Here is a 230,686-nt window from a genome sequence, read left to right on the forward strand (position 1 = left end):
AGGGTCTGGAACGCTCCTTTAAGACGGCGATTCCAAAGGAAGTATACGAAACGTTGGAAAAGGAGATGGAGCAGCTTGGATGACAGACAGAAAGTTCTTAATCTGATTGGTCTGGCTACAAAGGCCGGGAAGACTGCAAGCGGAGAATTTATGACGGAGAAATCCGTGAAGAGTGGAAAGGCATTCCTGGTGATCGTGTCGGAGGAAGCATCTGACAACACCAGAAAAATGTTCACCAATATGTGTACTTACTATGAAGTTCCAATCTACTTTTTCGGTAAAAAGAGCGAGATCGGTCATGCAATGGGAAAGGAAATGAGAGCTTCCCTTGTCATTCTGGACGCGGGGTTCGCAAAAGCAGTCGTGAAACTATTGAATACAAATGGAGGTAGTAAGTATGAGAGTATATGATCTGGCAAAAGAACTGGGAAAAGACAGCAGTAAAGAGATACTGGATATCCTGGAAAAGCACGATATAAATTTAAAGAGTTCATCCAATATATCGGATGACCAGGCGTCTATCGTGAGAAAAGCGATGGGCGGAGCTGGAAAAAGCAGCGAAGGAAGGCAGAACGCACCGGCGTCCGAGAAGCCGGCGGGTGATGACTCAGCCAGAACTGATGCAGGCGCGGGTGAGCCGCACAAGAAGAAAATAGCAGCAGTTTTCCGTCCGCAGAACGCACAGATGAAGCCGCAGCGTCAGCAGGGCCAGGGAAACCGCGATGGAAGACCGCAGGGCCAGGGCTATCAGGGAAACCGCGACGGAAGACCACAGGGCCAGGGCTATCAGGGAAACCGCGACGGAAGACCGCAGGGCCAGGGCTATCAGGGAAACCGTGACGGAAGACCGCAGAATCAGGGCGGCAGCTATGAGCAGAGAACCGCTGGAAACAACACGGTATCCGGTCAGAGTGTCCAGCCGCGTGAAGCAGCAGATAACACAGTAAATACGCAGCAGGCACCGCAGAGCCAGACAGCGCCGGTTCAGCCGACTCAGACTCAGCCGACTCAGGCTCCGCAGACACAGGCACCCGCAGGCCAGTCACCGCAGGCGCAGCCGCAGCAGACCGACGCGCGTTCCGACCAGAATTCATCTGCAAGACCGCAGGGCCAGGGCTACCAGGGAAACCGCGACGGAAGACCGCAGGGCCAGGGCTACCAGGGAAACCGTGACGGGAGACCGCAGGGCCAGGGCTACCAGGGAAACCGTGACGGAAGACCGCAGGGTCAGGGCTACCAGGGAAACCGTGACGGAAGACCGCAGGGCCAGGGAGGCTACCAGGGAAACCGTGATGGAAGACCGCAGGGCCAGGGCTACCAGGGAAACCGCGACGGAAGACCGCAGGGCCAGGGAGGCTACCAGGGAAACCGTGATGGAAGACCGCAGGGCCAGGGAGGCTACCAGGGCAATCGTGATGGAAGACCGCAGGGCCAGGGAGGCTACCAGGGAAACCGCGACGGAAGACCGCAGGGCCAGGGAGGCTATCAGGGCAACCGCGACGGAAGACCGCAGGGCCAGGGAGGCTATCAGGGAAACCGTGACGGAAGACCGCAGGGCCAGGGAGGCTACCAGGGCAACCGCGACGGAAGACCGCAGGGCCAGGGAGGCTACCAGGGCAACCGCGACGGAAGACCGCAGGGCCAGGGAGGCTACCAGGGAAACCGTGACGGAAGACCGCAGGGCCAGGGAGGCTATCAGGGCAACCGTGATGGAAGACCGCAGGGCCAGGGAGGTTATCAGGGCAACCGCGATAATCGCGGAGGCAGACCGCAGGGACCGGGCGGACGTCCGGGAACAGGCAGAGACGGAGGAGCCAAGTCCTTTGATACACCGATCCAGGCAAAACCAACGAGCAACAGAGGCAATAAAAACGCCTATAAGAACGATAGATTCGACAAGAGAGACAAGGACGACGACGCAAAGAAAAATCTGGGCAAAGGCGGCAAGTTTAAAGCGCCGATCCAGCCGCCGGCACATGAAGAGCCTAAGGTAGAGGTCGTTAAGACGATCATTCTTCCGGAGGTCCTGACAATTAAGGAATTAGCGGAGAAGATGAAGCTTCAGCCGTCAGCAATCGTTAAAAAGCTGTTCCTGCAGGGCAAGATTGTAACCTTGAACCAGGAGATCGACTTCAACCAGGCGGAAGAGATCGCTATGGAATACGAAGTTCTCTGCGAAAAAGAAGTAAAAGTAGATGTCATCGAAGAGCTCTTAAAAGAGGATGAGGAGAACGAGGCCGACATGGTTGCCAGACCGCCTGTAGTATGCGTTATGGGCCACGTTGACCACGGTAAAACCTCCCTTCTTGATGCGATTCGTGAGACAAACGTAACCTCCAGAGAGGCCGGCGGTATCACACAGCATATCGGCGCCTACATGGTGGAAATTAACGGACAGAAGATCACCTTCTTAGACACACCAGGCCACGAGGCATTTACGGCCATGCGTATGAGAGGCGCTCAGTCCACAGATATCGCAATTCTGGTAGTCGCAGCGGACGACGGCGTGATGCCGCAGACCGTGGAGGCGATCAACCATGCGAAGGCAGCAGGCGTTGAGATTATTGTGGCAATCAATAAGATCGATAAGCCGAGTGCCAACATCGACAGAGTAAAACAGGAATTATCCGAATACGAACTGATTCCGGAAGACTGGGGCGGCAGCACGGTATTTGTACCGGTATCTGCACATACAAAGGACGGTATTCCGGAGCTTCTGGAGATGATCCTTTTAACCGCAGAGGTGAAGGAGCTGAAGGCCAATCCGAACAGAACTGCCAGAGGTTTAATCATCGAGGCAGAGCTTGACAAGGGAAAAGGCCCGGTTGCCACCGTTCTGGTACAGAAGGGTGTTCTCCATGTAGGAGATACCGTTGCCGCAGGTTCCTGCTACGGAAAAGTCCGCGCCATGATGGATGACAAGGGCCGCAGAGTCAAAGAGGCCGGTCCATCCACTCCTGTGGAAATCCTGGGACTGGGTGACGTTCCAAACGCAGGCGAGGTTCTGGTAGGAACTGTAAACGAGAAGGAAGCGAGAAACTTCGCAGAGACATTTATCTCTGAAGGCAAGAATAAATTACTGGAAGATACAAAAGCTAAGTTATCACTGGATGACTTGTTCAGCCAGATCAAGGCCGGCAATATCAAGGAACTGCCGATCATCGTCAAGGCTGACGTACAGGGTTCTGTGGAAGCAGTGAAGCAGAGTCTTGTGAAGCTGTCCAATGAAGAAGTTATGGTAAAGGTAATCCACGGCGGCGTTGGCGCCATCAACGAATCCGACGTATCTCTGGCATCTGCTTCCAACGCCATCATCATCGGCTTTAACGTAAGACCGGATGTGACGGCGAAGTCCATAGCAGAGCGCGAGAAAGTGGATATGAGACTGTACAAGGTAATCTATCAGGCAATCGAGGATGTGGAAGCGGCCATGAAGGGCATGCTGGATCCGATCTTTGAAGAGCAGGTTATCGGCCACGCCATTGTGCGTCAGACATTCAAGGCTTCCGGCGTCGGTACGATCGCAGGTTCCTATGTCATGGATGGTAAGTTCCAGAGAGGCTGCAGCGTACGTATTACACGTGCAGGAGAGCAGCTCTACGATGGCCCGCTGGCATCCTTAAAGAGATTTAAGGATGATGTGAAGGAAGTTGCGACAGGTTACGAATGTGGTCTTGTATTTGAGAAGTTCAATGACATCCAGGAAGATGACATGATTGAAGCTTACGCGATGGTAGAGGTTCCCCGCTAGTACTACTTTGCACCAGGACTTAAGTGGAAGCCGGGGAATCCTGCCGGAAGGCGGAGCGGCAAAACGAAAGGAAGAACATGCGTAAAAACAGTATAAAGAATACAAGAATCAATATGGAGGTTCAGAGAGAACTGAGCGAGATTATCCGCCTGGAGATCAAGGACCCGAGAATCCATCCCATGACGACGGTGGTTGCAGTCTCTGTGACTCCGGACTTAAAATTCTGCAAGGCATATATCAGTATTTTAGGCGACGAGGAAGCCGGCAATGCGACCATCGAAGGATTGAAGAGCGCGGAGGGCTATATCCGCCGCGAGCTGGCCAGAAGAGTAAATTTACGGAATACTCCGGAGATCAAATTCATTCTGGACCAGTCCATCGAATATGGGGTAAATATGTCGAAACTGATTGACGAGGTAACGAAAGATATCAAAGAGTAGGAGGTGTTTCCATGAGCTTTTTTGATACTATGCTTGAGGATGTAGAGACGATGGCGATCATCGGCCATATCCGCCCGGACGGAGACTGTATCGGATCCTGTCTGGCAGCGTACAACTACCTGGAAGAACATTATCCTGATGTCCGAGTGACCGTCTTTTTAGAGGAACCATCCATAAAATTCGGTTATTTAAAGAATATAGGGCGTATCTGCAGCGATTTTTCAGTGGAGGCGGAGTTTGATCTCTGCCTCTGCCTGGACTGCAGCGACATGCTCCGCTTCGGTGAAGCGGTGCGGTACTTAAACAGCGCCAAAAAGAGTATCTGCGTGGACCACCACGTGACCAATACCGGGTTTGCGGGACAGAATATCGTAGAAGCGAAAGCCAGCTCCACCTGCGAGGTCCTCTTCGGCCTTCTGGAGGAGGAGAAGATAAGCAAAGCGGTGGCGGAATGCATTTACACCGGTATTATCCACGACACAGGGGTGTTTAAATACGACTGCACCTCTGCGAAGACCATGGAGATCGCGGGAAAGATGATGGCAAAGGGAATCGATTTCCCCCACATCATCGACAACAGCTTTTACCGGAAAACGTATATTCAGAACCAGATTCTGGGACGTGCGCTTCTGGAGAGCATTACCTTCCTGGATGGGCGCTGTATTTTCAGCGTGATTCATAAGAGGGACATGGATTTCTACGGCGTGACCAGCGCCGACATGGATGGAATCATCGACCAGCTGAGGATTACGGAGGGCGTGGAGTGTGCGATTTTCATGTACGAGACGGCCTGCCGCGAGTATAAAGTGAGCCTGCGTTCCACCAATGATCTGGATGTGAGTAAGATCGCCGTGTATTTCGGCGGCGGCGGCCACGTGAAGGCTGCGGGATGTACCATGGCCGGCAGTGTTCACGACGTCGTCAACAACTTATCCGCACGGATCTCAGTACAAATTAATGGAGATACTTAAAGATGGCAGACGGTATCATCAATGTATACAAAGAAAAAGGCTATACCTCTCATGACGTTGTTGCGAAAATGAGAGGTATTTTAAAACAGAAAAAAATTGGACATACCGGCACGCTGGACCCCATGGCGGAGGGCGTGCTTCCCGTGTGTCTCGGAAACGGCACGAAGCTCTGCGATCTGCTGGCAGACCGGACGAAGACTTACCGCGCCGTGCTTTTACTGGGCCTCGAGACCGATACGCAGGATACGACAGGCGTGACGCTCGCCGAATATTCGGTGGCGGTGACGGAGGAAGAGGTGAAAGCGGCAGTCTTAAGCTTTCTGGGCGATTACGACCAGGTGCCGCCCATGTATTCCGCGCTGAAGGTGGATGGGAAGAAGCTCTATGAGCTGGCCCGCGCCGGCAGGGAAGTGGAACGGAAGGCGAGACCGGTGAAGATCCTGGATATCTCCGTGGAGGAGATCGCCCTGCCCCGAGTGACCATGACGGTGTCATGCACAAAGGGGACTTATATCCGGACGCTCTGCTACGATATCGGACGAAAGCTGGGATGCGGCGGCTGTATGGAATCGCTTTTGAGGACGAGAGTCGGACAGTTTGAACTGAAGGACAGCCTGACGCTTTCCGAGATTGAAAAACAGAGGGATAACGGCGGACTTGCGGATCACATTCTTGCCGTTGACGCCGTGTTTTTAGAGTATCCGGCTCTTACGATGAAGGAAGAGTTTGACAAGCTGGTCCATAACGGCAATCCGTTCTACCGCAATCAGGCGGAGGGAGACTCCCCGGCGCAGGACAGCCCGGTCCGGGTCTACGACAGCCAGGGGCGGTTTATCGGGATTTACGCCCTGGACCGGGAGAAGAACGTACTGAAGCCTCAGAAGGTTTTTCTGGGAGGAAACAAATGATGGAATATATAACCGAAACAACAGATTTTCAGATTGAGGAGCCTGCGGTCGTGACCATCGGCAAGTTCGACGGACGCCACAGGGGCCATCAGAAGCTGCTGAAGCAGATGCTGGAGGTGAAGGCGGAGCGCGGCCTTAAGACGGCTGTATTTACCTTTGATATGACGCCGGGAAGCCTGGTGGAGGGAAAGAAACAGACGGTTATCACCACCAATCTGGAGAGAAGGAATAATCTGGAAAGAATCGGCATAGACTATTTAGTGGAGTATCCGTTTACGAAGGAGACGGCACGTATGGCGCCGGAGGACTTCGTGCGGGATATCCTGGTTACGCGCATGCACGCCAGGGTGATCGTCGTCGGAACGGACTGCTCCTTTGGCTATAAGGGGGCCGGCAATGCGGACCGCCTCGAAGAATGGAAGGCGAAATACGGGTACGAGCTCATCGTCATCCACAAGGAACAGGATGACAACCGGGATATCAGCAGTACGTATGTGCGGGAAGAGCTGGATGCCGGAAATATCGAGAAGGCGAACGAGCTTCTCGGCGAGCCGTATGCCATCCACGGAACCGTGGTGCACGGAAATCATATCGGGGGAAGCGTCCTGGGATTTCCAACGGCCAACATTCTGCCGCCGCCTGAAAAACATCTGCCGACATTTGGCGTTTACGTGTCAAAGGTCTATGTAGAAGGTACTTATTACGGGGGAGTGACGAACATCGGAAGGAAGCCGACCGTGAGCGGGGTATCCCCTGTGGGAGCGGAGACATTTCTGTATGGTATAGATGAGGATATTTATGGGAAGAATATAGAAGTACAGCTGCTTTCGTTTATTCGCCCGGAGAAGAAATTTGACGGACTTGAGCAGCTGAAGGCGCAGATAGGAAGAGACAGGGATTACGCTCTGGCGTATTTAAAGAACCTGTCAGATCAGCAGATAACTCATTTATCATAAACAGCTTCAACAAATCTGAATAATAACTTGCGAAGGAATGTGCATAATGACTGACAAAGCATGGAAAATGCTGGGATTTTGCCTGGCCTGCGGCAGCGCCGTGGTCCTGGGCACAGCAGATGTACAGGCGGCGAAGCCGGAACCTTCCTTCACGTCCGGAAACTCCATAGCGGGATTCGGGACGGCCATGGACAAGCATTTGGAGTCCGTGGAGGAAACGGAGAGCCAGGCGGTGTCCGCCGGTCTTACGCAAGAAAAAGTGGTGTTCAGAACCTTTCGTGATATTTTCAAAAACCTTGGCGTAGCCATGGTGGAGGATTCCCTGAACATCAGAAAAGAACCAAAGAATGACGCGGATATAGTAGGAAAAATGGACAGCCATGCCGGATGCAGCGTGCTGGGGATGGAACATGGCTGGTATAAGATAAAGTCGGGTCAGGTGACCGGCTACGTCTCGGGTAAGTATCTCGCCGTGGGACAGGCTGCCAGGGCATCGGCCTATTACGATATGAAACTCATGCTCCGCGTAAACACGGATACCCTGAGGGTCCGCAGCGCTCCGGATACGGATTCGGAGATCCTGGGCCGGATCCACGAGGGAGAGACGTATGATTTTCTCTCCAGAGCGGGAGGCGGCTGGATTAAGATCCGATACGGTGAAAAAGACGGCTACGCCTACGTGCCGGGCAACGCGGTGGTGGCTTATACCATTCCGGAGGCGGAAAAAGTGGAGAATTCCCTTCGCCAGCAGGTAGTGAACTACGCCGTGCGTTTCGTCGGCAATCCATACCGGTGGGGCGGAACAAACCCGAATACGGGAGCCGACTGCTCCGGTTTCGTGCAGTATGTCATGGAACATGCCGCCGGCATCCATCTGGACAGAACCTCCAGGGAACAGTCCGCGGAGGGACTGGCGGTTTCTTCCACGGCCATGCAGCCGGGTGATTTACTGTTTTATGCCAGCGGAAGCACGATCGATCATGTCGCCATGTATATCGGAGGCGGAAAGATCGTCCATGCGGCCAACCGGAGAAGCGGCATCAAGATTTCAACCTGGAATTACCGGAAGCCGGTGACAATACGGAGAGTGATTCCATAGGCTTTAGTACCCATGGATGAGATCGGGCCGATATGGAGAACGCCTCCATGAATGCGGCAGATTACGGACAGGAGAAAGCTGTTTGCCAGCTTTTTCTGTCCGTTCTTTTATTTCGGAGGAACGCAGTCAAACGCGCTGTTCTCCTTCGGACTCCGTATTTAAATGATGTAATGCCTGAAGCACAAGCTCCTCTGTCCAGCCGGAACACTTCCCCTGAAACGGACAGTCGGAGCAATTTTCACTCAGCATACAGGCTGCGTATGCCCTTAAAAGTATAACTGCTTTTTCCGTAGTCACGATCGTGTCTGCCCCCATTTTCAATGATATTGATAGTATAACCAATATTCTTATTTTATGTGGGCGACAGGATAACTGGGGAATTATTTATCTTGATTTTTAAGCGCAGCCTCGATAAAGCCGGCAAACAGCGGATGCGGACGGTTTGGCCGCGATTTAAATTCCGGATGGGCCTGTGTGGCAACGAACCAGGGATGCTCCGGAAGCTCGATCATCTCGACGATCCGTCCATCCGGGGAAATGCCGGACAGCTTCATGCCGTTTTCGGTCAGGGCCTGGCGGTAGTCGTTGTTGACCTCATACCGGTGGCGGTGGCGCTCGTGAATCGTTTCCTGGCCGTATAGGGCGTAGGCTCTGGAGGTTTTGTCAAGCACACAGGGATAGGAGCCGAGACGCAGGGTTCCTCCGATGTCCTCAACGCCGTTCTGGTCCGGCATCAGATGGATAACCGGATGGCCGGTGTCAGGGTCTAACTCAGCCGTGTGGGCGTCGCTGTAGCCGACGACGTCGCGGGCGAATTCCACGATGGCCATCTGCATCCCGAGACAGAGACCGAGGAACGGGATCTCATGGGTGCGCGCCCAGCGGATGGCAGCGATTTTCCCTTCGATTCCCCTGCTTCCAAAGCCTCCGGGCACGAGGATGCCGTTCACACCGTCAAAGATCTCGGCGGCATTACCATCATTTACCTCCTCGGAGTCGACCCAGCGGATGGATACGGTGGCGTGGTTGGCCACACCGCCGTGTTTTAATGCTTCCACAACGGAGATATAGGCGTCATGTAAGGAGATGTATTTGCCGACCAGGGCCACCGTTACCTGCTTCTGCGGGTGTTTCCAGCTCTCGATCATGGAACTCCACTCGGATAAATCCGGTTCGGGACAAGGGATGTGCAGGCTCTCACAGGCTACCTCGGCCAGATGCTCCTGTTCCATTACCAGCGGGAGTTCGTAGAGTACCTCCACATCGAGATTCTGGAGCACGTGATTTTTCGGAACGTTGCAGAACTGGGCGATCTTGCTGCGGATTCCGTCGTCGAGGGGAAGCTCGGAGCGGCAGACGATGATGTCCGGCTGGATTCCCATGCCCTGCAAATCCTTGACACTGGCCTGGGTGGGCTTTGTCTTTAATTCCTCGGACACTTTTAGATAGGGAACTAAGGTTACGTGGATGAGAATTGCATTTTCACGGCCGACATCATGCTGGAACTGGCGGATTGCCTCCAAAAACGGCTGGCTCTCGATGTCTCCGACTGTGCCGCCGACCTCGATGATGGCAATCTCCATGTCATCGGAATGCGGGGAGTCTGAGACGCCGGACGCGGTCTGTTCTCCGCTGCGGTGAAAACGGCTTTTGATTTCATCGGTGATGTGGGGGATCACCTGAACCGTGCCTCCGCCGAAGTCTCCGCGGCGTTCCTTTGTCAGAACGGTCCAGTAGACCTTGCCGGTGGTGACATTGGAATTTTTCGTCAGATTTTCGTCGATAAACCGCTCATAGTGGCCTAAATCCAGGTCCGTTTCCACTCCGTCCTCGGTGACAAATACCTCGCCGTGCTGGACCGGATTCATGGTGCCGGGGTCGATGTTGATGTAGGGATCGAATTTCTGCATGGTGACGTGATAGCCGCGCGCCTTCAACAGACGGCCAAGAGATGCTGCGGTGATGCCTTTGCCAAGACCGGACACGACGCCACCGGTGACAAATACGTATTTCACTGGCATAAAAATGGTACCTCCTTAAGGTTTTTTGGGGATGTGTCATTCAATAAAAACGATATTATACAACTAATTATTTCAGAAATCCACATTTTCATGAAAAAACTTTCGATTATTAAGTGTAAAATTTGTCTTAAAATGGCATGGAATGAAAATCTCTTTATAAGGATTTTATAATTCTTTTCTTGATTTATGGAGAGACTGACACTATAATGATATAGAATGGGTATAGAATATCCGGATTGGAGAATTTACACATATGGATAACAACAACAATCAGAATAATAACAGTAAGATGCCAAAGAACGCACAGGTAATTATTGCATGGGTAGTTACCTTTTTAATTGCGGTGGCAGGGCTGTCCTATCTGCACAACGCACTCTCAGCGAGGACCACAGAAGAGCTCAGCTATGATACATTTATGAACATGGTGGATGAGAAGCAGGTAGAGGCCGTAAGCGTCGAGGACTCCAGAATTACAATCGAGCCGAAGAGCACCTGGGAAGGATACATGCCCGGGAAAACATATTATACCGTGCGAATGGATAATGATTTAACACTCGCGGAGAGACTTCGGACAGCCGGCGTGGATACGCACAGGATCCGTAAGGATGGCAACTTCATTATCCAGACCATTGTCAGCTATCTGCTGCTGTTTGGTCTGATGGGAATTCTACTTAACTTTATGATGCGCCGTGTCGGCGGAGGCGGCGGTATCATGGGCGTAGGCAAGAGCAACGCCAAGGTATACGTACAGAAAGAGACCGGAGTTACATTCCGCGATGTAGCCGGTGAAGACGAGGCGAAGGAGTCGCTGACGGAGATCGTAGACTTCCTTCACAATCCGGGTAAATACACGAAGATCGGCGCCAAGCTGCCGAAAGGAGCCCTGCTTGTGGGTCCTCCTGGTACAGGTAAGACCCTGCTTGCCAAGGCGGTAGCCGGAGAAGCGCATGTCCCATTCTATTCGCTGTCCGGTTCTGATTTCGTAGAGATGTTCGTGGGTGTCGGCGCCTCCCGTGTGCGTGACTTATTCAAGCAGGCCCAGGAGTCCGCTCCCTGTATCATTTTCATCGATGAGGTGGATGCCATCGGTAAGAGCCGTGATTCCAGATTCGGCGGCGGCAATGACGAGCGTGAACAGACATTAAACCAGCTGCTGTCCGAGATGGACGGATTCGATTCCTCCAAGGGACTTCTGGTTCTGGCTGCGACAAACCGTCCGGAGATCTTAGACCCGGCGCTGCTGCGTCCAGGCCGTTTCGACCGCCGGATCATCGTGGATAAGCCGGATTTAAAGGGCCGTGTGGATATCTTAAAGGTTCATTCCAGAGACGTATTGATGGATGAGAGCGTCGATCTCGACGCGATTGCGCTGGCGACCTCCGGCGCGGTTGGATCGGATCTTGCCAATATGATCAACGAGGCAGCCATTCTGGCAGTTAAGAGCGGCAGACAGGCCGTCGCCCAGAAAGACTTATTTGAAGCGGTTGAAGTCGTGCTTGTGGGTAAAGAGAAGAAAGACAGAATCATGAATAAGGAAGAGCGCCGCATCGTGTCTTACCACGAGGTTGGCCATGCTCTCGTAAGCGCCCTCCAGAAGGACGCGGAGCCGGTTCAGAAGATCACCATCGTTCCGAGAACCATGGGCGCCCTTGGCTACGTTATGCACGTGCCGGAGGAAGAAAAATATTTAAATACGAAGAAAGAACTTCACGCCATGCTGGTCGGGGCCCTGGCCGGACGAGCAGCGGAGGAGCTTGTGTTTGATACTGTGACCACGGGAGCAGCCAACGATATTGAGCAGGCGACCAGAATGGCCCGCGCCATGATTACTCAGTACGGTATGTCCGATAAGTTTGGTCTGATGGGCTTAGCGACTCAGGAAGACCAGTACTTAACCGGCCGTACGGTCATGAACTGCGGCGATGCCACGGCTGCCGAAGTCGACAACGAGGTCATGAAGATGCTGAAGGAAGCTTATGAGGAAGCCAAGGCTCTGTTGTCTGATAACCGCGATGTGATGGATAAGATCGCCGAGTTCTTAATCGAGAAGGAGACCATTACCGGCAAGGAATTCATGAAGATCTTCAGAGAGATGAAGGGAATACCGGAGCCGGAGGAGAAGGATAAGACCGATGCCGACAAGATGGACGACGTGGTAAGCCATAAGGACACGTTCGACGATAAGAAGGAAGAAGCAGCCCTGAGCAGTCCCGCAGCGGAAGAGACTGCGCCAAAGGAACCGTCCCAGGAGACAACGGATACGGAAGAGAAATCCGGATCTGATGAGATGTTCCATATGGGAGTAAAGAGATAGGAATTGAAGAGATAAGAAGTGAGACAGGTCCCCTGATTTCGTATGAAGTCAGGGGACTTCTTTATCAGAGGAATGTTTAAGATTCACATTTCTTTCACATTTAGGGCAAATATTTTTCACATTTATTGGTTATAGTAATACTCGTAAACGTTATTAATAATATAAAACTTTTTTTCATACTCAAAGCCGGTAGGATCCCCCTCTTACCGGCTTCCTCCCTTTTATGGGGGATTTTTTTGATTGGAGACAGATTTTATTGGGGGGGCAAGTCTGCCTGGCAGCGCAGAATCAGAATCCATTTACTTTTCTCATTGAAGAAGACCGGATGTTTGGCTATAATGTAAGATACCAGATTACAGTTGCTTTCTATTGAACACGGGGGGAAGTATGAAAGATAAAATTCTACTGAAACACAAGATTCTGTTTTCTATATTCGGCGTCATTATTCTCTTTTCGCTGGTATTCGGAACCGGAATGAGGATGGCAATAAAGCAGATAGAGCAGCAGATTGCCAAATCGAACAATGCCAGCCTGCAGGTTTATTATAATACGCTCCAGAGCGAAATCGAGCGTTCGGAGGTATTTATCACAAATACGGTGTATCATAACGATGCATTTGACCAGTTTCTCGCTCTGCGGGGGGATCCGGGCCGCAGCCCGTTTGTGGGGGAGATTATGGACCGCTTTTCGGAGGAACTGAAGGACAATCAGGATGTTGCGGCGTATTTGCTGTACGATACCGGTACAGGCGTCAGAGGCAGCGTATTTAACTCGATTGTCGGTTACGGCTCTGTGAAGGAAGAAATTACAGATTCCTTCGGAACGTTTCTGGAAGAGGAGGAGGTGCCTCTGGGATGGTTTATAAAAAGGATCGGAAGCCGGTCATTTCTGTGCAGAGTCATGGAGCGGGACAACACTTTTGTAGTGGGAATATACGATCTGCCTCAGGCCTCCAAGAATGCAAAACTCTTTTATTCCTATGAGGGCGAAATCGTATTTTTTAATAACCAGGAGATCTTTTCTAACGAAGACTTCGTTCAGAAGAATGGTATTTATCTGAATTATCTGGACGATTCGGACTACTATTTCTCAAACAGTAAGAACTATATGGTGGTGCAGAAGCAGCTGATCCATTTTAAGGTCGCGCTCATATCGGAATTCTATAACAGCAGTGTGGTGTTAAAATTTCTGTATATGAGCCCGTATCTGTATATTGCCCTGGGATTTGTGACGGTCTGGATTCTGATCGGGTATTTAAAGAGCATTCTGTTTCGTCCGATGGATTCTCTGGTACAGGCCATGCAGAAGATAGAAGAAGGCGATTTAAATGTGCGGGTGGAAGAACAGGGCGGCCGCGAATTCCAGAAGGTACAGCAGGCGTTTAACCATATGATCTCGGAGATTACCACACTGAAGATTAAGAGCTACGAGCAGCAGATTGCCAGGGAAAAGGCGCAGCTGTACGCGTTGAAGATGCAGATCCGGCCTCATTTTTTCCTGAACTGTCTCAAGAGCATTTTTGGACTGGCGCAGTCGGAAAAGATCGGGCAGATTCAGAAAGCCGTGGTGTATTTAGGCACTCATTTGCGGTATGTGTTCGATCAGCAGAGCGATCTGATCCCGTTGGAAAAAGAGATGCAGATGTGCGAGAACTATATTGAACTGCATCGGAGCATAGAAAGCGGCCGGGCAGAGATACATATCAGCATGGATGAGGGCGTCAGGATGATGAAGGTACCGCCGGTCAGCTGTCTGACTCTGATTGAAAATTGTATGAAACACGGTATGGCCCAGGACGGAACACTGCAGATCAGGATCGATGCACGGTCCCTGGAGATGGATGGCCGGCACCTGGCGGATATTGTGATACGCGACAATGGACCCGGTTTTTCGGAGGAACTGCTCAGTGAGCTGAACCACCATCTGGATGAGACTGCTGCCCTGACGGGGGTGGGGATTCGCAATGTCATCCAGAGATTCCGCCTGATTTACGGAGAAGATTTCGCTGTTCAGTTCTCCAACCAGGGCGGAGCGAAAATTAACCTGATGATACAGATATGAGGAGAGGGGAACGAATGATGAAACTGCTGATTGTCGATGACCAGCCTTCGGTCAGCGAGGGCCTTAAAAAGGGGATCGCATGGGAGGAACTGCAGATTGACGAAGTATTTGCAGCCTATAATGCCCTGGAGGCGAGGGAGATCTTAAACAGCCGGCCCATTGATATTATGCTATGCGATATCGAGATGCCGGTGGAAAACGGCTTACAGCTCCTGGCCTGGGTTAAGGAAAAGAAGATGAAAACCCTGTGTATCCTGTTGACGAGCCACGCGGAATTTGATTACGCAAGGGAGGGGATCCGCCTGGGAGCGTTTGATTATGTAGTGCAGCCGGCTCTGTATCCTACCATTGCGGCCACTGTGAAGAAGGCGGTGGAAGCGGTAAAACAGAAGCAGATGAACGAGAACGCCATCTATAAGGGAAAGGCGTTCACGCGCCAGCAGAAAAATATTACGTCCAATGCACTCCGCAATTACCTGTACGGAGACAGCAACTACCTGGACATTGAAAATCTGTCCGGCCTGGGTGTTCTGCCTGACTTTACGGGACAGGGGCATGCGGTGCTGATTCAGATCGTGAAGTGGGTGGGAAAGAAAGAGGACTGGGACAATTACCTGCTGGAACAAAGCCTTCATAACATTCTCAATGAGATCTTTCTGCCAAATGACCAGAAGGTGGCGTTATCCTGTATTGAGGAAAATGTATTTCTGCTGGTGATTCAGTCCACCTCGGATGAAGAAATTACCCAGGACAGCCTAAGCCGGCAGTTTATGTTTTTAAGCAGTGTATGCAGACAGTTTTTCCGGTGTCAGATCGCCTGCTATCTATCGGAGCTTAAGCCGCTCTCGGATTTGAGCGAAGTCTGGCGGCAGTTAAAAGAACGGAAAGAGAACAATGTATCGCTGAAGCAGGGGGTATTTCCTGAATCCGGTAAGGAGGAGAAAAAGGAGTATGTATTCCGTCTGGTATCAGTCAAACAGTGGGAGACCCTGTATGAGGAGGGATATCCGCAGGCAGTCGAAGAGCAGGCGTTTCAGCTTTTGGATGACCTGGCGGACCGGGGGATTCTGGATAAGAAGACGCTGCTCTATTTTTACCAGGATTATATGCAGCTGATGTATACCGTATTTGGGAAACAGGGCGTAAACGTATGCGAGCTTTTTCAAACAGCAGAAGAACTGGAGCTCTACCGCAATGGGATGAAATCCGTAGATGCCATGAAACGCCTGCTTTCCTTTGTCACCTCCTGCTGTCATCCGGAGCAGGAGGTGGATGACGCCCAGGCGCTGGTGCAGACGGTGATGGCCTACGTGGCAGAAAATCTGGAGCAGGAGCTAAGGCGGGGAACCATCGCGGAACTGGTGCATTTAAATCCGGACTATTTAACCCGGACATTCAAGAAGGAAACGGGAATGACGCTGAAGGAGTACATAATTGAACAGAAGATTAAGGCGGCCCAGTCGCTTCTGCGTACCACCAGCCTTCCGGTCAGCTTCGTGGCGGCCAAGGTGGGATATTCCAACTTCAGCCATTTTTCCAAAGCATATAAGAAAGTGATGGGACACACGCCGCAGGAAGAGCGCGACAGGTGAAAAAGTCTGAAAAAGAACAACAGCCGAAGTTTTTTGCAAAACCGGCTGTTCTTTTTTTGCGCAGAAGTCGTTTTTTGACTATAAACGGCCGTTAATTGTGCGGCAGAAGGGAATAAAATCCGATATAATGAGGACTATCAAAGATCCGGTGGGGTGCTCCGGCCAGGAGTGCTCATAGCGGGGGAGGAAGGAGAAGGAAATATGCACGAGAAAGGCGAAGTGCTGGTGGAAGTAAAAGACATGTGCAAAAACTTCGGAGTAACCGTGGCTTTAAATCATGTGGATATCACCATCAGACGCGGTGAGATTCGGGGGCTGATTGGGGAAAACGGCTCGGGAAAATCTACAGTTTCTTCCATTATCGCAGGCATTCAGCCGGCTACCAGCGGGGAAATGTTTTATAAAGGAAAGCCGTGGAAACCGTCTACCAGCCTGGAAGCGGTGAAACAGGGAATCGGCATGATAGTGCAGGAAGCAGGGACGATTGAGAACATTACCGTGGCAGAGAATATCTTTCTGGGAAATTATGAGGCGTTTAAGAACGGCATCTTCATGAACAAGGCGAAAATGAACGCGGAGGCGGCCAAAGCACTGGAGAAAATAGGGGTGACGACCATAAATCCGGCGCTGCCGACCAGAGTGTATGACATGCAGGACAGGAAGCTGATCGAGATTGCCGGGACCATGTACAATAATCCGGACCTGTTTGTGGTAGACGAGACGACCACGGCGCTGTCGCAGAGCGGAAGAACGATTCTTTATAATCTGATGCACCGGGCGGCAAACGAGAACCGGGCGGTCGTCTTCATCAGCCATGATCTGGAAGAGCTTATGGAACACTGCGATACGCTGACAATTCTGCGGGATGGCGTGATCATTGACAACATGGAGAAGAAGGATTTTGACAGCAATGACATCAAACACAAGATGGTAGGACGGGAAATCAAAGGAAACTACTACCGGGTAGACAAGGATGAATACAGCAGCGAAGTGGTGCTGAAGGCAGACTGTATCACCACCATGAATGCGCTGCTCTGTTTCGACTTAGAGCTTCATCAGGGAGAGATTCTGGGCATTGGAGGTCTGTCGGAATGTGGTATGCACGAACTTGGAAAGGCGCTTTACGGACTGGAAGAGGTGGTAGATGGACAGGTAGTTCTCACGAAGACAGGGACTGTGGTGAAAAACGCGCAGACGGCCTTTAAGAACAAGATGGGATACGTGTCAAAGAACAGAGATACGGAGTCCCTGGAACTTAACGCATCCATAGCGGCCAATATACAAAGCACGGGCCTCGATAAGAACCGGCTGTTCGGACCGTTTCTCTCCTTCCGGAAGGAAAGACGGTATGCGAAGCTCCAGGTTGATTCGCTGGCAATCAAGTGTGTCAATATGCTGCAGCCGGTGAAGGCGCTTTCCGGAGGTAACAAGCAGAAGGTGGTATTCGGAAAATGGATTGCGGATGACGCGGATATCCTGATTCTGGACTGCCCCACCAGAGGCGTGGATATTGGAGTGAAGGCGGCCATGTATCAGTTGATTTACCAGATGAAGCAGAAAGGAAAATCCATTATCATGATCAGCGAGGAGATGCCGGAGCTGATCGGCATGTCAGACCGGCTGCTGGTTATCAGAGATGGAAAGGTCAACGGAGAATTTTATCGAAAAGACGGCTACGATCAGCACAAACTGATCGAGTGCATGATTTAGGGAGGTGGAAGAGATGGCTGAACTTGCTGTTCAAAAGGATGTTCCGAAGCTGAAGGCGGGGGACAGGATTTCAATAATTAAAAACAAACCTTCCTTTTCTCTGGTGTTTTCTGTTATCATCCTGGTGCTGATCGTCGCTTTATTCGGAGGCGTCACGAAGGGGGCCTTTTTTGGCAGAAACGTGTTGATGGGAATCTTCAATCAGGCGCTCATCATCGGTACGATGGCCACCGCGGTGTCCTTTATCTATACGACGGGGAACCTGGATATTTCCGTGGGGAACTCCATGGCGCTGGCGGCTACCATCGGCGCGCTGATTTATAACAGGACGGGAAATATCGCCCTTATGGTGGTAACCGCTGTTACCGTCGGCATTATTCTGATGGTATTCAATTGTACGCTCAGCGTGGTGTTTCAGATAAAAACGGTTACGGTAGCCATTGTGATGATCCAGCTGTACAGTGCGATTGTCAGCGAAATACTGGGACCGGATTCCCTGAAAGTGGATTACAGTGTCTGTAAAATGCTGGAAAATGCCGGATTCCGGTATGCAATGTTTCTGGGATATTTTATACTCTGTATTATCGTATACCATTTCACTCCGGTTGGAAGGCGGCTGCGTTTCGTAGGTGGAAATCCAAACTGTGCGGATCAGACGGGAATCAGCGCGAAGAGATCGACCTATGTCAGCTTCTTCATGGCGGGCATCGGAGTCGGTGTGGCCGCGATCTTTACGATCATCCGGACCGGATCTGTCAGTACGGAGGTGGGAAGCGGTATGGGTATGGATGTGATGCTGGCTACAGTCCTTGGAGGCATGTCTATCTTTGGCGGAGCAAGGTCCAACGCCTACGCGGGGCTGATGGGGGCGCTCACGGTATCGGCTTTAAATAAGGGACTTCTCATGGCAGGGGTATCTTCGACAGCCATACAGGGCGTCCGGGGGATCGTATTTTTGCTTCTTGTATTTTTAAATTCTGAGCGGCCGTCCACACTGCCGACCAGACAGCAGGTATAAAAAAACGCGAGTCCAGGATTCGCAAAATGGAGAAGGAGAAGAAAGATGAAAAAGAGATTAACAGCAGTATTACTTTGTGCGGCGATGGTGTTAGGGCTTACCGCATGTTCCGGGAAGGAAAGCTCCGTGGAGACGGCAGCACAGACAACGGCGCCTGCGACAGAAGCCTCTTTGGCAGAAGGCGGAGCAAAGACTCCTCAGGACTTCAAGAAGTTTAAGATCGGCGTATGTGAACCGCAGGCCATCGATGAGGTCGTGATCCGCCGCGATTATTATGAAAACTATCTGGCGTCGCGCTATAACGTGGAATTCGTATTTTCAGAGCAGTGTAAGGACACCGATGATGAGCTGACCTTTATAGAGGGCTGTGCAGACGCGGGCTGCGACGCCATCATTTCCTACCGTTCGGTGGACGCCAATCAGATGGCGCAGGTCTGTGAGGAGTACGGAATGCAGTATGTGATTAACACGGCGAGAATACCAGAGGTTGACGGTGCGTTTGAAGGCGGCTATGAGACCTTCCAGGGAAGCTTCGGCGCCGACAATGAGCATGTCGGACAACTCTTCCGGGACTGGCTCTCAAGCAATGCTTCTGACGATGGCAGCGAGGGCTTTATGATTACCTCTTCACTGGCATTTTCCGGAAATATTCAGCATCTCGAGACGGCGATTGCTGCATTGTCGGCTCTGCAGAGCAAATATAATCTGACCTTTGAAGATACGGTGGAAAACCTGGCAAAGACGTCTGCTCCGATCGAGGTTGCCAACGACAAGGGAATCAACATTTACATCTATCCGGGAAGCCCCAGCGGCATGGAAGGATGGCTGGAAGGAGTCAGCGCGGCGCTTCAGACCGGCAAATACGGCGTATTGATCCATTCCGGACAGAGCTATGCGCAGACCGCGGTTGTAGTGGACGAGGTGGAAAAGAACTTTGACAAGGATATTAAGGTGGCTTCAATCGCGTCGATGTCGGAATCGTTGATCAATGCGTTTAACACACAGGATAAGTTCGGGAATTCTTCTCTGAATATGGCTTCTTTAAAATCCACCAGTCTGGTGAGCAGCATGGGTTTTATATCCGTCTATAATGCATTGACCGGCTATGCCGCTTTAAATGACAGCAGTGAAAATGAAAAGAGGACTTTAAGCTTCCGCATGTGGTCCCTTGACACGCTCGATCAGATCAATACGTGCGCCAATTGGGACGTCAAGGGCGGAGACAAATGGATCATGGATGAGAGCATGATTAATCAGTGTCTGGGCATCATGAATCCGGACCTGACTGCGGACGATGTACAGGCGGTTTATAATGGCATGACGTATGAGAGTACGCTGGAGCGCCTGGGTAAATAATGCGGATTGAAGGAGAGTAGGATGAAACAGAGGACTCTGGAATATCGGATAAAAAATGTAATACAGCTGATCAGTCTTCCCCTTATAGTGTTTGTTGTTATGAATGTGCTGGACTTGAGCATCGCCGGTACCAGGACGGTCAGTACAATCACGGATTTAAAGACACTGCTTCGGACGGGACTCACATGCTATTGCTTTGCCCTGGCCTTAAACTGTAATCTTCTGTCTGGCCGCATGGACTTATCAGCGGGTGCGCAGATGTATATGGGGTGCGTATTCGGCGGTAATCTGGCGCTGCAGCTTCATTTGGGCGGAGTCGGGATCCTCGTGCTCAGTATGGCGGTGGGCGCTCTGTGCGGACTTCTGGTGGGACTGCTATTTGTAAATTTAAGAATTCTTCCCATGGTACTGGGAATCGGCATGACTCTGATTTTCGAATGCTTTTCCTTCGGCGCTTACAATCAGCAGGGACTGATGATATACGGAAAATCGGGGGTATCCATACTGTCAAATGTAACCTTTATTCTGGCGGTTGCCGCGGCGCTGCTGCTCATTATGACATTTCTGTTTCAGTACAGCAGCTTTGGCTATAAGAGACGGGCGATTCAGGGCGACCAGAAGCTGGCGTCGGATGCGGGAATCAATATCTTTGTGAACTGCGTCATCTGCTATACGCTGGCAGGCGCACTGGTAGCCTGCGCCGGAGTTTTTGACACAGCGTACAAGGGGTCTCTGACACCAGTACTGGGCATGAGCAGCAATGGAAGTGTATTCAGCAACATGTTTCCGCTGTTCCTCGGCGTGTTCATCGGAGCTTACGTCGGCAACCCAATTCTCGGTGTGCTGTCGGGGGCAGTCAGTGTAAGGCTGCTGATTCTGGGACTGTCGAAGCTTTCCCTGGAAGGAAGCGTGCAGAATATCATTGTCTATTCCCTTTTTCTGATCTTCATGATTTACCGGATGAACGTGGATAAGTTCTCCTATGCGAAGAAGAAGCGGGAACGGATCAGGCTGGCGCAGCAGACCAGACAGGCGGTTTAATAGGAGACTTTATCATGAGAGCGATTATGGTTATGTATGATTCTCTGAGGCGGGACATAATTCCCTGTTTTGGAGAGAATAAGGTTCCGATGCCGAATTTTGAAAGGCTGGCCCGGCATACGGTCATGTTTGACAACAGCTACGTGTGCAGTCTGCCCTGTATGCCGGCCAGAAGAGAGCTGCACACTGGAAGGGCCAATTTCCTGCACAGAAGCTGGGGACCAATGGAGCCGTTTGATGATTCCATGCCGGAGATGCTTAAAAAGGCGGGGATTCACTCCCATCTTTCCACAGACCATTACCATTATATGGAGGATGGGGGCGCTACCTATCACCCGCGTTTTTCTACATGGGAATGCTACCGAGGACAGGAATCCGATGCATGGGTGGGAGATTGTTCGATGAAAGAACCGGAATTTGCACCGGTTCTTTTAAGCCCGGAGTCTCAGCCGGAACGGCTTCAGAATATCAGAAAGATAAGCGGCTGGCAGAATATGGCCAACCGGACCCGGATGAGAAATGAGGAGGAGTATCCCCAGACGCTGACGTTTGACGGAGGAATCCGTTTCATTGAGGATAACATCGATTGTGACAACTGGTATGTCCAGATTGAAACCTTTGATCCCCATGAACCGTTCGACTCCCCGGAACCGTATCAGGCCGCCTGGTTCGATCCGGACCGTCCGTTTGTTCCGGACTGGCCTCCCTATGCTGAGGCGCATGAAGACCCGGAAACCATAAAACAGATGCAGGAAAAGTATTACGCACTTGCTCAGTTCTGTGACAGGAGTCTGGGCCGGATTTTAGATCGTATGGATCGATACGATATGTGGAAGGACACCATGCTCATCGTGAATACCGACCACGGTTTTCTTCTGGGTGAGCATGGCTGGTGGGCAAAAAACAATACGCTGGAATACAACGAGGTGGCGCATACTCCGCTGTTTATCTGGGACCCGCGGTATAAAACGGCGGGAGAGCACAGAACGTCACTGGTGCAGACCATCGATCTGGCGCCGACAATCCTGGAATTCTTCGGACTGCCTGTTCCGGAGCGGATGAAGGGGAAGGCGCTGGGCCCGGTGATAGAATTGGATGCAGCGGTTCGCCAATACGGAATATACGGGGTACATGGAGGTCCGGTCTGTGTAACAGATGGAAAGACCGTTTATATGCGGGCTGTGAGAAATCCGGAGGAGAAAGCCCTGGAATATACTCTGATGCCGACCCATATGGTGGGCATGTTCAGCCACGACGAACTGCGGGAAATGCGCCTGCACGATGGCTTTTCCTTTACCAGGGGCTGCAGGGTCATGGAGATACCGGTTATGCCAACCCGCAATCCGGGGAAGCTGGAACACGATATTCTGTTCGATCTGCAGTCAGATCCCGGCCAGCAGAAGCCGTTCCGGGACGCAGAGACAGAAGGTAGAATGGAAAGGGCGCTGATCGGCCTGTTAAAGGACAACGACGCGCCGAAGTATTTATACAAACGGTTCGGACTGAAGGAGGAGTGATATGAAAGCGATTATGGTGATGTTTGATACCCTGCGCCGGACGATGATGCCCTGCTTTCAGCCGGAGGACCAGAAGGTGCCGATGCCGAATTTCCAGCGGCTCATCAGTCATTCCGCCGTATTTGACCACCATTACGTATGCAGCATGCCGTGTATTCCGGCAAGGCGGGAGCTGCATACGGGCAGAGCAAATTTCCTGCACAGGAGCTGGGGGCCGCTGGAACCATTTGATGATTCCATGCCGGAGCTGCTTAAGAAGGCCGGGATACATACACATCTGTCGACGGATCACCACCATTACTTTGCAGATGGTGGCGCCACCTATCATCCCCGCTATTCGACCTGGGAGGGATTCCGAGGACAGGTGGGAGATGCCTGGGTGGGAAAATGCGGGACAGATGAGTCCGGATTTGCACCTGTGATGTTGAATCCCGAACATCAGCCGGAGAAGCTGCAGGCCATGAGAAAGCCGATGGGATGGCAGAATCTTTCCAACAGGACGCGCAGGAAGGGGGAGGCGGAGTATTCACAGACGCTTACCTTTGACGGCGGAATCTCCTTTATCAAAAATAACCTTGATGAGGACCGCTGGTTCGTTCAGATCGAATGCTTCGATCCGCATGAGCCTTTTGACGCGCCGGAAGAATTTCTAAAACCCTGGTTTCATGAGGATTTCACGTATGACTGGCCGCCTTATGCGGCAGTGGAAGAATCACAGGAGATGATTGATCAGATGCGCCGGAAATACTATGCGCTGGCACAGTTTTGTGATAAGAGCCTGGGCCGGATCCTGGATCTGATGGATGAATACAGTCTGTGGGAAGATACCATGCTGATCGTCAATACGGATCATGGATTCCTGCTGGGAGAGCATGACTGGTGGGGAAAGAATTTTATGCCCGACTATGAAGAGATTTCCCATATACCGCTGTTTATCTGGGATCCGAGATGCGGTGTCAAAGGGGAACACAGAATGGCGCTCTCCCAGAATATCGATCTGGCGCCGACGATTCTTCAGTACTTTGGCGTCCCCATATCGGAAGACATGCGGGGGAAACCGTTGAAAAATACTATAGAATCCGATGTTCCGGTGAGAAAGTACGGAATATTCGGCATTCACGGCGGTCCGGTTAATATTACGGATGGAAGGTATGTATATATGCGGGCAGTCCGGACGCCGGAAGCGCGTGTATGGGAGTATACCCTGATGCCGGCTCATATGAAAAATATGTTTGCGGCAGAGGAGCTCCGGGAAACGGAGCTGGAACCGCCCCTGGCATTTACGAAAGGCTGTCCCGTCATGAAGATACCTGTAAAAACCGGATACGGAAGAAAGCTGGCCCATGATGTCCTGTTCGATCTACGGAATGACCCGGGGCAGGAGAGGCCCATGCACGACGAAGAAAAAGAGCGGGAGCTGGAAAACGCGCTGACAGCGCTTTTTCTGGAAAATGATGCGCCTGACTATGTATACAGGCGATTTGGACTGGATTATATTCCGGGGAAGAGGGAGGAAGCTGTCCATGAAACAGATTTGTAATCCGTATTTGCCTCTATGTGAGTATATACCAGATGGAGAACCTCACGTATTCGGCGGCCGGCTGTACCTATATGGCTCTCATGACCGGGAAAATGGCGATGAATTCTGCGAACTGGACTATGTCTGCTACTCCGCCGATGCCTGTGACCTTACGGAGTGGCGGTATGAGGGCGTTATTTACAGAAAGGACCAGGATCCGGACAATCCGGATGGCAGTTTATGCCTTTATGCGCCGGATGTCTGTATGGGACCGGATGGAAGGTATTATCTCTATTACTGCCTGAAATTCTGTGACTTCATCTCCGTAGCAGTCTGCGATACACCGGCGGGGCGGTATGAATACTACGGGAAGGCAGCATACCCCGATGGCAGGCTGTTAAGTGAGAATCTTCCTTACGATCCCGCCGTTCTGGTTGAGGACGGTAAGGTGTATCTTTATTATGGCTTTGCGCCGACAACCCTGCAGATTCCAAGATACAGGGGAGCAGAGATGCCGGGAGGGAGCGTCGTCGAGCTGGAGGCCGACATGCGGACCGTGAAGCGGGGACCGTATGTAGTGCTTCCCAGTTCCGAATATGGAACCGGAACCTCATTCGAAGGACACGAGTATTTTGAAGCGCCCTCCATTCGAAAAATCGGAGAGCTCTACTATCTGGTCTATTCCTCGGTCCACGCACATGAACTCTGTTATGCGGTAAGCAGAGATCCCATGGGAGGCTTTCTGTTCGGCGGAGTCATCGTCAGCAATGGGGATATCGGCTATGAGGGACGAAAAACGGAAGACCGGCTGATGGCGATAGGAAATAACCACGGAGGACTGGTCTGTGTAAAGGATCAATGGTATATCTTCTACCACCGCCACACCCATACCAATGCCTATAACCGGCAGGGCTGTGCGGAGCCGGTATTCTTAGATAAAAATGGGCGGATTGAGCAGGTTACCATCACAAGCAGCGGATTAAACAACGGTCCTCTGGCAGGACAGGGGACGTATCCGGCAGTGATCTGCTGCAATTTGACGGACGGCCATATGCCGATGATGCCGTCTAAGGGAAGGGGAAATGAGGCAGCGGATTTTCCCAATATTACGGACATGGGCGGCGAGCACTTTCTTACAGGCATAAAGGACGGGACACGGATCGGATATAAGTATATCGAGTTAAGATCCGCAGCGGGTATCCGTGTCACATATCGCGGCCATGCGGCGGGAACGCTTCTGATTGGCACGGAAAGAGAACAGAGATTTAGCATTCCGATCCTTCCTGCGGAGGACTGGACGGATGCGGAAACAGAGGTCCGGTTTACAGAGGAACGTGAACTGTACTTCGTATATCAGGGGGCGGGGCACATGGAGATGCTCTCTTTTACATTTTTCCAGTGAAGGCGCACAGAGCTGTGAAAGGAGACCGGGCTATGAATCGGGACAGGACTATGAACCAATCAACACAACCGGATATTCTGATTTATTTAAGCGATCAGCACGACGGCAGAGTCATGGGATGTGCGGGACATCCGGTGGTGGAGACTCCCAATCTGGATGCACTGGCATCTGAGGGAACGATGTTTGAAAATGCCTATACGTCGTGTCCGCTCTGTGTTCCTGCGCGCATGTCTTTTCTGACAGGTCGGCTTCCCGTCCACACCGGCGTTTATACGAACCGCGGTTCGATCCCTTCGGAAATGCCTACGTTTCTTCACCTCCTGGCTCTGGCCGGCTATGAAACCGTTCTGTGCGGGAGAATGCATTTTGAAGGGGAGGACCAGCGCCACGGATTCACGAAGCGGATTGCAGGGGACATCACACCTGTCTCGATAGGGCCAATGGCTCCGTATTGGGAACGAATGGGGCCGATGGCTCCAGTCATGACGGAGGGCGGCTGTATTCACGCCGTCGGAGGGGGGAATTCTCCGGTGCAGGAATACGACCGTTATGTGATAAGGGAAGCGGAAACCTACTTATCCCAGCCTCACAAAAAACCGCAGTGTGTTGTCGTGGGAACGTATGCCCCTCATTTTCCCTATATTGCACCTACAGAGCTGTACGATAAGTACAGAATGCGTACGGATTTGCCGCCAACACTGGATATTATGGCATCTGCGCAGGATGCCGGGCGTCTTCGCGATACAACGCCGGAGCTGGTTAAGGGCGTCCGTGCTGCTTACTGGGGCCTGATAGAATTCGAAGATCACTGCCTGGGACAGGTTAAATCGGCATGGGACACTTATCTCTCCCGGCATGGGAAACGGGGAATCTTCTTTTATCTGTCAGATCATGGCGATCATGCCGGTGACCGGGGATTTTATGGGAAACAGTCTCTGTATGAGGCGGCGGTACGGATCCCTATGATCGTGTCAGGAGACGGGATCTTAGCTGGAAATCGGTTGCGGTCTCCGGTCAGTCTCCTGGACGCAGCACCGACCGTGTGTCAGCTGGCCGGTGCACGGGAGCTTCCGTTTCAGGACGGGGTCAGCCTGATTCCAGAACTGGAAAGAGGGGAAGAACGTGAGGATCGCGCAGTGACTGCCGAATGGATTAATCTCCCTTATGGCAGGGGAACGGATTATGGGCGTATGATTCGTCAGGGAAAGTGGAAACTGATCTCCTATGTCAGCCATCCGGAGGAGGAACTGCTTATCTGCCCGGACAGCGATCCGTGGGAACTTTATAACCGGATAGCAGAGTTCCCGGAGGCTGCTGACGAACTTCGCGAAGCTGCCTTCCATAACGTCTGCGCCGGCAGGATCGTGGAAGAGAAGAATATTCGTGAGGACGGATATCAGATTGTAGCGCAGTTTCAGGGACAAAAATCGTGGGTTTCCAGCGAAACATGGATACCGCCGCGCTCCGTTACGCAGCTTCCAAAGCAGTATCTTTCCACGAATCAGCCCATGCCGGAGAAATTCAGACGGTATTGGGAAATGAAAAATGCAGAAGAAGGAGGAAAGGAACGTGAAAAAGCGGCCGAACATAGTCATCTTTAATCCCGACCAGATGCGTTATGATGCATTGGGCCATATGGGGGTAAATCCTGGTACGGAAACGCCCTTTCTGGATGAAATGATCAGAGAAGACGCTGTGAGCTATCGCTATGCCTTTTGTCAGAATCCGGTGTGCACGCCGAGCAGATGCAGTTTTTTTACCGGATTGTATCCCCATGTACACGGACACAGGACCATGCGTCATATGCTGCACCGCCACGAGAGTTCTCTGCTCAGCGAGTTGAAGGAGGCCGGCTATTACGTCTGGATGAACACCAGAAACGATCTGCTTCCCGGGCAGGATGATGATATCTTTTCCAGGCACGCCACCGAAATCTTTTATGGAGGTAATGTTCCTCCCGCACCAGGGCCGGTAAACCCGGGACTTCGGGGAAAACCGGGAAGTAAGTATTTTTATTCCCATTATAAGGGGGAACTGGCGACCGATGAGCGTGGGCTTAACTATACCCCTGATGACGAGGCGGTAGATGCGGCCATCGACCGTTTGAAATCACCGGCAGATGACCGGCCGTTCTGCATATTTCTGGGACTTATCTATCCCCATCCGCCCTACCGGGTGGAGGAACCCTATTATTCACGGATCGACAGAGAGAAGGTTATGCCAAGAATTGCAGAGGCGGTTCCCGGGGATAAAAAGCCGTTATTTCACAGGAGAATCCGTGAGGAACTGGGAATGCAGGATTTTACGGAAGAAGACTATAAGGAACTGCGAGGCGTATATTACGGCATGTGCAGTAAGATAGATGCACAGTTTAAGCGGCTGTGTGATGGTCTGAAGGAGGCGGGAATCTATGAGGACACGGCCATCTTTTTCCTGAGTGACCACGGGGATTACACAGGAGATTACGGGATCGTGGAAAAGGCTCAGAATATGATGGAAGACTGTCTCGTCAGGGTGCCGTTGTTAATCAAGCCTCCAAAGGACTTCGGCGTGGATGCAGGAATCAGTGACCAGATGGTGGAATTGGTGGATTTCTACCGGACCGCCATGGCGTTTGCCGATGTAGCTCCGGATCACAGCCAGTTCGGAAGAAAGCTTCAGAGTAATCTGGCGGACCGCAGCGTGAAGGTCCGGGACTACGTGTGCAGCGAGGGAGGCAGAAATGAGGACGAGATACACTGTGACGAATTTCATGATGATAAAAATCTGCCGACCGTGATGGGGGAATACTATCCAAGGCAAAAGCTGCAGACGGATTCTGTCATTCATGGAAAAGCCGCGATGATACGGAATGAGCAGTATAAATATATACGCCGTATTTACGAGGATGACGAATTCTATGATCTACGGCTGGATCCGCAGGAGAGGATGAACCGGATTCATGTGAAGGAGTATGCAGAAATAATCATGGAAATGAAAGAACTGATGCTGGACTGGTACCAGAAGACCTGCGATGTGGTTCCATTCGAAAAGGACGACCGCCATTCCAAAGAAATGATCAGGCAGGCGGTTAAGAATATCTGTCCGCCGGAGTATAAGGCGGAAGTGGAGCGGATGATAGAGAACCGGGAAGGGACCCTGTTCGAGATCAGAAAATACTGTGAAGAGGCGGCCAGAAGAACCTGATCAGTCACTAAAACAGCAGCGAAAGAATGGTTCTGCCTTCAACATAGGGTTGCTATCTCCATAGGAAAAAAGGTATACTGAAAGAATACCCGTCATAACAGTAAATGACAATTTACACGGAGGTCCCTATGTACAGCAAATTCATCAACTATTTAAAGGAAAAACCATCTCTCTATGCGCCCAGCTCCGCTCCGTTCTGGGATGACGAACATATTTCGGAGTATATGCTGAAGGCGCATCTCGATCCGGAGATCGACGCGGCTTCCAGGCGCCATGATTTTATAGAACAGTCTGCGAAATGGATCGCACAGTACTGTGAGGCCAGGCCGGGCATGAAGCTGCTGGACTTAGGCTGCGGCCCTGGTCTCTATGCAGAGCGATTCTGCAAAGAGGGCTTCCGGGTCACAGGGCTGGACTATTCCAGGCGTTCCATCGAGTATGCCAGGGAACACGCGGAGGCGGAGACGCTTCCGATCGGATATCATTATAAAAATTATCTGGAAATGGATTACCGGGAGGAATTCGATGCAGCCGTTCTGATATACTGTGATTATGGCGTGCTTCCGCCGGAAAACAGGAAAGTACTTTTAAAGAACGTGTATGGAGCCCTGAAGAAAGACGGAATTTTCATTCTGGATGGGGATTCAGAGAAGTACAGGGAAAAACTGAGGGAAATGGAATCCGTAGAGTATCTGGAGCAGGGATTCTGGTCCGGAACCCCCCATGTCTGTATCCAGCGGAATTATCAGTATCCGGAGACGAATAACTATGTTGAACAGTATGTGATCGTAACGGAAGACGCGTGTCAGTGCTATAATAACTGGAATCAGATCTATACCGTGGAGTCCATGGAGAAAGAGCTGCGGGATGCTGGCTTTGAAGATATTGTATTTTTTGATGATGCAGCAGGCAGGCCATACACGGGAAATGCGGATACCATCTGTGCGGTGTCTGTGAAGCGGAGGGAGGGAACCATACAACCATGAAAATAACCATACTCTACCCGGCCGACTACTTTGACATCAAAAAAGTGGATACGGATTACCGCCAGGAGTACGAGGAGGCGGTAAAATTTCCTGAATTTCAGGCCGTGCTGTACAATTACGATAATTTTGTGGCGGGAGAACCTTTCAGGCTGTATCCGGCGGAGGCGGCAGGTGACGACGAGCGATGCATCTATCGGGGCTGGATGCTGCAGCCGGAAGTGTATGCAAGGCTGTTTGAGGCGCTGAAGGAGCGGAAGCTGACCCTGATCAATACGCCGGCGGAATACGAGAACTGCCATGAATTCCCGCTGGCTTATCCTGCGATTGCGGATTATACTCCAGGAATCAGAGTATATCCGGAAGGGGAGGCGATCGACTGGAGAGAAGTTAAACACGCATTTCCCCGTTTTATGATGAAAGACTACGTGAAATCGGTGAAGGGGACGGATTTCCCCGCCTGTTTTGACTCATCGTACGATGACAGGCAGTTGGATGAATATGCCCGGAGGTTTCAGGCAATGCGCGGGGATTTATATGTGAGAGGCATTGTGTTAAAGGAATATGTGGAACTGAAGAGACGGGACAGTATGACCAATGAATACAGGGCGTTTTATTTAAACGGGGAACTCCTGACGCTCAGCCCGAATTCCAATCAGAAAGAGGGATGGCCCGTTGTTCCCATAGAACTGGTGAACGCGATTCCGGTGCTGGACAGCCATTTTTATACGGTCGATTTCGCGGAGCTTGAAAACGGTTCCTGGACGGTGATTGAAACGGGAGACGGGCAGGTGTCCGGGCTTTCGCCGAATCAGTATGTGTTTAAGTTTTACGATGAAATCAGATGGAGGCTGTGCGGGAACGAATAGAAGCAGTGTGGGAATGAAGAGAAAAGAAAGTGCACAGGACCGGTTAAATATCGGTTCCCTGCACTTTTTTCACTGTTTCATGGGGATTCGGGGACGTTTTTCCGGTCCTGTCCGCTCCGGGGCGGCATCCCATCACCTTTTTATAGGCGCGGTAAAAGGTTGAATAGTCTCCAAAGCCCGTCTCATTGGCCGCGTCAGCCGCCGTGAAGCCGTTGAGCATGAGCTGTCTGGCCATGACGATGCGCTTGTAGATTAAGTAATCCATGACTGTGGTGCCGGTGGCCTTTTTAAATGCGCGGTTCATATAGTATTTGCTGATGAAAAAGCGGCCGGACAGTTCGTCGAGTGTGACGGGCTCGGTTAAGTGCTCATTTAAATAGCGGATGATATCCGTTATGGTGCCGGAGGCGCTGCTGTCAGGCGTAGAGGGCCGCAGGGTCTGGCACATCAGGGAAATCTCAGCCAGGAGCGCTTCTAAGAACATGGCATAATAGGCGCCGCTTAAGGCAGCAGGCTGTTTCTGGGACCAGATTAAGTGTTCAAAATAGGCGTGAAGGCCATATTCTTCCGTCTGTTCGTAGAACACTTCTCCTGGTCCGCTTTTTTTATTTCCCGGAAATGAGGACAGCAGAAGGACACGCCGCTCTGCAATGACCGATTCCGGCGAAAAATGGACCGAACAGCGGACGTAATCCGTCGTGGAATTCACCCTCACTCCGTGAAAAACGTAGGGGGACAGCAGAATCAGGCTGTGGGGAGTCAGATGGTACTCCCGGCCTTCCACCATATAATCGGCATCTCCCTTTAGAAAATAGTAGATCTCATAGCAGGAGTGGTAATGGACTTCAAAGGTATCGCTTTTCATATGACTGGTGGTAAAATTTACTTTTCCCGACACGGGGGCCGGGGCGGATTCGTAGATCATGAAGCAGTTCCTCCCAAATGTGCGCATAAGCAAAATCGATGCTGGCTGCTTCTATTGTATATCAGGGAGGGCTATATTTGCAAACTTTATTTCATCATTACCAATCCATTTTTTGCGGGAAGAGCGCTATGATAGAGGCAGCAGAAATGAATGCAGGAGGTAATGATTTATGAAGACAGGAGCACAGCTTTATACAGTCAGGCTGTTTACACAGACGGTGCCGGATTTTCGGGAGACCATGAGACGGGTTGCGGAGATCGGATATGAGACGGTACAGATGTCGGCCACAGGCAGCGAGATCACCCCACAGATTGCCAGGGAAATTGCCGACGAGATGGGACTGAAGATCGTGCTGACCCACAGCGATATAAACAGGATACGGAAGGATACGGAGCAGCTGATCCGCGACCATGAGGTGATGGGATGCAAGTATATCGGTATCGGATCGATGCCGGAGAAATACCGGAACCCGGACTGGATCAGGCGTTTTGCAGTCGATTTTAAGGAACCTGCCCGTATGATTAAGGAGGCGGGAATGCGTCTCATGTACCACAATCATGCGTTTGAGTTTGAGAAGACAGGGGGAACGTATCTGATGGATTATCTGCTGGACGCATTTGCCCCTGATGAGCTTGGAATTACGCTGGATACGTACTGGGTACAGACGGCGGGCGGTGATGTGTGCCAGTGGATCGAGCGTCTGGCCGACCGGATTCCCTGCGTTCACTTAAAGGACAGAGGCATCGTGAACGGGCAGGAGGTCATGGCTCCGGTGATGGAAGGAAACATGAATTTCCCCGCTATTTTAGAGGCACTTAAGAAGACTGACTGCGAATACGCATTGGTGGAACAGGATACGTGTCTGGAGAATCCATTTGTCTGCCTGGAAAAGAGCTGGCGGAATCTTGCGGAATTGGGATACAGGTAGAAGGAGGAGAGGATCATGAATAAAGTAAGGCTGGGAATTATCGGGATTGGTAACATGGGAAGCGGCCATGTGGAGAGTATTTTAGATGGGAAAGTGCCGGAGATAGAGCTGGCGGCGGTTGCTGACCTGCGGGAATCGAGACGTCAATGGGCAGAGGAGACTCTTCCGGAGAACGTGAAGATTTTTGAAACGGCGGAGGAGCTGTTGGATTATCCGGACATGGACGCCGTTCTGGTGGCGATTCCACACTATGACCATCCGAAGTATGTGATGGAGGCTTTAAAACGGGGATTTCATGCCATGTGTGAAAAACCGGCGGGCGTTTATACGAAGCAGGTACGGGAGATGAACGAGGAAGCAGCAAAGCACGATCTGGTATTTGGAATGATGTTCAATCAGAGGACGAACCACATCTACCGGAAGATGCATGAGCTGGTGAACGGCGGCCAGTACGGGGCCATCAAGCGTGTCAACTGGATCATCACAGACTGGTACAGAACCCAGGCGTACTACAATTCCGGCGGATGGCGCGCTACCTGGGACGGCGAGGGCGGCGGTGTCCTTTTAAACCAGTGTCCTCACAATCTGGATTTGATTCAGTGGATCTGCGGCATGCCGAAGTCGGTTCAGGCCTTCTGCCACGAGGGCAAATGGCATGATATTGAGGTGGAAGACGATGTGACGGCGTATCTGGAGTATCCGAACGGTGCAACCGGCGTATTTGTGACGACAACGGGAGATGCGCCCGGAACCAACCGGTTTGAGGTGGATTTAGAAAAGGCAAAGATCGTCTGCGAAAATGAGGAGATTAAGGTTTACGAGCTGGATGTCAATGAGAGAGAATACTGCTATACCGCCACGGAAGGCTTTAAGAAGCCTGAGGGAAGATGGATCGACGTGGAGACAGACGGAGAAAATCTTCAGCATGTGGGAGTCCTGAGGGCATTTGCAGGAGCCATTTTAAGAGGAGAACCGCTGATCGCGGGCGGAGAGGAAGGAATTAACGGATTAACACTCTCCAATGCCATGCATTTATCCAGCTGGCTGAAACGCCCGGTGGAGATTCCCTTCGACGAAGAGCTGTTCCTGGAGGAACTGAATAAGAAGAGAGCCGCTTCCCGGAAAAAGGAACATGTGAACGAGATAACCTTCAACACAAAGGGGTCCTATGGGAGTGGAAAGGCTTAGAAGAGAGAAGATAAAGAGGGAAGCATAAATGAAGAGTGCGATCATCGGATGCGGCAGCATTGCCGCAGTACACGCGAAATCGATCATGAAAATGGAAGGCTGCAAACTGGCTGCCGTGGCAGATGTAATTCCGGAACGCGCGGAGTCTATGGCCCGGGAGTACGGTGCAGTTCCCTATACCGACTGGAAACAGATGCTGGAGAAGGAGGAGATCGACGTCCTCCATATCTGTACGCCTCATTATCTTCACACGCCCATGGCAGCGGAGGCGTTAAGGCGGGGAATTCATACATTTATGGAGAAGCCCCCGGTCATCAGCCAGGAGCAGTGGGAGACGCTTCAGCGTGCGGAAAAAGAGGCGAACAATGGGGCAGCCCTGGGCGTCTGCTTTCAGAACCGGTTTAATCCCAGCGTTGCGGCGGTGAAGGAACGGCTTGAGAACGGTGAGTTCGGCAGGATCCTGGGAGCCAGGGGCCTGGTCACCTGGTGCAGAAAGGAACGCTATTATACGGAGAGCGGCTGGCGCGGAACGGTTGAAAAGGAAGGCGGCGGCGCTCTGATCAATCAGTCCATCCATACGCTTGACCTGATCCAGTATCTGATCGGAAAGACGCCTCTGACCATGGAAGCATCCACCTCCAATCACCATTTAAAGGGCATTATTGAGGTGGAGGACACGATGGAGGCCTACATCTCTTACGGGGAAGAAAAGGCATGCTTCTATGCTACTACTGGCTATGTGGCGGATGTTCCTCCCATGATCGAACTGGAATGCGAGAAGGCCAGGGTCCGGATCGAGGAGTTGAAAGTCACCATTGCGGGCAGCGATGGGGAGACGAAAACGATCGATTACTCGGGCCGGGAACATTTAGGCAAGAGCTACTGGGGGGCTGGACATATGGACTGTATTCACAGCTTTTATGAGAGCGTGGAGCAGGGAAAACCATTTTCCGTTGGTCTGGAACAGATTAAGGACACCGTCTGGCTCATGCTGAAGGCTTATGAGACGGCGGGGAATGTGTAAGATGGCAGGGAACTGTGAGATGGCAGGGGAACTGTAAGATGGCAGGAAACTGCGAGGCAGCAGGGGAACTTGAGATGGCAGGGGAACTGCAAGGCAGCAGGAAAAACGAAGAGGAGAGTAAAAATGTTAAGTGACTGCAGAATTTCTGGATTTGCAGATGAAATCAATAAGGATTTTGATATACAGTTAAGTGTTTTAAAGGAACTGGGACAGGAGTATGTAGAACTTCGAAGCGCCGATGGAACCGGCGTGGCAGACTTAAGCCTTGAGATGGCTTCCGAACTGGGAGAGAGGATGAAAGCGGCTGGTATCCGTGTTTCTTCTGTGGGATCACCGATCGGAAAGATTAAGATTACCGATGACTTTGAACCGCATTTCGAGACATACCGGCATGTTGTGGAATTGGCAAAGCTGTGGGGAGTACGGTATATCCGCATGTTCAGCTTTTACATACCGGAAGGGGAAGATCCTGCGCAGTATAAGGAAGAGGTATTTTCCAGAATGAAGCGTATGGTGGACTATGCTGTGGAACAGGATGTCGTCCTTCTCCATGAAAATGAAAAGGAGATTTACGGCGATATTGCCAGCCGGTGCCTGGAGCTGATGGAGGCGTTTTACGGAGATCATTTTAAAGGTGTCTTTGACTTTGCAAATTTTGTCCAGTGCGGCCAGGATACGCTGGAGGCATATGAGATGCTGAAACCTTATATCTTCTATATACATATTAAGGATGCCCTTCAGGAAGACGGCGAGGTCGTGCTTCCGGGGGATGGTGACGGCAATGTGAAGGAGATTCTGTCCATGCTGGATTCTTCAGGCTATAAAGGATTTTTAAGTCTGGAACCGCATCTCGTGTCATTCGACGGCCTGGATAAACTGGAGCAGGGAGCCAGGGAGCGCAGGGAGCAGGATGGCGTGTCAGCTTATAAGAAGGCACATGGCAGGCTGATCGAACTGCTGGGCCGATGAGAACAGCTCTTTAGATATAAGCAGGAGTACAGAGGGCGCCGCAAAATCATGATTTTGCGGCGCCCTTTTGACTATATAATTTTATAGAACCGGAAGAGTATTAATCCGGATTTTATGGAATCCAGACGCCATCTTCATTAACATGGTAGCCGTCAGGTGTGGTGATGTCCTTTAGCATAGCGCCCTGATTGCCCTCTTTGTCTGTACAGAAATAATACCAGGTTCCATTCAGTTGCTGCCAACCGGTCATCATCTCGCCAGTTATGGGGTTTAAGTAGAAGACCTGATCGCCTATGGCAGTAAGACCAGTTATCATATAGGTATCCTTACCTATATAGTACCATTTGCCGCTGAGATAGGCCCAGGCCTCCGTCAGATAGGAGCCGTCTGGTTTCTTAAGTCTCCATTTGCCGCCATCCTCCTCCCAGGTACCGGATACAGTATAATGCCTGGCCACTGCGTCTAAGTACTGCTGCGCCTGGCTTACTGAACGGCTTCCTGAGGAAGAACTGCTTCCCGAGGAAGAACCGTTTCCTGAGGAAGAGCTGCCTCCCGAACTGCTGGAATGGTAAGGGGTGGCTTTGATCGTAAGAGTCAGGAGCCTGGTCATCCCTTCGATCTCCCCTTCATCGGTATCGAGAGTAATAAGAAACTTAAATCTGAATTTGCCGTCAGTGCCTGTTTTTTTGGAACTTGTACCTGCCACTGCCGGCGTACAGTTGCTCGGGCTGGCTTTGATATAGATACTGTCGCTGCCGGGTATCTGATCCAGATATTCCTGGGCGTAGCTCTGTACATAATCGATGCATTCGTCCTCACTGTTGGCATCTTCCTGATCGACATTGTACGTCAGGCTTTCCAGCGCCTGCCTGACTGTCGCGACACTGGGAGTTGCAAATTCCATAAGTTTTCCTTCGCTGTCAAATGAATACTTAACGCCGCCGATAGTCACTCCATTTTTGTTTTTATAGGCCCTGAAGTCTTCTCCAAAATAATAACAGTCACTGCCAATCGTTAACCAGCCTTTCCAGGCAGTATAATCTTCTCCGAAATAATAGGTATCGCTGTCAATCTGCAGCAGTCCCTGGAAAGCTTTCGCGTCTTCTCCGAAAAAGTAGAGTTTTTGATTAATCGTTTTAAGGCCTTTGACAGCCTTCATGTCACTTCCGAAAAAGTACCAGTTGCCGCTGCCAATTTCTATCCATTGCTTCGACACCAACGCGCCCGCTATACGCTTGTCATTTGAATCATCAGGGTCCGGCGCCTCGCTGGCATAATAGAGATCGTCACCATCTTCGATCAGCTCTCCTGTGACCATCACACCATCTTCATTGAGATAGAACCATGAATTACCTGATTTCTTAAATTCATCGCAAACCATAACCCCGTCCTTGTCATAAAAATGCCAAAGGCCCTCCTCCTGCTGCCATCCTGTTTTGCCTGCCATGGCAATCATACTCCACGCCAGGCTCATCATTAAAACAAGTGTGACAAGCAATCGCCTGTGAGTTGTCTTTTTTTCTTCTTTTTTCTCCATATCCGATACCTCCTTGTCATCTTATAAATCATTTATATATGCTTTGGATATAACGGCTTAAGCAGATAATGATAATTATGAGTACAAAAAAACAGGTGTGGCTGCAGCTGTTTATCAAAAATATAGGGAAAAGGAGGCGTAGGGTACAAACTCCAGAAGTATAATATAAAAAAATAGTAAAATAACATATAGATAATATATAGAATATTCTCATAATTATCATTATAAGAACTATATAGTATCCAAAACATACCAAAATTATACATCATTAACTGACTAAAGACAAGAGAAAAAGATATGACCGGCAGTTAGCCGGTGTTTATAGTTACAGTTCAAACGCCCATAGTTTAGCTGACACATACGCAAAAGAGTGATATACTGGTTTCAGGAACTCAACCAGTGGTTGTTTTTTGTGATTTGCGTGATTAACAACCGCTGGTTGCTTGATTTTTGAGGTGGAATGAGGATATCTTAAAAATGTACAGCGCAACAAACCGCGGTGAAAAACAGACGCTGAGACGGAAGGAGAACAGAAGGATGCAGGATAGAAAAGAATTTGTTCCGGGAACTATGGGCGATAGAATCGCATACTTAAGAAAACGGAAAAAACTGACCCAGGCTCAGCTTGCGGAACAGTTGGGAATATCGGCGCAGGCCGTGAGTAAATGGGAGTCAGGAGTTTCCCAAACAAAAGGATATTAAGAAATAACCTGTGTTTTCCTGCTTGCGAATAAAAGAATAGTGTGATTAAGTTAGAAATACTGCATAAATGTGCTGGTATCTCTTTTTCGTTGCCTTGAAACAGCAGACTATTTCATTTCTGCTTGATTACTCTAAACTTATCAGGCTGTGGTTTGTCAAGGGCTTGTTGCGTAAGCAATGCTTTGGCACCCTTTACAAATTATGGACGGTAAAGTAGCTTTTCAAAAGCAGAAAAAAGTAGTCTTAAGATTTTGAAATATTGTAGCGGGTAGTGGAAAATGGTATAATGTGAATACAGAGAAACATATAAATTTGTATTTAACAATCAATAAATTGAGAGGGCTTAATCTTATGACTAAACAAAAGAAGGTAATTTGGATAATATTGGGAATAATTATTTTTGTGTTTAGTGTTTTTCTAGGGCTTGGATATTTAGGTCAAATAACAGGTGGAAATAGTTTAATACAAAGAACAGAAATGAACGATAAATATGTTCCGGAAGAAATAACAAAATATTATCCAATAGAAGATTTAAACTCAAAAGAAAGTTTACTTTCTGATAAAAATTATGCAAACTCAATACAGGATGCTCTGTTAAGTGCCTCTATTGAGTTTGAACAAGGCGAAGAATATAAAACACATATTGATAAGATTATAAAGGAGTTTGAAAACGAAAACTATAAAAGTGTTTTGTATATATCAGAAAAAAACGATATAGAGTCAAGTTTGACATTTTCAAAATTCAAAATTAAGGAAGTAGATGGTAAAAAGAGATATGCTCATATTACAAGTGTACATGAGGTTATAAAGAAAGACCGCCCGTATGACAAAGATACGATGTCGTTACTAAAATCACAGTTAGCATTAAGTGATAGATTGCAAGACTTAAATATCAGTCCAGACAATAGTCGCTTTTTATATGGATTTGTACATGATGAAGATATTTACAATACAAAAATAGAAAATAAAAAACCCGATGAAATTATTTATTTTGAACTTTGTGAAAAGCCTTTCTATTTTTGGTATTATGAAAATTTTCAAAGTGATAAATCTGGAAAATCTTTAAGTATAGAAATTGAAAGATAATAATAGAACAATTCCAGGTTGTAGAGGTGATTAGAATGAAGAAACTATATTGCATGAACTGTGGTACTGAAATAAAAGGAGGAATACCTAACGAATGTTCTTGTGGAGCTGAATTTGATTTAGCAGATACAAAAAACATAAAAAGAATAATTACAAGCATTATATTCTTTGTAATATTAATGTCTCCACTGCTTATTCTTATTCACTTTGGCAGACAATATTTACAAGCGTCAATTATTTTATATGCTTTGCTCCTGATTCTAGGTATTTTTTGGTGTCGTATCGTACAAACTATTTTAGTTCGTCTTGGGTTAGTAACTATGACGAACATTGAAATTAAATAACAACAATAACATCTTCACAACTCTACTGAGCAGGAAATCTGAAAAGGTCTCCTGCTTTTTTATACCAAAAAGATTAAAAATCCTATTATCCGCATAAACGCAGGAACTTTAAGCAATATGAATGAAAATACAAAAGAAATTTACCACTAATTTACTACGATTGAAAGAACCTTGATACGACAAAGAAAATAGCATAAAGAAAAGCAAAATGGCATTTCATACAAAATATGAGATGTTTTTTTGTTGCTGTAACACAGCACAATTTGTTCTTTTTTCTGCTTGACTATCTTTCATTTTTTAGAGCATGAATTGTCAAGAGCTTGTTGCGTAAGCAATGCTTGCACTCTTGATAAGGCATGGGATAAAAAATATTTTGACAGATAGCAGAAAAGTAATGACATGTGAGTTCTATAAATGATATAATAAATTATCAGATAAAAAATCAATCGGTTAACAATTTGCAAAGAAATTTCTAGGAGAAAAGAGTATGGGGAGAATAATTATGGTTTTATATATGGAAGCTTTATTGTTATCTGTTCTTACAATATGGTTTTTATATCACATAATAAAAAAGAAAAAAATCTTTCGTTGGGAAAATGCTCCATTGGACATGAGAGATTTTGTAAAGAGAAATGAAAAAAGGATGAATATGATTTCAAATGGTATTATAGGTATCATTTTGATTCCTGCGTTTTTGCGGGTAGTTCTTCCTGCTGTACAGGATTTTCCAAACATAAATTCTGGCAATTATCTTGAAGTAGAGGGAACAGTAACATCTTGGAATTATAGTGATGAAGATAAAAACAAAACAAGAGCTATTGGAATTATGGATAATAAAACTAAAAAAGAAATATTTGTAACTGTTTATAGTAAAGGAATACAAAAGGGGGAATATCTGAGAGTTAGATATTTACCTAATAGTAGATATGGAGAGATTAAGGAGAATAAGTGATGAAAATAATAGGATTATTTTTTATGACATTAGTATTTGGAATAATATCTATGATAACAAGCAAAAAGTATAAATTGCAAGGGGATTTAAAAGAATTATGCTTTCCACCTGTATTTTCTAAAATTTTATATGGGTGTTTCATTATTTCTATGATATGTTCAGTGGTTATTATATATTTATGGCAAGATACTGGTATTACTATTTTGTTTTTGGTTATGGGGATTATTAGTGCTTTTACTGCATGGGCAATCAGTAAATATAAAATAATTATAGAAGAACAGGAATTGATTGTTATTTACCCTATGAAGAAAAGAAAGATTTCAATTACAAAAATAGAATATATTGAAATCAGTACAAGCGGTAGTATAAAAATCATAGTGCAGAACGAGAAAAAAATAAATTTAGATGCAATGCTAATAGGGACTGAGTCTTTTATAGAATACATGAAGAAAAATGGAGTACCTATACAAGAAAATAAAGGAAATGATTAAACAGACGGAGTGATCCAGACACGGTGGCAGGAAAATCTCTCAGATTTTTCTGCCATGTCTTGCAAGTGGCTGGTTCACTTCGTCTGTGAGCGAGCCTGTGGCGAGCGAAGATTAAGCCCCCGTTATCTAACAAGGGGGGCACAAAAAACAAGAGTCAATATACATTAACAAGCGGAAAACGCTGTATTTACAAGGCGAAACCGCATTTTACATGGTGTGATATAAATTATGCCATTATCACTTGGAAAAATTGAATAAGACATAGGACAGACCGTTGATTTCAAACAAGAAGTTAATTGTCTTTTTCTTTTGCAGAAATGTAAGTATTGGCAATTATCAATATACAGTAGTAGTTGCCTTAATTGTTGTAGCTCAGTATTCAACGCTGATGGTGTGAAAGATTTACGGTTGGAGATATTCAATAAGATTATTGGTGCTTAATTATTTTTATTGTGGTGCTGATATGAGAATGTTATAATGTGGATATGAAAAAATAAAAAATTTGAAGTTGTTATAAGAGAGGATAAACTTAAATGTTGATTTTAGGAATTATTATCATTATTGTCAGTTTATACTTGTTGTATCTAAAATATAGAGTTGTTTTTACTGGCGAAAAATGTAAAGGAAAAATAATAGGTATTGTAGACCAAAACGCTGGGTATGTAGTTGGTGGAATTTCTGTAAAAAAGCACGCTTATATTATAAAAATTAAGAATAAAAAGTATTATACGGCACACGGTTGTATCCTTTTATCACTGGGAAAAAGAAAAATTGGAAAAGAAATATTTGTATTTAAAAATGAAAAGTATGGAAAAGAAGTTTTTAAGTGTTTTGATTTTCGTATAGAAATTGTAGCTTTTTTGACATTTTTATCAGGTGTGTTTCTGATTTATGAGAGCTTGCAATAAAGGTAAACAACTTCATATCTGTATGCATAAGCAGTTAGTCTTAGGATTGACTGCTTTTTCTATACAGATTTTTAATGACAGGCAATTATCAGTAAATGGTAGTTGCCTTTTTTGATTGGAGGAATTAAAGAATGAATGATAAAAACTTTTTTGAAGAATTAAGACAAAAGCGTGAAGAATACGGAGTAACGCAAACAAGGTTTGCTGTTGCCTGTGGTATCAGCCGTGAATATTACAACCGCATTGAAAAAGGAAAACAGCCATTGAATGACGAATTAAAAGAAGTCATGGAAAAACAGATTGAGCGTTTCAATCCGCAAGAGCCATTATTTCTGTTGATTGATTACTTCCGTGTCCGCTTTCCTACTACGGACGCATTAAAGATTATTCGTGATGTATTACAACTAAAATCCGATTATATGCTTTATGAAGATTATGGAAAATACGGATATGAAAGTAAATATGTTTTAGGCGACATCAATATCATGTGTTCCATGCAAGAGCATTTAGGTGTTTTGTTAGAGTTAAAAGGCAGAGGGTGTCGTCAAATGGAAAGTTATCTATTGGCACAGGAACGCTCATGGTATGACTTCATGCTTGATTGTATGACGGCAGGTGGTGTGATGAAACGTCTTGATTTAGCAATCAATGATAAAGCAGGAATATTGGATATTCCAAAGTTAAAGGAAAAATACAAGGCAGGCGAATGTATCTCCTACTTCCGTAAGCAGAAAGATTACAGCGGTACGGAAAAATGCGGTAGCGATTTGCCAAAGAATACAGGAGAAACCTTATATCTCGGTTCAACCAGTAGTGAGTTATATATGTGTGCTTATCAGAAGAATTATGAGCAGTATGTCAAGAATGGCACAGAAGTTGAAGATACAGAAATCAAGAACCGTTTTGAAATACGCATGAAGAATGAACGAGCCTATTATGCGGTTGTAGATTTACTGACCTATAGGGACGCTGAACGCACCGCTTTTTCTATCATCAATCATTATGTCCGCTTTGTAGATAGAGAAGATGATAAACCCAAAAGTCAATGGAAAACAAATGATGATTGGGCATGGTTTGTAGGGGAAAACAGAGAGCCGATACGATTAACTACAAAGCCAGAACCTTATACTTTACAAAAAGCGTTGCATTGGTTACAAAGACAGGTTGCACCAACCATAAAAATGGTACAGGCATTAGATAAAGAAAATCATACAACGATACTAAAAGATATGATTGAACAGGCAGAACTCAAAGATAAGCATAAACACTTATTACAGTTAGAAAAATCAACCATAGAAGAACGAATAGATACCGCTGTTCCACAAGAGAATGACGGTATTTTTTAATTTCTTTGAGAAATCTGCAACAAAACATCAACTTTCGTACAGATATGGTGCGAGAACAGGAAATCTAACTTGAGAGCATGAAAATTTTATTTGATGTACAGATATGAAAATTAAAAAGAAATTGAAATTATTTTGAAAAATCTGCAACAAAACAAGGTTTCTATTCCTTATATGGTGTGAAGTTGAGGAAATCTAAACTTTTTTTGAAAATAGGTCATTAAATTTTGGCTTGCTGTCCCTATATGAAGTGAAAGACGAAAAAAGTTTTGAAAAAATGTCGGAAAATCGAGTTGAGTGGACAGTATTATGCAAAAAGAAGAAAAACTATCTTCCATTTGTATTCAAACAGGCATTGACTGTTGAGTATTGATGTGAAAAGAGAAAATTATTTTATCTTCAACTTAACAATTTAAGGTTTCCGTTCCCTATATGGCGTAGAAAGAAAAAAGTTTAAGAAATGTGATACAAATAACGCTTTTCTGTCCTGATATGGAGTGAAGAAAATAGTTCATTCTATTGTTGGCAGTAACAGTATCTTTTTGGTAGTTAGGGTGTGAAAAGGAAAATATTCTTTTTTCATCATCAACTTAGCAAAATGACATTTTCTATCCCTATATGGTGCATGAAAAGAAGTTAAAATTTTTCTATTTCAACTTAGCAAATGGACGTTTGCTGTACAGATAGTAGTGAAAAAGGGAAAAAGTTTTGAATTTTAGTTACATTTCTCCTCTTTTCCTACGCGGTATATAGGAAAGATGATTTTCTTCTTTCAATCGCTCTTTGACAACTGAATAAAGCAATTCAATACCTTTGACAGACAGCGAGCCGTTGAAACAGATACGCCATGACCTTTCTCCTGCAAAAGTGAGCGACAACCTATCTGTGTTCTTGTAAAAGACTTGTCCTCATTTATCGCCATGACCTGTGCTGTCAGATAATGATACTCCCGTACAGCCACAGCTTGAGCGTTCAGAGCGTCGCACGCAATGGGTACGGCTACATTGATAATGCAGAGGTGGAAGTCCTGTGGGCTATGACAAAAGCCGTTGAACTGCTTAGAAAGATTTTACAGAAAGGGGGTATGTGTTATTGATAATGCTGTAAAAACAATTCAAAAGAAAAATGGCAAGTGTGGCATTGGCAACAGAGGAAAGACAAAGATTGTTGTAAAAGAGCATTTCTCCGAAAAGGGAAAGACAATGGAAGAACTTCTAACTGATGTCATGTTGGAAAAAGCAAAGCAGACAATCACATAAAATCAGTGCAGTTGTAAGAAATAGATTGAATGACAAAAAGTACCCGTGTTATACTTTACTTGCAAGCAGGTATTGTAAACACGGGTTAGTTATAAAGGAGGATAACTGACAATGAAACAACAGATTTACAATACTGCACTTTATCTTAGGTTAAGCCGAGATGATGAATTACAGGGCGAAAGTTCCAGCATTACCACACAAAGAAGTATGTTGCGTCTATATGCAAAAGAACATCATTTGAATGTGATTGATGAATATATTGATGACGGATGGTCGGGAACAAATTTTGAAAGACCGAGTTTTCAAAGAATGATTGAGGATATAGAGGCAGGAAAAATCAACTGTGTTGTAACAAAAGACTTATCACGACTTGGTAGAAACTATATTATGACAGGACAATATACAGAATTGTATTTTCCTAGCCATAATGTCCGTTACATAGCGATTGACGACGGTGTGGACAGCGAAAAAGGCGAAAGTGAGATTGCACCATTTAAGAACATCATCAATGAATGGGTAGCGAGAGATACGAGCCGTAAAGTGAAATCAGCCTTTAAGACGAAATTTGTAGAGGGTGCGTATTATGGGGCTTATGCTCCGTTAGGATATAAGAAACACCCCGACATCAAAGGGAAACTGTTGGTTGATGAGGAAACAAAATGGATTGTTGAAAAAATCTTTTCCCTAGCCTATCAAGGTTACGGAAGTGCAAAAATCACAAAAATACTGCGAGAAGAAAAAGTCCCAACAGCGTCTTGGTTGAATTTTACAAGGTACGGTACTTTTGCTCATATCTTTGAGGGAAAGCCCGAAAGCAAGCGTTATGAGTGGACGATTGCTCATGTAAAGGCGATATTGAAAAGTGAAGTCTATATCGGAAACAGCGTTCATAATCGACAATCAACCGTTTCTTTCAAAAGCAAGAAGAAAGTACGAAAGCCCGAAAGCGAATGGTTTCGAGTAGAAAATACCCACGAACCGATTATTGACAAGGAAGTGTTCTATCGTGTGCAGGAGCAGATAAAATCAAGGCGTAGACAGACAAAGGAAAAGGCAACGCCGATATTTGCAGGGCTTGTCAAGTGTGCGGATTGTGGCTGGTCTATGAGATTTGCGACAAACAAGGCGAATAAAACCCCATATAGTTATTATGCTTGCAGTTATTACGGGCAGTTTGGCAAAGGTAATTGTTCTATGCACTATATCCGCTATGACGTGCTGTATCAAGCCGTATTGGAACGCTTGCAGTATTGGGCTAAGGCAGTACAGCAGGACGAAGAAAAGGTATTGAACAAAATACAGAAAGTCGGCAATGCAGAGCGAATACGGGAAAAGAAGAAAAAGGCAAGTGCCTTGAAGAAAGCCGAGAACCGACAAAATGAGATTGACCGTTTATTTGCGAAAATGTATGAAGATAGAGCCTGTGAGAAGATAACGGAACGAAACTTCATCATGTTGTCGGGGAAATATCAAAAAGAGCAGATAGAACTGGAACAGCAGATAACCAACCTAAGAGAAGAATTAAGTAAAATGGAACAGGATATGATAGGTGCTGAAAAGTGGATTGAGTTAATCAAGGAGTATTCCGTACCAAAGGAACTGACAGCACCGTTATTAAATGCAATGATAGAAAAAATACTCATTCACGAAGCAACAACGAATGAGGATAACGAAAGAATACAGGAAATAGAGATATACTACCGATTTATTGGAAAAGTAGACTGATAAAGAGGGTTCATATCTTTAACTAAGGGAAACTGGAATTTCCTGCCCGGATATTATGACGCTTGTTCCATTATCACAGGTGTTGGAAGTGAGTACAGATGAACTTCTGGGCATACAGAGCGGAAACGCCAGTCATTCCAATAACACGTATGGCGATGCAAACGAAACAGGCGTTCTGCGGCAGGAGGGACCGGAGGTGAATTTCACCATGGGATCGGAAGATTCCGGAGAACGGGAACCGGAGCGGAAGAGAGAATCAGAGCGAAAGAGAGAATCAGAGTGGAAGAGAGAATCAGAGCAGACCAGAGATCCGGAGCAGACAGGATTTCAGAGCCTGTTAGCGATTCCGGCCAGAGATGACGGCATGCACAGCATCAGCGAGCTAATTGTGGGCGCCGGAGCCTGTGCAGCGGTTATCAGATCCGGCAATGATTTCGGCCTGGAGACGGAAGGGTATCAGGAGGGCGATATCATCAGCGAGGTATCGGGCGGAATCTGGACGGTTCGTGACATTGCCGACAAAAATATTCTGCGGATCGGAAGAAATACATTTTCGAAGAGAAAGATGATCATTACCATTCCCCAAGGGTATCATTTTGATAAGGTGAAGCTGAATATCGGAGCGGGAACGCTGACCGGGACGGGAATTACCGCTGGTGAGAGTACCTTGAGCGTGGGAGCGGGCCAGGTGACCATGAAGGACTTTATCAGCTACGCGTCAAAGATTACATGTGGAATGGGAGAGATTGTGGTACGGGGCGAGCTGTATGGAAAGTGCTCCGTGGACTGCGGAATGGGATCAGTCCGCTTATACATCAAAGAACCGGAGCACTACGGCTACCGTACCTCCGTGGGAATGGGCGAGGTCAGAATCGGGGACAACAGACTGAGCGGAATCGGCGGAAGTCAGACCATGAACGCCGGGGATTCCAATTTCTATAAGGTTTCATGCAGCATGGGTATGGTCAGCGTTGCTTTTACCGACTGGGACGCATAAGCGGACACGGTATAACAGGGAGAAATGACGGCACCTTCGGGCAGGCAGATAAGCTGCGGCTCCGAAGGTGCCGTTTTGTATAGCATCCCGTTTTTCGTTGCCAACAGGGAGCAAGTCAAGTATAATAAACAGTGACAGATACGGCAGAAAGGGGGCGCACAGCGGATATGACAATTTTGGTGATTAACAGCGGCAGTTCCTCGCTGAAATTTCAGGTGATAGATTCGGAGAACGAGGAGGTACTGGCGAAGGGGGTATGTGAGCGGATCGGCATAGACGGACGGTTTACCTACCGGACCCGCACCGGTATTTCCTTAAAAGAGGCGGTGCCGATGAAAAACCATACGCAGGCGGTTCATACGCTGCTGGACACGCTGGCGGACCCGGAAAAAGGCGTGATAAAGGATTTTCGGGAAATTGATGTGATTGGACACAGGCTTGTGCATGGCGGGGAAAAGTTTACGGGATCCGTGGTGATCACAGACGAGGTGACCCAGGCCATGACGGAGTGCAACGACCTTGCGCCGCTCCATAATCCGGCGAATCTGGTGGGCGTGGAGGCCTGCCGGAAACTGATGCCGGATACGCTGATGGTGGGTGTATTTGATACGGCGTTCAACCAGACGATGGAGCCGAAGGCATTTCTCTATGGGCTTCCGTACCGGTATTATGAGAGGCACAGGATCCGCCGCTACGGTTTTCATGGGATCAGTCATAAGTATGTCTCACGGAGGGCCGCGGAATTTATGGGACAGGACACGGGCCGGGTGAAGACCATCGTCTGCCACCTTGGAAACGGAGCGAGCATCTGTGCGGTGAAATACGGGCAGGTAGTGGACAATTCCATGGGATTTACACCGTTAGAGGGGCTGGTCATGGGAACGAGATGCGGAGATGTCGATCCGGGAGCGCTGGAATTTCTGGCGAAGAAGGAGAATCTGGATTTCGCGCAGGTACTGGATATTCTCAATCAGGAATCCGGCGTCCTGGGCATTTCCAAGAATTTCTCCAGTGATTTCCGGGAGCTGAAGGACGCCGAGATTAAGTATAACGACCAGGCGGCTCTGGCACGGGAGATCTTTGCCTACCGGGTGGCCAAATACGTGGGCAGCTATGCGGCTGCGATGAACGGCGTTGATAATATAGTATTTACCGCGGGCGTCGGGGAAAATGATTCCGATATCCGCATGGAGATCTGCAGTTATCTGGAATATCTGGGGATCACCATAGACGAGGTAAAAAACAGAGATGAGGCGGAGGCGTTCCGGATCTCTGATGGGATGTCACGGGTGAATGTGCTGGTGATTAAGACCAATGAGGAACTGGAGATCGCCAGAGAGGCGGCGGAAGTGGCGCGGATGTACCACTGAAGAAAAAGGAGACGGGTATGACAGAACGGGAAAAAATGCTGGCGGGGCAGCTGTATGACTGCGGTGACAGCGAGCTGCTGAACCGATGGCACGAGGCCAAGAATCTGGTCCGTGATTACAACCGGACAGATTCGGAGGACTTCGTCGAAAAGGACCGGATCTTAGAACGGATGCTGGGGGGACGCGGCGCAAATCTCTGGATAACGGCGCCATTTTATGTGGATTACGGAAATAACATCTATTTCGGCAATAACTGCGAAGTGAATATGAACTGTACCTTTCTGGATGATAATCTGATTATCATCGGTGATAACGCCCTCATTGCGCCCAATGTGCAGATCTATACGGCCTTTCATCCCACGAACGCCGGAGAGCGGTTCGGAGAGGGGAAGGAGGACGGTTCCTTTGCGTTCTGCAAGACGCAGACGGCGCCTGTCAGGATCGGCAGCAACGTGTGGATCGGCGGCGGTGCGATTATCATGCCGGGAGTGACGATCGGCGATAATGTCGTGATCGGGGCGGGCAGTGTCGTGACAAGGGATATTCCCTCGGATAAGATTGCCTATGGGAATCCGTGCAGGGTGATGAGAGATAATCTCTGACCTGTGGTTACCGCCCCAGCCCGCCGGTCTGCAGCCACATATAAAACCAGTTATGGGTTCAGTCATGGATTGAAAAAAGAATTCGATTGTCACAAGTCCGTGTTCTTGTTATAATATTCCTGTAACCTTTGAACGAAATGAGGTGTGCGGGCATGGAAAAGAAGCGAGCGGGAAGTGACAGAAGGAGCCAGTCCGCCGTCATGTATCTTGTGATGGCGTTTTCTTTCTGTATTTTTATATGGCTTCTCGGTACCGTGAAGGCTCCTGATGTCCGCTTTGACAGTGAGAAGCCGGTGGTGATTACCGGTGACTGGAGTATGGAATATCAGGGAGAAACGGCAGTGTCGCAGCTGCCGGGGCCATTTTCTCCGCAAAAGGGGATTCCGGTCCGCTATTCCATAACGCTTGGTGAATACGGGACCAGAGGCAATTCGGTCATGGTTCGTGCTGTTCACCAGTACGTGAGGATTTTCCTGGACGGGGAGATGATAGAGGAGTTCGGATACGGCCAGAAGACTCCATTTGGAGAGGCGCCCTATAACGCATGGGTGATTGCCAGACTTCCGGATGACTGCCAGGGAAAGACTCTTTCCATCGAAATTGAGAACTATTACAGCGGCCTTTCCGGCCAATTGAACCAGGTCTATATCGGCACTAAGAATGCGCTGGTATTTCAGATTATCCATGAATGCATGCCGACAATGATCTTTAACTTTGCAATTATCCTGGCGGCACTTCTGCTGCTGGCGTACAGTTTCAGCTTTAAGAAACAATATGTGACGTATCAGCTGCGCTGTCTCTGCCTTTTTTCGCTGGTAACCTGCATGTGGCTCGTGCTGGAGTCCGGGGGATACCAGATCCTGTGGGGGCGGGCGCCGCTTGTGTCTAATATGCTCTTTCTCCTTTTTTATCTGATTCCGCCGACCTGTATCCGGTTTATTCTGACCTATGATAGCTTTTCGAAGGACAAATGGCTGAATCTGCTCTACTGGCTGTCCTGTATCAACGTTGTGGTGGTATCGGTCCTCCAGATTGCCGGAATCCGCGATTTTATCGAGAGTCTGATGGGAGCCCATGTGCTTCTGATCCTGATTATGGCGGAACTCCTATTCCAGTTTATCTGGCGCATACTGCACGGGGATAAGGTGCGGGATATTCAGCTGATGGCAGCCTGCCTGTCCTTTGCCGTGTTTGCCTGCCTTGATATTGTGCGGTTTTACGTGTGCAGCTCGGAGATCAGCTCGGCCTATTTCAGCCAGATCGGAGTGGTGATATTTTTTTGCATTCTGGTCTATTATGCGGTGCGCCAGATCGTGGAGGAGCGGGAAGAGGGCGTGAAACGGGAACTTTTGGAGCGTATGGCTTACACCGACCTGCTGACCGGCCTGCCCAACCGAAACGCCTTTGAAAAGAGGATGGAGGCGCTTCGCGGAAGCGGAATTTCCGGTACTATGGTGGTGGTGGCCGATTTAAATGATTTAAAACGGATCAATGACCAGCGTGGGCATCAGAAGGGGGATGCGGCCCTGATCTTTGTGGCAGATGCCCTGAAAGCTTCCTTTCAGGATAAGGAAGAGCTCTACCGCATAGGAGGCGACGAGTTCTGTGCCCTGTCCGGCCGGATTACCGGGAAAGAGCTGGAGGATTTTGCAGCCAGCCTTCAGAAGAAGCTGGAGGAGGGGGAGACGAAGCTTGGATTTCCCGTCTCGGTGGCGGTCGGCTGGTCCAGGGAGGACGAGTGCGGAATCGATCTGGCCTTTCGCCGCGCCGATTTTACCATGTATGAGAAAAAGCAGCAGATGAAGCGGGAACGAGAACAGGATGAAACGCGTTTAGAACCGTCGGAATGTGGCTGCGGAGGCATAAAGAATGAAACAGAATAAGAAACTGATGGAAGAAATACCGGACCGGTTCTGGGGGCTGTTCCGCTCGGTGAACCGGTCCACCTACATAGAAGCACTATTGAGAATCAATGAGGAATATGAATACAGCAACTACTTTTTGAGCCGTGAGGTCTGCATCCAGGTATTGAGCGAGTATTTTGCAAAGAAGCGGTACGTGATCTGGCAGGATGAGCTGGAGGATGAACTGGATACGCTGGAACCGCCGGCCACGAGGGTGCTCAACTGGCTTTTAAAGACCGGATGGCTCAGAAAAGTGGACGATTATGCCTCTATGACGGTGTATATTGTGATTCCGGACTACGCCGCCGTCATGACAGAGGCTTTTTTGCGGCTCGACAGCGAGGATGAGGATGAGACGCAGATCTATATTCAGAATGTTTACGCCATATTGTTTTCCTTAAAGAATGATCCGAGGGCCAGCATCAGCCTGCTGAATACGGCATTTGTCAATACGAAACGGCTGAACAAGACGCTGCAGGATATGCTGCATAATATGGACAAATTCTTTGCAAGCCTGTTGGAACAGAAGTCGTATGAAGACCTGCTCCGGGATCATTTAGAGGGGTATGTGGAGGAGATTGTGAAGAAGAAATACCACATTTTAAAGACCTCCGACAATTTTTACCTCTATAAGACCGATATCAAGAGATGGATCGCGGCCATGCGGGAGGACACGGAATGGATGGAGCAGATGAGCAGACGGAGCGGAGGAAAGGTATCTGCCGCCGATATCGCAGAGAAGCTGGACCGGATCGAGAGGGGCTTCGACAGCATCGAACACCGGATATCCAACATGGACCGGGAGCATTCCAGATATATCCGCGCCACGGTGACAAGGCTTAACTACTTACTCAACCAGGATGATAATATGAAAGGGCTGGTCATACAGCTGCTGAACCATCTATCCGAGGGCGAGGAGCAGGAGGAACGGATCCGGGAGGTGGGAGAGCACATGAACCTGTCGCAGATGACCATCTTGTCCGAGAAATCCTTATACAAGAGGAGACGGCCAAAGGCCGACTTCACCGGGAATCTGGAGGCGGAGGAAGAGGCGGAGGAGCTTTCCAGGGAAGAGATCCTGAACTTAAATAAGCTGAAAAACCGCTACAGCAAAAAAGAGATCGAGAGCTTCATCGAGGAGAACATGGAAGAGGGGCGTATGGAGGTAACAGATGGTTCCGTTCGCTCTGGTGAAGACTTTGAGAAACTGATTCTGGCCTATGACTATTCCACCAGGAGAAAGAGCCTCTACCGGGTGGAAGAAGCGGATGGAGAGCCGGAGATGATAGAGAGCGGAGGATACCGTTATCCGAAGCTGACATTTATAAGGAGGAAATCTTAATGGGGTACGAGGAAGAGACGACAGTAAATTTGGGGCTCCCCTATTATGACAGCCTTTTGCCGGAAGAGCAGCAGGAGGTAACGGAAGCCGTTAAGCTTCTGCTTCGTCAGACGTTTGTGCTGGAACGGAAATACGAGAAGCGTTCCGGACGTTTTACCAATAACCGGGAGTTTCGGATCTGCAACAAGCATCTGGAATTTCTGCGGAAGTATTTTGCCGTCAGCGGCGTGTCGGTGGTGGAGAACAGCCAGATGGGAGTCATCTACATCCAGGGGGAGACCCTGGTGGGCGACAAGCTTCCGAAGCTTGCCACTCTTTATTTACTGATATTAAAGCTGATTTACGACGAGCAGATGGCCACGGTCTCCACCAGCGTCAATATCTACACGTCGCTGGGAGAAATGCATGAGAAGCTGGGAAATTACCGGCTGTTCAAAAAGCAGCCGTCGCCCACCGACATCAGAAGGGCGGTCACCCTGCTGAAAAAATACCAGGTGGTGGAGCCGCTGGACCTGCTGGAAGATTTAAATGGCGACAGCAGACTGATTATCTATCCGTGCATCAATGTGGTGCTGTTTGGCGACGATGTGCGGGTGCTGCTGGAATCATTTGGCGAAGGAGAAGAGAACGATGACGAATCAGAGATTTGAGGCCCTGTCCCGGATCTGTTTAAATAACTGGCATTATATCAACCGCAAAACGCTGTCCTTTAACCGGGAAATCAATTTTTTTACCGGGCACTCAGGGAGCGGAAAGTCCACGGTGATCGACGCCATGCAGATCGTGCTCTATGCCAACACGGATGGCCGCGGATTTTTCAATAAGGCGGCCGCGGATGACTCCGACCGGAACTTGATTGAGTATCTGCGGGGCATGGTGAACATTGGAGAGAACAACGAGTTCGCTTACCTGCGGAATCAGAATTTCTCCAGCACCATTGTTCTGGAGCTGCAGCGCACGGATACAGAAGAATGCCAGTGCGTGGGCATTGTATTCGATGTGGATACATCGACCAATGAGATATCGAGACGTTTCTTCTGGCACCGCGGGCCTCTGTGGGACAGCGGTTACCGGACGGCCAGACGGACGATGTCCATTGCGGAGGTGGAAGGCTATTTACAGAGCCATTACGGCAAAGAAGAGTACTTCGCCACTTCTCACAACGAACGGTTCCGCAGGCAGCTTTACGATGTGTATTTAGGCGGCCTGGACTCTGAGAAATTTCCGCTGCTGTTTAAGCGGGCGATCCCGTTCCGCATGAACATCCGCCTGGAAGATTTCGTGAAGGAATACATCTGCATGGAGCAGGATATCCATATCGATGACATGCAGGAGAGCGTCATGCAGTACGGGCGCATGAGAAAGAAGATTGAGGACACTTACATAGAGATCTCGATCCTGAAGGAGATGCAGGAGAAGTACGGCCTCGTCCTGGAGAAGGAAGAGAATATCCGGAAAAACGGTTACTTTACGGGCAGACTCGAGATTCTGGAACTGAAAGAAAGGGCCGGAGAACTGACGGATAAGGCGGCGCTTTCCAGAGACGATCTTCAGAAGCAGGAGAGCTTAAAGGACGGCCTCGACGAACAGATTGCAGAACTGACCGCCCAGGGAGAGGAACTGCTGAAACGGATCTCCTCCACCGGATACGAGGATTTAAAGACGCGTCTGGAATCCTTAAACGAGCTGATGGAGCATTTGAATAAAAGTGAGGTCAAATGGCGCCAGACTGCGGAACGCCTTAACGCATGGATCGACCAGGAGACCACGTCGAATCAGACGATCTGGGACATTGAGGAGTTTGAGAAAAACACCATAGACGGGGAGAAGCTGGAACGTTTAAAAAAGTCCATTGCAGAGATGCGGAAGGAGGCGGAGGATTTAAAGAGTGAGGCCGCCGCCGTCCTTAGCGATTTGAAGCGCCAGGAGCGCCAGCTGAAAGAGGAGCTGGCTCAGTTAAAGGCCGGAAGCAAGGCGTATCCCAAGTATCTGGAGCATGCCCGTTCCTATATTCAGCGAAGGCTGCTGGAGGAGACGGGAAAGGCTGTGGAGGTTCACGTCATGGCCGATCTCTTAGATATCCGCAACGAGGAATGGAGAAATGCGGTCGAAGGATATTTAGGAGGCAATAAGCTTTCCCTCGTGGTGCCGCCGGCATACGCGGAGGAGGCCTTAAGAATATACAGTGAGCTGGACAAAAATGAATACTTCCGCGTGGCCGTTCTCGATACGGAAAAGGCCGGAAAGGATACGCCGACCGTTCTGGAAGATGCGCTTTGCGAGGAAGTTGAGGTGCGGGAGGCGTATTTAAAGCCGTATCTGGAGCGGCTTCTGGGTCAGGTGGTCAAGTGCAGGAGCATCGATGAGCTGCGTGACTGCCGCATCGGCGTGACGCCGGACTGCATGGTCTACCATACGTTCCGGCTGCAGCAGATGAATCCGGAGCAGTACACGAAATCTGCCTATATCGGTAAGGACAGTGTGAGACAGAGAATCCGCCTTCTGGAGAAATCCCTGTCGGAAATGGAGAAAAAGCGTGCTCCGGAAGAGACGACGGTCAGGGAATGCGAGGCCGTATTAAGCCTGGAGCAGTTAAGCGAGGAGATCTCCGTCTATCTGGAGTGGCAGAAGGATATGGGAGATTTGAAGGAGCGGCAGAAGGAAAAGAAGAGGCTGGAGCAGAAGCTTTTAAAACTGAAAGAAGAAAATGTGGACCAGTGGGAGAAAGAGCGGAGCGCGGTTTCAGCCCTTGCCGACGGCAAGAGGAGAGAACGGGACGCAGTGAGCCGCCGGATCTACGAGATCAACACAAGGATCACCCAGATGGCCCAGGCAGTCACCGCAGTGGAGCAGGAGCTGCTGGCAAAGGACCGGGAATTCATGCAGGACGATTTGCTGGAGGCGGAGTTTGCAGAGTACATGGCTGGAAAAGAAAATCCGCGGTATGAGAAACTTAAGGATTACTTTACCGGAAGACTGAATGCTGCTGCGGAGGCCAGGGATCAGGCGTTTCAGACGCTGATGGACGCCAGGGGAGAGTACGCGAGAAAGTATCCGAACCGGAATTTCTCCATCACGTCCAGGGACAACCGGGAATATGAGAAGCTGATGGAGATTCTGGCGTGCGATCATCTGGAGGAGTACCGCCAGATCGCGGCCGAGCAGGCGCGGTCGGCAGTGGAGCATTTTAAGGACGACTTTATGTTTAAGATCAGGAGCGCTATCCGGGAGGCGCTTCAGCGAAAGGACGAGCTGAACCGCATCATCAGCCGCCTCGATTTCGGCAAGGACAAATACCAGTTTGTTATCGGCAAAAATAAAGGGGCAGACGGCCGCTTTTACGATATGTTCATGGACGATTCCCTGGAGGTCAATCCCAACGAGCTCAGTGAAGCTGTGGACAACCAGATGAATTTGTTCACGATGGAGCATGAGAGTCAGTACGGGGAACTGATTGAGGAACTGATTAACGTCTTTATCCCGCCGGATAACGCGACACCGGAGCAGATAGAGGAGGCCAAACGCAATATGGACAAGTATGCCGATTACCGGACATACTTATCCTTCGATATGCAGCAGCTGATCCAGAATGAGGATGAGGTAATCCGGATCCGCCTGAGCAAGATGATCAAGAAAAATTCCGGCGGCGAGGGGCAGAACCCGCTCTATGTGGCACTTCTGGCCAGTTTTGCGCAGGCGTACCGCATCAGCATGCCGGAGAGCGTCCGGAGAAATCCGACGATCCGGCTGGTGGTGCTGGACGAGGCGTTTTCCAAGATGGATGCGGAGAAGGTGGCCAGCTGTATTGAACTGATCCGCGGCCTCGGCTTCCAGGCGATCATAAGCGCTACCAATGATAAGATTCAGAATTACGTGGAGAATGTGGATAAGACATTCGTATTCGCTAATCCGAATAAGAAGTCAATATCGATTCAGGAATTTGAGCGGGAAAGCTTTCCGCAGCTGATGAAGGAACTGGATGAGGGGGAAGAAGATGATTGATGATAAAAAGAGGAAGTTCAGAGTGATACTGGAGGACTGTCCGGTAATCGCCGCGGTAAAGGATGAGACGGGGCTGAAAGAATGCTTATACTCTGAGAGCCAGATTATATTTCTGCTGTTTGGCGATATCTGCAGTGTAGGCCGGTATGTGGAGATCGCAAAAAGCGCCGGGAAAATGGTGTTTGTGCACATGGATCTGATCAACGGACTGGGAAATAAAGAGGTGGCCGTCGATTTTATCCGGGAGCATACCGGAGTGGACGGGATCATTTCCACGAAACCCCAGCTGGTCAAGCGGGCAAAGGAGCTGGGGCTGTTCGGAATCCTGAGGATCTTCGTGATAGATTCCATGGCTTTTGGAAATATCGAAAAACAGTGCGCCTCCCTGGTGCCCGACGCGGTGGAGATTCTGCCGGGGCTGATGCCGAAGATTATCAAGAAGCTGTGCAGTACCGTGAACGTGCCCATCATCGCAGGCGGCCTGATCTCCGATAAGGAGGATGTGATGAATGCGCTGACTGCGGGGGCGGTTGCGATATCGGTAACGAATCAGAGGGTGTGGTTTATGTGAGCGGAATCCCTTTATTTTCCTGCTGAAAACAGGGGCCTGTCCTTCCCGAAAATGGGAAAACAGAAAATCATGGAAAACACGAACAAATGTTTGCAAAAATGAAAAAGCTGTGATATTATGAGATGGCAGACCATTAGAATGAGTGCTGGAAACAGCACAGATCATATAGTATTGATTATTTATTTCATACTTTCAGACAGGAGTCATATGTATGGCAAAGCAGTATATTAAAATCAGAGGTGCCAATGAGCACAATCTTAAAAACATCTCTCTGGATATTCCAAGAAACGAACTGGTGGTATTAACGGGTCTCAGTGGTTCCGGCAAATCTTCCCTGGCGTTTGACACGATTTACGCGGAAGGGCAGAGGCGTTATATGGAGTCGCTGTCTTCCTATGCCCGCCAGTTCCTGGGTCAGATGGAGAAGCCGGATGTGGAGAGTATCGAGGGGCTGTCCCCCGCCATTTCCATCGATCAGAAGTCCACGAACCGTAACCCGCGTTCTACGGTGGGAACGGTGACAGAGATTTATGATTACATGAGACTTCTCTATGCGAGAATCGGTATTCCCCATTGCCCGAAGTGCGGACGGGAGATTAAGAAGCAGACGGTGGACCAGATGGTGGACCACATTATGGGACTGCCGGAGAAGACGAAGATTCAGCTTCTCGCCCCTGTGGTAAGGGGCCGGAAGGGCGAACATGCGAAGGTTCTGGATCATGCCAGGAGAAGCGGTTACGTCAGAATCCGTATCGACGGCAGCATGTACGAGCTGTCAGAGGAAATCAAGCTGGAGAAGAACATCAAGCACAACATTGATATCGTGGTGGACCGTCTCGTGGTGAAGGAAGGGATTGAGAAGCGTCTTGCCGATTCCATTGAGACCGTGATGGAGCTTTCCGACGGGCTGATGACCGTGGATGTGATTGACGGCGAGCCGATTACCTTCAGTCAGAGCTTTTCCTGCCCGGACTGCGGAATCAGCATTGACGAGGTGGAGCCGAGAAGCTTTTCCTTCAATAATCCCTTCGGGGCCTGTCCGGACTGTTTCGGTCTGGGATATAAGATGGAATTTGATGAAGACCTGATGATTCCGGACAAGAGCCTGAGCATCAACCAGGGCGCGATCACCGTGCTGGGCTGGCAGTCCTGTACCGATAAGGGAAGCTTTACCCGCGCCATTTTAGAGGCGCTGAGCAGGGAATACAAGTTTGACCTGGATACCCCGTTTGAGGAGTATCCGAAGGAGATCCATGACGTCCTGATTAATGGGACGAATGGAAAGGAGATCAAGGTGCACTACAAGGGCCAGCGTGGAGAAGGCGTATACGATGTTGCCTTTGAAGGCCTGGTTCAGAACGTGGCCCGCAGATACCGCGAGACGTATTCCGAGGCATCCAAGGCGGAGTATGAAACCTTCATGCGGATTACCCCGTGTCCGACGTGCCGCGGCATGAGACTGAAAAAAGAGTCTCTGGCGGTTACGGTGGGAGATAAGAATATCTATGAAGCGACCAATATGTCGATCGTCAAGTTCCGGGAGTTCCTGGACCAGCTGGTGCTGACACCGATGCAGCATTCCATCGGCGACCTGATTTTAAAGGAGATCCGGGCCAGAGTGACGTTCCTGATCGACGTCGGCCTCGATTATCTGACCCTTACCCGCGCCACCGGCAGCTTATCGGGAGGCGAAGCACAGCGTATCCGTCTGGCGACCCAGATCGGCTCCGGCCTGGTGGGTGTGGCTTATATTCTGGATGAGCCGAGTATCGGCCTTCATCAGAGAGACAACGACAAGCTGTTAAAAACGCTGCTTCATTTGAAGGATCTGGGAAACAGTGTGCTGGTGGTCGAGCATGATGAGGATACCATGCGCGCGGCGGACTGCATCATCGATATCGGTCCGGGCGCAGGCGAGCACGGCGGCAATGTGGTAGCCGTCGGAACGGCAAACCAGATCATGAAGTGCAAGGATTCCATCACAGGCGCGTACTTGAGCGGCAGAATCAAGATTCCGGTTCCAGAGGAGCGCAGAAAGCCGACCGGCTACCTGACCGTCCGCGGAGCGAAGGAGAATAACTTAAAGAATATCGATGTCACATTCCCTCTGGGCGTGATGACGTGTGTGACCGGTGTCTCCGGATCAGGAAAGAGTTCTCTGGTGAACGAGATCCTGTATAAATCGCTGGCGAAGAAGTTAAACCGGGCAAGAACCATTCCGGGCAAGCACAAGTGTATTGAAGGTGTGGAACAGCTGGACAAGATCATCGCCATCGACCAGTCCCCGATCGGAAGAACCCCGCGTTCGAATCCGGCCACATATACTGGCGTATTCGATCTGATCCGCGATCTGTTTGCATCGACATCGGATGCGAAGGCAAAGGGCTATTCCAAAGGCCGTTTCAGCTTTAACGTGAAGGGCGGCCGGTGTGAGGCGTGCAGCGGCGACGGTATCATTAAGATTGAGATGCATTTCCTGCCGGACGTTTACGTTCCCTGTGAAGTCTGCGGAGGAAAGCGGTACAATCGTGAGACGCTGGATGTGAAGTATAAAGGCAAGAGTATTTATGATGTGCTGAATATGACGGTGGAAGAGGCGCTGAAGTTCTTTGAGAACGTTCCTTCCATCTCGAGAAAGATAGCGACCCTGTACGATGTGGGACTTTCCTATATCAGGCTGGGACAGCCTTCCACGGAGCTCTCCGGCGGTGAAGCACAGCGTATCAAGCTGGCGACGGAGTTAAGCAAGCGTGGGACAGGCAAGACCATCTATCTGCTGGACGAGCCGACGACGGGACTCCATTTCGCCGACGTCCATAAGCTGATCGAGATTCTGCGGAAGCTGTCGGAAGGCGGCAACACCGTGGTTGTTATTGAGCATAATTTAGATGTCATAAAGACTGCGGATTACATCATTGATATCGGTCCGGAAGGGGGAGACAAGGGCGGTACAGTGATTGCCCAGGGAACCCCGGAGGAAGTAGCTGCAAATCCGGTGTCATACACGGGGCAGTATGTAAAGAAGTATCTGGAATAAAGAATGAATGCCGGAATTCCTTGTAAAATCAGGGGCTCCGGCATTTTTGTTTTTTTATGGAAGAAATATATTTTCCTTTATTAACATCCTCATATTCCAAGAGCTGCAACAGAAATATTTTCATGCACCAGCTGAAAGTTTGAGGACGGGTCCGGCAGGATCACCATAAAATCATAGGCGGTTGTAAATCCTGCAACTTCATACCCTCTGCCCTATATTGAATAATTGTATTTTAACAAACGCATATGGGAAAGGCAATAGATGAAAAGTTCTCCCAAAAAGGGAGGAAGCCGGCAAGAGGGGGATCCTGCCGGCTTTGAGTATGAAAAAAAGTTTTATGTTGAAAAAGGTGTTTACCTTGTTTACGAGTATTAATATACCCAATGAATGTGAAGATTATTTGATGAAAATGTGAAAATTATGTGATGAAGAGAATTTTTTTGCTGAATGGGATAAATGAGCAGTATGCGCTTCTATTTATCTATACCAATTGATAAAATCCGAAAATCGGTTGACATGATTTTCGGATTGTGTTATATGTTTCATAAGTGCAGAGATGAAGGAGGAGTTGTGATGCAGAAAAAATATCTGGCAGTGAAGGAGTATCTTCTGGAGCAGATTAATTCAGGTGCATACCAGCCGGATGAGCCGATTCCGCCGGAACGGGAGATGGCGGCCATGCTGGGCGTGAACCGTATGACTCTTCGCAGAGCGGTGGAAGAGTTGATGTACGAGGGGCTTCTGATACGAAAAAAAGGAAGCGGAACCTTTCTGACCAAGGGAAAGGTGAGTAAGCAGGAGCTGATTACGGCAGCAGGAGGACAGGAGGGCGCCTCGATCAAGATCATCAGCTGCAAAAAATGTACGGAAGGCAATTACGGCTACAAAGCACTGCAGCTTGATCCGCAGGAGAGAAAACCATACTGGAGAATCCGGCGGGTGCGATATATGGATATGGTTCCTTATGCGTATGAGGACATTTATATGAATACAGATTTTTTTGAAACAATCGACTCCTCCTTCTATAATCTGGGCCTTCAGCAGATTGTGAAGACGAAAACGGAGGTTGAGGACATTGATTTGAGTGCGCAGGTAGAGGCACTTCTGTGTCTCCATAATACTGCAGTCCTTCTGAATGTCAGGATTGACTCACCGATTCTGCAGATTAAGAGTACCTTTGAATCAAAAGGAAAGGTGATGATGTTTTGCAGGAGCTATCATCCTGGTGACAGCTACAGTTACAGCAGTATGAAGCATCGGATATAAGGTCAGAAAAGAGCATCAATAAGAAGAGTGATATATCAAATTCGCACAGATAAAAGGCAGACATGGAACGGTATAATTCGTTTCCGTATCTGCCTTTTTTTGTGCTTTAAAACACCCGGAAAAAATAAAAATTATATATACCAAAATAAACTTGACTTATACCAAATATGATTTTATACTATACGGGTATATATACCAAAAAAGAAAATAATAAAATAGGTATAGATAATTACAAGGAGGTATGCATGAGATACATTGGTAAAAGCTATCCCATACACGATGCCGGAAGCAAGGCTGCGGGAAGAGCGGTGTATGCAGGGGACATGGAGCTTAAGGGTATGCTGCATATGGCGCTGCTGTTTAGTACCATACCGCACGGCATTGTGAAACATCTGGACTGCAGCAAAGCCCTTGCCCTTCCGGGGGTCGTCGATGTTATTCACTGCTTCAACACGACGGAGAAAGAGTACAACCAGTATCAGACTCAGTTTGGACAGGATCTCGTTCACACTGCGCGTATTTTCAATTCCCATGTGAGATATGTGGGGGACAGGATTGCCGGCGTGATTGCAGAGACGGAGGCCATCGCCAGAAAGGCAGTTTCCCTGATCGAGGTGGAATATGAGGAGATGGCCTATTCCCTCGATATGTTTGACACACTTACAGGGAAGATTGACGGAATCCATGAGACAGGAGCCGTGTTTGAGGGCGGGGAGCATGTGACAGGGACGAAGCCTGAGGGAGAAGGGCTGGTGGAAATACATACGGCCACGGACTTATCCCGAATCAATCATATCTGTATGGAGACCCATGCCTGCGTCGCAGATTACGACCGCTATGGAGACGAGCTGACCGTATATTCACCGAATCAGACGGTGTATGGAATCCGTACCATACTGGGTGACATCTTTGAGATGGATTACAACAGGATCCGTGTAATTAAGACGACCATGGGTGGTTCCTTTGGAGGAAAGCAGGAATGGGTGCTGGAACCAGTGGCTGCTGCTGCGGCCTTACGGACAGGCAGACCGGTGAAGCTGGTATTTAACCGAAGCGAAACCATGGTGTCCACGTATTCCAGGGCGCCCATGCATTTTGATGCAGACTTTGTGTTTTCGGAGGATGGTACTCTGAAGGGGGTGGACTGTGATCTGCTTCTGGATGCAGGCGCCTATCTGGGGAACTCTTTGAATTATGCCAGAACGGTGGCTCATAAGCTGTTTCGCGGATATAAATACCCTTACTGCCGGTTCCATTCCAGAGTAGCTCTTACCAATACGATCATTGGCGGCGCTTTTCGTGGATGGACTTCTCCAGAAGCCACGATCATGTTTGAACACAATATGAATATGGCGGCAAGGAAGCTGAAAATGGACCCGGTTGATCTGAGAATTAAAAATGTGATGCATCCGGGAGATGAGGATCCGCTGATCGACACGCCAATCGGTAATTTTAAGGCGGAAGAGGCGCTGCGTCAGGGAAGGGAGCATTTTGAATGGGACAAACGAAAGGAAGAGGTCAGAACGTTTAACCAGGAGAACACGCGGTATAAACGGGGACTGGGAGTTGCCCTGGGCGCCCATGTCAACAGCTTTTATCCCTCCAAAACGGATTATGCCAGAGTAGATATGCGCCTTTCGGAAACCGGAAGCGTGCACTGTAATATAACGCTGCATGACCATGGCTGCGGTACGGTTACCGCCTTCCAGATGATTGCCGCCGAAGAACTGGGGCTTCCGCTTAATAAAGTGGCGGTAGGGGAGGGAGATACCCGTTATACACCGTTGGATGTGGGATGCTTTTCCAGCAGAACGACGTTCGTGCAGGGCCGTGCGACAGTGGAATGCGCACGTAAATTTAAGGCGCGTCTGGCCGATCATGCGTCGAGGCTGGCAGGTATACCGGCTGAGGATATGGTTGTGGAGGAAGAAACCGTACACTCGGTGAGCAGACCGGAAATCTGTTATACGTGGAGCCAGATTGCGGATCAGTCTCAGCAGGTATTAAAGCAGGAAGTATTTGTGAGTTACGAATATATACCGGATTCCAATCCAGGTGTGGCGGGCGCCCATTATGCCCTGGTAGAGGTAGATACCTACACAGGTATGACAAAGATTCTGGATTATCTGGCAGTCCATGATATAGGCCAGGCAATTAACCGGGAGATCTGTGTCGCTCAGGCGCAGGGAGCCGTCGTTATGGGAAGCGGCGCCGCTTTGAGCGAGCATGTCATTACAAGAGCCAACGGCAGACCCTGCGGCAGTCTGAAGGATTACCATGTGATAAACTCATTCGAAGCGCCCACGGTACGAGTGGAATTCATTGAGGATGGAGAGACGGAAGGACCTTACGGAGCAAAATCCATCGGGGAGGTATGTCACACTCCGGTAACTGCGGCTGTCGTAGGGGCTGTCAATGACGCCCTGGACAGCGACATGAACAGCATTCCACTTTCCCCCGATGTGATAACCGGCTATTTACGAGAAAGGATGGAACGGTAAATGAAACTGGATTTTATACTGAATGGGCGGAATACGGTGGTTGAGACAGAGCCGGACAGACGTCTTTTGGATCTTCTGCGTACAGAATTACATATGACTGGGACAAAGGAAGGATGCGGAGAGGGAGAATGCGGCGCGTGTACCGTAATTATTGATGGAGAAGCAGTCCATTCCTGTCTGGTGCTGGCCTGTCAGCTGGAAGGAAAAAGCGTGATTACCATAGAGGGACTGGAAGAAAACGGAGAGCTGTCCGATATCCAGAGGATCTTTGTGGAGGAGACAGCCATCCAGTGCGGATACTGCACTACGGGTATGATCATGTCCGCTAAAGCGCTTTTGATGCATAATTCCAATCCATCGGAAGCGGAAATCAGAACGGCGCTGTCCGGCAATATTTGCCGCTGCTCCGGGTACACCCAGATTATCAGAGCCGTCAGGCGGACAGCAGAGGAAGGAGGAGTCAGATGATTTCATATACGCCAAAAACACTTCAGGAAATCCCCGCATGTCTTGGCAGGATGACGGAGAAGGATAAGATAATCGGAGGCGGAACGGATCTCATTATCAGACTTAATATGGGACTCTCGAAGCCGGACGCGCTGTGCTATCTTGGTTATGTCGATGAGTTAAAACGCATTACGGCGGAGGAGGACCGCCTGGTGATCGGCGCTTACGCCACGATGACCGGGATTGAGAACCATCCGGCAGTGAAGGAGTATTTTCCGGCGCTGATGGATGCTGCTTCTGACGTCGGTTCCCTGCAGATCCGCAATAATGGAACCATAGGCGGAAACATAGGCAACGCGTCACCGGCCGGAGATCTGCTTCCAGTACTCTACTTATACAATGCCCAGGTGGAAATCATGGGGGCGGAGGGAAACAGGGTAGAACCCATAGAACAGATTATTGCTGGACCGGGCAGAACGACTTTGGCATATAACGAGGCTGTCACCAGAATATTTCTTCCTCGTCCTGCATTCGTAAGTTCTTTTGTCAAGCTGGGATTTCGCCGCAAAGTGACGATATCCAGAATCGGAATTGCCCTTGGAGTCCAGATGGACGGCGATTACGTGAAAGATGTGCGTCTGGTCATCGGAGCAATCTCCTTAAAACCGGTAAGACTTACCGCAGCGGAGGAATTTCTGCGTGGGAAGCCCTTAAATGAAAGTAATATCATGGAAGCTGCCCGGATTCTTTCGGATTTGATCATGGAGATTACGCCCAGGGAGTTTGACCGGGATTACAAAGTATTTGCCTCCAGAGGAATCGTAATGGATGCATTTAAGCGCTTAAGAAGAAATTGAGAGGACTGTTGAGGGGATGAAAAACAGCAGTGGGATACGTTTTATCGGATTGAGCTTCATCGGAGCAGTCCTGTTCTTTTTACCGGTATATCAGGGGATGATTCCGGTGGTTCTTTTGATAAACGCCATAAAATTGTGTCTGGGAGAGCTGCTTCCCCTGGTTGCGGTAATATCGTGTACAGCCCTCGCAGTGGAACTTGCGGCGGCCAGAATCTTCAAAATCCCTGTGATGGAAGAGTACTTCAAGGGGGAACGTATCCGCTGCTTATTCTGGCTTCTCAGCGCCGTAATCGTGCTGCTGAAGGCCTTTGGAAGCACACTGCCGTTCCTGGTTCATCCGAATATAGGAGGAACGATCTTAAATCTGGGGTCTACTGTATTTATCACAATTGCAGCAGCTGGCTGCCTGGTAATCTTTATTATCCAGTCCGGTATCGTTGAGTTTGTATCGGTCCTTATGGAACCGGTTATGCAGCCGATGTTCCGTCTTCCGGGAGAAGCCGCGGTGAACATACTTTCATCTTTTGTGTCCTCCGCATCCGTAGGCGTATACTTTACGGAACGGTACTACTTGAGAAAACGGTATACTACAAGACAGGCCTGTACGGTGGTTACCAGCTTCAGTGTTGTGAGTGTGGGGTATATCGGCATCATCGCATCCGTATCAGGAATCGGGGATATGTATGGAGAACTCCTTGCCGGAAGCTTTTTTCTGGTACTTCTGATGGGGATGATTATGGTCAGGATTCCTCCGCTCTGCCGGATGGCGGATTGCTACATAGACGGCAGCGAAAAAGTCTGCGGGACAAAACGGCTCGGTTGGAGATGCCGCCTCGCAGCTGCGTGGGAGGCCGGTGTCCAGAAGGCCGGCAGCTTTACTGGCAAAGCATTCTTTCAGAATCTTTTCCAGGCGCTGACTTTTGCTCAGAGGATTGTGGGCGTCATGATTCCCACCGTGCTGTTCGTTCTTATACTGGTCTACTATACGCCGCTGTTTACATGGCTGGGGTATCCTCTGATTCCGGTGCTTCAACTGCTGGGGATTCCGGATGCCGCTCTGGCGGCTCCTTCCGTTCTCATTGGAATCGTGGAAGTCAGCCTTCCGGGAATTCTGATTGGAGGAAGTGCGGCGGCGCAGCAGACAAGGTTTTTTGTAGCCCTTCTGTCCATTGTGCAGATTATCTTCTTTTCCGAGGCTGGCAATGCTATTATGGGATCCAAAATTCCATTGAATGCCGGAAAACTCATTGTTATTTTTCTGGTACGGACAGCCATCGCGCTGCCGCTGGTCTCACTCGTAACACACATTATATATTAAGGGGAATGATTCATGGAACAAGTAGAGAAAAAGGATATAGTCAGATTTACGGTATTGAGCCTGATTGGGATTTTCCTGTATTTTATCCCGGTGGACGGCTCCCGGGTGCCTGTCGTAATTATGGTGGGCTGGATCAAAGATATACTTGGAGACAATTTAAAATATCTGGTGCTTCTGATGTTAATCGTACTTATGGGTACGATCTTTGGCGCTAAGGTACTTAAACAGAAAACATGCGTAAGACTTCATGCAGATGACAAGAATTCAAAGCTGATTCATTATGCCGCCGCATTTCTGGTCGTTCTGGCGGTATGGTTTAAGCTTCCTCCGGCCGCGGTATTTGCGGATGAGAGAGTGGGCGGACAAATCCTGAGTCTGGCCGGTACGGTCATGCTTACAGTGTCTGTGTGCGGCTGGTTTATCGTATTTATCCTCAAATCCGGAATCGTGGAATTTGTCGGAACGATTCTGGAGCCTCTGATGAGGCCGCTGTTTCGCCTGCCTGGAGCTGCGGCGATCAACTGTCTTTCATCCTATGTGGTCAGTGCGGCTGTAGGTGTTTACATGACGGACCAGTACTACGAGAATAAGGTATACAACCGCAGGGAGGCCATTGCCGCGGCCACCTGCTTTTCCACGATCTCTGTGGGCTATATCGGTGTGCTCTGCTCCATCGGAGGCATCAATGAAATGTATGGTACCCTGTTGGTACTGACGTTCCTTCTGGTGATTGTTATGACCGCGGTTATGGTGCGGATTCCACCGATCTCCAGAATTCCGAAGACGTATTGCGGGGAGCTGGAAAATGGTGATGGCGGCCGGGACAGAAGGTGCGAGGCCGGCCCGAATCATGCTGAAGCGGGAAAAAACAGATTTCAGCGGGCGGTAAATGCAGCGGCTCTCTGCTCCAGGCAGTTTACATTCCATGAATTTACGGCCAGCCTTTTAAGCGCATTAAAGTTCTCACAGAGAATTATCGCGTACATGATTCCGATTGTGATTGTAACGCTGACGCTGGTCCACCATACGCCGGTATTTACGTGGCTGGGATACCCGATTGCCCCGGTTCTGAGGCTTTTGGGCCTTCCGGACGCGGCTCAGATTGCGCCTGCTGTGCTTCTGGGATTTATTGAAGTGAGCCTGCCGGCTATTTCCGTCAGTACGGGAGTGGCGGCTCAGAGTGTATTTTTTGTGGTACTTCTCTCCATCGTTCAGATTATCTTCATGACGGAAGCGGGGAACGCCATGCTTGGGGCGCGCTTTTCAATGAAATTTACGGATCTGGTCATTCATTTCCTGGTTCGTACTGTGATCGCGGTTCCGGTGATTGCAGTGATATCGCACTTATTATTTTAAATACAGAACTAGAAAAATAAAAGACATGGATTGATTCCTTCGCGGAACAACCATGTCTTTTATCGTTTGACCGCAGTCTCGTGGGAACCGGCCCCTTATAGTGAGTATTATATTTGAGAAATCCTGTTCGGAAACCTTCTTGCGCCGTCTGCCAAAGAAGACTATAATATACCATATATTGACAAAAAGCAGGTGAAAAATTATGTATATAGCGGATTTACATATTCATTCCAGATATTCGCGGGCGACGAGCAAAGACTGTACACCGGAATATCTGGATTTATGGGCCAGGAGAAAAGGGATTTCCATTGTCGGTACCGGGGATTTTACCCATCCGGCATGGCGTCAGGAGCTGGAGGAGAAGCTGGAGCCGGCGGAGGACGGGCTCTATGTGCTGAAAGAAGAGTACCGGATCAAAGATGAAACGGCAGGTGCATCAGCTGCGCCGCGCTTTGTGATTACAGGAGAGATCAGTTCCATTTACAAGAAACACGACCGGGTGCGGAAAGTGCACAGTGTGATTCTGCTCCCAGGGCTGGAGGCGGCTGAGTGTCTGGCAGGAAAACTGGAAACGATCGGCAACATTCACTCCGATGGACGTCCCATCCTGGGGCTGGACTGCCATGATCTTTTGGAAATTATGCTGGAACTCAATTCTGAATCGATCTATATTCCGGCGCATATCTGGACGCCGCATTTTTCCCTGTTCGGAGCATTTTCAGGGTTTGACACGGTGGAAGAATGCTATGAGGATTTGACTCCGTACATCCACGCCATGGAAACGGGACTCTCCTCCGATCCGCCCATGAACTGGCGGCTTTCGGCGCTGGACGGCTATCAGCTGGTGTCCAATTCAGACGCTCATTCCCCTGCAAAGCTGGGGCGGGAAGCGAACTTACTCGATATGGAATTGTCCTATAAAGGGCTGCAGACGGCGATACAGACGGGAGAGGGGCTGATGGGAACCATCGAATTCTTCCCGGAAGAAGGAAAATACCATTATGACGGCCACCGGAAATGCCATCTCTGCCTGAGCCCTCTGGACGCGGAAAAATACTCCGGTAAATGCCCTGTCTGCGGCAGAAAACTGACCATAGGCGTTTCCCACCGCGTGGAGCAGCTGGCGGACCGGGAGGAAGGCTTCGTGCTGCCGGGAGCGAAGGCATTTGAGAGCCTGGTTCCGCTGCCGGAGGTGATCGCCGCATCCACCGGGCATTCAGCGGCCAGCCGGAAGGTGGAAAATCAGTATTATGAAATGCTTTCCGCACTCGGCTCAGAATTTTCAATTCTCAGGGAGCTTCCGATTGAAGATATCCAAAAGGTCTCCGGCCGCCTGACGGCAGAGGGAATCCGCAGACTGCGCGAAGGAAAAGTGGAACGCCGTCCGGGCTATGACGGAGAATACGGGACCATACGCTTATTCGATCAGATGGAACTGGACGGAATGGACGGACAGCTCAGCCTGTTTACAGGAGTCGAGATGGCTGAATTGTCACGCATGGAGACAGCTGCGGCTGCGATGGCGGTTCCAAATCATTCATCAGAGCAAGGGGCGAAACAGAGGATAGAGGGAACGGTTGACGCAGGCGGAGACGAAGCAGCGTCCAACCAGCTTACGTCCGGCTTAAATCCGCAGCAGGAGGCCGCTGTGACAGCAATCTCACGCACCATCAATGTGGCTGCAGGCCCTGGAACGGGAAAGACGAAGACACTGGTGTCCCATGCCCTCCATCTTCTGGAGGAAAGAGGGGTAAAACCGACGGAAATGACTGCCGTTACATTTACCAATCAGGCGGCCAGGGAGATGCGGGAGCGCCTGGAAAGCCAGTTAGGCGGGAAACGATTCGTAAGCCGTATGAGAATCGGAACCTTTCATTCCATTTGCTATGATATCCTGAAAAAATCAGGCCTGGAGTTTACTCTGGCCGATGAATTGGAGATGAAGGATACCGCCGAAGAGATCATTGCAGACCGGGAGCTGAACCTGCCGGTCAGACAGTTCCTGCGGCAGGTTTCCGCGAGAAAATGCGGTCTGGAAAAAGAGACGGAATCGGTTCCGGCAGAGGCTTACGAGGCGTATCAGAGAAAGCTGAAGGAGCAGGGGATACTGGATTTCGATGATCTGCTTCTGGAAACGCTTCACCTTTTCGAAGAGGAGGGGAAGAATAAAACGCTCCGCCAGGGATTCTCTTATCTGCTGGTAGACGAGTTCCAGGATATCAGCCCTGTTCAGTACCGGCTGATTCAGGAATGGAATAAGGGTGGGAGAGAATTATTTGTCATTGGAGACCCGGATCAGGCAATCTACTCTTTCCGGGGATCGGATGCCAGATGTTTTGAAAAGCTGAGAGAGGACTATCCTCAGATAACCACAATCTGTCTGGAGCAGAATTACCGTTCCACTCCGCAGATCCTGGAGGCGGCTTCCGGCGTGATTTCACAAAACGATGGACCGGAGCGAAGACTGATTCCGCAGAGGCAGGCTGGTACTCCGGTGCGCCTGGTGACGGCGTCCGGGGAGATGTCAGAGGATATCTTTGTGGCAAAAGAGATTAACCGCCTGATCGGCGGAATCGATATGCTGGACGCGCAGGGGCATTTGGAAACGGGGGATGACTTAAGAGCCAGAAGTTTTTCGGACATTGCCGTGCTGTACCGTACCAACAGACAGGCGGAGCTTCTGGAGACCTGCCTGAAAAAAGAGGGAATTCCTTATGTGGTTGCCGGCAGGGAAGATTTCCTGATGGAACCGGCTGTGCGGGGAACGCTCTGCTTTTTCAAAGCGCTTCTTAACCCGGAGGACCGGATGGCGCGGCGGCTGAGCTTGAAGCTGTTATGGAAGCTGCCGGAGGATGAAATGTCCGGGAGTATTTTCGATGCGGCGGCTGAGAAGTACCGGAAAAAGATGAAAAAGGAAAAGCCGCAGAAGCTTCTGGAGGCCTGGGTCTCGGATATGAATCTGCAGGAAGAAGAGGGCGTGGCAAAGCTGGCCTCCATGTCTGTTTTTTATAAAAATATGGCCGAATTCCTCGATAACCTGACCTTTGGGCAGGAAAGTGATATAAAACGGTGCGGAGGCAAATCGTATACATCGGATTCCGTGACACTCATGACACTGCACGGCTCAAAGGGGCTGGAATTTCCAGTGGTTCTGATGTGCGGAGTCAGAAAAGGGCTGATTCCACTGGAGAGCGGTAAGCAGGATATCGATGAAGCCGAAGAGCGACGTCTGTTCTATGTTGGTATGACCCGTGCAAAGGACGAACTGCTCCTGATTACATCGCAGGAACCGTCACCGTTTTTGAAAGCGATTCCAGAGGAAGTGACAACGCGGGAAAATGCGGGAAAACAGCGTGATCCGGGTATGGGGAAGCAGATGAGCCTGTTTGATTTCATGCAGCCGTGATGCGTGGAATATGTGGAATATGTGGAAGCGAAATAATGGATTAAACGAAAATGCTGAAAGAAGGTAAAAACTTGAGAGTGTGATTGGAAATAAAAAAATGCCCTGACGGATCTCCGGGCACACTTCATTATCCATTATACATAATTTTTTATTACAAGTCTACCATTTTTTCTTTTTTTTGCTAAGATAGTAATATGCACGTAACAGTTCAGACGGCGGGAAAATTGGTGCAGGAAGCAGCGTCAAGCTTGCTTGTAAGCTGCTTGTAAGCTGCTTTATGCACCAATTTTCACATCGGATGAATATCCGATGCTTCTTGACCAGATTTTTCGGTCAAGAAGATGAGCCGTCTGAACTGCAGCATATGCGCAGAAAGAAGAAGGGAGACGGGCATGAATCAGAAAAATCAGACAGACACAAAGAGTATACCGGGAGTCACCCTGGAGGATGAGAGAAATACACTTTCAGAAATTCTTGCCATAGCGGACAGGAATTTAAATCAGGCCAGGTCCTCTGTTGAGAATTTAGCAGATGAACTGCATGAACTGAAGGAAATTTATGATGTTGAGGATAAAGAAGGTCTGGCGCTGTGGTTCAATACTGACGCCAGATTCCAGCAGGTCCGGCAGGAACTGCTCCGCATGGAGCGAAGCAGAAAAAAGCCGTATTTCGGAAGAATTGATTTTACTGATGCCAGTCTGTTGAAGAAAGAGTGTTACTACATTGGAAAGGCAGCAATTACAAAGAATTCCGCGGAGCTGGTAGTCATCGACTGGAGGGCGCCGATCGCATCGGTTTATTATGAAAGTTCCCTTGGAGCGTGTACGTATTCGGTAAAGGGAGAAGGGGCGTTTGAGATCGATCTCTCCAGAAAGCGCACCTACGAAATCGAAAACGATGAACTGAAGGATTTTTACGATTCAGACGTAGTGGCCAATGATGATCTGCTGACAAAATACCTTGCCAGGAATAAACGATCCGTTTTAAATGATATCATTGCAACGATTCAACAGGAGCAGAATGAGATCATTCGTAAGAGGCCGCAGCATAATGTCATTGTACAGGGCGGGGCCGGTTCCGGTAAGACGACGGTGGCCATGCACCGCATTTCCTACATTTTGTACAACTACGATCTGGAATTTCAGCCAAAGGATTTCTACATTATTGGAAGCAACCGGATTCTCCTCAACTATATCACGGGTATTTTACCGGATCTGGATGTCTACGGCGTATCGCAGATGACGATGGAGCAGCTGTTTACACGGCTTCTGTATGAGGACTGGGATGAGCGGAAATATACGATTAAAAAACTGGAGCGGGAAGATAAAACGGCCTGCGTAAAAGGCAGCTTTTCCTGGTTTCATGATCTGGAAGCGTTTTGCCGGCGCTACGAGTGGAGCTATATTCCGTTGGAGGACGTCTATACGGAGAAAACACACCGCCTGCTGATGACCCGAAGCTCCATAGAGGGGCTGCTTAAGAAGTTTGATTTCCTGTCGCTTCCTGACAAGCTGGACAAGCTGACGGAGCACCTCATGGCGAAGGTGGAGAATGAGATATATGGAAGATACTATACGTATCCGCCGGAAGAGCAGAAGGCACTTCTGAAGTATTACCAGACCTATTTCGGAAAACGGGAGTGGAAGGGGTCCATTTTTGAGTTGTATGACAGCTTTCTGGCAGAGCAAAGGGAAAAAGGAACCCGGATTCCTTCACCTGGAAATTCCTTCGATCTCTACGATCTGGCCGCATTGGCTTATCTGTATAAACGAATCAAGGAGACGGAGGTCATCCAGGAAGCAAGCCATGTGGTTATCGATGAGGCGCAGGATTTTGGCATGATGGCCTATGGCGCATTAAAGTACTGCCTCAGTAAATGTACGTATACCATTATGGGCGATGTGTCCCAGAACATCTATTTTGATTACGGACTGACAGACTGGGAGGAACTCAGGAGCCTCATGCTGCCAGGGGAATTTGATTATTTCGGGCTGCTGAGAAAAAGTTATCGAAACACAGTGGAAATCTCTAATTTTGCAACGAATATTCTGCAGCATGGGAATTTTCCTATTTATCCGGTTGAGCCGATTATCCGCCACGGAAATGAAGTTCGAACGACGGGATGCGAGGATGAGGGACGGCTGATTACAGAGACCGCGGGCACCATTTTGGAATGGCAGAAGAAGGGCTATGAAACGATTGCAGTCATTTGCAGAGACGAAGAGGAAGTGAGCAGATTAACGAAAAAGCTGCGGAAAAAAGTAGAGCTTCGGGAGTTTGATGCGGAAACGGAAGAGTTTGGAAGCGGTGTTATGGTTCTGCCGATCGAATATGCAAAAGGTCTGGAATTTGATGCAGTTCTCCTTTATAATGCCAGTGAGGAGAATTATCCGTCAGAGGATGGCTTTGCGCGACTGCTTTATGTGGCGGCTACGAGAGCGCTCCATGAACTGGTGGTGCTTTATTCTGGGAAATTGACAGATTTGATTGGTACCACTGTATCAGAGGAGAAGAAACAGAAGTACGTAGTCGTGCGGCAGGAGCAGCCTGCCAGGCGGGTGCGTGAGGAGAAGCCCAAAACCAACAGGGAAATAGAACTGGAACGCGTATCCCATGGGAAATTCGAGATGGAGCTGCGCAACCGCATCGGACCGAAGCGAATCGTTGTTCAGAATTCCATCGAAGAGAAGCGGTCAGAAAAAGCACGCGCTGCAAATAGCCAGTCAGAGAAATCGGAATTTGGAGTAATTCCGGGTACGAACAGCTTAAGGCCGCTGGGCCATTCCAAATTAAATCTGGCAGTACGATGGGTGACCGGCAATAAAAGCTATGTTGAGGTGACGAATGCCTGCGGAGTTCTTCGGATCACGCCGATCTCGGAGAACACGGTTCGAATCAGTTTTGCGGGGGAGTCATTAGGCCAGCTTCCGGAGATACCGGCAGAGATTGAGCCCACACCAAAGCTGAAGTGGAATTACAGGGAAGACAAAGGCCGTGTGGAAGTAAAATTTGGAAAGCTGCTCTTGCGGATCGACAAGAAAAACGGCGGAATCTCTTTCTATACTGAGAAAGAGATGCTTCTTCTCAGCGAAAATCCATCACTGCCAAGACAGATCGCAAACGCTGCAAAAAATCAGACGTGGACCTATTTCGACTGGAGCAAAAAAGAGGTATTGAAGGCGAGAGGGGCGGTCGACCAGCAATGGCTTGATTTGAAGACCACAGCGAAGTATATCTCTTTCGGTGCAAAATCAAAGAGGCCTGCCTGTGTCAAGTCGAACAGCGGCTATCAGATCCTGGTTCCAGGGGGCAGACGGGTCATGTGCTGCACGATACCGATGTATGGCTCTTATTTATATACGGAAGGGGAAGCGCAGATTGATTATTTTTTCATTGGAGGTACCCTATGCGAAAAGTAACCCTATTCATCGCCATGAGCTTAGACGGCTATATTGCGGATAAAAACGGCAGCGTAGACTGGCTGGCCGGTCAGGAACCGGATTACGACGATATGGAAAGCTATCATGAGTTCATCAAAGACATTGATACAGTCGTCATGGGCTGGAACACGTATCACCAGGTGGCAACTGAGCTGTCACCCGATGAATGGATATACCGTGGGCTGACAACCCATGTTGTGACCCACCGGGCCATGGTTTCAACGGAAGAAATAAAGTTTACGAAGGAAGATGTCTGCAGTCTGGTAACCGCACTGAAACAGGAAGATGGAAAAGGTATCTGGATTTGCGGCGGGGCGAACATAATTCAGCCCCTGATAAGGGAAAACCGGATTGACCGATACCATATCTCCGTCATACCAACTATTTTAGGCTCCGGCCTTCCTTTATTTCCGCGGACAGCGAGTCCGGTGGGGGTGCCTGCAGACGGGGAAATTAAATTAAAATGCATCAAAACCCAATTATATAACGGCATAACGGATCTTATTTACGAACCAAGATAACTTTCATGTAAACGAGGAGAGGAGCACTATTATGCAGGAACGTCCAATTCTGGAACGAAAGAATATCCCCATCGCCTCCCTTTTGAGAACCCCATCCATACGGAAGGAAATTCATTCTATTTGTCATAATCAATGTGTGGATGACACATTTCTAACCAGCGCCTCCGTTACGTTTCGCCAGTTATCTCTTCTGTCTTCGAAAACGCGGATACCCAGTGGGACGATGGAACTGGTATTTGAATTTTTGGCCTCAGAAGACAGGAGCCATCCTGTTTTCCTGGAAGAAGAATACGCTTATTTAAAAGAGCCCGCCTGGTGTTTGAATATGAGTGAAATCAGTTATATGAAGGTCCCTTTGGAGAAAAAAGGAGAGTATGTTTTCTCCATACACAAAATACAAAAAGAGATTGATCCAGTGTCCGGGAAGCCGTATCTGATACTTTTTCCGGAAGATTCCAGGAAATTTAATGGCTGTTCAGAGGACAGGGAAAGAATGGCGGAAGAGAGGAACGTCACTTTTGATCATGAATATCAGATGCAGGAATTCATGAAAGAAATTATATTAAATGGAGTGGTTGATCTTGAAGACTATTCATAATAAAATGGCAGAATGATAAAAACAGCCTCATGGTTTCAAACAGAAACCCACTTGCTCTTCTGTTTGAAATTATGAGACTGTTTGATATGAAAATGCTCTCTGCCCCAAACGATCCCTACAGGAATAATTCAGTCAGAAATACAGCCGCACATGCAGCCAGTGAGACGACAAAAAGGCTTTTTCCTCTGTAAGCCAGGAAAATAGCAATCACGAGGGCAATCACAGCCGACCAGACACTTGCCGTGGCAGTTAAGATTGCCGGAAACGTCATGACAGACAGCGTCACATACGGCACGTAATATAAAAATGAACGGATATAAGTGTTTTTAATTTCTTTTCTTATCAAGGTCAGGGGGAGAACGCGGATCAGATAAGTGACTCCCGCCATGACGAGTATGTATAAATAAATACGGTTATTCATGCTGTTCCTCCCCTGTCTCTTTTACCGGGAATAAATATGCGGCCGCCCCTGCAATCAGCAGTGTCAGAATAATAATTTTAAATCCCGATGAAATGGTATTCAATACCGGTGCTGCCGCAAAGATCAGGCTGCAGACCATGGATACCACGATAACCCCTGATAAAATCCGGTTTCCCTTAGCGGGAGGGATAATAACTGCAAGAAACATGCCATACAGGGCTACATTTAGTGCACTCAAAATACGAGGAGGCAGGAAATCTCCGGAAACCGCACCGAGAAGAGTACCCAGAGTCCAGCCCGGTACTGCGACGGCAATCAGGCCGTAGCTGAAAAATGGGCTCAGCCTTCCAGGCCTGCACACGGAGACTCCGAAAATTTCATCGGTAACACCGTATCCGATCAGGAAGCGGTGAAAAAATGGCGTCTTTTCGTCCAGCTTCTGGGAAAGAGAGCAGGACATAAGGCAGTATCGCAGATTTATGATAAATTGCGCCACGGCCATTTCCATAAAGGGCGCCTTCGCTGCAATGATTCCCAGCGCCGCAAATTGCCCCGCCGATGTCAGATTTGTAAAGGACATGATGACTGCCTGCCAGGGTGAAAGACCAGCGCCGGAAGCCATAATGCCAAAGGTAAAGGACACTGCAAAGTATCCGAGACAGATGGGGATTCCGTCTTTTAATCCATTTCTCCATTGAATCGCATTCGTATTCATTTTTATAACCTTCAATTCTTATATTCTTTTGTTATCAAAATAGTTCCTACAAAATATACCACGAAACTTTACATCAGTAAAGCAAATGTTTATAATGAAAACATTGACCTTCCGGCCGGCGGAGAAATATGCCGATTCGGACTGTTTGAGAAGCAAGGAGGAAATCTATGAAGAAAATTCATATATCACTGTTCAGCGCGATTGTGCTGGTAATTATTCTGGCAGCATTGTACGGAAATCTGACCGGAAAGAATGATCCGCTGTTTGACCAGGGGACGAAAACCACGTTTTATGCAGAAACAGAGGTTGGAAAGGAGCCGGATATCAGGGCTGAGAATTATTTTTCCGAAGAGGAATATGATTTATCGAAATTTACCTTTGATTTGAGCAGCTGCAACTGGGAGCAGGAAGGAATCTGCCAGATTCCGGTACTGTATAACGGAAAGGAAACAAACTGCGTGGTTTCTCTGGAAGTCATGGGGGCTGCGGGCAGAATACCGGAGACAAAAGCAGGAATGAACGAGGATACGGCAATCACCAATTAATATTTATTTTTTTCACCCAAAGTGTCACAAATCTCTGGCTGGATTGTTTTATAGTCAGAAGGAGGGGATGGGCATGGAACAGGACGAGTTTACAACTGTATACAGGCAGTTTTACAGGCCGCTTTACGTCTATGCGCTGTCTCTTTCCGGTAACCGGTCTGATGCGGAAGACCTGGTGCAGTCCACATTTTTAAAAGCGCTGTTGTCTTATGAGGGAGGCGGAAGTTTGCGTTACTGGCTTACCAAGGTACTGAAGAATGAGTATTTCAACCTGTGGAAGAGGCGTAACCGTCTGGTGGATGAAGGAAGCTTTGATTTATCGCTTATCAGGCAGGAGGATCACATTCTGGAGGATCTGATTCAGGATGAGGAGAAGCGTCTTTTACTGGAAGCGATAACCACGCTCCCGGTTCACTATAAGGAAGTGCTGCTGGATTCGGTCTATTTTCATTTAAGCGACGAGGAGATCGGAAGATCCATGGGAATCACGAAAGAGAATGTGCGGCAGATCCGGTCCCGTGCAAAGAAACAGGTCATGAGGTTGTTGGAGGTGAAAGATCATGAAGGATTTTGATGAACTGGCAGAAGGCTTGAGTGATCTGCCGGAATGGAATATTATGGAGGACACAGGCCTGGAGAGGCAGATTGAGCGTCAGATTAACAGAAGGATTACAAAGATCAGCCTTCGCACGCTCTTCGCAGTGGCGATTGCGGCGGCAGTGCTGCTTCTGATCATTAATCCTGTGATGAAACTCTGCAGTTTTAATCCACGCCCCCTGTTTACATCGGCTGAGGCGGCCTACGAGAATGAATTTACGAAATATATGAGGGTTTATTACGAAACTGCCCAGCCATATGTAACGGTATACGATTCCAGCCTGAAGGATCGTGGATTTGGCCGTTACGTAATTGAAATGAGTGTTCTGGACACCAGCAGTCCCATATATGTGGGACTTCCTCCCAATGTTAAGATGAATGTAAACTGGGGCAGAATTGCAGTTGAGGATCCTCAGAATCTTACGGCGGTTACCGCGAACCGTTATGGCTACGGACTGATGAGCGAAGAGGATAAAGCTGCGCTTAAGGAAGAGATGGAAGAACTGCCAGATTCCAGTGTGATTCATTTATCACTCAGTACCAGGACCGCGAAACCGGTATCTGAAGTGATTGACGCCCCGATCCAGGTAAACTGGGTGGAAATATATAATGAAGAAGGAAAGGTACGCGGTGGTCTTACGATCAGAAAGAGCATTGTGGGAGAGGATGAACGCGACCGGGTGGGAATGACAGATGAAGAGTTAAAGCAGGAGTATCTGGGGAATCTGGAATATCTGCTGTCACAGCCGCAGCTGTTGAATGCTTTGGGCCTCCGTATGGGAAGCAAAGGACGGTATTACGTATATCCTACGACGGTGGAACCAGTGAAGGTATTGCTGGATCAGACCAGGGAGCAGGCGGTACTGACCACGAAGAACTACTGTATTTCCGGAAAGAAGCAGGAGATACTGGATTATTTGAATACCATAGACTATACTTCTGTCATGGTGGATGATGTACGTTTATCAATTTTGGAACGATGATTACTAAGGATAACAATTTTGGGGAAGAGGAAGTAAATTTCATGCCGCATACAAATTTTACAACACTTTGTTATATCGAAACGGAAGACAGCTATCTGATGCTGCACCGGGTGAAAAAAGAAGGGGATATGAACCGTGATAAGTGGCTGGGCGTAGGCGGCCACTTTGAGAAGGGAGAGAGTCCGGAGGAGTGTCTGCTTCGGGAAGTGAAGGAAGAGACCGGACTCACACTCTTAAGATGGCGTTTCCGCGGCCTTGTGACGTTCGTTTCTGACCGTTGGCCGGAAGAGTATATGTGCCTGTATACAGCTGACCGCTATGAGGGGACGATCGGTGATTGCCGGGAAGGACAGCTTGAATGGGTAAAAAAGGATCAGATTCGGGAACTGAGTCTGTGGGAAGGCGACCTGATCTTCTTTGAATTGCTGCAGAATAACCAGCCTTTCTTTTCGTTGAAGCTTTGTTATAAAGGGGAGCGGCTGACTCAGGCAGTACTGGATGGCAGTTCTCTGGAACTATTGGATGAACGGGATGCGGATGGGAGTGTAACCGGACGTGCCAGGGCCAGATTTCTGATGCACCGCTATGGAGATCTCCATGGAACGTCCCATGTGTGGATCGTGAGGTCTAATGACAAGAGTGGATTCGATCTGCTGCTTCAGAAGCGGAGCGAGGAGAAGGATGCGTTTCCGGGGTGTTACGATATTTCATCGGCGGGACATATTCCGGCCGGAGACGATTATCTGGAGTCAGCTGTCAGAGAACTGGAGGAGGAACTGGGAATCACTGTACGGCCAGAGGAACTAACCTTTGTAGGGCTTCATGATGAGACGGATATTGCAGAATTTTACGGGAAACCATTTCATAACTATGAAATCTGCAGAGTCTATGTATACACAAGGCCGATAGAAGCGGATCGGCTGAAGCTTCAGAAGGAAGAGGTAGAATCTGTCATGTGGATAGACTATGACGAGTGCCTTTCCCGAATCGAGAATCATACCCTGAAAAATTGCCTGAATGTGAAAGAACTCCAGATGCTGAAAACGTGGTGGACAGAAGGTGGAAGGAAATTCCGTTGACATTTGCAGATTGACATGATATAGTAGCGATAAATAAAAATGATTGGAAGTGTGTGTTTGTTAATTGCATCTGAATATGGCGCATAGAAAGAGAATAGCGGGAACAGGAACAGATTAAGAGAAGATTGGTTTTGTAAGGCAGAATCTTCTTTCTATTTTGTGTACCTGTTTAGACCATAGGGATGTGAATGGCAGTGAAATACACGAAAAGGATGAATCGTTATCTGCAGGAACATAGCCAGCTCTATGATCCTGCAGTTTTTTGTGTAACAGGAAAGTGCTCCTGTTACACAAAAAGCCCTCCGGGCAGGATGCGCACTCCGCGCTAAGGAAGTATGGTTGCTGAGGCAACCGCGCTCCGGCGCGAGAGTCCGGCGAGCCGGACTCTTTATTCGTAATAAGAAAAGCTGCTGTCTATTCCTCTTCTGATGCCGCCTGGCTGCTACTGGTAAAGGAACAATAAAACAGGAGAAAGAACAATGAACAACACATTTCATACATTAGAATTTGACCATATATTAAGACAACTGGAAGAACTGGCATGTACAAAGTCAGCAAAAGAGAGAATACGCAGCCTGGAACCGTATCTGTACGAGGGCGATGTAAGGAAGAGTCAGAAAGATACGACAGAGGCGAGACTGATTATTGAAAGTGCAGGAATGCCGCCGATTGCATCCATGGGTGATGTGGATGACATCCTGATTATAGTCGGACAGGACGGCTGTCTGTCAGCCGAACAGCTGGAATCGGTCGGTATGACGCTGACGGCGGTAAAACGCCTGAAGGACTTTTTGAACCGGTGCAGATATTTAAACACGAGTCTGGCCTGCTATGATGAGGAACTGGATCCCTTGGAGCACTTGAGGGAGCAGCTCGCGGAAGCTGTCAGAGGGGGACGGGTCGAGGACGGAGCCAGCCGCCTTCTCAGAAGTCTTCGGCAGGACATGATCCGTATGGAGGAAAAGGTCCGGGCCAAAGCGGACTCTATCTTAAAGAGCAGGAAGAGCTGTTTTGCTGATCATTACGTGACGAACCGTAATGGCAAGATGTGTCTGCCTGTAAAGAAGGAATACCGGTCATCGGTGCCGGGAAGTGTGATTGATAAGTCCGCTACAGGGGCGACTCTTTTTATTGAACCGGAAGCGGTTGCCTCTATGAATTCAGAGCTGGAGCTGCTGAAGATGGAAGAAGAGAATGAAACGAGACGAATTCTCTATGAACTGACGGTAATGGTGGCGGAAAACCGGGAGGTTTTCGAAGCCGACAAGAGACTGATTGAGAAGCTGGACTATATATTCGCCAAAGGAAAATTAAGCGCTGCCATGGAGGCGAAAGAACCGCAGATCAACATGGAACGGAACATTCGAATCAGGAACGGCAGACATCCGCTGATGAGCCGGGAACACGCAGTGCCTTTGAGCTTCGAGCTCGGAGACCGGGGAAATGGTGTTGTCATTACAGGACCCAATACAGGCGGGAAGACTGTGACGATGAAGACGGTGGGGTTGTTCTGTATCATGGCGCAGTGCGGACTTCACGTGCCATGTGAAGAAGCCAGTCTCTGTATGAATAATCAGGTGCTGTGCGATATTGGAGACGGACAGAATATATCTGAGAATCTGTCCACATTTTCCGCTCACATTACAAATGTGCTGGATATTTTGAAAAAAGCAGGACCGGAGAGTCTGGTACTTTTAGACGAACTTGGGTCCGGTACGGATCCGGCGGAGGGAATGGGGATTGCCATTGCCATATTGGAGAGTCTGAGGCAGTGCGGATGTCTGTTTTTGGTTACGACCCACTATCCGGAGGTGAAGGGGTATGCGGAAGCTGCCGATGGTGTTGAGAATGCGAGAATGGCCTTTGACCGGGAGACCCTGCAGCCGCTTTACCGGCTTGTACAGGGAGAAGCGGGAGAAAGCTGCGCTCTGTTTATTGCTAAAAAATTGGGTATGCCGGACGCCATGCTTTTAAGGGCAGAACAGGCTGCATATGGCAACTTGAAACCAGAGCGGCTTCAGGAGGAGAGCGGAGGCAAAAAGAAAAAACATGTCATTCTTCCGGAAGGCCCCCGAATTCGGAAACAGAAGGAAGAAAAGGGAATTCAGAAGGAACTGGCTGTGAAGTTTACAGTTGGCGACAGTGTTTTAGTTCTGCCGGATAAAAAGACGGGAATTGTATGCAGAACGGTGAATGAGAAGGGCGTCCTCCAGGTACAGCTGCAGGACAGGAAGATATGGATCAATCACAAACGGATAAAGCTTTTAGTCGCAGCAGAAGAGCTCTATCCGGAAGATTACGATTTCTCGATTATATTTGACACAGTGGAAAATCGGAAGAATCGGCATCAGATGGAGAGAAAGCACCAGGAGGGTGTGGAAATCAGGATGGAGGATGAATGATGGAGGAAGAACGGCTTGACCGGTATCTGGCTTTTATCAAGGAGACAGAGCTTTTAAAAAATGTACTGCGCACGGCGTGGGGATCTGCAGGGAGACAGGAGAGCACGGCTGAACACAGCTGGAGGCTGGCTCTCTTTGCCGCTCTGATGCTGGGCGAATATCCGGAACTGGATGGAAAGAGGGTACTTCTCATGTGCCTGATCCATGATCTGGGGGAGCTGTATGACGGTGATATATCGGCCGCCCTGCTGCCAGATGAGCAGCAAAAGCATGCGGAGGAGCAGCGGTCTGTGGAACGGCTGTTTTCATTTCTTCCGGATAAGGATCGTGAGAATTTTATGGCGATCTGGAAGGAATATAACGAGAATAGTTCTCCTGAGGCCCATCTGGTGAAGGCTCTGGATAAGGCGGAAACCATTTTGCAGCATAATCAGGGGATGAATCCCTCCGATTTTGATTATGAATTTAATCTGCAGTACGGCGCAGCCTATTTTCGTGAAGACGGGCTGATGGCCGCACTGCGTGACAGACTGGATCAGGAGACGAAGAGACACATTATGTAGGTACCTGCGTAGTGGGCTCCGGTGATTCGGCCGGCTCCGATTGCGGTTCCGGTTCCGGCATGGAAAGCTCGGATAAGAGAGAACGGAATATCTTGACGTGAAGCTCTTCATCCGCGATGATGCGGTTTAAAATTGACCGAATATGTCCATCTTCAATCCATTCAGATTGAGCATGGTATTTGCGGATGGCTTGGATCTCTCCTTCGAGTGCGTTTGTGAGCAGTGCATGAATCTGCGTCGGATACTGATTGCATCCGGGACACCAATAATACATGCGCCCTTTGTTATAGCTCCATAACCGCGGGTCAGTTCCCAGCTTTAAAGCCAGTTCACCGAAGATATCGAGGTGCCGCATTTCCACAATGCTGATCCGGTGGAAACATTCGGCTACGTCGTGATAGTACTCCCTGGTGACCAGGCTGTTATAAAAGTAAAGGCTGACCGCGGTCATCTCGGAGTTGCAGGAACCGATATTGGAAAGAATCGCGGCCGCATACTGGGGATTTTTGCCGTCCACCTTTACGGGTGGATACGGAGTATGATCTGAGTAATGAAATGTTGTTATATCCATAAAATATCCTCGTTAAAAAAGGTTCTTATTCAATATATAAGCAAAAAAAGACGAGTTATGACTGGAAAGTTTAAAAAGTGGTGGATGGAGGAAAAAAAGATGGATTTACGGGAAGCGTTAATGGGCTACATACCCTATAATGAACAGGAAGAAAAAGACCGGGAACAGATTCTGAAGTTTTTGGAGCGAGGGGATCTGGTATATACGAGAGAGAGTAAGGACGTCCATATGACGGCCTCGGCATGGGTGACAAACCGTGAGCGCAGTAAGATTTTGATGGCGTATCATAATATTTACGATTCGTGGGCCTGGCTGGGCGGTCATGCGGATGGAGAGAAAAACCTGCTTCTGGTGGCTCAAAAAGAGGTGATGGAGGAGAGCGGGCTTCGCTCTGTGAGCCCTGTCACTGAAGATATCTTTTCCATTGAGATACTGACTGTGTCAGGTCATATAAAAAATGGAAGCTATGTATCGTCTCACCTTCATTTGAACATCACCTATCTGCTGGAGGCGGATGAAGAAGCAAATCTGCATGAAAAAGAGGATGAAAACAGTGATGTGCGCTGGTTTTTGACGGAGGATGGAATCAACGCATCAAAGGAGCCGTGGATGCAGACCTGGGTTTATCGAAAGCTTGCAGAAAAGATGAACTGTTACATATTAACAGAAAATTGATAACTATTTTGTGATTTGCTGTTTTATTTTTCCTGATTATGCTTTATAATAGAACCAGCTTATATATTTGCCAAGAAAGACAACGAGGTGATTGATATGAAGATAGTTTATGCAATTGTCAGTTCCGACGATGGAAACCGTGTGACAGATGTACTGAATGAAAACAGCTTCAGCGTAACGAAATTGGCTACTACCGGTGGGTTCTTGAAGAAAGGCAACTCTACCCTGATGATTGGTACGAATGATGACAAGGTTGAGGAAGTAATTAATTTAATTAAGGATACCTGTGGAAAGAGACAGAAGATAACCTGTAATGTTCCGGCACCGAATATTGCATCTATTTCAGCAGGATATATGATGATGCCAATGACCGTTGAGCTTGGCGGAGCAACAATATTTGTAACGGACGTGGAACGGTTCGAAAAGATTTAACAAAAAAGCGAGAATTTCCCACCTCCACAGGTGGAGGAATAAAACGCCAAAACAAGCTTAACGGCAGTGGCGGGCGGAGAGAAATCGGTATCCCCCCCACTGACATGAAGTTAAGCCGCGCATCTATAAGATGTAATCGCACTCTGTGAAATGATCGAGCGCGGATTGAAACAATGCGGAAAGAGGGATTGCAGGAAGCTGTGATCCCTTTTATTTTTGCCTTGATCAATGGAAGTGAACAGAACCTCTAGAACTCTTTTTTCCTGTTGGACATAGAATAATAATGGAAAGAGAATTCAGGAGGTTTTTTATGAGTTGTAAATATTATCCGAAGGCGGGGGGCCCGTTTGGAATCCCCAATTTCGATAACCATATATCCGATGGACAACAGGAGTACCAGTCTGTTTCACAGCAGTCGCCGTATGCAGACCGTCCAGGCTGTCCGAATGTATCAAACTGTAACTGTGGAAGTAACTGTGGTAGTAATTGCGGCAATAACTGTGGTAATAACATGTGTCACTGCTGTCCAGGGCCTCAGGGACCGAGAGGACCGCAGGGACTTCCGGGTCTTCCGGGGCCGCAGGGTCCGCAGGGCTGTCCTGGGCCGAGAGGGCCTCAGGGCGCGACAGGTCCGCAGGGGCCTCGTGGGGCAACAGGCCCGCAGGGTCCGCAGGGGCCAAGAGGTTTTCAGGGCGCGACAGGTCCGCAGGGACCAGCCGGTGTGACAGGTCCTCAGGGTCCGCAGGGTGTAACCGGGCTCCAGGGACTTCCTGGAGCAACAGGTGCTACTGGTGCAGCAGGAGCTGCAGGTCCGACAGGAGCCGCAGGCCCGACAGGTCCAACCGGAGCAACCGGCCCAATCGGTCCGACAGGAGCGACAGGAGCAGCAGGCAGCCCGGGAGCAACAGGTGCTACAGGTGCGACTGGCTCTACTGGAGTCGCAGGCCCAATCGGTCCGACTGGAGCAACGGGGGCTAATGGCCCGGCAGGTGCTACCGGAGCGACTGGAGCAACGGGAGCAAACGGAGCCGCAGGTGCGACGGGTGCAACTGGAGCAACGGGAGCGAATGGAGCAGCAGGTGCGACGGGTGCCACTGGCGCTACCGGAGCCGCAGGCCCGATTGGCCCGACCGGAGCAACGGGTGCTAATGGTGCTGCAGGTGCGACAGGAGCTACCGGAGCAACGGGAGCGAATGGAGCCGCAGGTCCGACAGGCCCAACAGGAGCCGCCGGAGCCGCTGGAGCAACCGGAGCCACTGGTGCCACAGGCGCGACTGGAGCTGCAGGCGCGGCGGGAGCTACAGGAGCAACCGGAGCCACTGGTGCCACAGGCGCAAATGGTGTGGCAGGAGCCACGGGCCCGACAGGTGCCACTGGAGCGGCTGGAGCAGCCGGAGCCACAGGTGCCACAGGTGCAACCGGAAGCGCAGGTCCGATGGGAGCGACAGGCCCGACAGGCCCAACAGGCCCGACAGGTCCAACAGGTGCCACAGGTCCAACCGGAGCCAACGGAGTGGCAGGAGCCACGGGTGCAACGGGAGCGACAGGAGCGGCAGGAGCCGCAGGAGCAACCGGAGCCACTGGAGCGACTGGCGCCGCAGGAGCGGCAGGAGCCACGGGTGCGACAGGTCCAACAGGTCCGACTGGCCCGACAGGTGCAACTGGTTCCAATGGAGCAGCCGGAGCCACGGGTGCAACAGGAGCCACCGGAGCAACAGGAGCAAATGGAGCAGCCGGAGTAACGGGAGCTACAGGAGCGACCGGAGCCACGGGAACCGCAGGAGCAGATGGAGCGACGGGGCCGACAGGTCCAACAGGTCCGACAGGCGCTAACGGAGTCACGGGAGCGAATGGAGCCACAGGAGCAACGGGAGCGACAGGAGCAGCTGGTGCGAATGGAGCAACCGGAGCCACTGGCCCAACAGGAGCGACAGGAGCAGCTGGAGCAGACGGAGCTACCGGAGCCACCGGCCCGACAGGTCCAACAGGAGCAACCGGAACTGCAGGAGCCAATGGAGCCACAGGAGCAACGGGAGCAACAGGAGCGACAGGAGCAGCCGGAGCCGCAGGAGCAACAGGAGCCACAGGCCCGACAGGAGCAACGGGAGCCACAGGAGCAGATGGAGCGGCAGGAGCCACAGGAGCAACGGGAGCGACAGGAGCAGCCGGAGCGGCCGGAGCCACAGGAGCAACAGGAGCGACAGGAGCAGCTGGAGCAGCCGGAGCAACCGGGGCAACGGGAGCCACAGGAGCAACGGGAGCGACAGGAGCAGCCGGAGCAGCCGGAGCCACAGGAGCAACGGGGGCCACCGGAGCAACGGGAGCAACCGGGGCGACAGGAGCAACGGGAGCCACAGGAGCCACCGGTGCAGCTGGTATAGCCGGAAGCAGTGCAATTATTCCGTATTCGTCTGGATTACCAATTACAATGACAACAATTCTCGGCGGATTAGCTGGTATTCCATCATTGATTGGTTTTGGAGACAGCGCGCCAAGTGTTGGTGTGTTGGGAACAACAATTGATTTAACAAATGCGGCCGGAACACTTACAAACTTTGCATTTTCAGTACCACGTGATGGTGTGATTACTTCTATGTCCGCATTTTTCAGCAGTACTGTGGCATTGTCTTTAATAGGTTCGACAATTACAATCCAGGCACAGCTTTATCAATCTACGACACCGAATAACATTTTCTCACCGATTGCGGGGGCAGTTGTTACGTTGGCTCCAGCTCTCAGCGGTCTCATTTCCATTGGTGATCTCGCCAGTGGGTCGACGACAGGGCTTTCAATCCCGGTGACAATGAATACACGTCTCTTACTTGTATTTTCAACTACAGCTACGGGCCTTAATCTTGTAAACAGTGTTGTGGGTTATGCAAGTGCTGGTGTGGCTATATCATAAAGAATAATAGACGCAAAGGAATAAATGTCTCTCTGTATTAATGGATGAAGAAAACACCGGCAGTTCATATTTTGTAGAACTGCCGGTGTTTTTTTGTATAGGTTTGATGAAAAGCAGGAGTATGCTTAGAATCAGATCTGCTGCCTGTACCATTCTATTATTCACTGTGACCGCGTCAAATAAAACGGTGTAGGTGACGGCTTTTTCAGGCACTTCATTTTCCCTTTAGAGTGACGTACCGCCGATCATATGAATTATTCAGATATATTTCAGCAGAGTGTAAATGACTCCAATGTGGTAATGTGTGTTTGTGACATAATACAAGCCTACGCATATAATAGCCTAGGTGTATTTGATCCATCTGTGCGTCTGATTTCAGGGACGAAACAGATGGCGCCTGGGAATGGAGTAAATTTAAAATATCGGTTTCGGCTGCATGGCACGATATACCTGGCAGCTCCATTCATGCAGCATATTGATTTGCAGCTTAATCAGGAAAGGAACATGCGTGATGCTTAGGGACAATGATAATGATAACCGCGGACACGGTGATGTGAGGAATTGTGAGAACACCTCTTGTAACAGATGCTGCTGCAAGCGCTGTTGTCCCGTCTGTCCTCCGGAACAGAGGTCCTGTAACTTAAGTGGTGTACAGGTACAGCTGCGCGGGGCGGCCAGAGCGCTTTTAGAGAACAACACCAATGTCGTGTTTGATAAAATGGTAAACCAGTCAAATCCAAGAATCCAATATAATGATATGACGGGAGAGTTCACATTACCTTCCAATAGAAGCTACTATGTTTCCTGGGAGGTGGCTATTGACGGGTCAGAGACTGTGCAGAGTATTGATTTTTGTGTGGTAGTTAACAATGTCATGATCTCAGTCAGTTCGTCTTCACAGGTAACCTGTCAGCTGTCAGGAACAGCTCTTATTACGACGGGAAAAACACCGGGAAGGCTCTCACTTGTAAATATAAGCGGAGATACCGTGAGGTACACGGAGGCTTCGGTACAGGCTAATATTGTGATTGCAGGAATTACTTGCTAGGCGGGTATTTACAAAAACAATTGATCAAATCAGAAGTTTACGCAATGAAACATTGCGATTTATATAGAATTTAGGGATGGTGATATTATGGCTGATATAGGATTACAACTTCAAAATACTATTGCTGATTATATCGCTGTGGGCGGTGCGGTCCTGTTCAATGAGACGCTCGTCAACGATGATCCAAACGTAGTTTATAATCCTGCTGATGGAACAATATCCTTTGTGCAGGAAGGCGAATATTATGTATCTTGGTTTGTGGTGACGAAAACGGGGCTTGGCACATCTGGGCCAAGCTTTTCTATTGTGACCAATGAAGCCACGCCTACGTATTATACGGCTGGAAGCGGTATAAAAACAGGAGAAATATCCGGCTTTGCACTTCTCAATGTAAGTGCCGGATTTAGTTTTACACTTCGAAATGTGACGAATGGCGGAGTTAGGCTTAATGATAATGTAGAAGTTATGGCTGGAATCGCAGTAGTCAATATCGGTAAGGGGGGTCCCACTGGCCCAACTGGTGCCACTGGTGCAACCGGAGCGACTGGCCCGACTGGTGCAACGGGAGTGACCGGTCCGCAGGGAGATATAGGCCCGACTGGGGCGACAGGAGCAACGGGCCCACAAGGGGATATAGGTCCAACGGGGGTAACTGGCGCAACGGGGGCGACAGGTCCGCAGGGAAATACCGGGTCAACAGGTCCGACGGGAGCGACAGGCCCACAGGGAGATATAGGGCCGACGGGTGCAACTGGTTCAACGGGAGCAACAGGTCCGCAGGGAAATACCGGGTCAACAGGTCCGACGGGAGCGACAGGTCCACAAGGAGATATAGGCCCGACAGGAGTAACTGGTTCAACAGGAGCGACAGGTCCGCAGGGAAATACCGGAGTAACGGGTCCGACGGGAGCAACAGGACTGCAAGGTGATACAGGCCCGACTGGGGAAACGGGAGCAACAGGACCGCAGGGAAATACCGGAGTGACGGGTCCGACAGGAGCAACAGGACCACAAGGTGATACAGGCCCGACTGGGGCAACGGGAGCAACAGGCCCGACAGGAGCAACAGGACCGCAGGGAAATACCGGAGTAACGGGTCCGACAGGAGCAACAGGACCACAAGGAGATATCGGTCCAACAGGTGCAACAGGACCGCAGGGAAATACCGGAGTAACGGGCCCGACAGGAGCAACGGGTCCACAAGGAGATACAGGTTCAACAGGAGCAACGGGACCGCAAGGAAATACCGGAGCGACAGGCCCGCAGGGAAATACCGGAGTAACGGGTCCGACAGGAGCAACAGGACCACAAGGAGATATAGGTCCAACAGGAGCAACAGGCCCGCAGGGAAATACCGGAGCGACAGGCCCGACTGGAGCAACAGGACCACAAGGAAATACCGGAGCGACAGGCCCGACTGGGGCAACGGGAGCAACAGGACCACAAGGAGATATAGGTCCAACAGGAGCAACAGGCCCGCAAGGAAATACCGGAGTGACAGGTCCACAAGGAGATATAGGTCCAACAGGAGCAACGGGCCCGACAGGAGCAACAGGTCCACAAGGAGATACGGGTCCAACAGGAGCAACGGGCCCGCAAGGAAATACCGGAGCGACAGGCCCGACTGGGGCAACGGGAGCAACAGGTCCACAAGGAGATATAGGCCCGACAGGAGCAACAGGACCTCAAGGAAATACCGGAGCAACGGGCCCGACTGGGGCAACGGGAGCAACAGGCCCATCAGGAGTGGTTGGTGGTATTCAGCTTGAAGTTAAAAATAGTTCGGGAAACAATGTTGCGGATGGAGGAGTATTTACTTTTGATACAGTCTTTACAAATTTAACTCCGGATATCACAAATACGGCTGGGACAATTGAAATTACGACAGAAGGTTTATATTTTGTTGATTGGTGGTTGAATTTAGACGGATCAGGAGATCTTGATTTTGTTGTAGTAAACTTGGTTAATGCTACGACGTCCGCTATAATTGGCGAAAGTTATGCACCGCCATCCATACCGGGACAATTTTATGGGAATGCGATTCTTCAAGTAACGGCTGGTCAATTACCATTTACAATGCAGCTGGTAAACCAATCAGGTGCGGCATTGACGTTATCAGATATAACTGTTCAGGCGAGTATGCGTATAGTAGAGGCTAAAGTGTAAGCCATATTTGAATATGGCTAAGAATAAAAGGTTTTAAAAGAGGTGTTATAATGGCTGGTTTAGGATTACAGTTACAAAATACGACGCCCCTTATAGTATCTGCAAATGCCGCAGTATTGTTTAACGAAATATTGGTTGATTCTGATACCAATGTAACGTATAATCCGGCAGATGGTATGATAACGTTTATAAATGCGGGGCAATACTATGTATCATGGTTTGTGACTGTCAAAACAGCACTTGGCGTATTCGGTCCAAGTTTTTCGATTGTGACTAACGAAACGCCTTCCAGTAGTTATACCGCTGGCAGTGGAATAAAAAATGGAGAGATATTTGGCTCCGCAGTTTTGACAGTTACAGCAGGTTTTAGTATTTCATTAAGAAATGAATTAGCTACGGAGGTCAGTCTATCAGATGTGGTCCCGGTTAATGCTGGTATCAGTGTATTAAATGCTGGATCAGCAGGTCCGACTGGTCCTACGGGAGCGACAGGAGCAACCGGCCCGCAGGGCGCAACAGGTCCTACAGGGACGATGGGTCCTACAGGAGCGACAGGAGTTACTGGACCACAAGGAGCGACAGGCCCAACAGGCTCACAAGGAGTGACAGGAGCAACCGGACCGCAAGGGCCGACCGGTTTAACAGGATCGACAGGAGCAACCGGACCGCAAGGGCCAACAGGTTTAACAGGATCAACAGGAGCCACAGGTCCGCAAGGAGCGACAGGCTCAACCGGTCCACAAGGTGTAATTGGTCCAACAGGATTGACAGGAGCTACGGGTCCACAAGGGGATATAGGACCAACGGGAGTGACAGGAGCAACCGGACCACAAGGAATCATAGGCCCAACGGGAAACACCGGAGCGACAGGAGTGACGGGTCCACAAGGAGCCATAGGTCCTACAGGCGCGACGGGAGCAACCGGTTCGCAAGGCGTGATAGGTCCAACCGGAGCGACAGGCCCGCAAGGCGTCACAGGCCCCACAGGACCAACCGGAGCGACGGGTCCGCAAGGCGTCATAGGCCCCACCGGCCCAACCGGAGCAACGGGCCCGCAAGGCGTCACAGGTCCTACCGGCCCAACCGGAGTGACAGGCCCGACAGGCCCGCAAGGCGTCATAGGCCCCACCGGCCCGACAGGAGCAACGGGCCCGCAAGGCGTCATAGGCCCCACCGGCCCAACCGGAGCGACAGGTCCGCAAGGCGTCACAGGTCCTATCGGCCCAACCGGAGCAACGGGCCCGCAAGGCGTCACAGGCCCCACCGGCCCAACCGGAGCGACAGGCCCGCAAGGCGTCACAGGCCCTACCGGCCCAACCGGAGCGACAGGCCCGCAAGGTGTCATAGGCCCCACCGGCCCAACCGGAGCGACAGGCCCGCAAGGCGTCATAGGCCCCACCGGCCCGACAGGTGCCACGGGGGCGCAGGGAATCACCGGCCCGACAGGAGCAACCGGTCCACAAGGCCCCACAGGCCCAACAGGTGCCACAGGTCCGACTGTCACCAGTGAAGGTTTTTCAGCATTTCTTTCAACAGCCAGTGTATCTGCCAGCAGTCAGCTAACTGGCTGGTCGGTGGCCGCCCCATATTTCAACAGTGGAAATTTTAATCCGACGACTGGAAATTATACTGTGCCGGCCACAGGCAGATATATTATAGAAGCGACAATTAACTATGCAACGACAGCGGTAATCACGATCGCACTGGGGGCGGGAATTAACCCTGCATTTGTTGTACAGAGAAGCTCACCGACGGTGACCAGTTTGATTACAGGTTTATTTCCTATCTTAAATGTTAATATTGCGCTGATACTGTCATTAAGAACGATATTGGGCAGCGGAACTGTAACATTGGCTGGAGAGGTACAGCTAAATGCTGGTGATATCATCGGACTTTACTATGTAGCAAACGGACTTACGATCGGGCTGAATTTAGGTGGTTCCGGCAGTGGTATTGTATGGTCCGTAAATCAGATTAATTAGCAGCAATAAACAAAGGAAAAGCAAAAGGCCTGGATTAAAACAGACCACATAAGTCAGGCGGATTCTTATGAATCCGCCTGTTCAGAATACCTTAAATGCTGTTCTCGATACCTTCAATTCGTATCTGGATCCATGCCTCATCCCATTTGCCGATTCCCCCTTATTATCCTTCCAGTTCATACCTTAATTTGCTTTTCGGAAATCCTCATAATTCCTCAAAAAAACTGTCTCCACCCCACCCTCAAATCTGCCGCCAATCCCCCTTCTCCCCCATATCCTGTTCGCCCAATCAATTTGTCTCCGGGTCCCCCCACCCCCTATGCCGCCCCCATGTCCCCACCAGCCAAAGGACAGGCAAGATGCCCCAATCCCGGTATGTAACCTTTTTCCAATTTTTAAATATACTGTAGTATACCATCAGGGTATTAATAAAAGAAATAATATGGAGGTTCCATTATGAGTGATATGAACTATAATAACTGTGAGTGTGATCAGAGAGAATCCTGTGATTGTGACTGCAAATGTTACTGTGAATGTGAAAGAAACAGAACTCTCGCTCCGAACAGAACAACATTAAAATGCGGCTGTCCTGGTGCGGTGACTCTTCCTCTGGCAACGATTGCAGGAACAAACTTTACAGTTGCGACTGTAACAGTGGATACAAAAGGATACCGTAAACCGTGTATTAAATTTGAATTTGCCAGCAACATCGTTACTACTGTGGCAGTTCTTTCCCTGAATTTCCAGATTTTCAAACAGTGTAAAAATCAGCTGGTTCCGATTCCGGTTGGTCCTGTCTGGACGTTCTCCCGCCTCGTTGCGGTTACTGAAAGTGATTCGTTCACATTTTTCGTATGTGACTGCGATATCTGCGATGCAGAATGCTGCACTTACAGTGTAGTTGCAACGGTTGCAGGTGTTGCGACGGTTGGTGTTACTTCTATTAACAATGCGACTCTTGGAGCAATTGTTGTTGATAACGCTACCGGTTGCTAATTAGCTTAAAGGAGTAGCAATGTATTACAGGTTATTTGGACATGGTTGTCAAACAAGTTCTGGAACATGTAACTGCATTCCCCCGAAATTCAATCAGCCAAGATATAATGTGGGGCAATACCCTTTCCCCCAAATGAAACAGCGCCCGCATTCTTCTGAAGATGTATGCCGCAAAGAAAATATATTCATTAAAAACGCTGATTTTGGGGGAGTTGTCCTGCCTGAAGGAACAGATAAGAGAGCCACATTTCATGTGGCTTCTCTTAGTTTGGATACCTCTGGATATAAAAATATACTGATCCAATTGGCTTTTTCCTGTAATATTATTGCTGAGAAACTAAAACTGCGGCTGAGATTTCAAATTTTGAGGCAGGAAAGTGGTCAGGGGGTTACTGTTCCAGTCAGTGCAGGGATATTATACTATCAGGATAAAGTATGTTCGGAGGCGAATAGTTTTACGCTGTCTGTGTATGACCGCAATGCAGCGGCAGAGAAATGCTGCGTCTATAGCGTCTTAGTGGATATTGAAGAATTCGATATGGGGGGAAGCGCAATAATAGCAAATCCTACATTAATCGCAACCGTTGTAGGAGAAGTGTGATTTTGATTTTGGAAGGATACATTATGTCAGGAAAAAACCAGGAAACTCAGTATAAGATTTCTAACATACAGATAAAAGATGGTCTCATAAGCTGGGAAAATCATATGGTGCGGTCATCAGGGATTTCCCAGGTATGGCTGGGGGAGCTGACGGTGAAACCGTTTCCGGCGGAACTGTTCCTTATCCTTTTATTTATAGCATTAGCGGGTACGCATGTTGTGTGCATGCTGATCGCCCTGGCTGCCTCTGCCGCTGTGTGGCTGCTGTACCATCGGACCGGCAGCGCAGAGAAAATGGTTCATATGAAGCTTTTGGATGGAGATATTATTTCTTTTTCAGCTCATGATGAGGACTCTGCAGCCGGGTTTTACGAGGCAGTTAAAAGTTTGACAGAGGACGGCACTGCCGTAGAGATTCTGTTTGATGAAAATGGAAAGGCAGTAAAGAGCTCAGAGGAAGACACCGCTAAGGATACGACACCAGCTAAAGTAAAAACCGTCAGCAGAAATGCAGTAAGAGGGCCGCTGGCCCAGGAACTGCAGGTGTTGTATGAGAACTATTCGAAGAAGGAAGATGCGGACAGTGAGATTTTAGCTTTTATTGATGAGATGATCGACTTGACTGAATCCGGTGACCGGAGCGGTCTGACGGCGGCTTATAAGAAATTTGTTACAATGGGGCTGATCAGTGAGTGTAACGAGCTTGGCCTCGATAAGATCATTCAGGAAATAAAAGCCAGCATCTATCAATAGCAGAAGGAAGTCTGAACACAGCCGGACTGAACCGAAAGGTTCGTTCCGGCTGTGTTTTGCATATGATAACCGTAAGAGCCTATGCGTATTTTGCGGACAAAAATCAGAAAGGATGAGATAAAATGGCGACGGTGAGCCTGTGTATGATTGTACGGAATGAGGAGGATGTTCTGGGGCGGTGCCTGGAGAGTGTGAAAGATATCGTGGATGAAATCATCATTGTGGACACGGGGTCCACGGACAAGACAAAGGAAATTGCCGGCCGGTTTACGAACGCGGTATACGACTTTCCGTGGATTGATGATTTCTCGGCAGCGCGCAATTTTTCCTTTTCAAAAGCGACTATGGATTATCAGATGTGGCTGGATGCGGATGACGTGATCGAAGAAGAGGACAGGAAGAAATTTCAGCAGATGAAAGAGGAGCTGGATGGGAGCACGGATGTCGTCATGATGCCGTATCAGGTGGCCTTCGACCAGAAGGGGAACCCCACCATGACGTATTACCGGGAGCGCCTTCTGAAACGAAGCAGGAGATTTCTCTGGCAGGGAGCGGTTCACGAGGTAATCACACCGGCCGGAACCATCCTTTATGGCAAGGCGGCCGTCTGCCACAGAAAGCTGCACCCTTCGGATCCCGACCGCAATTTGAAGATCTATGAGACCATGAAAGAACATGGAGGGATCACGGATCCCAGACATCAGTTTTATTATGCCAGGGAGCTGTTCTATCATGGGCGTTATGAAGAGGCTGCGGCCATGTTTCTGACATTTCTGGAAGAGGGGAGAGGATGGATTGAAAATAATATCAGTGCCTGTCTGGATCTCTCCCATTGCTACGCCAGAATGGGAAAACGGGAAGAAGCCCTTCAGGCATTGTTCCGAAGCTTTCGTTACGACCTGCCCCGCCCGGAACTCTGCTGTGAGGCGGGAAAATGGTTTATGGAACAGGGGGGAAGCGACAAGGGTAACTTGAAACAGGCCGTTTACTGGTATCTGCGGGCGAAGGATCAGAAGACCAATGAGGAAAGCGGCGCCTTCGTGAATCCGGACTGCAGTGATTTCATACCGGATATTCAGCTCTGTGTCTGCTATGACAGGCTGGGAGAAAGGGAAAAAGCATTGGAGTACCATGAGAAGTCCAAAAAGAAAAAGCCGGATCACCCGGCCGTTCTGTTCAATGAAGCTTATTTTGCAGGAAAGGGAATGTGAAATACCGCTCCCTTTCGGATTTTTGCAGGAAGGACACAGGGACGCTGAAGAGTCATTCTCCGGCGCCCTGTACCATCAGCTGTTTTTCAATATTACCAGTTCCACTGAGTCGGCCACGTGCTCGCACATGTCGCAGCATTTTTCAAACCGGTCATAGATTGTGGTCCAGGACAGGATTTCCACGGCATCCGGACGCTCCGTGTGAAGGCGGTGCATGGCTTCCGTGTAGAGGCGGTCTCCGATTTCTTCCAGATGGTTGATCTCAATGATCTTTTCCCTTATGGTTTTCGATTTCCGGAAATGAGGGAACTCATCCATCAAATCCTGAAGAGCAGCACAGCACTGTGCCACGATACGGGAAAATTCCAGGGCATCCGGCCTTAACTCATGAATGTTAAACATGTAGAGGCGCAGCAGCACATCCTCAATGCTGTCTGTCACATCGTCGATCGCGCTGGTGAGACCCAGAATGTCTTCGCGCTCCAGGGGAGTGATGAATTCACGGATCAGCTTTTCCATCGCCTGGTGTTTGGTCAAATCGGCCTGGTGCTCCAGCTCGTGCATGGTATCAATCTGCTGATTTAACACGGAGGCATCAAAGTGCTCCAAATCGTTCTGCAGCTGCGCCGCCGCTTCAACCGCATACCGGACGCCTTCCTGTAGCAGTTCAAAATATAAATGATCTCGTTTTCCTGTCATGATTCTGACTCCTTTTCTATTTGCTGTTTATAGTTTGATCGTTATTTATCTCCCGATATCTTCCATTTTTTCTAAAAGATCCAGAGAAACAGTTTCGCCATGAAAAAGCCGATGACACCGCAGCCGGGAAATGTTAAGACCCAGGTAAGGACCATCTCCTTCACGACGCCCCAGTCCACACAGGAAATCCGCTTTGCGGCCCCCACGCCCATGATGGCGGTGGTCTTCGTGTGCGTGGTGGAGACCGGAATCCCTGCGATGGAGGATAAGAAGAGGCAGAAGGCCCCGGCTAAGTCGGCGGCAAACCCCTGATACTTCTCCAGCTTCACCATGTCCATGCCCACCGCCTTGATGATGCGGTAACCACCGACGGAGGTGCCGAGCGCCATGACGATACTGCACAGTACCATCAGCCAGACCGGAATGGAGAAATGGCCTTCGCCCACATTTCCCTGGGCCAGGAAGATTCCAAGCATGAAGACACCCATGAATTTCTGGCCGTCCTGAGCGCCGTGCATGAAGGCCATGGCGGCTCCGCCGGCAATCTGGGCGCCGCCGAAGAAGCGGTTTGTCTTTCTGCGGTCGCGGTCCCGGAAGAGCAGTTCCACCAGCCGGACAGAGATCCAGCCGGAGACGAAGCCGAGAACGGTGGAGAGCAGGAGGCCATAGAGAACCTTGACCCACTCGGACGCATTGATTCCGTCGACGCCGTTATGCAGGGCGATCGCGGCTCCTGACAGGCCGGCGATCAGGGCGTGGCTTTCGCTGGTCGGAATTCCGAACCACCATGCGGCCACGGCCCATGCGACGATGGCGGTCAGCCCGGCGCAGAGCGCAATCAGCGCCTGGTGGCTGTCGCCTCCAAAATCGACCATATTGTAAATGGTGGAGGCCACACTCTGATTGAGCATGGTCATGAGAAAAACTCCCAGAAAATTGAAAACGGCCGCCATCAGAATCGCATACTTCGCGGTGATGGCCCGGGTAGAGACGCAGGTAGCGATGGCGTTAGGGGCGTCGGTCCAGCCGTTGACCAGAATAACGCCCAGCGTCAGAACCGTGGTAACGGCAAACGCCGGGCTGGACGAGAGTCCTGTTAAAAAATCAGATATGGGGATTGTCATACCATTCATGTCTTACCTCACTTTACGTGGATTTTAATGTTTCTTTACTTCGATTATAACGGACTGACGTGAAAAATCTATAGAAAATGAAAAGCTTAACGCCGATTTTACAAAGGATAAAAAAGCGTTAAGACGAGGCGGCGAAAGGGAAGAGGGAATATTAACAAACTGCTAAAAATGGAAAAAGCAGGATGCAGGAACAGATAAATTGTGCTATAGTAAGAATTTGTGACATTTTAATTGTACAGAAAAGAAAGAGATGTGTGGAACATGAAAACTGGAATATTGAAAACGGGTGCGGCCGAACGCCGTGAACTGATCCTGAACGGCAGTATCGTAAGAACCTTGATGATGCTGTCGTTTCCGACCCTGATGATGAGCGTGGTGCAGTCTCTGATGCCGCTGTCCGACGGTCTCTTCATCAATAATGTAGCGGGTACGCTGGTGGCCAGCGCCGTTACCTACAGCGAGCCGATCATAAACATGATGACCGCGCTGGCCCAGGGCTTAAGCGTGGCCGCCATGGCCATTATCGGGCAGACCTTCGGCCAGGGGAATTTTAAGCGGGTGAAGCATATCAGCACTCAGACTGTAGTTTTCGCATTCTGCCTCGGCCTGTGCATCGCGCCGCTTCTGGTGCTCATCGCGTTTCCAATATCGGGCCATGTGGATCAGGAAATCTCTCATAATGTCTGGCTTTATATCGCCTTATATGCCATGGTTCTTCCGTTTTCCTTCCTGGAAAGCATTTATAATGCTATTATGAATGCAACCGGGCGGCCGGAAGCGACATTTATCCGGATGGTTTTAATGCTGGTATTAAAAATAATTTTCAATGTAGTCTTTATCGTCTGGCTCCGCCTGGGGATTGTGGGCTGTGTCATGGCTTCGCTCTGCGCCAATATGCTCATCTGTATCTGGATGTTCTATGAGCTGTTTATCCAGAAGGGAGAGAACCAGCTGACCCTGAAGGGTTTTCGGTTTGACGGAGTCCTGATCCATCAGCTGATCCGCGTCGGCATCCCGGCCATGGTGACCAGCCTGATGCTGAATTTCGGATTCTTCCTCATCAACAATGAGACCCAGAAATACGGACCCGTCGTCTTAAACGGTCAGGGAATTGCCAACAACATCACGTCTGTATGCTTTAACCTGCCCAGCTCCTTCGGCGCTGCCATCACAACCATGGTGAGTATGAATGTGGGCGCGGGACAGGGCGCACGGGCGAAGAAGTGTACAGTGACCGGATGCGTGGCCAGCATGATCACGGCTGTCCTTATTATTTCCATTATAGTACCGGCCTCGTCCCATTTGACGACCCTGTTTACGCGCCAGCAGGATGTGCTGGAGATCGCAAATCACGCGTTACATATTTACACGTATTCCGTCGTCGGTTTCGGAATCTGCATGGTAGTCCAGGGGGCGTTTATCGGCCTCGGAAAGACAAAGGTTCCGATGGTGGTGGGGCTGCTGCGAATATGGCTGCTCCGTTACCTGTTTATACTGGCAACGGAAAGCTTCCTCGCCTATTATTCCGTATTCTGGGGGAATTTATTCTCCAACTACATGGCGGCGGCGATCTCCATCGTCCTGCTGCTCCGTGTAAAATGGGAATCCGCATTGCAGGAAAATGAATAAAAGCCAGTAGCCGCCGGGCATTTCCGGACAGGAAAACGGGCGCCGCAGCCGATGATATCCGGCCGCGACGCCCGTTCTTTTTCTATTTTCCTGAATTAATGGTAAATCTTTTTCTCCTCATAGATCGGTTCGCATGTCAGATTGACGCCCAGCTTCTTGAAGATCTTCGTATCCACGTCGGAGAGCAGGACGGAAGTGTGAACTTCGCGGCCCTTTAGCTTTGGAAGCTGCTCTAAGGCGACCTGTGCGTTGTGATCGGTGGCCGCGCTGGCGGACAGGGCGATCAGCACCTCGTCGGTGTGGAGACGCGGGTTCTTGCTGCCCAGGTAATTGACCTTTAACTTCTGGATCGGTTCGATGGCAGAAGGTGCGATCAGATGAATGTCATGAGAAATGTTTCCCAGCACCTTGACCACATTTAACAGGAGGGCCGCGGAGGCGCCGAGAAGATTGGTTGTCTTGCCTGTGATGATGGTTCCGTCATCCAGCTCCATGGCTGCCGCCGGGGAGCCGGTCTTTTCCGCCCGCTCGTTGGCCGCTCCGACTACGCGTCTTAAGTCGGTGGTGATCTTGGCCTGCTTCATCAGAAGCTCGATCTTATAGACCTCATCCTTGCTGCCCATATCCTTGGCCAGTCGGGCCAGCGCCTGATAGTAGCGCCGTATAATTTCCTGACGGGAAGCCTCGGCACATACCTCGTCATCCATAATACAGCATCCGACCATATTGACACCCATGTCGGTAGGAGACTTGTAGGGGCATTCGCCGTAGATTCCCTCGAAAATGGCGCTTAACACCGGGAAAATCTCCACGTCGCGGTTATAGTTTACCGTGGTAACACCGTAGGCGTCGAGATGGAAGGGGTCGATCATGTTGACGTCATTTAAATCGGCGGTAGCCGCTTCATAGGCTAAGTTTACCGGATGCTTTAACGGGATATTCCAGATCGGGAAGGTCTCGAACTTGGCGTATCCGGCCTTGATGCCGCGCTTGTTCTCATGGTAGAGCTGGGAAAGGCAGGTGGCCATCTTTCCGCTTCCCGGTCCCGGCGCTGTGATGATGACGAGCGGCTTCGCTGTTTCGATATAATCATTTCTGCCGTATCCCTCGTCGCTCACAATCAGAGATACATTGCTGGGATATCCGTCGATGATGTAGTGGCGGTAGACACGTATGCCGATTTTTTCCAGCTTGCTCTTGAAGAGATCGGCTGCCTTCTGTCCGGAGTACTGGGTGATGACGACACTGCCGACATAGAGCCCCCGGTCCGTGAAGGACTGAATCAGGCGGAGTACATCCACATCGTAGGTGATGCCGAGATCGTGACGTATCTTGTTCTTCTCGATGTCTGCGGCATTGATGGCGATGATGATCTCGGCCTGGTCGGCGAGCTGCATCAGCATGCTTAACTTGCTGTCAGGTGCGAATCCCGGAAGGACTCTGGAGGCGTGATAATCATCAAATAATTTTCCGCCGAATTCCAGATACAGCTTATCGCCGAACTGGTTAATCCGCTCCCTGATGTGCTCAGACTGCAGCTGCAAGTACTTGTTGTTATCAAATCCGATTTTCATGTTCGTACCCCTTTTTATTCTTTAGAATCTATGTCCTCAGAGGCTGTTTACCCGCAAAAAAGCACGCAAAAAGCCCCCATATCGTTAAAAACGACGGGTTCCTGCTCATAATACTTACCGATTGTATCATAAAACGAATGAAATTACCACGGTTATTTCGTTCTCCAGGATAAACTTGTAAAATTACAGAATTATGAAGAATTGTGGTTCCTTATAAGGCTGAGAGAGATTTCGGGGTTTTCGTTCCGCCAGGGAGCCGGGGCCGGAGCGCTTCCCCCAGTTTCAGCTCATGGTTTCGGCCGGGGCATCTCTAAGGCCGGAAGGATACAAAAACAAGGGTACCGATGACATTCATCGGGAACTCCTGAAGGACTTCCCGATTCAGGTCCTCTAAAAATCTGACTTTGAGGTCAGATTTTTCCCCTTGTTTTTGTATCCTTCCGACCTAAGAGCTGCCGACGTCCTGCAAAAATCGCCGAAACTGGGGGAAGCGCTCCGGCCCCGGCTCCCTGGCGGAACGAAAACCCCGAAATCCCGGCTAAAGTAATTGACGAAAGCAGCTTTTCATAATTCTGTAAGTTTACAAGTTTATCCTGTTTCATTTTTTTGCTGTTCACGGCCCACTGAAATCCTCCGCCAGGCATTGCGGTACGCGGACGGGACAGGAGAACGAACCGTTTCTGAGAAAAAATGATTGTTTAAAGGTCTTGCAGGGGGTTGTAAAATACAGTCAATGCGATACAATAAAACTGACCAGAACGGTTAAACCAAACAGGTTAAGGGGGTCAGGAAGATGAATGAACAGTTTTATGAGCTTCCTCAGGAAAAACAGCTGCGGATCATCAATGCCGGGCTGGAGGTATTTTCAAAAAATGATTACAGACATGCGGTGACGGACGAGATCGCGAGAAAAGCGGGGATATCCAAGGGGCTGTTATTCTATTATTTTCACAATAAAAAGTCGCTGTACCTGTATCTGTTCGATTACTGCGCCAGTCTCATTATTAACCAGGTCATGGGAGATGAGCCCGGCGGCAGCGGAGATGAACCCGCCAGCGGCGGAAATGAGCCCGGCGGCAAGGCGGCCAGATGGGAGACAGTCACCGATTTTTTCGAGCTTCTGGAGATGGCGGCGGAGGCCAAGATCAAAGTGCTGGAGAAGACGCCTTATCTGGCTGATTTCATGGTGCGGGGATATTACTCTGAAGACGGAATCGTAAAGGAAGACTTAAACCGGGCGACGATGGAGTCGGTTTCGTCTGCCTTCAGGAAGTATTTCAGAAATGTGGACTACAGTAAGTTTAAGCCGGATGTCCCACCGATGGAAATCTACGAGATGCTGGTCTGGATGACGGAGGGATACCTGCATGACAAGCGGAAATCCAACGCGTCCATTTCCATAAAGGAAATCATGGAAAAGTTCTATGTCTGGGAAAAATGGCTGAAGCAGATCGCTTATAAAGAAGAATATCAGAAAACGGAGGCATAGAATGGCAGCAGGAAAACCGGTAATCAGAGCGGATCATCTCTCCGTCCGGTATGAAGGGGAGGGCGTGGCGGTGGACGCCTTAAAGGATGTCACCTTCGAGGTGGAACAGGGAGAATTTATCGTGGTACTGGGGCCCTCCGGCTCCGGGAAAAGTACCCTTCTAAATATCGTAGGCGGGATGGATAAGCCCACAGGCGGTGAGATCTGGTACAAGGACAGAGAACTGACGGGATATACGGCGGACCAGCTCTCCGACTACCGGAAGGATGTCGTAGGCTTCGTATTTCAGTTTTTCAACCTCATCCCCTCCTTAAATGCCGTAGAGAATGTGGAGCTGGCGGCCAGCATTGTGAAGGAGCACATGGACCCGAAGGAGGTGCTCGCCATGGTGGGGCTGGGCGGAAGAGAGAGACACTTTCCGGCCCAGCTGTCAGGCGGAGAACAGCAGCGGGTCTCCATCGCCAGGGCCATTGTAAAAAAGCCGGATCTTCTTTTGTGCGACGAGCCCACGGGGGCGCTGGACAGCAAAAACAGCGTGGCCATCGTAAAGCTTCTCCTGGAGGTGGGCAGAAGCTTAAACTGTCCCGTCATGACCATCACCCACAACGCGGAGATGGCCCGTGTGGCGGACCGCGTCTTCCACATGAAGGACGGAAGGCTGGAGCGTATCACGGTCAATGAGCATCCATGCCAGGCGGAAGAACTGGACTGGTAGCGGCGGAAAGGGACGGATATGACGAAACTTTTATTGAGAAAAATGATTCGCGACATGAAGCGATCTATGACGGCTTACATACTGTGCATCCTGATCGTTGCCATCGGTTTCTGCGGTTTTACCGTGCTGGAGCTGTGCTACGACAATCTGGCCGAATCCCGTGATATGTTCTTTTCCCAGTCCGAATTCTGCGACGGCTTTGCCGAGGTGACCGATTCCCCCGTCTCCGAGGCGGGAATCTTAAAGATGATTCCCGGAATCGGCACGGTGCAGGCCCGGCTCGTGAAGGACACGAGGGTATACGGATACGAAGAGGATGTGGAGCTCCATCTCGTATCCTGGTCGGAGGGCCAGATGAACCGTCCGGTCTTATCCCGCGGCACGCTGCCGGAAGAGGGAAAAAAGGAGATCGTTATCGGCGACGGCATCGCAAAGGCCAGGAATTTAAATCCGGGGGACACGGTAGAGATCGTCGTGGAAGGAAAGCGGGTCCCCATGGAGATCACGGGAATCGGCCTGACGCCGGAAAACATCTACATGATCCGCAATATGAACGAGCTGTATCCCAGCCCGGCCGTGTACGACGCGGCATTTACCTCATATCGGACCATGGCCCAGCTGTTCGGCCAGGAAGGCCATAGTAACAGCTTTTTGTTTAAGCTGGAGCCCGGCAGCGACTGGGAGGCCGTGAAGGACCGGATCGAACAGGCGCTTACGCCCTACGGTCTCATATCCCATTATGCCCGGGAGGACCAGCTGGCCGTCTCCATGGTTGACGAGGAGATCAAGCAGCTGGAGAAAATGTCCGGCGTGGTGCCGTTTCTCTTCCTGACCGTGGCAGGAGTGATTCTCTATATCACGCAGAGCCGTATGGTGGAGCAGCAGCGGACCCAGATCGGAACCCTGATGGCGATTGGAATCCCATTGAGGAAAATAAGGCTCCATTACATGGGCTTCGGAGCGGTGACCGGTTTGCTCGGCGGGCTGTTCGGCGGGCTTCTGGGGTATGCCCTGGCGGATCCTATGGCAGGCTATTACCGGGTATACTTTAACCTGCCGGATGTGACGGCTCCGCTTTCGGTGTCCTATCTGCTGGAAGGCATCCTGCTGGCGGGGATCTTCTGCTCCGGCACCTCCTGGATTATCGCCGGTGTGATCGGGAAGATGAAGCCCGCCCAGGCGCTGCGTCCCCCGTCACCCAAGTCGGCCAGACAGTCATTTCTGGAGCGGATTCCGGGGTTTTTAAACCTCTTTACGGTTCCGGGCGTCATGGCGCTTCGAAGCCTTTCCAGAAACAGACGGCGGACGGCCATGTCGGTGGCCGGCATCGCCTTTGCCTATATGATTACGGCTACCCTGGTGTCCATGAACTCCCTGTTTGACGTCTTTATCTTCGATTACTGGGAGAAGACCCAGAGACAGGACATTATGGTTCAGTTTGAGCAGCCGGTCCTTTTAGAGGATGCCCTGGAGGCGGTAAAGCATCCGCAGGTGGAAAACGCGGAGGGGATGATGGAATTTGCGGTCACCCTGTCGGGGCCGGGGGGAAAGACGGACTGCACCATCCAGGCCATTTCGCCGGAGGCTTCCCTCACAAGGCTGTACAAAGAGGACGGAAGCCGCGCGTATCCGGAAGAAGAGGGCATCGTGATATCGGAGCACATGGCGAACGTCATGGGCGTGAAGAAGGGGAGCACCATAGAGGTGAAGGTTCCCTATCCCAAGGAGCGGATCAGCCGCGTCACAGTGACGGACACGATCGCCCAGTATATGGGGAGCTCCGCCTATATGTCCTTCGACGGCGCCGGCAGGATCAGCGATTACCGCAATGTGTGCACGACCGTTCTTCTGAAGGCTCCGCTCATGGTTCAGGAGGAGCTGCGGGAACGTCTCGAGGATGCGGCCGCTGTGTCCGGAATCCAGAGCCGCCAGGACAGACTTTCCCAGTACCGGTCCATGATGGGGAGCATGAGCGCCATCATGGCCTCCATGTCCATGCTGGGCGTTATCATCAGCTTTGCGGTCATCTATATCAGTTCCCTGATCAGCTTCGAGGAACTGAAGCGGGAGCTGTCCACCCTGATGATGCTGGGATTAAAGAGTAAGGAGTGTCTCGATGTGATCTCCACGGGACAGTGGCTGCTGGCCGCGGGCGCGGTGCTCATCGGAATTCCCATGTCCATGGGGGCCAGCCAGCTGATCTCGGTCTCTATGGCTTCGGATATGTATACAATCCCCAGCTTTATCGACGGAAAGGCGCTGCTGCAGGCCATTGGGCTGACCGCCGTCTCTGTCGGGTTCAGCTCCATGATGATGCTTCGAAAACTGAAAAAAATAGTTCCGGCAGATCTTCTGCGGGAACGGGAATAGAGGTGCAGGATGAAAAGAAAAGTGAAATGGATATTTCTTGCGGCCATTGCCGTGATCAGTATCGGCGCGTATGCGGCGGTGCTCTTAAAACCCGTGGAAGCTTCCGCAGAGCAGGCGGTAAAAGGAAACCTGGAGAGTCAGTTTACCGTTTCGGCCTCCATTCTACCCGTATCAGGCATGGTGCTTAATTCCGTTACCGCGGGCAATGTCTCGGAAATCCCGTATTTGCCGGGAATGGAGGTCAAGGAGGGGGAGATCCTTTTAAAGACGGATACTGCCTCCCAGACGACGCTGGACATTCAGAGAGAGCAGTTTAAGCAGCAGTTAAGCGCGGCCCGTCAGGAGTACGACCGTCTCTACGGTTCCAATGGTTCGGCAGCGGCGGCCCTTAAGGCGGCGGAAAGCGAGTACCGCCTTGCAAAGAAGAATTACGACAACGGGGTGGTGCTGGCGCAGCAGGGCGGCTTCATCGCCCAGTCGGACCTGGATTCCTTAAAGACCCAGCTGGATCTGACTTACCAGAAATACGCACAGGCGAAGGAAGATAATTCTGAGGAGCAGAAGGCGCATTCCCAGGAGCAGATTGCTTCCTTCGAAAGGCAGCTGGCCCTTCTCGATGATACCGTGAATCCCGGTGCGGTAAAGATGCCCTACGACGGCGTCCTGTGGGAGGTGTACACGGAGGAAGGCGCCTATCTGTCGCCCAACCAGCCGGTAGTGAAGATCTACCGACCGGACAGCATGAAGCTTTCCGCCTCCGTTCTGTCGGAGGACGCAGCCGCCCTGACACCCGGGCTTAAGGCGAAAGTCATTTACGCCGACGGGAGCGAGGGGGAAGCCGAGGTGAGCTTTATTGCAAAGACCGCCGAGAAACAGATGTCTTCCATCGGCCTGGAAGAGAACCGGTGTACCGTAGAGTTAAAGCCCGCAGCACTTCCGGAGCACGCGGGAGCAGGCCAGACGGCGGATGTATCCTTTCACGTCGTGACCGCCCCGGAGGTCTTTTCCGTACCCGCGGCGGCCGTAATACCGGCAGAGAATGGAAGCGCCGTCTATCTCATACAGAATGGGAAAGCGGTATTAAAGCCCGTGGAAACCGGAAGAAGAGAGGGAGGCCGGGTAGAAATTATTTCCGGACTGGAAGATGGGGATATCGTGGCCTCCGACCCATATAATGATAATGTAGAGAAGAACGGCCGGGTAAAAGCCGTCTTAAAAGAATAATCGGGAGCGCTCTTTACAACGGAGAGAAAACGTGATAAAACGTTGTAGAGAAGATGGAGGAATTAGCGATGTTAAAGTTAGGAAGAAATGACGCCTGCTGGTGCGGCAGCGGAAAGAAGTATAAGAACTGCCATCTGGCGTTCGACAGAAAGATTGAAAATTACGGTATTATGGGCGATCTGGTGCCGGAGCATTACATGATCAAGACCCCGGCGGAGATCGAGGGAATCAGAAAGGCCGGCGAGGTGAATACGAAGATCCTCGATCTGGTGGATTCGTTCATACGTCCGGGCATCAGCACAGAGGATATCAACACCCTGGTCCATGAAAATACGATAAAGATGGGCGGCATCCCGGCTCCCCTTAATTTTGAAGGCTACCCGAAGAGCGTCTGCACTTCCGTCAATGAGGTGGTCTGCCACGGCATTCCCGATCCGAACCGGATCCTGAAGGAGGGTGACATCATCAACGTGGATGTGACGACGATCTTAGACGGTTATTACGGAGACGCCTCCAGAATGTACTGCATCGGAAACGTGTCGCCGGAGGCGGAGAAGCTGGTACGCGTGACGAAAGAGAGCGTGGACTTAGCGCTTAAGGAAGCCCGGGCCTGGGGCCATCTGGGCGACATAGGAGCTGCCATATCCGAGTACATTTATGCAAATGGTTTTACGGTAGTGCGTGAGATCGGCGGCCACGGCGTGGGGAATGATTTCCATGAGGAACCGTGGGTCAGCCATATCGGAGAGCGGGGAACGGATATGCTTCTGGTTCCCGGCATGATCTTTACCATTGAACCGATGGTAAATGCGGGACGGCCCGATGTGGTTCAGGACGAGGAAGACGGCTGGACCATCTATACAGAAGACGGAAGCCTGTCGGCACAGTGGGAGTACACGGTGCTGATCACGGAAGAGGGGCCGGAGGTGCTCACTTATTAAGAGTTTTTTTGAGCCGGCATATGCAGGGAGAAGCCCGGCGGGAAGCAGGATGTGGAAGATGTAGTTCCACTCCGGTTTCCCGCCGGGCTTCTGTCCGTTAAGGTGTTGAAAAAATTCATGCATATTTGTTGAATCCGCCCATATAAAGAACTATAATGAAATTGAAACTAAACAATTTCAACAAAATGTTATTACAAGGAGGGGTACCATGAATGTTATGTATGTCGTAGCAATTGGTTCCATAGCCGCTCTGATTTATGCTGCCTGTATGTTTGTCCGGGTGAAGGGACAGCCGGAGGGCAGCGCTGGGATGATTAAAATCTCTACTGCGGTCAGGAAAGGTGCCGGCGCCTATTTAAGACGGCAGTATCTGGGCGTCGGCATTTTCTTTGCTGTCGTTTTCATCATATTGCTGTGTATGGCGTTTGGCGGGTTTTTGAGTTATTTTACACCGTTTGCATTTTTAACGGGCGGCTTTTTCTCCGGTTTGTCAGGGTTTATCGGAATGCGGACAGCGACGATGGCAAACTGCAGGACGGCGGAGGGGGCTTCCCGCAGCCTGAACAAGGGCCTCAAAGTGGCTTTCTCGGCAGGCTCTGTTATGGGCTTTACCGTGGTGGGGCTGGGACTTCTCGATCTGACGATCTGGTATTTTATCCTGAATACCGTGTTCCATTCGCTTCCGGAGACGGAACGGATCACACAGATTACGGCCAATATGCTGACCTTCGGAATGGGCGCCTCCAGTATGGCGCTGTTTGCCCGTGTGGGCGGCGGTATTTTCACGAAGGCGGCCGATGTGGGAGCCGATCTGGTTGGTAAGGTAGAGGCGGGTATTCCGGAGGATGATCCCCGTAATCCTGCTGTTATCGCGGATAACGTAGGCGACAACGTAGGCGATGTGGCTGGTATGGGCGCAGATTTGTATGAATCGTATGTAGGCTCGATCGTGTCTACCGCAGCGCTGGCGGTTGCGGCCGGCTTTGGTGTGAAGGGCGTGGCCGTTCCCATGATGCTGGCGGCATTCGGCGTCATCGCATCGATTATCGGCACCTTCTTCGTAAAGACAAAGGAGGATGCTTCACAGAAGAATCTTTTAAAGGCGCTGCGGCTGGGAACGTATATCAGCGCTGTTCTGGTGGTGGCGGGGGCCTATGTGATTATCCGCCTCCTGCTTCCGGAACATATCGGGATCTATGCGGCGGTGCTGTCAGGTCTTGTCGCCGGTGTTCTGATCGGTGCGATCACGGAATATTTTACGTCGGATTCGTACCGGCCGACGAGAGATCTGGCCTCGTCCAGTGAGACGGGAGCGGCCACGGTGATCATCAGCGGACTGTCTCTCGGCATGCTTTCTACGGTAGCTCCGGTGATCATCGTCGGTGTGTCGGTGCTGATCAGCTATTACTGTTCGGGCGGAAACGCTGATTTTAACATGGGACTTTACGGTGTCGGAGTCTCTGCGGTCGGCATGCTTTCGACGCTGGGAATCACGCTGGCAACCGACGCGTATGGACCAATCGCCGATAATGCGGGAGGAATCGCGGAGATGACTCATATGCCTCCTGAGGTCAGAAACCGGACGGATGCCCTGGATTCTCTGGGAAATACGACGGCGGCCACCGGAAAGGGATTTGCCATCGGCTCAGCTGCGCTGACGGCACTGGCGCTGATTGCATCTTATATTGACAAGGTCAAACAGTTGAATCCGGATATTGCGCTGAATCTGACCATCACAAATCCGACGGTCCTAATCGGCCTGTTCATCGGCGGCATGCTTCCGTTTTTATTCGCCGCCCTGACCATGGACGCGGTGGGAAAGGCCGCTCAGTCTATCGTGGTCGAGGTGCGCCGGCAGTTTAAGGAGATCAAAGGGCTGATGGAGGGAAAGGCGGAACCGGATTACGCCGCCTGTGTGGATATGTGCACGAAATCGGCACAGAAGCTGATGCTGGCGCCGGCTCTGATCGCAGTGATCATTCCTATCGTTGTCGGGCTTTTGCTGGGGGTGAATGGTGTCGCAGGCCTGCTGGCCGGCAATACCGTGACCGGCTTCGTCCTGGCGGTCATGATGGCCAACTCCGGCGGAGCATGGGATAATGCGAAGAAATATATTGAGAGCGGAGCCCACGGCGGAAAAGGAAGCGACCAGCATAAGGCCGCGGTCGTGGGAGATACGGTCGGCGATCCGTTTAAGGATACGTCAGGGCCATCCATTAATATTCTGATTAAACTTACCTCCATGGTATCCATTGTATTTGCAGGATTGATTGTGGCGGTGCATCTGCTGTAGCTTTCAGAACGGCGGTGGAGGAACGGTTATGAAATAGAAGGAGAAGGCGTCTGCCTTCTCCTTCTGTATGCCGGGTTACTCTTCTTCCTCTTCGGAGTCCTTAAACGCTCTTTTTTTCCCGATACGGAAGCAAAGAGAATCCACCAGATACATAAGCCCAAACATGAAAAAGAATAAAAGAAGGAAAGAGATGACTGCTGTCGCGAGGGAATAGCGGACGTAAAAGCTGTAGGCGATAATCAGTGACGCTGCCAGGGAGCTGATGGCGTAGAGCAGAAACAGCTTTTTGCGATTCGCATTTTCCGCAGTATAAATGTTGCCGTCTCTGGCATCCAGAAATAAATTATAAACAGACGCGGCAAGGACGACGACAGCCTGCGGTACTATGTATTTCAGCTCCCATCGGAGTAAGTGAAGTTCCGCCAAAAGGCAGAAACCGGTTGCAAGGAGAAGAAAATTCCAGCTCTTTCTGGCATTCCTGAGACTTTGAAGTTCCATTCGTTCATCTACGATTCGTTTCTTAAACAGTGATTTCATTCTGATACCTCCCAAAATAATTCGTCCAGTGTCCTGTCCAGTTCTTTACAGATTGCGATACAGAGATTCAGTGTCGGGTTATAGTTCCCGGATTCGATCATGCTGATGGTCTGCCGCGTGACGCCAACCCGTTCCCCTAACTGCTCCTGTGATAAATCGTGTTCCACACGGGCAATTTTCATCCGTTTGTTCTTCAATAAAAATCCACCTCCAGTTCCTGCTTTATGTTCGTTTCATACCTACATAGTACACTAAAAAAGACTAAATGTCAAATATAATTTACAAAATGAATGATTAAGATGGCAAAACGAAAACACGTTTGTAAATTTTACAAAATGTGGTAAAATATTAAATAAATGTTACAGGAGAATACCATAAAACCATCAGGAAAGTGAACGGGAATAATATGAAAAAATGGCTTTTGGCAGTACTTGTCTGTACGCTGGCGGTGACGGGATGCAGCAAATATAAGCAGGTATCCGACTTGCCGGAAACGGATGAGACAACAGAAACAGAGAGTATGGGCGGAGAAACCACGGAGGAGACGCTGGAAGTCCAGCAGGAGACAGAGCCGGCAGAACCGCAGAAGGAACGGGTTCGGGTGAAGGGCGTCTACATTTCCGGATATATGGCGGGATCAGAAGGCTTTCAGGCGATTCTTGACAAGATCGGCCAGACGGAGATTAACGCGGTGGTCATCGATGTGAAGAATGACGACGGAAGAATTACATTTTCCATGGATGATGCGCCTACGGTCAATGAGATCGGCGCATCGGAGCGGTATATCCGGGATATCGGAGCGCTCATGGCGGATTTAAAGGCCCGGGGCATCTATACCATCGCCCGGGTCGTGGCTTTCCGCGATCCTTATCTGGCTGAGAAGAAGCCGGAGTGGAGCTTAAAGAACGCGGATGGCAGCCTTCACCGCGACAATAAGGGGCTGGCCTGGGTCAATCCCTACCGCCAGGAGGTCTGGGACTATCTGGTGGAAGTGGGCACACAGGCGGCGAAGGCCGGGTTTGACGAGATACAGTTTGATTATATCCGGTTTGCCACGGACAGCACCATGAAGCAGGTCGCATTTGACGAGGCGGATACGAAGGGACGCTCCAAGACGGACATCATCACGGAGTTTATTACGTATGCCTACGACAAGCTGTCGGCGGAGGGCATCTTCGTTTCGGCTGATGTTTTCGGCACCATTATCGGAAGTAAGATTGATGCGGATGCGGTGGGCCAGGTGTATAATGATATGGCCAGGCATTTAGACTATATCTGCCCGATGATTTATCCGTCCCATTACGGCGATGGTAATTTCGGAATCGAGCATCCGGATACCCAGCCCTACGATACGATCCATGCGGCATTGATGAAATCGAAGCAGGATCTGGCCATTGTGACGGCGGCAGGGGAGGACCATGCCATCGTGCGCCCGTGGCTCCAGGATTTCACCGCTTCCTATTTACAGCATTACATCAAATACGGCCCCGCCGAGGTGAGGGCCCAGATTCAGGCTGTCTATGACGCCGGATACGATGAATGGATCCTTTGGAGCGCATCCAACAAATATACGTGGGATGGCCTTCTCTCGCCGGAAGAAGCCAGCCAGGAGGATCAGAAGATTGCCGAATCGAGAGCGGCCCTGCCTCCGGAAACGACGGTAGCGCCGCCGACAGAAGCGGCGAAGCCGGAAACGGCACCGGCACCCGAGGAGACGCTTCCGCAGGAGGGACAGCCTTCTGAAGAAACCTCGATGGAGGAGACAGAGGCGCCGGTGGATGAGACATCCGCCAGCGAAGAACTGCAGACCAGCGAAGACCCGGAAACAGAGGCCACAGATCGGGCCGCTTCCGCCCAGCCGGAGACAGCGGCGCAGGGAGAGAAGAGAAGCAAGCCCAATGTTGTGATCGTCACGACAGGCGGGGCAGGAGAATAGCGCGGTACTGCGCACATGACAGAAAATCAGGAAAGGAAACGCATATGGGCAGAATACCAAAACCAGGAGAATGTTACAGGCATTTTAAGAATAAGCTGTATCAGATCATCACCGTAGCCGAACATTCCGAGACAGGAGAGAAGATGGTGGTTTACCAGGCGCTGTACGGCACATTTGGGACGTATGTGCGGCCGCTGTCCATGTTCATCAGCGAAGTGGACCATGAGAAATATCCGGAGGTGAAGCAGAAATACCGGTTTGAACGGGTGGAACTTAAAGAAGAGGCGGCAGGAGAAACGAGCGTGGAACATGCGGCATGGACGGAGACTGAGGAAGCCGAAGGCGTCGCATCGCAGGAAGCCGAAGAAGAAACAGCTGTTTCCAGTAAAATTCTTCTTGCTTTTTTAGACGCGGAGACGTATTATGAAAAGCTGGAAGTTTTAAAAGAACGCCGTGAGATATTTTCCGAGGAGGAGCTTGCGGCTGTCTGCGAATCCTTGGATATCGGAAGCGGAACGGGTACACGGGAAGGCATGTACCGCGCCGCCGTCAATTATCTGGAGATGCAGGCGAAATACGATGGAGCGAGACTGAGGTGACAAATACGTGGAGCAATCCGGATACAATGGATTTAATATAGAAGAAGAACTAAAGAAACTGCCCGCCCAGCCTGGGGTCTACATCATGCACGATAAAAGGGATGAGATCATCTATGTGGGAAAGGCCATCAGCTTAAAGAACAGGGTCCGGCAGTATTTCCAGAGCAGCAGGAATAAGACGTCAAAGATTGAGCAGATGGTTTCCCGGATCGCCAGGTTCGAGTATATCATAACGGATTCGGAGCTGGAAGCCCTGGTTCTGGAGTGCAATTTAATCAAGGAACATCGTCCCAGATACAATACGATGCTGAAGGACGACAAGACGTATCCGTATATCAAGGTGACGGTCTACGAGGATTTTCCCCGGGTATTATTTTCCAGGGACATGAAAAAGGACAAAAGTAAGTATTTTGGGCCATACACCAGCGCAGGAGCGGTTAAGGATACGATTGATCTGATCCATAAGCTGTACAAGATCCGTACCTGCAACCGCAATCTGCCGAAGGATATCGGCAAGGACCGCCCCTGCTTAAATTACCACATCAAGCAGTGCTCGGCGCCCTGCCAGGGATACATTAATAAAGAAGAGTACGGAAGGGCCATCAGTCAGGCCCTTGATTTTCTGGGCGGCAAATACGATCCGGTCATCTCCATGCTGGAGGAAAAGATGCAGACGGCGTCGGACGAGATGGATTTCGAAAAAGCCATCGAATACCGGGATTTGCTGACCAGCGTCAGGGCGGTGGCCCAGAAACAGAAGATCACCAGCAGCAGTATGGAGGACCGCGATATCATCGCCATGGCGAAGGACGACAAGGACGCGGTAGTCCAGGTCTTCTTCGTAAGGGAAGGCCGTCTGATCGGCCGGGAGCATTACCACGTTACCATTGCCACGGCAGAGGATGACAGGCAGATCCTGACCAGCTTCGTCAAGCAGTTTTACGCCGGCACGCCGTTCGTCCCAAGGGAGCTCTGGGTTCAGACAGAGCTTGAGGACAGCGAGATCATCAGAGAGTGGCTCAGCGCCAAACGCGGCCAGAAGGTGAAGCTTGTCGTCCCTCAGAAGGGGGAGAAGGAGCGCTTGGTAGAGCTTGCGGAACGCAACGCGGCCCTGGTCCTTTCCCAGGATAAAGAGAAGATCAAACGCGAGGAGCTGCGGACCATCGGCGCCATGAACGAGGTCTGCGGCTGGCTCGGCATAACCGGAGTCCACAGGATCGAGGCCTTCGATATATCCAATATCAGCGGTTTCGAATCGGTAGGCTCTATGATTGTTTATGAGGATGGCAAGCCCAAGCGGAATGATTACCGCAAATTCAAGATCAAATGGGTCAAAGGCGCCAACGACTACGCCTCCATGCGTGAGGTCCTTACGCGCCGCTTTTCCCACGGTCTCGATGAAGCCGCTTCTTTAAAGGAAAAGGGCGTGGACGAGGAGTTCGGCAGCTTCACAAAATTCCCGGACTTACTCATGATGGACGGCGGCCGCGGCCAGGTCAATATCGCCCTGGAGGTACTCGATGAGCTGAAGCTTTCCATCCCTGTCTGCGGCATGGTAAAGGACGACAACCACAGAACGCGCGGTTTATACTACAACAATGTGGAGATTCCCATCGACAAGCGTTCCGAAGGCTTCAAGCTGATCACCCGTGTCCAGGATGAGGCCCACCGCTTTGCTATCGAATACCACCGCAGCCTCCGCAGCAAAGGCCAGGTCCATTCCATCCTGGACGATATCCCCGACATTGGCCCCACCCGCCGCAAGGCGCTGATGCGTCATTTCAAGGATATCGAAGCCATAAAAGAAGCGTCCATAGAGTCCCTGACGGCCACACCGGGCATGAATGCCAAATCGGCTCAGAGCGTCTATGACTTCTTTCATTAGAATTGCAGTTCATTAGATGAGGATTGAGGAATTTCCTCCCCTTATCTCTTTTCAAAACACGAAATCTGTGTTAGTATGAGAAAAACAGATGGAAAAGGAGCATGAGACCATGCATGGAGTTGCGATTACAGAGTTAATTGAAAAAATGAACCTCCGGAACATGACACCGGAGATCGATGCGGAGAAAATCGTGCTGAGCCATCCGGATGTCAATCGTCCGGCGCTGCAGCTGGCAGGTTTTTTTGACCATTTCGATAATGAGAGGGTCCAGATTATCGGCTATGTGGAGCAGGAGTACATCCGACAGATGGAACATGACCGCAAGGTGGAGATGTATGACAAGCTTCTGTCCAGTCAGATTCCGTGTCTGGTTTATTCGAGAAACCAGGATCCTGATGAGGATATGATCGCACTGTGCGACCATTACGGCGTGCCCTGCCTTGTTTCGGAGCAGACGACCTCCGATCTGATGGCGGAGATCATCCGGTGGCTGAAGGTAAAACTGGCTCCATGCATCAGCATCCATGGCGTTTTAGTGGACGTATTCGGCGAAGGCGTCCTGATTATGGGCGAGAGCGGAATCGGTAAGAGTGAGGCGGCTCTGGAGCTCATAAAGAGGGGCCATCGTCTCGTAACGGATGACGTGGTGGAGATCAGAAAGGTCAGCGATGAGACTCTGATCGGAAGCGCTCCGGAAATTACAAGACATTTTATCGAGCTGAGAGGTATCGGTATTATCGATGTGAAGACGCTGTTCGGTGTGGAGAGCGTAAAGGACACCCAGGCCATCGACATGGTGATCAAGCTGGAGGACTGGGATAAGGATAAAGAGTACGACAGACTGGGACTGGAAGACCAGTATACGGAGTTCCTGGGAAACCGTGTGGTCTGCCATTCCATCCCTGTCCGTCCGGGACGGAATCTCGCCATCATCGTGGAGTCGGCGGCTGTCAACTACAGACAGAAGAAGATGGGGTACAACGCGGCACAGGAATTATACAACCGCGTCCAGGCAAACCTGTCAAGAAAACAGGATGATTGAGGTGTTTCATGACGATGTTTTATGAGAAACTGCTGGAAGTGTCAGATAGCAGCCATGTGAAGACGGAAGAGAAAATGAGCAGACACACGACCTTTCGCGCCGGCGGTCCCGCGGCCTACTACGTAAGTCCGGCGGACGCGCGCGAACTGGGAGAAGTGATCCGGCTGTGCCGGAGAGAAGAGGTACCGTACTGCATTCTCGGAAATGGAAGCAATCTGCTTGTGGGAGACGGCGGTTTCGATGGTGTGGTCATATCCATGACAGCCGGATTTTCCGGATGCCGTGTGGACAGTGACCGGTGTGAGATCGCGGCTGGTGCGGGAGCATCCCTTTCCCGGGTGGGGAAGGCGGCATTGGAGGCCGGGCTCACAGGCTTTGAATTTGCAGCCGGAATCCCTGGTACGGTGGGCGGAGCCGTCGTGATGAATGCGGGCGCCTACGGTTCCGAGACGAAGGAGATCCTGGAATCAGTCCGGGTTATGACCATGGAAGGCGAGGAAAAGGTACTCTCTCTGCCGGAGCTGGAGCTGGGCTACCGGACCAGCTGCATTCCTGCTAACCATTATATTGTGCTGGAAGCGCGGTATCGCTTAAAGCCAGGCGACAAGGATGAGATCAAGGCGTATATGGATGATCTGGCGGGCAGGCGAAAGAGCAGGCAGCCTTTGGAGTTTCCCAGTGCCGGGAGCACATTTAAGCGGCCGGCCGGCAATTTTGCGGGGAAACTGATCGAAGAGGCGGGCCTTGCAGGATACCGTGTGGGCGGCGCGGAGGTTTCCGGGAAGCACTGCGGTTTTGTGATTAACAGAGACCATGCCACGGCTTCGGATATTATGACGCTCTGTCAGGATGTGAAGAGAAGAGTAAAAGAACATTCCGGAGTGGAACTGGAGATGGAAGTAAAGACGCTGGGACGATTTTAAACGGCGTAGAGGAGACTTTTTGTGAGACTGGTAATTGTGACAGGCATGTCAGGCGCCGGTAAGACAAGTGCGCTGAAGATGCTGGAGGACATGGGGTTCTACTGTGTGGATAACCTTCCTATTCCTCTGGTGGAAAAATTTGCCGAGCTGACCCTGAGCAATCAGGGCGGTATTAAGGATGCCGCGCTGGGGATCGATATCCGCAGCGGGGATGAACTGTCTGCACTTAACCGGATCTTTGATGAATGGTCCAGGAGCAGGGTCCCGTATGAGATCCTCTTCCTGGATGCAGGCAGTGAGACACTGATTAAGCGGTATAAGGAGTCGAGACGGATCCATCCCCTTGCGGGAGAGGGCCGGATTGACAGCGGTATCGAGAAGGAACGCCTCAAACTGGCATTTTTAAAGGAAGAGGCGGATTATATCATAGATACCAGCAAGCTGCTGACAAAGGAACTGAAGGCAGAGCTGGAAAAGATCTTTATGGCAAATGAAAGCTATAACAATCTGTACATCACGATTCTGTCCTTTGGCTTCAAATACGGAATTCCTTCTGATGCAGATCTCGTCTTTGACGTCAGATTCCTTCCGAATCCGTATTATGTGGACGAACTGCGTCCGAAGACGGGCGAGGACAGGGAAGTGCGGGAATACGTGATGCAGAACGGGACAGCGGCCATTTTCCTGGATAAACTTTACGATATGCTGGAATTTCTGATTCCGGGCTACGTATTAGAGGGAAAGAACCAGCTGGTTATTGCGGTTGGATGTACCGGAGGGAAGCACCGCTCGGTGACCATCGCGAAGGCGGTCTACGGGAAGCTGAAAGCCCACGGGGAATTTGGCTTAAAGATTGAGCACCGTGACATTGATAAGGATAATAAAAGAAAAAAGGAATGAGCTGCCATGTCATTTTCCTCCAAAGTAAAAGACGAACTTTCCAGGCAGTTAAGCCCGGCGAGGCACTGCCAGATTGCCGAAATTGCAGCGATCATCAGCCTTTGTGGAAAGATCATAATCTCGGAAGAGGACCATTATGCCATTAAAATCCACACGGAAAATGTGGCAGTTGCAAGAAAGTACTTTACATTATTGAAAAAAACATTTAATATAGTTACTGATGTCTCTATTAGAAGGAACGCCTATTTAAATAAAAACCGTACATACACGGTGACTATCCGGGAGCATGAGGATGCCCTCCGGGTGCTTCATGCCGCAAAGCTCCTTGACGAGCATGGAGAGGTGGGGGAAAATTTAAATGTGGTTCAGAATGTGGTGATCCAGCAGTCATGCTGCAGGCGCGCATTTATCCGCGGGGCGTTTCTGGCATCGGGGTCCTTAAGTGATCCCGAGAAATTCTATCATTTTGAGATCGTATGTGCAACAGAGGAGAAGGCGAAGCAGCTTCAGGGAATCATTGCCGCCTTTGACTTAGAGGCGAAGATTGTTAAGAGAAAACGTTACTATATCGTGTACATCAAGGAAGGCAGTCAGATCGTCGATATTTTAAACGTGATGGAGGCGCCGGTAGCACTGATGGAGCTGGAGAATATCAGAATTCTGAAGGACATGCGCAACAGCGTAAACCGTCAGGTAAACTGTGAAACCGCCAACATCAACAAAACGGTATCAGCTGCTGTGAAGCAGATAGAGGATATAGAATATATCAGAGATACAATAGGCCTGGAAAACCTGCCGGAGAATTTGGAAGAAATTGCTCGCGAGCGGGTAGAAAGACCGGAAGCAACATTAAAAGAGCTTGGGGAAGCTCTGGACCCTCCTGTTGGAAAATCAGGAGTAAACCACCGACTTAGGAAACTCTGCGATATAGCAGAGCAACTGCGGGACAGGAGCGAACGCAGCAGAATGGAATAGGGTCCGTTCACAGGAATGAGGAGGATAATTATGGTAAAAAAAACAGTCACCGTCGAACTTGCATCAGGATTAGAGGCCAGGCCGGTAGCCATGCTTGTACAGGTAGCCAGCCAGTATGAAAGCAGTATTTACGTGGAGATCGAGTCCAAGAAAGTAAATGCAAAGAGCATTATGGGTATGATGACCCTGGGTCTTGCAGCCGGAGAGCAGGTTACTATTTCTGCTGATGGTGCAGACGAAAACCAGGCCGTTACCGATATTGAAAAATATTTGAGCAACAACTAGAGCGTGTTCACACGCTCCAAATGGGAAAAGGGAAACAGGCATGAATGATTCCGCGAAAAAAGGCCGCGGAGATTCATGTCTGTTTTTGGTTATATTTCCACTGAACGAAAAATCCCGCGCGTAAATAAAAAATATGCTATAATAAACGAATAGGATATGTTAAAATAATTTTGACGAGATATAAGAGATAAAACAAAGGAGACTAGAAACGTGGCATTTACACATTTACACGTCCATACGGAATACAGCCTTTTAGACGGCTCCTGTAAGATTAAGGAGCTGACGGCGAGGGCAAAAGAGCTGGGCATGGACAGCATGGCTATCACGGACCATGGCGTCATGTACGGCGTGATCGATTTCTACCGGGCGGCCAGAGAGGTGGGAATCAAACCCATCATCGGATGCGAGGTATATGTGACGGCCGGTTCCAGATTTGACAGAGAAACCACGAACGGGGAGGACCGCTACTATCATCTGGTGCTGTTGGCCGAGAACAACCAGGGTTATCAGAACCTGATGAAGATCGTGTCCAAGGGCTTCGTCGATGGATTTTATTATAAACCCCGTGTTGATTATGAAGTGCTGGAGACGTACCATGAGGGCATCATCGCTCTCAGCGCCTGTCTGGCCGGCGAGGTACAGCGCTATATCGAGCGCGGTATGTACGAGCAGGGAAAGAATGCGGCGCTCCGCTACCAGCAGATTTTTGGGGAAGGGAATTTTTTCCTGGAACTGCAGGATCATGGAATCCCGGCGCAGCACACGGTGAACCAGGGATTACTGCGCATGAGCAGGGAGACCGGCATCAAGCTGGTTGCGACCAATGATATTCATTATACATTTGCGGAGGATGCCACACCGCACGATATCCTTCTGTGTATTCAGACCGGTAAGAAGGTAACCGATGAAAACCGCATGAGGTATGAAGGCGGCCAGTACTACTGCAAGACCGAGGAGGAGATGAGAAAACTCTTCTCCTATGCTGCCGAAGCGATCGACAACACACACGATATCGCCGAGCGCTGCAACGTGGAGATCGAGTTCGGCGTGACGAAGCTGCCCCGGTACGATGTGCCGGAGGGCTACGACTCCTGGGGATATTTGAACAAGCTCTGTTTCGACGGACTGGCGAAGCATTACCCTGACGACGACGGCACGCTGAAGGCCAGACTGGAGTATGAGCTGGACGTGATCCATACCATGGGATACGTGGATTACTTCCTGATCGTATGGGATTTCATCCATTATGCCAGATCCCAGGACATCATCGTGGGTCCGGGGCGTGGGTCCGCGGCCGGAAGCATCGTATCGTACTGTCTGGGAATTACCAATATCGATCCTATCCGGTATAATCTGCTGTTTGAGCGTTTTCTGAACCCGGAGCGTGTTTCCATGCCCGATATCGACGTGGACTTCTGCTTCGAGCGGCGTCAGGAAGTCATCGATTATGTGGTTAGGAAATACGGCAAGGACCAGGTTGTGCAGATCGTCACCTTCGGTACGCTGGCGGCAAAGGGCGTGGTGCGCGACGTCGGACGTGTTCTGGACATGCCTTACGCCAGATGCGACGCCATTGCGAAGATGATACCTGGTGATCTGGGAATGACTCTGGAGAAGGCGCTAAAACAGAGCCCGGATTTAAGAAATGCCTATAATGAGGACCCGGAGGTCAAATATTTAATCGACATGTCCATGCGTCTTGAAGGCCTGCCAAGGCATACCTCCATGCATGCGGCCGGAGTCGTTATCAGCCGTACCTCGGTAGACGAGTATGTGCCGCTTTCAAAGGCGGCTGACGGCACGATCACGACACAGTTCACCATGACCACGCTGGAGGAACTGGGGCTTCTGAAGATGGATTTCCTGGGACTCCGGACGCTGACCGTTATTCAGAATGCAGTGAAGGCTGTGGAGAAGAACCGCGGCGTGGCGCTCGATATGGATTATATCGATTACGACGACAAGGCGGTGCTGGAATCCATCGGAACAGGAAAGGATGACGGCGTGTTCCAGCTGGAGAGTTCGGGGATGAAGAGCTTCATGAAGGAGTTAAAGCCTCAGAGCCTTGAGGACATCATTGCCGGTATTTCCCTCTATCGTCCGGGCCCTATGGATTTCATTCCCAAATACTTAAAGGGAAAGAATGATCCCTCGTCCGCGACGTATGACTGCCCTCAGATGGAACCGATCTTAAGCCCGACCTACGGCTGTATCGTCTACCAGGAACAGGTTATGCAGATCGTGCGGGATCTGGCCGGATATACCATGGGCCGGAGTGACCTGGTTCGAAGAGCCATGTCGAAAAAGAAGACATCGGTCATGGAAAAGGAACGCCAGAATTTCGTTTACGGAAATCCGGAAGAGGGCGTTATGGGCTGTATAGCCAACGGGATCGATGAGAAGATTGCCAATCATATCTACGATGAGATGATTGATTTTGCAAAGTATGCATTTAATAAGTCCCACGCGGCGGCTTATGCCGTGGTTTCTTATCAGACCGCTTTCTTAAAATACTACTATCCGCAGGAATATATGGCAGCCCTGCTGACCTCGGTCATGGATAATGTGACCAAGGTATCGGAATACATTTTAAGCTGCCGGCAGATGGGGATCTCCATCCTTCCGCCGGATATTAATGAAGGGGAGAGCGGCTTCTCGGTTTCCGGAGGCGCGATCCGCTACGGACTCTCGGCGATCAAGAGCGTCGGCAAATCCGTCGTGGAGCTGATCGTCTCAGAGCGGGAGAGCAACGGGCTCTTCACCTCCATCGAGGACTTTGTGGACCGCATGAGCAATAAGGAGGTCAACAAGAGGACGCTGGAGAACTTCATCAAGTCGGGTGCACTGGATACCCTTCCCGGAACCAGGAAGCAGAAGGTCCTGGTGGCGCCGGAGCTTCTGGACCAGAGGAGCAAGGAGAAGAAGAACTCCATGGAGGGGCAGCTGACGCTGTTCGACATTGCCAGCGAGGAAGAGAAGACACGGTACCAGATTACCTTCCCCAATGTGGGAGAATTTCCGAAGGAGGAGCTTCTGGCCTTTGAGAAGGAGGCGCTGGGAATCTACGTAAGCGGCCACCCGCTGGAGGCCTATGAGGCCACCTGGAGGAATAATATCACCGCGGTTACCATAGATTTCATAGTGGATGAGGAGACGGAAGCGGCCCGTGTCCAGGATGGCACGTATGTGACCATCGGCGGCATGATCACAGGGAAGACGGTGAAGACGACAAGAAACAACAAGCTGATGGCGTTTCTCACGCTGGAGGATTTAGTCGGATCTGTGGAGGTAATCGTATTTCCAAAGGATTATGAGAGCAAAAGGGAGCTGTTTGTGGAGGACGCCAAGGTCTTTATCCAGGGCCGCGCTTCCATCGGTGACGATCCGGTGGGAAAGGTCATCTGTGAGCGCGTAATCCCCTTCCAGAGCCTTCCAAAGGAGCTGTGGCTGAAGTTCCCCGACAAAGACGTTTACATGGCCAGAGAGGCCGAAATCCTTTCAGAACTGAAAGAGTCGGAAGGAAATGACACCGTGATCATTTATCTGGAAAAGGAGCGGGCGAAAAAGGTTTTACCGGCCAATAGAAATGTAAGTGCTTCCAATGAACTTGTCTCTGTTTTGACTGAAAAACTTGGTGAAAAAAATGTCAAGGTTGTAGAAAAAACAGTTGAAAAGATAAGGAAAATGAATTAGAATACAATTTGTATGATTTGGTAAGAACGAAGACAGTTTACAATAAAAGATGTTCAGAAACAGGAGGAAGTTACTATGGCAAAACAAGTAAAGACTATCGGCGTATTAACCAGCGGCGGTGACGCACCGGGTATGAATGCGGCAATCCGTGCGGTTGTCAGGACGGCTATCCATAAAGGATTAGAAGTAAAGGGCATCATGAGAGGATACGCGGGCCTTCTGCAGGAAGAAATTGTTGATATGACGAGTACCAGCGTGTCGGACATTATTCACCGCGGCGGTACGATTCTCTATACAGCCAGATGCCAGGAGTTCACAACGGCTGAGGGCCAGAAAAAGGGCGCCGATATCTGTAAGAAGCATGGGATTGACGGCCTGGTGGTAATCGGCGGTGACGGTTCCTTCCGCGGAGCGGGAAAGCTTTCCGCACTTGGAATTAATACCATAGGACTTCCGGGAACCATCGATCTGGATATCGCATGTACCGATTACACCATCGGCTTTGATACTGCTGTGAACACGGCGATGGAGGCCATCGACAAGGTGCGTGATACATCTACTTCCCATGAGCGCTGCAGTATCATCGAGGTTATGGGACGCAACGCCGGTTACATTGCCCTGTGGTGCGGCTTCGCCAACGGAGCGGAGGATATTCTTCTTCCGGAGCGTTACGACGGCGACGAGCAGGCGCTGATTAACCGCATTATCGAGAACAGAAAACGCGGCAAGAAGCATCATATCATCATCAACGCGGAGGGCATCGGCCATTCTTCTTCCATGGCGAAGAGAATCGAGGCGGCAACCGGCATTGAGACGAGAGCAACGATTCTGGGCCACATGCAGCGTGGCGGCGCGCCTACCTGCAAGGACAGAGTTTACGCTTCCATCATGGGTGCGAAGGCGGTTGAGCTTCTCTGCAAGGGCGAAAGCAACCGTATCGTGGCTTACAAGCACGGCGAATACGTAGATTTCGATATTCAGGAAGCACTGAATATGCACAAGGATATTCCGGAGGATCAGTATCAGATCAGCAGAATGCTGGTTCGGTAATCTGCGGAGCATAGGTTTGCCGGTCGGCGGACTGTAGGATTAGTAGAATCGGGTAAAAGGGTTTGGGAGAATTCCCGCAGACGATACACGGTGTTTGGTGTATGGAGGCGGCGGGGGTTCTCCTTTTTGATTGAAAATGGGCTTGCGGGATATTCAGAATTCTGTTCCGTATTCACGGATCATAGTGCCGTCCGGCATCTGGTTTTCCTGCGTCGATTCTGACGATGTTTCCTGATTTGTTATAGAGTGTTATTGAGTTTCAATAGAAAATACCGTCTGCTTCAGGCATTCGCAGAGATTACGGCAGATGCTTGTAAATGATGGAATCGAAAGAGGAATTAAAAGAGGTGAGAAAAGGAAAATGAAACAGAGGAGACTGGCACGGCAGCAGGTATCTTTGCTGCAAAAAAGGTATTTGTAATTTATTTTCGTGCGTAAGCGCTTACACATTGACAGCATTTGGTAATAATGATAAACTAAAAATGCAGTTATTTTATTGAATTGAAATAAAAAATAGAGATGTAAGCGATTACATAATTGGGCATAGAATATGAGTTGAGCCCTGTTATGCCGCGGGAATGAACGATGAGGAGATGTAAAATCATGGAAGATATCTATGAGCTGTCCGGTTTGATGCAGATGTACCAGGCAACGGGCGCAGCCGGGTATGGGGATCGTGTTCTGGAACGAATCAACAGGACCGGTCTGCCGGCGGGCAAAAACCTTCTCTCCGGGAGGGAAGCCGAAGCATATCTGTTTGCACTGAGGCAGACTGGGAAACAGGAATACCGGAATGCCGCAGATCTTGTGTTTAACCGGCTGGTAAGTGGGGAAGAAGTGATAAGTGAGACGGCCATGCCTTTTTATGCGGAGTATGATACTTTATTTAATAAGAAAGCCCACTATGGAGAGATCGCGGCGTTTTTTGAGAGAAAAGAGGCGTGGTCAGGTCAGGAGGCTGCCGCACTGATTGATACAATTGATCGGATGTCGATGGAAATCTATGAATACTACAGGGCGTTGTGTGATTTGTTTAAGCAGGCAGTCCGCCAGGGAATGCTGGCAGAAGTTCAAAACACGGAAGTACAAAGTGCGGAAGCGCATCTGAATAACGGAAGGGCCTGGGCTGGCTACGCAGTTTTAAAGGCGTGCAACATGGGGATATTAAACCGTGAAAAATATGGAGAGGCTGGACTCCGGATCTGGAGACGCTTCGAAGAGCAGCAGGAACAGGAAGATGGACTTGGGAATATGCTGAAGGCACAATACCTGGTCTTTGAAAAAGACAGGGAAAAATGGTCTGTTGATATGCGAGGATGAAGAACATGGAGCTAAAGGTGATTTGTATGACTGCCCGGTCAGCGACATTGGAGACAGAGGCGGGCCGGATTTTTGAATTTGATACTGAGGGAGAGATTTACATAAACGGGAGCCTTTATAAGAGGACAAACCGGGTGATTTTCAGTCTGTTTGGATTAAGGCCGGATACGGAGTATGAGGTATGCTTAAAGCGGGATGGGGAAGAGGCGAGAACCGTTTTCCGTACGGATTATGAATTCGTGACTCTCAATGTCAAAGAGGTCGGAGCAAAGGGAGACGGGATACAGGATGATACCGGATTTATACAGGCGGCGATTCTGGCATGTCCGAAGAATGGACGCGTGCTGATACCAAAGGGAGTATACCGGATTACCAGTCTGTTTTTAAAAAGTCATATCAGGCTGGAGCTGGCAGCCGGAGCTGTTTTGGCGGCGGATACCGACCGCTTCAGATATCCAAGATTTCCAGGTATGATTGAAAGCTGCGATGAGACAGAGGATTATAACTTAGGGACGTGGGAGGGAAATCCTCTTCCCATGTTTGCTGGAATTATCAATGGAATTGAAGTGGAAGATGTGGTAATCTATGGAGAGGGACTGGTGGACGGCCAGGCCTCCTTTGAGAACTGGTGGAACGATGTGGGAACAATGCGGGGAGCTTTCCGGCCGCGTATGGTATTTCTGGAGAGGTGTAAGAGCATCACGCTTCAGGGATTTCATCTGAAGAACAGCCCCACCTGGGTACTTCATCCGTATTTCAGCCAGCGACTGCGTTTCTTGGATCTGGATATTAGGAATCCTGCGGACTCGCCTAATACAGACGGATTGGATCCGGAATCGTGCAGAGATGTGGAGATTGCAGGGCTGCATTTTTCCCTCGGTGATGACTGCATTGCCATAAAGTCAGGGAAAATCTATATGGGGCGCCGCTATAAGACTCCTTCGGAGAATATTGAGATTCGCCAGTGCCTGATGGAAAATGGCCATGGTGCGGTTACAGTGGGAAGCGAGGTCGGAGCCGGTGTAAAGGCGGTGCAGGTGAAGGACTGTCTGTTCCGGTGCACTGACAGAGGTCTCCGGGTGAAAACCAGGCGCGGAAGGGGAAGGGATTCGGTGCTGTCTGATATTTCCTTTCAACATATAATCATGGAGAATGTCATGACTCCATTTGTGGTCAACAGCTTCTATTTCTGTGATCCGGATGGAAGGACGGATTACGTGCAGTGCAGGGAAGCTCTGCCGGTAGACGAGCGGACACCGGAGATTAAAAACCTGTCCTTTAAAGATATTAAAGCATCGGACTGCCATGTGGCGGCTTCTTTCCTCTGCGGTCTGCCGGAGCAGAAGATCCGTAAGATTGAACTGGAAAATGTGGAGATCTCCTTTGCGGAACAGGCCAGGGAAGGCGTTCCAGCTATGATGGAAGGGGTGGAGGCCTGCTCCAGACAGGGATTTACCGTGATGAATGTGGATACGCTGATCTGTAAAAATGTAACCATTACAGGACAGAAGGGCGATGCGTTTATTATGAGCAATATTGATTATTTTGAAGAGGTATAGAGCACGCAGTGTGTTCATGATAAGGAGGAAACGAAGTTGCAGATAGGAATTCGATTACACGATATTGAACCAGGAACACTGGAACAGAGAGTTATGAGAGCACATGAACAGGGATTTACCTGTGGCCATCTGGCGCTTGCAAAGACGGTGACGGAACACTCTGTTGCCAATTCAGCGCTGACACCCGGGTATGCTGCATATTTAAGAAAGATGTTTGCAAAGTACGATGTGGACATCGCAGTGCTGGGCTGCTATTTGAATCTTGCCCATCCGGATCCGGAAGAATTAAGAAAGATACAGGAACGGTACTTTGCCCATATTCGGTTTGCTTCTATTTTAGGATGCAGTGTGGTGGGAACAGAGACGGGGGCTCCCAACGCGGATTACCATTTTGAACCGGCCTGCCATACGGAAGAGGCGCTTCAGACATTTATAACGAATGTTCGCCCGGTAGTAGCGTGTGCGGAAAAGTTTGGCGTTATTCTTGCTATCGAACCGGTTTGGAGTCACATTGTCTACGATTCGAAACAGGCGCTTCGGGTTCTGAAGGAGATCAATTCTCCTAACCTCCAGATCATTCTGGATCCGGTCAATCTTCTTTCTGTGGAAAATAGCAGGGATTATGAGTCTGTCTTTACTCAGGCGATTCAGGATTTGGGAGAGTACACCGCGGTTCTGCACATGAAAGATTTCGTCGTGGAAGAGGATAGAATCGTTTCCGGTGCTCCGGGTACCGGAATCATGAAATACGATACGATCATGGATTTTGTGCGGAAGGAAAAACCGTATATTCAGATGACGATCGAGGACAGCACACCGGAAAATGCGGTGGAATCAAGGGAATTCTTAGAGAGCTTTGAGGGATGAAGGACGCAGGAATAACGAACGTATGAGTGGTTGGAGCGTTGGGGCAGAAAAACATGGATTCTTCTATTTGAGGGAAGTATCCATGTTTTTTATTTCGCAGGAAAGTTTATCCTATGAAATAAAAAACCTCCGGGAGGCTGTGCACTCCGCGCTAAGGAGGTATGGCGCTGAAGCGGCCGCACTCCGGTGCGATAGTCCGGCTCGCCGGACTATTCTTGTGTAATAGGAAGGTGCTTCTATTACATAAATGAATCTCATGTTATGCAGTGTCAGCACCAGTACTTTGTCAAACACAATACGGCTTATTACATTACGCAGTGTGTTTCATTACACAGGCGTTTAATAACAATAGGAAATATGATATATTATAAAGAAGAAATTCTGATTTGTACTGGAACGGTTTTATGTAAGAAATAAAAAGTTATACCGGATCAGGTCCACAGCAAGTCTACCGCATAAATTAAAAATAAAATAATAGAAACCGAATATTACGAAAAGCGGAGTTAATGGAGGAAGCCAAGTTGAGAGAATTTGTGAAAGAAAACTTATTCTGGATCAGAGAACCATGGCATACGGTAATGGATGATCATAAAATCGAAATGATAACAGAGCCTGTAACCGATTTATGGCAGCGCACCTACTACGGATTCAGAAATGATAATGCGCCGGTTTTACAGATGAAAACGAGTGAGCCCTATTTTTCATTTGTTGTGAAAACAGAGTTTGAAAGTAAGCACCGTTTCGATCAGTGCGGAATCGTGCTTTATCTGGACAGCGATAACTGGCTGAAGGCGTCCATCGAGTTTGAAAACGAGGAATTTCAGCGTTTGGGGAGTGTTGTGACAAATCATGGATACTCTGACTGGGCGACAACGGATATTTCGGCTTCCATCAAAGAGATGTGGTATCGATTAAGCCGGCGGGAAAGTGATTACTGTATGGAATGCAGCCAGGACGGGGTGAATTTTAAGCAGATGAGAATTTGTCATATGTGGGATGGAGCGGAAGAAATCTCGTTTGGAATTTACGCCTGCAGTCCGGAAGAATCTTCTTTTAGGGCCGTATTTACAGATATGAAAATGATGGAGTGCCAATGGAACGCCCATAAATAGATGGGAAAAGCCATGGTTTTGTGGCTGACGCTGGATTATATTCGCTGTGTGGAGAAGCGTCCGATGAAGGCGTTGAAGTGAGGATATAGAAGCAATGAGTACAGAGAAAGGGACGGACCTTAACAGGACCGTCCCTTTCTCTGCTGCTAAATATAGCTGCTATACTGGAAAGACTTATTTACGTTTCACAGGAATCCAGATTTCACTTTCATAATCCGGCTGACTGCAGTCGCTCATGGAATACCATTCGATATTCATATTCATGGAAAACTCATAGTCCGGGTTGCCGGGAAGCCATTCCTTGAAAATCTTTGTATTGACTGCCTGCAGGGAGCCGGGAAGCGGTCCGGTGCAGTGGAATTTTGCCCACTCTGCGGCGGGAATCTCGAATACCTTCATACCCTCGGGAACAGGGCCTCCGTTGTAATGGCCGACAATCAGATAGTGAAAGGTGCCTCCGCCGGGATTATCGTCCATGCAGATACCGAATTCCCCGATTTTACAGATGTCAATTGCCTGCTGCACTTCGGGAGAATTTTCTCCGCGGTCGAAGTGCTCACAGAACTGATCCCAAAGTTTCGGAATTGTCTGATAGGAATTGTCATAACGAACCTCGTATTCATAGCCGATTACCGAAAATACATTCATCTTTTCTACTACATAATCCATGTCATTTCCTCCTTGTACTGAAACTGTTATTTTTAAAGGCAAAAACGTGTGGATTTTATTGGAAGTTCTCTTCATCTGCGCCGGCGAAACTCCGTGAAAACGGCTGAATGCCTTTGTGAAGCTCTCAGGTGTGTCGTATCCGTACCGGTAAGCCAGATCGATTACCTTAGCGCTTCCGGCAATGACATCCAGTGCGGCCAGATACAGCCTGCGGTATCGGATATACTCTCCGATGGAGTAGCCGGTCATGATGCTGAAGCCTTTCTGGAGATAAAACGACGAGATATGTACCTCTGCGGCCACATCGTCGGGGCTGATATCCTCCAAAAGATGGTTTTCCATAAAATTAATTGAACGTTTTAAACTTTCTGTCCATTCCATTGTTCCTGCCTCCTGGTTATGAGCACTTCGCGTCTGTCGTTTGGACATTTACGTGCAGTGACTATAATGATAGTAACGCATAAACGGAATAAAATCCTGTCATTCCGTGGCTTTATTTGTCCGGCTGACATGGAGCCGGAAAATCGTCGGTGATCCTGTATGTTCCCGCGTGTGGGGTGACTGATTCTGTTTTTTTCAGTTCTGATAAAAGTATAATGATCTGTTCCGCGTTATCTCTTGCCTGCTCCAGAGAAGTAAGAAGGTGGTCACAGGCGGTCAGAATGTCGTCATCCGGCCTCGGTGTATCGATGGCATCACGGATACTGGCCTCCGGATTGAGGGACAGTGCAGACAGCATCCGCAGGATGGCGGAAAGAGAGTAGTTGGCGCAGCGAAGGGATTTGATGATAATCAGCCGTTCCAGATCGCGGGAGGTGTAAACGCGGCGGCCATTCTGGGTTTTTGCTTCCTCCAGCAGTCCGTTGCGCTCCCAGCTGCGCAGCGTGTCCACGGTGATGTGCAGGTAGAGGGCGGCCTGTGTCCTCGTGAGAAGCAGGTCATCGGTAATAAGCGTATGCCCGGAAAGGATCTGTCCGGCAATCTGTATGGCCGTCTCCCCATTCAGTTTTTCTTCGCTGATCTGTCTCAGATAGAGATCAGTGAGGTACAGCGCCTTATCCATGTCACCGGATGCACACGACTTTACGATTGCAGCAGCCTGTTTCCGCAGGCCGTTCTGAAGGACTTCAACCTGAAAGGCCAGACGCGCGATCCGAAACTGGATCAGGTGGTAATCCGTGAATACCCGGTAACCGTTGGTTTTTCGCTCCGGTCTCGTAATCAGCCCCAGGTCCTCGTAAAGCCGCACTGTGTTGGGATGGATTCCGATAAGCTTTGCCACATCGGAAGTTGAGTAAGTATTTATCATGTCAATTGCCTCCGGTTTTAATTTCATAATCATATCATAACCCAAAAGCCTGGTGTTATAGTGGAGGGTTTTCTGACATATCATGACACGCCAGGCAGCCGGTATCGGTCAGAAGGATACCATGCCGGGAACAGAATGCATACCTCCCCTGCCGCCATGCCTCATTCTCTGAGGCCTCCAGCCATTCTTTTTTCGCCCCCACAATGATATCCTCCACTTCCAGCGCGCCGATCAGGCGGCGATAGCTTCGAATCTGGGGCGCCAGAAGGTCTTTATTAGGCTTGTAATCCAGCGTTTCCCAGCCGGATTCTTCCAATACTCCGTTAATGACGGAACAGAAAAATTGTTTCTGTGATTCCAGATTTTCGATATCCCAGGGCATTTCCGCAAGATTAAATCCCACGATTCCCCGGCCCCATACCCACTGGTCCCTCTCGAGGAGCCACAGTATGAGGCGTTTTTCCCCGTCTGTCACGGCCAGGCGGGATCCGCTCAGTCCGATAGTGGTAAGAAATACGTCCGTACAGCCGTTGCTCATGGACATGCTGTCTTTGTTGTTTAAATAGATGGTATTAGCCATATATGCCTCGTTTCTTAAAAATTGAAATTCAAACGCGTAACGAAAGAAGGCGTTCTATATTCCTGCCTTTCTCCAGTTTACCACAGAAATGCCAATCAGTTAAGAAACTGATAAGAATTTGACAGCAGTTTTCTAAGGACTTTTTTTCAGCGGCCATTTATAATGGGGATATCGGAGGAAAGAGACAGAAGTTTTAAAGCAGAACATCTGAGACAGAATATTCGAATATAGAAGGGAGAAAGACGATGAAAGAAATCGTTATTCAGACAGATAAATTGTGTAAGAGCTTTTCCAGCGGCGGGAGGCAGCAGCATGTGCTTAAAAATCTGGATTTGAGTATCTATAAAGGAGGCTTTACCGTGATTATGGGGGCTTCCGGCTCGGGTAAGTCCACATTGCTTTACGCGCTGTCGGGTATGGATAAGCCGACGCTGGGAGAGGTGATGTACGGAGATGTGAAGATTAACCATCTGGGAATCAGCGATATGGCTGTGTTCCGCAGGAAAAACTGCGGGTTTGTATTTCAGCAGATTCATCTTTTGGACAATATGAGCGTTCTGGACAATGTGCTGGCCTGCGGTCTTCTGGTGTCCAGAGATAAAAAGGCCGTTGCAGCCAGGGCAAAGGAGCTGCTGGGTGAAGTCGGAATTATGAAAGAGGACTGGGGAAAGTTTCCGTCCCAGCTTTCCGGCGGCGAGGCTCAGCGGGTGGGCATTGTGAGGGCACTGATCAATGAGCCGGCCGTGATATTCGCAGATGAGCCCACAGGAGCCTTAAATTCGGCGTTTGGGGAGCAGGTGTTAAATACCCTGAGCGAGGTGAACAAGAAGGGCCAGAGCATTGTTGTCGTCACTCACGATGTGAAGACTGCGAGGCGGGCAGACCGGGTGGTCTATTTGAAGGACGGTATGATCTGCGGCGAGTGCCGGCTGGGTACGTATACCAGCAATGATATGGCGCGTCATGAGAAGCTGAATGCGTTTTTGACGGAAATGGGGTGGTAAGATGCCGGTTTTTATGATTGCCATGGCAAATATCAGAAAGAAAAAGGGCGTGGCCGTTTCCATGGGTGTTCTCATACTGCTGTCAGTGGCTATTTTTAATGTGGGACTCACTTTGCTGGCGGGAATTAACCATTTTTACGACATGGAAAACGACAGGCTGGGCGGAGCGCATTACATGGTCCGGTTTACGGGAAATGAGTACCGCGAAGAGTATCTCGACTTCTTCTTGCAGGATCCGAGGGTGGAAACCGCAGAGACGGACGAATTTGTAATGATGGATATGGCCTCCTTCCCGGAAGGCGGCGTTATCTCCGCCAACTTCCTGAATATGGACCGCAGCAGGAAGATCGGCGGCTACTTCGTGGCGGAGCAGACTGAGGTGCCGAAGGATGAGGCGGTCTACATTCCGGTGTTTATGAAGGACATGGGATATGGACTGGGGGATGAGCTGATCCTGAATTATAATAAAAAAGATTACCATTTCCGCATAGCGGGCTTTACGCAGTCCACCTGGCTTCACTCTTCGGTCAGCAGCATGGTGAATTTCTATATGCCGGAGAAGGCGTATGAAAAACTGTACGAACAGCAGGGCGGCGGATATATGCTCCTGGTGCGGGTGAAGGATCAGGCTGATTTAAAAGGATTAATCGCGGATTTTAAGAAAAATACGGATGTAAATATTGAAGCGATTTCCATGGATGCGAAGGCCATGGAAATAACCATCGACGACATGAGAAACGGAACCACCATGGTGGTTACCATTATTTCCGTGGTACTGTTTGTATTCTCGTTTTTGATGGTGATTGTCGCTGTGATAGTGATGAAATTCAGGATTTCCAATCATATTGATTCTCAGATGCGCAGTATTGGAGCGCTGGGAGCCGTGGGGTATACGGGAAGGCAGATCCGGTGGTCGGTGGTCCTGGAGTTTATCATCATCGGAATGATCGGAACAGTGTTGGGAATCGCCCTTTCCTATGGGATCATCGCAGCCCTGGGCGGGCTGATTACAAGCTCGGTGGGCGTTACCTGGAGGAGCGGGGGGCATATCGGCTTCGATATCCTGAGCGCGGCCTTTATCATGGCTGTAGTAGTGTTGGTCGCATGGCGTTCCGCCGCGGCAGCAGCCAGAATTCTTCCGGTGGAGGCGCTGCGGGGCGGCATCAAATCCCACAGCTTCAAGAAGGAGCATTTCCCGCTGGAACGGACGCGGGGCTCTCTCTCCATGGCGCTGGGATTAAAGAGCATGGCTTTTAACCGGAAAATGTATTTTATGGTTGGCATTATTTTCGCCGGCATTGCATTTGCCAGTGCGTTTTCCATCATCACCTGGTGGAATATGGGGATCAACGACGATCTGGTGCTTAAGATGACAGGATATGAGATCAGCGATATCATGGTCTATAAGGCCCCTCACGAAGATTATGAGGAACTGACGGAAAAGATCGGCGCCATGGAGGGCGTCAGAAAAGTGAGCCTCTATGAGATGGAGTCCCTGAGCGTGGAGGGCGAGCTGTTAAGCTGCTACGTGTCGGACGACTTTGGTAAACTGGAAATGGTGGAGGTCTACGAAGGGAATTTCCCGGAATACGATAATGAGATCGTGGTGACGGGACTTCTCGCCAGGAGCTGGGGAAAGAAGATTGGGGATACCATTACGGTATCTTCAAACGGAGCTTCCGCTGAATATGTGATCTGCGGGCTGACACAGACCATGAATAACTTCGGCCGCATCTGCTTTATGCATGAGACAGGACTTTTAAGAGTGGAGCCGTACTACGAAAAGAATTCCATTCAGGTGTACTTAGAGCCGGGTCTGGATATCGATACGTTTATCGGGGCCATGGAGCAGAGCTTCCGAGTGCTTTCCCCATCTGTGTCACCTGGTAATACGGGAGCGGATATGAACAGCAATACAGATAACAGCACAGATTCCGGTACAAATGCCGGTACAGACAGCGGCGCAAGTATGGATACCGGCACGAAAAAACAGGAAGCGCTGGCCGCGGCGAAGAGAAAGGCGGAAGAGAAGCTCGCCGCCCTGATTTCCATGTACGGCGTGGACAGCGCCCAGTATGCCCTGATGGTAGACGGCGAAGTCGTCTTAAGCGGTGATACGAACGATTATGAGATAGACAGGATTGAAAACAACAGACGGCTCTTTGTGTCCAATGTGGACAGCATTGCCGATTCCACACGCATGATGGCAGCCCTCATCATCACGGGAACCGTGCTTCTGGTGGTGCTGGTGCTTTATATGGTGATCAAGTCGATGCTCACAAGGCGGAGAGGAGAATTCGGCATCTACAAGGCTCTGGGCTATACGGACAGACAGCTGATGGAACAGATCGCCATAAGTTTTCTGCCTGCATCGGTGGGAGGAACGCTTGCCGGTTCCCTTGCGGCCTGCCTGTCGGTGAACCGCATGGCCAGTCTCTTATTTGAACAGCTGGGAATTTCGGAGATGAATTTTGTAGTGGAGCCGTGGCTGATTCTTCTTATGGCTTTCGCTCTGGTGGTATTCGCATTTGCGGTTTCTATGGTGCTGGCGGGAAAAATCAGGGGCATCACGGTATATGGATTGTTGACGGAGGAATGATGAGGATGAAGAAAAGATGGTACCATGTAACCGCAGTTCTGGCGGCTGCGGCAATATTTTCCGGAATGAACGGTTTCGGCCGGGAGGCCTGCCTGGCGAAAGAGACGGTACCGGCGGGGACGGAGGGCGTGGGAGTCCAGGCTGCGGCTGAGCCCCTCATGTACGGGATCGGCTCCACCAGCAAAGTGGTGACCGCGGCTGCGGTCATGAGGCTGGCCGATGAGGGGAAGCTTGATCTCAAGAAACCGCTCATCACATACATTCCGGAGTTTGAGATGGCGGATGAGCGGTATCGCAGGATAACGCCGGAAATGCTCCTGGATCACAGTTCCGGGCTTCCTGGCAGCACGTTAAATAATGCCATGCTGTTGGGAGACAACGATACGGAAAATCATGATATGCTGCTGGCGCGGCTTAAGAAACAGCGCCTGAAATCCGATCCGGGAGATATCCAGGTGTACTGCAACGATGGCTTTACACTGGCGGAAATATTGGTGGAGCGGGTGACCGGACTTAGCTTTACGGAGTACATCGACCGGGAATTTTCGAAAAATCTTGGCCTGACACAGTTTAAGACGCCTCAGAGCGGCAATCTGTCGGGCCGCCTGGCGAAGATATACGATGAGGGCACCGGGGAGGAACTTCCTCCGGAACATGCCAACGTGATCGGAAGCGGCGGTATTTACGCGACAGCCATGGACGTATGCCGCTTCTCGGAAATATTTATGAAAAACAGAGCAGGTAATGCCGGACTGCTGTCCGACGGAGCGCTGCTTGCCATGGAAACCAGCCGTTACAACGAGGAGATCAACCCGAATGGCTATGATACGACCTTATCCTATGGGCTTGGATGGGACAGCGTGGAAACGTATCCATTCAGCCGCTATGGGATAAAAGCCCTTGTTAAGGGCGGCGATACGAACTTCTATCACGGCAGCTTAACGGTTCTTCCGGAAGAGAATATATCCTGTGCCGTGCTTACCAGCGGCGGCTCCAGCACACTGAACCAGCTGGCTGTTCAGGAGATTGTGATGACGTATCTGGACGAGGTCCAAAGAATTGAGCGGGGAGATGAAGAGAGTGTAAGCCATGGCGGGGAGGCGGGCTTAAATCTGGCAGAGCGGTCCGGCTGGTACGCCGGCAGCGATCTGTTAAAGCTCTCTGTCTCCGGCGAAGGGGAGATGACAGTTGCCTCCGAAGGAAGCGGAAGACGGAGAGAGCAGGTCTATCGACTTGGAGAAGACGGTGGATTCTACTCTACGGACGGCAGCTATATCAGTGCCTCGGGAGAACTGTCGAAGGGAAGCGGCGGCCGGATCGGGCGAACCAGGCTGAGTTTCCAGAAAGGGAAAAAGGGAAGAGAGTATTTGATGGCGGAAAGCATGGAGGTCTACCCTGGCCTTGGCCGTGTGGCCACGTATCTTCCTGTCGGCACCCGGTATACCGGCAATGTGCCGGCGGAGACTGCGGTATCAGCCTGGAAGGCGCTGGATGGCCAGGAGTATTATCTCTTAAGCGAAAAGTATACTTCCAGTGCGTGGCTGAAACGGTTCATGGTGAAGCCTCTGCTGCTTGACGAACCGAGGGGAATTCTTTCCTTTGAGAATCTGGAGCTGCGTATGGCAGAGGTCACGGATGAGGCGCATGCGAGATTTTTTACAGAGGTTCCGGGGCAGGCGGGCCGCGATTTAAATGATTATACGCGGACGGAGGAGAATGGAAAACAGTATCTGGAATCGGGAAGCTACCGCTATATTGCAGCAGCGGACGCAGAAGCGTTTCCTGACGCAGACAGTGAGCGGACCATCGGAGCAGACGGGGAGGCGGTCTGGTTTACCACCGGAGACAGGAATCAGAAACGTCCGGTTATCATCGAAAAACCGGAGAACGGCGCATGGTACGTGTATGACCATACCGGCCGCGACATGAAATGTGTATCGAGTTCGTGGACATTGAGTGAGGACCGTCCGTTCTACCTCCCGGAGGATGGCAGAGTGGTACTGGTGGGCGAAGCGGGAGCCGCGTTTACGATCCGTTATGCGGATTAGCACAGGGCATGTTTCGTAGTTTCCTCCACAGCGTTCCCGGAACACGGAGGCCGGCCCGGTCCTGACGCACTGTCAGGTACCGGGATGGCGAAGCGGAAGATAGAGAATGACTGAAAAACCGTCACTGCGGTTCCTGCATTCGATGATGCCGCCCATACGCTCCATCAGATTTTTGGAGATATAGAGTCCGAGTCCGGAGCCATCGGCTTTTTTGTCCGAGTTGGAGCCGCGGAAGAATTTGGTAAAGAGGCTGGGGAGTTCCTCATCGGGGACTCCCTTTCCATAATCCATAAACTCGATGCGCAGGCCGTCTTCTGTTAAGTCAGACACCACGTTTATATCGCTTCCCGCGTATTTGTAGGCGTTATTTAAGATGTTGCCGATGACCTGTTCCAAGCGGAACGGATCGATGAGGAGAATGCAGCCGGGAAGCGTAAATGACGATATTCTGCCGCAGTAATCGGCATCCCGGATCATGGCTTCGACTAAACGGCTGCTCGCCTCCGACAGGTTCACGGTCAGTTCCCCCAGCTCGTCTAAAGAGGCCTGAAGCATGTTGGTGATCAGATGGTCGATCTGGTCGGATTTCTGGTAAATGGTCTGTAGGCGTTCTCTGACCGGCGCCTCTTTTTCCGTGACCAGCAGAAGCTCGCTGGTAAGCTTGATGGACGCGACCGGAGTCTTGATATCGTGGCTCAGCGAAGCAACCAGCTCTTTCTTGCTCCGGTTCGCCTCCGCTTCCTTAAATCTCGCCTCCCTTAACTGATCCCGCATGATGTCAAAGCTTTCGGTAAATGCGCCGAACACGTGCTTTCTGTCCATGGGAAGGGGGAAATCCAGATCGCCCATGGCGATGTGCCGGGTGAAATCTTTCATCCGCCGAAACGGCTTTAAAACGGCATGATTCAAATAAGCGGTATAGATCAAAATAGGAATCAGCGGCAGCAGCAGAAGAAGAACGGCGAAAAAGGCCAGTTCTTTTTTTGCTTTCAGAAGAGCAGCATCGTATCCAGTGGCAATGAACACATGGCCCTTCACGGCCTGGCCGATGGTGAGATCCAGCACAGTATCGTGTCTGCGGACCGCCTCGGTCATGGTTTCAGGGGCGGCGGCAGAGGTCTTTAGCAGAATGGCTCCCGAGAGGTCTGCGACCGTGTAATCGTAGGGAAAGGAATCCGGTTTAAAAAAGGTTCCCCGTTCCCACTGGGCGGCCGTCTCTTTTTCGATGCGGTTGATGGAAACCATATCGATTGCCGGCATCTCCAGAGAGGAAAAAAGCCGGAACAGAAAGACGGCGCCGAAAAGGAGCCAGGAAACCAGAAACAGTAACGTCCATTTTTTCTTAATCATCGCATTCTCCGTTCTCCATGCGGTATCCGGTACCCCATACCGTTAAGATGAGCAGCGGGTGATTGGGGTCTTTCTCAATCTTCTCCCGCAGATGGCGGATGTGGACCGATAAGGTGCCCTCGCCCACATAGGGGTCCGGCCAGACGTTCTCCAGAAGCTCTTCCTTCGTGACGACGCGTCCAAGATTCTGCGCCAGATAAACAAGCAGCCGGAATTCCATTTCTTTCAGTTTGACCGGCTTTCCGCCTACGGTTACCTTGTGGGCGGAGAGGTCGATCTCGACATCGGCGATCCGCAGGGGACCGGTTTCCACGGTCCGTGCACACCGCTTTAAGACGGCCTTTACCTTGGCCAGCAGAACGCTTAAGGTGTACGGCTTGGTGATGTAATCATCTCCACCGATGTTTAACGCAGTCAGAATATCGTCGTCGCTGGTGCGGGCGCTGATAAACAGAATCGGAATATCCGTCTGTTCCCGCAGCTTCTTGCAGAGTCCGAAGCCGGACCGGTCTCCCAGATTGATATCCAGCAGGAGAAGGGAGACCGTATTCTCTTTTAAAAAGTCAATGCACTGTTCGTAGCTGGTTACATAGGCTGATGACAGCTCAAATAAGTTAAAGTATTCCGAGGTAGAACTGGCGATTGCTGTCTCGTCGTCTACAATCAGGCAGTCGTAATGCATGGCAGTCTCCTGTTCTTGTCACGATGACCCGTGCGCAGCGCGTACGAGTCATCATTGGTTTGTTATTATTCTTCTGGATTCGTGTAGTTCCACGGTTCATCCGGAGCAGTCTGGAAATCTTCCGCAGGACGGTTATAGCGCAGGTTCAAGAAGCCCTGGAAATCTTTCTGGAATGTCTTTTCCAGTTCCTTCTTGTAGCCGAGAATCATGTGTGGCTGCTGCTGTTCATAAACATTTAAAGCGGCCATGGCCTCTTTTTCCGACGCAGCCAGGGTATGTAAGCGTCTGTTGATATCGTACAGGCGCAGGGAGCTTTCGGAGTTGCGCCCCGTGCGGTGGTAGTAATAGCCCCAGACCAGATCCTTGTTCTCCAGAAGCTGGGTGGAGATGCCGGAAACGTGGAAGGTCCAGCGCCTGCCGACCCAAATGCTGCTGGAGATGGCGGAGGCTGATGCGAAATCTGCTTCTATGTGCTCCATAGATACGGATGGATTGGCCTCGATATACTTCTTTATATTTTTCTGAGTGCTGCCGGTAAAATACCGGATAAGCGTGTAGATGAAGTAAAGGATCGTTACAGCCAGGATTGCGAGGCAGATATAGATGGAGAGAAAGGAGCGGTCTCCGACCTTATTTGTGTCGATATAATAGGGAAGCGCTATTTCAAGGAATTCCTCGCCCAGATCATCGGTGATCTGTTCCTGATAATACTGGAGACGCTTGCCTGTGAGCTCTGTCCAGGTTCCCTTGACGGATTTGGTATTGGTGAGCTCATCGACCTCTCCGTTCAGCCAGCTGATCGTGTCATCGATATACTGGTTCATCTCGTCCTCTTTGGAAGAAGGAAGCTCAATTCCGAAAAAGTATCCGTCCTCCTCAAAATAAACGAAGTAGCTGATATTTTTCAGGGTTTCTTTCTTGGTGTCTGTGTTGCGTTCGGTCTGACGCACATATTCGTCAATAATATACTGCGCATCGAAGCTCACATAGGAACCCTCGGCGGCGTCATAGTCCATGCCTGCCGTAATCGGCTCCGGTCCTTTGACAAACATCAGAATCGATTTGCCGCTGTAAAAGAAGACGGCACCGACGATGATGACTGAGATGACGATACGCCACATCAGATTTTTTGTTACACGCTTTTTCAATGTCTCTAACATAGTTGTTCCCCCTTATCTTTGGAAATGCTCATTATCCTGTTATCATACAGGAAATTGTGTGATATTACAATGCAATTATACTTTTTTCCTTATTATTTTTCGTCTCTTCTGTCACGGTACACAGCCTCCGCCGGCCCCTGTGTACCGTAACTTCTTCTTGCCCCAGGGAACAGAATATGGTTAAATAGTATCATACACAGGAGGATAAGAAAATGAGATATCACCATATTGTATTCGACGTCGACGGTACGCTTCTGGATACGGAGGAAGCAATCCTTCAGTCATTTCAGAAGACACTGAGAGAACATGCAGGGATTGAAAAAGATCTTTCGGAACTCTCATTCTGTCTTGGAATCACGGGAGCCGCGGCTCTCAAACGGCTGGAAACCGGTCATGAGGAGGAGATACTCCTTCAATGGAAGGAAAATCTGGCGGCTCTGAGAGATTTCGTCCGTGTGTTTGATGGAATCGAACTGCTTTTAAAACGGCTGCGGGCGGATGGGTTTCAACTGGGCGTTGTGACCAGCAGATGCAGAGCGGAGTATGAACGGGATTTTATGCGACTGGGGCTCGACGGATACTTTGATACGGTCGTCTGCGAGGAGGACACGGTGTGCCACAAACCGGAGGCGGAGCCCCTGGAGTGCTATATGAGAAGGGCCGGAGCGAGACCGGAGGAGGTGCTTTACATCGGGGACAGCATCTACGACATGGAATGCGCCAGGGCGGCGAAGACCGCCTGTGGTCTGGCTCTGTGGGGAGCCGTCAGCGTGAGGCATATCCACGCGGATTATTACTTCCCGGATCCGGCCTCCGTGCAGTCGGTTCTGGAGCGGCTGGACGCAGAGGATGAAGGGAGAAAATGGATTTCCTGGGCCATGGAGCTTCAGTTTATCGCTCAGGCGGGCGTCACTTATTCAAAGGATCGGTTTGACTTGGAGCGGTTTGAGCGGATCCGGGAGCTGTCGGGAGAGATTATGAGCGGCTACACCGGCCTGTCGAAGGAGCGGGTGACGGATTTATTCTGCAATGAGACGGGATTTCAGACTCCAAAGCTGGATACGAGAGCCGCCATCATCGAGGATGGGAAGATCCTTCTGGTGAAGGAGATGGACGGACGCTATTCCATGCCGGGAGGATGGGTGGATGTGAATAAGACGGTGGGAGAGAATGCCGTCAAGGAGACGCTGGAGGAGGCGGGACTCACGGTAGTTCCGGTGCGCGTGGTGGCGCTTCACGATAAGGGACTCCACAACCCGCCGGCATATCCGTACGGTATCTGCAAGGTGTTCTTCTTATGCGAGATCGTGGACGGTGAGTTTTCGGAGAACATTGAGACGGTAGGGAGCGGATGGTTTTCCCCGGATGAGCTGCCGGTGCTGGCCGAGGATAAGAATACGAAGGAGCAGATCGAGATGTGCTTTGACGCGTATGCGGATAAGAATTGGAAGACGGTGTTTGATTGATGAGAGGAATCGGGCAGATAGATGGTTAATGATTGAGAACTGAAAGGAATCATAAAATTCAGGTGCCATAAGTTTTAAACTTTTGACACCTGAATTTTATGTTATCTCTTCCGAATTACTTATCCAGACAACCCTTCATCACTTCATAAGCGCCCTTTTCCCAGATATCCGCCACATAACCGGCGACGGCGTCCTCGAATCCGGCGATGGCGGTTAAGTCCTCACCCCAGAACTCTTCGTTGGAGCAGACTGCGTCAACCAGAGTCTTTGCATCGTCCTCCCTGTGATCGTAGAAAAACTTAAGGATCGGGCGGTCATCTTTTACCGTGTATTCATTACCGGCCGGCCTCGCTGCAATCAGTCCGTCTTCAGTGAGCTGCTTTCCGCGGTAGAACGCGATGTAGAATGCAAAGGAAGCGGTGATGCATTCCGGAAGCTTGCCGGTGTTTGCAATATAGCCCTTTAAGGAAGGCATAACGCGTGCTTTCCACTTGGAGGTGGAGTTTAAGGAGATGGAGAGCAGCGCGTGGTCGATAAATGGATTCTTAAAACGCTCCGTAACAGAAGCGGCGAAGCTCTTAAGCTCTTCCTTCGGAAGCGTCAGAGTCGGGATGATCTCATCGTAAATGGTCTTGTTCATAAAGCCGCAGATCACTTCGTCTTCCATACAGTCACGGACAATATCCTGGCCGGCTAAGTATGCGCCTAAGACGAAGGAGGTGTGAGCACCGTTTAAGATACGGACCTTTCTCTGCTTGTATGGCTTGTGATCGTCGGTGATGAGGACCGGAAGACCGGCCTTCTCAAATGGAAGCTCTTCTTTTAAACTCTCAGGTCCTTCGATGACCCAGAATCCGAAGACTTCTCCGGTGTCGATGATGTTGTCCTGATAGCCCAGCTCTTCACAGATGGAAGCGGCTTCATTTCTCGGATATCCGGTTACGATCCGGTCTACCAAAGTGGAGCAGAAGATATTCTCCTGTTTGATCCAGGTGACGAATTCTTCTCCTAATTTCCACTGATCCGCATACTGCAGGACGCATTTCTCCAACTCTTTTCCGTTGTTGTCGATCAGCTCGCAGGAGAGGATGACAAAGCCCTTTCCGGCTTCTTTTCCAAACGTTTCAAATCTCTTATATAAGAACTGAGTCAGCTTTCCCGGATAGCTGTCCGCCGGCACATCGGTGAAGCTGCAGGCCGGATCGTAGGTGATGCCGGCTTCCGTTGTGTTGCAGGCGATGAAACGTAAATCCGGATTCTCCGCACAGGCGAGAACGGCGTCGTAATCCTGATAGGGATTTAAACATCTGCTGACACAGGAGATCACACGCTTGTCATTGACCTTCTTTCCATTTTCAAAACCGCGTAAAAACAGAGTATATAAGCCTTCCTGCTCATTGATCATATCGGCAAGTCCGGGAGCGATGGGCTGGCATAAAACGACTTTGGAATGAAATCCTGCCTTTTCGTTCATCATATCAATAAAATAGTCCACGAAAGCGCGCAGGAAATTACCTTCGCCGAACTGCAGCACGCGTTCCGGTGCGTCCTTTAACAAATATCCGTCGTAGCCCTGTTTCTCCAGTGTCTCATAACATAACTTTTCCATTTGAAATACTCTCCTTTATATGATTTCTATAGTGTAACTCCCTGCTTAAAGATGGCCATATCATGGAAGCCTGCTTCTTCTGACTTCACTTTCTTTCCGGAAGCAACCTCCAGGACAAAATCGAAGAAGTCATTCTTTAATGTGTCCATATCCGTGTCTTCTACCAGTCTGCCGCAGTTAAAATCGATCCAGTTGCTCTTCTTTGTGCTGAGCGCGGTGTTGGTCGATATCTTCATGGTCGGAACCGGACAGGCAAACGGTGTACCGCGTCCTGTGGTGAAGAGTACGATGTGGGCGCCGGAGGCAGCCAGCGCGGTGGAGGCGACCAGGTCATTACCAGGGGCGCTTAACAGGTTTAAGCCCTTTGTGTGAACGGGTTCTCCATACATTAAGACGTCCATGACCGGAGCGCTGCCGGATTTTTGAACGCATCCCAGCGACTTGTCCTCCAGGGTAGAGATACCCCCCTTTTTGTTGCCGGGAGACGGGTTCTCGTAGATGGTCTGATTGTGGCTGGTAAAATAGTTTTTGAAGTCATTGATCAGATGAACGGTTTTTTCAAAGATCTCTTCATTGATACAGCGGTTCATGAGCAGTGTCTCCGCCCCGAACATCTCGGGAACCTCGGTCAGTATTGTGGTTCCGCCCGCGCCCACCAGCATATCTGAGAATGCACCGACTGTGGGGTTGGCTGTGATGCCGGAGAGTCCGTCGGATCCGCCGCATTTCATGCCAATGATGAGTTCGCTGCAGCTGACCGGTTCCCGCTCGAAGCTGCCGGCATAAGCGGCCAGTTCGCGGATCAGTTCCAGAGAGTCGGCGATCTCATCGTCAGATTCCTGTGCTGCCAGGAACTTGATACGGCGTTCATCATATTCTCCGATATAGCGTTTTAATTCCGTGATGTTGCTGTTTTCGCATCCAAGGCCGAGAACGAGGACACCACCGGCGTTGGGATGATTGATTAAATCGGCCAGAATGGTTCTGGTATGCTCCTGGTCGTCACCCATCTGGGAACAGCCATAGGGGTGTGGGAAAGCCACCACATCTTCTACGGTTCCGCTTATGAGGCTCTTAGCCTGGCGCTCAATGGCCTGGGCAACGTTATTGACGCAGCCTACGGTGGGGATGATCCAGATCTCGTTGCGGACGCCGACTTTTCCGTCCGGCCGGCGGTAACCGTGAAAGAAGCGTTCCTCCGCCGGCGTGGGAGCAGTTTCCTGTTTGTTGTAAGAGTAGGTGAGCAGATCGCCCAGCCCAGTCTTTAGATTGTGCGTGTGGATCCAGCTTCCTTTTAAAATCGGTTCCTTTGCGATTCCGATGGCACAGCCGTATTTCATGACGGAAGCGCCCTCTGCGATGTCGGTTAAAGCGAACTTGTGTCCCTGAGGGATATCGGAGACGAGCGTGACCGCCTGATCATTCACAGTCATGGTGGTGCCGGAGGCCAGCGGCTTTAAGGCTACAGCTACATTATCCCCGGAGTGAATTTTAATAAAGTCCTGCATAATCGTTCTTTCCTTTCTGCAATTCCATGTAACGATTCAGCTGTACAAACTGATATAGGGCGGAATGCCCGAGCTTCTTGCTTTCGTGCTTTACGAAAATAAGAAGATGCACGGCTTCAGGGTTACAATTTAAATATTCCAGTTGATATAGAATGTAAGTACTTACATAAACCATACACCATTTTTGTCACTTCGTCAATAGGGAAAATAAAAAGAATACGGTTGCTTTTCATGAATAGATCAGATATAATGTAAGAAAAAGTGTAAGCGCTTTCGCACTGTGTTCCAGAGCGTCGGTGCGTCAGGATAAAGAGGGTTCAAAATGAATATTTACGATATAGCAGAGCTTGCAGGGGTGTCCATTGCCACCGTATCGCGTGTGGTGAACGACAGCCCGCGTGTCAGCGAGAAGACAAAACAGAGGGTCCGCGCCATCATGGAGGAGAACGGTTATACGCCAAACGTGTTTGCGCGGGGCCTGGGACTGGACTCCATGAAGACCATCGGGATTATCTGCCCGGATGTATCGGATTCCTATATGGCATCGGCGGCATTTCACCTGGAAGGCCGTCTGCACGAGTACGGGTATGACTGTATTCTCTGCTGCAGCGGATCCCGGCAGGAGAATAAGGAAAAGTATGTGAGTCTTCTGTTAAATAAGCGGATCGACGCGCTGATTCTGGTGGGATCGACGTATGCCGGCGAGGGCGGAGACGACCGGAAGGCGGATTACGTGCGGAATGCGGCGAAGACGGTTCCTGTATTTATGATTAACGGTTACATTAAGGGCGATCATGTGTATTGTGCCTTCAGCGACGATTACGGCGCTACCTATGACGTGGCTTCGCAGATGATTGAGGCGGGAAGAAGACGGATTCTGTTTCTGTGTGATTCCCATTCTTACAGTGCGAATCAGAAGCTGGCGGGATATGAGGCGGCCTTAAAGGACCATGGACTGCCTGTGCTGGGGGACTTAAAGCTGTATGTAAAGAACCGGATCCATTCGGTGAGAGACATTCTTTTAGAGCGGCGGGATTTGAATTTTGACAGCGTGCTGGCTACGGACGACGGCCTGGCCGTGGGTGCGATCAAATACGCCAACGCCAAGCTTTTAAAGATTCCGGAGGAACTCTGCATCACCGGATTTAATAATTCTGCGCTTTCCATCTGCTGTGATCCCGAGCTTTCTTCCATTGACAATAAGGTAGAAGAGCTCTGCGCCATCACCACGGATCAGATGATGGCGGTTCTGCGGGGAGAGGAGAAATCCGTGGAGCAGAAGAGCCAGGTCCCCTGCAGACTGGTGAAGCGGTGTACTACGGATTTTTAGGGGCTATTGTCATTCGTTCTGTCTTGTGATATACTACGTTCGGATGAAATAACCATAGAAGGAACGGTGTTTTTATGATAGAGGAGAAACAGGATCGTATTGTATTATGCGGAGCCAATTCCTATGAGCAGAAGTACTATTTTAATGAACAGTTTTCCAACCTTCCTGAGAACATACGGCAGGAGCTTCAGATTATGTGTGTGCTGTATACAGAGGATGTGGGAGGAATTCTGACTCTGGAATTTGAAGAGGATGGTACGCTGGAGTTTTTAGTGACGGCTGAGGAGACGGATTATTTATTTGACGAAATAGGAAGCGTGCTGAAGATCAAACAGTACCAGATGGAAAAGAGAGATCTTTTGGAAGCCCTGGAGATGTATTACCGGGTCTTTTATCTGGGAGAAGAGATTGATGAGGAAGAGGAATCGTGAAGCTTAAGATCGGTAATGTAACACTTGAGAATAATCTGATTCTGGCGCCGATGGCAGGGGTAACCGACCTGCCATTTCGCATTCTTTGCAAGGAGCAGGGCTGCGGCATGGTGGTGACAGAGATGGTGAGCGCGAAGGCGATTCTTTATAAGAACAGGAATACGAAGGCGCTCCTGGAGGTAGAAGAGAGAGAACGTCCGGTTTCGGTTCAGCTGTTTGGCTCCGATCCGGAAATTATGGCGGATATTGCGAAGCTCATCGAGCCGGGGCCTTTTGATATCATCGATGTCAACATGGGATGCCCCGTGCCGAAGATCGTTAATAACGGCGAAGGCTCAGCGATGATGAAGAATCCCAAGCTGGCGGAGGCGGTTCTTGGCGCCATGGTGAAGGCTGTAAAAAAGCCTGTGACAGTGAAGTTCCGCAAGGGTTTTACGGACAGCGATGTGAACGCGGTGGAATTTGCCAGGATGGCCGAGAGCTGCGGCGTGGCTGCGGTTGCGGTTCACGGCAGGACGAGGGAACAGTATTATTCCGGGGCCGCAGACTGGGATATTATTCGCAGGGTAAAAGAAGCCGTGAAGATACCGGTCATTGGAAATGGAGACGTCTTTGCCCCCGAGGATGCGAAGGCGCTGCTGGACGAGACGGGCTGCGATGGAATTATGATTGCGAGAGGGGCAAAGGGCAACCCGTGGATCTTCTCGAGAACGCTCTATTACCTGGAGACGGGGGAACTTCTTCCGCCCCCATCCATGGAGGAGCTGCAGAACATGGTTCTGCGCCATGCGAAGATGTCGGTGGAACACAAAGGAGAGTATCTGGGAATCCGGGAGATGCGCAAGCACATGGCCTGGTATACGGCAGGACTGCCTCATTCGGCAAAACTGCGGAATGATATTAACGCGGTGGAAACATTAGCGGATTTGGAAACACTCGTGATGGAACGGTTTGCAGGACATTTCAGATGATGAAATGTCCTGTTTTACTTTCCGGAAAAATGTTCCGTTAAAGGAAAAAACTTTACAGACATATCCGCGCACTCTAAAATGTGATAGAATAAGTAAAAATAATGAAAATTTGAGGGAGGCGCGTCATGACCGATGTCTATGAAAATTGCCCTGTATTTGAGAATGACAGTTATATTTTGAGAATGACCAGTCAGGAGGATAAATCCGATTTGTTAAAGGTTTATTCTGACAAAGCTGCCGTATCATTTTTTAACAGTGATAATTGCGGCGGTGATGACTTTTATTATACAACGGAAAGCAGAATGGAGCAGGCGATTGCATATTGGCTCTTTGAGTACAATCGGGCAGGTTTTGTCCGATGGACGATTGTATCAAAAGAAACCAATGAGGCAATAGGAACCATAGAACTTTTTCACAGAGACGCTGCGGACTGTTTTACGGACTGCGGACTGCTCAGATTGGATATCCGGAGCGATTACGAAAGAGCAGGCGAAATTACAAAAATATTGAAAATGATCATAGAACCCGCGTATACACTCTTTCATTGCGATAAAATTGCTGCAAAAGCCATAGCCGCAGCAGCAGAGCGAATACGCGCGTTAGAGCAGTTGGGTTTTAAGTATACAGACGAAAAGTTAATCGGACATGATGGAACGAAATATGATTCTTACTTTGTATTGAACAGAAACGAGTAATCAGGATAAACCAGCTAAACGAGAGGAGAGTACTGTGAAAAAAGATTTCTTATTAGATATTCATACTCATACATTAGTCAGCGGTCATGCTTATGGCACGATTCGGGAAATGGCGAAAGCAGCCAGCGAACAACATTTACAGCTTCTGGGGATAAGTGAACATGCGCCCGGCATTCCAGGAACCGTGAATCCCTTTTATTATAATAATCTTCAGGCGATACCCAGGAATTTGTACGGCGTGGAAATTTTGCATGGCTGTGAAATAAACGTCCTGAAAGGCGGGCTGCTTTCCCTCGAGCAGGAATATATAGAAAAGTTGGATTATGCAATAGCAGGAATCCATACGCAGTGTTATAAAAATGAGGGAAAAATTAAAAATACGGATAATTTAATTCAGTGTATGAAGCATCCCAAAGTGTTCTTTGTTTCCCATCCGGATGATGATCATACACCACTGGATTATGGAAGACTCGTACAAGCCGCAAAACAGTATCACGTTGCTTTGGAAATAAACAACAGTTCTTTAAGAAAAAAGGATAAGCGTTTGAACTGCGTGGAAAATTACAAGACCATGCTTGCGCTTTGCCGGCAGTCTGAAGTTCCTGTCATTGTAAATTCAGATGCCCATGATCCCAGTGATGTAGGAAATTTTGTTCTGGCTGAAAAGCTGCTTGATGAAATAGGATTTGATGAAGCGTTAATTTTAAATACAGATGTAGAAGCCTTCCAGGCATTTATCGGATACAGCCGTAACCGGTGAGATTCCACACAACCCACCTTCGGCGTCTGTCACACCTCCGATGATGCCTGATCCGCCTCTTCCAACGCTCTCAACAGCGCAGCAGTTGATTTTTCCATCGCATCAAACTGTTCCTTCTGTTCCGTACCGCCGGCACGGTTGTTCTGGCTGTCCAGCAGATCCCAGAGATTTTCCGGTGGCGTAAAGTCGGAGGGACCGGCGGTTACATGAAATACTTCGGGAAATATCCGGCCGAGTCCGGCTGCAATGCAGGAAGCAAACAGGCACGCCCCGTACTCATTGGTGTGGGTGTAGTCACCCGGATGGAAGTACCCGCAGGAGCGTTCCATGCCGGTCTTTTCATAGAAGCGTACCGAGAACTCATGCAGGTCGATGACCGGGGTATTCGTGGAAACGGCCACATCTTTTACCGCCTGCACGTGTTCCGCCAGCAGCTCATGGTAGGTGCCGTCCTCTTTCCAGATGTTGCGTCCGGGAGAGGTCACCAGCACGGGAATTCCGCCCAGGTCCCGGACTTCTTCGATGTATCTTCGCAGATTGACAGGATACTCCCTGTCGGCCCGCAGATGGGGAAGCTTCTGATCGTTATGGCCGAACTGGATCAGGCAGAAGTCACCCGGACGGAGAAAATGCTTCACGATGTCCATGTGGCCTTCCTGACGGAAGGTTTCCGTCGTCAGCCCACAGTGCGCCTGGTTTTCCACGGCGATTCTGCCGTCTAAGAACGCCGGAAGCGCCTGGCCCCAGGAGGCGTAGCAGGCACCCGGAAGATAGGGGATTTCCGCGGACTGGTCTGTGACGGTGGAATCACCGCAGAGATAGACTGTCGTTACGCCGTCGGACACATTAGCTGCACCGGCTGCCTCGACCGCACCGACCGCCTCGACCGCATCGGCTGCCTCGATCGCATCGGCTGCCTCAACCGCATCGGCTGCCTCGACCGCATCGGCTGCTTCGGCATAACCGGCCTCGATCCGGACAGCGCCGGGCTCCGGGGTACAGAGCGTAACAAAGAGGTTTTCCACCGGATAGTACGCTTCGTGGTAGCGTGGAATGATGCCGGCTACGGACTGGTAAAAGGTGCGTTCGTACCGGTCCCCCTTCTTCAGGGAGATGATATCACGCAGAAGTTTCCGTCCGGTGAAGAGAAAGAGCTGTTCCACATCCTGAACGGCGGTCAGTGCGATATGAACCGCGTAGAGCCCGCAGGGGACCCGTTCTGTGATATAGCTGTAGGGAATCATACTTCCTTCGATGCCGTTGGCTAAAGAAAGAAGCGATGGGTCAAAGCCGTCTGACAGCTCCGGTATGTCAAGCCGGTCGGAATCAGCCGTGAGATGGTCTGCGGCTGTATTGTGAAAAAATGGCTGAAAATGATACTGCATCTTAAAGTTCCTCCTGAAATGAATTTTCAAATACGCTCTGGCCCCGCTGGGCCGGACGGTCCGCGTAAGCCGGTGATGTAGGCGCTGGGGGCCATGCCGGTCTTCTTCTTGAAGAGCTGGGAAAAATACTGTGGATTGTTGCCGAAGCCGACCCGCTCGGCAATATCCGAGATCCGGTCCATCTCCTCGTTTTCGATGTATTCCTTTGCCTTTTGAATCCGCTCATTGGTCAGGTAATCGGAAAAGCGTATGCCGGTCTCCTTCTGAAATTTTCTGGATACATAGTCTACATTCATATATAAATGCTGCTCCGCAATGTATTTCAGCGTCAGGTTGGGATTCTCCAGATTTTCCCTGATATATGTAAAGATCTGCCTGGTCATGCTGCTGACGGTTTCCGTTCTGGAGCATCCCTCCATAAGCTCTGTAAGCTTTTGAAAGACGGATTCCTTCAGCGCGTCAAGATCACTCTCCCCCTCGGCCTGCATCAGCCACTCCGTGAGGCCGGAGCCGGAGATATTCGGGTTGCCGAGCGTGATTTTCAGGAACATACTGCCGGACAGCTGTTTGAGGAAACGGATGTCCATGATATCGGAGATCAGTTCCATGAGGCTTTCCATGGCGGAGGCGCTGCCCTCGGCAATGGCGCGGCAGTAATTTTCAGTCTCCTGGGTGATTGCGGTATAATTGCAGGTGCATAAGGCGTGGTAATTGTTTACGTAGTAAAAGGTGCTGAATCTGCGGATCTTCTCAAGGACAACGCCGAACAGGCCTTTTAAGTCGGAATACGTCTCGATTTGAAGCTCCAGGCTGGTGTGCTGGCCCTCTAAGCTGACGCGGTCCAGCTTCGCCTTCAGCTGGCCGAAGTCAAAGGAGATGTCCTGACAGAAGATCAAAAAGGTATTTCGCACATAGATTCCGTAGATGCTGACCTGCGGCAGACAGTTCTGGGCAAAATCGCTTAGAAGGCCCAGAAATTCTTCCAGATTCTCCTGTTCCAGATAGTAAATGTAGAACAGACGGTAGGGCGTAAAGTAAAAATCCATGTAGGGCTCATAGGTGGGAATAATCTCATCCAGCGATTTCTCCAGATAGAGGGCGTCGTTGATGATACTGGAGACTACATTGTGGCGGATGCTGTCCGCCTGGCTGAACTGGGAGTCCAATATCCGGCGCGCCTGGCGCTTGGCGTAGCAGTCGCTGACACTTTCCTTTACGGCGTCAATGATCTGCTGCTCATTACAGGGCTTTAAAAGATAGTGGCGGACTCCGTATTTCATGGCCTGTTTGGCGTATTCAAATTCCCCGTAGCCGGAGAGAAGGATGAACTGAGTGTCCAGATCCGTCTCGGATATCCGGCCGATCAGCTCCAACCCGTTCATGCCCGGCATGCGGATATCTGTGATGACCAGGTCCGGAGATTCATCTAAAATCATGTTGTAGGCCTCGATTCCGTTGGAACAGAGACCGGCCAGTTCAATCCCATACTGGCTCCAGTCAATAATTGTGGATATGGTCTCCCGGATGATGCGTTCATCGTCTGCAATGATCAGTTTCAGCATATGATTGGTTCTCCTTGACTTGAAATGGTATATGGATATCGGCGGTTGCGCAGTCGTCCTCATTTTTTAACTCAAGACCGCAGGCGTCGCCAAACAGCAGGCGGATGCGCTGGTCAATGTTCATGAGACCGATGCCGAAGCCGTTCGGCTGCTTTTCCCGGCTCCTTAATTTTTCGAGAAGGTCTTCTTCAAAAACAGAACCGTTGTTTTTTACCCGGATCAGGACCTTATCATCCTCGTGGCGCACCAGGAGTTCCACGTGACAGGTCTCCGTCATCTCTTCCATGCCGTAACGGATGGCATTTTCTATGAGCGGCTGTATGGTCAGCGGCGGCATCAGGATATGATGCAGATCGTCGGCCACCAGGGAGACGAAGTCCAGACGGTCCTCGAACCGTATTTTCTGTATCGTGATGTAGGCGCGGACCAGCTCCAGCTCGTAGTCCAGTTCCACCAGGGACTCGTGATTGCTGAGGGTGGAGCGGAGCAGCGTTCCGAGAGACTCCGCCATCATGGATATTTCCGCGTTTTTGGATGCCTTTGCCCTCCAGTTGATGGATTCCAGCGTATTATAGAGGAAATGCGGGTTGATCTGGGATTCCAGCGCCTTGATCTGGGCTTCCTTGCGCAGCAGTTCATTTTTATAATTCGTGTCCACCAGGGTCCGGATCCGGGTGGCCATCCGGTCGAAACGCTGGTGAAGCCGCCCGATCTCATCGTTTCGGACGCTGTAATCATAGGCGGACTGCTCCAGGGTGAGCTCATTTTTACTGAATCCATCCATCTTAACGATCAGCGCGTTGAAATGGCGAAGAATGGAGTAAATCAGCCACTGCGTTAAGGCGAGGGCGATCAGAATGCCGAGCACCATGATGCCCAGAATGATTTTCGCGGAGCGTCCGATGGAGTGGATGATGGAGTCAAACGGGATCAGGCTGATGTATCGCCAGTCGTAATACGGAATCTTGCTGCTCACTGCGAAATAGGTGTGGTTGTCCACCCGAAGGGTCTGGTAGGTGTCGTCCTCCAGCTGGAGCGTCTGGGTTACCAGGTCTTTGGAGAGGCCGGCCGAGGAGTAGATGGTGTCCGGCCCGTCTGCCAGAATGTAGTAGCCGGTATCGAAGGTCTGGAAGGAACGGTTGATCGTATTGATCAGCCTGTCGGTATCCACGTAGATCAGCAGCCTTCCGATGGTGGAGAAATCCAGCGCCTCGATTTTCCTGATATTTCTTCCGAGAAAGAGGCCGGAAGTACTGCCGCCTCCGGTGGTCCAGCTGACCGCGCCGTCGCCGGCCGCCGCATTCTCCAGGGCATTATGGATAAAAGCCGAATCGGTCCTTTCGTAGGCGGCCCAGTTGGTCGTATTGGAAAATGCATCGTTATACAGGACGATGTAGGAGACGCCGTTCTGCCGGAATGTCTCATAATAGGATGAAAGGGCGGTGTTGATGCTCCTGTTGGCATTGGAACGGACCACGGCATCATCCGATTCGTGGATCGCGGAGAGAGACGTCTGGATGGACGGCGTCGACAGGATGATGGAGGACAGGCGCTCCACATCCTTTAAGTTTGCAGAGATGGTATTGGCCGAAAAACTCAAATTTCCCGCAATGGATCGGTAGAGCAGTTCATTATAGGTCTTTGACAGTATGGTAAAGCCAATGAGGGAAAACAGTAGGAGAGAGACGACGTTTAACAGTACAATAAAGAAAATCTTCCATCTCAGCGAGAGGTTTTTGAACAAGGTAAGGAGCTTTGCTTTTAAGGTTTCTGCCCGTTTTTTCATGCGAATTGTCCTGCTTCTTTCTATATTAAAGATTTCGGTTGAAGTAGAAAAGTATGGTTACTAATGGTACATGGACAGTATATAATAATTGCATTGCAAACTCAAGATTTCGGAAAGGAAAGTCGGTTTTTTCTAAAAGGAAGTCGGTTTTATTTATACCGGTATCGGAGGAAACCAGTTTATAATAAACTTACAAACGAAACGGAAGAGCAACACCGTTTTCAGAAAAAGATGGAGGATATGAAAATGAAGAAGAAATTGGCAGTAGTCCTGGCCGCTTCCATGGCGGCGGTATCTCTGGCGGCATGCGGCAGCGGCACGGCGGAAAGCGGCAGCACGACGGGAGCGGATTCCCAGACAACCGCAGGTGCGGCGGCTGAAAATACGACGGCAGCAGCTTCCGGCGACGCGTCTCTGACGGTGGCCTGGTGGGGCAACCAGACGAGAAACGAGAGGACTCAGGCGGCGCTCGATAAGTATTCGGAGCTGAACCCTGGCGTGACATTCGACGGACAGTTCTCCGAGTGGTCTGATTACTGGAACAAGCTGGCGACTGCGGCAGCAGGCCACTCGCTTCCCGATGTAATCCAGATGGATTACGCTTACTTGGATCAGTACGTTTCCAACAATCTTCTGGTGGATTTGACTCCTTATATCGAGGATGGCACCCTGAATGTAGACAACTGCAGCCAGGACATCATTAATTCCGGATCAGTTGACGGAAAGGTGTATTCCATCGCAATCGGCATCAACGCGCCGGCCATGGTTTACAACAAGACCATCACCGACCAGGCGGGAGTGGAAATCAAAGACAACATGACGCTGGACGAGTTCGTAGCAGTCAGCAAGGAAATCTACGCAAAGACCGGATGCAAGACCAACATGGCATACGGCGTTTCCCAGGAAATATTACAGGCCATGATCCGCGGCTACGACGGCCACGTGCTCTTTGACGAAGGGAAGCTGGGAGTGGACAGCGCAGACGAATTCGTACCATTTTACAAAGTATATGAGGATGGCGTGAAGGAAGGCTGGTACATTGAACCGAGCGTATTTGCAGAGCTGACCCCGGGTTCCATCGAGCAGGATCCTCTGATCTACGGTTCCAGCCCGGAAACCATGTCATGGGTAGCGTTCTGCTGGTCAAACCAGTATGCGGCGTTTACCAACGCAGCTCCGGAGGACATAAATTTAGACTTGACCACATGGCCGTCGAAAGACCCGAAAAAGTCCAACTTCTTAAAACCGTCCCAGCTCTTCTCCGTATCGGTGGATTCCAAGGATCCGGTTACAGGTGCTAAGATTATCGACTACTGGACCAATTCCATGGACTGCAACGAGATTCTTCTGGCCGAGAGAGGTGTGCCGATCTCTTCCAAGGTTGCCGAGGAACTGGCTCCGTCTCTGACAGAGAGCGATCAGAAGGTAATCAGCTTCATCAATGATGTGGTGACACCGAATTCTTCTCAGATCAACCCTCCGTATCCGAACGGAAGCGCAGAGGTATCCGACTTAATCAACAAGCTGGGTGAAAAGGTATGCTACGGCGAACTGACTGCGGAGGAAGCGGCAGAACAGCTTTATACCGAGGGAAATAAGATCATGGCAGAAAAGGCTAAATAACAGGCTGTAAACTGAAAACATATTGAGGGTGTCCCCATTTCGATAAAATCTACATATGGGACACCCTTTTTTCAGGAATGGAAACATTCGAGAATGGGAAAAGGAGCAGATCTATGAAAATGCTGAAAAAAGCAATGAATAATGAGCGCACGGCGGGAATCATCTTTACCATGCCGTTTACCATCGGGTTCCTGCTGTTCATGATAGTGCCGATGGGAATTTCACTGTACTATTCCTTCTGCAGCTATGATATTTTGTCTCCGCCTGTCTTTACGGGCCTGCAGAATTTCAAGACCATGTTTGCAGATGAAACGTTCTATAAATCCATTAAGGTTACCTTCTTCTTTGCATTTGTGTCCGTGCCGCTGCGTCTTTTATTTGCGCTGATCGTGGCGATGCTGCTGCTCAAGAGCACGAAGATGACCGGATTCTACCGCGCGGCTTACTACCTGCCATCCATCATCGGCGGCTCCGTTGCGGTCGCTATCCTGTGGAAGCGTATGTTTGCCACGGACGGCGTGATCAACAAGCTGCTTCAGGCAGTCGGCATCAACTGCACCATGTCCTGGCTGGGCAATACGAAGACGGCGATCTGGGTGCTGATTATCCTGGCAGTGTGGCAGTTCGGTTCTTCCATGCTGATCTTTTTGTCCTCGTTAAAGCAGATTCCGCAGTCGTTATACGAGGCGGCCAATGTGGACGGCGCGAACGGCATCTCCAAATTCTTCCGGATTACACTGCCGCTTCTGACACCGACGATCTTCTTTAACCTGGTTATGCAGATGATTAATGGTTTCTTGGCTTTTACGCAGAGCTACATCATCACCCAGGGAAAACCGATGAATTCCACACTGTTTTACACGGTGTATATGTACCAGCAGTCCTTCGAGTTCTATAACACCGGATACGGCGCGGCTCTGGCCTGGGTTATGCTGGCCATGATCGGAATGATCACACTGTTCCTGTTTGCAACGAAGAAATTCTGGGTATACGAAGGAGGGCTTTAATCATGAAGGCAAAGAAAAGAATTCGCGATGTCGTATACCATGTCATCGTTTTCGGTATTGGCATTCTCATGATCTATCCGCTGATCTGGATGTTCATGAGTTCCTTTAAGGAGACCAAAACCATTTTCCAGACGGCCGGAAGCCTGATTCCCAATCCGTTTACACTGGATAATTACATCAACGGATTAAAGGGCTTTGCAAAGGTTCCCTTTCTGGTATTCTTCAAAAATTCACTGTTTATCTCCGTAGTTGCCACGATTGGAACCGTGATTTCATCCGCGGTGGTGGCGTACGGGTTCGCACGTTTTGATTTCAAGGGAAAGAAAATACTGTTTGCGGCAATGCTGCTCTCCATGATGCTTCCGGCGCAGGTTTTAATGATCCCGCAGTACCTCTGGTATCAGAAGCTGGGCTGGGTGGGAAGCTACTTACCGCTGATTGTGCCGTATTTCTTTGCAATTCAGGGATTTTTCGTTTATCTGATGACGAACTTTATCGACGGAATTCCGAAGGAACTGGACGAGGCGGCCAAGATCGACGGCTGTTCCTACCCGCAGATATTCGGAAGAGTAATCCTGCCGCTCATCACACCGGCCCTTGTTACAGGAGGAATCTTCTCCTTTATGTGGAGATGGGATGACTTCCTCTCCGCGCTGCTTTACGTCAATAAGTCCATTAAGTATCCGGTCAGCCTTGCGTTAAAGCTGTTCTGCGATCCGGGCTCTTCCTCGGATTACGGCGCAATGTTTGCCATGGCTTCCTTATCCATTCTTCCGTCAGTAATTATCTTTATTTTCTTCCAGAAATATCTGGTGGAGGGAATCAGTACCAGCGGGCTGAAGGGATAAAGAAGAAAGAAGAAGGAAGAAGGCACAAACGGCGGTTGAAGATGGAGGAACAGGCAGATGGGAAAACTGGAATTTGACAGAAATTGTATGGAACAGACTATGGACCGGATCGTGGAACGGACGATGCGGATGGATATGACCTGGGACTGGCCCTGCGGCGTTGCGTATTACGGAATCGCGGAGGCGTATGAGGCAACAGGAAAACAGGAGTATCTGGATCTTATGAAGGAGCGGGTGGATGAACTGATCAGTCTGGGGCTTCCCGATTTTACTGTTAACACCTGCGCCATGGGGCACGTGCTGCTGACCCTGTATCAGCACACCGGTCAGGAGGTCTATAAGGATATCATAGAAGCCAAACTGAATTATCTGGAACATGAGGCGCTCCGGTTCGGAGACCATGTCCTTCAGCACACGGTGTCGGCTGACAATGACTTTCCGGAACAGTGCTGGGCGGATACGCTTTTCATGGCCGCGCTCTTTCTGCTGCGGGCCGGAGTAATGCTTGAGAGGCCGGAGCTGACAGCGGATGCGCTGAATCAGTGGTACTGGCACATCCAGTATTTACAGGATGAGAAGAACGGGCTGTGGTACCATGGCTATAATCATATCACAAAGGACCATATGAGCGGGTTCTACTGGGGAAGGGCCAATTGCTGGGCGGCGTATACCATGTCCCAGGTGGCACACATTCTCCCGGAGTGCTATTTATATCCGGAGTATTTAGAGATCGCGGGAAGCTTAAACGAGCAGCTATCGGCTCTGAAGCTGTACCAGACGGACTCCGGTTTATGGCGCACGCTGCTGGATGATGACGAGTCCTACGAGGAAGTGTCGGCCTCCGCCGGGATTGCCGCGGCGATGCTGGCGAAAAAGAATCCTCTCTATTTAAAATATGTCAACAAAACGGTGCAGGGCGTTCTGGCCAATGTGACAGAGGATGGCCGCGTGATGAATGTTTCAGGAGGCACCGCTGTCATGAAGGACAGGGAAGGCTACCGCAATATCTCCCGTAAATGGATTCAGGGCTGGGGACAGGGCATGGCGCTCACATTTTTTGCCGGCCTTTTGCAGTATGATGCCATGAAAGGGGACGGAGCGCTTTAAGTTACAATTCACGGCCCCACCGCGGGCCTCTGCCGTCTGGTGCTGTCGGTTCACGCGCGCTTTTTTGTTCCGGTTTCGGGCATAAGCGGTTCTAAACGTGCAGGATTTTTCTAAAAGCCATGGGAAATCCCCAAACTCGCGTTGCTCAAACAAGTGGGGATTTCCCATGAACGAAAAATTCTGCGCGTTAAGAACCGCTAATACCCTGCAAAGTCACAAAAAAGCGCGCGTGAACCGACAGCACCAGACGGCAGAGGCCCGCGGTGGGGCCGTGAATTGTAACCGCTTTAATTGTGTGGCTGAGAGCAAAAAGACAGACCTTTTTCCCGGAAAAACAGGGGAAAGGCCTGTCTTTTGAATTAGGAAGACAATATTGTTATTATTTCCGTTATGTGGTATACTACCAACTGATATTATATGGCTTTAGCGGAGGCAGATGCTTCCGACAACGATGGCAGGGAGAAAACCTGCCATTTCGTATTCTCTGTGCAGCGGTTCGCGGGGCGGTTTCGCTGTGGAGAGAGGCAGCAGGAGAGAAAAAACGGAAGTCGCCGGCTGGGCATGCTTGCATGGCCGCCCGGCTCATTGCACGCGGAATCAGACGGGAGGAGGAGTGTTCCGAATGGGAGAGCGGATTATTGAAACATGGATCCAGGCCAAGCATCCGAATCAGGAGCTGTGCGAGGATGGCCTGTATACAGGCCGTAACTATTACGCGGTCATCGATGGGGTGACCAGCAAGGGAAGCCTCGTCTGGCCAGGGGAAAAGACAGGGGGCCGATTCGCCAAAGATGTGCTTCTGGAGGCGTTGGATACGCTTCCTGCGGATATGAATGCAGAAGGCGCTGTTTCTTATTTAAATGGCGTGCTGCGGGAGGCCTCATTTCAGGCGGCGGAAAACCCGGAGGTACTGGAACGGGTGAGGGAGGAGCGGCCTCAGGCTGTTCTCATTGTATACAGCCGTATGCGCCGGGAGGTCTGGTGCTTTGGGGATTGCCAGTGTATGATCGGCGGCAGGCTTTACAGGAAGACGACGGTGATGGATGAACTGACCGCGGGTGTCAGATCGGCTTACAACCAGCTGGAGCTGGCAGCCGGAAAGACGCTTGAGGAGCTGGCGGAGCATGACACGGGGCGCGAGTACATCATGCCGCTTCTGGTGGGAGAGTGCCAGTTTGCCAATGGTGACGGGGAGTATTCCTACGACGTGCTGGATGGTTTTCCCATCCATGAAGAACACACCCAGGTGTATCCGGTCCGGCCAGGAGAAGAGGTGGTGCTGGCGAGCGACGGATACCCGGAGCTTTTCGGGAATCTTGCGGAGAGCGAAGCCGTCATCCGGGAGGTGAAGGAGACGGATCCCATGTGCATGTTCCGATTTAAGGGACCGAAAGGGATTGCCCCGGGATTTCACAGCTTCGATGACAGGACGTATCTGCGGTTTATCCTGGAAGAGGATTGAAAATAAAGTGTGAGTTTATAAAAAAGCAGAATAAAATACATCGGAAATGGATAAGAATAGAAAACACATTTTTTATGTCCCGGATCGGGAAAGGAAGGACCGTTTTGCGGCCGGTCAGGATTCTAAAAACGGAACTCGCATTTGCGAGGGAAAATAGGCGGAATTCTTGACAATCCGGGACGTTTAAGATATAATACTTTGAATGCGAAAGAGCGAGAATTAAACCAGGAGGAAGTAAAACCATGGCAGATAAGAAAAATATTTTAACATATGAAGGTCTTAAGAGATATGAGGATGAGCTTCAGAACTTAAAAGTAGTGAAACGAAAAGAAGTTGCCCAGAAGATTAAGGAAGCCAGGGAGCAGGGGGACTTATCTGAGAACGCGGAGTATGATGCTGCGAAAGACGAGCAGAGAGATATCGAGCTTCGTATCGAGGAGCTTGAGAAGCTGCTTAAGAACGCAGAAGTCGTTGTAGAAGACGAGATTGATTTAGATAAGATTAACATTGGCTGTAAGGTAAAGGTTTACGACGTGGATGAGGACGAGGAGATGGAGTTCAAGATCGTGGGTTCCACAGAGGCGAACAGCCTTCAGAACAAGATTTCCAATGAGTCACCGGTAGGCCAGGCATTGATGGGCAAAAAAGCCGGCGATGTCGTAGATGTGGAAACCCAGGCCGGTGTGATCCAGTACAAGGTGCTGGAAATCCAGAGAGTGTCATAAGTCCAAAAGTCAAGTTCACAAAGGAGTGTATATAAGTGGCAGAACAGCAGAACCAGAACCAGGTTAAGGAAGAGGATTTAAACCAGTTACTGAAGGTGCGCCGCGATAAGCTGGCGGAGCTGCAGGAAGCGGGAAAGGATCCGTTTAAGATTACAAAGTATGATGTAACAGTACACAGCAGTGATATTAAGGAAAATTATGAGGAATGGGAAGGAAAGGAAGTTTCCGTAGCAGGACGTATGATGTCCAAGCGTGTGATGGGAAAGGCTTCCTTCTGTAACGTTCAGGATTTAAAGGGAAATATACAGACTTACGTAGCCAGAGACAGCATTGGCGAGGAGTCCTATAAGGATTTCAAGAAGATGGATATCGGCGATATTGTCGGCATTAAGGGAACCGCATTTACCACGAAGACCGGTGAGATTTCCATCCATGCCACCAGCGTCGTTCTGCTGACCAAGAGCCTTCAGATTCTTCCTGAGAAGTTCCATGGCCTGACCAATACAGACCTTCGCTACAGACAGCGTTACGTGGATTTAGTCATGAATCCGGAGGTGCGTGACACCTTCGTGAAGCGTTCCCAGATTATCAAAGCAATCCGGGATCATTTAGATGAGCAGGGCTTCATGGAAGTGGAGACTCCGATGCTGGTTCCCAACGCAGGAGGTGCTGCTGCGAGACCATTCGAGACCCATTACAACGCGCTGGACGAGGATGTAAAACTCAGAATTTCTCTGGAGCTGTATCTGAAGAGACTGATCGTAGGCGGTCTGGAGAGAGTTTATGAGATTGGCCGTGTATTCCGCAACGAGGGTGTGGATACCCGCCACAATCCGGAATTTACCTTAATGGAGCTGTATCAGGCCTATACGGATTACCACGGTATGATGGACCTGGTGGAGAACCTGTTCCGTTCCGTAGCCTTAAAGGTTCTGGGAACCGCAGTCGTGTCGTACGACGGCGTGGAAATCGATTTATCAAAGCCATTTGAGCGCATTACCATGGTAGACGCGCTGAAGAAATATAAGGGAATTGACTTTACGGAGATTCATACCGATGAGGAAGCAAAGGCACTGGCAGACCAGTACCATATTGCGTACGAGGCGCGCCATAAGAAGGGCGATATCTTAAGCATGCTGTTTGAAGAGTTTGTAGAAGAGAACCTGATACAGCCGACCTTTATCATAGACCATCCGGTGGAGATTTCTCCTCTGACCAAGAGAAAACCGGAGGATCCTGACTATACGGAGCGTTTTGAGCTGTTTATCACGAAGCGTGAGATGGCTAACGCTTACTCTGAGTTAAACGATCCGATTGACCAGAGACTTCGTTTTGAGGCGCAGGAAGTGTTAAAGGCCGCAGGCGATGAGGAAGCCAACTCCATGGATGAGGACTTCTTAAATGCGCTGATGATCGGTATGCCTCCGACAGGCGGCATCGGTATCGGCATCGACCGTTTCGTTATGCTGCTGACTGATTCCTATGCAATTCGTGACGTTCTGCTGTTCCCCACCATGAAGACGCTGGGCAGTTCTGATAATAGCAGGAAGGCAGAGAAGGCCGCTGCTTCTGCTCCGGCTGCTGAGAACGTGAAAGCCGCGGTGGAGATTGATTTTTCCAATGTGAAGATTGAGCCGCTGTTTGAAGAGATGGTGGATTTTGAGACTTTCTCAAAGTCTGATTACCGTGCAGTGAAGATCAAAGACTGCGTGGCAGTGCCGAAGAGCAAGAAGCTTCTCCAGTTTACTCTGGACGATGGAAGCGGCACAGACCGCACGATTTTAAGCGGAATTCATGAGTACTACGAGCCGGAGGATCTGATTGGTAAGACAGCCATCGCCATCGTGAATCTGCCGCCAAGAAAGATGATGGGAATTGACTCCTGCGGTATGCTGATTTCAGCCGTGCATGAGGAAGACGGACATGAGGGACTGAATCTGCTGATGGTGGATGACAGGATTCCGGCGGGGGCGAAGTTGTATTAATACGCAGTGATAGTATTGGAGTAAATAATAACAGGTATCTGATGAAGAAATGTTGCTTCCTCAGATACCTGTTTTAATGTGTGAAAATACATTTGCCTGTGCCAGGACATACTATGCTGTTTTCGCTGGTATGGCCAGAATGCCGTCCCGTTACATTGCAGATCAGTAAAGTTTTATCCAATTACACCAGCATTTCAACAAACTCAACCGGATACATAGTCCGTTTGGACACTTCCTCAACCGCTAGTCCCTGGCTGAGAAAACGCCTGATGACGCACTCCATGCTTTCTGCTGCCTCAATGATATATTTATCAAAATCATAAAACCGCATACTCCGCTGGCCCCAGGGATATTCCGTCGGGTGATGGATAAATTCCACGCTTTCGATGGCCTCCAGCTTTCTCTCCCAGTCGTCGATCCGGTCTGTTTCAAAATAGAGCTGAAAGTTATTTGCTGCTGTCTTTCTGTTCAGTGATTTACCGATCATTGCTTCGTAGTTTGCCTGCAGGCTGAGGCCATTGTCCAATGAGACGTGTTCTCCTAAATCCATGAGGACTTTTTGCTCCAGGATTGTTTCGTAAAAATATTTTGATTTTTCCATATCATCAACTATAAGCAATGTGCCTCCGTATTTCATATGGATACCTCCTCTTTTTTTCTCAATTATAGCCTAAAACTTTGCGATCGCACTGTAAAAATCGGACAAGTTGTTTCGGTATTCCTGAGGAGTAACGCCGCATACGGCCCTAAAATCCCTGATAAAGTGAGAAATATCATAAAAACCGGATTCGGCAGATATATAATCGAGGCTGTGACTCGTATGGTGCAGCAGATAAATGGCTTTGTTGATACGCACGATTCGGGAAAAATGTTTCAGGTTAAATCCTAAATAGTGATTGGAAAGCCTGTTTAAATGACGTTCACTGTAAAATGTTTTTTCTGTTATTTCTTTGAGACTTATGTTACCGTTACTCTGAATGATCAGCTGCACGGCCAGACGGAATTCAGCCGGGTATTGGCTGCATTGGCTGCAAAGCAGCAGACTCTCGATTCTGGTCAGCAGTTCTTCCGCGGTTCCCGCGTTACAGAAGATTTCTTTTATGGAAGAATCCAGGCGGGGCGCGATCTGTTCAAAGGAAATGATCGTATCCATCAGCTGATTCTGCTTTGTTCCGGTGAATACAAACAGCCCTGCCGGCTGAAATTCGATAATGAATATCACGCTGCATGCATTCGCATTTTTTCCAACAAAATATGGTTTGGAGGACGGTCCGAAAATCAGGATGCGCAGATCGGCCCCGTCATATGTAAGGACAAGAGTTGCACTTCCATGCGGCACGATAGTATAGTCATCGGAAATGACACCTTTGTTTGGAAAGGTGATGGTATAGTTAGAGATCAGTGTTTTCAACTGCTCGCTGGGCGAAAAATAAGCAAAATTCTCATCACCCATTAATTGCGTATTGGTTTTCACGGCTGAAAAATCTGCGCTGTCCTTTTTTATCATATATTTTCATGTTCACTTTCTGAGAGCGGATCTGTTAAATGAAAAAAATGCAGATAATTCTATCTGCACTTCCTAAATCAGTCTACTACATTTCAAATAAAAAGTCTATAGTTTCTTTTTGCTTATCGGGGAATCTCTCTCTTACCATGGTTTTGCTGCTTAAATTGTCTGCCACACAATTCTCCTGTTTTTGTGGTGCAAAGTTGATGATATAATACCAATAGATTCAAAGTTGTATTGCAGAAGTAAAGTGACAGACGGATTGAAATGAGGAGTATAAGAAAGAAATATGGTTGAAAGAAGGAGTCATGGCGGGGAGCGGCCGTTGAAGCGGTGTAGGGAAAAAAACATCACGGACCGCAGCGTGAAGGCCAGAAGACGGCGAAGAAGAAGAAAATGGATCTATTTTACCAGACGTATTTCCATTTGTATGATAGCGGCGGCAGCAATAGTCTACTGCATGATCAGCCTAAAATACAGAAATACATTTCTGCCAAACACGAGGATTGGCGGTATTACTGTCTCGGGGCTGACCATAGAAGAGGTGCAGTCAGAGATCAGGAAGGGAATTGAACGTTATGAACTGATCCTGGAGGAGAGGGACGGAGCAGAGGAGCGGATAAATGGAGAAGCGATCGGTCTGCATCCTGTCTTTGACGGGACCTTAGAGAACATTTTGAGGAAGCAGAATTCCCTGCTATGGGGGCTGCGAGCCATAAGAGGTGCCGAGTATGCCTCCAGCTATATGGTGGAATATGATAAAGGAAGCATGGATTTGGCGGTCGCTGCTCTGGAATGTCTCAAGTCGGAACAGGTTGTGGAGCCGGCTGACGCGTATGTGGCCTTTGTGAGTGGAAGCGGATTACAGATTATTAAGGAAGAACCGGGAAAGGCGCCTGTCCGGGAACGTCTGTCAGAAGAAATAGGAAAAGCGGTCTCCAGCCTGGAAACGCGTATCTCGCTGGACGAACGGGCTGTCTATAAAGAACCGGGAGTCTCAGAGACGGACCCGGAACTGCTGGCTCAAAAGGAGGCGTTAAAGGTCTGTACAGATGTGACCGTGACCTATCGGTTCGGAAGCCGTTCTGAGGTACTGGACGGAAGTACGATTCTTCCGTGGCTGTCGATGGATGGAGAAGGAAGCGCAGTCGTTGACCGGAGCGGAGTGGAAGCGTATGTGGTGAACCTGGCGAAAAAATACAATACTGCATACTGTGCGAAGGAACTGAAAACTTCCTATGGATCCATTGTGACGATCACAAAAGGTCATTACGGCTGGCTGATTGATAAGGAGGCGGAAACGGAGGTTCTGTTGGAAATAATCAGATCCGGTGAAAGTCAGGAGCGGGAGCCTGTCTACGCCCAGAAAGCGGCCAGCCACGACGGCCCGGATTACGGGGACACTTACGTGGAAATGAATCTCACTGCCCAGCATTTGTTCTATTATAAGAATGGGAAGCTGCTGATTGAATCGGATTTTGTATCCGGAAATGAGGCGAAGGGCTGGAGCACCCCTGCTGGCGCCTATGAACTGACCTATAAGCAGCGCAACGCGGTGCTGAAGGGCAAGAACTATAATACGCCTGTTACATACTGGATGCCATTTAACGGAAATATCGGGATGCATGATGGATACTGGCGGTCCAGTTTCGGCGGGACCATCTATAAGAAAAACGGTTCCCATGGCTGTATAAACCTTCCTCCTGCGGTAGCAAAAACTATTTATGAAAATATTGAGGCACACATACCGGTATTGTGTTATCATCTGGATGGAACGGAAACTGGTAAGACTACGCCGGGGGCGGGAGATACGTCGAAGGCGGGAGATACGTCGAAGGCGGGAGCTTCATCGGTATCGGGAGGTTCGTCCTCTTCCACGGATTCATCAGTCTCCGAAGAGGGATCGATGAAAACAACTCCAAACAGCAGCCAGACAGAAAGCAGTACGCCAGCAGCAGAAAATACGACTGGTGAGAACCAGACGGCCGCGCCGGAAAATGGAAATAGTAGCGAAGACGGAGAGAACCAGACGTCTGCGTCTGAAAGTGGAAACGGAAACGGAGCCAGTCAGACGGCTGACCCCGGAAATACCAGCAGCAATGGAGAAAATCCATCCTCCCCGCCTGGAAGCGAAAGCAGAAATGACCAAATACCAGCGTCATCCCCCATTTCCGACGCTTCCATGCCGAACCAGCCGAATATGCCGAACCAGCCGAATATGCCGAACCAGCCGAATATGCCGAACCAGCCGAATCCGTCGAACCAGCCGAGTCCGTCAAACCAACCGAATCTGTCGGATAACCCCACCCACTCGGCAATCGTAGCCCCGGGACCGTAACACCGCCTTTTCCAGCGCGGCAGCACACACAGACACGCCATAGAGGAGATTATCATGCCAATTAATTCATTTGAGAATTATCCAATGTCCTGGAAGCCGGACAAGCAGAAGCTGGCTTACCCGGTCTATTACAGTCTTGCCGATCTGATGGAGCAGGATATTAAGAGCGGGAAGCTGGCGGCTAATACGAAGCTGCCCCCACAGCGGGAGCTGGCAGACTTTCTGGATTTGAATCTGAGCACCATTACAAAGGCGTACAAGCTCTGTGAAATGCGGGGCCTGATCCACGCCGCCACCGGAAAAGGGACGTATGTGACGCCTTATGCCAATGTCCCCACGTCTACAGTAGAGAAAAATACCGGACCCAGAATCGAACTGGCCATCATCCATCCCTTCTACGAGTCCAACGCGGCGATCCGGGATCTGACCATGGAGATTTTGAAAAAACCATTTTCAGAGAGGCTGTTTGAGTACTCCCATCCCCTGGGGGACAGAGGGCAGATTCTGGCCGCTTCCCGGTGGCTGCAGCGGTTTGGCCTGGAGGCCAATGAGCACAACACCATGATCGCGGCAGGCGCTCAGAATGCACTTGCGACCATACTTTCCTCACTTTTTGAGGCGGGAGACCGCATTGCCGTCGACACCTACACGTATCCCAATTTCATCAGCTTGGCCAATCAGCTTTATTTACAGCTGGTGCCCATTGAAAATGACGTGTGGGGAATGCGTCCCGACCAACTGGAAAATGTCTGTACGCTTCAAAAGATAAAAGGCGTATATATGATGCCGGCGGGAGGAAATCCCACCAATATCGCCTTTTCAGATTCGAGGAAGAGGGAGATCGCTGAGATTATACGAAAACAAAATCTGATTGCAATTGAGGACGACAATTACGCCGCCCTGCTTGAGACACCGTATTCGCCCCTCGCCTTAGAGGCGCCGGAACACTGTATCTATGTCAGCGGGCTTTCCAAGCCGCTCTGTCCGGGGATAAGAATTGCATATTTATATCTGCCCGATCAGTATATCAATGCCATGGAACAGGGGATGTTCAGCCAGAACTTGAAGATTTCTTCTTTAAATATGGAGATTGCAGCCGAGATAATCCGAAGCGGCCTGGCGTGGAAAATCATACAGAAAAAGAGAGCGGCGGCCGCGGAGCGCAATCAGATTTATGCCTCCTTTTTTCCTGACCGCGAACTTTGCATGGAATCGTATTATCAGTGGCTGGAACTCCCGGAGCATTTAACCGGAAGGCTGTGTGAGGCCGAGCTCTCCGGCAGGGGAGTCAGCGTATTCGGCGCAGAGCGCTTCTATGTTGGAAAACAGCTGAAAGCAAATGCCGTCAGAGTGGCAACCAGCTCGGCGGAAAGTGACGAACAACTCCGCCGGGGGCTGGAGGTACTGCAGAATTTTATCCGGCAGCGGGATGCGGGGCCTTTATTCATCGTCTAGTTTTTGACCGGAATCACGATTCGTGTAATGTATTCGTCAATGGAATTGATGGTCATCTCGTTTACCCCTGTTTCGTAGGCGTATCCGAAAAGCGTGAGGCCGTGCTGCTTCGCATAGTCCAGAATTTCTGAATATCGCTGCGGAAGCCTGTCCCAGCTTCCCGTACAGTAGGCGCACAGATAGCTGCCGCTCGGCTTTTTATGGATTTCATTTACAGAAGCTGTGTGGGAAACCTTCATAAACAGGCCGTCATACTGGTCAAACTCGGAATGGAGCAGGTGGGAGACGGAGATCAGGGAGCCGTAAGTGGTATCGTGGAGACTCTTAAAATGGTGCTGTTTCATGGATTCAACCATCTGTTCGATCTCATCCTCCATGGACAGGGCCTGGTCGGAGGCAATGATGTGCAGATACTCCTCTTCACATTCGACAACGTCGATCCGGGTCAGATCGGTGTTCAGTAAATCGGTGAAGGTACCGCACTGGTCCGTCAGCATATCACGAATCGTGTTCAGCTTTTCTATTTCACGGTCCACGTCCTGAATCTTTTTATGCAGAAGCTGAACGTAGGCTTCTGCCCCACGCCTGTCTAAAAACTCTTTGATCTCAGGAATTCCCATATTCAGTTCCCGCAAAACCAGAATCGTCTCCAGCAAAGAGCTCTGATAGTAGGTGTAATAGCGGTAGCCGTTCTCTTTTACGACCGCCGGCTTGAATAAGCCGATCTCATCGTACCACATCAGAGTCTTTTTGTTGATGTTATGAAGGGCTGCAAATTGGCCGATCGTAAATAGTTTTTCTCTTTCCATAAAAAAATCCCCTTTTCCTCTTGACCGTACAGTTACTGTATGGATTATTATACAGGTAAGACAGTACAAATACAAGAAAAAAGGAGAATAGAATCATGAATTCAGAACATATTACACTGCGCCCCATCACACGAAAGGATTATCCGTTTATAGAGGATATCATACGCAAGACGTGGAAATACGACGCGCTGAGCAGCAATCCGAAGGATGCAAAGCATATGGCAAGGCTGTATCTGCGTTCCTGTCTGCTGCGGGCGACATTTTCCTGTGTCGCGGCTGTGGATGGAAAGGTGCTGGGAGTTATTCTGGCCGGGAGTAAAAAATCCGTTCCGAAATTCGCCCTTCGCCGCACCCTGGCTCAGCTCTGGTCCATTGCGCTGCTGTTTACAACGAAAACCGGAAGAGGAATCGGGAAATTCTTCAGTACCTTCGACCAGACGGACGAAGAACTGCTGAAAAATGCAGGAAATGCTTTTGACGCGGAAATCTGTTTCTTTGCCGTGGATGAGAGTACTAGAGGAACCGGCATCGGAAAAATGCTTTTTGCCCAGGCCCTTGATTATCTGGAACAGGAAGGGGTAAAGACCCTGTACCTCTTCACGGATTCCAGCTGTACTTACCAGTTTTACGAGAAGCGGGGAATGCAGCGGCTGGGAGAGAAAACGGTGGAATTCAGCGCCCATACAGACTACCGCCTGAATATGTTTATCTATGGCCTGGAGTTGCAGGCGGCCAGCTAAGGCCGCTCTGCAATTCAGACCGCACTGCTTCGCTGCCCGCAGGCCGGCGCATCGATGACCCGGTCATACCGGTAGGCCGAGAAGATAAATCCCAGCAGAAGCATATTTACGAGGATGCTGATACTGCCCTCCGAAACCATGGGAAGATTAGTAAAGCTGCCATACTGGAAACCGAAGTTCCCAAGTATATAGAGCACGCTCTGAAACAGCAGGCACAGGCCGCAGTGAAAGGACACCGCTCCGGCGAGCGCGCCGTGTATCCTTCGGATGCAGGAGAAGAGGACTGCGTAGAAGGCTGCCATAACTGCAAGAAACAGAATTCCGGCCAGCCAGCCAAACTGTAGAATGAATACGGCCAGGAGATAATTGTTCGCGTAATGCTGGGGCAGAATGTTCCATAAAGTGACATCTGACGGATCGGAGCGGAAGATGGAGCGGTGATGTTCAGAAAACGGCTTTTTCCCTTCCGCGGCAGCCTCTCTGGCATCTCCGTAGCTGAAATACCATTCGCCGGTTCCATACTCCATCAGCTCCTCCTGAGTAAGCGAAATCCGGCCGGCCAGCGGTGATTTGGAGAGCAGCTCCTGAATCAGAACCCCGTTATAGGAGTCGCTTAAGGTGTCGTATGCGTTCGCCTCCGGATTTACAAATGCCTGAAAATACTGGGACTGGCCGGGAAGCATCCCATAAAAAAGAAGGAGTACCACGCCCCCGGCGGCGGCCTGGATCAGGAGCCTTCTTTTATTTCCGGTGAACATCTCCCGGCAGATCATATACAACACGGTTCCGATCATGGAGAAGAGGAAAGTCACGGTCTCGGCCAGCGTAAAGCTGTTGTATGTAAAGTAATGGATAAGGGCTGCCCCGGCAGTGAGAAGAAAAGCGGCTGCCATGGCTTTCGGTGTCTGCTTCCGCATCCGGTAGAGAAGGATGACAACAACCGGTCCGGTCAGCAGAAGCGCATAGTAATCAATCATATGCCATGGAATGATGTATGCCGTGTCCCAGATTACATCCGCTATCCAATCGAATTCGATCATGGAAAGGAATATGGCTTCCGCGGTAAATATGGCTGCCGCCAGAATGAGAAGCCGCTTCTGGTACCGGATCAGCAGAGGGTATCCTTTCAGCGCCATGACCACCAGAAGGACAGCGCCAGTCAGATAGATAGAAAGCCCGCGGAACGTCAGTTCCGGGATCACGGCCGTGCAGGTTTCCGCAGCGAGACCGATGAGAAGGAGAATCACGGTCAGAACCATCAGAAGGCGGCTGGACCGGACGTGACGGACCGCGTTGATCCCGGTGCCGATCGCCACACCGTCCCCCATGGCATCCACCGCTTTCTTAACTGCGTCTTCGGGACTCATCCCTTCTGAGAGATACTCCTCCGTCCTGTCATCGATATGGTCCTTTAATTCTCTTACCACTGCCGGACGCAGAGGCTTATAGGCGATCTGATCCGCCACATCCTCTAAAAATGCTTCTTCATAATCCGTATGCTGATTGTGATTCTTCTGGAAGGGTTTATCCAAACACAGCACCCCCGATCACCTGATTCACCGCCGTCTGAAACGAATCCCATTCCTTCAGCTTATCCTGTAAAAGCTTCCGGCCGCTTTCGGTTATGATGTAATACTTACGCTCACGGCCATTTTCCGCAGTTCTCTGTTCGCAGATCACCGCCCCATCCTGTTCGAGCGCGTGCAGCAGGGGATAAAGCGTCCCCTCCTTCAGCGTGAAAACGCGTTCACTTCTTATTTCCAGCTCTTTGATGATCTGATAGCCGTACATGTCCTGCTGTTCCAATAGCTTCAGGATCAGCATGGAAGAGCCTACGGCCATATATTTTTTGTCCATATTTGCCTCCGTCCCGGAAATATTTCCCTAAAATAATACCTCGAGTTTCTATGTATCATAATCCTATCATACATAGAAACTCGAGGTATGTCAAGAAGCAAATAATAATTCTTAAAATTCGCGGATTACTCTTTTCCTTCCCCGTCAAAGTATTCTTTGACCAGCCTGACTACAGTGCCGGACAGCAGGAACACTGCGATCAGGTTGGGAATTGCCATCAGGCCGTTAAAGGTTTCGGCGATACTCCAGAGCATCCCTAAATCCATGGTGGCGCCCAGGATTGCGACCAGAGAGTAGACGATCATGAACGCTTTGATGATGCGCGAGGAGAACAGGAACTCGATACATCTCGCACCGTATAATCCCCAGCCGATGATGGTGGAAAATGCGAAACAGCACATGGCAACGGCTGTAAAAATGGAGACCCAGCTGCCATAGGTGGAAGTAAACCCGAGAATGGTCAGTTCCGCGCCGGCGGCTTCCCCGTAAGGAACCGGAACGTCGCTGCAGAGGATGACAAATGCGGTCAGAGTACAGATGACGATGGTGTCGGCAAACACTTCGAAAATCCCGAAAAAGCCCTGCTTGACCGGTTTCTTCGTGTCGGCGCAGGCGTGGGCGATGGATCCCGTTCCAAGGCCCGCTTCGTTGGAGAAGATGCCACGGGAGACGCCTTTCTTCATGCTCATAAAGAAGGTTCCGACCACGCCGCCTGTGACGGCCGCCGGGTTAAATGCCCCGTAAACAATCGACGAAAATACGGCGGGAACCCGGTTAATATTGAGAAGAATCACGCCGAAGGCGAGCACGATATAGAACAGCGCCATAAAGGGAACCAGTTTCTCCGTCACGCTTCCGATTCTTTTGATTCCGCCGAGAAGGACCAGGCCCACCAGAGCCGCCAGAATGATTCCGATGATAAGACTGGTGGTGTGCGCAGAACCTTCCTCGATCAAATGGTAATTGAGCAGCGCAGAGTTGATTGCTGTTGTGATGGTGTTTACCTGAGTGGCATTGCCTGTTCCGAACACGGTGAGGACGCCGAAGGCCGAAAACAGAGTGGCCAGCCAGCGCCAGTTTTTCCCGAGACCGTTCTTTATGTAGTACATGGGACCGCCTACTAAGTCGCCCTTCTCATTCACTTCACGGAAATGCACGGCCAGAGTTACCTCGGAAAACTTTGTACACATACCCAGAATCGCAGAAACCCACATCCAGAATACGGAGCCAGGGCCACCGATGGCGATGGCTCCAGCCACTCCGGCGATATTGCCGGTGCCGACCGTGGCGGCCAGAGCGGTGCAGACCGCCTGAAATGGCGTCATGGTACCGTCGGACGCGTCGCGCTTGCGGAACATCCGGCCCAGGGTAACCCGGATCGAATAGGAGAACTTGCGGATCTGCAGAAAATTGGTGCGGATACTCAGATAGAGGCCCACGCCGATGATGCAGACCATGGCTGGGACGCCCCAGATAAAATTGTTCACGGCATTGTTGATGGATTCGATAGTATTTAACATATGATGGAACCTTCCTGATTGTATTTTTGCTTTTTATTACCGTGTTTTGGTAAGAGAAAAAACAGTGAAAATATATAAAATAATACCATAATATTACAGAAAAGTACATGGCAATCGAGATTCTTAAGCCTGACGGCCGCCGCAGTGACCCTCTGTCGGACCCTGCCTCCCGGTCTCTTCCTTCAGATAGTGAGAAACATTGTTAAATAGCGGTACTTGTATTTACGGAATCCCAATGCTATACTATTTGAAGTTAGTTGAAACTAACCTACGAAATCCATACGAGATAAAGGCATTTCTGTCCTTGTGCCGGTGTTCGGTCCGGCCCTGGAGCAGAAATACTGTGGTTGGTAAAAAAAGAAAGGAAGAGAGGATTAAAACATGAGCAAAACAGCAGTAGTGTATTGGAGCGGAACAGGCAATACGGAGGCTATGGCGGCAAAAGTGGTGGAAGGCGCGCAGGCGGCAGGAGCGGAGGTCTCGCTGTTTACGGCTGCGGAATTCGGGGCGGACAAAATGGATGAATTTGATTCAGTTGCATTCGGCTGCCCGTCTATGGGAAGTGAGCAGCTGGAGGAGGACGAATTTGAGCCGATGTTCCTGAGCTGCGAGGCGAAGCTGAGAGGGAAGAAGATTGCGCTCTTCGGCTCCTACGGATGGGGAGACGGCGAGTGGATGAGAACCTGGGAGGAGACCTGCCGGGAGGATGGCGCTGTACTGGCCTGCGACTGCGTGATCTGCAATGACGCTCCGGACGCGGAGGCGGAAAGTGCCTGCGAGGAGCTGGGAAAGGCGCTGGCATAGGAGAGAAGAAAAGCCGGCAAAGGAAGGCCCGCTAAAGGAGGAACACAAGGTGCAGGATGCAAGCCGATATTTCAACGATCTTTTTGAACAGATGCCATCGGAGCAGGTCTATGAGGTTTTGAGAAATGCGCCGGAGGAAATCGGACGGTTTTCCATTTGCCAGAAAAATACGAGACAGGGAATCGACCTTCTGGACTGGCGCATGAATTACCAGCGGGATGTCCATGTATACAGGCGGGGAGAGAACAACAGAGATGAGGTGCAGTTTGTATTCTGCATGAATCAGGGCATGGTCTGGGAGATCGAGGGGATCCCCAGACCTGTTTCCATGGAAAAAGGAAATGCCTATATCTATCGGAATGGAGACAGGACCACATGGGGATACTATCCGGGAAAATGCGATTTCGTGTTTAAAAGCGTGCAGATTCCGGTACAGGTTTACCGCAGGCTTCAGAACGCGTATTTTGAAGGCAGGGAAGAGATATCGGCGGAGCGGTTCAGCTCTGCGGTGGAGAGCATTGAGATCACGCCCGGAATCTGCCGGATACTGGCTGAACTGGAACAGTCCGGGCGGTATGATGACGGGATTGGCCGCCTCTATCTGGAAGGAAAGCTGCTGGAACTGCTCGCCGCCTCCTTTGAGGAACTTCTCACATGCCGGAAGGCCCAAAAGAGACTGTGTGGGATTACCCGAACCGATCAGGAAGCGGTGAGGGAGGCAAAGCGGATTCTGGACCGGCACCTTACCGATGCGCCGGACTGCGAACGGCTGGCAAGGGCGGTAGGCGTAAGCGTCTCCAGGCTGGCCCGGTTGTTTTCGGAAATAACCGGAAAAACCATACACTCCTATCTGATCGAGCGGAGACTGGAGCACGCGGCGCTTCTGCTGACCGAACAGAAGAATGTGAGCCAGGCGGCCGCGCTGTCCGGATACTCCAACATGAGCCATTTTTCCGCCTCCTTTAAAAAGAAATACGGCGTGCTCCCCAAGGAGTATGCCGGAAAATGAAAAACTGTTAGAAATATACCGTTTTTTGGTAGAAATGCTTCGGTTATCGCCGTAAAATATAACACGTCAAGTTAGACAAAGCTAACTCGACGTGTTTTTTCATACCGGAGAGTCCGGCATGACAGGAGTTACTGTTGAAAGGAGTGGTATCGGATATGTTTCAAAAGATTTTAGAGTACGCGGGGCCCTACAAAAAGACGACCTTTCTGGCTTCTGCGGTCATCCTGCTGGGAGTGTTTATGAGTGTCCTCCCGTTTATCTTTGCCTGCCAGATCATCGCGCCGCTGATTGAGGGAGAACCCATGGACTTGTCCTATGCGGCGGTCCGGATAGCCGGCGTGCTGGTGTGCCTGGTGCTGCATGCCTGCCTGTATGTGAAGGGGCTGTCCCTGTCCCATGAAGCCGCCTACAACATCCTGATGAGAATCCGCATTTCTCTTCAGAACCGTATGGAGAAGCTACCGTTGGGGGTGATTCAGGAGAAAGGGACGGGGAGTATCAAGCGTCTGTTCGTAGATGACGTGGAGAGCATGGAGATGCTTCTGGCCCACGCTCTGCCGGAGGGCTTTGCCAACACGGTGATTCCGGCCGTGGTTTACACAGCCCTGTTCTTTGTGGACTGGAAGCTGGCGCTTATGTCCCTCGCATCCCTGCCTGTGGGTTTCCTGGCCATGATGGTCATGTACCGCATTGGTCAGAACGGGATGGTGAGTTACTATGAGGCCGGCAAGGTCATGAACAACACCATTATCGAGTACATAAACGGCATGGAGGTGGTGAAGGTGTTCAACAGGGATGGCGAATCCTATGAACGGTTCCAGAGAGATGTGCTGGCCTACCGGAATCTGACCCTCGACTGGTATAAGGCCTGCTGGCCGTGGATGGCGGCCTATAACAGTATTCTGCCGTGCACGCTGATTGTGACGCTGCCTCTGGGGTCCTGGTTTGTGCTGAAGGGATATTCCTCTCTGCCGGATTTTATACTGGTGATGTGCCTGTCCTTAAGCCTGGGAATTCCGCTTCTAAGGGCCTTGAGCTTTCTTCCCTCGCTGCCGCAGATCAATTATAAGCTGAATGCACTTGAGCAAATGCTGGGGGCGGAGCCCCTAAGACAGACCGCCGATGGATGGCATGGCGCGGACAATACCGTGGTGTTCGGCCATGTGACCTTCGGCTACGAGGAGAAATCCGTGATCCGCGACGTCAGCCTGACGGTGAGGGAAGGTCAGAAGACAGCCCTTGTGGGAGAATCCGGTTCGGGCAAGAGCACGCTGGCGAAGCTGTTGGTTCACTATTACGATGTAGGGGAAGGAAAGATCACCATAGGCGGCCAGGATATCTGCGAAATGAGCCTGGAAGCCTTAAACGCCAGAATCTCTTACGTGGCCCAGGAACAGTATTTATTCAACACCTCTTTGCTTGAAAATATCAGGATCGGCCGTCTTACAGCCACCGACGAAGAGGTGCTTGAGGCTGCGGCAAAGGCACAGTGCATGGAATTTATCGAAAAACTCCCCGATGGAATTCACACGATGGCCGGAGACGGAGGAAAACAGCTGTCGGGAGGCCAGAGGCAGAGAATAGCGCTGGCGAGAGCCATTTTAAAGAATGCACCCGTCGTAGTCCTCGATGAGGCGACCGCATTTACGGATCCGGAAAATGAGGAGAAGATGGAGGCCGCCATCTCCGAGGTGGTAAAGGGAAAGACGCTTCTGGTCATCGCCCACCGTTTATCCTCTGTGAAAAATGCCGATCAGATCTGCGTGATGGCGGAAGGCAGAATTGCAGCCAGGGGAACCCATGACGAGCTTTTGAAAGCCAGCGAAGAGTACCGGAAACTCTGGAACGCTTCCATGGAGAGCGCAGAGTGGCGTGTATCGGGCGGAAAGGAGGAACGGTAATGGTTCCATTATTTCAGAGAATATTAAAGCTGTCAGGAAAATACAGGGGCAGAATTGAAACCGCCTTCCTGTTTTCCGTTCTGAAGGCGATTCTGTCGAAAATGCCTCTCTGTGTGGCATTTCTCATGCTGTCCCGGTTTTATACCGGCGCAATTACGGCCGCAGATTGTGTGACCGCTGCTGCTGTGCTGTGTGTGTCCGTGCTTCTGGAAGCATTTTTTCAGCTGATGAGCGACCGGCTGCAGAGTGGGGCCGGATATATGATGTTTGCGGAGCAGCGGATGGCGCTGGGCGCTCATTTGCGGAAGCTTCCCATGGGGTACTTTACGGCGGGGAATATCGGAAAGATCAGCTCGGTTCTGACTACGGACATGATCTTTGTGGAAGAGATCGCCATGAGTTCCATTGCCAATATGATGAGCTACGCGTTTTCTGCAGCTCTCATGGCGGTATTTCTTTTCTACCTCGATGTGCGGCTGGGAATCATCGGCCTGCTCGTGACCGTGACAGCGATGGTCACAGCCGGAAAAATGAACCGGATCTCCATGAAGGAAGCCGCCGGCAGACAGGAGCAGAGCGAGAAGCTTACGGACGCCGTGCTCTCCTTTACGGAGGGGATAGCCATCATCAAAAGCTACAATCTTCTGGGAGAGAAATCCGCAGAGCTATCCAATAATTTCAAGTGGTCGAGAGACAAATCACTGGGATTTGAGGAAGCGATGACGCCGTGGCAGAGGGGGCTCAACCTGATTTATGCCTGCGGAATGGCGCTGTTGTTCGGTGTGTCCATCTATCTGCAGCAGACCGGTTCCCTGACCATTCCGTACCTTATGGGACTGCTTCTGTTTGTGTTTGATTTATTCGGCCCGCTGAAGGCGCTGTACGGCGAGGCAACGCGGCTCACGGTCATGAACAGCTGTCTCGACCGGATTGAAAGCGTCTGCGCGGAGAAAGAACTGCCGGATGAGGGGAAAAAGCACATTCCGGAGCGGAATCACAAGGCGGAGATAGCGTTCGATCACGTTACCTTTGCCTATCACAAGAAGGAGGTTTTAAAGGACGTCACTTTTCAGATACAGCCGAATACAATGACAGCCCTGGTTGGACCCAGCGGCGGCGGAAAATCGACGGCAGCCAACCTGCTGGCCCGTTTCTGGGACGTGAAATCCGGATGCATCCGGATGAGAGGAGAAGATATCCGCGACGTGCCGCTGGCGGAGCTGATGGATCATATCAGCGTGGTGTTCCAGAGAGTATATCTCTTTCAGGATACAATTTACCAGAATATCAGCATGGGAAAGACGGATGCGTCGAAAGAAGAGGTGTATGAGGCGGCGAGGAAGGCCAGATGCTATGATTTTATCATGGCGCTTCCGGAGGGCTTTGACACCGTGATCGGGGAGGGCGGCGCGAGTCTTTCCGGAGGGGAAAAACAGCGGATTTCCATTGCGCGCTGCATCTTAAAGGATGCTCCTGTGGTGATTCTCGATGAGGCGACTGCAAGCGTGGATGCCGATAATGAACGCTTCATCCAGGAGGCGATTTCAGAGCTGGTAAAAGGAAAGACTCTTCTGGTAATCGCCCACCGGCTAAATACTATCAGAGCCGCCGGTCAGATCCTGGTGATCGACGATGGCCGCGTGGTGCAGAGAGGAACGCATGAAGCGCTGATGAAGGAGAAGGGAATCTACAGAGATTACGTGGATATCCGCGAAAAAGCGGCAGGCTGGAGCATCGACGGACTTTCCCGTCAAATATAAAAAGATTAAAAGTGCCTAACCCGCATTGCCATTGACTAACCGACGCCAAAATGGTTACACTAGGAGTAAGAAGAGGCGGATAGTTTCAAAGCGCATAGAACGAAAACACGCAGCGCGTGATGTGGAAATGGGGGTGCAGCTATGCAGTCATTGGCACAGGCAAAGGCGGGAGACGACTATACGATCAAATGGATGTTCGGTGCTCCCCAGATTCTGGAATTTCTAAAGGGATACGGGATCAGAGAGGGAAGCGATATCCGTGTTTTCCAGCAGGGAAAAGACGGAATCATCATAGGACGGGATAACGTGCGCCTTGCGATCGGTGAAGATGTGGCGAGACGGATTCAGGTATGAACCGGCTTTAGCAGGAAACGGAACAGAATACAAACTAACAGAAAAACAGGCGGTCTGCAGAGAAAAGGTTTCTCCCCGGACCGCCTGTTTTCCTATTTTTTCAGCAATTCATTTCCTTTTGTCACGTGATCCTTGATAGCCTGAAAGCTTTTTGCGCTCACCACATGCTCGATCCGGCAGGCGTCTTCCGCCGCGGTTTTTTCATCGACTCCCAGATACATCAGCCAGTTGGAAAGCATCGTATGGCGCTCATACATGGTCTCAGCAACCTGTTTCCCGGAATCTGTCAGGGTGATATAGCCATCCTGATCCACCAGAATATAACCATTTTCGCGGAGGTTGCGCATGGCGACGCTGACACTCGGCTTGGAGAAATCCAGTTCATTGGCGATATCGATGGAACGGACGTGCGGCTTTCTATTGCTAAGAATCAGTATGGTTTCAAGATAGTTTTCGGATGATTCGTTCATCTTCAATGTTCGTTTACCTCCCTGCGGTTAAAGTATCAGAATGCGTGATACAAATAGTTTATCATAGCCGGGGAAAAAGGTCAAAATAAGAATATGAAAAAAATTATTGACAATTCAGTTAGCAGGTACTAATCTATAGTTAGTTATAACTAATAGAAGAAATTGGAAGAAAGGAAGGAGCACATATGGCGACAGCGATTATATGCCTGGCCCTTATCATGGCAGGGGTTCTGGCGATAAGAAGCTACAGAAAGAGGCTGACCACCGGCTGCTGCGGAGGTTCGGGCGAGGCTGCGGTGAAGAAAATAAAGGTAAGTGATAAGGATCTCACCCACTATCCGCACCGCCGGGTTTTGAAGGTGGACGGGCTGTCCTGCGGCAACTGCGCGATCCGGGTGGAGAATGCATTAAATTCCCTGGAGGGCGTCTATGCCCGCGTGAATTTAATGGAGGCGGAGGCAGATGTCCGCATGAAACAGGAGCTTAGCGATGCCGTGTTAAAGGAGACTGTCAAGGACGCGGGATACACTGTTTACCGGATCACACCGGTAAATGACTCAATTTCTCAATAAGGTCTGTTGGCGTTGACTAACCGGGTAAATTTCTAGTAAAACGTTTATATAAGGAGTGACTGAAGATGAAAAAACACAGGTTTTGGGCCTGGGCAATGCTGTTCTGCCTGGCAATGGTTTTTTATACGGGTTACAAGCATAAATAAGAAAAACAGGAGGATAAAGAAATGTTGGACTGCTTCAAAATGAAAAAAATCGGAATCTTTGCAGGAGGTGTTTTATTCGGTACAGCCGGCGTTAAAATTCTGGCGAGTAAAGATGCGAAGAAGTTTTACATCAACTGTCTGGCCGCCGGACTGCGCGCGAAGGACTGCGTGATGACAACTGCCACTTCGATCCAGGAGAACGCAGACGATATTCTGGCTGAGGCGAAGGAGATCAACCGCCAGAGAGCGGATGAAGCCTTTGAAGACGAGAGCGAAGAGATGGTTTCAGAGACCGCCTGATGGAATTTTCCTCAGGCGTTCCTTTTTGAAGAGCTGTAGAAACACAGGACAGGAGACAAAGACATGAGATTTATAGTGAAACACGAGATAAAGGGTCGGCTTCGGATTCATCTCGACCGGCGTCAGCTGACTCTGAGAGAGGCAGATCTGTTCTGCTGTGCCCTGAGCCTCATTCCGGGTGTGAAGGAGGTGAAGGTCTATGAGAGGACCGCGGATGCGGCGATTCTCTATGAGGACGGCCTGCGGTCGGTCATCATCGGGGAGATCAGGCGTTTTTCCTTTCAGGACGAGTCACTCTGTGAGCTGGTCCCGAAGGACAGCGGCCGGGCGCTGAACCGGGAATACAAGGAAAAACTGATCCAGCGGGTCGTTGTGAGGGCGTTTACAAAGGTATTTCTGCCTGTACCGTTTCGGGCTGTGTATACGGCGGTGAAGTCCGCTGGCTATATCGTAAAGGGCCTTCGCTGTCTCCTGAAGGGAAAGCTGACGGTTGAGGTTCTGGATGCCACCGCTATCACGGTGTCGATCGCAAGACTGGATTTCAATACGGCCGGTTCCGTGATGTTTCTGCTGGGGATCGGGGAGCTTTTGGAGGAATGGACCCACAAGAAATCGGTGGGAGATCTGGCGAGAAGCATGTCCCTGAACATCGAGAAGGTATGGCAGAATGTGGACGGTACGGAGGTTCTGGTTCCGGTCTCCCGAATCCGCGAGGGAGACCTCGTGACAGTACATGTGGGCAGCGTGATTCCGCTGGACGGAATTGTCGTGACCGGCGAAGCCATGGTTAATCAGGCCTCCATGACCGGTGAATCCATACCGGTGAAGAAGGAACCGGATACATACGTATACGCGGGAACTGCAGTGGAGGAAGGGAGCATCACCATCTGTGTGAAGAAGGCGGCCGGATCCACCAGATTTGAGCGGATCGTCAAGATGATTGAGGACTCCGAGAAGCTGAAATCCAATGTGGAAGGAAAGGCGGCCGCCATGGCCGATGCACTGGTTCCCTGGAGTCTGGGCGGCACGGTGCTCACCTGGCTGCTCACACGGAATGTGACGAAGGCGATCTCGATCCTGATGGTAGACTTCTCCTGTGCGCTGAAGCTGGCCATGCCGCTGTCCGTGCTTTCCGCCATGCGGGAGGCGGGAAGCTACCGGGTTACAGTCAAAGGCGGCGTCTATCTGGAGTCCGTGGCGGAGGCAGATACCATTGTATTTGATAAGACCGGTACTCTCACGAAGGCCAGGCCGGTGGTGGCCGGCGTCGTGACCTTCGAGGGGCGGGACGAGGATGAGATGCTCCGGATTGCAGCCTGCCTGGAGGAACATTTCCCCCATTCCATGGCGAACGCGGTCATTCAGGAGTCCGTCCGGAGAGGTTTGATCCACGAGGAAATGCACTCGAAGGTGGACTATATTGTAGCCCATGGAATCGCCTCCTATATCGGAGGGGAACGGGTGATTATCGGCAGTCACCACTTTGTCTTCGAGGATGAGGGGAGCGTGATTCCGGAAGACGGAAGAGAACAGTATGAGAGCCTTCCGCCGGAGTATTCCCATCTCTACATGGCGGTTGGAGGGCGCCTCGCTGCGGTGATCTGCATTATCGATCCCCTGCGGGAGGAGGCCGCCTCAGTGGTCAGTCAGCTGAGAGCACTGGGACTTTCCAAGATCGTTATGATGACGGGAGACAGTGACAGGACTGCAAAGGCCATCGCGCAGAAGGTGGGCGTGGACGAGTATTACTCCGAAGTACTTCCGGAGGACAAGGCCAGTTTCGTGGAGGCAGAGAGAGCCGCAGGGAGGAAAGTCATCATGGTCGGTGACGGTATCAACGATTCCCCTGCCTTATCAGCCGCCGATGTGGGAATCGCCATCAGCGAAGGGGCGGAGATCGCCAGGGAAATCGCGGATATCACCATTTCGGAGGACGCACTGGATCAACTGGTGACACTGAAACGAATCAGCAACGCGCTGATGGTCCGTGTAAACAGAAATTACCGGTTTGTGATCGGATTTAATTTGGGTCTGATCCTGCTGGGTGTCAACGGAATCCTGGCGCCGGCTACTTCTGCGCTGCTTCATAATACATCGACGCTCATGGTCAGTCTGAAAAGCATGACCAATTTACTGGAACAGAAACAATAGAAAACGGTTTAAAAGAGTCATACCACGAAAAGCGGTGTGACTCTTTTTTTCTATTTCCCATCTATTAAGAAATGTTCTCAAGAACGGCTATGGACAAATGTTGTAATAGCTGGTAAAATGTAGTTAGTCATAACTAACTAAATAAACTGAAGAGCCGGAGGAAACAGTAATGTTGTAAAACCCGGCAGGCTGTGAATTACAGACAGCACGATAGAGAACTGGAGGTATTATAAATGAGCGTAGTGATTATCGGCGGCCACGACCGTATGGTGAGCCAGTACAAGAAGATATGCAAGGAATTCAAATGCAAGGCAAAGGTCTTTACCCAGATGAGCACCAACATGGATAAGAAGATCGGATGTCCGGACCTGCTGGTCCTGTTTACCAACACGGTTTCCCACAAGATGGTAAAATGTGCCCTGGACGGCATCGATGACGGCGCCACCCGCGTGGTCCGCTGCCATACCAGCAGCGGAACGGCGCTTTCTAAGATTCTGGAGGATGAGACTCCGCAGGCGGTGTAAGAAGCTGCCGCTGCGGCCAGGCAATTGAGTGAGAACGCCATAAATTTTTAAAGGTTGTTATGGCATGTTCTGGAAAAAGATGGTATGATGAGGCAGGAGCGCAGTTTTTGGCGGTGCAGGCATGAAAAACCAGCCGCGAAACGCGCAAACTGAGGAGAAAGGACCCCTTCATAAAATGATAAGAGATTACTTTAAGAAACTGGACCGCAGGCGGGCCGTCATCATGATTATCGGTAATATTTTTACGGGAATGGGAATCAGCATTTTCAAACTTTCAGGACTGGGCAACGACCCCTTCAGCGGCATGGTAATGGCCCTGTCGGACTGCACCGGCATTCAGTATGCGTTTTTCCTTATCCTGGTAAATCTTGTGATTTTCATTGCTGAGATTACCATGGGCCGGCAGCTGATCGGCCTGGGCACGGCTGTGAACGCGCTGCTTCTGGGATACATCGTTACCTTCTTTTTCGGAATATGGGAGGTGACCCTTGGAATGCCTTCCATGCTGTGGCAGAAGCTATTGACCGTATTAATCGGAGTGGTGGTCTGCAGCTTCGGGCTCTCTTTATACCAGACCTCCGATGTAGGCGTGGCGCCGTATGACAGCCTTGCGCTGATCATGTGCAGAAAGCAGAAAAAGATCTCCTACTTCTGGTGCCGTATGGCCTGTGACGTGTTCTGCGCGGTGGTGTGCTTCGCGGCAGGCGGAATTGTCGGCCTGGGAACGCTGGTATCCGCTTTGGGACTGGGGCCTTTTGTGCAGTTCTTTAATAAAACAAGCAAGAATTTCCTCACCTCTACAGGTGGAGGGATGAAACGCCAAAAACAAGCTTAACGTCAGTGGTGGGCGGAGAGAAATCGGTATCCCCCGCTGACATGAAGTCAGGCCGCGCATCTACAAGATGTAGTCGCACTCTGTGAAATTATCGAGCGTGGATTGAAACATTTTACGGACAGGCTGTTGAAAAAGGACGGAGTATCGAATCCTGTATAAGTGAAAATCAAATCCCCTGTGACTTTACTAAATGGTAATGGCACAGGGGATTTATGCGTCTGTAAGTAATCGTTTAGACTATGAATATCCGTATCCTCGCAAAAGAAGAAGTAAGTCTGGACTGCTTTCTGTCCGGTGAGCCGGATTATGTTTATAAACAAATAGCAGATTTAAGGTGACATACAGGATTGACATTTTCCCTGGTTTGTGCAATAATATAAATACTTTAATAAAAAGATATATAAAAGTATTTATATTATTGCACAGACCAAAATGTAGAAAGAGGGTACATGTATGATGCTGCAGCAGGTAATGACTGCTCCGGGGGAAATTGAGTTTCGGGAGGTGCCGGTTCCGGAGCCGGAAGAGAATCAGGTACTGGTTAAGATCAGAAAGATCGGCGTGTGCGGATCGGACATCCATGTCTACCATGGCGAGCATCCGTTTACCAGCTATCCGGTCACCCAGGGACACGAAGTATCGGGGGAGATCGAGAAGCTCGGAAGCGGTATAAAAGGATGGAAGGCGGGGCAGAAGGTGACGATCCAGCCGCAGGTGGTCTGCGGAAAATGTTATCCGTGCCGTCATGGCAAATACAATCTCTGCGAAGAACTGAAGGTAATGGGATTTCAGACGACCGGTGTGGCATCCGATTACTTCGCTGTCGACGCGGCCAAGGTGACGCCGCTTCCGGAGGAGATGAGCTTTGACGAGGGCGCCATGATTGAACCATTGGCGGTGGCGGTTCACGCGGTGAAGCGTGCCGGAAATGTGGAAGGCGCTAAGATCGCAGTCCTGGGAGCGGGACCGATCGGAATCCTGGTGGCCCAGACGGCGAAGGGTCTGGGGGCGGAGAGCGTCATGATTACGGATGTCAGCGATTTGAGGCTGGAAAAGGCGAAGGAATGCGGCGCGGATTTCTGCATCAATACGAAGACGAAGAATTTCGGTGAGGCCATGGTGGAGAATTTCGGGCCGGATAAGGCTGACGTCATCTACGACTGTGCGGGCAATAATATTACGATGGGACAGGCCATTCAATATGCGCGCAAGGGAAGCACCATCATCCTGGTGGCGGTATTTGCGGGAACCGCCCAGATTGATCTGGCTGTCTTAAATGACCATGAGCTGGACTTGAATACCAGTATGATGTACCGAAATGAGGACTATCTCGATGCGATCCGTCTGGTAAAGGAAAAAAAGGTGGTGCTGGCGCCGCTGATCTCCAAACATTTCGCATTCAGGGACTATCTGGAGGCATACCGGTATATCGATGAGAACCGGGAGAGCACCATGAAGGTGATTATCAATGTGGCAGAATCGTAACGCGGAAGAATAGACGGAGCTGTGGATTATGATACAGGGGAGAGGAAGATAAAATGGCAGCACAGTACATAACGGGACTCCAGCATATTGGCATCCCGACGAATGATATAGAGAAGACGGTAGCATTTTACCATGAACTGGGGTTTGAGACGGCATTTGAAACGGTAAATGAAGCGGCTGGGGAGAGAGTTGCTTTTTTGAGATGCGGAAGTCTTGTGATCGAGACGTATGAGAACCATCAGGCGGCGGAGAGGAACGGTGCGGTGGATCACGTGGCTCTCGATGTGACGGATATTGAAGCAGTATTTGCAGAGATCAAAGAAGCGGGATACCCCATGCTTGACGAGGAGATCCAGTTTCTGCCCTTCTGGGCAAATGGCGTCCGCTTTTTCACCATTCTGGGACCGAACCGGGAAAAGGTTGAGTTCAGCCAGATGCTGTAAACGATGCACTGCCACTTGCCGTCTTCCCCAATCAATGATAATATGATTACAGGATTGGAGGAGACGGCTATGACAAAAGAAAAGCTTGCGCTTGAAATCATCAGGCGCCTAAAAGAAGAATACCCTGATGTTGGTTGTACACTGGATTACGATGAGGCCTGGAAGCTCCTTGTGAGCGTGCGCCTGGCAGCCCAGTGTACCGACGCCAGGGTAAATGTGGTTGTACAGGATTTATATGCAGAGTATCCGGACGTGGAGGCGCTGGCAGGGGCCGAAGTGGAAGACATCGAAAAGATTGTGAAGCCCTGCGGCCTGGGGCACAGCAAAGCAAAGGATATCAGCGCGTGCATGAAGATCCTGAAGGAACAGTATGACGGCAGAGTTCCCGACGATTTCGATGCACTCTTAAAGCTTCCCGGAGTGGGGAGAAAGAGCGCGAACCTGATTATGGGCGATGTGTTCGGCAAACCGGCCATCGTCACTGATACCCACTGTATCCGTCTGGTAAACCGTATGGGACTGGTGGAGGATTTAAAGGACCCGAAAAAGGTGGAGATGGCTTTGTGGAAGCTGATTCCGCCGGAGGAGGGCAGTGATTTCTGTCACCGCCTCGTATTCCATGGCAGAGATGTCTGTACAGCCAGGACGAAGCCATTCTGTGAAAAATGCTGCCTGAAGGATATCTGCGCCCGAAACGGGGTATAGGGATTACGGCTCCCGGGAGAATGGTATGAATGTCAAGGATTTAAAAAGCTTTGAGGCGGTCTATGAGGAACGCGGCATCAACCAGGCGGCACAGAAGCTGTTTATCACGCCTCAGGGCCTGAGCCGCAATATTAAGATGCTGGAGAGTGAGCTGGATACGGTGCTCTTTGAACGGACGAAACAGGGTGTGAGGCCGACGGAGAGCGCAGAACTGCTCCATGAGAGGGCGGGTATCCTGATTCGGGAGTTCGAGGAAATCCGCAACGGTATCCAACAGCTGAAAAATGAAAAACGATTGCTCCGCATTGGCTGTGCCTGCGGAGTATTTAACGTACTTTCTTTCCCGGTGATTCAGAAATTTATCGATGAGAATCCTGAGATTTCCGTGGAATGGTGTGAGTACTCGAATCAGGAGGTGAAGGAGCGGCTGAAGGATTCCACCATCGAATACGGTTTCGTCGTTGGAGCGTGGAAGGAAGACGGCGTAAAAAACAGGCGTCTGGCCGGATGCAGAGTCTGTCTTCTGGTTTACGAAGGCCACCCCTTCTATGATCTGGAAGAGGTCACCATTGATATGGTCCGTGGTGAAAAGCTGATCCTGATGAACGAGTACTTTCATATGTACCACGATTTTCTGGAGGCCTGCGAGGTCAGGGGATTTAAGCCGCTTATTGCTGCCAAAACCGCAGATGCAAACTTTCAGTACCAGCTGTGCAGGCAGAAGACGGGGCTTGCGGTGGTGCCTGATTTTGCCGCGGAGCATTTCCGCATGGACCATATGAGGGCCATTCCCTTCCGGGAGAGGCTGAGATGGGAAGTGTACGGCGTTTATAAGGAGAATAACGGCTGGTATTCGGTGATCCGGGCGTTGGAGGATTTTCTGCGGAGCCAATACAGCGTTGCATAAGTTCCAGTGAATTCTGCACTCGCTATTCACGCCAGGACCACGCCCGCGAAGCTAACCGTAGGGTTCACTACGCCGTCGCTTCGCGGACGCACCCCTGACGCAAATATCAACCACACAATTCACCGAAACTTACGCAATGCTGTACTAGTCTGCGGATTTCCCGGAGGAATAAAAAAATTATTGACAGCCATCAAGCAATTGTTGATAGCGCCTGTCCTGTATGGAACGGTATAATATCGTTATAAAAATAACAGGAGGGTGCCATGAAGTACAAGAATCTGTTTACACCGGTCAAAATAGGATCGGTCACATTGAAAAACCGTTTTGCCCTGGCCCCCATGGGTCCGCTGGGACTGGCTGACGCCGAGGGCGGCTTTAATCAGAGGGGAATCGACTATTACACGGAACGCGCCAAGGGCGGCACAGGTCTGATCATCACGGGAGTAACCTTTTCGGACTGCGAGGTTGAGACCCAGAGTATGCCAAACTGCCCCAATTCCACGTACAATCCGGTTCATTTTATCCGGACGTCGAAGGAGATGACGGAGCGGGTTCATGCCTACGGAAGCAAGATATTTCTCATGATGTCGGCCGGCTTCGGAAGGGTGACAATACCGACGAATCTCGGAGAGTTTCCGCCGGTCGCTCCGTCCGCGATTCCGCACCGGTGGCTGGATAAAATCTGCAGGCCGCTTACGACGGAGGAGATCCACAGCATTGTAAAGTCATTCGGAGACGGGGCGTATCATGCGAAAAGGGGCGGTTTTGACGGCGTGGAGATTCATGCGGTTCACGAGGGCTATCTGCTGGACCAGTTTGCCATTTCCATGTTCAACTAGAGGACGGACGAGTATGGGGGATCACTGGAAAACAGGCTGCGGTTCGCCCGGGAAGTGGTGGAAGAGATCAAGTCCCGGTGCGGACAGGATTTTCCCGTGGTGCTGCGTTTCAGCTTAAAGAGTATGATTAAGGACTGGCGGGAAGGCGCTCTGCCGGGAGAAATATTTGAGGAGAAGGGCCGCGATATCGAGGAGGGCCTGGAGACTGCGAAGCTGTTGGTGCAGTACGGCTATGATGCACTGGACACAGATGTGGGAACGTATGACGCATGGTGGTGGAACCATCCGCCGATGTATCAGAAAAAGGGGCTTTTCCGTCCGTACTGCAAGATGGTGAAAGAGGCTGTGGATGTCCCGGTGCTGTGCGCAGGCCGTATGGACAATCCGGAGATGGCCTCCGAGGCTGTGGAGGCCGGAGAGTGCGACATCGTCAGCCTTGGCCGCCCGCTTCTGGCCGATCCCGACTATGTGAATAAGCTAAGGGCCGGAAAATGGGAACAGATCCGCCCGTGTATCTCCTGTCAGGAAGGCTGTATGGGCCGTGTTCAGGAATTTTCCATGATCAACTGCGCGGTGAACCCGCAGGCTGCCAGGGAGCGGGTGACCGCCTATGAACCCATCTTAAAGAGCAGACGGGTGATGGTGGTGGGCGGCGGCGCGGCAGGCTGTGAGGCCGCCAGAGTGCTGGCGGTGAGAGGCCATAAGCCGGAGCTGTTCGAAAAGGGCGACAGGCTGGGCGGCAACCTGATTCCAGGAGGAGCTCCTGACTTTAAGGAGGACGATCTCGCACTGGCGCACTGGTATGAGGTTCAGCTTCAGAACCTCAAAGTTCCGGTACATTTCCATACCTGTGTGGACCGGGACATGGTTCTGGCGGGAAATTATGATGCGGTTATCATTGCTGCCGGCTCCAGGCCTAAGGTATTTTCCCTGGGTGATGACGAGCGGGTATATCCTGCGGCTCAGGTCCTGACCGGGGAAAAGGACTGCGGAGATACCACCGTGGTCGTAGGCGGCGGTCTGGTCGGCTGTGAAACTGCGCTCTGGCTGGCAGAACAGGGGAAAAACGTGACGATCGTGGAAGTTCTCGACCGGCTGATGGCGGTCAACGGCCCCTTGTGCCATGCCAACAAGGACATGCTGGAACGCCTGCTTCCCTATCACGGAGTGAAGGCCATAACCTCCGCCAGAGTGACCGGGTATCGCGGCGGAATTCTGCATGCTTCCTGCGGCGGAAAAGAACGGGAAATCGCCTGTGACAGTGTAATTCTTGCAGTGGGGTATCAGGAGGAGGACTCTCTGTACCGCCAGCTGGAATTTGACGTACCGGAGCTGTATCTGCTGGGAGACGCAAGGAAGGTATCCAATATTATGTATGCGATATGGGATGCGTTTGAGGTGGCGAACCATATTGGCTGAGGAGTGGATGAACAGCGACCGTTATTCCAGAGAGCGGTGAGGCAGGTACTGTACCCGATCAAGCGGGGCAGGCTCTGCCTGCGGGGCGTTTAACCCTCACGGCATCGGAGCAGGACACACAGCAGAGAGATATGATATCATCTGCTGCTTCCTGCTTCGATGCCGTTTTTTTGTATAAAAATAATTGCCGGCGGACAGCGGAGAAATGAATAAACATGACATACAGATGACGTGATTAGTGTGGTATTGTAGTTACAGTTCGATTATATTCGATTTTGAAATGGAAATGGAAATGGAAATGGAAATTAGGAGGAAACTGTATGCATGAAAAACAGGTAAAGTCGATTCTGTCTGCACAGAACGGCATGAATCTTTACAGAGGCTGCACGCACGGATGCATTTACTGCGACGCCAGAAGCACCTGTTATCAGATGGATCATGCGTTTGAAGATATTGAAGTAAAGTCCAACGCTGCAGAACTGTTGGAGAAGGCGCTTAAGAGCAAACGAAAGAAATGTATGATCGGAACAGGCGCCATGAGCGACCCCTATTTACATCTGGAAAAGCGGCTCTGTCTTACCAGGCGGAGTCTGGAACTGATCGATTACTATGGATTTGGCCTGTCCATCCAGACGAAATCGGATTTAATCCTGCGCGACCTGGATTTATTAAAAAGCATCAACCGGAAGACGAAGTGTGTGGTTTCCATGACGCTTACGACGTATGATGAGGCACTTTGCCGGATCATCGAGCCGAATGTCTGCACAACCGGACGCAGAGCGGAGGTGCTGCGGATTCTTAAGGAGGAGGGGATTCCAACCATCGTCTGGCTGTCTCCGATTCTTCCATTTATAAACGATACAGAGGAGAACATACGCGGCATTCTGTCATACTGCCGTGACGCGTCGGTATACGGGCTGATGCTCTTTGGCATCGGCGTGACGCTGCGGGATGGGGACAGGCAGTATTTCTATGCGCAGCTGGATCAGCATTTTCCGGGGATGAAGGAGCGCTATATCCGTACCTATGGAAACAGCTACGAGATCCCGTCGCCGGATACCAGGCGTCTGCTCGCCCTGGTAAAAGAAGAATGCCGTAATACGGGAATGGTCTGCAGCAGCAATCGGCTGTTTGAGTATATGCATACCTTTGAGGATAAACAGGCGGGGGTTCAGATGTCATTGTTTGAGTGAGAGTAGAGGGCAAGGGCATGGGCATGGGGCTTTATCGGGGTGTTTGTTAATAAGGATAAGGAGGTTCGATTTCATAGTGTACATCAAAAGCAGATAATTTCTCCAGCACTCCCTGTATCATACCGGCTTCCCCGCTTGTAAGCAAACACCGTTTGTGATTCAATTTTTCTCTTGCCTTAAGATAGTTGATATTCAGGACTTTGGCGCAGGCTTTTATCTCCTTGCGATTATTGCTGTCTTCGTCCAAAATCAGATATATATGGTATATCGTTTTGTCAAAAGACATTGGGCAGAAAGAAGTAGTCACTTCCGTAATATCTTCAAAACAAGAATCGAATGCTTGATCGCACAGCGTAACCCATTCCTCCTCCTCATCCATGACTTGCTGTGCATCAATGATATATTTGAATGCATAAATCTTTCCAACTGTAAAATGTCCGCTGGAAGGGAGCTGGCAGCAGGTACAGATCTGACTGCATGCTCTCTGAAATTGGGAGACTTGCTCTGTTCTGCCTTTTTGTTCATGCAGACCCTCTGTTTCATGCTTCATCGTATACCTCCATGCATAATGATCCATTTATTAGCCGCTGCTTTTTCCTGTTCTTCCATAAGTATTCAATAATATTTTCAAAGAAGAACAGTAAGAAAAAGATTACTTCAGGTATTCAGGTTATCTCATAAGGATTGTTGGATATAATTCCATAAATGACACAAAGCAGAGTAAAGCAAGCCGACATTACAAGTATTATTCTTTTTCTTTGACTTTCTTAATGACAGTTCCTATTATCACTCCAATAATCATTCCAAATAATAAGCCATAACACATTGTTATGCCTGCTCTTCCCTGTGCCAGGCCAACCGCACCACCGATGGCAAGCCCGATTGTCATACCGGAACACATACACGTAATAACCGGAATATTGTTTTTGTCCATTGTCCTTCCCTTCTGAATCCGTTTTGCTAAGACTTTATTTGTCTGATATAAAAGCATGATGTTATGGACAGTGTATAATATTACACGAAGCTTGTCAATCTGGAGCGGCCTTGATACAGCACGCATTTCAGGTTTGGCGGACATGCATGCCGGAACAGATACAGATCGAAACCTTTCATGAGGACTTTCGCGAATTTCGTGTTTATGATAGAATATAAAAATACATAGAAAAATGCAAGACAGCCAATCAGAAAAGGATGTGAGGCAAATGAACGCGGCTTACAACGAAGCCTACCTTCACTATCGGGAATCTTTCTCTTCCATATTCAATGAGGAACACAGAGAAGAGCAGAAGGGAATACCGGAAACAGCGGCTTTAGACGATGGCTTCTCTTTGTGCTCCCGATATTATACAGGAACGTTAAAGGGGAATATCCACGCGGTGATCCATGATCTTGTGGGAGAGGACGGAACCGTACTGTTAAGCTGGAGGAACCTGGATGATGACGGGGATTTCTGCCGGCTGATTCACCACCGGAATGGGAAGCGGTATCTGGTATTCCGGGAGGATTTATACGGATGCAGTATTTTCTGTGTGGAGACGGGAGAGGTGTTCCGTTATGTACCGGCATGTGTTTATCCGGATAAACAGGAAGACTTTCAGGAGAGTTTTATCTGGACAGATGCAGTATATGACAGTAAATCCGACCTTTTGGCAGTGACAGGCTGTTTCTGGGCCTGCCCATTTGATGTCATGATTCTCGACTTTGAGAATCCTTTTACAGAGCCGGAGGGAATAAATGGTCACGAACTAATGGATCGGGATTATGATATTTACGACGATATCGAGTTTTCCGATTTTCAGAATGGGAATATAATTTTAAAAGCATATAACACCAGAGATGAGAAACAGGAGATTTTGACTTATGATACCGAATATATAAAGGGACTGCTGAAGGAACGGTTTAAGGCCGTCAGAATGGAGGACACGCGATGATTGAACTGCCGGAGGCCATAAACCTGGCAAAACAGATGAGAGAGACAGTGAGAGGAAAGACGGTATCCGCGGTATATCCCCCTTCCTCACCCCACAAATTCTGCTGGTTTAACCATGAGCCGGAGGAGTATCAGGCGCTTCTGGCCGGTCATACGGTAACTGGCGCGGCTGGTTTTGGTATCTTTTCGGAACTGGAATTCGACGGCGGCGTCAGGCTGTGTTTCAATGACGGAGTAAATCCCCGTTTTATCCGGAAGGAAGAGGTCCGTCCGAAGAAATACCAGCTTCTCCTGGAATTTACGGATGGGTCCGCGATTGCATTTACAGTGGCCATGTATGGCAGTATTTCCTGCCATTCGGGAGATTATGACAATGAGTACTACAGAAAGAGTATCGAGAGCATTTCGCCGCTGACAGAGGAATTTGATGAAGGGTACTTTAAAGAACTGCTGGCTTCTGTGAAACCGGCCATGAGCGTCAAGGCATTTCTGGCTACGGAGCAGCGGATGCCGGGGCTTGGCAACGGCTGCCTTCAGGATATCCTGTTTCAGGCGGGAATTCATCCGAAACGCAAGGTTTCCAGCCTTTCAGACTGTGAAAAGAACGTTCTGTGGGCACAGGTAAAGACGGTGCTTCAAACCATGACGGAACAGGGCGGGCGCGATACCGAAAAAGATCTCTTCGGGAATCCAGGGGGCTATCAGACGTTGATGTCAAAGAATACATGGGCTTCCGGCTGTCCCGCATGCGGCGGAGAGATCGTCAAAGAAACTTATCTGGGCGGGGCGGTCTATTACTGTCCGTTGTGCCAAAAAATGGAGGAAGAGAAGAGATGAAGACAATCGGCCTGATCGGCGGAATGAGTTGGGAAAGCACCGTTACTTATTATCAGGTTATCAATGAGGCGGTGAAAGAGAGGCTGGGAGGTCTCCACTCCGCCAGATGCGTTCTTTACAGCGTGGATTTTCAGGAGATCGAAGAGTGCCAGGCCGCGGGAGAATGGGAGAGAAGCGGAGAAATACTGGGAGAGGCGGCCAAAAGCCTGCAGAAGGCGGGGGCTGATTTTATCGTAATCTGCACGAATACCATGCACAAGGTAGCGCCTCAGATTCAGAGTAAGATCGATATTCCCATTTTGCATATTGCGGAGGCGGCCGCTCTGAGGCTTAAGGCAGAGAACATGGACCGTGTGGGCCTTTTGGGAACGAAATATACCATGACTCAGGATTTCTATAAGGGAAAACTGGCAGAGTACGGCGTGGAGGTGCTCATTCCGGAGGCGGCAGAGATCGAAACCGTGAACCGGGTGATCTACGAGGAGCTGTGCCGGGGTATCGTGTCTGAGACATCAAAAGAGGCATATTTAACGATCATCGCCCATTTAAAAGAGAGGGGCGCCCAGGGAGTGATCCTTGGCTGTACAGAGATCGGCCTTCTGGTAAAGGACGGGGACACGGAGGTGCCGCTGTTTGATACGGCCCTGATTCATGCGGAGAAGGCGGCGGAGTTCTCGGTGTTGGGTAATGCAGACGAAGATGAAAGATATTGGACGAAAGAAACTAGATGCTAGATGAAAGATGAAAGATGAAAGATGAAAAGGAGGTGTTCCGAGTGGCTGTCAGAACATTTGGCTGGGTACAGGAGGCTTATAAGCTGGAAAATTTAAAAAATGTGGTATCGGTCTTTGTGCCGGGGTCTCCCGTCAACAGACGGTTAATAGAGGACAAACTGGTCCGGCTCATTTCAGATGAAGATGGCAAAGCGGAATTTATAGAGGAGCTGGAGGCTGATCCGGTCATCGTGCCGTACGCCCATCTGAAAGGGAAAGGGACACCGAAGGGATATACGAGAAGTAATGCACCGTGTTCTGGCATCATCCAGGCGGTGCTGCCCGGGCAGAGAAAAGAGTACCAGAGTGACTGGCCGGCGGATTCATTTCTGCGCTGGGCGGTCAGCATCGGTTTTTTGAATTATGACAGAAATGGCGATACCTGCTCACTGTCCGCTCTGGGACGTTCCTATGCGGAGGCGGAAGCAGGGAGCAAAGAAGAGGAGGAGGCGCTTACAACGGCATTTCTCTCCTATCCTCCTGTCTGCCGGGTGCTTTCGCTGCTGGCAGCGGGCGACCATCTGACAAAGTTTGAAATAGGAGCCAAACTGGGCTTTATCGGTGAGGCCGGTTTTACCTCGATTCCGCAGCATATGATCCTGCAGGGACTCTCCGAAACGGCGGAGGAGGACAGGGCAAAGCTTCTTCAGGATACAGAAGGAACCAGTGATAAATACGTCCGAACCATCTGCAGCTGGCTGAAACAGATGGGCTGGGTGGAACAGGCGGCGAAGACGGCGGCAGAGGATGCTGGAACCAGGCGGTATGAGGGAACCATACCCCAGTCCTACCGGCTTACGTTAAAGGGGAGAACCGTGTTCAAGCATACCACCGGTGTCTCGAAGTTTGCCCGGATACCGAAGCGGGTGATGTGGGATATGCTGGCAACGAAGGCAGCAGACCGGGATTACTTAAGGAACCGGAGGACCCGCATTATCCAGTACCTTCTGAAGGATTATCGTTCGCCGGAGCAGGTGAAGGCCTATCTGGAGACGGCGGGACTGGAAGAGACGGTGGAGACCATTAAGGATGATATCCGTGGTTTTGAGAACATCGGCTTAAATGTGAAGCGTACCGGAAAGACGTATAAGATCATGGACGATATCGTAGGCCTGGAGATTCCGGCGGACGATGCGGGCCGGATCTCCGTAAAATCCGATATGGCTGTCGTAAAGGACAGCGTCAGAGAGCGGCTGGCCCATGTAAGCCACGAGTATCTGCTTTTAATCGATCTGGGCTTCGATGGTACATCAGACCGCGACTATGAGATTCAGACGGCGGAGCTTCTCACCAGGGAACTGGATTTCCTGGGAGGAAGACTGGGAGATACCAGGAAGCCGGATGTCTGCATTTACTATGGAAAAGACGGCATGATTATCGACAATAAGGCGTATGGAAAAGGATACTCCCTTCCGATCAAGCAGGCGGACGAGATGTACCGCTATTTGGAGGAAAATAAGGAGCGGAACGAGAAGATCAATCCGAACCGCTGGTGGAAGGTATTTGATGAAGGCGTGACTGATTACCGGTTTGCTTTTGTGTCGGGTTCCTTTACCGGAGGCTTTAAAGATCGTCTGGAAAATATCCACATGCGCTCCGGACTCTGCGGCGGCGCGATAGACTCCGTGACACTTCTGCTGCTGGCAGAAGAATTAAAGGCGGGCCGTATGGAGTATTCCGAATTTTTCCGCCTGTTCGACTGCAACGACGAGGTCACTTTTCGGTAAAAGGTAATATAATGGATAGTGGAAGCAGAAAGAGGGAATGTTCATGGAGTTGGGAGAATACCTTCCATTTTGGAAAAAATTGACGGAAGCAGAGCGGAGGACACTGGCCGGAAGCGTGCAGAGACGCCGGTTTGAAAAAGGGCAGGTGCTTCACCACGGAGCGGATGAGTGTACCGGGCTGATTCTTACGCTGGACGGACAGCTGCGGGTCTATACCATATCGGAGGAGGGCAGGGAGCTGACACTGTACCGGCTGCTGGAACGGGATTTATGTATATTTTCAGCGCCCTGCATGGTGAAGAGCATCCTGTTCGATGTAATCGTGGAAGCAGAGCAGGACACGGAGATTCTTCATATCCCAGTCGATGTCTACAGAGATCTGATGGACAACAGCGCGGCGGTTGCCAATTTTACCAATGAGCTGATGGCGGCGCGTTTTTCCGATGTGATGTGGCTGATGGACCAGGTGCTGAACAAGAAGATCGACAGCCGTCTTGCGGCGTTTTTGCTGGAGGAGAGCGGGCTCGATGAGACCCGGAAGCTTTCTATCACCCACGACCAGATCGCCCGCCACATGGGGACGGCCAGGGAGGTTATCACCCGGATGCTGAAGGCATTTCAGGCAGATGGCCTGGTTAAGCTGACCCGCGGAGGAATCGAGCTTCTGAATGAGAAGAGGCTCACGGAGCTGGCGGCGGATAGTCTGCGGTAGCTGGCCGGAAATATATCGGTATGCACCCGGAACAAATTACGTGTGTAACAAAGTCACTGTAAAGCAGATCGTTTTCGTGTATTCTTATATCATCAATCAATGAATAAAAGGAGTACAAATAAAATGTCTGTATTTTCAATCACAAATAATAATTATCATGAGGAAGTCGTAACTTCAGGAAAGCCGGTGCTTCTCGATTTCTGGGCGCCATGGTGCGGGCCGTGTAAAAAGCTTTCCCCTGTTGTAGATAAAATTGCAGAGGAAAACCCCCATATCAAGGTGGGAAAGGTCAATGTGGAAGAGCAGAAGGAGCTGGCTGAGAAGTTTCATATTATGAGCATTCCGGCGCTGATTCTGATGAAGGAAGGAAAGGCGGTTGCCACCTCCGTGGGTGTGAAGCCCCAGGCCGCAATCGAGCAGATGTTCAACTCATGATGGAAGAGGTACCATGGATTTTTATGAGCGTGTCAGATTCGTCATGAATCATATTCCATATGGAAAAGCGGCCACCTATGGCCAGATCGCCCTGTTATGCGGGAAGCCAAGGAATTCGAGGCAGGTGGGGTATGCACTGAACCGCCGCCTGGGAGGAAAGGATCTGCCGGCACACCGCGTGGTGAACGCCTCCGGATATCTAAGCGGAGCGGCTTCCTTTCGAACTCCGGATACGCAGAAGAAGCTTCTGGAAGCGGAGGGCGTAATCGTTGACGACGAGAACCGGGTGGATTTGAAGCAGTTTGGGTGGCATCATACGCTGGAGGACGCACTGGAATTCCGGGAATGGTTTGAGCAGAACGGAATATGACGGTGCGGGCGGGGAGAGTTTATTTATACATGTTTACTGAGAAATATCAGAAACGGACTCGGAAAGGCAATTACGCTTTTCCGGGTCCTTATTTTTGTTGCTGGCAGGGATAAATATTGTCCTTGTTTCTGATTATATATAAATAAAAAAATACATTGGAATCAAAATATGCCTTTGAAATTATAAGGAATGAATACAGCTATTTAACCATTCATATATTGCTTATACACGCATACCGAAAATTAGACAAATATAAACAAAAACAAGAATAATCACGGATCAAACCCGCAATCATATTACAAAATGGGTAAAAATACATAAAATAAATATTAAAATAAATAAATATCTAACATAATACACAAAGACACATCGCAATTTATGTTGCATGAAAAGCAACATATGTAGAGAAAATCCCCTTTTACATATGGTAAAATGAATCCATCAAAAACGTTGCAGGCTTAGAGCGAATGAGCCTGCGAACCATGATCAAAGGAGGATTTACAATGAAAAAAATGATCGCTGGGTTATTGTGCGGCTGTATGATCGCGGCTTCCTTAACGGGCTGTGGAAAAGCGCCTGCTTCCGATGGTGGTGCGACAGAAAAGGCTGCCAGTGCGGAGACAGAAAAAGCAGCAGATAAAACTGCGGATAAAACCGAAGCTTCTTCCGATTCCGGTTCCAAGGTAATTAATGTCTGGTCGTTTACCGACGAAGTGCCAAAGATGATTGAAAAGTACAAAGAACTGCATCCGGATTTTGATTATGAGATTAAAACAACAATTATTGCGACTACCGATGGCGCGTACCAGCCGGCGCTGGATCAGGCACTGGCAGCAGGCGGCAGTGATGCGCCGGATATCTACTGTGCGGAAGCCGCATTTGTCCTGAAATATACGCAGGGTGACGCCAGCCGCTATGCCGCGCCATATGAAGATCTTGGAATTGACGCGGATGGTAAGATCAAATCCTCTGAGATCGCACAGTATGCAGTCGATATCGGAACGAATCCTGACGGTAAAGTGGTGGCGCTGGGCTACCAGGCAACCGGCGGAGCGTTTATCTATCGCCGTTCCATCGCCAAGGACACCTGGGGAACCGATGATCCGAAGGAGATTGGTGCAAAGCTTGGCGCAGGCACCAACGACTGGACGCAATTCTTTAACGCGGCAGAAGAGTTAAAGGGCAAGGGCTACGGCATTGTATCCGGCGACGGAGATATCTGGCACGCAGTGGAAAACAGCTCGGACAAAGGCTGGATTGTGGACGGAAAATTAAACATCGATCCAAAGAGAGAGGCGTTCCTGGATTTATCCAAAAAGTTAAAGGACAACGGCTATCACAATGACACGCAGGACTGGCAGGATGCATGGTTTGCCGATATGAAGGGAGAAGGCGCAAAACCGATTCTCGGCTTCTTCGGACCGGCGTGGCTGATCAACTACACCATGGCGCCAAACTGCGGCGGAACTGCAGTTGGCGAAGGAACATTTGGTGACTGGGCTGTCTGTGATTCCCCGATCGGCTTCTTTTGGGGCGGCACCTGGGTACTGGCTAATAAAGACACCAAAGTAAAAGACGCAGTTGCGGATATCGTCGAATGGATCACTCTGGACGATGCAGAAGACAGTCTTCAGTATATGTGGGCAAATGGAACCATGAATGACGCAGGTACGAAGGATGCGGTTGCTTCCGGTACCGTTATGAGCAAATCGGACGGTTCCGTAGATTTCTTAGGCGGTCAGAATATGTTTGAGGTCTTTGTTCCGGCCAACAAGTACGCCAATGGTACAAACTTAACCCAGTACGATGAGACCATCAACAACTACTGGCGCGGCCAGGTGCGTGAATACACTGCCGGTAATAAGAGCAGAGAGCAGGCGATCACGGACTTTAAACAGCAGGTAGCCGATAACCTGGATATCATCGTGGAGTAAGTACCAGAGACAGAACATCAGCAAGGGGAGGACGGCAGTTTCTGTCCTCCCCCATTTTACAGGGAGGTTATAACTATGAAACGCAAACGATTGAGATATGCGAAATGGGGTTACATATTCTGTGCTCCGTTTGTACTTGGATTTCTGATCTTTTCCCTGTATCCCATTATCTTTACCGGGGTGATCGGGTTTACGGATTTTAAGGGAATGGGCGCCGTGGATTTTAATTTCCTGGAGGACCCGTTTCAGAACTTTAAAACAGTGCTTTCCAATCCGTCATTTAAGAAGGCGTTCAGCAACACCATCCATATATGGCTGTTCAACTTTGTTCCCCAGATTGGTCTGGCGCTCCTGCTGACTGCGTGGTTTACCGATAAGCGGTATCACATCAGGGGGGAAGGGCTGTTTAAGGTGCTGTTCTACATGCCGAATATCATCACGGCTGCAACCATCGCCATTCTGTTTAACGCCCTGCTGGGATATCCGATGGGACCGGTCAACGATATCTTTATGCGCCTGGGAATTTCAAAGGAGCCCATCAACTTTCTGGTTGACAAGTCGGTGGCCCGCGGAACAGTGGAATTTATCCAGTTCTGGATGTGGTATGGCTACACAATGATTATTCTGATCTCCGGCGTCATGGGAATCAATCCGGAGCTTTTTGAATCCGCAGAGGTGGACGGAGCAAACCGGATTCAGACATTTTTCTATATTACCATTCCGAATTTAAAGACCATTCTGCTGTTCACACTGGTTACCAGCTTAATCGGCGGTCTGCAGATGTTCGATATTCCGAAGCTGTTTTTAATGGGCGGGCCGGACAATGCCACGCTTACCACCAGCGTCTTCATCTATAATCAGGCGTTCAGCGGCAGCTACATGTACAACCGCGCCGCCGCGGCCAGCATGATTATGTTTGTAATCATCTGCGCAGCTTCGGCTGTCCTGTTTTTCCTGATGCGGGATAAGGACGAGGTGCTTCTGAATAAACAGATGCGCAGACAGGAACGGGAATACAGAAAAGCGTTAAAAGAAGGGAGGAAAAGCTGATGAAATATAAGAAACGTACTTCGACCGCATTAAAAATCGTCATTTACGTTGTCTGCATCTGCCTTGCCATACTGAGCATCCTTCCTTTCTGGATCATGATCGTCAACGCCACGCGTTCAACGACACAGATTCAGCAGCATGCCATCTCGATGATCCCCTCCGGCTATATGATGCGCAACCTGTCCATTCTGCTGGGCAAGAGCTTTAACCCGATGGTGGGATTTATGAACTCGCTGATCATCTCGGCATTTTCCACGGGCTGCGCGGTGTATTTTTCCACCATGACTGCCTACGGGCTGGTGGTGTATGACTGGCGGCTGCGCAGACCATTTTTCAGCTTTATCATGGCGGTTATGATGATTCCGGCCCAGGTGACGATGATTGGTTTTTACCAGATGGTATACCGGATCCACATGACAAATCAGCTGTCGATGCTGATTCTGCCCGCGATCGCTTCCCCGGCCATGGTGTTCTTTATGAGGCAGTATATGCTGCCGTCTCTGTCCCTGGAAATCGTGCAGGCGGCCCGGATCGACGGGGCGGGAGAGTTCTATATCTTTAATAAGATCGCTATGCCGATCATGAAACCGGCGATTGCAACACAGGCCATATTCAGCTTTGTATCCAGCTGGAACAACCTGTTCACACCGCTGGTGCTCCTCACGAACAAAGACAAATACACAATGCCGATTATGGTAAGCCTTCTCCGGGGCGATATCTACAAGACGGAATACGGCTCTGTCTATCTGGGTTTGGCCCTGACGGTGCTTCCGCTGATCATCGTGTATTTACTGCTGTCAAAATACATCATTGCCGGCGTCGCCCTGGGCGGCGTAAAGGGATAAGTCAGTGACGAAATGGCCAGGGATAAAAGCGCTCTAGAAGACCGGAACATTCCCCGGCACGTCCTCGATGAATTTCGTGCGGTATTCGCTGGGGCTGTAATTCGTATACTTCTTAAAGCATCGTGTAAATGACGTCGAGTTGTTAAATCCCGTCTGAAATGCGATAGACGTGATCGAGGCGCCGGTCGTCAGAAGCGTCTGGGCTGCCTGGATCCGTTTGCGGCTTAAATAATCGTAAAAGGTTGAGTTCGTGTGCTGTTTGAACAGCCTGGTGAAGTGATATTTGGAAAATCCCGTGTAATCGGCCATATTCTCCAGCGTCAGCTGTTCGGCATAGTGATCGTTGATGTAGGCCAGCAGGCTGTTGAATTTCTGGTAATAATCGTAACTCTTCTCGGCGGTATTATCCGTGCCGGCAAAAAGGGTGTCGTAATGTTCCCGGCCGATCGTGGTCAGAATATCGATTAAATTGGCATAGATCGAGTATTCCCGGAAGGTGACGCCGGGAGAGAAATAGAGATTGCTGATCTCCATAAGCCTGGAATAGATATGTTCGTAGATTCCCGTGTTCGCCCGTTTCGTCAGAAGGCAGGGGTCCAGCAGCACCGGCTCCAGGGCGCTGTAATCGTGGAAACTGGTCAACGGGTCCATGTTGAACATAAAAAAGAAGCGCTCGCCCCAGTCCGGCTTTATGATCTCATGAAGAGTGAGCCCGGGAATAAAGAGGATATCGCCCGGCTCTAGATGGTATGTATTGTTGTTGACGATGATGGTGTATACGTTCTCGATCGGAACGAGAATCTCGATGGCGCTGTGCTGGTGCAGGGCATACCCTTCATTCTGGACATTGTGCCAGATGCGGATATTGGAATTTAAGTAGTAATCTACTTTTTCCACGTATCCTTCCAACTCCCTGCCGTGGTATTCATCCGGCAGTGTATAGTTTAAACGGCTCATACTGCATCCTCCTTTCACGGGAAACGGTGAAATCATGATGCAATTATACCGCAGCCATGCGGGCTTGAAAAGAAAAATCTAAGATAAGACTTTTGAATAAAGATAATTTGGAGGAACCTATGGACAGACAGAAAGCAAGGCAGAAAGCAGTGGAACTGGTGGAACAGATGACGGTGGAGGAGATGGCCTCCCAGATGCGCTACGACGCGCCCGCGATACCGAGGCTGCAGATATCGGCCTACAACTGGTGGAACGAGGGACTGCACGGCGTGGCCAGAGGCGGTACTGCTACCGTGTTTCCGCAGGCCATCGGGCTGGCGGCCATGTTTGACGAGGAGACGATGCGCAGTGTGGCGGATGCCGTATCGACAGAAGGCAGGGCAAAATACAATGAATTTCAGAAGGAAGGCGACACGGACATCTATAAGGGACTGACCTACTGGACTCCAAATGTGAATATCTTTCGGGATCCCAGATGGGGCAGAGGCCATGAGACCTACGGAGAGGACCCGTATCTGACTTCCCGCCTTGGCGTTGCTTTCGTAAAGGGCCTTCAGGGAGAGGGCGAACACTTAAAGACAGCCGCCTGTGCAAAGCATTTTGCCGTGCATTCCGGGCCGGAGGCGGTTCGCCATGAATTTAACGCCACCACAACGAAACGGGATTTATGGGAGACGTATCTGCCTGCATTTGAGGCCTGTGTGCAGGAAGGCGGCGTGGAATCCGTCATGGGGGCATACAACTGCTATGAGGGAGAGCCGTGCTGTGCCAGCACACTGCTGATTGAGGAGATTCTCCGTGGAAAATGGGGATTTGAGGGCCATTTCGTATCGGACTGCTGGGCCATCCGTGACTTCCATCAGAGCCACATGGTGACGGACAATGCAGAGGAATCGGCAGCTCTGGCCGTCTCAAAGGGCTGTGATTTAAACTGCGGAAATACGTATCTATACGTACTGAAGGCGTATGAGAAAGGGATGATTACGGAGGCGGAGATTAAACAGGCCGTTGTAAGGCTGTTTACGACCCGGTACCTGCTGGGCATGGGCGAGACGACAGAGTACGATGCAATTCCGTACGAGACGGTGGAATGTGAAGAGCACCGCAGACTGGCTGTGGAAGCGGCTGAAAAGAGCATGGTCTTACTGAAAAACGACGGAATACTGCCTTTGAATCCGGATACTGTAAAAAAGATCGCGGTGATCGGTCCCAACGCGGACAGCCGGATTGCGCTGATCGGAAATTACCACGGAACCTCGTCCCACTATACGACGATCCTGGAAGGGATTCAGAATGAAGCGGCGGAGGGAACCACGGTGCTGTACGCCCAGGGCTGCCATCTCTTTGAGGACCGGGTGGAACATTTAGGTCTTCCGGGAGACCGGCTGTCGGAGGCGAGAATTGCCGCGAGGCACAGCGATGTGGTGATTCTCTGCGTCGGGCTGGACGAAACGCTGGAGGGCGAGGAGGGCGATACCGGCAACAGCTATTCCTCCGGGGACAAAGAGGGACTGGAGCTTCCGGCCTCTCAGCGCAGGCTGATGGAAGAACTTCTGGCCCAGGACAAACCGGTGATCGTCTGCAATATGACGGGAAGCGCGATCGACCTATCGCTGGCCCAGGAAAAGGCCAAAGCGGTGATTCAGGCCTGGTATCCGGGAGCGGAAGGCGGCACAGCGTTTGCACGTCTGATCTTCGGTAAGAGTGCTCCGGGGGGGAAGCTTCCTGTGACTTTTTATAAGGACTTATCCGCTTTGCCGGCGTTTGAGGATTATTCCATGGAGGGCAGAACGTACCGTTACATCCGGGAAGAGCCGCTGTATCCATTTGGTTTTGGATTAACCTACGGGAAGACGGAGCTGTCTGACGGAGTGGTGGACGGAAGGAAAGCGTATGTCACAGCGCGAAACACCGGAGACCGGCGCGCGCGTGAGGTGATCGAGGTCTATGTCAATCCCGTGGATTCGCCGGACCGGGCAGAGCACTGGAGTCTGTGCGGCTTTCAGCGGGTAGATCTGGAACCGGGAGAAGAAAAGCGGGTAGAACTGGATCTGGGAGCCCATACGTATGAGTGCGTAAACGCCGAAGGCGAATATGTGGAAAATGCGTCAGTCTATGAATTCAGTATCGGAACGAGCCAGCCGGATGCCAGGAGCAGACAGTTAGGAGCGGCGGAGCCGGTTACTGTGATCTGCCGGAGAGGGGAGTGAGACGGGGGATTTGTGGGTAAAGATACGCGGACTTTTGCGCGGGGGATTGAGGAAAAGGGAGAGCGGGCGGCAGGGAGGGAAAGGTTCAGGGATTCCGAGGGGGTGGGACTAAGGGCGAACAGCCCCCTCTGCAGGGGTCCCGGGCAATTCGACCGAACGCCTGATGCGTTCGCTCTCAGTGCCCGCAAACCATTCCGCCGAACGTATGTGAGGGGGACTTACCGCTGCGTCCTGAAAACGCGATTTTGCCCCTGCTCCGGCGGCTGTTAGCCCTAAGTCCCACCGACCTCTGCATCATTCACCTTTCCCTCCCTGCCGCCCGCTCTCCCTTTTCCGGCCAGGCTGTGAAAAAGTCCGCTGTGTACTGGCTCCACAAGGGGGTGGATAGTTACCATTGGACATCCATTATGGAACTGGCTATAAAAAACAGGTGGTCTGCCCTTATACTCAACTTTTACGAGAAACCATTGATTCTTACTAACGGGCAGGATTGTCATTGTAATGCATGATTGGCTACACGCTTCCGTTTTTTCGATATCTCACGCAAAAGTCCGCGTATCCTCATACACAAAACCTGTGTGATTACTGCGTCTTATTCTGTTACAAGCTGATCCAGTGATTTAAATGTATATCCCATCTCTTCCCATTTTGTCAGAAGTTCATCGAGAATCTGGGCGTTGGTGCTGGAGGTGCTGTGGAGGAGGACGACGGCGCCGGGATGGATGCGTCCCAGAAGTTTTTTGAAGGCTTCCTCTTTGGACGGCTGTTTATCCTGGTACCAGTCTACATAGGCGAGGCTCCAGAAAAATGTGCTGTATCCCATGTCTTTTGCCATCTGCAAATTGGTTTCGCTGTATTTTCCCTGGGGCGGACGATAGTATTTTTTCATGGTCTGTCCGGTGGTCTCAGTAAACAGCTTCTCTAAATCTCCCAGCTCTTTCTCAAACGCTTCCTTAGATGATATTTTTGACATATCGGGGTGGTGGTACGTGTGATTGCCTACGGTATGGCCTTCCGCTACCATTCGCTTTACGAGATCCGGTGCGGTCTCTATGTAGTTTCCAACCACAAAAAAGGTGGCCGGTGCATTGTGCTTCTTTAACGCGTCCAGAATCGCAGGGGTGTTGCCGTTCTCGTAGCCTGCGTCAAACGTTAAATAGAGCACTTTTTCTGGTGTGTTTTCTGCATAGTATGCGTTGAATTTCTTTAGGTAATCGGCGGTAGCATTAGCCACCGGGGGCTGCCCCTCCTGCTGGAAGCTTAAGCCCCAGTTCCCGTCAGCCGCCGTTTCTACCGCCTGTTTTCCATCCGTCATCATGGCGCCGAATCGGCCGGCCATAAAGGCCAGGGCAAATAAAAGCAGCACCTTTACCAGACGGAAGAGTTGTTTTTTCTTATCCATAGCATCACCTGAGTCCGTTTGATTTAATATATTGGGGAATGGTCTGTCTCTATTCGCATTTTGTAACAATTCAAACGGTTCATCTTCTTGACCGAAAAAGCCGGTCAAGAAGCATCGGATATCCATCCGATGTGAAAATTGGTGCAAAGACGGCCTTATGAGCCAGCTCAACGTCCGTTTTTGCACCAATTTTCCCGCCGTCTGAACTGTTACCAAATTTTTAGGTTTTATTTCTGCGGCGGGAAATGGCTGTTGACAGATGTGTGATGGGATGATATAGTGTATATATAAACTATATACAATGATTACAATGAATGCGGGATAGGGATAACAGATTTGGAGGCGGTGCAGTGAATATCATCATCAGCAATTCCAGCGGTAAACCAATATATGAGCAGATCACATCTCAGATAAAGAATCTGATTATCAGCGGCCATCTGAAGGCGGGGGACGCCCTGCCCAGTATGAGAACTCTGGCTAAGGATCTGCGGATCAGCGTTATTACGACGAAGAGGGCGTATAACGATCTGGAGCAGGAAGGGTTTATAGAGACGATAACCGGAAAAGGCAGCTTCGTGGCGGCAAGAAACACGGAGGTAATACGGGAAGGAAACTTAAGGATCGCGGAAGAGTATTTGACGAAGGCCGTGGACATTGCCAGGAGAAGCGGCATTTCCTGTGAAGAACTGTGCGATGTATTAAAGATGCTCTATGACGGAGAGTGAGGGAATAACTATGGAATATGCAGTCAGAATACAAAATTTAAGCAAGCAGTATCCGGATTTTTCATTAAATAACATCAGCCTGGATATTCCCAAGGGAAGCATAATGGGGCTGATTGGGGAAAATGGATCTGGAAAATCCACGACAATCAAGGCCATGCTGGATATTGTGAAGCGTGACGCAGGTGAAGTCGAGATTCTGGGCATGGATATCAGGGAGCGGGAGCAGGACATTAAAGAGGAGATCGGCGCGGTCTTCAGTGAAAGCCAGTTCCATGATTTTCTCAACGCCGTTCAGATATCGGGAATTATGAAAAGAATCTATAAAAACTGGGATGAGGAGCTGTTTTCCTCTTATCTTTCCAGGTTCGCTCTTCCGGAGAAGAAAAAGGTTAAGGAATATTCAAGAGGAATGACCATGAAGCTGGCGATCGCGGCCGCACTGAGCCATCATCCGAAGCTTTTGATTCTGGATGAGGCGACCAGCGGATTAGACCCGGTGGCGCGGGATGAGATTCTCGATCTCTTCTTTGAGTTTATTGAGGATGGAGAGCATTCCGTGCTGATTGCCTCCCACATAACGAGTGACCTCGACAAGGTTGCGGATTATATTACGATGATCCACAATGGAAGCATCCTGTTCTCTGAGGAGAAAGATCAGCTTCTGGAGGATATGGGAATTCTGCGATGCGGGGAAGAAGCGTTCGCCGGGCTGTCCGGTGTCCGTATCGTGGGCGTCAGGCGGAATCCTTATGGAGTGGAAGCACTGATTCATGGGAGAGATATTGTGAAAAGAAGATATCCGGAGCTTGTGGTGGACCGGACGAACATCGAGGAAATCATGCTGTATTCCGTGAGGAGGGATCGAAAATGACAGGATTACTGATCAAAGATATGTATATCATGCGCCAGAGTATAAAGTCAATGCTGTTTATCCTTGTGGTGTGGTCAATAGCTTTTCTGGGAGGTAAAAAGACGGGAATGTTCCTGATTCCCATGTTTATCATGATAGCTGGAATGAATGTACTGAATCTGTTTTCCTATGACAGGCAGACAAAGTGGGAGACGTATGCTCTGACTATGCCGATCCCGCGCTGGAAGATGGTACTGGAGAAGTATCTTTACTCGGTCTGTATTGCTGCTTTCTTTGGGATTATAGCAGTGGCGGCTGTGGCCGCCGCGACAGCCATAAAAGGCATGGTAATGGGACCGGAATTTCTGTTTGAGCTGCTGATTAACTGGCTGACCGGCGTTGCCCTGGCATTCTTTTATAATTCGATCTCCATCCCGCTCACGTATTGGCTGGGTGTGGAGAAGGCCAGAATGATTCCCAGCGTTTTAATTGGAGTGGCAGTCTTTTTGATCGTAGCACTTGCGTCGGCGTATGGGGATGATATTGCTGTAAGTGACAGCACAGTGACTGCCGTCATCATCGCAGGAGCTCTGGGAACCGTTGTGATGATGGTGCTCTCGTACTTTATCAGCGTGTCGGTCTATAATAAAAAGGAGTTTTGATCTGTCTCCATCCCCATATGGTCCCTGTTTTCGGAACCATGAAAATCACTGCCGGCAGTCGTAAACAGTCCATATTCAGCGGCGAGTCCGTTTAAAAAGCTTTTTTCTGAGTCGGAGAATGCGGGATATTCGGTTTCTATGCCGTCGATTCCCAGGAGTGCCAGCTCCTTCAGCATGATGGACACCTCCTGTGCATGGAGGGACTGTTTCTGAAAATGGTGGTAGCAGTTATAAGGATGGGCCCAGACGGCTTTTCCTCCCGCATGGTGGATGGCTGCGATGCCGTCTTCCACAGTGATATTGGCTTCTGTCAGGGCTTTCGCATAGGAATCGACCAGTTCCGCGGCCTCCTCGCTGACCGCAGGGTAAGCTGCCCTGACGTGAGCCATGACATCTCGAAGCTGAAGGACATTTCCGCAGCTCATGGGGACATCCGGGATACGAATCGGATATCCTGACGCGGTTACAGCCTCTGCCAGTTCCTGGTAGACGGCTTCCGTCCGCTCTTTCCGGGCGGAGAGCAGCGCGCACAGCACCGGATCGGTCTCATCGAACCCGTAACCAAGCAGGTGGATGGATTGGGAAGTGGGGAGACTTCCCCAGAGCTGTTCCGCACACGTAATTTCCGTGCCGGTAACGTAGCGGATACGGCCCAGGCAGCACTGTCTGGCCCTGCCGATGCCCGACAGCGTGTCGTGATCCGTGACCGCCATGGCGAGAATTCCGCAGTTTACCGCCATGTCAACGACAGCTTCCACTTCGCAGATTCCGTCTGAACACAGCGTATGCATATGATAATCAACTTTCATAAAGCCTCCTGAAATAAAACGATTGTTTCCATTCTCTGGTCTATGACGATGAATCCCTCCACCTGTAAAGATGGAGGGATTTCTTCATAAATGTAACGGGTTTTCTTTTACTCGATTGTCGTACCGGCCTTGCCTGCCAGACTCGCCTTCGCCTTGGAAAGAGAGGTGATGATGGCGCTGCGGCCCTTGCCGTGTGTGACGAAGTCCACGGACGCTTCAATCTTCGGCAGCATGGAGGCAAATTCAAACTGTCCTTCGTTGATATAGCTCTCAGCCTCTTCGATGCTCATGTGTGAGATCGGACGCTCATCCGGCGTGCCGTAATTGATGGTGACGTTGTCGACACTGGTCAAGATCATAAGGACATCGGCGTCGATCTCCTTGGCTAAAAGTCCCGCCGCCCTGTCTTTTTCAATGACCGCGCTGGCGCCCTTTAAGTTATAGCCCTGTTCCATAACCGGAATTCCGCCGCCGCCGCAGGCGATGACGATCTGATCCGCATCCATGACTGCCTTGATTACGTCGATCTCCACGATAGAAACCGGCTTTGGTGACGCGATCACTCTGCGGAATCCCTTTCCGGGAATCTCTTCCACGTAATTTCCCTTTTCTTCCTCTTCCTTTGCCTCCCCGGCCGTCATGAAGCGGCCGACCGGCTTCATGGGTGTGTAGAAGGAGTCGTCGTATGGATCTACCATCATCTGGGTGAGGATGGTGGCTACTGGTTTATAGATACCGCGTTTTACCAGTTCTGCGCGGATTCCATTCTGTAAATCATATCCGATATATCCCTGGCTCATGGCTGAGCAGACGGACATGGGAGCAGAGGTATAACCGTCATGCTGTTTTCCGAATTCATTCATAGCCGTGTGAATCATTCCGACCTGCGGAGCGTTGCTGTGCGTTAAAGCAACCTGCCATCCGGCCTGGATAAAATCCGCGATTACTTTCGCCGTTTCAGTCACCGCTTCTTTCTGTTCCGGAAGATTTGTTCCCAGGGCATTGTGACCCAATGCCATAACAATACGTTTCTTTGCCATATCAGTTACCTCTCAGTTCGATGTAATTTAATCAAAAAAGTATAAGGATATTATATTATCTGGACAGAGAAAAAGCAACCAGTTCTTATTTTCACAGGATTGTGTGCCGGGCTGCCGTCACTGTATAAAGCACCCGCCGGCCCTTGTCATACCGGCGCTGCGGCGGGAACCGGACATAAAAATCAGGAAATGATAAGGAATAATTTAGAAAATTGGGGCTGGATATATTGCTAAGAAATGATATAATGTTCATATTAATATAGGTAAAGAGAGGTTAGAGACTGATGGTGGTTCTGTACCTGATACTTCCGCTTGTGTTTTACAGTCTGGTGACGGGTGTCATCGCGCTGACTCTGCCGTTACAGGCTCTGATGTGCACTCTGCTGGGTGCCGCGGTTACGTTTCCGGTACTCTATTACTGGCCTTATCGGTTCGATCAGGCCAGACGGGGCGTGATGCCGCCCATACCATTTCGGTTTCGGGGCTGCCTTCCCATCCTTATCCTTTTGGGAATTGGAATATGTTTATCTGTCAATAATATGATTAGTTTAACACCGCTGCCGGAATGGTCTCCCGGTTTCGAAGAGGTCGGGGAAGTGCTTTACTCCCCTCCGTTTCTGATTCAGATACTCGGGCCAGGGCTGGTGATACCTGCGGCAGAGGAGATGATATTCCGGGGGCTGATGTTTGCTCCGTTAAGAGACCGGATGGCGTTCTGGCCGGCCGCCCTGATATCGGCCGTACTGTTTGGGCTTTACCATGGCAATCTGCTTCAGGGAGTCTATGCATTTCTTCTGGGGCTGGTCATGGCATGGCTTTATGAGCGTTTTCAGACGCTGGCCGCTCCCTGGGTATTTCATGCTGCGGCAAATGTTACATCGATTGTTATTGTGAATACAGGACTTGGGATTCTGGCGGAGAAAAGGTCGGCGTTTGCGTTTTATACCGCTCTTGCGCTGGCAGTTGTTCTCTCGGTTTTTTGTTTGATCAGAATAGAACGTAAGACGAATATAAAGGAGGAAGAAGTGTGAAGTTATTATCCATTGCAATTCCATGCTATAATTCAGAGGCCTATATGAGGCACTGCATCGAATCGCTTCTGCCGGGAGGCGACGAGGTGGAGATTCTGATTGTCGACGACGGCTCCACGAAGGACCGTACAGCGGAGATAGCAGATGAATACGAAAGAAAGTATCCGGGTATCTGCCGGGCTATCCATCAGGAGAATGGCGGACACGGTGAGGCAGTTAATACAGGACTTCGCAATGCCGAGGGCATTTATTATAAAGTTGTGGACAGTGATGACTGGGTGGATGAGGCGGCCTATCAGGAGATACTCTCGACCCTTCGCCGGTTTGTATGCGGCGAGGAGACGCTGGACATGCTGATCAGCAACTTTGTCTATGAGAAACAGGGCGCGAAGCGAAAAAAGGTTATGAACTACCGGACGGCGCTTCCGCAGAACGAACTGTTTACCTGGGATGATGTGAAGGTCTTCATGCTGGGCCAGTATATTCTGATGCATTCCGTCATTTACCGCACGGAACTTCTGCGGGAATGCGGATTAGAGCTTCCAAAGCATACATTCTATGTGGATAATATTTTTGTATACCAGCCGCTTCCTCATGTAAAGACCATGTACTACTTAAATGTGAATTTTTACCGTTATTTTATCGGAAGAGAAGACCAGTCGGTGAACGAGGAGGTCATGATCGGCCGAATCGACCAGCAGATCCGCGTGACGAAGCTGATGCTTGGCTACTGCGACGTCACGAAGCTGAAGAAACGCAAGCTCCGCCGCTACATGGTGCGCTATCTCGAGATTATGATGACGGTTTCTTCCATACTGGCGATCAAGTCCGGGACAGAGGAGAACATGGCGAAGAAGAAGGAGCTGTGGCAGTATCTGCGCAAGCTGAATCTCACGCTGTATCTCCGGCTGAGATGGGGATTCCTGGGACAGGGAACGAACCTTCCGGGCAAGAGCGGCCGTAAGTTTTCCATTGCAGGATATAAGATTACACAGAAATTCTTCGGTTTCAACTGATTTGCAGAATTATAAAGTGAAAAAGAGCCTCCAGCCGATCGGATCGACTGAAGGCTCTTGATTATTATGGCGGCCCGAACGGCTGGCGTCGGGTGACCGTTTCGTATTAACTGATAGCTTTCTGCGTGACTTTCTTTCTGCTGGTGACGTAACCGTCCGTGTAGATAAACTGGAACATGACGTATGCCATCATGACCGCTCCCAGACCGTCGAACGCGGAGTGCTGTTTTAAGAAAACTGTAGCCAGACAGATGGAAACCATTAAGACAAAGGAACCAATCTGTACGGACCTATACTTCTTAAGCCGTTCACTGTGGCTGACTGCGATATGGACGCAGACGGAATTGTATACGTGAATGCTTGGAAATACATTGGTGCACGTGTCGGTGGAATAGAGCCACGCTACGATGGCGGAGCAGATATTCTTATCCGGGTTAATGACCGGCCGGAAGTCCGTTCCGTTCGGAAATATGGTGCATACCAGAAGGCTGATGGTCATTCCGGTGAACAGCATGGTACAAAGCTTGTAATAATCTTTAACATTTGTAAAGAACAGATAAAGGACTGCGCCCGCCACATAGGCGAACCAGAGCATGTAAGGAATTATGAAGTATTCGTTGAACGGAATATAATCATCGAGCCCGACGTGCATGATGTGATAATTGCTCGTCACCGTCTTCTCTAAATAAACGAACCAGGGAATGTAGATGAAAGCGTAGCATAAAACCCATGCGTGCCTGTACTTGTGAAGCAGATTTTTCATATAAGATCAACCCCTTCTGTTGTTAGGTGTGAGTTGTCAGATTCTGATACTATTGATATATATTACCAACTTCCGTGGATTATATCACACCAGTTTGGAGAGTACAAGGGGGTTAACGAAATGTTAAGATTTTTATTACGAAAGTTTAAGCTCCCATTTCTGCGGTCATGAGTACAATGCTCCTGTCCGGCTCATACTATCCGTGAGGTGATAAAAATGGACAAGGACCAGCAGGAAAAACTGGCGCAGAAGAAATCGAACGAGACCTTCAACAGCATTACCGAGAAGGTAAAGACGGAAAACCAGAATCAGACCCATAATTCACGCCGGGAAGGTATGGGACCGAATACGAAGAGAAAACCGATGTAAGAGATCGAACGTGCAGATGCAAAATGCCGATTTCCATGGATAAAGTCAAATTAGTCCATGGAATCGGCATTTTGTATTTTCAGGGATTGAATACACTGTGCAATTGTGCGGAAAGCAGAGATTTGCCGCACGAATAAAGTATGAGAAGAAAAAAGAGAAAATAAATAGAATATAACATGGAAAATACTGTTATTTCATAGTATAATATTATCATAAAACAGAGCAGTACAAGAAGCTTTGAAGGGAGGGTTTTATTATGGAAGGTAAGATTTCAAAACTGAGGGAAATTCTCGATGAGAGCAGGTACACGGTGGCTATCTGCGGCTCCGGCATGATGGAGGAGGGCGGCTTTATAGGGGTAAAGAATCCCGATAAAGCCTATGATATCGAGACGAAGTACGGATATTCTGCGGAAGAGATCTTTTCCAGCGCCTTCTATAATACACGGCCCGAGTTTTTCTTTGAATTCTATAAGAAAGAGATGCTGGAGAATCCGCCAGAGGACACGGATTCCGGTCCGTCACTGGCAGCGATGGAACGGGCCGGGAAGCTGCAGTGTCTCATCACCAGCAACATTTATGCAAAGGCTCAGAGGGCCGGCTGCAAAAACGTGGTGAATCTTCACGGGACGATCTATGAGAATAAATGCCCGCACTGCGGCAGGGAATACACCATGGAGCAGGTGCGGGATGCGAAAAAGATACTTCTCTGCGACAAATGCGATATCCCGATCCGCCCGCAGGTATCGCTGTTCGGTGAAATGGTGGACAGCCGCCTGATGACGAAGACCTCCAATGAGATATCGAAGGCAGAGGTCCTTCTGCTTCTCGGAACGACGCTGGACTCCGAGGTATTCGGAAACTACGTGAAATATTTTACCGGGCGGTGGCTGGTGATTATCCATCCGAACCGCCACTATTTGGACGACAAGGCGGATATGCTGTTCTTGGATTATCCGAAAAATATCCTGCCGGGTCTGGGTTACAAATAAGCGGAAAGTCTGAAATACGTCTCTACGGGGAACTGCTGAATCAGCAGTTTCCCGTATTAATTTTCCGCATAAATTTATTATCTTTTTCTAAAAAGGTTGTAAGGATCCCGATCTTTGTGTATAGTATAATGGCAGACTTTTTATAGGAAAGGAATATCAGGATGTTACAAAGTTATATAATGGTTTTTTTTATTTCCATGGTACCGCTCATTGAGCTTCGCGGCGCCATTCCTTATTCCCAGGTGATGGGCCTGCCTCTTTTAGAGTCGTATATCATCGCCATTATCGGAAACATGCTCCCGGTTCCGATCATCTATTTATTTGCCAGAAAGGTTTTAGAATGGGGAGCGGACAAGCCCGTGATCGGCGGATTTTTCACGTGGTGTCTGGAAAAAGGAAAGCACGGCGGCGAGAAGCTGCAGGCGAAGGCAGGCAAAGGGTTGTTTATCGCTCTGCTGCTGTTCGTAGGAATCCCGCTTCCAGGTACGGGCGCGTGGACCGGTACGCTGGCAGCCAGCCTTCTCGACATCGACTTCAAATCCAGTATCCTCGCAGTCATGGGAGGCGTACTTCTTGCCGGAGTCATTATGGGACTGGCCAGTGTGGGCGTTTTGGGAGCGCTTAATTCTGTTATTTTTTAAAGCCGGGCCGCAGGGACCGGGGAGGAGGAATTCCTATGGAACTGAAGAATGAAGATGGGCTGACCGAGAAAGAATTCTTAGCACAGTACAGGCCCGGAAATTATGAGCGGCCGTCGGTGACTGTGGATATGCTGATTTTTGCAGTCGATCCGGAGGCAGAGGATGAGGACCCGGAGCTTCTGCTGATCCGCAGACGGAACCATCCGTGTATCGGCCAGTGGGCTATGCCGGGCGGATTCGTGAATATGGACGAATCGCTGGAGGAAGCCGCGGCCAGAGAGCTGGAGGAGGAGACCGGGATCACCGGTGTCTGCATGGAACAGCTCTATACATGGGGCAGTGTAAAACGTGACCCGCGGACGCGGATTATCTCTGTATCGTATATGGCGGTTGTGCCGAAGGACGAACTGAATCCGGTCGCAGGAGACGATGCAAAGGAGGCCGTGTGGTTTCAGGTTAAGAAAAAGAAGCTGTCGGATCTGGCAGATGGTGCGACATACGCCCTGACTGTGGAGAACGAGGAACGTCATATTTTCATCGGATACCGGATTACGGAAGGATATACCCACATGGGACTCATGTGGAAGAAGGATACACATGCGGAACTGCTGCCTGCGATCGATGTGAATGACACGGAAGCGCTGGCTTTCGACCACGCCTATATTTTAAATACGGCGCTGGACCGTCTGGAGGAGATGCAGAAGGAGTACCGCGAACAGCTGGAATGACGAGGCAAAAGACCGCTGCCGCAGGGCAGAGAGAGGGCCGGGAAACCAAAGAAGCATACTTTGGTTTCCCGGCCTTTTGTATGAAAGGCGTTATCAGGCACTGCGTGATCCATGCAGTACGTTCCGGGGATGGGGAGGTCAGACGCAGCCCTCTTCACAGGTGAGCAGAAAGCTGGCTTCCTCGTAATCTTTTTTATCTACGTATAAATAGTATTCTCTTATGGGCTTTGTCTGTATCATGGGGGCGGATGTGGAAATGAATCCCGGTCTTATCGGATTCAAATCGCACTCCTTTATGATATAAGGAATCTTATTCTTCTTCAGAATCCGTCCGATACGGGAGCATTCCACCATGGAAAAACCGGAGTACAGCTCTTTGCGGTTAAATATGGTAATCATGGTCAAATCCCCCTTTCTTCTTAGTTTCAGTATACCACTTCCGGTTCCGGACTTCTTTACATTTTCATTAAAAATCCATACGGTTTTAAAACAGAACAGTTCCTTAGCAAAGCTTCTGAAATATTTAAAGAAAAAATTAAGATTTGGCTGGTAGAATAGGGAACGAAAGTAAATGAGGAGGCGGCCAATGTATAAGATACTGATTGTCGAGGATGATGAGGTAATCGGCAGAACCGTGCAGAATCACCTGCGGGAGTGGGGCTATGAGGCGGCCTGTGTGAAGGATTTGAAGCATGTGCTGGCCGAATTTGCGGCTTTCGAACCGCATCTCGTCCTGATGGACATCCTGCTGCCATACTTTAATGGCTGTTACTGGTGCGGAGAGATTCGAAAGCTTTCCAATGTGCCTGTGATCTTTCTGTCCTCGGCGTCCGACAACATGAATATTATTATGGCGGTTTCCATGGGAGGCGATGATTTTATAGCAAAGCCCTTCGATCTGAATGTGATGACGGCCAAGGTCCAGGCTATGCTCAGGCGGACGTATGATTTTGCAGGGGATCACCACCTGATCGAACACGGCGGAGCAGTCCTGAACATCAATGACGCCACTCTGACTCATCAGGAGACGAAAGTGGAACTGACCAAGAATGAATTCCGGATTCTTAAGCTTCTCATGGAACAGGCGGGGCGTACCGTCTCCAGGGAAGAGGTGATGACGAGGCTGTGGGAGACGGACAGCTATGTGGACGACAATACGCTGACCGTCAATGTGAACCGGCTCCGGAAGAAACTGGACGGCGTTGGCCTTGAGGATTTCATTGTCACGAAGAAAGGCATGGGGTACATGGTAAAATGAAGGGAAGGAAGCTGCTGTCTCTGACAGGCCTCTATTTAAAAAGGAATCGTACGGTAATTACGGCGGGCGTCTGCGGCGGAATCCTGTGTGCGGCCGTATTCTGGCTGTACCGTCTTCCCGTGGAGGCGGTGCTCTACGCCTGGATTCTGGGAGCGGTGCCGGGGCTCCTTCTGTCCGTCCGAAGCTTTTCCCGTTACTGCAAAAAATGTGGGGACTTAGAGCGAATGGCGGCCCAGAAGACGGGGTATGCGGAACCCTTTGAGGAGACCTCCGATCAGCTGGAGCTTCTGTACCGGAGGCTTCTCGCCTCTTCCTATGAGGAGAGGGACCGGCTACTTCGGGAGGAAGAGGAGAAGCGGACGGAGATGAAAGACTATTATACCATGTGGGTTCACCAGGTAAAGACCCCCATCGCGGCCATGAACCTGATTCTTCAAACACACCCTGGCGGAGAAACGGACCACAGCCAGCTGTCCAATGAGCTTTTTAAGGTTGAACAGTATGTGGAAATGGTGCTTCAGTACCTGCGGGCGGACAGCCCTTCCGCCGATCTGGTCATCCGGGAATGCTCGCTGGACGCCATCGTCAAAAAAGCCATTCACAAGTATGCTCCGGTATTTATCCGGAAAAAGATCGCACTCGATTACAGACCCGCAGCCTGTCTGGTACGGACCGATGAAAAATGGCTTCTGTTCGTCATAGAACAGCTTCTGTCCAATGCGTTAAAGTACACGGAGAGCGGCAGAATCTCGGTCTATCAGGAGACGGAAAGTCCCTCCGAACGGAGCTCGGCAAAACGTAAGGCGGGGGAAGTCATACGGACGCTGGTGATCGAAGATACGGGAAGAGGAATCACCCCGGAGGACATCCCCAGGGTGTTCGAGAACGGGTATACGGGCTGTAACGGCCGAGCGGGTCAGGGATCGACGGGAATCGGCCTCTATCTGTGCAAAAAGGTCATGACCCGTCTGGCGCACGAGATGGTGATCGAATCGGAACCAGGAGTGGGGACGAAAGTGAAGCTGCGCCTGGATATGACGAAATTTATACCGGAATAGAGAGGCTTCTGAAGCTGGCCTATGAAATAAATAGCCCCTTAATCCTTTGAAACAGGGATTTCTTATGGATTCCCATGGATTCCAAATACGCTTTTTCCGCCTGTTTCATGGCTTTTTTGGGGTTATATCCGGATATGGGCGTGCGGGATTTGCCAGGGCGTCCATGGGTGTTTTCAAATTCCTGAATGGTGTAGGCGCCCCTCTGGCGTGCGCGCTGTTCAAAACTGCTGTACATGGAAATACCTCCTTCCGCTGCATGGATAACGATCTGTTTGTGATTTCAGTATACCACCGGAATGCGGTCCCAGTCTTTAAGCTTCCCTTACATTTTTGTAAGGATACGCAGAAAAATGTAAGCCTCATCGATGGCGGCCGCTCTTTCCCGTCTGATATACTGCTGTCATAGGAAAGGAGGCAGCATTATGCCATTGCTTGAAGTGAATCAATTAAAAAAGGTCTATACCACCCGTTTCGGAGGAAATCAGATAAATGCACTGAACGGAGTCAGTTTTACGGTGGAAAAGGAAGAATACGTCGCGATCATGGGAGAGTCAGGATCGGGGAAAACCACACTATTAAACATTTTAGCCGCTCTTGACAAACCTACCGGAGGCGCCGTCCTCTTAAACGGAAGAGATATGAAAACGATTCCGGAGGGAGAACTGGCCGCGTTCCGCAGAGACCACTTAGGCTTCGTGTTTCAGGATTTTAATCTGCTGGATACGTTTTCTCTGGAGGACAATATCTATCTGCCCATGGTTCTGGCAAAGAAGAGCTACGGGGAAATGAAACAGAAGGCGGACCCCATAGTGGGAAAGCTGGGGATTAAGGAGCTTATGAAGAAATTTCCGTATGAGGTCTCGGGCGGCCAGAAGCAGAGGGCGGCGGTTGCCAGGGCTCTGGTGATGGACCCGGCGATCATTCTGGCGGATGAGCCTACGGGCGCGCTGGATTCCCGGGCTTCCGACCAGCTTCTCGATCTGTTCGGAGGAATCAACCGGGAGGGGCAGACAATCCTGATGGTAACCCACAGCGTCAAGGCGGCCAGCCATGCAAAACGGGTGCTGTTTATCAAGGATGGGGAGGTGTTCCATCAGCTCTACCGCGGCGAAATGACGGAGGAGAAGATGTATCAGCGGATTTCCGATACTCTGGCCGTCTTAGAGGCGGGAGGTGGCCGCGATGAATAACCTGTTTTACACAAGGCTGGCCATTCAGAATTTAAAGAAAAATTCAGCCGTCACGGTTCCGTATCTTCTGACCTGCATCGGCTCCGTGATGATGTATTATATTATCTCTTCCCTGACGGGGAATCCGGGCTTTGCCCGTATGCGGGGAGGCGGCTCCATGGCATTTATTCTGATGCTTGGCTGCGTGGTCATGGCCGTGTTCTCCGTAATGTTTCTCATTTACACCAACAGCTTTCTGGTGAAACGGAGAAAGCAGGAATTCGGGCTGTTTCAGGTCCTGGGCATGGGGAAAAAGCATCTGGCCCGAATCATGGCGATCGAGACGCTGCTTACGGCGGCGGTGAGCCTGGTGTCCGGGATTCTGCTCGGTTTTCTGCTGTACCGGGTCTTTGCGCTGCTGCTGTACCGCCTGATGAAACTGGATATTTCCTGGGATTTCAGTTTCGTCCCGGAGGCGGCTTTTGCGTGTGTGAAGCTCTTTGGCGTCATATTTCTGGTGATTCTCTTCTATAATATATGGCAGGTCGTAAAGGCGAGGCCGGTGGAAATGCTGGCGGGAAAGCAGGCGGGGGAGCGGGAGCCGAAGGCGCCGTGGCTGCTGGCTGTGCTGGGTGTCATTTCTCTGGCGGCGGGGTACTGGATTGCTGTCTCGACGGAGCGGACAGCGATGATCATTTTTGCCTTCTTCATCGCGGTTCTGTTCGTGATTGCCGGTACCGGCCTCTTATTTACTGCGGGAAGCGTTACGCTGCTGAAGCTGCTGAAAAAGAATAAAGGCTATTATTATCAGACGCGCCACTTCATCTCTGTCTCAGGTATGATATACCGGATGAAACAGAATGCGGCCGGTCTGTCTGTGATCTGCCTTCTGTCAACAGCGGTTTTAGTCATGCTTTCTTCCACGGTTTCCCTCTATGTGGGACTGGACGATGTGATGAGAAACCGTTTTAAACGGGATTACGTGGTGACGGTGTACGATTATTCCGACGACACGGCCGCGAAGACCGACGGGATTGTGGAGAGTGTCTTAAAGGATGCGGGGGAGACCGCAAAAGGGCTTGTCAGCTACCGCTATGTCAGCTTTGCCGCGGTGGATACGGGAGACGGCTACGAGGTAAGGGAGGAGAATCTGGCGGACTACAACAGCCTGGACTATCTCTTCTTCATGACTCTGGAGGACTATAACCGGATTTCAGGGCAAAATGTCAGCCTGCGTGATGATCAGGTGATGGTGCTTGCGGATGGGATGCGTTACGACCGGGATACATTTTCCATCTTTGGAAGACGGTACGATGTCGCCGGCTTAAAAGGCCAGACCGTAGAGGACGGTATGGACGCCATGGGGTCTGTGGGAAGCCTTCATATCGTCCTGCCGAATTTTTCCCAGCTGGAGGAGATGGAGAAAAAGCAGGCCGAGGCCTACGGGGAGGCGAAATCCAGACCCATTTACTATGTGGCCTTCGACGCCGGAGACGGCAAGGAGGGGTCTGCCAGACTGTACAAAGATCTGGAGGAACGGTTAAATGGTCTGGGATTGACCTGCCGCCTCGAATCCGCAGCCATGGAGCGGGGGTCCTTTTTCTCCCTGTACGGAGGGCTGTTCTTCGTCGGACTGTTTCTGGGAACGCTGTTCGTGATGGCGACGGTGCTGATTATCTATTACAAGCAGATTTCCGAGGGCTACGAGGATAAGAAGCGGTTTGAAATCATGCAGAATGTGGGGCTGTCGGCCCGCGAGATCAAGAGCGCCATCCGTTCCCAGGTGCTCACCATGTTCTTTCTGCCTCTGGTTACGGCCGCTGTCCATATCTGTTTCGCATTTCCGATGATCGCAAGGCTGCTGGCACTGCTGAATCTGCGGAATGTCGGGCTGTTTGCCGTGTCCACGGCCGGGGCGGTACTGCTGTTTGCTGTCTTTTACGGGGTGATCTATGGGGTTACTTCTAAAAAATATTATGAAATTGTAAAGAGGTGATGTGTCAGTGAAGATTCTGATGGGGATCATGGGGTCCATATCCATCGTTGTGCTGCTTTTATTCATACAGGAGATCCGGAAGGAACTGGAAGAAGAGCGCTGGTGGAGGGACCGGGGAAAATCTTAATGGTTTCTTAGCACCATTTTCTCTCATAACAGTCTATAATGAATGACGATAAGAAGACTACGATGAGACGAAAAGGAGAGCACTATGAAACCAGGAAAGAAAACACTTGGAATCCTGACGGTAATCGTCATCCTTGCGGTTTATACCGCATGCTTCGGCCTTGGAAAAGACATTAAGGGCGCGGGGGACATGAGATTTGGAATCGATATCCGGGGCGGCGTCGAGGCCGTATTCGAGCCAGTGGGCTTAGACCGGAATCCCGCGCCGAATGAGATCGAAGCGGCCAGGAATATAATCGAGACGAGACTGGATGATAAGAATATCACGGACCGCGAGGTGACAACGGATAATGAAAAGGGTTATGTAATCGTCCGTTTTCCGTGGAAATCCGACGAAAAGGATTTTAAGCCGGAGGCTGCCATCGCGGAACTGGGCGACATGGCCAATTTGACCTTCCGGGATGAGAGCGGCACTGTAATGCTGGAGGGAAGGGACATCTCCACCAGCCGGCCCGTAGAGTATTCGGACCAGACCGGAATTAAAAAATATGAGGTGGAGCTGCAGTTTACAAAGGACGGCGCGGACAAATTTGCCGATGCTACCGGTAAACTGGTAGGCCGCCGCATGGGAATCTACATGGATGAGGAGCTGATCTCCAATCCGGTGGTGCAGGACAAGATTACGGGCGGCAACGCCGTGATCAACGGCATGGAGTCGTATGCGTCCGCAAAGAGCTTATCGGACAAGATCAATGCGGGTGCCCTGCCGTACGCCATGGAGACGAAGAACTTCAGCACCATCAGCCCGAGCCTGGGCTCTAATGCCTTGAATATCATGGTATTTTCAGGTGTGGTAGCATTCTTCTGTATCTGTATTTTCATGATCGCCATGTACCGCCTGCCGGGAATGGTGGCATGCTTTGGCCTGATTCTTCAGACCTCCATACAGCTGCTGGCGATCTCGATCCCGCAGTATACGCTGACACTGCCCGGTATCGCCGGTATCATACTGACCATAGGTATGGCGGTGGATGCCAACATTATCATCAGCGAGCGTATCGGTGAGGAGCTTGGAAACGGCGTTTCGCTGACCGAGGCGGTCAAACGGGGATACAAGAGGGCTTTCTCTTCCGTGCTGGACGGAAACTTGACGAGCGCTATCGTGGCGATAATCCTGATGTTCTTCGGTTCAGGCACCATGCTGAGCTTCGGCTATACGCTGCTTGTGGGCCTGATCATCAACCTGGTGGTGGGCGTCTGGTTCTCCAGGACTGTGCTTCTTTCCATCATACGGGAAGGCAGATTCCACGATTTGAAGTGGTATAAGGTGAAGAAGAACCAGAAGATTTATCCGATCATGAAACGGAGATACATATGGTTTGCCATCTCCATCTGTATGCTCCTGGCCGGCGTGCTGGGATTTATGAAGAACGGAGTGAGCCTGGACACCCAGTTTACGGGCGGAACGACGTTAAAGTATGAGATCGAGGGCGCGGCCGATGTGAATTCCGACGCCGTTGCTGCCAAGGTATCCGGCGAGACCGGAAGAAATGTAAATGTCCGCCTGACAAAGGAGGATGGCCTTGGAAAACAGTTCATGGTTCTGACCTTTGCAGGGCAGGAAGGCATCAGCCCGGAGAGCCAGGAATACGTGACGCAGATCTTAAACGGCTATCAGGATGGCTTTACGGCGACCCTGTCGGAGACGTATGCGGTTCAGCCGTATATGGGGCAGAAGACGCTCCACAACGCCGTGATCGCCATGGTTCTGGCGGCGGTACTGATAACGGTGTATGTCTGGATCCGGTTTTCCATCCTTTCGGGCCTTTCTGCGGGAGTATCTGCGGTGATCGCGCTGATCCACGATGTGCTGATCGTGCTGTGTGCGTTCCTGATCTTTGCGATTCCGCTGAATGACGCGTTTGTGGCGGTGGTGCTGACCATCATCGGTTACTCCATCAATGATACGATCGTCATCTATGACCGGATCAGAGAGAACATGAATCTTCATAAGTGTAAAAATATCGACGAGCTGGTGGATACCAGCGTATCACAGAGTCTTGGACGGTCGCTGCACACCTCGCTGACGACGTGCATCAGCGTACTGATCCTGGTGATTGCATCGTGGCATTTTGGGATCCAGTCCATTTTTGAATTCTCCCTGCCTCTGTTATTCGGACTTGTGAGCGGATGCTTTTCTTCTATTTGCGTGGCCAGCGTGATTTGGGCCATGTGGAAAAACGCCCATAAGGCAGAAAGTAAAAAAAGATAAGGCATAAAATGAGCACGCCTGGCGCAGACAGGGACCGGATTATCCGGTTCCGGCCTCCGCCGGGCGTGCGCTCTTATTGTAAGAAAATTTTAATCCGTATCCGTGCAATTTTGTGCTATACTGTTTAAGGAAACAAGCGAGAATTCCCCCACCTCTGCAGGTGGAGGGATGAAACGCCAAAAACAAGCTTAACGGCAGTGGCGGGCAGAGAAAAATCGGTATCCCTCGCTGACATGAAGTCAAGCCGCGCATCTATAAGATGTAGTCGCACTCTGTGAAATTATCGAGCGTGGATTGAAACAAGGAAATACTACAGATAAAAATCGGCATATAAGATTTTACCTGGCAGTTGTCCGGCCTAAGGCGGGACAGCGGACCGTACTGTGTGCCGATGCAGGATAAAGGTTATTGTACATAATACAGAATACAGGATGACACGGGGAGAAACAGACATGGTAAAACGCTTTAACAGAATATGGAGCATTGCAATCAGCTTAAGCCTTTTGGCTTCGGTACCGGCCTTCGGTGATATTCCGATCGTCCCGCCCATAAGCGGCGGATCGGATAACGGAATTTCAGGGCCGGAGACAGCGGGACCTGGCGGGGATAATACCCAGAGCGGCCCGGGAGCTTCGACGGGAACAGGGAATTCGACGGGAACGGGAACTTCCGCTGGAACAGGGAACTCGACAGGGCCGGGTACTTCCGCAGGCCCAGGGGCCACCCAGGGAAGCGGGACCGGCGGCAGTGTGGTGAACACATTAAAACAGCCGGAGATCCAGGCTCAGGGCGCGGTGCTCATGGATGCGGCCACGGGAAATCTGCTTTATTCGAAGGAGGCAGAGACGAAGTTTTACCCGGCCAGCATCACGAAGCTGATGACAGCTCTTCTGGTAGCGGAAAAGTGCAGTCTCGACGATACGGTTACATTTTCCAAGACAGCGGTTACGAATCTGGAGTCCGGTGCTGTTACACTGGGACTGGTGGAAGGGGACAAGCTGACGGTGCGTCAGAGTCTCTACGGTCTCCTTTTAAAATCTGCCAACGAGGTGGCCAACGGTCTGGCCGAGCATACGGCGGGGAGTATCAGCAAGTTTGCGGACATGATGAATGCCAGGGCGAAGGAGCTGGGCTGTACGAACACGAATTTCGTCAATCCGAACGGCCTCAACAATTCCAACCACTATACGACGCCTCATGATATGGCGCTGATCGCACGGGCGGCATTTCAGAATGGTACGGTAAGCAAGATCGCATCGACCTTAAGCTACCAGATTCCGGCGACGCAGAAGGCGGCGGCCCGCACGATATCCCTGGGCCACAAGATGCTTTATCCCAATGACGCCAGATACTACCAGGGCGTTATCGGAGGAAAGACCGGATATACTTCACTGGCAGGCAACACGCTGGTGACATGTGCGGAGCGGGACGGCGTGCGTCTGATCGCGGTTATCATGAAGAGCAAGTCTACACAGTATACGGATACCTCGGCTCTGCTGGACTACGGTTTTGCGCTGAAGAGCGGAGGCTCCCAGACTGCAAAGTGGCAGCAGGAGGGGGCAAAGTGGTACTTTGTAAAGAACGACGGAAACCGCGCCGCCAATGAGTGGATGACGATAGACGGGGCTGATTACTGGTTCGATTCCGACGGGACCATGGCTACGGGCTGGCGCCATTATTCCAACGACGCGTGGTATTACTTCAAGTCCGGCGGCGCTATGGCTTCCAGTACCTGGGTGGAGTCCGACGGCCAATGGTTTTACCTGGGCGCCGATGGGGCGATGATGAAGAATACGGTGACTCCGGATGGATATACGCTGGATGCGTCCGGCGTATGGGTGAAGTAGAAGACAATCCGCCATACAGGACGATCCGGACAGAGGTGATAATTTGAACGAATTTGTCATGGAACAGCTTATCTATGTGCTGAGGCTGGTGTCCGCCGCGTTATGCGGCGGACTAATTGGTTGTCAATTGCCCATGTCAAATGCCCGATAAAGCGGGGCAGGTTCAGGCATAGGCTTGTAACTCAACTACACGTAGTACGACATGCTATGCTTGTCTCCTACCTCAAACATTGGCTACAATAGGCTGATTGACGGCAGCCTGCCTGTTTTGGATATGCCTGACAGGCCTCTGCGAACAGAGTATTGTATCTCTTTATGGTAGATACATATAGCTTGGGTTCGATTATCGGACCCCAAGCATACCTGCTTCATACTGTAAGATAAGTGTCTTCGCAACCATGAGTTTTATCAGGGTTACATAACGGGATTCTTATTCACAGAGCCTTTGCGGTTTCAATGAAGAGGTGTGCTTGCGTATATTCTACTATAATTACGGGTAAAATGGCAAGAGGAAATTTTAAAATTATTGAAAAGGGGGGGGCTGAGTGCATAAACCTGCATGTGCATTTTGCGAAAGGCAGAGTAGGAAGATACGAGGAAGACAAAGAGCTGGAGATCGAATTTCGTGAGAATCCGGGAGAGGACATCCTGCGGTTCATCGAACAGACGCTGCGGAACGAGTCGTGCAAATCTGACAATATACGGCTGGCAGGGCTTTTTAAGTCCAGGAGTGAGATTAAACGGGTGTCCATTCAGTAGCAGGCGGATGGAGGCCGGATAAGAGGTTCAGGAATAGAGGAGAAGGCATGTGCGGGTAACCGCAGCATGCCTTCTTCTTTTATGTTTCGTCAGGTACCGGTATGGAAAACCAGATTACGGTAAACTTTCCACAGCGGCTGTTCATATGCAGAACGGAGCCTTCACCGTAGGATAAGACCAGACGGGAATTGGTGTTCGCCAGTCCGATATGCTGATTGGAGTTTCGGCTGGTCTCTTTTAGGCCTGCTCTGATCGAAGCCAGCTGATCGGCCGGAATGCCCCTTCCTGTGTCATAAATGGTGAAGTAGATACGGTCCTTTTTTCTGTGAATGGAGATGGAGATCAGACCCTTTTCCTTCTTTTCTTTAATTCCATGGTAGATCGCGTTCTCGACGAGGGGCTGCAGAATCATTTTTTTGACCGGGTAGATAGAGCAGTCCGGCGCGAGGGAAAACTTGACATCGAAGCGGTCGGTGTAGCGGAGCTTCATAATTTCAAGGTATTTCTTTAAGTAGTTGATCTCCTCCTGGATCTTTACGTTATCCTGGGGATCACTGAGCGAGTAGCGCATGATCGCGGAAAGATACGATATCATCTGGCTGCACCGGTTCTCCGAGCCGGTCAGTTTGACGGATTCCCAGTAAATATTGTTTAACGTATTATGCAGGAAGTGGGGATTGATCTGGTGCTGAAGCGCCTGCATTTTGGAGAGCTGGAGCTTGGCTGCTTTTTCGGAATCCTGCATTTTTAAGTAGTCCTGCTCGATGAAGAGGCGGATTACGTTGAACAAGATGTATTCAAATGGGCTGGAGCTGCCTTTCTTTGGCTGACGGATCTGATTGACTGCGGTATCCGGTGTGCTGAATACGCTGATAATCTTATCGAGGTATTTGTAATCGTGCCGTGTCTTGAAAAATGCGATCATGCAGGCTACCGCGATCGCCGCCAGCGTGATGATGATGTACATGCTGGTCAGACTGATGGCCGTTCGGTAGATTTCATTCCTGGGGGTCAGCAGAAGATACGAAAATCCGTAGGATCTCGGTGACGGCAGGTACGTAGCAGTATACGATTTATAGTCCAGGTTGACGGCGTCCGCAGGGGAGGTGGCAGGAAGGGAGGCCATCTGCGCCGCAAGATCCAGAAGGGCGCCTTCCGGAAATTCCTCCGTTGAAGGCCAGACCAGGCGGCTGGAGGCATCCATCAGAAAGAGCTTCTGATCCGGAAATTCCAGCAGGCCGGACAGTTCGCTCTTCAGCTTGTCCGCGCTGAAGCTGAAGATGACCAGTCCGTTCTGGATATCGGTGGTTCGGCGGTACAGTTTCCGGTAGACCAACAGGCTGGGAGTCCGGTATTCTGTATACAGCAGCGGATCATCGGAAAACTCCATCCAGACGTCCTCTTCGCCTGCGTGACCGTAGGAGTTTAAGACGTCCTTTTCCTTGTCAGGAGGAAAGGAGATGAGCTTTGAGCTTAAGGGCACGAAGATCCGGCTGTAGTCATTTTTATAATAGACATAGATATTCCTCAAATAGCCGTCGGTGTAAATCAGGTTCTGAAAGTTCAGCGAAATGTTCTCGACGGACTTGATGGAATCCAGCGTCAGCGATTTCTCATCAAACGCGTTCTTTAACTGCAGCGTCACCCTGGGATTGGACGCGAAGAACAGGTATGCGTTGTCCACGTGGGTATAAAAGGTCTCCAGAATGTCATCGGCCTGGTTTAAGATTACCGAGGCCTTCTTTTCGGCCTCGCTGGTACTCTCATTCGTTGTCCGGAATATGCTGTACAGGCCGATGAGCAGAAGAGGGATCAGCATCAGAAGACTGTTGACCAGCAGGCTTCTGATGAAAAAACGGATTGTGGTGGAATGGTATTTCCGTTCCAGACCTTCAAGGATTGATTTATTTTTCATGGCTTCTGTACTCGGTCGGGGTGACGCCCCAGTAGGCCTTGAAGGCCCGTGCGAAGTTGTTGGGATTCACATAGCCGATCATGTTGCTGATGTTGTAGATCTTGGTGTCAGGATCCTTGAGGAACAGGGCGGCCTGCTTCATCCGCGCCTCGCCCAGCAGATCGGAAAAGGTTTTGGAGGTCTTCTGTTTGATCAGCTGGCTTAAATAAGAGGGGTTTAAATACAGGGATTCGGCCAGTGAGGACAGGGAGCCCTCCCTGTAATTCTGACTTAAGTAGCTTAAGACCTTCTGGATGATTTCATCGGTGGAGTAGTCCTGGGTATCGTCAGAACTTACATTATATTTGGCATCCAGTTCATGTCGGATGGTTCCGAAGATCTCCTTCAGCTCTGAAAAATTAGTCGGTTTTAAAACGTAATACCGGACGCCGTACCGGATCGCGTTCTGTGCGTATTTAAAGTTATCGTAGGCGCTTAAAAAGACGACCATAGGCCGGGCACCTTCCAGCTCCGAAACACTCTTTGCCAGCTCGATCCCGTCCATGCCGGGCATGCTGATGTCGGTCAGGATTACGTGGACGGAATGATCCTTTAGATAGTCCAGCGCTTCCTGGCCGCTGTCTTTCTGCCCGCATACGTGAAAGCCCTGCTCGTCCCACGGAAAACAGGACGCGAGGATATCGCGGGAACTGGCCTCGTCATCTACGATCAGTAGTTCATACATGGTATTTCCTCCCCCAGAATTAAGTGATTCCAGTATATCATGGGAAAGTTGCCACAGTCAAAGGTATAACCATGAAATCGATTTTCCCTAAAATAGAGATAGGCGGATAAAATAATGATAGATTGAAATGATAGGCGTTCACAATCGGCACAGGGGCGCAAAAATAAGCGGGCATGATAGAATACAGTCCATGAGTTATGTTCCGAAGGGAATGGAAACTGTTGCCATTCGCAGCCTGCCGCAAGCCTTCGCTGCCGGGTCTGGCTCCACCGGATTACGCTCCGGTTCCAGTTCCGGTTTCGGGTATAAGCAGTTCTAAACGTGCAGTATTTTTCTAAAAACCAGGGAAAATGCCCAAACTCGCTTCGCTCAGACAAGTGGTCATTTCCCCTGAACGAAAAATTCTGCGCGTTAAGAACTGCTAATGCCCTGCAAAGTCACAGGAACCGGAGCGTAAACCGGTGGAGCCAGACCCGGCAGCAAAGGCTTGCGGCAGGCTGCGAATGACAACCGGAAATCAGCAAAGGAGGAAAGTATCATGTCGTCACTGAAACCAAAAACCGCAGGGGGCACTGTCGTGAGAAAGTATCCGAAGAACTGGAGATGGGGGCTGCTCTTCATTCTGCCATGGCTTCTGGGATTCCTTATTTTACAGGCTTACCCGTTAATCATGTCACTGTATTACTCGTTTACGAATTTCTCCATATTATCGGAAGGAAAATGGGTCGGATTTGACAATTACATCAGGCTGTTTACGAAAGATAAGTACTTCCTGAAGTCGTTCTTTCTGACCTTTAAGTACGCACTGATGTCGGTGCCGATGAAGCTCGTCATGGCGCTCATCGTAGCGATGATCTTAAATATGCGTCTGAAGGGGATCAACCTGTTCCGGACGGTTTACTATCTGCCGTCAATCATGGGGGGAAGCGTGGCCATCTCCATACTCTGGAGATTCATGTTTATGAAGGAAGGCATGTTAAACAAGATGCTGGGCGCCGTACATATTCCGGCTGTCGACTGGCTGGGAGATCCGGACATCGCGCTCGTAACCATCAGCCTTCTGGTGATCTGGCAGTTCGGCTCATCCATGGTGCTGTTTCTCGCAGGGCTTAAGAACGTTCCGACAGAGCTTTATGAGGCGGCTTCGGTGGACGGGGCGAACAAATGGGTCCAGTTCTGGAATATTACATTTCCGATGCTGACACCCGTCGTGTTCTTTAACCTGATCATGCAGATCATACATGCGCTCCAGGAATTCACCTCCGCCTTCATTATCACCAACGGCGGACCGAACCATGGAACGTACCTGATGGGAGTCAAGATATACGAGGACGCCTTCCAGAATCTGAAAATGGGATATGCTTCCGCATCCTCCTGGGTGATGTTTGTGGCAATCCTTTTGATTACGCTCCTGGTATTCCGCTCGTCAAGCGCGTGGGTATTCTATAACGATGGAGGAATGGACTGATGAGAAGTAAAAAGAATAATCTGATCGCCTACGTGATCCTGATTGTTGTGGGCGCAGCTATGATTTATCCGCTGTTCTGGCTGTTTTTCGCCACATTTAAGGACAATAAGGAGCTGTTTGGAAAGATGACCCTGCTTCCGGAGCACTTCTCTTTTTCGGCATACAGAGAAGGCTGGAAGGGAAGCGGACAATTTTCCTATTTGACATTCTATTTAAATACATTTAAGCTTGTTATTCCGACGGTTGCACTGACCGCCATTTCTACCGGAATTGTTGCATACGGCTTTGCGCGATTTAAGTTTCCCATGAAGAAGCTGCTGTTCATGCTGATGATCTCCACACTGATGCTGCCGGACGCGGTTATCATGATCCCGCGGTACGTGGTGTTTAATAAGTTTGGCTGGGTTGACACCTACCTGCCGTTCTGGGTTCCGGCGGTCCTGGCATGCTATCCGTTCCTGATTTTTATGCAGATACAGTTTTTGAGGGGAATCCCGAGAGAGCTGGACGAATCGGCCTATATGGACGGCTGCAATCCGCTGATGGTATATGTGAGAAT

At 50.1% G+C, this 230,686-nt stretch carries 192 protein-coding genes and 3 pseudogenes (2 of these 195 running past the window's edge); 155 read left to right on the forward strand and 40 right to left on the reverse strand.

From position 1 onward, the window contains the following. The 8 genes from rnpM to H8S80_RS01240 all read left to right on the forward strand — a co-directional run. On the forward strand, positions 1–83 hold the 3' end of the coding sequence (gene rnpM / locus H8S80_RS01205; protein WP_002600709.1) for an RNase P modulator RnpM. Its footprint begins 187 nt before the window's first position; the window shows 83 of its 270 coding nt (coding positions 188–270); its start codon lies off the left edge, out of view; its stop codon occupies positions 81–83. After that, positions 76–411 (forward strand): L7Ae/L30e/S12e/Gadd45 family ribosomal protein, encoded by a 336-nt coding sequence (locus H8S80_RS01210; protein ID WP_002600708.1) that lies wholly within the window; start codon positions 76–78, stop codon positions 409–411. Before rnpM ends, H8S80_RS01210 begins: the two co-directional genes overlap by 8 nt. Continuing rightward, a complete protein-coding gene (gene infB, locus H8S80_RS01215; RefSeq protein WP_187049032.1) occupies positions 398–3,751 on the forward strand; it encodes a translation initiation factor IF-2 in 3,354 nt (1,117 codons plus the stop codon). The genes H8S80_RS01210 and infB overlap by 14 nt, the downstream gene beginning before the upstream one ends. A 77-nt stretch (positions 3,752–3,828) precedes the next feature. Continuing rightward, complete coding sequence (gene rbfA / locus H8S80_RS01220; RefSeq protein ID WP_002600705.1) at positions 3,829–4,191, forward strand: 30S ribosome-binding factor RbfA; 363 nt, start codon at positions 3,829–3,831, stop codon at positions 4,189–4,191. A gap of 11 nt (positions 4,192–4,202) precedes the next feature. Continuing rightward, complete coding sequence (locus tag H8S80_RS01225; protein ID WP_002600704.1) at positions 4,203–5,162, forward strand: DHH family phosphoesterase; 960 nt, start codon at positions 4,203–4,205, stop codon at positions 5,160–5,162. Between the two features lie 2 nt (positions 5,163–5,164). Next, the gene (gene truB / locus H8S80_RS01230) at positions 5,165–6,070 is read left to right on the forward strand and encodes a tRNA pseudouridine(55) synthase TruB (protein WP_117633445.1); all 906 of its coding nucleotides are present in this window, start codon (positions 5,165–5,167) and stop codon (positions 6,068–6,070) included. Next, positions 6,070–7,026, forward strand: a complete 957-nt coding sequence (locus H8S80_RS01235; RefSeq protein ID WP_181988049.1) for a bifunctional riboflavin kinase/FAD synthetase — start codon at positions 6,070–6,072, stop codon at positions 7,024–7,026. Before truB ends, H8S80_RS01235 begins: the two co-directional genes overlap by 1 nt. Before the next feature lie 46 nt (positions 7,027–7,072). Further along, on the forward strand, positions 7,073–8,125 hold the full coding sequence (locus H8S80_RS01240; RefSeq protein ID WP_117633443.1) for a C40 family peptidase: 1,053 nt from the start codon (positions 7,073–7,075) through the stop codon (positions 8,123–8,125). A gap of 380 nt (positions 8,126–8,505) precedes the next feature. On the opposite strand, the gene pyrG is transcribed toward H8S80_RS01240, so the two are convergent. Beyond that, positions 8,506–10,146, reverse strand: coding sequence for a CTP synthase (gene pyrG / locus H8S80_RS01245; protein WP_117633442.1), 1,641 nt, complete (start codon positions 10,144–10,146; stop codon positions 8,506–8,508). A 253-nt stretch (positions 10,147–10,399) separates the two neighbouring features. On the opposite strand from pyrG, the gene ftsH reads away from it, so the two are divergent. The 14 genes from ftsH (at position 10,400) to H8S80_RS01315 (ending at position 30,714) form a co-directional block, all read left to right on the forward strand. After that, positions 10,400–12,460: an ATP-dependent zinc metalloprotease FtsH gene (ftsH, locus tag H8S80_RS01250; RefSeq protein WP_117633441.1), complete on the forward strand. Its 2,061-nt coding sequence runs from the start codon at positions 10,400–10,402 to the stop codon at positions 12,458–12,460. Positions 12,461–12,847: 387 nt separating this feature from the next. After that, positions 12,848–14,521: a sensor histidine kinase gene (locus H8S80_RS01255; RefSeq protein WP_117633440.1), complete on the forward strand. Its 1,674-nt coding sequence runs from the start codon at positions 12,848–12,850 to the stop codon at positions 14,519–14,521. Between the two features lie 14 nt (positions 14,522–14,535). Then, the gene (locus H8S80_RS01260; RefSeq protein WP_025530622.1) at positions 14,536–16,113 is read left to right on the forward strand and encodes a helix-turn-helix domain-containing protein; all 1,578 of its coding nucleotides are present in this window, start codon (positions 14,536–14,538) and stop codon (positions 16,111–16,113) included. A gap of 201 nt (positions 16,114–16,314) precedes the next feature. After that, positions 16,315–17,823: a sugar ABC transporter ATP-binding protein gene (locus H8S80_RS01265; protein WP_002600696.1), complete on the forward strand. Its 1,509-nt coding sequence runs from the start codon at positions 16,315–16,317 to the stop codon at positions 17,821–17,823. Between the two features lie 13 nt (positions 17,824–17,836). Continuing rightward, positions 17,837–18,841: an ABC transporter permease gene (locus H8S80_RS01270; RefSeq protein ID WP_002600695.1), complete on the forward strand. Its 1,005-nt coding sequence runs from the start codon at positions 17,837–17,839 to the stop codon at positions 18,839–18,841. Between the two features lie 45 nt (positions 18,842–18,886). Further along, positions 18,887–20,197, forward strand: a complete 1,311-nt coding sequence (locus H8S80_RS01275) for a hypothetical protein (RefSeq protein ID WP_002600694.1) — start codon at positions 18,887–18,889, stop codon at positions 20,195–20,197. Positions 20,198–20,218: 21 nt separating this feature from the next. Next, on the forward strand, positions 20,219–21,238 hold the full coding sequence (locus tag H8S80_RS01280; RefSeq protein WP_025530624.1) for an ABC transporter permease subunit: 1,020 nt from the start codon (positions 20,219–20,221) through the stop codon (positions 21,236–21,238). A 14-nt stretch (positions 21,239–21,252) separates the two neighbouring features. Continuing rightward, entirely contained in the window at positions 21,253–22,755 is a 1,503-nt protein-coding gene (locus tag H8S80_RS01285; RefSeq protein ID WP_117633439.1) for a sulfatase, read from the forward strand. A 1-nt stretch (position 22,756) separates the two neighbouring features. Beyond that, the gene (locus H8S80_RS01290) at positions 22,757–24,295 is read left to right on the forward strand and encodes a sulfatase (RefSeq protein WP_117633438.1); all 1,539 of its coding nucleotides are present in this window, start codon (positions 22,757–22,759) and stop codon (positions 24,293–24,295) included. After that, a complete protein-coding gene (locus H8S80_RS01295; RefSeq protein WP_117633437.1) occupies positions 24,279–25,676 on the forward strand; it encodes a family 43 glycosylhydrolase in 1,398 nt (465 codons plus the stop codon). The genes H8S80_RS01290 and H8S80_RS01295 overlap by 17 nt, the downstream gene beginning before the upstream one ends. 32 nt (positions 25,677–25,708) lie before the next feature. Continuing rightward, complete coding sequence (locus H8S80_RS01300) at positions 25,709–27,277, forward strand: sulfatase family protein (RefSeq protein WP_002600689.1); 1,569 nt, start codon at positions 25,709–25,711, stop codon at positions 27,275–27,277. Then, a complete protein-coding gene (locus H8S80_RS01305) occupies positions 27,246–28,862 on the forward strand; it encodes a sulfatase family protein (protein ID WP_117633436.1) in 1,617 nt (538 codons plus the stop codon). Before H8S80_RS01300 ends, H8S80_RS01305 begins: the two co-directional genes overlap by 32 nt. Before the next feature lie 128 nt (positions 28,863–28,990). Then, complete coding sequence (locus H8S80_RS01310; protein WP_117633435.1) at positions 28,991–29,848, forward strand: SAM-dependent methyltransferase; 858 nt, start codon at positions 28,991–28,993, stop codon at positions 29,846–29,848. Continuing rightward, positions 29,845–30,714 carry an ATP-grasp domain-containing protein gene (locus H8S80_RS01315; protein WP_117633434.1) on the forward strand — a complete coding sequence of 290 codons (870 nt, stop codon included), beginning with the start codon at positions 29,845–29,847 and terminating at the stop codon, positions 30,712–30,714. The genes H8S80_RS01310 and H8S80_RS01315 overlap by 4 nt, the downstream gene beginning before the upstream one ends. A gap of 43 nt (positions 30,715–30,757) precedes the next feature. Here the strand turns inward: H8S80_RS01315 and H8S80_RS01320 are convergent, their stop codons facing one another. Continuing rightward, a complete protein-coding gene (locus H8S80_RS01320; protein WP_002600685.1) occupies positions 30,758–31,639 on the reverse strand; it encodes a helix-turn-helix domain-containing protein in 882 nt (293 codons plus the stop codon). Positions 31,640–31,808: 169 nt separating this feature from the next. Here H8S80_RS01320 and H8S80_RS01325 point away from each other — a divergent pair, with 169 nt between their 5' ends. From H8S80_RS01325 to H8S80_RS01340, 4 genes are all read left to right on the forward strand, one after another. After that, positions 31,809–32,567, forward strand: coding sequence for a sugar phosphate isomerase/epimerase family protein (locus H8S80_RS01325; RefSeq protein ID WP_117633433.1), 759 nt, complete (start codon positions 31,809–31,811; stop codon positions 32,565–32,567). A gap of 15 nt (positions 32,568–32,582) precedes the next feature. Further along, complete coding sequence (locus H8S80_RS01330; protein ID WP_117633432.1) at positions 32,583–33,755, forward strand: Gfo/Idh/MocA family protein; 1,173 nt, start codon at positions 32,583–32,585, stop codon at positions 33,753–33,755. A 28-nt stretch (positions 33,756–33,783) separates the two neighbouring features. Beyond that, on the forward strand, positions 33,784–34,779 hold the full coding sequence (locus H8S80_RS01335; protein ID WP_117633431.1) for a Gfo/Idh/MocA family protein: 996 nt from the start codon (positions 33,784–33,786) through the stop codon (positions 34,777–34,779). Positions 34,780–34,902: 123 nt separating this feature from the next. Continuing rightward, the gene (locus tag H8S80_RS01340) at positions 34,903–35,748 is read left to right on the forward strand and encodes a sugar phosphate isomerase/epimerase family protein (protein WP_002600681.1); all 846 of its coding nucleotides are present in this window, start codon (positions 34,903–34,905) and stop codon (positions 35,746–35,748) included. A gap of 112 nt (positions 35,749–35,860) precedes the next feature. Here H8S80_RS01340 and H8S80_RS01345 read toward each other — a convergent pair whose 3' ends face one another. Continuing rightward, entirely contained in the window at positions 35,861–37,285 is a 1,425-nt protein-coding gene (locus H8S80_RS01345) for an N-acetylmuramoyl-L-alanine amidase family protein (RefSeq protein ID WP_117633430.1), read from the reverse strand. A gap of 537 nt (positions 37,286–37,822) precedes the next feature. Between H8S80_RS01345 and H8S80_RS01350 the strand changes: the two genes are divergently transcribed. From H8S80_RS01350 to H8S80_RS01485, 27 genes and pseudogenes are all read left to right on the forward strand, one after another. Then, positions 37,823–37,987 carry a helix-turn-helix domain-containing protein gene (locus tag H8S80_RS01350; protein ID WP_187049033.1) on the forward strand — a complete coding sequence of 55 codons (165 nt, stop codon included), beginning with the start codon at positions 37,823–37,825 and terminating at the stop codon, positions 37,985–37,987. A gap of 351 nt (positions 37,988–38,338) precedes the next feature. Continuing rightward, entirely contained in the window at positions 38,339–39,073 is a 735-nt protein-coding gene (locus tag H8S80_RS01355) for a hypothetical protein (RefSeq protein ID WP_042741426.1), read from the forward strand. Positions 39,074–39,108: 35 nt separating this feature from the next. Continuing rightward, positions 39,109–39,417, forward strand: coding sequence for a hypothetical protein (locus tag H8S80_RS01360; protein ID WP_004614026.1), 309 nt, complete (start codon positions 39,109–39,111; stop codon positions 39,415–39,417). 487 nt (positions 39,418–39,904) lie between these two features. Continuing rightward, positions 39,905–40,369 (forward strand): hypothetical protein, encoded by a 465-nt coding sequence (locus H8S80_RS01365; RefSeq protein ID WP_004614025.1) that lies wholly within the window; start codon positions 39,905–39,907, stop codon positions 40,367–40,369. Next, complete coding sequence (locus H8S80_RS01370; protein ID WP_004614024.1) at positions 40,369–40,860, forward strand: hypothetical protein; 492 nt, start codon at positions 40,369–40,371, stop codon at positions 40,858–40,860. The genes H8S80_RS01365 and H8S80_RS01370 overlap by 1 nt, the downstream gene beginning before the upstream one ends. 533 nt (positions 40,861–41,393) lie before the next feature. After that, the gene (locus tag H8S80_RS01375; protein WP_054344485.1) at positions 41,394–41,768 is read left to right on the forward strand and encodes a hypothetical protein; all 375 of its coding nucleotides are present in this window, start codon (positions 41,394–41,396) and stop codon (positions 41,766–41,768) included. Between the two features lie 131 nt (positions 41,769–41,899). Then, the gene (locus H8S80_RS01380) at positions 41,900–43,114 is read left to right on the forward strand and encodes an XRE family transcriptional regulator (RefSeq protein ID WP_187049034.1); all 1,215 of its coding nucleotides are present in this window, start codon (positions 41,900–41,902) and stop codon (positions 43,112–43,114) included. 1,367 nt (positions 43,115–44,481) lie between these two features. Further along, positions 44,482–46,095, forward strand: a complete 1,614-nt coding sequence (locus H8S80_RS01390; protein WP_113990459.1) for a recombinase family protein — start codon at positions 44,482–44,484, stop codon at positions 46,093–46,095. A gap of 88 nt (positions 46,096–46,183) precedes the next feature. Continuing rightward, a complete protein-coding gene (locus tag H8S80_RS01395; protein ID WP_243010396.1) occupies positions 46,184–47,092 on the forward strand; it encodes a DUF4097 domain-containing protein in 909 nt (302 codons plus the stop codon). A 167-nt stretch (positions 47,093–47,259) separates the two neighbouring features. Next, positions 47,260–48,462, forward strand: coding sequence for an acetate/propionate family kinase (locus H8S80_RS01400; protein WP_117633429.1), 1,203 nt, complete (start codon positions 47,260–47,262; stop codon positions 48,460–48,462). 17 nt (positions 48,463–48,479) lie between these two features. Beyond that, positions 48,480–49,064 carry a sugar O-acetyltransferase gene (locus H8S80_RS01405; protein ID WP_002600678.1) on the forward strand — a complete coding sequence of 195 codons (585 nt, stop codon included), beginning with the start codon at positions 48,480–48,482 and terminating at the stop codon, positions 49,062–49,064. A 152-nt stretch (positions 49,065–49,216) separates the two neighbouring features. After that, a complete protein-coding gene (locus tag H8S80_RS01410) occupies positions 49,217–50,947 on the forward strand; it encodes a GGDEF domain-containing protein (protein ID WP_117633428.1) in 1,731 nt (576 codons plus the stop codon). Continuing rightward, a complete protein-coding gene (locus tag H8S80_RS01415) occupies positions 50,934–52,310 on the forward strand; it encodes a Wadjet anti-phage system protein JetA family protein (RefSeq protein WP_034534044.1) in 1,377 nt (458 codons plus the stop codon). The genes H8S80_RS01410 and H8S80_RS01415 overlap by 14 nt, the downstream gene beginning before the upstream one ends. Beyond that, positions 52,310–52,957, forward strand: a pseudogene (locus tag H8S80_RS01420) (DUF4194 domain-containing protein); the annotation flags it as partial. The gene H8S80_RS01415 and the pseudogene H8S80_RS01420, both read left to right, overlap by 1 nt. Next, positions 52,941–56,312: an ATP-binding protein gene (locus H8S80_RS01425; protein WP_117633427.1), complete on the forward strand. Its 3,372-nt coding sequence runs from the start codon at positions 52,941–52,943 to the stop codon at positions 56,310–56,312. The pseudogene H8S80_RS01420 and the gene H8S80_RS01425, both read left to right, overlap by 17 nt. Continuing rightward, the gene (locus H8S80_RS01430) at positions 56,305–56,883 is read left to right on the forward strand and encodes a glycerol-3-phosphate responsive antiterminator (RefSeq protein WP_002600673.1); all 579 of its coding nucleotides are present in this window, start codon (positions 56,305–56,307) and stop codon (positions 56,881–56,883) included. The genes H8S80_RS01425 and H8S80_RS01430 overlap by 8 nt, the downstream gene beginning before the upstream one ends. A gap of 211 nt (positions 56,884–57,094) precedes the next feature. Further along, complete coding sequence (uvrA, locus tag H8S80_RS01435) at positions 57,095–59,920, forward strand: excinuclease ABC subunit UvrA (RefSeq protein ID WP_002600672.1); 2,826 nt, start codon at positions 57,095–57,097, stop codon at positions 59,918–59,920. 573 nt (positions 59,921–60,493) lie between these two features. Continuing rightward, positions 60,494–61,186, forward strand: coding sequence for a GntR family transcriptional regulator (locus H8S80_RS01440; RefSeq protein WP_002600671.1), 693 nt, complete (start codon positions 60,494–60,496; stop codon positions 61,184–61,186). 245 nt (positions 61,187–61,431) lie between these two features. Beyond that, entirely contained in the window at positions 61,432–63,687 is a 2,256-nt protein-coding gene (locus H8S80_RS01445) for a xanthine dehydrogenase family protein molybdopterin-binding subunit (RefSeq protein ID WP_117633426.1), read from the forward strand. Next, the gene (locus tag H8S80_RS01450; RefSeq protein ID WP_002600668.1) at positions 63,688–64,155 is read left to right on the forward strand and encodes a (2Fe-2S)-binding protein; all 468 of its coding nucleotides are present in this window, start codon (positions 63,688–63,690) and stop codon (positions 64,153–64,155) included. It begins immediately after the preceding gene. After that, positions 64,152–64,991 carry an FAD binding domain-containing protein gene (locus tag H8S80_RS01455; RefSeq protein ID WP_002600667.1) on the forward strand — a complete coding sequence of 280 codons (840 nt, stop codon included), beginning with the start codon at positions 64,152–64,154 and terminating at the stop codon, positions 64,989–64,991. Before H8S80_RS01450 ends, H8S80_RS01455 begins: the two co-directional genes overlap by 4 nt. 16 nt (positions 64,992–65,007) lie before the next feature. Beyond that, positions 65,008–66,309, forward strand: coding sequence for a YjiH family protein (locus H8S80_RS01460; protein WP_117633425.1), 1,302 nt, complete (start codon positions 65,008–65,010; stop codon positions 66,307–66,309). A gap of 12 nt (positions 66,310–66,321) precedes the next feature. Next, entirely contained in the window at positions 66,322–67,665 is a 1,344-nt protein-coding gene (locus H8S80_RS01465) for a YjiH family protein (protein WP_117633424.1), read from the forward strand. A gap of 202 nt (positions 67,666–67,867) precedes the next feature. Continuing rightward, positions 67,868–71,071, forward strand: coding sequence for a UvrD-helicase domain-containing protein (locus H8S80_RS01470; RefSeq protein ID WP_117633423.1), 3,204 nt, complete (start codon positions 67,868–67,870; stop codon positions 71,069–71,071). 392 nt (positions 71,072–71,463) lie between these two features. Beyond that, positions 71,464–74,490 (forward strand): 3'-5' exonuclease, encoded by a 3,027-nt coding sequence (locus H8S80_RS01475; RefSeq protein ID WP_117633447.1) that lies wholly within the window; start codon positions 71,464–71,466, stop codon positions 74,488–74,490. Continuing rightward, positions 74,478–75,032, forward strand: a complete 555-nt coding sequence (locus tag H8S80_RS01480) for a dihydrofolate reductase family protein (RefSeq protein ID WP_117633422.1) — start codon at positions 74,478–74,480, stop codon at positions 75,030–75,032. Before H8S80_RS01475 ends, H8S80_RS01480 begins: the two co-directional genes overlap by 13 nt. A 223-nt stretch (positions 75,033–75,255) precedes the next feature. Further along, the gene (locus tag H8S80_RS01485; RefSeq protein ID WP_243008028.1) at positions 75,256–75,630 is read left to right on the forward strand and encodes a hypothetical protein; all 375 of its coding nucleotides are present in this window, start codon (positions 75,256–75,258) and stop codon (positions 75,628–75,630) included. A gap of 115 nt (positions 75,631–75,745) precedes the next feature. Here the strand turns inward: H8S80_RS01485 and H8S80_RS01490 are convergent, their stop codons facing one another. Together H8S80_RS01490 and H8S80_RS01495 are read right to left on the reverse strand one after the other, a co-directional pair. Then, complete coding sequence (locus tag H8S80_RS01490) at positions 75,746–76,051, reverse strand: AzlD domain-containing protein (RefSeq protein WP_055657423.1); 306 nt, start codon at positions 76,049–76,051, stop codon at positions 75,746–75,748. Continuing rightward, positions 76,044–76,766 (reverse strand): AzlC family ABC transporter permease, encoded by a 723-nt coding sequence (locus tag H8S80_RS01495; protein WP_002600659.1) that lies wholly within the window; start codon positions 76,764–76,766, stop codon positions 76,044–76,046. Before H8S80_RS01495 ends, H8S80_RS01490 begins: the two co-directional genes overlap by 8 nt. 167 nt (positions 76,767–76,933) lie before the next feature. Between H8S80_RS01495 and H8S80_RS01500 the strand changes: the two genes are divergently transcribed. From H8S80_RS01500 to H8S80_RS01525, 6 genes are all read left to right on the forward strand, one after another. After that, entirely contained in the window at positions 76,934–77,311 is a 378-nt protein-coding gene (locus tag H8S80_RS01500; RefSeq protein WP_002600658.1) for a hypothetical protein, read from the forward strand. Positions 77,312–77,384: 73 nt separating this feature from the next. Then, a complete protein-coding gene (locus H8S80_RS01505) occupies positions 77,385–77,885 on the forward strand; it encodes an RNA polymerase sigma factor (protein WP_117623833.1) in 501 nt (166 codons plus the stop codon). Next, positions 77,872–78,891: a hypothetical protein gene (locus H8S80_RS01510; protein WP_117633420.1), complete on the forward strand. Its 1,020-nt coding sequence runs from the start codon at positions 77,872–77,874 to the stop codon at positions 78,889–78,891. The genes H8S80_RS01505 and H8S80_RS01510 overlap by 14 nt, the downstream gene beginning before the upstream one ends. Before the next feature lie 41 nt (positions 78,892–78,932). Beyond that, entirely contained in the window at positions 78,933–79,970 is a 1,038-nt protein-coding gene (locus tag H8S80_RS01515) for an NUDIX domain-containing protein (protein ID WP_181988047.1), read from the forward strand. Between the two features lie 479 nt (positions 79,971–80,449). After that, positions 80,450–82,372 carry an endonuclease MutS2 gene (locus tag H8S80_RS01520; protein ID WP_117633418.1) on the forward strand — a complete coding sequence of 641 codons (1,923 nt, stop codon included), beginning with the start codon at positions 80,450–80,452 and terminating at the stop codon, positions 82,370–82,372. Further along, positions 82,372–82,935 (forward strand): HD domain-containing protein, encoded by a 564-nt coding sequence (locus H8S80_RS01525; protein WP_117633417.1) that lies wholly within the window; start codon positions 82,372–82,374, stop codon positions 82,933–82,935. Before H8S80_RS01520 ends, H8S80_RS01525 begins: the two co-directional genes overlap by 1 nt. Here H8S80_RS01525 and H8S80_RS01530 read toward each other — a convergent pair. Then, positions 82,928–83,506 carry a ferritin-like domain-containing protein gene (locus H8S80_RS01530; RefSeq protein WP_002600652.1) on the reverse strand — a complete coding sequence of 193 codons (579 nt, stop codon included), beginning with the start codon at positions 83,504–83,506 and terminating at the stop codon, positions 82,928–82,930. The genes H8S80_RS01525 and H8S80_RS01530 overlap by 8 nt on opposite strands. 99 nt (positions 83,507–83,605) lie before the next feature. Between H8S80_RS01530 and H8S80_RS01535 the strand changes: the two genes are divergently transcribed. The 10 genes from H8S80_RS01535 (at position 83,606) to H8S80_RS01580 (ending at position 96,274) form a co-directional block, all read left to right on the forward strand. Next, positions 83,606–84,181, forward strand: coding sequence for an NUDIX hydrolase (locus H8S80_RS01535; protein ID WP_002600651.1), 576 nt, complete (start codon positions 83,606–83,608; stop codon positions 84,179–84,181). A 96-nt stretch (positions 84,182–84,277) separates the two neighbouring features. Further along, complete coding sequence (locus H8S80_RS01540; RefSeq protein ID WP_002600650.1) at positions 84,278–84,613, forward strand: cyclic-di-AMP receptor; 336 nt, start codon at positions 84,278–84,280, stop codon at positions 84,611–84,613. 310 nt (positions 84,614–84,923) lie between these two features. Beyond that, positions 84,924–87,518 (forward strand): exosporium glycoprotein BclB-related protein, encoded by a 2,595-nt coding sequence (locus H8S80_RS01545; RefSeq protein ID WP_117633416.1) that lies wholly within the window; start codon positions 84,924–84,926, stop codon positions 87,516–87,518. Positions 87,519–88,029: 511 nt separating this feature from the next. After that, a complete protein-coding gene (locus H8S80_RS01550) occupies positions 88,030–88,566 on the forward strand; it encodes a hypothetical protein (protein WP_117633415.1) in 537 nt (178 codons plus the stop codon). Positions 88,567–88,653: 87 nt separating this feature from the next. After that, positions 88,654–90,732 carry a collagen-like protein gene (locus H8S80_RS01555; RefSeq protein ID WP_117633414.1) on the forward strand — a complete coding sequence of 693 codons (2,079 nt, stop codon included), beginning with the start codon at positions 88,654–88,656 and terminating at the stop codon, positions 90,730–90,732. A gap of 50 nt (positions 90,733–90,782) precedes the next feature. Continuing rightward, positions 90,783–92,714 (forward strand): collagen-like domain-containing protein, encoded by a 1,932-nt coding sequence (locus H8S80_RS01560; protein ID WP_117633413.1) that lies wholly within the window; start codon positions 90,783–90,785, stop codon positions 92,712–92,714. Positions 92,715–93,170: 456 nt separating this feature from the next. Continuing rightward, entirely contained in the window at positions 93,171–93,710 is a 540-nt protein-coding gene (locus tag H8S80_RS01565) for a DUF4489 domain-containing protein (protein ID WP_117633412.1), read from the forward strand. A 19-nt stretch (positions 93,711–93,729) separates the two neighbouring features. Continuing rightward, positions 93,730–94,311, forward strand: coding sequence for a DUF4489 domain-containing protein (locus tag H8S80_RS01570; protein ID WP_117633411.1), 582 nt, complete (start codon positions 93,730–93,732; stop codon positions 94,309–94,311). Positions 94,312–94,334: 23 nt separating this feature from the next. Further along, positions 94,335–95,063 (forward strand): hypothetical protein, encoded by a 729-nt coding sequence (locus tag H8S80_RS01575; RefSeq protein WP_147338570.1) that lies wholly within the window; start codon positions 94,335–94,337, stop codon positions 95,061–95,063. A gap of 122 nt (positions 95,064–95,185) precedes the next feature. Continuing rightward, positions 95,186–96,274 (forward strand): glycosyltransferase, encoded by a 1,089-nt coding sequence (locus H8S80_RS01580; RefSeq protein WP_117633409.1) that lies wholly within the window; start codon positions 95,186–95,188, stop codon positions 96,272–96,274. A 75-nt stretch (positions 96,275–96,349) separates the two neighbouring features. On the opposite strand, the gene H8S80_RS01585 is transcribed toward H8S80_RS01580, so the two are convergent. Continuing rightward, positions 96,350–96,973 (reverse strand): DUF47 domain-containing protein, encoded by a 624-nt coding sequence (locus tag H8S80_RS01585; protein ID WP_002600640.1) that lies wholly within the window; start codon positions 96,971–96,973, stop codon positions 96,350–96,352. A gap of 71 nt (positions 96,974–97,044) precedes the next feature. Next, entirely contained in the window at positions 97,045–98,097 is a 1,053-nt protein-coding gene (locus tag H8S80_RS01590) for an inorganic phosphate transporter (protein ID WP_117633446.1), read from the reverse strand. 270 nt (positions 98,098–98,367) lie between these two features. Here H8S80_RS01590 and H8S80_RS01595 point away from each other — a divergent pair, with 270 nt between their 5' ends. Next, complete coding sequence (locus H8S80_RS01595) at positions 98,368–99,735, forward strand: MATE family efflux transporter (protein ID WP_025529687.1); 1,368 nt, start codon at positions 98,368–98,370, stop codon at positions 99,733–99,735. Positions 99,736–99,830: 95 nt separating this feature from the next. On the opposite strand, the gene H8S80_RS01600 is transcribed toward H8S80_RS01595, so the two are convergent. Then, positions 99,831–101,309 carry a DUF1846 domain-containing protein gene (locus H8S80_RS01600; protein ID WP_002600637.1) on the reverse strand — a complete coding sequence of 493 codons (1,479 nt, stop codon included), beginning with the start codon at positions 101,307–101,309 and terminating at the stop codon, positions 99,831–99,833. Between the two features lie 793 nt (positions 101,310–102,102). On the opposite strand from H8S80_RS01600, the gene H8S80_RS01605 reads away from it, so the two are divergent. The 6 genes from H8S80_RS01605 (at position 102,103) to H8S80_RS01630 (ending at position 110,341) form a co-directional block, all read left to right on the forward strand. After that, positions 102,103–102,798 carry a TetR/AcrR family transcriptional regulator gene (locus H8S80_RS01605; protein ID WP_117632793.1) on the forward strand — a complete coding sequence of 232 codons (696 nt, stop codon included), beginning with the start codon at positions 102,103–102,105 and terminating at the stop codon, positions 102,796–102,798. Position 102,799: 1 nt separating this feature from the next. After that, a complete protein-coding gene (locus H8S80_RS01610) occupies positions 102,800–103,513 on the forward strand; it encodes an ABC transporter ATP-binding protein (protein WP_002600635.1) in 714 nt (237 codons plus the stop codon). Positions 103,514–103,531: 18 nt separating this feature from the next. Next, positions 103,532–105,883, forward strand: coding sequence for an ABC transporter permease (locus H8S80_RS01615; RefSeq protein WP_117632792.1), 2,352 nt, complete (start codon positions 103,532–103,534; stop codon positions 105,881–105,883). Between the two features lie 9 nt (positions 105,884–105,892). Further along, entirely contained in the window at positions 105,893–107,107 is a 1,215-nt protein-coding gene (locus H8S80_RS01620; RefSeq protein ID WP_117632791.1) for an efflux RND transporter periplasmic adaptor subunit, read from the forward strand. Positions 107,108–107,175: 68 nt separating this feature from the next. Continuing rightward, positions 107,176–108,048 carry a type I methionyl aminopeptidase gene (map, locus tag H8S80_RS01625; protein WP_002600632.1) on the forward strand — a complete coding sequence of 291 codons (873 nt, stop codon included), beginning with the start codon at positions 107,176–107,178 and terminating at the stop codon, positions 108,046–108,048. A 208-nt stretch (positions 108,049–108,256) separates the two neighbouring features. After that, positions 108,257–110,341 (forward strand): sodium-translocating pyrophosphatase, encoded by a 2,085-nt coding sequence (locus tag H8S80_RS01630; protein WP_110321086.1) that lies wholly within the window; start codon positions 108,257–108,259, stop codon positions 110,339–110,341. Positions 110,342–110,416: 75 nt separating this feature from the next. On the opposite strand, the gene H8S80_RS01635 is transcribed toward H8S80_RS01630, so the two are convergent. Continuing rightward, positions 110,417–110,878: a DUF6773 family protein gene (locus H8S80_RS01635; protein ID WP_117632790.1), complete on the reverse strand. Its 462-nt coding sequence runs from the start codon at positions 110,876–110,878 to the stop codon at positions 110,417–110,419. Further along, positions 110,875–111,075 (reverse strand): helix-turn-helix transcriptional regulator, encoded by a 201-nt coding sequence (locus H8S80_RS01640; RefSeq protein WP_002600629.1) that lies wholly within the window; start codon positions 111,073–111,075, stop codon positions 110,875–110,877. The genes H8S80_RS01635 and H8S80_RS01640 overlap by 4 nt, the downstream gene beginning before the upstream one ends. 209 nt (positions 111,076–111,284) lie before the next feature. On the opposite strand from H8S80_RS01640, the gene H8S80_RS01645 reads away from it, so the two are divergent. From H8S80_RS01645 to H8S80_RS01710, 14 genes are all read left to right on the forward strand, one after another. Then, positions 111,285–112,814: a putative glycoside hydrolase gene (locus H8S80_RS01645; RefSeq protein WP_117632799.1), complete on the forward strand. Its 1,530-nt coding sequence runs from the start codon at positions 111,285–111,287 to the stop codon at positions 112,812–112,814. A 44-nt stretch (positions 112,815–112,858) separates the two neighbouring features. After that, positions 112,859–113,413 carry a DUF1653 domain-containing protein gene (locus H8S80_RS01650; protein WP_117632789.1) on the forward strand — a complete coding sequence of 185 codons (555 nt, stop codon included), beginning with the start codon at positions 112,859–112,861 and terminating at the stop codon, positions 113,411–113,413. 7 nt (positions 113,414–113,420) lie between these two features. Continuing rightward, positions 113,421–115,298, forward strand: a complete 1,878-nt coding sequence (gene uvrC, locus H8S80_RS01655) for an excinuclease ABC subunit UvrC (RefSeq protein WP_002600626.1) — start codon at positions 113,421–113,423, stop codon at positions 115,296–115,298. Positions 115,299–115,407: 109 nt separating this feature from the next. Next, positions 115,408–116,340, forward strand: a complete 933-nt coding sequence (gene hprK, locus H8S80_RS01660) for an HPr(Ser) kinase/phosphatase (protein WP_002600625.1) — start codon at positions 115,408–115,410, stop codon at positions 116,338–116,340. Between the two features lie 8 nt (positions 116,341–116,348). Further along, on the forward strand, positions 116,349–117,263 hold the full coding sequence (murB, locus tag H8S80_RS01665) for a UDP-N-acetylmuramate dehydrogenase (RefSeq protein WP_117632788.1): 915 nt from the start codon (positions 116,349–116,351) through the stop codon (positions 117,261–117,263). A gap of 21 nt (positions 117,264–117,284) precedes the next feature. Then, positions 117,285–118,163, forward strand: coding sequence for an RNase adapter RapZ (gene rapZ, locus H8S80_RS01670; RefSeq protein ID WP_002600623.1), 879 nt, complete (start codon positions 117,285–117,287; stop codon positions 118,161–118,163). A gap of 6 nt (positions 118,164–118,169) precedes the next feature. Next, the gene (gene whiA / locus H8S80_RS01675; protein WP_002600622.1) at positions 118,170–119,138 is read left to right on the forward strand and encodes a DNA-binding protein WhiA; all 969 of its coding nucleotides are present in this window, start codon (positions 118,170–118,172) and stop codon (positions 119,136–119,138) included. A gap of 30 nt (positions 119,139–119,168) precedes the next feature. Then, complete coding sequence (locus H8S80_RS01680; protein ID WP_002600621.1) at positions 119,169–119,423, forward strand: HPr family phosphocarrier protein; 255 nt, start codon at positions 119,169–119,171, stop codon at positions 119,421–119,423. Positions 119,424–119,633: 210 nt separating this feature from the next. Next, a complete protein-coding gene (locus tag H8S80_RS01685) occupies positions 119,634–123,116 on the forward strand; it encodes a DNA polymerase III subunit alpha (protein WP_117632787.1) in 3,483 nt (1,160 codons plus the stop codon). 75 nt (positions 123,117–123,191) lie between these two features. Next, positions 123,192–124,166 (forward strand): 6-phosphofructokinase, encoded by a 975-nt coding sequence (gene pfkA / locus H8S80_RS01690; RefSeq protein WP_002600619.1) that lies wholly within the window; start codon positions 123,192–123,194, stop codon positions 124,164–124,166. A 603-nt stretch (positions 124,167–124,769) separates the two neighbouring features. Beyond that, the gene (locus tag H8S80_RS01695) at positions 124,770–125,486 is read left to right on the forward strand and encodes a transcriptional regulator (RefSeq protein WP_117632786.1); all 717 of its coding nucleotides are present in this window, start codon (positions 124,770–124,772) and stop codon (positions 125,484–125,486) included. A gap of 5 nt (positions 125,487–125,491) precedes the next feature. Next, entirely contained in the window at positions 125,492–127,045 is a 1,554-nt protein-coding gene (locus H8S80_RS01700; RefSeq protein WP_117632785.1) for a glycoside hydrolase family 28 protein, read from the forward strand. A 36-nt stretch (positions 127,046–127,081) separates the two neighbouring features. Beyond that, positions 127,082–127,912: a sugar phosphate isomerase/epimerase family protein gene (locus H8S80_RS01705; RefSeq protein ID WP_002600616.1), complete on the forward strand. Its 831-nt coding sequence runs from the start codon at positions 127,082–127,084 to the stop codon at positions 127,910–127,912. Between the two features lie 506 nt (positions 127,913–128,418). Beyond that, positions 128,419–129,024: a DUF1349 domain-containing protein gene (locus tag H8S80_RS01710; RefSeq protein WP_117632784.1), complete on the forward strand. Its 606-nt coding sequence runs from the start codon at positions 128,419–128,421 to the stop codon at positions 129,022–129,024. 174 nt (positions 129,025–129,198) lie between these two features. Here the strand turns inward: H8S80_RS01710 and H8S80_RS01715 are convergent, their stop codons facing one another. The 3 genes from H8S80_RS01715 to H8S80_RS01725 all read right to left on the reverse strand — a co-directional run bounded on the left by H8S80_RS01715 (position 129,199) and on the right by H8S80_RS01725 (position 131,582). After that, the gene (locus H8S80_RS01715) at positions 129,199–130,074 is read right to left on the reverse strand and encodes an AraC family transcriptional regulator (RefSeq protein WP_117632783.1); all 876 of its coding nucleotides are present in this window, start codon (positions 130,072–130,074) and stop codon (positions 129,199–129,201) included. 112 nt (positions 130,075–130,186) lie between these two features. After that, positions 130,187–131,002, reverse strand: a complete 816-nt coding sequence (locus H8S80_RS01720) for a MerR family transcriptional regulator (RefSeq protein WP_117632782.1) — start codon at positions 131,000–131,002, stop codon at positions 130,187–130,189. A 55-nt stretch (positions 131,003–131,057) separates the two neighbouring features. Beyond that, positions 131,058–131,582, reverse strand: a complete 525-nt coding sequence (locus H8S80_RS01725; RefSeq protein ID WP_117632781.1) for a hypothetical protein — start codon at positions 131,580–131,582, stop codon at positions 131,058–131,060. Positions 131,583–131,827: 245 nt separating this feature from the next. Here H8S80_RS01725 and H8S80_RS01730 point away from each other — a divergent pair, with 245 nt between their 5' ends. The 3 genes from H8S80_RS01730 to H8S80_RS01740 are packed head-to-tail and all read left to right on the forward strand — an operon-like array spanning position 131,828 to position 137,233. Then, positions 131,828–132,586 (forward strand): ABC transporter ATP-binding protein, encoded by a 759-nt coding sequence (locus H8S80_RS01730; protein ID WP_002600611.1) that lies wholly within the window; start codon positions 131,828–131,830, stop codon positions 132,584–132,586. A 1-nt stretch (position 132,587) separates the two neighbouring features. Continuing rightward, entirely contained in the window at positions 132,588–135,185 is a 2,598-nt protein-coding gene (locus tag H8S80_RS01735; RefSeq protein ID WP_117632780.1) for an ABC transporter permease, read from the forward strand. A 5-nt stretch (positions 135,186–135,190) separates the two neighbouring features. After that, positions 135,191–137,233: a serine hydrolase domain-containing protein gene (locus H8S80_RS01740; RefSeq protein ID WP_117632798.1), complete on the forward strand. Its 2,043-nt coding sequence runs from the start codon at positions 135,191–135,193 to the stop codon at positions 137,231–137,233. Between the two features lie 72 nt (positions 137,234–137,305). On the opposite strand, the gene H8S80_RS01745 is transcribed toward H8S80_RS01740, so the two are convergent. The 3 genes from H8S80_RS01745 to H8S80_RS01755 all read right to left on the reverse strand — a co-directional run bounded on the left by H8S80_RS01745 (position 137,306) and on the right by H8S80_RS01755 (position 140,425). After that, a complete protein-coding gene (locus H8S80_RS01745) occupies positions 137,306–138,583 on the reverse strand; it encodes a HAMP domain-containing sensor histidine kinase (RefSeq protein WP_029465821.1) in 1,278 nt (425 codons plus the stop codon). Beyond that, positions 138,576–139,265 carry a response regulator transcription factor gene (locus H8S80_RS01750; RefSeq protein ID WP_002600607.1) on the reverse strand — a complete coding sequence of 230 codons (690 nt, stop codon included), beginning with the start codon at positions 139,263–139,265 and terminating at the stop codon, positions 138,576–138,578. Before H8S80_RS01750 ends, H8S80_RS01745 begins: the two co-directional genes overlap by 8 nt. Before the next feature lie 65 nt (positions 139,266–139,330). Continuing rightward, the gene (locus tag H8S80_RS01755) at positions 139,331–140,425 is read right to left on the reverse strand and encodes a DUF6709 family protein (RefSeq protein WP_117632779.1); all 1,095 of its coding nucleotides are present in this window, start codon (positions 140,423–140,425) and stop codon (positions 139,331–139,333) included. 212 nt (positions 140,426–140,637) lie between these two features. Between H8S80_RS01755 and H8S80_RS01760 the strand changes: the two genes are divergently transcribed. Beyond that, positions 140,638–141,891, forward strand: coding sequence for an NUDIX hydrolase (locus H8S80_RS01760; protein WP_117632778.1), 1,254 nt, complete (start codon positions 140,638–140,640; stop codon positions 141,889–141,891). A gap of 115 nt (positions 141,892–142,006) precedes the next feature. Here the strand turns inward: H8S80_RS01760 and H8S80_RS01765 are convergent, their stop codons facing one another. Further along, positions 142,007–143,500: a tagaturonate reductase gene (locus tag H8S80_RS01765; RefSeq protein WP_117632777.1), complete on the reverse strand. Its 1,494-nt coding sequence runs from the start codon at positions 143,498–143,500 to the stop codon at positions 142,007–142,009. Positions 143,501–143,526: 26 nt separating this feature from the next. Then, positions 143,527–145,008 (reverse strand): UxaA family hydrolase, encoded by a 1,482-nt coding sequence (locus H8S80_RS01770; protein ID WP_117632776.1) that lies wholly within the window; start codon positions 145,006–145,008, stop codon positions 143,527–143,529. Between the two features lie 322 nt (positions 145,009–145,330). Between H8S80_RS01770 and H8S80_RS01775 the strand changes: the two genes are divergently transcribed. The 5 genes from H8S80_RS01775 to H8S80_RS01795 all read left to right on the forward strand — a co-directional run bounded on the left by H8S80_RS01775 (position 145,331) and on the right by H8S80_RS01795 (position 149,195). After that, positions 145,331–146,338 (forward strand): LacI family DNA-binding transcriptional regulator, encoded by a 1,008-nt coding sequence (locus tag H8S80_RS01775; RefSeq protein WP_025529708.1) that lies wholly within the window; start codon positions 145,331–145,333, stop codon positions 146,336–146,338. A gap of 74 nt (positions 146,339–146,412) precedes the next feature. After that, complete coding sequence (locus H8S80_RS01780) at positions 146,413–146,769, forward strand: DUF6145 family protein (protein ID WP_002600601.1); 357 nt, start codon at positions 146,413–146,415, stop codon at positions 146,767–146,769. Then, positions 146,766–147,740, forward strand: coding sequence for a tRNA dihydrouridine synthase DusB (dusB, locus tag H8S80_RS01785; protein ID WP_117632775.1), 975 nt, complete (start codon positions 146,766–146,768; stop codon positions 147,738–147,740). The genes H8S80_RS01780 and dusB overlap by 4 nt, the downstream gene beginning before the upstream one ends. Positions 147,741–147,865: 125 nt before the next feature. After that, the gene (locus H8S80_RS01790; protein WP_002600599.1) at positions 147,866–148,435 is read left to right on the forward strand and encodes a GNAT family N-acetyltransferase; all 570 of its coding nucleotides are present in this window, start codon (positions 147,866–147,868) and stop codon (positions 148,433–148,435) included. A gap of 34 nt (positions 148,436–148,469) precedes the next feature. After that, positions 148,470–149,195, forward strand: a complete 726-nt coding sequence (locus H8S80_RS01795) for a phosphatase (protein ID WP_025529711.1) — start codon at positions 148,470–148,472, stop codon at positions 149,193–149,195. Between the two features lie 29 nt (positions 149,196–149,224). Here the strand turns inward: H8S80_RS01795 and H8S80_RS01800 are convergent, their stop codons facing one another. From H8S80_RS01800 to H8S80_RS01810, 3 genes are read right to left on the reverse strand one after another with little or no spacing between them, the layout of a single operon-like run. Beyond that, complete coding sequence (locus H8S80_RS01800) at positions 149,225–150,580, reverse strand: rhamnogalacturonan acetylesterase (protein WP_117632774.1); 1,356 nt, start codon at positions 150,578–150,580, stop codon at positions 149,225–149,227. Positions 150,581–150,606: 26 nt separating this feature from the next. Then, complete coding sequence (locus H8S80_RS01805; RefSeq protein WP_002600596.1) at positions 150,607–152,142, reverse strand: response regulator transcription factor; 1,536 nt, start codon at positions 152,140–152,142, stop codon at positions 150,607–150,609. Then, positions 152,114–153,928: a sensor histidine kinase gene (locus H8S80_RS01810; protein WP_117632773.1), complete on the reverse strand. Its 1,815-nt coding sequence runs from the start codon at positions 153,926–153,928 to the stop codon at positions 152,114–152,116. Before H8S80_RS01810 ends, H8S80_RS01805 begins: the two co-directional genes overlap by 29 nt. 246 nt (positions 153,929–154,174) lie before the next feature. Here H8S80_RS01810 and H8S80_RS01815 point away from each other — a divergent pair, with 246 nt between their 5' ends. The 7 genes from H8S80_RS01815 to lysS all read left to right on the forward strand — a co-directional run bounded on the left by H8S80_RS01815 (position 154,175) and on the right by lysS (position 162,685). Then, positions 154,175–155,551 (forward strand): ABC transporter substrate-binding protein, encoded by a 1,377-nt coding sequence (locus H8S80_RS01815; protein ID WP_117632772.1) that lies wholly within the window; start codon positions 154,175–154,177, stop codon positions 155,549–155,551. A gap of 113 nt (positions 155,552–155,664) precedes the next feature. After that, positions 155,665–156,558: a carbohydrate ABC transporter permease gene (locus tag H8S80_RS01820; RefSeq protein WP_002600593.1), complete on the forward strand. Its 894-nt coding sequence runs from the start codon at positions 155,665–155,667 to the stop codon at positions 156,556–156,558. Positions 156,559–156,560: 2 nt separating this feature from the next. Then, on the forward strand, positions 156,561–157,406 hold the full coding sequence (locus tag H8S80_RS01825) for a carbohydrate ABC transporter permease (RefSeq protein ID WP_002600592.1): 846 nt from the start codon (positions 156,561–156,563) through the stop codon (positions 157,404–157,406). A gap of 57 nt (positions 157,407–157,463) precedes the next feature. Then, positions 157,464–158,513, forward strand: a complete 1,050-nt coding sequence (locus tag H8S80_RS01830) for a glycoside hydrolase family 88/105 protein (protein ID WP_117632771.1) — start codon at positions 157,464–157,466, stop codon at positions 158,511–158,513. A 622-nt stretch (positions 158,514–159,135) separates the two neighbouring features. Continuing rightward, positions 159,136–159,975 (forward strand): hypothetical protein, encoded by an 840-nt coding sequence (locus tag H8S80_RS01835; RefSeq protein ID WP_117632797.1) that lies wholly within the window; start codon positions 159,136–159,138, stop codon positions 159,973–159,975. Between the two features lie 242 nt (positions 159,976–160,217). Beyond that, positions 160,218–160,700: a transcription elongation factor GreA gene (greA, locus tag H8S80_RS01840; protein ID WP_002600589.1), complete on the forward strand. Its 483-nt coding sequence runs from the start codon at positions 160,218–160,220 to the stop codon at positions 160,698–160,700. A 35-nt stretch (positions 160,701–160,735) separates the two neighbouring features. After that, on the forward strand, positions 160,736–162,685 hold the full coding sequence (lysS, locus tag H8S80_RS01845) for a lysine--tRNA ligase (RefSeq protein WP_118033040.1): 1,950 nt from the start codon (positions 160,736–160,738) through the stop codon (positions 162,683–162,685). A gap of 181 nt (positions 162,686–162,866) precedes the next feature. Here the strand turns inward: lysS and H8S80_RS01850 are convergent, their stop codons facing one another. Together H8S80_RS01850 and H8S80_RS01855 are read right to left on the reverse strand one after the other, a co-directional pair. Continuing rightward, the gene (locus H8S80_RS01850; RefSeq protein ID WP_117630089.1) at positions 162,867–163,322 is read right to left on the reverse strand and encodes a VOC family protein; all 456 of its coding nucleotides are present in this window, start codon (positions 163,320–163,322) and stop codon (positions 162,867–162,869) included. A gap of 33 nt (positions 163,323–163,355) precedes the next feature. Next, the gene (locus tag H8S80_RS01855) at positions 163,356–164,192 is read right to left on the reverse strand and encodes a helix-turn-helix domain-containing protein (RefSeq protein ID WP_117630090.1); all 837 of its coding nucleotides are present in this window, start codon (positions 164,190–164,192) and stop codon (positions 163,356–163,358) included. 289 nt (positions 164,193–164,481) lie between these two features. Between H8S80_RS01855 and H8S80_RS01860 the strand changes: the two genes are divergently transcribed. Further along, on the forward strand, positions 164,482–166,530 hold the full coding sequence (locus H8S80_RS01860; protein WP_117630091.1) for a L,D-transpeptidase family protein: 2,049 nt from the start codon (positions 164,482–164,484) through the stop codon (positions 166,528–166,530). A gap of 54 nt (positions 166,531–166,584) precedes the next feature. After that, on the forward strand, positions 166,585–167,985 hold the full coding sequence (locus H8S80_RS01865; protein WP_055660571.1) for an aminotransferase-like domain-containing protein: 1,401 nt from the start codon (positions 166,585–166,587) through the stop codon (positions 167,983–167,985). Here the strand turns inward: H8S80_RS01865 and H8S80_RS01870 are convergent. Then, positions 167,982–168,794, reverse strand: coding sequence for a MerR family transcriptional regulator (locus tag H8S80_RS01870; RefSeq protein ID WP_025529826.1), 813 nt, complete (start codon positions 168,792–168,794; stop codon positions 167,982–167,984). The genes H8S80_RS01865 and H8S80_RS01870 overlap by 4 nt on opposite strands. A 95-nt stretch (positions 168,795–168,889) precedes the next feature. Between H8S80_RS01870 and H8S80_RS01875 the strand changes: the two genes are divergently transcribed. Continuing rightward, complete coding sequence (locus H8S80_RS01875) at positions 168,890–169,534, forward strand: GNAT family N-acetyltransferase (RefSeq protein ID WP_117630092.1); 645 nt, start codon at positions 168,890–168,892, stop codon at positions 169,532–169,534. Positions 169,535–169,548: 14 nt separating this feature from the next. On the opposite strand, the gene H8S80_RS01880 is transcribed toward H8S80_RS01875, so the two are convergent. From H8S80_RS01880 to H8S80_RS01890, 3 genes are all read right to left on the reverse strand, one after another. Beyond that, positions 169,549–171,066, reverse strand: a complete 1,518-nt coding sequence (locus H8S80_RS01880) for a permease prefix domain 1-containing protein (RefSeq protein WP_117630093.1) — start codon at positions 171,064–171,066, stop codon at positions 169,549–169,551. Continuing rightward, positions 171,059–171,391 (reverse strand): PadR family transcriptional regulator, encoded by a 333-nt coding sequence (locus tag H8S80_RS01885; RefSeq protein ID WP_117630094.1) that lies wholly within the window; start codon positions 171,389–171,391, stop codon positions 171,059–171,061. Before H8S80_RS01885 ends, H8S80_RS01880 begins: the two co-directional genes overlap by 8 nt. 125 nt (positions 171,392–171,516) lie before the next feature. Further along, the gene (locus tag H8S80_RS01890; protein WP_117630095.1) at positions 171,517–172,911 is read right to left on the reverse strand and encodes an alanine/glycine:cation symporter family protein; all 1,395 of its coding nucleotides are present in this window, start codon (positions 172,909–172,911) and stop codon (positions 171,517–171,519) included. 381 nt (positions 172,912–173,292) lie between these two features. On the opposite strand from H8S80_RS01890, the gene H8S80_RS01895 reads away from it, so the two are divergent. The 5 genes from H8S80_RS01895 (at position 173,293) to H8S80_RS01915 (ending at position 178,739) form a co-directional block, all read left to right on the forward strand. Beyond that, positions 173,293–173,715, forward strand: a complete 423-nt coding sequence (locus tag H8S80_RS01895; protein WP_002600578.1) for a flavodoxin — start codon at positions 173,293–173,295, stop codon at positions 173,713–173,715. 49 nt (positions 173,716–173,764) lie between these two features. Next, the gene (locus tag H8S80_RS01900) at positions 173,765–174,724 is read left to right on the forward strand and encodes a helix-turn-helix transcriptional regulator (protein WP_117630096.1); all 960 of its coding nucleotides are present in this window, start codon (positions 173,765–173,767) and stop codon (positions 174,722–174,724) included. A 155-nt stretch (positions 174,725–174,879) separates the two neighbouring features. Next, positions 174,880–176,625, forward strand: a complete 1,746-nt coding sequence (locus H8S80_RS01905; protein WP_055660582.1) for an ABC transporter ATP-binding protein — start codon at positions 174,880–174,882, stop codon at positions 176,623–176,625. Continuing rightward, positions 176,625–178,385, forward strand: a complete 1,761-nt coding sequence (locus H8S80_RS01910; protein ID WP_117630097.1) for an ABC transporter ATP-binding protein — start codon at positions 176,625–176,627, stop codon at positions 178,383–178,385. Before H8S80_RS01905 ends, H8S80_RS01910 begins: the two co-directional genes overlap by 1 nt. A gap of 141 nt (positions 178,386–178,526) precedes the next feature. Beyond that, on the forward strand, positions 178,527–178,739 hold the full coding sequence (locus H8S80_RS01915) for a FeoA family protein (RefSeq protein WP_055660586.1): 213 nt from the start codon (positions 178,527–178,529) through the stop codon (positions 178,737–178,739). 92 nt (positions 178,740–178,831) lie between these two features. Here H8S80_RS01915 and H8S80_RS01920 read toward each other — a convergent pair whose 3' ends face one another. Then, entirely contained in the window at positions 178,832–179,215 is a 384-nt protein-coding gene (locus tag H8S80_RS01920) for a metal-dependent transcriptional regulator (protein WP_002600573.1), read from the reverse strand. Positions 179,216–179,394: 179 nt separating this feature from the next. Here H8S80_RS01920 and H8S80_RS01925 point away from each other — a divergent pair, with 179 nt between their 5' ends. The 11 genes and pseudogenes from H8S80_RS01925 (at position 179,395) to H8S80_RS01975 (ending at position 190,728) form a co-directional block, all read left to right on the forward strand. Next, on the forward strand, positions 179,395–179,781 hold the full coding sequence (locus tag H8S80_RS01925; RefSeq protein ID WP_117630098.1) for a heavy-metal-associated domain-containing protein: 387 nt from the start codon (positions 179,395–179,397) through the stop codon (positions 179,779–179,781). A gap of 167 nt (positions 179,782–179,948) precedes the next feature. Further along, on the forward strand, positions 179,949–180,227 hold the full coding sequence (locus H8S80_RS01930; protein WP_002600571.1) for a DUF6110 family protein: 279 nt from the start codon (positions 179,949–179,951) through the stop codon (positions 180,225–180,227). 63 nt (positions 180,228–180,290) lie between these two features. Continuing rightward, complete coding sequence (locus H8S80_RS01935) at positions 180,291–182,378, forward strand: heavy metal translocating P-type ATPase (RefSeq protein ID WP_117630099.1); 2,088 nt, start codon at positions 180,291–180,293, stop codon at positions 182,376–182,378. 233 nt (positions 182,379–182,611) lie between these two features. Beyond that, positions 182,612–182,902 carry a DUF2325 domain-containing protein gene (locus tag H8S80_RS01940; protein WP_002600569.1) on the forward strand — a complete coding sequence of 97 codons (291 nt, stop codon included), beginning with the start codon at positions 182,612–182,614 and terminating at the stop codon, positions 182,900–182,902. Positions 182,903–183,077: 175 nt separating this feature from the next. After that, the gene (locus H8S80_RS01945) at positions 183,078–183,737 is read left to right on the forward strand and encodes a YczE/YyaS/YitT family protein (RefSeq protein ID WP_025529836.1); all 660 of its coding nucleotides are present in this window, start codon (positions 183,078–183,080) and stop codon (positions 183,735–183,737) included. Between the two features lie 456 nt (positions 183,738–184,193). Then, a complete protein-coding gene (locus tag H8S80_RS01950; RefSeq protein ID WP_117630488.1) occupies positions 184,194–185,222 on the forward strand; it encodes a zinc-dependent alcohol dehydrogenase in 1,029 nt (342 codons plus the stop codon). A 53-nt stretch (positions 185,223–185,275) separates the two neighbouring features. Next, complete coding sequence (locus H8S80_RS01955; RefSeq protein WP_025532157.1) at positions 185,276–185,665, forward strand: VOC family protein; 390 nt, start codon at positions 185,276–185,278, stop codon at positions 185,663–185,665. 69 nt (positions 185,666–185,734) lie between these two features. Further along, positions 185,735–186,370, forward strand: coding sequence for an endonuclease III domain-containing protein (locus tag H8S80_RS01960; protein ID WP_002600565.1), 636 nt, complete (start codon positions 185,735–185,737; stop codon positions 186,368–186,370). A 25-nt stretch (positions 186,371–186,395) separates the two neighbouring features. Next, positions 186,396–187,277, forward strand: a complete 882-nt coding sequence (locus tag H8S80_RS01965) for a LysR family transcriptional regulator (RefSeq protein ID WP_117630100.1) — start codon at positions 186,396–186,398, stop codon at positions 187,275–187,277. A gap of 263 nt (positions 187,278–187,540) precedes the next feature. Next, a pseudogene (locus H8S80_RS01970) lies at positions 187,541–189,535 on the forward strand (oxidoreductase). 320 nt (positions 189,536–189,855) lie between these two features. Continuing rightward, on the forward strand, positions 189,856–190,728 hold the full coding sequence (locus H8S80_RS01975; RefSeq protein WP_029465958.1) for an SPL family radical SAM protein: 873 nt from the start codon (positions 189,856–189,858) through the stop codon (positions 190,726–190,728). Positions 190,729–190,774: 46 nt separating this feature from the next. Here H8S80_RS01975 and H8S80_RS01980 read toward each other — a convergent pair whose 3' ends face one another. Continuing rightward, on the reverse strand, positions 190,775–191,278 hold the full coding sequence (locus tag H8S80_RS01980) for a hypothetical protein (RefSeq protein WP_243007790.1): 504 nt from the start codon (positions 191,276–191,278) through the stop codon (positions 190,775–190,777). Between the two features lie 195 nt (positions 191,279–191,473). Beyond that, the gene (locus H8S80_RS01985) at positions 191,474–191,662 is read right to left on the reverse strand and encodes a hypothetical protein (RefSeq protein WP_002600560.1); all 189 of its coding nucleotides are present in this window, start codon (positions 191,660–191,662) and stop codon (positions 191,474–191,476) included. Positions 191,663–191,930: 268 nt separating this feature from the next. Between H8S80_RS01985 and H8S80_RS01990 the strand changes: the two genes are divergently transcribed. The 10 genes and pseudogenes from H8S80_RS01990 (at position 191,931) to H8S80_RS02035 (ending at position 201,341) form a co-directional block, all read left to right on the forward strand. After that, entirely contained in the window at positions 191,931–192,659 is a 729-nt protein-coding gene (locus H8S80_RS01990) for a hypothetical protein (RefSeq protein ID WP_117630101.1), read from the forward strand. Continuing rightward, positions 192,656–193,495 (forward strand): DNA-formamidopyrimidine glycosylase family protein, encoded by an 840-nt coding sequence (locus H8S80_RS01995; protein ID WP_117630102.1) that lies wholly within the window; start codon positions 192,656–192,658, stop codon positions 193,493–193,495. The genes H8S80_RS01990 and H8S80_RS01995 overlap by 4 nt, the downstream gene beginning before the upstream one ends. Further along, on the forward strand, positions 193,492–194,229 hold the full coding sequence (locus H8S80_RS02000) for an aspartate/glutamate racemase family protein (RefSeq protein WP_117630103.1): 738 nt from the start codon (positions 193,492–193,494) through the stop codon (positions 194,227–194,229). The genes H8S80_RS01995 and H8S80_RS02000 overlap by 4 nt, the downstream gene beginning before the upstream one ends. Positions 194,230–194,270: 41 nt before the next feature. Next, positions 194,271–195,995, forward strand: a complete 1,725-nt coding sequence (locus H8S80_RS02005; RefSeq protein ID WP_002600556.1) for a restriction endonuclease FokI C-terminal domain-containing protein — start codon at positions 194,271–194,273, stop codon at positions 195,993–195,995. Positions 195,996–196,038: 43 nt separating this feature from the next. Then, entirely contained in the window at positions 196,039–196,707 is a 669-nt protein-coding gene (locus tag H8S80_RS02010) for a Crp/Fnr family transcriptional regulator (RefSeq protein ID WP_002600555.1), read from the forward strand. A gap of 96 nt (positions 196,708–196,803) precedes the next feature. Beyond that, positions 196,804–197,142, forward strand: a pseudogene (gene trxA, locus H8S80_RS02015) (thioredoxin); the annotation flags it as partial. A 13-nt stretch (positions 197,143–197,155) separates the two neighbouring features. After that, the gene (locus H8S80_RS02020; protein WP_002600553.1) at positions 197,156–197,512 is read left to right on the forward strand and encodes an MGMT family protein; all 357 of its coding nucleotides are present in this window, start codon (positions 197,156–197,158) and stop codon (positions 197,510–197,512) included. A gap of 503 nt (positions 197,513–198,015) precedes the next feature. After that, positions 198,016–199,446 carry an ABC transporter substrate-binding protein gene (locus H8S80_RS02025; RefSeq protein WP_002600552.1) on the forward strand — a complete coding sequence of 477 codons (1,431 nt, stop codon included), beginning with the start codon at positions 198,016–198,018 and terminating at the stop codon, positions 199,444–199,446. Positions 199,447–199,521: 75 nt separating this feature from the next. Next, positions 199,522–200,496: a carbohydrate ABC transporter permease gene (locus tag H8S80_RS02030; protein ID WP_002600551.1), complete on the forward strand. Its 975-nt coding sequence runs from the start codon at positions 199,522–199,524 to the stop codon at positions 200,494–200,496. Continuing rightward, positions 200,496–201,341: a carbohydrate ABC transporter permease gene (locus H8S80_RS02035; protein ID WP_002600550.1), complete on the forward strand. Its 846-nt coding sequence runs from the start codon at positions 200,496–200,498 to the stop codon at positions 201,339–201,341. Before H8S80_RS02030 ends, H8S80_RS02035 begins: the two co-directional genes overlap by 1 nt. 33 nt (positions 201,342–201,374) lie before the next feature. Here H8S80_RS02035 and H8S80_RS02040 read toward each other — a convergent pair whose 3' ends face one another. Then, positions 201,375–202,298: an AraC family transcriptional regulator gene (locus tag H8S80_RS02040; RefSeq protein ID WP_002600549.1), complete on the reverse strand. Its 924-nt coding sequence runs from the start codon at positions 202,296–202,298 to the stop codon at positions 201,375–201,377. Between the two features lie 119 nt (positions 202,299–202,417). Between H8S80_RS02040 and H8S80_RS02045 the strand changes: the two genes are divergently transcribed. Continuing rightward, positions 202,418–204,508 carry a glycoside hydrolase family 3 protein gene (locus H8S80_RS02045; RefSeq protein ID WP_117630104.1) on the forward strand — a complete coding sequence of 697 codons (2,091 nt, stop codon included), beginning with the start codon at positions 202,418–202,420 and terminating at the stop codon, positions 204,506–204,508. A gap of 592 nt (positions 204,509–205,100) precedes the next feature. Here H8S80_RS02045 and pdaA read toward each other — a convergent pair. Further along, positions 205,101–205,910, reverse strand: coding sequence for a delta-lactam-biosynthetic de-N-acetylase (gene pdaA / locus H8S80_RS02050; protein ID WP_025530792.1), 810 nt, complete (start codon positions 205,908–205,910; stop codon positions 205,101–205,103). Positions 205,911–206,260: 350 nt separating this feature from the next. On the opposite strand from pdaA, the gene H8S80_RS02055 reads away from it, so the two are divergent. The 3 genes from H8S80_RS02055 to H8S80_RS02065 are packed head-to-tail and all read left to right on the forward strand — an operon-like array spanning position 206,261 to position 208,147. After that, the gene (locus H8S80_RS02055; protein WP_002600546.1) at positions 206,261–206,635 is read left to right on the forward strand and encodes a GntR family transcriptional regulator; all 375 of its coding nucleotides are present in this window, start codon (positions 206,261–206,263) and stop codon (positions 206,633–206,635) included. Between the two features lie 10 nt (positions 206,636–206,645). Further along, on the forward strand, positions 206,646–207,506 hold the full coding sequence (locus H8S80_RS02060; RefSeq protein ID WP_117630105.1) for an ABC transporter ATP-binding protein: 861 nt from the start codon (positions 206,646–206,648) through the stop codon (positions 207,504–207,506). Beyond that, positions 207,503–208,147 (forward strand): ABC-2 transporter permease, encoded by a 645-nt coding sequence (locus H8S80_RS02065; RefSeq protein WP_117630106.1) that lies wholly within the window; start codon positions 207,503–207,505, stop codon positions 208,145–208,147. Before H8S80_RS02060 ends, H8S80_RS02065 begins: the two co-directional genes overlap by 4 nt. On the opposite strand, the gene H8S80_RS02070 is transcribed toward H8S80_RS02065, so the two are convergent. Both H8S80_RS02070 and arcC read right to left on the reverse strand, forming a co-directional pair. Continuing rightward, the gene (locus tag H8S80_RS02070; protein WP_117630107.1) at positions 208,126–208,956 is read right to left on the reverse strand and encodes a PHP domain-containing protein; all 831 of its coding nucleotides are present in this window, start codon (positions 208,954–208,956) and stop codon (positions 208,126–208,128) included. The two genes, H8S80_RS02065 and H8S80_RS02070, sit on opposite strands and share 22 nt — an antisense overlap. 107 nt (positions 208,957–209,063) lie before the next feature. Beyond that, positions 209,064–209,996, reverse strand: coding sequence for a carbamate kinase (gene arcC / locus H8S80_RS02075; RefSeq protein WP_002600542.1), 933 nt, complete (start codon positions 209,994–209,996; stop codon positions 209,064–209,066). 284 nt (positions 209,997–210,280) lie between these two features. Here arcC and H8S80_RS02080 point away from each other — a divergent pair, with 284 nt between their 5' ends. Continuing rightward, on the forward strand, positions 210,281–211,027 hold the full coding sequence (locus tag H8S80_RS02080) for a CPBP family intramembrane glutamic endopeptidase (protein ID WP_025530795.1): 747 nt from the start codon (positions 210,281–210,283) through the stop codon (positions 211,025–211,027). Next, entirely contained in the window at positions 211,024–212,043 is a 1,020-nt protein-coding gene (locus tag H8S80_RS02085; RefSeq protein ID WP_002600540.1) for a glycosyltransferase family 2 protein, read from the forward strand. The genes H8S80_RS02080 and H8S80_RS02085 overlap by 4 nt, the downstream gene beginning before the upstream one ends. Positions 212,044–212,149: 106 nt before the next feature. Here the strand turns inward: H8S80_RS02085 and H8S80_RS02090 are convergent, their stop codons facing one another. Continuing rightward, on the reverse strand, positions 212,150–212,806 hold the full coding sequence (locus H8S80_RS02090) for a phosphatase PAP2 family protein (protein ID WP_002600539.1): 657 nt from the start codon (positions 212,804–212,806) through the stop codon (positions 212,150–212,152). Between the two features lie 216 nt (positions 212,807–213,022). Here H8S80_RS02090 and H8S80_RS02095 point away from each other — a divergent pair, with 216 nt between their 5' ends. The 4 genes from H8S80_RS02095 to H8S80_RS02110 all read left to right on the forward strand — a co-directional run bounded on the left by H8S80_RS02095 (position 213,023) and on the right by H8S80_RS02110 (position 215,535). Continuing rightward, the gene (locus tag H8S80_RS02095) at positions 213,023–213,175 is read left to right on the forward strand and encodes a hypothetical protein (protein ID WP_002600538.1); all 153 of its coding nucleotides are present in this window, start codon (positions 213,023–213,025) and stop codon (positions 213,173–213,175) included. A gap of 256 nt (positions 213,176–213,431) precedes the next feature. After that, complete coding sequence (locus H8S80_RS02100; RefSeq protein ID WP_002600537.1) at positions 213,432–214,166, forward strand: SIR2 family NAD-dependent protein deacylase; 735 nt, start codon at positions 213,432–213,434, stop codon at positions 214,164–214,166. Positions 214,167–214,327: 161 nt separating this feature from the next. Further along, on the forward strand, positions 214,328–214,807 hold the full coding sequence (locus H8S80_RS02105) for a COG2426 family protein (protein WP_002600536.1): 480 nt from the start codon (positions 214,328–214,330) through the stop codon (positions 214,805–214,807). Between the two features lie 35 nt (positions 214,808–214,842). Then, positions 214,843–215,535, forward strand: a complete 693-nt coding sequence (locus H8S80_RS02110; protein WP_002600535.1) for an NUDIX domain-containing protein — start codon at positions 214,843–214,845, stop codon at positions 215,533–215,535. 138 nt (positions 215,536–215,673) lie between these two features. On the opposite strand, the gene H8S80_RS02115 is transcribed toward H8S80_RS02110, so the two are convergent. Then, positions 215,674–215,934, reverse strand: a complete 261-nt coding sequence (locus tag H8S80_RS02115; RefSeq protein ID WP_055660234.1) for a putative signal transducing protein — start codon at positions 215,932–215,934, stop codon at positions 215,674–215,676. Positions 215,935–216,121: 187 nt separating this feature from the next. Between H8S80_RS02115 and H8S80_RS02120 the strand changes: the two genes are divergently transcribed. Both H8S80_RS02120 and H8S80_RS02125 read left to right on the forward strand, forming a co-directional pair. Beyond that, positions 216,122–216,793 (forward strand): response regulator transcription factor, encoded by a 672-nt coding sequence (locus H8S80_RS02120; RefSeq protein ID WP_117630108.1) that lies wholly within the window; start codon positions 216,122–216,124, stop codon positions 216,791–216,793. Beyond that, the gene (locus H8S80_RS02125; protein ID WP_117630109.1) at positions 216,790–217,851 is read left to right on the forward strand and encodes a sensor histidine kinase; all 1,062 of its coding nucleotides are present in this window, start codon (positions 216,790–216,792) and stop codon (positions 217,849–217,851) included. Before H8S80_RS02120 ends, H8S80_RS02125 begins: the two co-directional genes overlap by 4 nt. Before the next feature lie 19 nt (positions 217,852–217,870). Here the strand turns inward: H8S80_RS02125 and H8S80_RS02130 are convergent, their stop codons facing one another. Continuing rightward, positions 217,871–218,086: a hypothetical protein gene (locus H8S80_RS02130; RefSeq protein ID WP_025530798.1), complete on the reverse strand. Its 216-nt coding sequence runs from the start codon at positions 218,084–218,086 to the stop codon at positions 217,871–217,873. 187 nt (positions 218,087–218,273) lie between these two features. Here H8S80_RS02130 and H8S80_RS02135 point away from each other — a divergent pair, with 187 nt between their 5' ends. The 6 genes from H8S80_RS02135 to H8S80_RS02155 all read left to right on the forward strand — a co-directional run bounded on the left by H8S80_RS02135 (position 218,274) and on the right by H8S80_RS02155 (position 226,020). After that, positions 218,274–219,041 carry an ABC transporter ATP-binding protein gene (locus H8S80_RS02135; RefSeq protein WP_002600529.1) on the forward strand — a complete coding sequence of 256 codons (768 nt, stop codon included), beginning with the start codon at positions 218,274–218,276 and terminating at the stop codon, positions 219,039–219,041. Beyond that, positions 219,034–221,016 (forward strand): FtsX-like permease family protein, encoded by a 1,983-nt coding sequence (locus H8S80_RS02140; protein WP_117630110.1) that lies wholly within the window; start codon positions 219,034–219,036, stop codon positions 221,014–221,016. Before H8S80_RS02135 ends, H8S80_RS02140 begins: the two co-directional genes overlap by 8 nt. A 1-nt stretch (position 221,017) precedes the next feature. After that, a complete protein-coding gene (locus H8S80_RS34575; protein ID WP_270467472.1) occupies positions 221,018–221,143 on the forward strand; it encodes a hypothetical protein in 126 nt (41 codons plus the stop codon). An 84-nt stretch (positions 221,144–221,227) separates the two neighbouring features. Then, positions 221,228–223,414, forward strand: a complete 2,187-nt coding sequence (gene secF, locus H8S80_RS02145; protein ID WP_117630111.1) for a protein translocase subunit SecF — start codon at positions 221,228–221,230, stop codon at positions 223,412–223,414. Between the two features lie 452 nt (positions 223,415–223,866). After that, the gene (locus H8S80_RS02150; RefSeq protein ID WP_117630112.1) at positions 223,867–225,261 is read left to right on the forward strand and encodes a serine hydrolase; all 1,395 of its coding nucleotides are present in this window, start codon (positions 223,867–223,869) and stop codon (positions 225,259–225,261) included. 561 nt (positions 225,262–225,822) lie between these two features. Then, positions 225,823–226,020, forward strand: coding sequence for a hypothetical protein (locus tag H8S80_RS02155; RefSeq protein WP_147338516.1), 198 nt, complete (start codon positions 225,823–225,825; stop codon positions 226,018–226,020). 79 nt (positions 226,021–226,099) lie between these two features. On the opposite strand, the gene H8S80_RS02160 is transcribed toward H8S80_RS02155, so the two are convergent. Both H8S80_RS02160 and H8S80_RS02165 read right to left on the reverse strand, forming a co-directional pair. Beyond that, complete coding sequence (locus H8S80_RS02160; RefSeq protein WP_117630114.1) at positions 226,100–227,935, reverse strand: sensor histidine kinase; 1,836 nt, start codon at positions 227,933–227,935, stop codon at positions 226,100–226,102. Next, positions 227,925–228,659, reverse strand: coding sequence for a response regulator transcription factor (locus H8S80_RS02165; RefSeq protein WP_002600524.1), 735 nt, complete (start codon positions 228,657–228,659; stop codon positions 227,925–227,927). Before H8S80_RS02165 ends, H8S80_RS02160 begins: the two co-directional genes overlap by 11 nt. A 538-nt stretch (positions 228,660–229,197) precedes the next feature. Between H8S80_RS02165 and H8S80_RS02170 the strand changes: the two genes are divergently transcribed. Both H8S80_RS02170 and H8S80_RS02175 read left to right on the forward strand, forming a co-directional pair. After that, positions 229,198–230,127 carry a carbohydrate ABC transporter permease gene (locus tag H8S80_RS02170; RefSeq protein WP_117630115.1) on the forward strand — a complete coding sequence of 310 codons (930 nt, stop codon included), beginning with the start codon at positions 229,198–229,200 and terminating at the stop codon, positions 230,125–230,127. After that, positions 230,127–230,686 carry the 5' portion of a carbohydrate ABC transporter permease gene (locus H8S80_RS02175; protein WP_002600522.1) on the forward strand. Its footprint extends 280 nt past the window's final position, so only the first 560 of its 840 coding nucleotides appear in the window; it begins with the start codon at positions 230,127–230,129; the stop codon falls past the right edge of the window. The genes H8S80_RS02170 and H8S80_RS02175 overlap by 1 nt, the downstream gene beginning before the upstream one ends.

It is taken from the genome of Hungatella sp. L36 (assembly GCF_014288035.1).

Bases quoted from the DNA above. Each gene is read 5' to 3' on its own strand.
- H8S80_RS01755 (WP_117632779.1), bottom strand. From the start codon at position 140,425: ATGTTAGAGACATTGAAAAAGCGTGTAACAAAAAATCTGATGTGGCGT.
- H8S80_RS01610 (WP_002600635.1), top strand. From the start codon at position 102,800: ATGGCAGCAGGAAAACCGGTAATCAGAGCGGATCATCTCTCCGTCCGG.
- H8S80_RS01300 (WP_002600689.1), top strand. From the start codon at position 25,709: ATGAATCGGGACAGGACTATGAACCAATCAACACAACCGGATATTCTG.
- H8S80_RS01540 (WP_002600650.1), top strand. From the start codon at position 84,278: ATGAAGATAGTTTATGCAATTGTCAGTTCCGACGATGGAAACCGTGTG.
- H8S80_RS01485 (WP_243008028.1), top strand. From the start codon at position 75,256: ATGGAACTGGTATTTGAATTTTTGGCCTCAGAAGACAGGAGCCATCCT.
- H8S80_RS01855 (WP_117630090.1), bottom strand. From the start codon at position 164,192: ATGATAAAAAAGGACAGCGCAGATTTTTCAGCCGTGAAAACCAATACG.
- H8S80_RS01825 (WP_002600592.1), top strand. From the start codon at position 156,561: ATGAAGGCAAAGAAAAGAATTCGCGATGTCGTATACCATGTCATCGTT.
- H8S80_RS01605 (WP_117632793.1), top strand. From the start codon at position 102,103: ATGAATGAACAGTTTTATGAGCTTCCTCAGGAAAAACAGCTGCGGATC.
- H8S80_RS01235 (WP_181988049.1), top strand. From the start codon at position 6,070: ATGGAATATATAACCGAAACAACAGATTTTCAGATTGAGGAGCCTGCG.
- H8S80_RS01315 (WP_117633434.1), top strand. From the start codon at position 29,845: ATGAAAATAACCATACTCTACCCGGCCGACTACTTTGACATCAAAAAA.
- H8S80_RS02025 (WP_002600552.1), top strand. From the start codon at position 198,016: ATGAAAAAAATGATCGCTGGGTTATTGTGCGGCTGTATGATCGCGGCT.
- H8S80_RS01515 (WP_181988047.1), top strand. From the start codon at position 78,933: ATGCCGCATACAAATTTTACAACACTTTGTTATATCGAAACGGAAGAC.
- H8S80_RS01945 (WP_025529836.1), top strand. From the start codon at position 183,078: ATGATAAGAGATTACTTTAAGAAACTGGACCGCAGGCGGGCCGTCATC.
- H8S80_RS01460 (WP_117633425.1), top strand. From the start codon at position 65,008: ATGAAAAACAGCAGTGGGATACGTTTTATCGGATTGAGCTTCATCGGA.
- H8S80_RS01645 (WP_117632799.1), top strand. From the start codon at position 111,285: ATGAAAAAATGGCTTTTGGCAGTACTTGTCTGTACGCTGGCGGTGACG.
- H8S80_RS01805 (WP_002600596.1), bottom strand. From the start codon at position 152,142: ATGCTGAAACTGATCATTGCAGACGATGAACGCATCATCCGGGAGACC.
- H8S80_RS01320 (WP_002600685.1), bottom strand. From the start codon at position 31,639: ATGATCTACGAATCCGCCCCGGCCCCCGTGTCGGGAAAAGTAAATTTT.
- H8S80_RS01280 (WP_025530624.1), top strand. From the start codon at position 20,219: ATGAAACAGAGGACTCTGGAATATCGGATAAAAAATGTAATACAGCTG.
- infB (WP_187049032.1), top strand. From the start codon at position 398: ATGAGAGTATATGATCTGGCAAAAGAACTGGGAAAAGACAGCAGTAAA.
- H8S80_RS01225 (WP_002600704.1), top strand. From the start codon at position 4,203: ATGAGCTTTTTTGATACTATGCTTGAGGATGTAGAGACGATGGCGATC.
- H8S80_RS02065 (WP_117630106.1), top strand. From the start codon at position 207,503: ATGACAGGATTACTGATCAAAGATATGTATATCATGCGCCAGAGTATA.
- hprK (WP_002600625.1), top strand. From the start codon at position 115,408: ATGCATGGAGTTGCGATTACAGAGTTAATTGAAAAAATGAACCTCCGG.
- H8S80_RS01895 (WP_002600578.1), top strand. From the start codon at position 173,293: ATGAGCAAAACAGCAGTAGTGTATTGGAGCGGAACAGGCAATACGGAG.
- H8S80_RS01700 (WP_117632785.1), top strand. From the start codon at position 125,492: ATGGAGCTAAAGGTGATTTGTATGACTGCCCGGTCAGCGACATTGGAG.
- H8S80_RS02030 (WP_002600551.1), top strand. From the start codon at position 199,522: ATGAAACGCAAACGATTGAGATATGCGAAATGGGGTTACATATTCTGT.
- H8S80_RS02045 (WP_117630104.1), top strand. From the start codon at position 202,418: ATGGACAGACAGAAAGCAAGGCAGAAAGCAGTGGAACTGGTGGAACAG.
- H8S80_RS01530 (WP_002600652.1), bottom strand. From the start codon at position 83,506: ATGGATATAACAACATTTCATTACTCAGATCATACTCCGTATCCACCC.
- H8S80_RS01335 (WP_117633431.1), top strand. From the start codon at position 33,784: ATGAAGAGTGCGATCATCGGATGCGGCAGCATTGCCGCAGTACACGCG.
- secF (WP_117630111.1), top strand. From the start codon at position 221,228: ATGAAACCAGGAAAGAAAACACTTGGAATCCTGACGGTAATCGTCATC.
- H8S80_RS01345 (WP_117633430.1), bottom strand. From the start codon at position 37,285: ATGGAGAAAAAAGAAGAAAAAAAGACAACTCACAGGCGATTGCTTGTC.
- H8S80_RS01910 (WP_117630097.1), top strand. From the start codon at position 176,625: ATGGTTCCATTATTTCAGAGAATATTAAAGCTGTCAGGAAAATACAGG.
- H8S80_RS01410 (WP_117633428.1), top strand. From the start codon at position 49,217: ATGGAAAAGAAGCGAGCGGGAAGTGACAGAAGGAGCCAGTCCGCCGTC.
- H8S80_RS01255 (WP_117633440.1), top strand. From the start codon at position 12,848: ATGAAAGATAAAATTCTACTGAAACACAAGATTCTGTTTTCTATATTC.
- H8S80_RS01455 (WP_002600667.1), top strand. From the start codon at position 64,152: ATGATTTCATATACGCCAAAAACACTTCAGGAAATCCCCGCATGTCTT.
- H8S80_RS01750 (WP_002600607.1), bottom strand. From the start codon at position 139,265: ATGCATTACGACTGCCTGATTGTAGACGACGAGACAGCAATCGCCAGT.
- H8S80_RS01740 (WP_117632798.1), top strand. From the start codon at position 135,191: ATGAAGAAAAGATGGTACCATGTAACCGCAGTTCTGGCGGCTGCGGCA.
- H8S80_RS01285 (WP_117633439.1), top strand. From the start codon at position 21,253: ATGAGAGCGATTATGGTTATGTATGATTCTCTGAGGCGGGACATAATT.
- H8S80_RS01340 (WP_002600681.1), top strand. From the start codon at position 34,903: ATGTTAAGTGACTGCAGAATTTCTGGATTTGCAGATGAAATCAATAAG.
- H8S80_RS01310 (WP_117633435.1), top strand. From the start codon at position 28,991: ATGTACAGCAAATTCATCAACTATTTAAAGGAAAAACCATCTCTCTAT.
- H8S80_RS02000 (WP_117630103.1), top strand. From the start codon at position 193,492: ATGAAGACAATCGGCCTGATCGGCGGAATGAGTTGGGAAAGCACCGTT.
- H8S80_RS01635 (WP_117632790.1), bottom strand. From the start codon at position 110,878: ATGAAATCACTGTTTAAGAAACGAATCGTAGATGAACGAATGGAACTT.
- H8S80_RS01240 (WP_117633443.1), top strand. From the start codon at position 7,073: ATGACTGACAAAGCATGGAAAATGCTGGGATTTTGCCTGGCCTGCGGC.
- H8S80_RS01525 (WP_117633417.1), top strand. From the start codon at position 82,372: ATGGAGGAAGAACGGCTTGACCGGTATCTGGCTTTTATCAAGGAGACA.
- H8S80_RS02110 (WP_002600535.1), top strand. From the start codon at position 214,843: ATGGAACTGAAGAATGAAGATGGGCTGACCGAGAAAGAATTCTTAGCA.
- pyrG (WP_117633442.1), bottom strand. From the start codon at position 10,146: ATGCCAGTGAAATACGTATTTGTCACCGGTGGCGTCGTGTCCGGTCTT.
- H8S80_RS02010 (WP_002600555.1), top strand. From the start codon at position 196,039: ATGGAGTTGGGAGAATACCTTCCATTTTGGAAAAAATTGACGGAAGCA.
- H8S80_RS01405 (WP_002600678.1), top strand. From the start codon at position 48,480: ATGACAGAACGGGAAAAAATGCTGGCGGGGCAGCTGTATGACTGCGGT.
- H8S80_RS01350 (WP_187049033.1), top strand. From the start codon at position 37,823: ATGCAGGATAGAAAAGAATTTGTTCCGGGAACTATGGGCGATAGAATC.
- H8S80_RS01620 (WP_117632791.1), top strand. From the start codon at position 105,893: ATGAAAAGAAAAGTGAAATGGATATTTCTTGCGGCCATTGCCGTGATC.
- H8S80_RS01360 (WP_004614026.1), top strand. From the start codon at position 39,109: ATGAAGAAACTATATTGCATGAACTGTGGTACTGAAATAAAAGGAGGA.
- H8S80_RS01370 (WP_004614024.1), top strand. From the start codon at position 40,369: ATGAAAATAATAGGATTATTTTTTATGACATTAGTATTTGGAATAATA.
- H8S80_RS01650 (WP_117632789.1), top strand. From the start codon at position 112,859: ATGGGCAGAATACCAAAACCAGGAGAATGTTACAGGCATTTTAAGAAT.
- H8S80_RS02095 (WP_002600538.1), top strand. From the start codon at position 213,023: ATGGACAAGGACCAGCAGGAAAAACTGGCGCAGAAGAAATCGAACGAG.
- H8S80_RS01985 (WP_002600560.1), bottom strand. From the start codon at position 191,662: ATGGACAAAAACAATATTCCGGTTATTACGTGTATGTGTTCCGGTATG.
- H8S80_RS02140 (WP_117630110.1), top strand. From the start codon at position 219,034: ATGAATAACCTGTTTTACACAAGGCTGGCCATTCAGAATTTAAAGAAA.
- H8S80_RS01325 (WP_117633433.1), top strand. From the start codon at position 31,809: ATGAAGACAGGAGCACAGCTTTATACAGTCAGGCTGTTTACACAGACG.
- H8S80_RS01545 (WP_117633416.1), top strand. From the start codon at position 84,924: ATGAGTTGTAAATATTATCCGAAGGCGGGGGGCCCGTTTGGAATCCCC.
- H8S80_RS01295 (WP_117633437.1), top strand. From the start codon at position 24,279: ATGAAACAGATTTGTAATCCGTATTTGCCTCTATGTGAGTATATACCA.
- H8S80_RS02165 (WP_002600524.1), bottom strand. From the start codon at position 228,659: ATGTATGAACTACTGATCGTAGATGACGAGGCCAGTTCCCGCGATATC.
- H8S80_RS01520 (WP_117633418.1), top strand. From the start codon at position 80,450: ATGAACAACACATTTCATACATTAGAATTTGACCATATATTAAGACAA.
- pfkA (WP_002600619.1), top strand. From the start codon at position 123,192: ATGGCAAAACAAGTAAAGACTATCGGCGTATTAACCAGCGGCGGTGAC.
- H8S80_RS01260 (WP_025530622.1), top strand. From the start codon at position 14,536: ATGATGAAACTGCTGATTGTCGATGACCAGCCTTCGGTCAGCGAGGGC.
- H8S80_RS01930 (WP_002600571.1), top strand. From the start codon at position 179,949: ATGTTGGACTGCTTCAAAATGAAAAAAATCGGAATCTTTGCAGGAGGT.
- H8S80_RS01450 (WP_002600668.1), top strand. From the start codon at position 63,688: ATGAAACTGGATTTTATACTGAATGGGCGGAATACGGTGGTTGAGACA.
- H8S80_RS01745 (WP_029465821.1), bottom strand. From the start codon at position 138,583: ATGATTAAGAAAAAATGGACGTTACTGTTTCTGGTTTCCTGGCTCCTT.
- H8S80_RS01480 (WP_117633422.1), top strand. From the start codon at position 74,478: ATGCGAAAAGTAACCCTATTCATCGCCATGAGCTTAGACGGCTATATT.
- H8S80_RS01465 (WP_117633424.1), top strand. From the start codon at position 66,322: ATGGAACAAGTAGAGAAAAAGGATATAGTCAGATTTACGGTATTGAGC.
- H8S80_RS01595 (WP_025529687.1), top strand. From the start codon at position 98,368: ATGAAAACTGGAATATTGAAAACGGGTGCGGCCGAACGCCGTGAACTG.
- arcC (WP_002600542.1), bottom strand. From the start codon at position 209,996: ATGGCAAAGAAACGTATTGTTATGGCATTGGGTCACAATGCCCTGGGA.
- H8S80_RS01270 (WP_002600695.1), top strand. From the start codon at position 17,837: ATGGCTGAACTTGCTGTTCAAAAGGATGTTCCGAAGCTGAAGGCGGGG.
- H8S80_RS02105 (WP_002600536.1), top strand. From the start codon at position 214,328: ATGTTACAAAGTTATATAATGGTTTTTTTTATTTCCATGGTACCGCTC.
- H8S80_RS01375 (WP_054344485.1), top strand. From the start codon at position 41,394: ATGTTGATTTTAGGAATTATTATCATTATTGTCAGTTTATACTTGTTG.
- H8S80_RS02135 (WP_002600529.1), top strand. From the start codon at position 218,274: ATGCCATTGCTTGAAGTGAATCAATTAAAAAAGGTCTATACCACCCGT.
- H8S80_RS02035 (WP_002600550.1), top strand. From the start codon at position 200,496: ATGAAATATAAGAAACGTACTTCGACCGCATTAAAAATCGTCATTTAC.
- truB (WP_117633445.1), top strand. From the start codon at position 5,165: ATGGCAGACGGTATCATCAATGTATACAAAGAAAAAGGCTATACCTCT.
- H8S80_RS01905 (WP_055660582.1), top strand. From the start codon at position 174,880: ATGTTTCAAAAGATTTTAGAGTACGCGGGGCCCTACAAAAAGACGACC.
- H8S80_RS01265 (WP_002600696.1), top strand. From the start codon at position 16,315: ATGCACGAGAAAGGCGAAGTGCTGGTGGAAGTAAAAGACATGTGCAAA.
- H8S80_RS01875 (WP_117630092.1), top strand. From the start codon at position 168,890: ATGAATTCAGAACATATTACACTGCGCCCCATCACACGAAAGGATTAT.
- H8S80_RS01955 (WP_025532157.1), top strand. From the start codon at position 185,276: ATGGCAGCACAGTACATAACGGGACTCCAGCATATTGGCATCCCGACG.
- H8S80_RS01275 (WP_002600694.1), top strand. From the start codon at position 18,887: ATGAAAAAGAGATTAACAGCAGTATTACTTTGTGCGGCGATGGTGTTA.
- H8S80_RS01815 (WP_117632772.1), top strand. From the start codon at position 154,175: ATGAAGAAGAAATTGGCAGTAGTCCTGGCCGCTTCCATGGCGGCGGTA.
- H8S80_RS01380 (WP_187049034.1), top strand. From the start codon at position 41,900: ATGAATGATAAAAACTTTTTTGAAGAATTAAGACAAAAGCGTGAAGAA.
- H8S80_RS01940 (WP_002600569.1), top strand. From the start codon at position 182,612: ATGAGCGTAGTGATTATCGGCGGCCACGACCGTATGGTGAGCCAGTAC.
- H8S80_RS01830 (WP_117632771.1), top strand. From the start codon at position 157,464: ATGGGAAAACTGGAATTTGACAGAAATTGTATGGAACAGACTATGGAC.
- H8S80_RS01600 (WP_002600637.1), bottom strand. From the start codon at position 101,309: ATGAAAATCGGATTTGATAACAACAAGTACTTGCAGCTGCAGTCTGAG.
- H8S80_RS01965 (WP_117630100.1), top strand. From the start codon at position 186,396: ATGAATGTCAAGGATTTAAAAAGCTTTGAGGCGGTCTATGAGGAACGC.
- H8S80_RS01715 (WP_117632783.1), bottom strand. From the start codon at position 130,074: ATGGAATGGACAGAAAGTTTAAAACGTTCAATTAATTTTATGGAAAAC.
- H8S80_RS02090 (WP_002600539.1), bottom strand. From the start codon at position 212,806: ATGAAAAATCTGCTTCACAAGTACAGGCACGCATGGGTTTTATGCTAC.
- H8S80_RS01860 (WP_117630091.1), top strand. From the start codon at position 164,482: ATGGTTGAAAGAAGGAGTCATGGCGGGGAGCGGCCGTTGAAGCGGTGT.
- H8S80_RS02060 (WP_117630105.1), top strand. From the start codon at position 206,646: ATGGAATATGCAGTCAGAATACAAAATTTAAGCAAGCAGTATCCGGAT.
- H8S80_RS01720 (WP_117632782.1), bottom strand. From the start codon at position 131,002: ATGATAAATACTTACTCAACTTCCGATGTGGCAAAGCTTATCGGAATC.
- H8S80_RS01355 (WP_042741426.1), top strand. From the start codon at position 38,339: ATGACTAAACAAAAGAAGGTAATTTGGATAATATTGGGAATAATTATT.
- H8S80_RS01555 (WP_117633414.1), top strand. From the start codon at position 88,654: ATGGCTGATATAGGATTACAACTTCAAAATACTATTGCTGATTATATC.
- H8S80_RS02130 (WP_025530798.1), bottom strand. From the start codon at position 218,086: ATGTACAGCAGTTTTGAACAGCGCGCACGCCAGAGGGGCGCCTACACC.
- H8S80_RS01470 (WP_117633423.1), top strand. From the start codon at position 67,868: ATGTATATAGCGGATTTACATATTCATTCCAGATATTCGCGGGCGACG.
- H8S80_RS02120 (WP_117630108.1), top strand. From the start codon at position 216,122: ATGTATAAGATACTGATTGTCGAGGATGATGAGGTAATCGGCAGAACC.
- H8S80_RS01890 (WP_117630095.1), bottom strand. From the start codon at position 172,911: ATGTTAAATACTATCGAATCCATCAACAATGCCGTGAACAATTTTATC.
- H8S80_RS01800 (WP_117632774.1), bottom strand. From the start codon at position 150,580: ATGCAGTATCATTTTCAGCCATTTTTTCACAATACAGCCGCAGACCAT.
- H8S80_RS01415 (WP_034534044.1), top strand. From the start codon at position 50,934: ATGAAACAGAATAAGAAACTGATGGAAGAAATACCGGACCGGTTCTGG.
- H8S80_RS01445 (WP_117633426.1), top strand. From the start codon at position 61,432: ATGAGATACATTGGTAAAAGCTATCCCATACACGATGCCGGAAGCAAG.
- H8S80_RS01475 (WP_117633447.1), top strand. From the start codon at position 71,464: ATGAATCAGAAAAATCAGACAGACACAAAGAGTATACCGGGAGTCACC.
- H8S80_RS01850 (WP_117630089.1), bottom strand. From the start codon at position 163,322: ATGAAATACGGAGGCACATTGCTTATAGTTGATGATATGGAAAAATCA.
- H8S80_RS02160 (WP_117630114.1), bottom strand. From the start codon at position 227,935: ATGAAAAATAAATCAATCCTTGAAGGTCTGGAACGGAAATACCATTCC.
- H8S80_RS01570 (WP_117633411.1), top strand. From the start codon at position 93,730: ATGTATTACAGGTTATTTGGACATGGTTGTCAAACAAGTTCTGGAACA.
- H8S80_RS01365 (WP_004614025.1), top strand. From the start codon at position 39,905: ATGGGGAGAATAATTATGGTTTTATATATGGAAGCTTTATTGTTATCT.
- H8S80_RS01770 (WP_117632776.1), bottom strand. From the start codon at position 145,008: ATGCAGGACTTTATTAAAATTCACTCCGGGGATAATGTAGCTGTAGCC.
- H8S80_RS01585 (WP_002600640.1), bottom strand. From the start codon at position 96,973: ATGACAGGAAAACGAGATCATTTATATTTTGAACTGCTACAGGAAGGC.
- H8S80_RS01710 (WP_117632784.1), top strand. From the start codon at position 128,419: ATGGAGGAAGCCAAGTTGAGAGAATTTGTGAAAGAAAACTTATTCTGG.
- H8S80_RS01330 (WP_117633432.1), top strand. From the start codon at position 32,583: ATGAATAAAGTAAGGCTGGGAATTATCGGGATTGGTAACATGGGAAGC.
- H8S80_RS01505 (WP_117623833.1), top strand. From the start codon at position 77,385: ATGGAACAGGACGAGTTTACAACTGTATACAGGCAGTTTTACAGGCCG.
- H8S80_RS01950 (WP_117630488.1), top strand. From the start codon at position 184,194: ATGCTGCAGCAGGTAATGACTGCTCCGGGGGAAATTGAGTTTCGGGAG.
- H8S80_RS02115 (WP_055660234.1), bottom strand. From the start codon at position 215,934: ATGATTACCATATTTAACCGCAAAGAGCTGTACTCCGGTTTTTCCATG.
- H8S80_RS01590 (WP_117633446.1), bottom strand. From the start codon at position 98,097: ATGACAATCCCCATATCTGATTTTTTAACAGGACTCTCGTCCAGCCCG.
- H8S80_RS01725 (WP_117632781.1), bottom strand. From the start codon at position 131,582: ATGGCTAATACCATCTATTTAAACAACAAAGACAGCATGTCCATGAGC.
- H8S80_RS01510 (WP_117633420.1), top strand. From the start codon at position 77,872: ATGAAGGATTTTGATGAACTGGCAGAAGGCTTGAGTGATCTGCCGGAA.
- H8S80_RS01695 (WP_117632786.1), top strand. From the start codon at position 124,770: ATGGAAGATATCTATGAGCTGTCCGGTTTGATGCAGATGTACCAGGCA.
- H8S80_RS01820 (WP_002600593.1), top strand. From the start codon at position 155,665: ATGAAAATGCTGAAAAAAGCAATGAATAATGAGCGCACGGCGGGAATC.
- H8S80_RS01495 (WP_002600659.1), bottom strand. From the start codon at position 76,766: ATGAATACGAATGCGATTCAATGGAGAAATGGATTAAAAGACGGAATC.
- H8S80_RS01430 (WP_002600673.1), top strand. From the start codon at position 56,305: ATGATTGATGATAAAAAGAGGAAGTTCAGAGTGATACTGGAGGACTGT.
- rbfA (WP_002600705.1), top strand. From the start codon at position 3,829: ATGCGTAAAAACAGTATAAAGAATACAAGAATCAATATGGAGGTTCAG.
- H8S80_RS01535 (WP_002600651.1), top strand. From the start codon at position 83,606: ATGGATTTACGGGAAGCGTTAATGGGCTACATACCCTATAATGAACAG.
- H8S80_RS01990 (WP_117630101.1), top strand. From the start codon at position 191,931: ATGAACGCGGCTTACAACGAAGCCTACCTTCACTATCGGGAATCTTTC.
- H8S80_RS02125 (WP_117630109.1), top strand. From the start codon at position 216,790: ATGAAGGGAAGGAAGCTGCTGTCTCTGACAGGCCTCTATTTAAAAAGG.
- H8S80_RS02040 (WP_002600549.1), bottom strand. From the start codon at position 202,298: ATGAGCCGTTTAAACTATACACTGCCGGATGAATACCACGGCAGGGAG.
- H8S80_RS01935 (WP_117630099.1), top strand. From the start codon at position 180,291: ATGAGATTTATAGTGAAACACGAGATAAAGGGTCGGCTTCGGATTCAT.
- H8S80_RS01835 (WP_117632797.1), top strand. From the start codon at position 159,136: ATGGGAGAGCGGATTATTGAAACATGGATCCAGGCCAAGCATCCGAAT.
- whiA (WP_002600622.1), top strand. From the start codon at position 118,170: ATGTCATTTTCCTCCAAAGTAAAAGACGAACTTTCCAGGCAGTTAAGC.
- H8S80_RS01765 (WP_117632777.1), bottom strand. From the start codon at position 143,500: ATGGAAAAGTTATGTTATGAGACACTGGAGAAACAGGGCTACGACGGA.
- H8S80_RS01885 (WP_117630094.1), bottom strand. From the start codon at position 171,391: ATGGACAAAAAATATATGGCCGTAGGCTCTTCCATGCTGATCCTGAAG.
- H8S80_RS01290 (WP_117633438.1), top strand. From the start codon at position 22,757: ATGAAAGCGATTATGGTGATGTTTGATACCCTGCGCCGGACGATGATG.
- H8S80_RS01790 (WP_002600599.1), top strand. From the start codon at position 147,866: ATGACCGATGTCTATGAAAATTGCCCTGTATTTGAGAATGACAGTTAT.
- H8S80_RS01680 (WP_002600621.1), top strand. From the start codon at position 119,169: ATGGTAAAAAAAACAGTCACCGTCGAACTTGCATCAGGATTAGAGGCC.
- murB (WP_117632788.1), top strand. From the start codon at position 116,349: ATGACGATGTTTTATGAGAAACTGCTGGAAGTGTCAGATAGCAGCCAT.
- H8S80_RS02020 (WP_002600553.1), top strand. From the start codon at position 197,156: ATGGATTTTTATGAGCGTGTCAGATTCGTCATGAATCATATTCCATAT.
- H8S80_RS01925 (WP_117630098.1), top strand. From the start codon at position 179,395: ATGGCGACAGCGATTATATGCCTGGCCCTTATCATGGCAGGGGTTCTG.
- H8S80_RS01870 (WP_025529826.1), bottom strand. From the start codon at position 168,794: ATGGAAAGAGAAAAACTATTTACGATCGGCCAATTTGCAGCCCTTCAT.
- H8S80_RS01980 (WP_243007790.1), bottom strand. From the start codon at position 191,278: ATGAAGCATGAAACAGAGGGTCTGCATGAACAAAAAGGCAGAACAGAG.
- H8S80_RS01425 (WP_117633427.1), top strand. From the start codon at position 52,941: ATGACGAATCAGAGATTTGAGGCCCTGTCCCGGATCTGTTTAAATAAC.
- uvrA (WP_002600672.1), top strand. From the start codon at position 57,095: ATGGCAAAGCAGTATATTAAAATCAGAGGTGCCAATGAGCACAATCTT.
- H8S80_RS01775 (WP_025529708.1), top strand. From the start codon at position 145,331: ATGAATATTTACGATATAGCAGAGCTTGCAGGGGTGTCCATTGCCACC.
- map (WP_002600632.1), top strand. From the start codon at position 107,176: ATGTTAAAGTTAGGAAGAAATGACGCCTGCTGGTGCGGCAGCGGAAAG.
- H8S80_RS01865 (WP_055660571.1), top strand. From the start codon at position 166,585: ATGCCAATTAATTCATTTGAGAATTATCCAATGTCCTGGAAGCCGGAC.
- H8S80_RS01615 (WP_117632792.1), top strand. From the start codon at position 103,532: ATGACGAAACTTTTATTGAGAAAAATGATTCGCGACATGAAGCGATCT.
- H8S80_RS01550 (WP_117633415.1), top strand. From the start codon at position 88,030: ATGCTTAGGGACAATGATAATGATAACCGCGGACACGGTGATGTGAGG.
- H8S80_RS01630 (WP_110321086.1), top strand. From the start codon at position 108,257: ATGAATGTTATGTATGTCGTAGCAATTGGTTCCATAGCCGCTCTGATT.
- H8S80_RS01780 (WP_002600601.1), top strand. From the start codon at position 146,413: ATGATAGAGGAGAAACAGGATCGTATTGTATTATGCGGAGCCAATTCC.
- H8S80_RS01915 (WP_055660586.1), top strand. From the start codon at position 178,527: ATGCAGTCATTGGCACAGGCAAAGGCGGGAGACGACTATACGATCAAA.
- greA (WP_002600589.1), top strand. From the start codon at position 160,218: ATGGCAGATAAGAAAAATATTTTAACATATGAAGGTCTTAAGAGATAT.
- H8S80_RS01575 (WP_147338570.1), top strand. From the start codon at position 94,335: ATGTCAGGAAAAAACCAGGAAACTCAGTATAAGATTTCTAACATACAG.
- H8S80_RS02170 (WP_117630115.1), top strand. From the start codon at position 229,198: ATGTCGTCACTGAAACCAAAAACCGCAGGGGGCACTGTCGTGAGAAAG.
- H8S80_RS01730 (WP_002600611.1), top strand. From the start codon at position 131,828: ATGAAAGAAATCGTTATTCAGACAGATAAATTGTGTAAGAGCTTTTCC.
- pdaA (WP_025530792.1), bottom strand. From the start codon at position 205,910: ATGGATAAGAAAAAACAACTCTTCCGTCTGGTAAAGGTGCTGCTTTTA.
- H8S80_RS01975 (WP_029465958.1), top strand. From the start codon at position 189,856: ATGCATGAAAAACAGGTAAAGTCGATTCTGTCTGCACAGAACGGCATG.
- H8S80_RS01565 (WP_117633412.1), top strand. From the start codon at position 93,171: ATGAGTGATATGAACTATAATAACTGTGAGTGTGATCAGAGAGAATCC.
- H8S80_RS01490 (WP_055657423.1), bottom strand. From the start codon at position 76,051: ATGAATAACCGTATTTATTTATACATACTCGTCATGGCGGGAGTCACT.
- H8S80_RS02100 (WP_002600537.1), top strand. From the start codon at position 213,432: ATGGAAGGTAAGATTTCAAAACTGAGGGAAATTCTCGATGAGAGCAGG.
- H8S80_RS01440 (WP_002600671.1), top strand. From the start codon at position 60,494: ATGCAGAAAAAATATCTGGCAGTGAAGGAGTATCTTCTGGAGCAGATT.
- H8S80_RS01810 (WP_117632773.1), bottom strand. From the start codon at position 153,928: ATGAAAAAACGGGCAGAAACCTTAAAAGCAAAGCTCCTTACCTTGTTC.
- H8S80_RS01400 (WP_117633429.1), top strand. From the start codon at position 47,260: ATGACAATTTTGGTGATTAACAGCGGCAGTTCCTCGCTGAAATTTCAG.
- H8S80_RS01500 (WP_002600658.1), top strand. From the start codon at position 76,934: ATGAAGAAAATTCATATATCACTGTTCAGCGCGATTGTGCTGGTAATT.
- H8S80_RS01560 (WP_117633413.1), top strand. From the start codon at position 90,783: ATGGCTGGTTTAGGATTACAGTTACAAAATACGACGCCCCTTATAGTA.
- H8S80_RS01580 (WP_117633409.1), top strand. From the start codon at position 95,186: ATGGCGACGGTGAGCCTGTGTATGATTGTACGGAATGAGGAGGATGTT.
- H8S80_RS02080 (WP_025530795.1), top strand. From the start codon at position 210,281: ATGGTGGTTCTGTACCTGATACTTCCGCTTGTGTTTTACAGTCTGGTG.
- H8S80_RS01735 (WP_117632780.1), top strand. From the start codon at position 132,588: ATGCCGGTTTTTATGATTGCCATGGCAAATATCAGAAAGAAAAAGGGC.
- H8S80_RS01390 (WP_113990459.1), top strand. From the start codon at position 44,482: ATGAAACAACAGATTTACAATACTGCACTTTATCTTAGGTTAAGCCGA.
- H8S80_RS02150 (WP_117630112.1), top strand. From the start codon at position 223,867: ATGGTAAAACGCTTTAACAGAATATGGAGCATTGCAATCAGCTTAAGC.
- H8S80_RS02070 (WP_117630107.1), bottom strand. From the start codon at position 208,956: ATGAAAGTTGATTATCATATGCATACGCTGTGTTCAGACGGAATCTGC.
- H8S80_RS01960 (WP_002600565.1), top strand. From the start codon at position 185,735: ATGACAAAAGAAAAGCTTGCGCTTGAAATCATCAGGCGCCTAAAAGAA.
- ftsH (WP_117633441.1), top strand. From the start codon at position 10,400: ATGGATAACAACAACAATCAGAATAATAACAGTAAGATGCCAAAGAAC.
- H8S80_RS01995 (WP_117630102.1), top strand. From the start codon at position 192,656: ATGATTGAACTGCCGGAGGCCATAAACCTGGCAAAACAGATGAGAGAG.
- H8S80_RS01760 (WP_117632778.1), top strand. From the start codon at position 140,638: ATGAGATATCACCATATTGTATTCGACGTCGACGGTACGCTTCTGGAT.